At 70.0% G+C, this 202,734-nt stretch carries 171 protein-coding genes, 1 tRNA gene and 3 pseudogenes (1 of these 175 cut by a window edge); 94 read left to right on the plus strand and 81 right to left on the minus strand.

Annotation, left to right across the window (positions count from 1 at the left end):
- On the plus strand, positions 1 to 696 hold the final stretch of the coding sequence (locus ACFZDE_RS19745) for an RICIN domain-containing protein (RefSeq protein ID WP_391201392.1). The gene continues 1,443 nt to the left of window position 1, outside the view; only the last 696 of its 2,139 coding nucleotides appear in the window; the start codon falls outside the window, past its left edge; the stop codon is at positions 694 to 696.
- Between the two features lie 94 nt (positions 697 to 790).
- Positions 791 to 1,822: a substrate-binding domain-containing protein gene (locus ACFZDE_RS19750; RefSeq protein ID WP_390998967.1), complete on the plus strand. Its 1,032-nt coding sequence runs from the start codon at positions 791 to 793 to the stop codon at positions 1,820 to 1,822.
- 68 nt (positions 1,823 to 1,890) lie between these two features.
- On the opposite strand, the gene ACFZDE_RS19755 is transcribed toward ACFZDE_RS19750, so the two are convergent.
- From ACFZDE_RS19755 to ACFZDE_RS19770, 4 genes are all read right to left on the minus strand, one after another.
- A complete protein-coding gene (locus tag ACFZDE_RS19755) occupies positions 1,891 to 4,245 on the minus strand; it encodes a glycoside hydrolase family 3 N-terminal domain-containing protein (protein WP_391201081.1) in 2,355 nt (784 codons plus the stop codon).
- Between the two features lie 85 nt (positions 4,246 to 4,330).
- Positions 4,331 to 5,161 (minus strand): ABC transporter permease subunit, encoded by an 831-nt coding sequence (locus tag ACFZDE_RS19760; protein ID WP_391201083.1) that lies wholly within the window; start codon positions 5,159 to 5,161, stop codon positions 4,331 to 4,333.
- Complete coding sequence (locus tag ACFZDE_RS19765; RefSeq protein WP_391201395.1) at positions 5,158 to 6,009, minus strand: ABC transporter permease subunit; 852 nt, start codon at positions 6,007 to 6,009, stop codon at positions 5,158 to 5,160. The genes ACFZDE_RS19760 and ACFZDE_RS19765 overlap by 4 nt, the downstream gene beginning before the upstream one ends.
- Before the next feature lie 98 nt (positions 6,010 to 6,107).
- A complete protein-coding gene (locus ACFZDE_RS19770; RefSeq protein ID WP_391201085.1) occupies positions 6,108 to 7,280 on the minus strand; it encodes an extracellular solute-binding protein in 1,173 nt (390 codons plus the stop codon).
- On the opposite strand from ACFZDE_RS19770, the gene ACFZDE_RS19775 reads away from it, so the two are divergent.
- Entirely contained in the window at positions 7,267 to 7,560 is a 294-nt protein-coding gene (locus ACFZDE_RS19775; protein WP_391201087.1) for a hypothetical protein, read from the plus strand. The genes ACFZDE_RS19770 and ACFZDE_RS19775 overlap by 14 nt on opposite strands.
- 606 nt (positions 7,561 to 8,166) lie before the next feature.
- On the opposite strand, the gene ACFZDE_RS19780 is transcribed toward ACFZDE_RS19775, so the two are convergent.
- Positions 8,167 to 8,742, minus strand: a complete 576-nt coding sequence (locus tag ACFZDE_RS19780; protein ID WP_391201089.1) for a WHG domain-containing protein — start codon at positions 8,740 to 8,742, stop codon at positions 8,167 to 8,169.
- 116 nt (positions 8,743 to 8,858) lie between these two features.
- On the opposite strand from ACFZDE_RS19780, the gene ACFZDE_RS19785 reads away from it, so the two are divergent.
- Complete coding sequence (locus tag ACFZDE_RS19785; RefSeq protein WP_391201398.1) at positions 8,859 to 9,782, plus strand: alcohol dehydrogenase catalytic domain-containing protein; 924 nt, start codon at positions 8,859 to 8,861, stop codon at positions 9,780 to 9,782.
- 251 nt (positions 9,783 to 10,033) lie between these two features.
- Here ACFZDE_RS19785 and ACFZDE_RS19790 read toward each other — a convergent pair whose 3' ends face one another.
- Positions 10,034 to 11,587: a TIM-barrel domain-containing protein gene (locus ACFZDE_RS19790; protein WP_391201091.1), complete on the minus strand. Its 1,554-nt coding sequence runs from the start codon at positions 11,585 to 11,587 to the stop codon at positions 10,034 to 10,036.
- Between the two features lie 257 nt (positions 11,588 to 11,844).
- On the opposite strand from ACFZDE_RS19790, the gene ACFZDE_RS19795 reads away from it, so the two are divergent.
- The 8 genes from ACFZDE_RS19795 to ACFZDE_RS19830 all read left to right on the plus strand — a co-directional run bounded on the left by ACFZDE_RS19795 (position 11,845) and on the right by ACFZDE_RS19830 (position 21,232).
- Positions 11,845 to 13,845, plus strand: coding sequence for an RICIN domain-containing protein (locus ACFZDE_RS19795; protein WP_391201092.1), 2,001 nt, complete (start codon positions 11,845 to 11,847; stop codon positions 13,843 to 13,845).
- A 194-nt stretch (positions 13,846 to 14,039) separates the two neighbouring features.
- Positions 14,040 to 14,822, plus strand: coding sequence for an NPP1 family protein (locus tag ACFZDE_RS19800; protein WP_391201094.1), 783 nt, complete (start codon positions 14,040 to 14,042; stop codon positions 14,820 to 14,822).
- Positions 14,823 to 15,145: 323 nt separating this feature from the next.
- Entirely contained in the window at positions 15,146 to 16,081 is a 936-nt protein-coding gene (locus ACFZDE_RS19805; protein WP_391201096.1) for an ATP-binding cassette domain-containing protein, read from the plus strand.
- 29 nt (positions 16,082 to 16,110) lie between these two features.
- Positions 16,111 to 16,800: an ABC transporter permease gene (locus ACFZDE_RS19810; RefSeq protein WP_391201098.1), complete on the plus strand. Its 690-nt coding sequence runs from the start codon at positions 16,111 to 16,113 to the stop codon at positions 16,798 to 16,800.
- Entirely contained in the window at positions 16,800 to 17,987 is a 1,188-nt protein-coding gene (locus ACFZDE_RS19815; RefSeq protein WP_391201100.1) for a histidine kinase, read from the plus strand. Before ACFZDE_RS19810 ends, ACFZDE_RS19815 begins: the two co-directional genes overlap by 1 nt.
- Positions 17,984 to 18,631, plus strand: coding sequence for a response regulator (locus ACFZDE_RS19820; RefSeq protein ID WP_391201102.1), 648 nt, complete (start codon positions 17,984 to 17,986; stop codon positions 18,629 to 18,631). Before ACFZDE_RS19815 ends, ACFZDE_RS19820 begins: the two co-directional genes overlap by 4 nt.
- A 145-nt stretch (positions 18,632 to 18,776) precedes the next feature.
- Positions 18,777 to 19,787, plus strand: a complete 1,011-nt coding sequence (locus ACFZDE_RS19825) for an ElyC/SanA/YdcF family protein (protein ID WP_391201104.1) — start codon at positions 18,777 to 18,779, stop codon at positions 19,785 to 19,787.
- 209 nt (positions 19,788 to 19,996) lie between these two features.
- Positions 19,997 to 21,232 (plus strand): histidine kinase, encoded by a 1,236-nt coding sequence (locus ACFZDE_RS19830; RefSeq protein WP_391201106.1) that lies wholly within the window; start codon positions 19,997 to 19,999, stop codon positions 21,230 to 21,232.
- A gap of 14 nt (positions 21,233 to 21,246) precedes the next feature.
- Here the strand turns inward: ACFZDE_RS19830 and ACFZDE_RS19835 are convergent, their stop codons facing one another.
- Both ACFZDE_RS19835 and ACFZDE_RS19840 read right to left on the minus strand, forming a co-directional pair.
- Positions 21,247 to 21,516 carry a PLDc N-terminal domain-containing protein gene (locus ACFZDE_RS19835; protein WP_391201108.1) on the minus strand — a complete coding sequence of 90 codons (270 nt, stop codon included), beginning with the start codon at positions 21,514 to 21,516 and terminating at the stop codon, positions 21,247 to 21,249.
- Positions 21,517 to 21,919: 403 nt separating this feature from the next.
- Positions 21,920 to 22,486, minus strand: coding sequence for a TetR family transcriptional regulator (locus ACFZDE_RS19840; RefSeq protein WP_391201111.1), 567 nt, complete (start codon positions 22,484 to 22,486; stop codon positions 21,920 to 21,922).
- An 87-nt stretch (positions 22,487 to 22,573) separates the two neighbouring features.
- Here ACFZDE_RS19840 and ACFZDE_RS19845 point away from each other — a divergent pair.
- Positions 22,574 to 22,952 (plus strand): annotated as a pseudogene (locus tag ACFZDE_RS19845) (NAD-dependent epimerase/dehydratase family protein); the annotation flags it as partial.
- A gap of 282 nt (positions 22,953 to 23,234) precedes the next feature.
- The gene (locus tag ACFZDE_RS19850) at positions 23,235 to 24,176 is read left to right on the plus strand and encodes a TIGR03564 family F420-dependent LLM class oxidoreductase (protein ID WP_391201113.1); all 942 of its coding nucleotides are present in this window, start codon (positions 23,235 to 23,237) and stop codon (positions 24,174 to 24,176) included.
- A gap of 644 nt (positions 24,177 to 24,820) precedes the next feature.
- On the opposite strand, the gene ACFZDE_RS19855 is transcribed toward ACFZDE_RS19850, so the two are convergent.
- From ACFZDE_RS19855 to ACFZDE_RS19865, 3 genes are all read right to left on the minus strand, one after another.
- Complete coding sequence (locus ACFZDE_RS19855) at positions 24,821 to 25,210, minus strand: hypothetical protein (protein WP_391201115.1); 390 nt, start codon at positions 25,208 to 25,210, stop codon at positions 24,821 to 24,823.
- 753 nt (positions 25,211 to 25,963) lie between these two features.
- Complete coding sequence (locus ACFZDE_RS19860; RefSeq protein ID WP_391201117.1) at positions 25,964 to 26,914, minus strand: NUDIX domain-containing protein; 951 nt, start codon at positions 26,912 to 26,914, stop codon at positions 25,964 to 25,966.
- 94 nt (positions 26,915 to 27,008) lie between these two features.
- Positions 27,009 to 27,938, minus strand: coding sequence for a hypothetical protein (locus ACFZDE_RS19865; protein ID WP_391201119.1), 930 nt, complete (start codon positions 27,936 to 27,938; stop codon positions 27,009 to 27,011).
- Positions 27,939 to 28,510: 572 nt separating this feature from the next.
- Between ACFZDE_RS19865 and ACFZDE_RS19870 the strand changes: the two are divergent.
- A pseudogene (locus ACFZDE_RS19870) lies at positions 28,511 to 28,687 on the plus strand (site-specific integrase); the annotation flags it as partial.
- 49 nt (positions 28,688 to 28,736) lie between these two features.
- Here ACFZDE_RS19870 and ACFZDE_RS19875 read toward each other — a convergent pair.
- A tRNA-Gly gene (locus tag ACFZDE_RS19875) sits at positions 28,737 to 28,810 on the minus strand.
- 630 nt (positions 28,811 to 29,440) lie between these two features.
- On the opposite strand from ACFZDE_RS19875, the gene dcd reads away from it, so the two are divergent.
- Entirely contained in the window at positions 29,441 to 30,016 is a 576-nt protein-coding gene (gene dcd, locus ACFZDE_RS19880) for a dCTP deaminase (protein ID WP_030846430.1), read from the plus strand.
- A gap of 11 nt (positions 30,017 to 30,027) precedes the next feature.
- Positions 30,028 to 30,525, plus strand: a complete 498-nt coding sequence (locus tag ACFZDE_RS19885) for a phosphoribosyltransferase family protein (protein WP_390999048.1) — start codon at positions 30,028 to 30,030, stop codon at positions 30,523 to 30,525.
- Between the two features lie 98 nt (positions 30,526 to 30,623).
- Here the strand turns inward: ACFZDE_RS19885 and ACFZDE_RS19890 are convergent, their stop codons facing one another.
- The 6 genes from ACFZDE_RS19890 to ACFZDE_RS19915 all read right to left on the minus strand — a co-directional run bounded on the left by ACFZDE_RS19890 (position 30,624) and on the right by ACFZDE_RS19915 (position 37,882).
- Positions 30,624 to 31,634 carry a YIP1 family protein gene (locus ACFZDE_RS19890; RefSeq protein WP_390999050.1) on the minus strand — a complete coding sequence of 337 codons (1,011 nt, stop codon included), beginning with the start codon at positions 31,632 to 31,634 and terminating at the stop codon, positions 30,624 to 30,626.
- A 174-nt stretch (positions 31,635 to 31,808) separates the two neighbouring features.
- Positions 31,809 to 33,161: an FG-GAP-like repeat-containing protein gene (locus ACFZDE_RS19895; protein WP_391201121.1), complete on the minus strand. Its 1,353-nt coding sequence runs from the start codon at positions 33,159 to 33,161 to the stop codon at positions 31,809 to 31,811.
- A gap of 171 nt (positions 33,162 to 33,332) precedes the next feature.
- Positions 33,333 to 34,787 (minus strand): FG-GAP-like repeat-containing protein, encoded by a 1,455-nt coding sequence (locus ACFZDE_RS19900; RefSeq protein WP_391201123.1) that lies wholly within the window; start codon positions 34,785 to 34,787, stop codon positions 33,333 to 33,335.
- Between the two features lie 128 nt (positions 34,788 to 34,915).
- Positions 34,916 to 36,325 (minus strand): FG-GAP-like repeat-containing protein, encoded by a 1,410-nt coding sequence (locus ACFZDE_RS19905; RefSeq protein WP_391201125.1) that lies wholly within the window; start codon positions 36,323 to 36,325, stop codon positions 34,916 to 34,918.
- Positions 36,326 to 36,507: 182 nt separating this feature from the next.
- Complete coding sequence (locus ACFZDE_RS19910) at positions 36,508 to 36,822, minus strand: hypothetical protein (protein ID WP_391201127.1); 315 nt, start codon at positions 36,820 to 36,822, stop codon at positions 36,508 to 36,510.
- Between the two features lie 262 nt (positions 36,823 to 37,084).
- On the minus strand, positions 37,085 to 37,882 hold the full coding sequence (locus tag ACFZDE_RS19915) for a hypothetical protein (RefSeq protein WP_391201128.1): 798 nt from the start codon (positions 37,880 to 37,882) through the stop codon (positions 37,085 to 37,087).
- A 712-nt stretch (positions 37,883 to 38,594) separates the two neighbouring features.
- On the opposite strand from ACFZDE_RS19915, the gene ACFZDE_RS19920 reads away from it, so the two are divergent.
- Complete coding sequence (locus ACFZDE_RS19920) at positions 38,595 to 39,926, plus strand: hypothetical protein (RefSeq protein WP_391201130.1); 1,332 nt, start codon at positions 38,595 to 38,597, stop codon at positions 39,924 to 39,926.
- 210 nt (positions 39,927 to 40,136) lie between these two features.
- On the opposite strand, the gene ACFZDE_RS19925 is transcribed toward ACFZDE_RS19920, so the two are convergent.
- Positions 40,137 to 40,916, minus strand: coding sequence for a UTRA domain-containing protein (locus ACFZDE_RS19925; RefSeq protein WP_391201133.1), 780 nt, complete (start codon positions 40,914 to 40,916; stop codon positions 40,137 to 40,139).
- Positions 40,913 to 41,455 (minus strand): UTRA domain-containing protein, encoded by a 543-nt coding sequence (locus ACFZDE_RS19930; RefSeq protein WP_391201134.1) that lies wholly within the window; start codon positions 41,453 to 41,455, stop codon positions 40,913 to 40,915. The genes ACFZDE_RS19925 and ACFZDE_RS19930 overlap by 4 nt, the downstream gene beginning before the upstream one ends.
- Before the next feature lie 434 nt (positions 41,456 to 41,889).
- Here ACFZDE_RS19930 and ACFZDE_RS19935 point away from each other — a divergent pair, with 434 nt between their 5' ends.
- Positions 41,890 to 42,198, plus strand: coding sequence for a hypothetical protein (locus ACFZDE_RS19935; protein ID WP_391201136.1), 309 nt, complete (start codon positions 41,890 to 41,892; stop codon positions 42,196 to 42,198).
- A gap of 247 nt (positions 42,199 to 42,445) precedes the next feature.
- On the opposite strand, the gene ACFZDE_RS19940 is transcribed toward ACFZDE_RS19935, so the two are convergent.
- On the minus strand, positions 42,446 to 44,764 hold the full coding sequence (locus ACFZDE_RS19940; RefSeq protein ID WP_391201138.1) for a heterodisulfide reductase-related iron-sulfur binding cluster: 2,319 nt from the start codon (positions 44,762 to 44,764) through the stop codon (positions 42,446 to 42,448).
- A 405-nt stretch (positions 44,765 to 45,169) separates the two neighbouring features.
- On the opposite strand from ACFZDE_RS19940, the gene ACFZDE_RS19945 reads away from it, so the two are divergent.
- From ACFZDE_RS19945 to ACFZDE_RS19975, 7 genes are all read left to right on the plus strand, one after another.
- Complete coding sequence (locus tag ACFZDE_RS19945) at positions 45,170 to 46,189, plus strand: undecaprenyl/decaprenyl-phosphate alpha-N-acetylglucosaminyl 1-phosphate transferase (RefSeq protein WP_391201140.1); 1,020 nt, start codon at positions 45,170 to 45,172, stop codon at positions 46,187 to 46,189.
- A 94-nt stretch (positions 46,190 to 46,283) separates the two neighbouring features.
- Positions 46,284 to 48,146: a molecular chaperone DnaK gene (gene dnaK, locus ACFZDE_RS19950; protein WP_391003402.1), complete on the plus strand. Its 1,863-nt coding sequence runs from the start codon at positions 46,284 to 46,286 to the stop codon at positions 48,144 to 48,146.
- Positions 48,143 to 48,799: a nucleotide exchange factor GrpE gene (gene grpE / locus ACFZDE_RS19955; protein ID WP_391003405.1), complete on the plus strand. Its 657-nt coding sequence runs from the start codon at positions 48,143 to 48,145 to the stop codon at positions 48,797 to 48,799. Before dnaK ends, grpE begins: the two co-directional genes overlap by 4 nt.
- Before the next feature lie 33 nt (positions 48,800 to 48,832).
- Complete coding sequence (gene dnaJ, locus ACFZDE_RS19960) at positions 48,833 to 50,020, plus strand: molecular chaperone DnaJ (protein WP_391003407.1); 1,188 nt, start codon at positions 48,833 to 48,835, stop codon at positions 50,018 to 50,020.
- Between the two features lie 5 nt (positions 50,021 to 50,025).
- Positions 50,026 to 50,478: a heat shock protein transcriptional repressor HspR gene (locus ACFZDE_RS19965; RefSeq protein ID WP_033310108.1), complete on the plus strand. Its 453-nt coding sequence runs from the start codon at positions 50,026 to 50,028 to the stop codon at positions 50,476 to 50,478.
- A 281-nt stretch (positions 50,479 to 50,759) separates the two neighbouring features.
- Positions 50,760 to 51,869: a substrate-binding domain-containing protein gene (locus tag ACFZDE_RS19970; RefSeq protein ID WP_391201142.1), complete on the plus strand. Its 1,110-nt coding sequence runs from the start codon at positions 50,760 to 50,762 to the stop codon at positions 51,867 to 51,869.
- A gap of 201 nt (positions 51,870 to 52,070) precedes the next feature.
- Positions 52,071 to 53,108: a LuxR C-terminal-related transcriptional regulator gene (locus ACFZDE_RS19975; protein WP_391003412.1), complete on the plus strand. Its 1,038-nt coding sequence runs from the start codon at positions 52,071 to 52,073 to the stop codon at positions 53,106 to 53,108.
- Here ACFZDE_RS19975 and ACFZDE_RS19980 read toward each other — a convergent pair.
- Positions 53,071 to 54,081 (minus strand): helix-turn-helix transcriptional regulator, encoded by a 1,011-nt coding sequence (locus tag ACFZDE_RS19980; RefSeq protein WP_391201144.1) that lies wholly within the window; start codon positions 54,079 to 54,081, stop codon positions 53,071 to 53,073. The genes ACFZDE_RS19975 and ACFZDE_RS19980 overlap by 38 nt on opposite strands.
- Positions 54,082 to 54,384: 303 nt before the next feature.
- On the opposite strand from ACFZDE_RS19980, the gene ACFZDE_RS19985 reads away from it, so the two are divergent.
- The gene (locus tag ACFZDE_RS19985) at positions 54,385 to 54,720 is read left to right on the plus strand and encodes a hypothetical protein (protein ID WP_391003418.1); all 336 of its coding nucleotides are present in this window, start codon (positions 54,385 to 54,387) and stop codon (positions 54,718 to 54,720) included.
- A 167-nt stretch (positions 54,721 to 54,887) separates the two neighbouring features.
- Here the strand turns inward: ACFZDE_RS19985 and ACFZDE_RS19990 are convergent, their stop codons facing one another.
- Entirely contained in the window at positions 54,888 to 55,304 is a 417-nt protein-coding gene (locus tag ACFZDE_RS19990; RefSeq protein WP_391201145.1) for a TIGR03618 family F420-dependent PPOX class oxidoreductase, read from the minus strand.
- Positions 55,305 to 55,405: 101 nt separating this feature from the next.
- On the opposite strand from ACFZDE_RS19990, the gene clpB reads away from it, so the two are divergent.
- Positions 55,406 to 58,003 carry an ATP-dependent chaperone ClpB gene (gene clpB / locus ACFZDE_RS19995; protein ID WP_391201147.1) on the plus strand — a complete coding sequence of 866 codons (2,598 nt, stop codon included), beginning with the start codon at positions 55,406 to 55,408 and terminating at the stop codon, positions 58,001 to 58,003.
- Positions 58,004 to 58,015: 12 nt separating this feature from the next.
- On the opposite strand, the gene ACFZDE_RS20000 is transcribed toward clpB, so the two are convergent.
- A complete protein-coding gene (locus ACFZDE_RS20000; protein WP_391201401.1) occupies positions 58,016 to 58,510 on the minus strand; it encodes a hypothetical protein in 495 nt (164 codons plus the stop codon).
- 166 nt (positions 58,511 to 58,676) lie between these two features.
- Here ACFZDE_RS20000 and ACFZDE_RS20005 point away from each other — a divergent pair, with 166 nt between their 5' ends.
- Positions 58,677 to 59,207 carry a YbjN domain-containing protein gene (locus ACFZDE_RS20005; RefSeq protein WP_391003427.1) on the plus strand — a complete coding sequence of 177 codons (531 nt, stop codon included), beginning with the start codon at positions 58,677 to 58,679 and terminating at the stop codon, positions 59,205 to 59,207.
- A 104-nt stretch (positions 59,208 to 59,311) separates the two neighbouring features.
- On the opposite strand, the gene ACFZDE_RS20010 is transcribed toward ACFZDE_RS20005, so the two are convergent.
- A complete protein-coding gene (locus tag ACFZDE_RS20010) occupies positions 59,312 to 59,740 on the minus strand; it encodes an ATP-binding protein (RefSeq protein WP_391201149.1) in 429 nt (142 codons plus the stop codon).
- Between the two features lie 180 nt (positions 59,741 to 59,920).
- Here ACFZDE_RS20010 and ACFZDE_RS20015 point away from each other — a divergent pair, with 180 nt between their 5' ends.
- Together ACFZDE_RS20015 and ACFZDE_RS20020 are read left to right on the plus strand one after the other, a co-directional pair.
- A complete protein-coding gene (locus tag ACFZDE_RS20015; RefSeq protein WP_391201151.1) occupies positions 59,921 to 60,835 on the plus strand; it encodes a Scr1 family TA system antitoxin-like transcriptional regulator in 915 nt (304 codons plus the stop codon).
- On the plus strand, positions 60,798 to 60,929 hold the full coding sequence (locus tag ACFZDE_RS20020; RefSeq protein WP_391201404.1) for a DUF397 domain-containing protein: 132 nt from the start codon (positions 60,798 to 60,800) through the stop codon (positions 60,927 to 60,929). The genes ACFZDE_RS20015 and ACFZDE_RS20020 overlap by 38 nt, the downstream gene beginning before the upstream one ends.
- Positions 60,930 to 60,994: 65 nt before the next feature.
- On the opposite strand, the pseudogene ACFZDE_RS20025 reads toward ACFZDE_RS20020, so the two are convergent.
- The 4 genes and pseudogenes from ACFZDE_RS20025 to ACFZDE_RS20040 all read right to left on the minus strand — a co-directional run.
- Positions 60,995 to 61,141: pseudogene (locus tag ACFZDE_RS20025) on the minus strand (aminotransferase); the annotation flags it as partial.
- Between the two features lie 394 nt (positions 61,142 to 61,535).
- The gene (locus ACFZDE_RS20030) at positions 61,536 to 61,943 is read right to left on the minus strand and encodes a PIN domain-containing protein (RefSeq protein ID WP_391201153.1); all 408 of its coding nucleotides are present in this window, start codon (positions 61,941 to 61,943) and stop codon (positions 61,536 to 61,538) included.
- Positions 61,940 to 62,167, minus strand: a complete 228-nt coding sequence (locus ACFZDE_RS20035; protein WP_298572630.1) for a type II toxin-antitoxin system VapB family antitoxin — start codon at positions 62,165 to 62,167, stop codon at positions 61,940 to 61,942. Before ACFZDE_RS20035 ends, ACFZDE_RS20030 begins: the two co-directional genes overlap by 4 nt.
- Positions 62,168 to 62,924: 757 nt before the next feature.
- Positions 62,925 to 64,124: a pyridoxal phosphate-dependent aminotransferase gene (locus ACFZDE_RS20040; RefSeq protein ID WP_391201154.1), complete on the minus strand. Its 1,200-nt coding sequence runs from the start codon at positions 64,122 to 64,124 to the stop codon at positions 62,925 to 62,927.
- Between the two features lie 1,108 nt (positions 64,125 to 65,232).
- Between ACFZDE_RS20040 and ACFZDE_RS20045 the strand changes: the two genes are divergently transcribed.
- From ACFZDE_RS20045 to ACFZDE_RS20125, 17 genes are all read left to right on the plus strand, one after another.
- Positions 65,233 to 65,763, plus strand: coding sequence for a DUF2617 family protein (locus ACFZDE_RS20045; protein ID WP_391003451.1), 531 nt, complete (start codon positions 65,233 to 65,235; stop codon positions 65,761 to 65,763).
- A 94-nt stretch (positions 65,764 to 65,857) separates the two neighbouring features.
- Positions 65,858 to 67,507 carry a polyamine aminopropyltransferase gene (locus tag ACFZDE_RS20050; RefSeq protein WP_391201156.1) on the plus strand — a complete coding sequence of 550 codons (1,650 nt, stop codon included), beginning with the start codon at positions 65,858 to 65,860 and terminating at the stop codon, positions 67,505 to 67,507.
- A gap of 123 nt (positions 67,508 to 67,630) precedes the next feature.
- Positions 67,631 to 68,503, plus strand: a complete 873-nt coding sequence (locus ACFZDE_RS20055; protein WP_391201158.1) for an SRPBCC domain-containing protein — start codon at positions 67,631 to 67,633, stop codon at positions 68,501 to 68,503.
- A gap of 480 nt (positions 68,504 to 68,983) precedes the next feature.
- Positions 68,984 to 69,772, plus strand: a complete 789-nt coding sequence (locus ACFZDE_RS20060) for an aldose 1-epimerase (protein ID WP_391201160.1) — start codon at positions 68,984 to 68,986, stop codon at positions 69,770 to 69,772.
- 10 nt (positions 69,773 to 69,782) lie between these two features.
- Positions 69,783 to 70,331 carry an orotate phosphoribosyltransferase gene (pyrE, locus tag ACFZDE_RS20065; protein WP_104783174.1) on the plus strand — a complete coding sequence of 183 codons (549 nt, stop codon included), beginning with the start codon at positions 69,783 to 69,785 and terminating at the stop codon, positions 70,329 to 70,331.
- Positions 70,332 to 70,479: 148 nt separating this feature from the next.
- Complete coding sequence (fbaA, locus tag ACFZDE_RS20070; protein WP_097218402.1) at positions 70,480 to 71,502, plus strand: class II fructose-bisphosphate aldolase; 1,023 nt, start codon at positions 70,480 to 70,482, stop codon at positions 71,500 to 71,502.
- Positions 71,503 to 71,595: 93 nt separating this feature from the next.
- Positions 71,596 to 73,062 carry a DHA2 family efflux MFS transporter permease subunit gene (locus ACFZDE_RS20075; protein ID WP_391201162.1) on the plus strand — a complete coding sequence of 489 codons (1,467 nt, stop codon included), beginning with the start codon at positions 71,596 to 71,598 and terminating at the stop codon, positions 73,060 to 73,062.
- 199 nt (positions 73,063 to 73,261) lie between these two features.
- Entirely contained in the window at positions 73,262 to 73,675 is a 414-nt protein-coding gene (locus tag ACFZDE_RS20080; RefSeq protein WP_391003462.1) for a DUF3151 family protein, read from the plus strand.
- A gap of 150 nt (positions 73,676 to 73,825) precedes the next feature.
- Positions 73,826 to 74,656, plus strand: coding sequence for a tryptophan 2,3-dioxygenase family protein (locus ACFZDE_RS20085; protein WP_391003464.1), 831 nt, complete (start codon positions 73,826 to 73,828; stop codon positions 74,654 to 74,656).
- Entirely contained in the window at positions 74,649 to 75,848 is a 1,200-nt protein-coding gene (kynU, locus tag ACFZDE_RS20090; protein ID WP_391201164.1) for a kynureninase, read from the plus strand. Before ACFZDE_RS20085 ends, kynU begins: the two co-directional genes overlap by 8 nt.
- Positions 75,849 to 76,165: 317 nt before the next feature.
- Positions 76,166 to 77,029, plus strand: coding sequence for an alpha/beta hydrolase fold domain-containing protein (locus tag ACFZDE_RS20095; RefSeq protein WP_391201166.1), 864 nt, complete (start codon positions 76,166 to 76,168; stop codon positions 77,027 to 77,029).
- Positions 77,030 to 77,175: 146 nt separating this feature from the next.
- Positions 77,176 to 78,414: an alpha/beta hydrolase gene (locus tag ACFZDE_RS20100; protein WP_391201168.1), complete on the plus strand. Its 1,239-nt coding sequence runs from the start codon at positions 77,176 to 77,178 to the stop codon at positions 78,412 to 78,414.
- A complete protein-coding gene (locus ACFZDE_RS20105; protein ID WP_391201170.1) occupies positions 78,407 to 79,615 on the plus strand; it encodes an acyltransferase family protein in 1,209 nt (402 codons plus the stop codon). The genes ACFZDE_RS20100 and ACFZDE_RS20105 overlap by 8 nt, the downstream gene beginning before the upstream one ends.
- The gene (locus ACFZDE_RS20110) at positions 79,608 to 81,071 is read left to right on the plus strand and encodes a histidine kinase (protein ID WP_391201172.1); all 1,464 of its coding nucleotides are present in this window, start codon (positions 79,608 to 79,610) and stop codon (positions 81,069 to 81,071) included. The genes ACFZDE_RS20105 and ACFZDE_RS20110 overlap by 8 nt, the downstream gene beginning before the upstream one ends.
- Positions 81,068 to 81,751 (plus strand): response regulator, encoded by a 684-nt coding sequence (locus ACFZDE_RS20115; protein WP_391003476.1) that lies wholly within the window; start codon positions 81,068 to 81,070, stop codon positions 81,749 to 81,751. Before ACFZDE_RS20110 ends, ACFZDE_RS20115 begins: the two co-directional genes overlap by 4 nt.
- A 97-nt stretch (positions 81,752 to 81,848) precedes the next feature.
- Positions 81,849 to 83,192, plus strand: coding sequence for a histidine kinase (locus ACFZDE_RS20120; protein ID WP_391003478.1), 1,344 nt, complete (start codon positions 81,849 to 81,851; stop codon positions 83,190 to 83,192).
- Positions 83,189 to 83,854 carry a response regulator transcription factor gene (locus tag ACFZDE_RS20125; RefSeq protein ID WP_356652701.1) on the plus strand — a complete coding sequence of 222 codons (666 nt, stop codon included), beginning with the start codon at positions 83,189 to 83,191 and terminating at the stop codon, positions 83,852 to 83,854. The genes ACFZDE_RS20120 and ACFZDE_RS20125 overlap by 4 nt, the downstream gene beginning before the upstream one ends.
- Before the next feature lie 75 nt (positions 83,855 to 83,929).
- Here ACFZDE_RS20125 and ACFZDE_RS20130 read toward each other — a convergent pair whose 3' ends face one another.
- On the minus strand, positions 83,930 to 84,307 hold the full coding sequence (locus tag ACFZDE_RS20130) for an SH3 domain-containing protein (RefSeq protein ID WP_391003481.1): 378 nt from the start codon (positions 84,305 to 84,307) through the stop codon (positions 83,930 to 83,932).
- 147 nt (positions 84,308 to 84,454) lie between these two features.
- Here ACFZDE_RS20130 and ACFZDE_RS20135 point away from each other — a divergent pair, with 147 nt between their 5' ends.
- The gene (locus ACFZDE_RS20135) at positions 84,455 to 85,660 is read left to right on the plus strand and encodes a cytochrome P450 (protein ID WP_391201174.1); all 1,206 of its coding nucleotides are present in this window, start codon (positions 84,455 to 84,457) and stop codon (positions 85,658 to 85,660) included.
- Positions 85,661 to 85,702: 42 nt separating this feature from the next.
- On the opposite strand, the gene ACFZDE_RS20140 is transcribed toward ACFZDE_RS20135, so the two are convergent.
- Positions 85,703 to 86,584, minus strand: coding sequence for a diacylglycerol kinase family protein (locus ACFZDE_RS20140; RefSeq protein ID WP_391201176.1), 882 nt, complete (start codon positions 86,582 to 86,584; stop codon positions 85,703 to 85,705).
- A gap of 185 nt (positions 86,585 to 86,769) precedes the next feature.
- On the opposite strand from ACFZDE_RS20140, the gene ACFZDE_RS20145 reads away from it, so the two are divergent.
- Positions 86,770 to 88,053: an adenylosuccinate synthase gene (locus ACFZDE_RS20145; protein WP_391201178.1), complete on the plus strand. Its 1,284-nt coding sequence runs from the start codon at positions 86,770 to 86,772 to the stop codon at positions 88,051 to 88,053.
- 135 nt (positions 88,054 to 88,188) lie between these two features.
- Positions 88,189 to 88,482 carry a hypothetical protein gene (locus tag ACFZDE_RS20150; RefSeq protein ID WP_391003489.1) on the plus strand — a complete coding sequence of 98 codons (294 nt, stop codon included), beginning with the start codon at positions 88,189 to 88,191 and terminating at the stop codon, positions 88,480 to 88,482.
- A gap of 8 nt (positions 88,483 to 88,490) precedes the next feature.
- Here the strand turns inward: ACFZDE_RS20150 and ACFZDE_RS20155 are convergent, their stop codons facing one another.
- From ACFZDE_RS20155 to ACFZDE_RS20165, 3 genes are all read right to left on the minus strand, one after another.
- Positions 88,491 to 89,141, minus strand: a complete 651-nt coding sequence (locus ACFZDE_RS20155; protein ID WP_030846270.1) for a hypothetical protein — start codon at positions 89,139 to 89,141, stop codon at positions 88,491 to 88,493.
- Between the two features lie 121 nt (positions 89,142 to 89,262).
- Positions 89,263 to 89,964, minus strand: a complete 702-nt coding sequence (locus tag ACFZDE_RS20160) for a GntR family transcriptional regulator (protein ID WP_391003492.1) — start codon at positions 89,962 to 89,964, stop codon at positions 89,263 to 89,265.
- 143 nt (positions 89,965 to 90,107) lie between these two features.
- The gene (locus ACFZDE_RS20165; protein WP_391201180.1) at positions 90,108 to 91,463 is read right to left on the minus strand and encodes an aminotransferase class III-fold pyridoxal phosphate-dependent enzyme; all 1,356 of its coding nucleotides are present in this window, start codon (positions 91,461 to 91,463) and stop codon (positions 90,108 to 90,110) included.
- A gap of 172 nt (positions 91,464 to 91,635) precedes the next feature.
- On the opposite strand from ACFZDE_RS20165, the gene ACFZDE_RS20170 reads away from it, so the two are divergent.
- From ACFZDE_RS20170 to ACFZDE_RS20180, 3 genes are all read left to right on the plus strand, one after another.
- Entirely contained in the window at positions 91,636 to 92,250 is a 615-nt protein-coding gene (locus ACFZDE_RS20170; protein WP_391201182.1) for a DJ-1/PfpI family protein, read from the plus strand.
- Positions 92,247 to 92,723 (plus strand): MarR family transcriptional regulator, encoded by a 477-nt coding sequence (locus tag ACFZDE_RS20175; protein WP_391201184.1) that lies wholly within the window; start codon positions 92,247 to 92,249, stop codon positions 92,721 to 92,723. The genes ACFZDE_RS20170 and ACFZDE_RS20175 overlap by 4 nt, the downstream gene beginning before the upstream one ends.
- Before the next feature lie 79 nt (positions 92,724 to 92,802).
- Positions 92,803 to 94,917: a protein kinase gene (locus ACFZDE_RS20180; RefSeq protein WP_391201186.1), complete on the plus strand. Its 2,115-nt coding sequence runs from the start codon at positions 92,803 to 92,805 to the stop codon at positions 94,915 to 94,917.
- A 9-nt stretch (positions 94,918 to 94,926) separates the two neighbouring features.
- On the opposite strand, the gene ACFZDE_RS20185 is transcribed toward ACFZDE_RS20180, so the two are convergent.
- Entirely contained in the window at positions 94,927 to 95,688 is a 762-nt protein-coding gene (locus tag ACFZDE_RS20185; RefSeq protein WP_391003502.1) for an SLATT domain-containing protein, read from the minus strand.
- A 276-nt stretch (positions 95,689 to 95,964) separates the two neighbouring features.
- On the opposite strand from ACFZDE_RS20185, the gene ACFZDE_RS20190 reads away from it, so the two are divergent.
- The 3 genes from ACFZDE_RS20190 (at position 95,965) to ACFZDE_RS20200 (ending at position 97,670) form a co-directional block, all read left to right on the plus strand.
- On the plus strand, positions 95,965 to 96,324 hold the full coding sequence (locus ACFZDE_RS20190; protein ID WP_391201188.1) for a YbaB/EbfC family nucleoid-associated protein: 360 nt from the start codon (positions 95,965 to 95,967) through the stop codon (positions 96,322 to 96,324).
- A gap of 94 nt (positions 96,325 to 96,418) precedes the next feature.
- On the plus strand, positions 96,419 to 97,018 hold the full coding sequence (gene recR / locus ACFZDE_RS20195; RefSeq protein WP_381581955.1) for a recombination mediator RecR: 600 nt from the start codon (positions 96,419 to 96,421) through the stop codon (positions 97,016 to 97,018).
- Positions 97,011 to 97,670 (plus strand): DUF5063 domain-containing protein, encoded by a 660-nt coding sequence (locus ACFZDE_RS20200; protein ID WP_391003507.1) that lies wholly within the window; start codon positions 97,011 to 97,013, stop codon positions 97,668 to 97,670. Before recR ends, ACFZDE_RS20200 begins: the two co-directional genes overlap by 8 nt.
- Before the next feature lie 24 nt (positions 97,671 to 97,694).
- Here the strand turns inward: ACFZDE_RS20200 and ACFZDE_RS20205 are convergent, their stop codons facing one another.
- The 5 genes from ACFZDE_RS20205 to ACFZDE_RS20225 all read right to left on the minus strand — a co-directional run bounded on the left by ACFZDE_RS20205 (position 97,695) and on the right by ACFZDE_RS20225 (position 102,286).
- On the minus strand, positions 97,695 to 98,579 hold the full coding sequence (locus tag ACFZDE_RS20205) for a hypothetical protein (RefSeq protein ID WP_391201190.1): 885 nt from the start codon (positions 98,577 to 98,579) through the stop codon (positions 97,695 to 97,697).
- Positions 98,580 to 98,603: 24 nt separating this feature from the next.
- Positions 98,604 to 99,206 carry a hypothetical protein gene (locus tag ACFZDE_RS20210; protein WP_391201192.1) on the minus strand — a complete coding sequence of 201 codons (603 nt, stop codon included), beginning with the start codon at positions 99,204 to 99,206 and terminating at the stop codon, positions 98,604 to 98,606.
- 16 nt (positions 99,207 to 99,222) lie between these two features.
- Positions 99,223 to 100,059, minus strand: coding sequence for a PhzF family phenazine biosynthesis isomerase (locus ACFZDE_RS20215; RefSeq protein WP_391201194.1), 837 nt, complete (start codon positions 100,057 to 100,059; stop codon positions 99,223 to 99,225).
- A 140-nt stretch (positions 100,060 to 100,199) separates the two neighbouring features.
- A complete protein-coding gene (locus ACFZDE_RS20220) occupies positions 100,200 to 101,579 on the minus strand; it encodes an ATP-binding protein (protein ID WP_391201196.1) in 1,380 nt (459 codons plus the stop codon).
- On the minus strand, positions 101,576 to 102,286 hold the full coding sequence (locus tag ACFZDE_RS20225) for a response regulator (RefSeq protein WP_391201198.1): 711 nt from the start codon (positions 102,284 to 102,286) through the stop codon (positions 101,576 to 101,578). Before ACFZDE_RS20225 ends, ACFZDE_RS20220 begins: the two co-directional genes overlap by 4 nt.
- 235 nt (positions 102,287 to 102,521) lie before the next feature.
- Between ACFZDE_RS20225 and ACFZDE_RS20230 the strand changes: the two genes are divergently transcribed.
- The 4 genes from ACFZDE_RS20230 (at position 102,522) to ACFZDE_RS20245 (ending at position 107,144) form a co-directional block, all read left to right on the plus strand.
- Positions 102,522 to 103,796: an aspartate kinase gene (locus ACFZDE_RS20230; protein ID WP_161369440.1), complete on the plus strand. Its 1,275-nt coding sequence runs from the start codon at positions 102,522 to 102,524 to the stop codon at positions 103,794 to 103,796.
- Complete coding sequence (locus ACFZDE_RS20235) at positions 103,796 to 104,881, plus strand: aspartate-semialdehyde dehydrogenase (protein ID WP_391003521.1); 1,086 nt, start codon at positions 103,796 to 103,798, stop codon at positions 104,879 to 104,881. Before ACFZDE_RS20230 ends, ACFZDE_RS20235 begins: the two co-directional genes overlap by 1 nt.
- A 521-nt stretch (positions 104,882 to 105,402) precedes the next feature.
- Positions 105,403 to 105,978 (plus strand): SigE family RNA polymerase sigma factor, encoded by a 576-nt coding sequence (locus ACFZDE_RS20240; RefSeq protein WP_142161321.1) that lies wholly within the window; start codon positions 105,403 to 105,405, stop codon positions 105,976 to 105,978.
- A gap of 128 nt (positions 105,979 to 106,106) precedes the next feature.
- Positions 106,107 to 107,144 carry a hypothetical protein gene (locus ACFZDE_RS20245; RefSeq protein ID WP_391201407.1) on the plus strand — a complete coding sequence of 346 codons (1,038 nt, stop codon included), beginning with the start codon at positions 106,107 to 106,109 and terminating at the stop codon, positions 107,142 to 107,144.
- Positions 107,145 to 107,321: 177 nt separating this feature from the next.
- Here ACFZDE_RS20245 and ACFZDE_RS20250 read toward each other — a convergent pair whose 3' ends face one another.
- Positions 107,322 to 108,116 carry an SURF1 family cytochrome oxidase biogenesis protein gene (locus ACFZDE_RS20250; protein ID WP_391201200.1) on the minus strand — a complete coding sequence of 265 codons (795 nt, stop codon included), beginning with the start codon at positions 108,114 to 108,116 and terminating at the stop codon, positions 107,322 to 107,324.
- Positions 108,117 to 108,358: 242 nt separating this feature from the next.
- Here ACFZDE_RS20250 and ACFZDE_RS20255 point away from each other — a divergent pair, with 242 nt between their 5' ends.
- Positions 108,359 to 110,224 carry a prolyl oligopeptidase family serine peptidase gene (locus ACFZDE_RS20255; RefSeq protein ID WP_391201202.1) on the plus strand — a complete coding sequence of 622 codons (1,866 nt, stop codon included), beginning with the start codon at positions 108,359 to 108,361 and terminating at the stop codon, positions 110,222 to 110,224.
- A gap of 352 nt (positions 110,225 to 110,576) precedes the next feature.
- Here the strand turns inward: ACFZDE_RS20255 and ACFZDE_RS20260 are convergent, their stop codons facing one another.
- A complete protein-coding gene (locus tag ACFZDE_RS20260; protein WP_391003835.1) occupies positions 110,577 to 112,475 on the minus strand; it encodes an NAD-binding protein in 1,899 nt (632 codons plus the stop codon).
- 183 nt (positions 112,476 to 112,658) lie between these two features.
- Here ACFZDE_RS20260 and ACFZDE_RS20265 point away from each other — a divergent pair, with 183 nt between their 5' ends.
- The 3 genes from ACFZDE_RS20265 (at position 112,659) to ACFZDE_RS20275 (ending at position 115,058) form a co-directional block, all read left to right on the plus strand.
- Positions 112,659 to 113,720, plus strand: coding sequence for a permease (locus ACFZDE_RS20265; RefSeq protein ID WP_391201205.1), 1,062 nt, complete (start codon positions 112,659 to 112,661; stop codon positions 113,718 to 113,720).
- On the plus strand, positions 113,717 to 114,583 hold the full coding sequence (locus ACFZDE_RS20270) for a TIGR03943 family putative permease subunit (protein WP_391201207.1): 867 nt from the start codon (positions 113,717 to 113,719) through the stop codon (positions 114,581 to 114,583). The genes ACFZDE_RS20265 and ACFZDE_RS20270 overlap by 4 nt, the downstream gene beginning before the upstream one ends.
- 64 nt (positions 114,584 to 114,647) lie before the next feature.
- Positions 114,648 to 115,058, plus strand: coding sequence for a hypothetical protein (locus tag ACFZDE_RS20275; protein ID WP_391201209.1), 411 nt, complete (start codon positions 114,648 to 114,650; stop codon positions 115,056 to 115,058).
- Between the two features lie 72 nt (positions 115,059 to 115,130).
- Here the strand turns inward: ACFZDE_RS20275 and ACFZDE_RS20280 are convergent, their stop codons facing one another.
- From ACFZDE_RS20280 to ACFZDE_RS20315, 8 genes are all read right to left on the minus strand, one after another.
- Positions 115,131 to 115,799, minus strand: coding sequence for a DUF1326 domain-containing protein (locus ACFZDE_RS20280; protein ID WP_391201211.1), 669 nt, complete (start codon positions 115,797 to 115,799; stop codon positions 115,131 to 115,133).
- Positions 115,800 to 115,859: 60 nt separating this feature from the next.
- A complete protein-coding gene (locus tag ACFZDE_RS20285; protein WP_391201213.1) occupies positions 115,860 to 116,696 on the minus strand; it encodes a DUF2182 domain-containing protein in 837 nt (278 codons plus the stop codon).
- A gap of 81 nt (positions 116,697 to 116,777) precedes the next feature.
- Positions 116,778 to 117,671 (minus strand): phosphorothioated DNA-binding restriction endonuclease, encoded by an 894-nt coding sequence (locus ACFZDE_RS20290; protein ID WP_391201215.1) that lies wholly within the window; start codon positions 117,669 to 117,671, stop codon positions 116,778 to 116,780.
- 66 nt (positions 117,672 to 117,737) lie between these two features.
- Complete coding sequence (locus ACFZDE_RS20295) at positions 117,738 to 118,571, minus strand: PIG-L family deacetylase (RefSeq protein ID WP_391201217.1); 834 nt, start codon at positions 118,569 to 118,571, stop codon at positions 117,738 to 117,740.
- 578 nt (positions 118,572 to 119,149) lie between these two features.
- Positions 119,150 to 119,494, minus strand: a complete 345-nt coding sequence (locus tag ACFZDE_RS20300) for a winged helix-turn-helix transcriptional regulator (protein ID WP_391201219.1) — start codon at positions 119,492 to 119,494, stop codon at positions 119,150 to 119,152.
- A gap of 30 nt (positions 119,495 to 119,524) precedes the next feature.
- Positions 119,525 to 121,735, minus strand: coding sequence for a helicase HerA domain-containing protein (locus ACFZDE_RS20305; protein ID WP_391201221.1), 2,211 nt, complete (start codon positions 121,733 to 121,735; stop codon positions 119,525 to 119,527).
- Positions 121,736 to 121,782: 47 nt separating this feature from the next.
- Positions 121,783 to 122,907 carry a hypothetical protein gene (locus ACFZDE_RS20310; RefSeq protein ID WP_391201223.1) on the minus strand — a complete coding sequence of 375 codons (1,125 nt, stop codon included), beginning with the start codon at positions 122,905 to 122,907 and terminating at the stop codon, positions 121,783 to 121,785.
- Between the two features lie 122 nt (positions 122,908 to 123,029).
- Positions 123,030 to 124,160 (minus strand): site-specific DNA-methyltransferase, encoded by a 1,131-nt coding sequence (locus ACFZDE_RS20315; RefSeq protein ID WP_391201225.1) that lies wholly within the window; start codon positions 124,158 to 124,160, stop codon positions 123,030 to 123,032.
- A 30-nt stretch (positions 124,161 to 124,190) separates the two neighbouring features.
- Here ACFZDE_RS20315 and ACFZDE_RS20320 point away from each other — a divergent pair, with 30 nt between their 5' ends.
- The gene (locus ACFZDE_RS20320; protein WP_391201227.1) at positions 124,191 to 124,493 is read left to right on the plus strand and encodes a helix-turn-helix domain-containing protein; all 303 of its coding nucleotides are present in this window, start codon (positions 124,191 to 124,193) and stop codon (positions 124,491 to 124,493) included.
- A gap of 146 nt (positions 124,494 to 124,639) precedes the next feature.
- On the opposite strand, the gene ACFZDE_RS20325 is transcribed toward ACFZDE_RS20320, so the two are convergent.
- Together ACFZDE_RS20325 and ACFZDE_RS20330 are read right to left on the minus strand one after the other, a co-directional pair.
- Entirely contained in the window at positions 124,640 to 125,191 is a 552-nt protein-coding gene (locus tag ACFZDE_RS20325) for a hypothetical protein (RefSeq protein WP_391201229.1), read from the minus strand.
- A 358-nt stretch (positions 125,192 to 125,549) separates the two neighbouring features.
- A complete protein-coding gene (locus ACFZDE_RS20330; RefSeq protein WP_391201231.1) occupies positions 125,550 to 126,380 on the minus strand; it encodes a hypothetical protein in 831 nt (276 codons plus the stop codon).
- Positions 126,381 to 126,798: 418 nt separating this feature from the next.
- Between ACFZDE_RS20330 and gltX the strand changes: the two genes are divergently transcribed.
- Positions 126,799 to 128,172 (plus strand): glutamate--tRNA ligase, encoded by a 1,374-nt coding sequence (gene gltX / locus ACFZDE_RS20335; RefSeq protein ID WP_391201410.1) that lies wholly within the window; start codon positions 126,799 to 126,801, stop codon positions 128,170 to 128,172.
- A 7-nt stretch (positions 128,173 to 128,179) separates the two neighbouring features.
- On the opposite strand, the gene ACFZDE_RS20340 is transcribed toward gltX, so the two are convergent.
- The 9 genes from ACFZDE_RS20340 to ACFZDE_RS20380 are packed head-to-tail and all read right to left on the minus strand — an operon-like array spanning position 128,180 to position 137,429.
- Positions 128,180 to 129,166: a glycosyltransferase gene (locus ACFZDE_RS20340; RefSeq protein WP_391201233.1), complete on the minus strand. Its 987-nt coding sequence runs from the start codon at positions 129,164 to 129,166 to the stop codon at positions 128,180 to 128,182.
- Positions 129,163 to 129,777 (minus strand): HD domain-containing protein, encoded by a 615-nt coding sequence (locus ACFZDE_RS20345; RefSeq protein ID WP_391201235.1) that lies wholly within the window; start codon positions 129,775 to 129,777, stop codon positions 129,163 to 129,165. Before ACFZDE_RS20345 ends, ACFZDE_RS20340 begins: the two co-directional genes overlap by 4 nt.
- A 5-nt stretch (positions 129,778 to 129,782) precedes the next feature.
- Positions 129,783 to 131,498 (minus strand): carbamoyltransferase C-terminal domain-containing protein, encoded by a 1,716-nt coding sequence (locus ACFZDE_RS20350; protein ID WP_391201237.1) that lies wholly within the window; start codon positions 131,496 to 131,498, stop codon positions 129,783 to 129,785.
- A 17-nt stretch (positions 131,499 to 131,515) separates the two neighbouring features.
- Positions 131,516 to 132,307 (minus strand): radical SAM protein, encoded by a 792-nt coding sequence (locus ACFZDE_RS20355; RefSeq protein WP_391201239.1) that lies wholly within the window; start codon positions 132,305 to 132,307, stop codon positions 131,516 to 131,518.
- A complete protein-coding gene (locus tag ACFZDE_RS20360; RefSeq protein WP_391201241.1) occupies positions 132,304 to 133,443 on the minus strand; it encodes a hypothetical protein in 1,140 nt (379 codons plus the stop codon). The genes ACFZDE_RS20355 and ACFZDE_RS20360 overlap by 4 nt, the downstream gene beginning before the upstream one ends.
- Complete coding sequence (locus ACFZDE_RS20365; protein ID WP_391201243.1) at positions 133,443 to 134,552, minus strand: radical SAM protein; 1,110 nt, start codon at positions 134,550 to 134,552, stop codon at positions 133,443 to 133,445. The genes ACFZDE_RS20360 and ACFZDE_RS20365 overlap by 1 nt, the downstream gene beginning before the upstream one ends.
- A gap of 3 nt (positions 134,553 to 134,555) precedes the next feature.
- On the minus strand, positions 134,556 to 135,554 hold the full coding sequence (locus ACFZDE_RS20370) for an NAD(P)-dependent oxidoreductase (protein WP_391201245.1): 999 nt from the start codon (positions 135,552 to 135,554) through the stop codon (positions 134,556 to 134,558).
- Positions 135,551 to 136,861, minus strand: a complete 1,311-nt coding sequence (locus tag ACFZDE_RS20375; RefSeq protein WP_391201247.1) for a glycosyltransferase — start codon at positions 136,859 to 136,861, stop codon at positions 135,551 to 135,553. Before ACFZDE_RS20375 ends, ACFZDE_RS20370 begins: the two co-directional genes overlap by 4 nt.
- Positions 136,862 to 136,904: 43 nt before the next feature.
- Complete coding sequence (locus ACFZDE_RS20380; RefSeq protein ID WP_391201249.1) at positions 136,905 to 137,429, minus strand: ATP-binding protein; 525 nt, start codon at positions 137,427 to 137,429, stop codon at positions 136,905 to 136,907.
- Between the two features lie 203 nt (positions 137,430 to 137,632).
- Between ACFZDE_RS20380 and ACFZDE_RS20385 the strand changes: the two genes are divergently transcribed.
- Complete coding sequence (locus ACFZDE_RS20385) at positions 137,633 to 139,078, plus strand: carph-isopro domain-containing protein (protein WP_391201251.1); 1,446 nt, start codon at positions 137,633 to 137,635, stop codon at positions 139,076 to 139,078.
- A gap of 10 nt (positions 139,079 to 139,088) precedes the next feature.
- Entirely contained in the window at positions 139,089 to 140,042 is a 954-nt protein-coding gene (locus ACFZDE_RS20390) for an FAD-dependent oxidoreductase (protein WP_391201252.1), read from the plus strand.
- A gap of 57 nt (positions 140,043 to 140,099) precedes the next feature.
- On the opposite strand, the gene ACFZDE_RS20395 is transcribed toward ACFZDE_RS20390, so the two are convergent.
- The 3 genes from ACFZDE_RS20395 to ACFZDE_RS20405 are packed head-to-tail and all read right to left on the minus strand — an operon-like array spanning position 140,100 to position 147,198.
- Positions 140,100 to 142,730, minus strand: coding sequence for an RNaseH domain-containing protein (locus tag ACFZDE_RS20395; protein ID WP_391201254.1), 2,631 nt, complete (start codon positions 142,728 to 142,730; stop codon positions 140,100 to 140,102).
- The gene (locus tag ACFZDE_RS20400; protein ID WP_391201256.1) at positions 142,730 to 146,035 is read right to left on the minus strand and encodes a hypothetical protein; all 3,306 of its coding nucleotides are present in this window, start codon (positions 146,033 to 146,035) and stop codon (positions 142,730 to 142,732) included. The genes ACFZDE_RS20395 and ACFZDE_RS20400 overlap by 1 nt, the downstream gene beginning before the upstream one ends.
- Positions 146,032 to 147,198 carry a hypothetical protein gene (locus tag ACFZDE_RS20405; RefSeq protein WP_391201258.1) on the minus strand — a complete coding sequence of 389 codons (1,167 nt, stop codon included), beginning with the start codon at positions 147,196 to 147,198 and terminating at the stop codon, positions 146,032 to 146,034. The genes ACFZDE_RS20400 and ACFZDE_RS20405 overlap by 4 nt, the downstream gene beginning before the upstream one ends.
- Positions 147,199 to 147,624: 426 nt before the next feature.
- Between ACFZDE_RS20405 and ACFZDE_RS20410 the strand changes: the two genes are divergently transcribed.
- Together ACFZDE_RS20410 and ACFZDE_RS20415 are read left to right on the plus strand one after the other, a co-directional pair.
- Entirely contained in the window at positions 147,625 to 147,978 is a 354-nt protein-coding gene (locus ACFZDE_RS20410; RefSeq protein WP_391201260.1) for a DUF317 domain-containing protein, read from the plus strand.
- Between the two features lie 161 nt (positions 147,979 to 148,139).
- Positions 148,140 to 148,961 (plus strand): DUF317 domain-containing protein, encoded by an 822-nt coding sequence (locus ACFZDE_RS20415; protein ID WP_391201262.1) that lies wholly within the window; start codon positions 148,140 to 148,142, stop codon positions 148,959 to 148,961.
- A gap of 229 nt (positions 148,962 to 149,190) precedes the next feature.
- Here ACFZDE_RS20415 and ACFZDE_RS20420 read toward each other — a convergent pair whose 3' ends face one another.
- The 6 genes from ACFZDE_RS20420 to ACFZDE_RS20445 form a co-directional block, all read right to left on the minus strand.
- On the minus strand, positions 149,191 to 149,571 hold the full coding sequence (locus tag ACFZDE_RS20420) for a hypothetical protein (protein ID WP_391201263.1): 381 nt from the start codon (positions 149,569 to 149,571) through the stop codon (positions 149,191 to 149,193).
- Positions 149,572 to 149,679: 108 nt separating this feature from the next.
- Positions 149,680 to 151,416: a relaxase/mobilization nuclease domain-containing protein gene (locus ACFZDE_RS20425; protein WP_391201265.1), complete on the minus strand. Its 1,737-nt coding sequence runs from the start codon at positions 151,414 to 151,416 to the stop codon at positions 149,680 to 149,682.
- Positions 151,413 to 151,904 (minus strand): plasmid mobilization protein, encoded by a 492-nt coding sequence (locus ACFZDE_RS20430; protein WP_391201268.1) that lies wholly within the window; start codon positions 151,902 to 151,904, stop codon positions 151,413 to 151,415. The genes ACFZDE_RS20425 and ACFZDE_RS20430 overlap by 4 nt, the downstream gene beginning before the upstream one ends.
- Positions 151,905 to 152,087: 183 nt before the next feature.
- Entirely contained in the window at positions 152,088 to 153,377 is a 1,290-nt protein-coding gene (locus ACFZDE_RS20435) for a hypothetical protein (protein WP_391201413.1), read from the minus strand.
- Between the two features lie 208 nt (positions 153,378 to 153,585).
- The gene (locus ACFZDE_RS20440) at positions 153,586 to 154,287 is read right to left on the minus strand and encodes an ATP-binding protein (RefSeq protein ID WP_079007754.1); all 702 of its coding nucleotides are present in this window, start codon (positions 154,285 to 154,287) and stop codon (positions 153,586 to 153,588) included.
- Positions 154,284 to 155,213 carry a hypothetical protein gene (locus tag ACFZDE_RS20445; protein ID WP_391201270.1) on the minus strand — a complete coding sequence of 310 codons (930 nt, stop codon included), beginning with the start codon at positions 155,211 to 155,213 and terminating at the stop codon, positions 154,284 to 154,286. Before ACFZDE_RS20445 ends, ACFZDE_RS20440 begins: the two co-directional genes overlap by 4 nt.
- Before the next feature lie 511 nt (positions 155,214 to 155,724).
- Between ACFZDE_RS20445 and ACFZDE_RS20450 the strand changes: the two genes are divergently transcribed.
- The 4 genes from ACFZDE_RS20450 to ACFZDE_RS20465 all read left to right on the plus strand — a co-directional run bounded on the left by ACFZDE_RS20450 (position 155,725) and on the right by ACFZDE_RS20465 (position 158,977).
- On the plus strand, positions 155,725 to 155,982 hold the full coding sequence (locus tag ACFZDE_RS20450; RefSeq protein ID WP_087774237.1) for a helix-turn-helix domain-containing protein: 258 nt from the start codon (positions 155,725 to 155,727) through the stop codon (positions 155,980 to 155,982).
- 47 nt (positions 155,983 to 156,029) lie between these two features.
- Positions 156,030 to 156,410, plus strand: coding sequence for a helix-turn-helix domain-containing protein (locus ACFZDE_RS20455; RefSeq protein WP_053212832.1), 381 nt, complete (start codon positions 156,030 to 156,032; stop codon positions 156,408 to 156,410).
- 51 nt (positions 156,411 to 156,461) lie between these two features.
- On the plus strand, positions 156,462 to 157,991 hold the full coding sequence (locus ACFZDE_RS20460; RefSeq protein WP_391201273.1) for a LacI family DNA-binding transcriptional regulator: 1,530 nt from the start codon (positions 156,462 to 156,464) through the stop codon (positions 157,989 to 157,991).
- Positions 157,992 to 158,134: 143 nt separating this feature from the next.
- Positions 158,135 to 158,977: a PE-PGRS family protein gene (locus tag ACFZDE_RS20465; protein WP_391201274.1), complete on the plus strand. Its 843-nt coding sequence runs from the start codon at positions 158,135 to 158,137 to the stop codon at positions 158,975 to 158,977.
- On the opposite strand, the gene ACFZDE_RS20470 is transcribed toward ACFZDE_RS20465, so the two are convergent.
- A complete protein-coding gene (locus ACFZDE_RS20470) occupies positions 158,907 to 160,553 on the minus strand; it encodes a PE-PGRS family protein (protein WP_391201276.1) in 1,647 nt (548 codons plus the stop codon). The genes ACFZDE_RS20465 and ACFZDE_RS20470 overlap by 71 nt on opposite strands.
- A 196-nt stretch (positions 160,554 to 160,749) precedes the next feature.
- Between ACFZDE_RS20470 and ACFZDE_RS20475 the strand changes: the two genes are divergently transcribed.
- The 4 genes from ACFZDE_RS20475 (at position 160,750) to ACFZDE_RS20490 (ending at position 167,455) form a co-directional block, all read left to right on the plus strand.
- On the plus strand, positions 160,750 to 161,619 hold the full coding sequence (locus ACFZDE_RS20475) for a hypothetical protein (RefSeq protein ID WP_391201278.1): 870 nt from the start codon (positions 160,750 to 160,752) through the stop codon (positions 161,617 to 161,619).
- Between the two features lie 568 nt (positions 161,620 to 162,187).
- Positions 162,188 to 162,628 (plus strand): hypothetical protein, encoded by a 441-nt coding sequence (locus ACFZDE_RS20480; RefSeq protein ID WP_391201280.1) that lies wholly within the window; start codon positions 162,188 to 162,190, stop codon positions 162,626 to 162,628.
- A complete protein-coding gene (locus ACFZDE_RS20485; protein ID WP_391201282.1) occupies positions 162,628 to 163,563 on the plus strand; it encodes a hypothetical protein in 936 nt (311 codons plus the stop codon). The genes ACFZDE_RS20480 and ACFZDE_RS20485 overlap by 1 nt, the downstream gene beginning before the upstream one ends.
- A gap of 73 nt (positions 163,564 to 163,636) precedes the next feature.
- Positions 163,637 to 167,455: a CHAT domain-containing protein gene (locus tag ACFZDE_RS20490; RefSeq protein WP_391201284.1), complete on the plus strand. Its 3,819-nt coding sequence runs from the start codon at positions 163,637 to 163,639 to the stop codon at positions 167,453 to 167,455.
- 155 nt (positions 167,456 to 167,610) lie between these two features.
- Here ACFZDE_RS20490 and ACFZDE_RS20495 read toward each other — a convergent pair whose 3' ends face one another.
- Positions 167,611 to 170,277 (minus strand): hypothetical protein, encoded by a 2,667-nt coding sequence (locus tag ACFZDE_RS20495; protein ID WP_391201286.1) that lies wholly within the window; start codon positions 170,275 to 170,277, stop codon positions 167,611 to 167,613.
- Positions 170,270 to 171,793: a hypothetical protein gene (locus ACFZDE_RS20500; RefSeq protein ID WP_391201288.1), complete on the minus strand. Its 1,524-nt coding sequence runs from the start codon at positions 171,791 to 171,793 to the stop codon at positions 170,270 to 170,272. The genes ACFZDE_RS20495 and ACFZDE_RS20500 overlap by 8 nt, the downstream gene beginning before the upstream one ends.
- 667 nt (positions 171,794 to 172,460) lie before the next feature.
- On the opposite strand from ACFZDE_RS20500, the gene ACFZDE_RS20505 reads away from it, so the two are divergent.
- From ACFZDE_RS20505 to ACFZDE_RS20535, 7 genes are all read left to right on the plus strand, one after another.
- Positions 172,461 to 174,518 carry a hypothetical protein gene (locus ACFZDE_RS20505; RefSeq protein WP_391201290.1) on the plus strand — a complete coding sequence of 686 codons (2,058 nt, stop codon included), beginning with the start codon at positions 172,461 to 172,463 and terminating at the stop codon, positions 174,516 to 174,518.
- A 42-nt stretch (positions 174,519 to 174,560) separates the two neighbouring features.
- The gene (locus ACFZDE_RS20510; RefSeq protein WP_391201292.1) at positions 174,561 to 176,201 is read left to right on the plus strand and encodes an N-6 DNA methylase; all 1,641 of its coding nucleotides are present in this window, start codon (positions 174,561 to 174,563) and stop codon (positions 176,199 to 176,201) included.
- Position 176,202: 1 nt separating this feature from the next.
- Positions 176,203 to 177,438 (plus strand): restriction endonuclease subunit S, encoded by a 1,236-nt coding sequence (locus tag ACFZDE_RS20515; RefSeq protein WP_391201416.1) that lies wholly within the window; start codon positions 176,203 to 176,205, stop codon positions 177,436 to 177,438.
- On the plus strand, positions 177,435 to 180,707 hold the full coding sequence (locus ACFZDE_RS20520) for an HsdR family type I site-specific deoxyribonuclease (protein ID WP_391201294.1): 3,273 nt from the start codon (positions 177,435 to 177,437) through the stop codon (positions 180,705 to 180,707). Before ACFZDE_RS20515 ends, ACFZDE_RS20520 begins: the two co-directional genes overlap by 4 nt.
- 735 nt (positions 180,708 to 181,442) lie before the next feature.
- Positions 181,443 to 183,920 (plus strand): AAA family ATPase, encoded by a 2,478-nt coding sequence (locus ACFZDE_RS20525; protein ID WP_391201296.1) that lies wholly within the window; start codon positions 181,443 to 181,445, stop codon positions 183,918 to 183,920.
- Positions 183,917 to 184,366 (plus strand): hypothetical protein, encoded by a 450-nt coding sequence (locus ACFZDE_RS20530; protein WP_391201298.1) that lies wholly within the window; start codon positions 183,917 to 183,919, stop codon positions 184,364 to 184,366. Before ACFZDE_RS20525 ends, ACFZDE_RS20530 begins: the two co-directional genes overlap by 4 nt.
- Positions 184,367 to 184,516: 150 nt before the next feature.
- The gene (locus ACFZDE_RS20535; RefSeq protein ID WP_391201300.1) at positions 184,517 to 186,202 is read left to right on the plus strand and encodes a TIGR04141 family sporadically distributed protein; all 1,686 of its coding nucleotides are present in this window, start codon (positions 184,517 to 184,519) and stop codon (positions 186,200 to 186,202) included.
- 93 nt (positions 186,203 to 186,295) lie between these two features.
- Here ACFZDE_RS20535 and ACFZDE_RS20540 read toward each other — a convergent pair whose 3' ends face one another.
- The 3 genes from ACFZDE_RS20540 to ACFZDE_RS20550 are packed head-to-tail and all read right to left on the minus strand — an operon-like array spanning position 186,296 to position 187,565.
- The gene (locus ACFZDE_RS20540) at positions 186,296 to 186,400 is read right to left on the minus strand and encodes an FAD-binding protein (protein ID WP_391201302.1); all 105 of its coding nucleotides are present in this window, start codon (positions 186,398 to 186,400) and stop codon (positions 186,296 to 186,298) included.
- 29 nt (positions 186,401 to 186,429) lie between these two features.
- Complete coding sequence (locus tag ACFZDE_RS20545; protein ID WP_391201304.1) at positions 186,430 to 186,687, minus strand: DUF397 domain-containing protein; 258 nt, start codon at positions 186,685 to 186,687, stop codon at positions 186,430 to 186,432.
- Positions 186,684 to 187,565 (minus strand): Scr1 family TA system antitoxin-like transcriptional regulator, encoded by an 882-nt coding sequence (locus ACFZDE_RS20550; protein WP_391201306.1) that lies wholly within the window; start codon positions 187,563 to 187,565, stop codon positions 186,684 to 186,686. The genes ACFZDE_RS20545 and ACFZDE_RS20550 overlap by 4 nt, the downstream gene beginning before the upstream one ends.
- 221 nt (positions 187,566 to 187,786) lie before the next feature.
- On the opposite strand from ACFZDE_RS20550, the gene ACFZDE_RS20555 reads away from it, so the two are divergent.
- Together ACFZDE_RS20555 and ACFZDE_RS20560 are read left to right on the plus strand one after the other, a co-directional pair.
- A complete protein-coding gene (locus tag ACFZDE_RS20555; RefSeq protein WP_391201308.1) occupies positions 187,787 to 189,127 on the plus strand; it encodes a hypothetical protein in 1,341 nt (446 codons plus the stop codon).
- 55 nt (positions 189,128 to 189,182) lie between these two features.
- The gene (locus ACFZDE_RS20560; protein WP_391201310.1) at positions 189,183 to 189,887 is read left to right on the plus strand and encodes a 2'-5' RNA ligase family protein; all 705 of its coding nucleotides are present in this window, start codon (positions 189,183 to 189,185) and stop codon (positions 189,885 to 189,887) included.
- Here the strand turns inward: ACFZDE_RS20560 and ACFZDE_RS20565 are convergent.
- Complete coding sequence (locus ACFZDE_RS20565) at positions 189,783 to 190,328, minus strand: ATP-binding protein (protein WP_391201312.1); 546 nt, start codon at positions 190,326 to 190,328, stop codon at positions 189,783 to 189,785. The genes ACFZDE_RS20560 and ACFZDE_RS20565 overlap by 105 nt on opposite strands.
- A gap of 212 nt (positions 190,329 to 190,540) precedes the next feature.
- On the opposite strand from ACFZDE_RS20565, the gene ACFZDE_RS20570 reads away from it, so the two are divergent.
- The 6 genes from ACFZDE_RS20570 to fxlM all read left to right on the plus strand — a co-directional run bounded on the left by ACFZDE_RS20570 (position 190,541) and on the right by fxlM (position 197,118).
- On the plus strand, positions 190,541 to 190,948 hold the full coding sequence (locus tag ACFZDE_RS20570; protein WP_391201314.1) for a hypothetical protein: 408 nt from the start codon (positions 190,541 to 190,543) through the stop codon (positions 190,946 to 190,948).
- An 8-nt stretch (positions 190,949 to 190,956) separates the two neighbouring features.
- A complete protein-coding gene (locus tag ACFZDE_RS20575; RefSeq protein WP_164337316.1) occupies positions 190,957 to 191,124 on the plus strand; it encodes a hypothetical protein in 168 nt (55 codons plus the stop codon).
- 185 nt (positions 191,125 to 191,309) lie between these two features.
- Positions 191,310 to 191,513 (plus strand): FxLD family lanthipeptide, encoded by a 204-nt coding sequence (gene fxlA, locus ACFZDE_RS20580; RefSeq protein WP_391201317.1) that lies wholly within the window; start codon positions 191,310 to 191,312, stop codon positions 191,511 to 191,513.
- Between the two features lie 79 nt (positions 191,514 to 191,592).
- On the plus strand, positions 191,593 to 194,640 hold the full coding sequence (locus ACFZDE_RS20585) for a thiopeptide-type bacteriocin biosynthesis protein (protein ID WP_391201319.1): 3,048 nt from the start codon (positions 191,593 to 191,595) through the stop codon (positions 194,638 to 194,640).
- A complete protein-coding gene (locus ACFZDE_RS20590) occupies positions 194,640 to 195,815 on the plus strand; it encodes a lanthionine synthetase LanC family protein (RefSeq protein ID WP_391201320.1) in 1,176 nt (391 codons plus the stop codon). Before ACFZDE_RS20585 ends, ACFZDE_RS20590 begins: the two co-directional genes overlap by 1 nt.
- Before the next feature lie 31 nt (positions 195,816 to 195,846).
- Complete coding sequence (gene fxlM, locus ACFZDE_RS20595; protein WP_391201321.1) at positions 195,847 to 197,118, plus strand: methyltransferase, FxLD system; 1,272 nt, start codon at positions 195,847 to 195,849, stop codon at positions 197,116 to 197,118.
- A 467-nt stretch (positions 197,119 to 197,585) separates the two neighbouring features.
- Here the strand turns inward: fxlM and haaN are convergent, their stop codons facing one another.
- From haaN to haaT, 4 genes are all read right to left on the minus strand, one after another.
- Positions 197,586 to 198,065 (minus strand): cyclophane-containing RiPP N-acetyltransferase HaaN, encoded by a 480-nt coding sequence (gene haaN, locus ACFZDE_RS20600; RefSeq protein ID WP_338677596.1) that lies wholly within the window; start codon positions 198,063 to 198,065, stop codon positions 197,586 to 197,588.
- 92 nt (positions 198,066 to 198,157) lie between these two features.
- Complete coding sequence (locus tag ACFZDE_RS20605) at positions 198,158 to 199,318, minus strand: FxsB family cyclophane-forming radical SAM/SPASM peptide maturase (protein ID WP_391201323.1); 1,161 nt, start codon at positions 199,316 to 199,318, stop codon at positions 198,158 to 198,160.
- A 13-nt stretch (positions 199,319 to 199,331) separates the two neighbouring features.
- The gene (gene haaA, locus ACFZDE_RS20610; RefSeq protein ID WP_358422640.1) at positions 199,332 to 199,535 is read right to left on the minus strand and encodes a HaaA family cyclophane-containing RiPP peptide; all 204 of its coding nucleotides are present in this window, start codon (positions 199,533 to 199,535) and stop codon (positions 199,332 to 199,334) included.
- 127 nt (positions 199,536 to 199,662) lie between these two features.
- The gene (gene haaT / locus ACFZDE_RS20615) at positions 199,663 to 202,428 is read right to left on the minus strand and encodes a cyclophane-containing RiPP biosynthesis TPR protein HaaT (protein ID WP_391201325.1); all 2,766 of its coding nucleotides are present in this window, start codon (positions 202,426 to 202,428) and stop codon (positions 199,663 to 199,665) included.
- Positions 202,429 to 202,734: the final 306 nt, after the last annotated feature.

Raw genomic sequence — 202,734 nt, forward strand, 5'->3', positions numbered from 1 at the left:
ACCCAGCGCTGGCACACCCAGGCCAAGGGCTCCGACATCACCCTGCTGAACAAGGCCGGCGGCCGCGCGGTCGCCATCTGGACCGGCACCGCGACGGCCGGGCAGAAGCTGGCCCAGTGGGTGGACGACGATGCCACCGACAAGCGGTGGACGCAGGTCGCCTCCGCCACCAGCGGGTACTACAAGCTCCGCTCGGTCCGCAACACGAACCTCTACCTGACCGGCGCGACCGCGGGCGGCTCCGTCACCCTGGCCGCGTCGACCGACGACGGCTCGCAGGACTGGAAGCTGGTCCGGGACCCGCTGCCCACGGACGCGACGTTCACCCTGCAGGGCAGCCACTCCGGCCGCTGCCTCGACGTCCCGAACGGCCAGACCGGTGTCCAGGTCCAGATCTACGACTGCTCGGGCAACGCCAACCAGACCATCACCCGGACCAGCGCGGGCGAACTGCGGATCTCCGGCAAGTGCCTGGCCGCGAACGCCGACGGCACCACCGCGGGCACCAAGCTGATCCTGTGGACCTGCAACGGCACGACCAGCCAGCAGTGGGCGTTCCGGGTGGACGGCACAATCGTCAACCGTTCCAACGGTCTCGTCATCGACGTGACCGGCTGGGGCACCGCCAACGGTTCGAAGGTCCAGCTGTGGACCGGCCTCGGCAACGCCACCCAGCAGTGGAGCAGGGTCTCTTAAGGGACCCCTGAGTCACACCGCGGGCGCCGGAGGCTTGTCCGCCGGCGCCCGCTGCTGTTGCATGGCGCCACGTCGCCACGGGAGAACGAGGACAGTGACCGTTCAGGACAAGGGGCAGCTGGACGCGCAGTACGGCCTGCTGACGAGCATCGCCCAGGAAGCGGGGGTGTCGCTCAGCACCGTGTCCAAAGTGGTGCACCGGCGCCGTGACGTGGGCGCGAAGACCCGGTCCCGGGTCGAGGAACTGCTGGAGCGGTACGGGTACGTGCGCTCCTGGGACCGGGAGTCCGCCGCGTCCCCGCAGATCATCGCCGTCTTCCGCGACCTGTCGGGGCCGTACACCCTGGAGGTCGTCCGCGGGATCGTGGACGCGGCCGGTGAGCTCGGCGTCGACGTGGTGACCGGGACCACGAGCCGGCGGTCCATCTCCCAGTGGCTTCAGGAGTGCGTGGCGCTCGGCGCCGCCGGGCTGGTCATCGTGATCTCGATGCTGTCCGAGGACGACCAGCGGCGGATCGTCGAGCAGCGGCTGCCGGTGGTGCTGGTGGACCCGCTGAGCGCGCCGTCGGCCGACATCCCGAGCATCGGGGTGACGAACTGGAGCGGGGCCAGGGAGGCGGTGCAGCATCTCCTCGGCCTGGGCCACACCCGGATCGCCATGGTCGCGGGGCGCTCGCACTCCCTGGCGGGGGCGGCCCGGCTGCACGGCTACCGGGCGGCGCTGGAGGAGGCGGGCATCGCCTACGACCCGGCGATCGTGGGCTCGACCGACTTCGACTACGACGAGGCGCTCGCGGCCGGCCTCAGGATCCTGCGCGGTGAGCGGCGGCCCACGGCGGTCTTCGCGGCCAGCGACGCCCAGGCGCTCGGGGTGCTGGAAGCGGCCCGGCAACTGAAGCTGCGGGTGCCGGACGACCTGGCGGTGATGTCCTTCGACGACACCCTGGTGGCGGCCATGGCGTCGCCGCCGCTCAGCGCGGTGCGCCAGCCGTTCGAGGAACTGGGGCGCGAGGCCACCCGGGTGCTGCTGTCCGTGGCCGAGGGCCGTCCGCCCGCTTCCCCGCGCATCGAACTGGCCACGGAGCTGGTCCTGAGGGCCTCCACGGCCGCCCCGCCCGGCGGATGACAAGGCGGACGGCCCCGTGGAGAGACCGCCCGCCCCGGCGAGGTGCCCGTTCCTGCCCAAGGACCCCCTCAGTTCCGCTCGACCACCGCCGGCACCCCGTGCCGCCGCACCACGCTCGCGTCCCGCTGCTCACCGACGAGCCGAACGCTCGCCTCGTTCGGGGTGTCACCGCTGGAGGACCCGGCGTGGAGCAGGATCTCGCCGGGCTCGACGATGCGCCGGCCGTCCAGGCCGGTGAAGGCCAGGCGGTCGGTGTGGACGTCGAAGCGCACGGTCGCCTCCTCGCCCGGCTCCAGGTGCACCTTGGCGAAGGCCAGCAGCGCCCGGACCGGCCGGGTGACCTGGGCGACCGGGTCGGTGAAGTACAGCTGGACGGTCTCGGCGCCGGGGACGGGCCCGGTGTTGCGTACCTGCACGGAGACCTCGAAGTCGCCGTCCGTGGGGACGAGTTGCCGGTCCGTCGCCAGGCCGTGGATCTCGAACGCGGTGTAGGACAGGCCGTGCCCGAAGGGGAACGCCGGGGTCGGGTCGAGGTTGGACAGCCAGCTCTGCCGGTCGCCCAGGGGCGGGTGGAGATAGGTGTACGGCTGTCCGGCGGGCGAGTTGGGGATCTGCACCGGCAGCCTGCCGCTGAAGTTCGCCCGGCCGGAGAGGACTTCGGCGACCGCTCGGCCCCCTTCCTCGCCGGGCAGGAAGACCTGCGCCATGGCCGCCGTACCGGCCGCGAACCGCCCCACGGCGTACGGGCGACCGCTGACGACGACGAGGACGACGGGTCGGCCCGTCGCGAGGACCGCCTCGACCAGCTCCTCCTGCACGCCCGGCAGCCGCAGGTCCTCCACGTCGCAGCCCTCGCCCGAGGTGCCGATCCCGAACATGCCGGGCTTGTCGCCGACGGCCAGGACGGTGAGGTCGGCCGCGGAAGCCGTCTCCACCGCAGCCGCAATGCCGCCCCGCTCCACGTCCCGTATCGGGCACCCCTGTGCGAACAGCCACTGCACATCCGGGAGTTCGGCGGCGAGCGCCGCGCGCAGCGACACCGCCTCCACTCCGTTGCCGAGGTCGTCGCGGTCGGAGAGGACGTGGTTGGGGAAGCTGTAGCAGCCGAACATCGTGCGCACGTCGTCGGCGCACGGGCCGATCAGCGCGATCCGGCCGGCGGAGGGCAGCGGAAGGCCCCCGGCGTTGTGCAGCAGCACGGCGCTGGACTGGGCGACGGCGTGCGCGAGTCGCCGGTTGTGCGGCTTGTCCAGGTCGAGTCGGCCCTCGCGCAGGGCGGGCGGCTCCGGGTCCCAGTCGGGGTCGAGGAGCCCGAGTGCGACCTTCTGCCGCAGCACCCGCCGCACGGCCCGGTCGACGTCGGTCTCCTCGGCCGCTCCGTCGCGGACGGCGGCGACGAGTGCGGCGCCGAAACCGCGCTGGTCCGGTAGTTCGACGTCCAGTCCGGCCCCGAGTGCCAGCGCCCCGGCGCCCGGCAGATCGGCGGCCACCCGGTGCGCGTTCACCAGGAACGGCAGCGACCAGTAGTCGGAGACGACGGTGCCCTCGAAACCCCACTGCTCACGCAGCACACCGGTCAGCAGTCTGCGACTCGCGGCGGGGGCCTCGCCGTCGATCTCGGCGTACGAGTTCATGACCGAGCCCACTCCGGCGGCCACGGCCCGCTCGAAGGGCGGCAGGATGACGTCGCTGAGCTCGCGGTGGCCGATGCCGACCGGGGCGTGGTTGCGGCCGCCCATGGAGGAGGAGTAGCCGGCGAAGTGCTTGAGGGTGGCGTACACCCCGGCTTCCTGCAATCCGAGCACGTACGCCTCGCCCATCTCGCCGACGAGGTACGGGTCTTCGCCGTAGGTCTCCTCGCAGCGGCCCCAGCGGTAGTCGCGGATGACGTCGACCACCGGGGCGAGGCCCTGGTGGACGCCCGCGGCGGCCATGTCGGCGCCGATGGCCGCGCCGACCCGGCGGATCAGCGCGGGGTCGAAGGTGGCCGCCATGGCCAGGGAGGTGGGGTAGATGGTGGCGCCGTAGGCGGTGAAGCCGGTGAGGCACTCGTCGTGGGCCATCGCCGGGATGGCGAAGCGGCTCTGCGCCATGATCTGGCGCTGGCGTGCGGCCAGCAGGCGGGCGTGTTCCAGGGCGGGGCGGGGGACGGTGCCGTAGGGGCGGGTGAGCTGGCCGAGGCCGTGCCGGGCGGTCTCGTCGAGGTCGCCGACGCGCCCGAACAGGCTGGTGCCGGGGGCGACTTCCGGGCCGGCCGGTTCGACGTCCTCCCAGGTGCTGCTGAGCTGGGCGACCTTCTCCTCCAGGGTGAGCCTCGCCAGCAGCGCCTCGACGCGTTCGTCGACCGGGCGGGCGGGGTCGGCCCAGGGACGGTCGTCGTCCGCCGGGGAGAGATCGGCGTGGTCCGGCGTGGTGGTCGTCATGCACGACTCCTCAGGGGGTGTTGCACGGGCATGCCGAGGGCGGCCGGCGGCTCCGTCGCCCCGGCCGACTCCCTACAGGCGTGGGTTACTTGGAGAATCCGGCGGTCAGTCCGGCGACCAGCTGCCGCCTGGCGAGGACGAACACGACCAGCATGGGAAGAGTGGAGAGGACGACCGCCGCCATGGTCGCGGGCACGTTGATGCCGAACTGCCCCCGGAAGAGGGTCAGGGCGAGCGGCAGGACGGCCTTGTCGCCGCTCTGGGTGAGGATGAGCGGGAAGAGGAAGCCGTTCCAGACCTGGAGGCCGTCGTAGACCGCGACCGTCACCAGCGCGGGGCGGGCCAGCGGCGCGGCGAGCGAGAACAGCATGCGCCAGTCGCCGGCGCCGTCCACGACCATCGCCTCGAACAGCGAACGCGGCACGTCCCGCAGGAAGCTGACCAGGATCATCACCGTCACCGGCAGCGCGAACGCCGCCGAGGGCAGCACGATCGCGATCAGGCTGTCGTACATGTGCATGCGGATGATCAGCAGGTACACCGGGATGATCACCGCTTGGAGGGGGATCGCCAGGCCCAGGAGATAGAGGCGGAAGGACAGCCGCGACCAGGGATTGCTGTAGCGGACGATGGAGAAGGCCGCCATCAGCGCGACGACCACGGTGATCGCGACCGCCGCCACCGTGACCACCACGCTGTTGAGCAGGTAGGTCGTGAAGCCGCCGTCGAGGACGCTCCGGTAGTTGTCCAGGGTCGGATGCGCGGGAGGTGCCAGCGGACTCGCGGTCGTGAAGTCGGCGCTGCCCCGCAGACTGGTCACCACCACCCAGTACACGGGTACGACGACGAGCGCGGTCCAGGCCAGCGTGGCACCGCCGGTGACGGTGCGGCGCAGGGTGGTGGCGGCGGTACTCACAGGCCCTCCTGCTGGCTGTCCATCCGGGTGAAGCCGGACAGGCGGGTGGTGAGCAGCGACAGCGCGAGACCGAAGACCACCAGGAGGGTGGCGATCGCGCTGGCCCGGCCCATGTCGTGGGCCTGGAAGCCCGTGATGTACATGGCCAGCGGCAGCACACGGGTCGCGGTGCCGGGGCCGCCGGTGCCTCCGGAGAGGACGAAGATCAGGTCGAAGTAGGTCAGCGAGCCGACCAGCATCAGCGTGCTCGATGTGACGAAGGTGTACTTCAGCTGCGGAAGCGTGATGCGCAGGAAGCGGGTCATCGGCCCCGCGCCGTCGATCGCGGCGGCCTCGTACAGGGAGATGGGGATCTGCCGGATCCCGGCCTGGTAGAGCAGCGCGTGGAACGGCGTGAACTGCCAGGCGATCACGAAGATCACCGTGTAGAGGGCGAGGTCGGGCGAGCCCAGCAGGGGCTGGGCCAGCCAGTGCAGACCGGGCGTGGCGCCGATACCGAAGGACGGGTCGAGCAGCGCCTGCCAGGTCAGGCCGATGGCCACGGCGGACAGCAGCAGGGGCAGGAACCACAGCACGGCGAACAGCGCGCGCAGCCGTCCCCGGGGAGCCTGGAAGACACCGAGCGCCAGCGCGAGCGGCGTCTGCACCAGCCAACTCACCACCATCACCTTGAGGGTGAGCCACAGCGCCTGCCAGGTCGCGCCGTCGCCCAGGACGCCGGTCCAGTTGGCGAGGCCGGCCCAGCCGACGGAACCCAGACCGTCCCAGCGGGCGAGGCTGAGCACCAGCACGCCGACCAGCGGGACCAGGCCGAACAGAGCGAACAGAAGCAGCGCGGGCGCGGCCATCAGCAGGCCGCTGAGGCGACGGCGCCGCCCGCCACGGGCCGTGCCCGGCCGCGCCCTGTGGGCCGCGACCGGACGCGACGTACGGACCACGGTGGCCATCACTGCGCCGCCTTGCTCATGTTCGTACCGAACTCCTCCGGCTTGATCTGCCGCAGGAACGACTTGTCCACATTGGTCAGCAGCGGGTCGGCCTGGTCGGAGGGGAGGGCCTGGTCCCAGGAGAGCTGGAAGTTCGGGGAGTCCTGCACCAGCTTGTAGACGAAGGTCAGCCACCGCTTGTCGTCCGACTTCACGGCCGCCAGCTTCGACTCGAGCCCGTTGACCGGCGGCACGCTGCCGGCCGCGAGGTAGGCGTCGACCTGGTCGCCGTTCATGACGTAGTCCTTCAGGTACGTCAGCGCCGCGGATCTGTTCTTGCTCGCCTTGTTCAGCGACAGGAAGTTCGACGGGTTGCCGACGATGTCCTTCGGGTCGCCCTTGCCGCCGGACAGGGACGGGAAGGCGACGTAGCCGAGGTCCTTCTTCACGAAGTCCGGCGCGGCCTTGACCAGGTTGGCGTACTCCCAGGTGCCCATCAGCTCCATGCCGGCCTTGCCGGTGTAGAGCAGCGCGGTGGAGGCTCCCTGGTCGTAGTTCACGGAGGAGGCGTTGTCGCCGAAGGCACCGGCCTCGGCCAGCTCCTGGAGGCGGGTGTTGGCCGCGGTGACCGCCGGGCTCTTCCACGCGGAGGCGTCACCGGAGGCGATGGCGTCGAAGGCCTCGGACCCGCCCTCGCGGTCCAGCAGGTACTCCAGGTACATCAGCGTGGGCCACTTCGAGTTCGCGGCGAGGGATATCGGGGTGACGCCGTCGCCCTTCAGCTTCTTCACCGCCGCGAGCAGGTCGCCGTACGTCTTCGGCGGCTCGACGCCCGCGTCCTTCAGAACCTTCTTGTTGTAGTAGAGGACGACGGGAGCCAGACCGTTCGCCGGGACGCCGTAGACGTCACCGGCGAAGGTGGCGCTCTTCAGCACACTGGGGGTGAAGCGCAGCAGGTTCACCTGGGCGTCGGTGACGGCGGCCACCTTGTCCGCCTTGACGTAGTCGTCCAGCGCGCCGCCGCCCCAGTTGAAGAAGAGGTCCGGGGCCTGGTTCGCGCCGAAGGCCACTCGCAGCTTCTGCTTGTAGTCGTCGTTGGCGAACAGCCGCAGGGTGATCTTCTGGTCGGGGTGGTCCTTGTTGTAGGCGTCGACTGACGCCTTGAGGATCGTCTGGTCGTTGAGCGCCCACATGGTCAGGCCCTTCGACGACGAACCCGAGGACGAGCCCGCCGGCCCCGAAGTCCCGCATGCGGAAAGGGACATGGCCGCCGCTACGACGATCGCGACACCGATCCCCCGTCGCACTCTCGGAATGATCGCCCCGTCTTTTCCGGGTGCCGGAAATCCGCGCATGATCTGCCTCTCTTCTCTCGACATGCCGTATGCATGCGTCAGGCAGATGGGCGGCTGGTGCGAAACGCTTTCGGATGCCATCGCCGTGGTTTTCCTGCCTGCTGGACCGGGACACTGACACGGAATTCGCGGCGGGGACAAGGAGGTGAAATTCCTCGGTTACGAAACATTTTCGGAGGTGGGCGGCGACGGGAGGTCGCCGCCCGGCCCGATGGCCGGGTGCGCGCCGAGCGTGCGAAGTGTCAAGGCGACGACCTCGCGCACCACGACGCGCACCACAGCGAGGAGGCTGCCGAGGGCTGATGAGCAGGACCCGCCCTGGGGACGCCGCTCGACCCGGGCACCTGCGACCGGCAAGCGGCCGTTCTCTTCGACGACGGCCGGGAGCTGACCGAGCGGTCCGTTGCGGCGTACATCGCCGAGTACGCCACCAGCCCGCGCCGCGATCATCGCTGCCGACCGGCTTGGGGTGGATCCCGCCCTCAGAGGTTCGCCGGCCTTCGCTGTTGATCTTTCCCGTCCATTCGGCCGCGTTCAACCAGGTTCGCTCGCCGTTGGGAGTCTTGATTCCCGCCCTCCCGGCCTCGGTCGGATCCGGGGTCCGGCTCGCCCCGCGCCCCGGTTCAGCGGTGCGGTCCGTTTCTCCCAGGGTGGGGGTCTGCCACTCCGAAGAAACACCCCAGGCCGACAACCCGGCGGTGGAATCGCGTCACCAGCCGGGCCGTCACGCGTCGATCAGTGCTCCGACTGATGTGCGGACGCGTGCGTCGACCGCGGCCGGGGGATCCGTCGGCAGCTTGCCCTCCAGATACAGGAAGGCGAGCCCGTGGAGCAGCGCCCAGCACGCCACGCCCAGGGCGTCGGGGTCGGCGTCGGGGCGGGCGCGCGCGGCGGCCCGGCGGACGAAGGCGTCCACGTCCGCCGCGGCCGCGTCCCGCTCGGTGTCCGCGGGGGTGCAGGAGGTCCTGAACATGATCCGGAACAGAGCGGGGTGTGCGAGCGCGAAACGTACGTAGGCGACGGCCAGGGCGGCGAAGTCGTCCGAGGTCACGGCGGGGGCGGCCGCGGCGAGACAGTCGTGCAGTTCCCGGCAGCCCTGTGCCGCCAGGGCCGACACCAGCGCGTCCTTGTCCGCGTAGTGCCGGTAGGGAGCGGCCGTGGACACGGACGCGCGGCGGGCGACCGCGCGCAGTGACAGTTCGCCTCCCTCCTCCAGCAGCTCACGGGCCGCCTTGAGGCAGGCGGCTCGCAGGTCGCCGTGGTGGTACCGACCGCGGGGGGAGGTGGTGGACATCGCCATGAGTTCTCCTTTCCCTTCCATCATCGCAGCAACGGCCAGCAAAGTTGACGCTGCTTACATCTGGAAGCTAATGTAAGCGCCGTACACATTCTGGGAGTGAAAGGCACGTGCTGGTCATGAAAGCGATCCTCGCCCGTACGTACGGAGGCCCCGACGTCCTGGAGCTGGCCGAGACCGACACCCCCGAGGTCGGCGCCGGCTCGGTGCTGGTGCGGGTGAAGGCCACCGCGGTCAATCCGGTCGACTGGCACATCGTCGCCGGTCACATGGAGGGCATGCTGAAGGTCACCCTGCCCGTCGTGCCGGGCTTCGACGTGGCGGGCGTGGTCGAGGCCGTCGCCCCCGACGTCACCGAGTTCGCCGTCGGTGACGAGGTCATCGGCTACGTCCGCACGCAGCAGGTGCAGCACGGCACCTACGCGGAGTACGTCGCCGCACCCGTGCACACCCTCGCGCGCAAGCCCGCCTCGCTGGACTGGGAGCAGTCGGCCGGCCTTCCGCTGGTCGGGCTCACCGCGCTGCAGGCGCTGGTAGCGGTGGGCGCCGGGGCGGGGGAGACGGTGCTGGTGCACGCCGCGGCCGGTGGCGTCGGTTCACTGGCCGCCCAGATCGCGGTGGCGCGGGGCGCCCGGGTCATCGGTACGGCCAGCGAGCGCAACCACGACTTCCTGCGGTCGCTGGGCGCCGAGCCCGTCACCTACGGCGAGGGCCTGGCCGAGCGGGTGCGGCAGTTGGCCCCCGAGGGGATCGACGCCGCGGTGGACTGCGTGGGCGGTGACGCCGTCGCCGTCTCGCAGGAACTGCTCAAGGACTCCTCGCGGGTCGCCTCGATCGTCGACCAGCAGGTGGCCGCGAAGGGCGGGCGCCATGTGTTCACCCAGCCCGTCAGCGCGGACCTCGAGGAGCTCGCCACGCTCGCCGACACCGGCAAGCTCACGGTCCACGTCGACCGCGTCCTGCCCCTCGCTGCGGCGGCCGAGGCGTTCCGCCTCAGCCAGACCAAGCGCGTCCGGGGCAAGATCGTGCTCGACGTCGGCTGACCCCGGCATGGCACCCCCCGGTGCCCGGGAACAGGACTCCGCGGCACCGGCCGTACGACCGCCGTACGACCGCCACGAAGTGGCCGCCACCATGCCGCCCCGCAAAGGCTGGGCACCTGCCGTTCCTCTTCCGGTACGACACCGGGCCCCCGGATCCCACGACCCGCCCTTCGACACCGCACAGCAGGCTGGGCGGCAGCGGGAGGTCGCCGCCGGGCTCGGTGACCGGGTGCGCGCCCAGCGGCGGTCCGTCATGCGTCGGTGAGACGCTCGAAACGCGGGATGCGTGTGAGGTCGCAGCGCACCGTCACGGCTGTGGGGCCCTCGACGTCGGTGCCGTCGTCGCCGCGCCAGCGACCTGCCGGGAGGGCGACTTTCCGCTCGGTCGCGCCCTGCGTGGTCACCGGTGCCACGATGAGGTCCGGGCCGAGGAAAAACTGATCGGTGACGTGCTCCAGTCCGCTCGCGTGGTAGGCCATCGGGCGCACGATCGGCTCACCGGTCCGGGCGGCCTCCTCCACGAGATCGAGGATGAGCGGCAGGAGGGACGCGCGGATCGCCAGCGCCGCGTGCACCGCGGCGAGATGGACGTCGTCCAGAACGCGGGAGGGCCTGACGGAGAACTGCATCATCGGACTCAGTGCCGCGATCTGGGCGTACCGGACGAAGAACTCCTGGTCCGTCGCCCCCTGCTCGCCCATCGCCACGATCTCACCGCCGCCGATCATGTCGGGGCAGGTGAAGGGGTAGCCGATCATGCCCTGGGCGAGCATCTCGGGGATGAGCGACTCGATCCCGGCCGTGCCCCACCGGGGCGGCTTGTCCTGCAGCCGCTGCCCGAGCGGCTGACCGCCCATCCGCCAGCACGCCCGGTACTCGTTGAACGGGTAGCGCACTCCCACCCGAGCCCACGCCTCGCACAGGTCGACGGGTTCGGCCGGCGTGGCCGTGAGGTCGTCGGCGCGGTAGTCCCGTATGTCACCGGCGTCGAACTTGAAGCCGTCGACGCCGGTCTCGGCCATGAGGGTGTCGAGGTGGCCCGTCAGCCAGGCGATGGCGGCGGGGTCGGTGAGGTCGAGGAGGGCGCTGAACCCGTTCCACCACCGGCGGATCGCGGTGTCGCCGTTCCGGTCGCGGATCAGCAGCCCCTTGCCTTCGAGTTCCCGGAAGGCGGCGGAGTCCGGGCTGACGAACGGGACGACCCACAGCATGACCGAGAAGCCCCAGTCGTGCAGTTGCTGGATCATCGCCGCCGGGTCGGGGAAGCGGGCACCGTCGAACCGCCAGGTGCCGTAGCCGGGCGACCAGCAGTCGTCGATCATCAGGACACCTGGCGGCATCCCGGCGGCGAGGAGATCGGCGGCGAACCCCAGGACCGCCTCCTGCGTGGGCGTGTGGGGGAACTCGATCCAGGTGTTGTACTGCGGCCCGGTGAACAGCTCCCGCGCGGGTGCCCGTCCCGACGGGGGGAAGAAGCGGCGCGCGGCCCACTGGAACGCCTCCCGCAGGGTGGCGCCGGCCTGCCCGACGCGGACCTGTCGTCCCGTCACCCGCAGCAAACCGCCCTCGCCGCCTTCGAAAGCGAAGGTGAAGGGCCGGTCCGACCAGATCACGCGCCCGCGCGTCGATACCAGCAGGGGGCTGCTCTGATTCGACGGCGCCCCGTCACCGGACTCATGCCGTAGGGCTGCGCCGAGATCACGTACGAACGGCTGCTCGCCGAAAGGCATCAGCAGGCCGTCCTCCGCGGCGCCGCCCCACCAGCGCTCGCCCGCCTCCAGGATCAGCCCCACTTCGTCGTCCACGGTCAGTTCCTCGAGACCGCCCACGGGCGGAGCAGGCACAGGGTGGGAGGACATCATCACGACCTTTCAGCGGGAGGAGGGAAGCCAGCTGTCGACGATCACACAAAATCCAACGCGTTTCGACAGAATCATTGACGATCCCTCGTCCCAGTTCTACTTTCTGCTCGACCCACCGAGCCACGGTCGGTATATCGGACGACGGTGGATGCCGGGGAGGCATGCCCTTCCCGGATCCTGACTCCCCTCTGGAGAGCCGCATGTCGCACACCCCTGCCCGAACGTGGGTCAGACGGGTCACCGCCCAGGTGATCGCCGCCGGACTCGCGGTCGCCGGTCTGGCGAGCCTCGACCGGCAAGAGGCGTCCGTTCCCCTGGCCGCCGAACCGGCCGCCGTGAGCACCAGTCAGATCGGCGTCACGCCGCCGCCGATGGGCTGGGCGTCCTGGAACACCTTCTTCAGCAGCATCGACTCCAACGTCATCAAGCAGCAGGCCGACGCCCTGGTCTCCTCCGGCATGGCGGCGGCCGGCTACAAGTACGTCAACCTCGACGACGGCTGGTGGCAGGGCCGGCGCGACGCCGACGGCAACATCGTCGTGGACGAGAGCCTGTGGCCCGGCGGCATGAAGGCCATCGCCGACTACATCCACAGCAAGGGCCTGAAGGCCGGCATCTACACCGACGCGGGCAAGCAGGGCTGCGGCTACTACTACCCCACCACCCGGCCCGCGGCTCCCAACACCGGTATGGAGGGCCACTACCAGCAGGACCTGGAGACCTTCCAGCGCTGGGGCTTCGACTACGTCAAACTCGACTTCTGCGGCGGCCGGGTGGAGGGCCTGAACCAGGAGACCACGTACAAGGCGATCTCCGCCGCGAACGAGGCCGCCTCCGCGGTCACCGGCCGCAAGCTGGTGCTCTCCTTCTGCGAGTGGGGTTCCGGCCTGCCCTGGAACTGGGCGACCGGCCACGGCGACCTGTGGCGCACCAGCGACGACGTCCTCTTCTACAAGGAGACGCCGGGGCTGACCAAGATGTACCGCAACTTCGACCAGGCCCTGCAGCCCTCGGCCCAGCACACCGGGTACTACAACGACCCGGACATGCTGATGGTCGGCCTGAACGGCATGACCGCCGCCCGCAACCGGCTGCACATGAGCCTGTGGTCGATGGCCGGCGCCCCGCTGCTGGCCGGCAACAACGTGGCCACGATGACCACCGAGACCCGCGACATCCTCACCAACCCCGAGGTCCTCGCCATCGACCAGGACCCGCGCGGACTGCAGGGCGTCAAGGTCGCCGAGGACACCCGGAACCTCCAGGTGTACGGCAAGGTGCTCTCCGGCACCGGCAAGCGCGCGGTGATGCTGCTGAACCGCACCGGCTCCGCCGCGAACATCACCGTCCGCTGGTCCGACCTCGGCCTGACCAGCGCCTCCGCCACCGTGCGCACCGCCTGGACCCGTACCGACGCCGGATCGTCCGCCACCGGCTACACCACCTCCGTCCCGGCGAACGAGGCGGTGCTCCTGACGGTCTCCGGCACGGAGGCCACCGGCACCACGTACGAGGACGCCACCACCGCCACCACCCCGACGTTCAGCGGCGTCACCGCCGGCGCGGCGGGCACCAAGCTGGTCGACATCACGTACGCCAACGGCGGCACCACCACCCGCAAGGCCACCCTTCAGGTGGGCGGCCAGTACAAGTACATCGTGGCGTTCCCGCCGACCGGCTCTGCCACCACCTACCGCACCGTGTCCGTGCTGGCGAGCCTGGCCAAGGGCAGCAACACCGTGAGCTTCGCCGCGGTGTCCGGCAGCACCGCACCCGACATCGACGCCCTCCGCGTCCAGAGCATCCCCGGCACGGACGGTGCAGCCCTGGTCGGTACCGCGTCCGGCCGCTGTGTGGACATCGACAAGAACACCTACGTCAACGGCACCCAGGCGCAGCTCTGGGACTGCTCCGGCGGTCGCAACGAGACCTTCACCGAGACCTCGCGCGGGGAACTCGTCGTCTACGGCAACAAGTGCCTCGACGCCGAAGGCGGCGGCACCACCAACGGCACCAAGGTCATCATCTGGGACTGCACGAACGGCACCAACCAGAAGTGGACCGTCAACTCGGGCGGCACCATCACCAACAACGCCTCGGGCCTCTGCCTGGACGCCTCGAACGCGGCGACCGCCAACGGCACCAAGCTGATCCTGTGGGCCTGCACCGGAGGGGCCAACCAGAAGTGGACCCGCACCTGAGACCCCCGGCAGGGCCCTGACCACCCGCCCTCCCTCGCCGCCTGACATCCTGCGTCGGCCCGACAGGCACAGACGTACATCCTTTGGTGTACACGGCTTTGGCCGGATGGCGGACGGTTGGCCAGCCCGCTGTGACGAGTCTGGTGCCCCGCCGGTGCCGAGGGGTGCCGGCAACCGAGCAACTGGAGGCCCGCATGGCCCAGCCGTCCAAGCTCCCCAGAAGATCCCGTCTCGCTCAGGCGGCCGTCGTCCTCGGCAGCGTCACCGCGCTGACCGCCGGACTGGCGGGCAGTGCCCACGCCGCTGTCCTGAACCCGCTGGGGTGGAACGCCAGCACCTTCCAGAACAAGTACATGCCGCAGTTCGACTACGACTCCGACAGCTGCTTCCCGGCGGCGGCCGTCGACGCGAGCGGAAGGCTCAACGGCGGCCTCGCCGTGTCCGGCTCGCTCACCGGCATGTGCCGCAGCAACCACCTCGGCAAGGCCAACACCTACGCGCAGTCCAAGTGCCAGCACGGCTGGTGCGCGTACGTCTACGGGCTGTACTTCGAGAAGGACCAGTGCGACCCCACGGGCATCACCGAGTGCGGGCACCGCCACGACTGGGAGTCCGTCGTGGTCTTCCAGAAGCAGGGCGAGGAGCGGCCCCGCTATCTCGCCGCCTCACGGCACGGCGGCTACAGCACCCACCCGATCAACGAGGTGCCGATGGACGGCAACCACGTCAAGATCGTCTACCACAAGGACGGACCCAGTACGCACGCCTTCCGCTTCGCCAAGTGGGGCGAGAGGCCGGTGGCCTGGGGCACCGGCAAGTGGGACACGCCCGCCCTGGTCACCATGGAGAACATGGCCAAGACGCCGCGCGACGCCCTCTGGAACTCCAAGTGGGGCCTGGCCAACTTCCCGCTGACCAGCAACCTCGTCAGCAACATCAACAAGGCCCGGCCCGCCGCCGTCCCCGCGTTCTCCTGACGCACCGCCCCACCCAGAACCGCCCCCGGCGAGGACACCCCCCCTGTCCCGCCGGGGGTTCTCCGTGGGCCCGTCGACCGTCTGTCCGCTGACCTGAAGCTGCCGCAGCCGCTGCGTGGCTGACGGTGGTTGTCGGTATCGCCGGGTGCCCCTCTGAAGCCACGTCGGTGAGCCACGGATCGACTTCGTGGCTGCCGTGCGGCGGCTGGCTGCTGAGGACGTACATCGTTTGGTGTACACGGCTTTGGCCGGATGGCGGACGGTTGACCATCCCGCTGTGACGAGTCTGGTGCCCTGCCGGTGCCGAGGGGGTGCCGGGATTCGTGAGGGGACAGATCAGGATGATCGTCGCGCAGGGGTTGACCAGGCGGTACGGGCAGGTGACAGCCGTCGACGACGTGTCGTTCACGGTGGAACCGGGTGTGGTGACCGGGTTCCTGGGGCCGAACGGGGCGGGCAAGTCGACCACGATGCGGCTGATGCTGGGCCTCGACCAGGGAGAGGGCCGCACCACGTTCGACGGCCGTACGTATGCGGAGCTGGACCACCCGACACAGACGGTCGGTGTGCTGCTGGACGCGGGCGCCGTGCACCCCGGGCGGACGGCGCGGGCGCATCTGCGGATGATCGCCGCGGGAGCGGGTCTGCCGCGGCGGCGGGTGGACGAGGTGCTGGAGATGGTCGGCCTGGGATCCGCCGCGGACCGGCGGGCCGGAGGGTTCTCGCTCGGCATGCGGCAGCGGCTCGGGCTGGCCGCCGCCCTGCTCGGCGACCCCGCGGCGATCATGCTGGACGAGCCCGCGAACGGGCTGGACCCCGAGGGCATCCGTTGGCTGCGTGACCTGCTGAAGGTCTTCGCCGCGGAGGGCCGGGCGGTACTGGTGTCCTCGCACCTGCTCAACGAGATGGCGGTGCTCGCCGACTCCCTGATCGTCCTGGGCGGGGGCAGGCTGATCGCCGCCGAGTCGGCCGACGACTTCATCGCCCGTCACTCCCGCAAGGAGGTGATCACCCGCGCCGACCGGCCCGAGGAGTTGCTGCGGGCGCTGTGGGCGGCCGGGTTCGAGGCGTCGCAGGGGCAGGACGGCCGGATCACCGTCGTGAACGCCGCCACCGACGACGTGGCCGCCGCCGCCAGGAGCGCCGGCGTGACCCTGCTCGAACTCTCCGCGGTACGCGCCGACTTGGAAGAGGCGTTCTTCCAGGCCACCTCCGACGTGGCCGCGTACAAGGCGCACGCGCCGCAGGGCAGCAACTGACCGTCACGGACCTGGAAGAGAGAATCCTCATGCTCAACGCGCTTCGTTACGAACTGATCCGGATGCGGACCATCCGCTCCACCTGGATACTCCTGGCCGCCGCTGCGGCCGTGCAGTTCCTCGTGGCCTACGTGGCGGCCGGCCACAGCGACCAGACTCGGCTCTGGCGTTTCCTCGCCTCGTTCAACACGACGCTGCCCCTGGTCCTGCTGTTCCCGATGGCGATCGTGGTGGGTGCGTTCGGTCACGAGTACCGCTACCGGACCATCACGACCACGGTCCTGACGCTGAGGTCCCGCCCGGTGGTGATGGCGTCGAAGGCCGTGGTCTCCGCTCTCCTCGCCGCCGTCACCGGCGTCCTGCTGGTGCTGGTGACGCTGCTGGCCCAGGTGCTGCGGGGTGGCGCGCCGGACGACTGGGCGCGCATCGGGCAGGTGCTGGCCGCGGTGGTCGTCTACGGGGTGCTGAGCTTCCTCGTCGGGCTCGGCCTCGCGGCGCTGACCCGCAACGCGACCGTGGCCATGATCGTGATGCTCGCCGTGCCGATCGTGGTGGAGGGCCTCCTGTCGAGGTGGCTGAAGGAGTGGTGGATGGCGCCGTTCTTCTCCGCCGCGTCGCTGGTGGACGCCTTCAAGTGGCAGTCGCCGCTGCCCCTGACGGCGCTGGCCGCGCTGGTCGTCGTCGGTGCGGGTACGGCGCTGGTGCGGCGGGACGTGTGATGCCGTCCGCCGGACAGCCCGGGGGCGCCGCGGTGGCGCCGAGCCGCGGCGACCGGAGTCTCCGCCCCTGGTGGGGCGGGGACCCCCTCCTGGGGTGTCTCGGGGACGGGGCACTGGGGGTGCTCGTGGGGGCCCTCGGCGTGGCGATGGCCCGCGGCTCGGGGTTCGGGCTGCTGTCCGGCGGACGGACCGTGGTGCCGCTCGCCGTGGCGTGTGCGATCGTCCTGCGCCGCCGCCTGCCCCTCACCGCGGTGTCGGCCGGGCTCCTGGGCTGGGTGCTCGTGGGCACCCTGTGCGCGGTGCCCGTGGCCTGCTGGACGGTGGCGAGGCGGTACGGGCCCTCCGCCGTGACCTGGGTGACCGCCGCCGTCAGCGGCGTGGTGGTGGCCGCGCCGTGGAGCACCTGGCCCTTGGGGCTCGGCCTGCCGGTCATGGCGGGCGTCGCGGTCACCGCGGTCGGTGCCCCGGTGGTGCTCGGACTGTGGCTGCGGCAACGCTCGCAGCTCCTCGCCTCGCTGCGCGAGCGAGCCGAGCAGGCCGAGCGCGAGCGCAGGCTGCTGGCCGCGCGGGCGGTCTGCGAGGAACGTGCCCGTATCGCACGGGAGTTGAACGACGTGGTGGCCCACCGGATCAGTCAGATGACCCTGTTGGCCGGCGCGCTGGAGACGACCTCCCGAGACGCCGCCGCAGGAGAGGCCGCGGCCGCGATACGGACCGCCGGAGCGACGGCGCTGAAGGAGCTGCGCAAGCTCGTCGGCGTGCTCGGCAAGGGGGACGAGGGCGTGCCGCTGCACCCGTTGCCGACCGTTCAGGGGGTGCACCGACTGGTCGAGGACGCGTCCCGCTCCGGCCGCCGGATACGCGTCGGCCTGCCCGGCGAACTCCCCGAGCTTCCCGGCACGACCGAGCGCGCCCTGTACCGGCTGGTGGAGGAGTCCCTGGCCAACGCAGAGAGGCACGCGCCCGGCGCCGAGGTGGACGTGACCCTCGGGGTGTCGGACGAGCAGGTGACCCTCTCGGTACGCAGCTCACCCGCGGCGTGTCCGTCGGCGGCTGCGGCGGAAACCGGTTTCGGACTGTTGGGGCTGCGTGAGCGGGTGGCGCTGGCGGGTGGCAGGATGACGGCCGGCCCCCGGCCCGGGGGAGGCTTTCTGGTCACCGCGAGCCTGCCGAGGTATCCGTCATGATCCGAGTCGTACTGCTGGACGACGAGCCGCTGGTGCGTGCCGGACTGCGGATGATCCTGCAGAGCACCGGGACCGCGGAGGTCGTCGCGGAGGACGCGGACGGCACCCGCGCGGTGGAGCTGGTGCAGGCGCACCGGCCGGACGTGCTGCTGACCGACATCCGCATGCCCGTCGTGGACGGCCTGGAAGTCACCCGCCGGGTGCGCGCGTTGACCTCTCCCCCCGAGGTGCTGGTGCTGACCACCTTCGACCTCGAGGAGTACGTGTACCTGGCCCTGCAGGCCGGCGCCGCCGGGTTCCTCCTCAAGGACGCCCCGCCGCACGAGATCGCCCGGGCCGTCGAGATCGTGGCCAAGGGCGAGGCGATCCTCGCCCCGGCCGTCACCAAACGGCTGCTGACCCGGTTCGCCACCGGAGCGGGCAGCAAAGCCTCTGAAGCCCGGAGGAAACTGTCCCGGCTCACCGGCCGGGAACGCGAGGTCGCCGCCGCCGTGGCCACCGGCGCCGCCAACGCGGAGATCGCCCGCACGCTCCACATGAGCGAGGCCACCGTGAAGGTCCACATCAGCCGGATCATCACCAAGCTGGACCTGGAGAACCGCACCCAGATCGCCATCCTCGTCCACCAGGCGGGCGAAGCCTGACCCGCAACGGCCAGGCGCGGCCGGTGTCTCCTGGCTGCCACGGCACATCTCTCCTCCTCACCTCTTCCTTCCCCTCTCCCTTTCCTCCCTCCTTCGGCCGGAGACCTCCGGCACGATCAATGACGTACAAGGGGCCGGCACAGTGGTGCACCTGGTTCTGTTCACTCCCGCAGGCGTCTTCTTTCTGATCTTCGCCTGCAGCTTCGCGTACGACCGAAGACTCATACGCAACGGCGTCTACCTGTTCTTCGCGCTCCTCTTCCTGTTCGTGGGGCTGGTGGGGGAAGTGCTGCAGGTGTCGGTGAGGGCGGCCGGGGTCCTGTCCGCCGTCCCCTTCCTCCTCCTGCCCCCGATGATGCTCGTGCTCGCCGTCTTCCTGATCGTCAACGGGGTGACGATGCTGCGCCGTGAGGGCAGGAGCCTGGCGAACCTGCTGTCGCTGGCGGCAGGCGTCGGCATCATCCTGTTCCTCGGGCTACAAGTGCTGGCCGCCGACACCGGCTGGAAGCCGCTGGAGTTGGCGATGGCCCCGGTGACGGGCGTCCTCGGCTATGTCTCGTTGCTCTTCACGATCTTCCTGCTCTACTCCTTCGTCTACGGCAGGATCGGGCACCGGGGTCGCCACGCCGTCGACTTCGTCGTCGTCCTCGGTTCCGGGCTGGTCGGAGGTTCGCGGGTCCCGCCGCTGCTGGCCGGACGGCTGGAGCGGGGACGTACCGCCTTCGACGCCGAACGGGCCAAGGGCCGGGATCCGATGCTGCTGACGTCCGGCGGCCAGGGGCCGGACGAGGACCTCCCCGAGGCTCGGGCCATGGCCGACTACCTCATCGCGGCCGGCGTACCGGCCGACCGGATCCTGGTCGAGGACCAGTCCCGGACCACGCAGGAGAACCTGCGGTTCAGCAAGGCGCTCATGCAGGACCGCAAAGCGGACTACCGGGCCCTGGTGGTGACCAACAACTTCCATGTCATGCGCGCCGCGCAGATCGCGCGCAAGGAGAAGGTCATGGCACAGGTCATCGGCTCTCCGACGGCCCGCTACTTCTGGCCCAGCGCGACGATCCGCGAATTCGTGGCCGTCTTCCTGTCCCACCGGGTGCTGAATCTCGGCATCTGCGCGCTGCTGGCCGTCATCGGCGTGGTGCTCGCCCTGTGAACCCGTCCCACGTGCGGCGGAGCCGTGGGCGAAAACCCCGGATGCTGCCTGACCTGCATGGATATCCGCACGATCGCCACATGGTGATCCAGGCCGTCACCCCTCGGACACGGTCGGGCATAATGCGCGCCGTCCGGCCGACGGCCGGGTCCGGGGCCGGCCGCCACCGCTCCGGCGGACCTGCCCACCGTGCACCGAGGTGACGTGTGATGACGCAGCCCCCTGCCGATGATCTCGCCGCCCGCCCCATCCGCGGGCGCGGCGTCCTGAGAGCCACCGTGGTCGCCATGCTGGTGTTCGCGGCCTACTGGGAGCAGGAACAGGTCTGGCACTACCACGTCAGCCTGTGGTGGGACCTGCTCGTGCTGCCGTTCTGCCTGGTCGGCCTCGCGTGGCCGGTCGCCAAGCGGCCGGCCTGGTTCACCGCCGAACTGCGCACCGCCGTGCCCGCCGGCCTCGCCTTGATCATCTCGGTCCTGCGGATGACCGATGTCGTGCAGGGAGACGATCTGTCCTTCGCGGTGCCCGGTGCCCTGGCGGGTCTGCAGCTGATCGCGGTCCGCGACTGCCGTCCCCGGTGGGTGGTCGGGTGCTCCCTCCTCGTCGGCGTCGCGCTCGTCCTCGGAGGCGGTCCCACCGGCATCTTCGCAGGCGTCGGCATGGCGGCACTCGGTGGCTATCTGCGTGCCCTGGCCAAACGCCGCCGTGCCGCCGTCGCCGCGACCCAGCGCGCCGAGCGTCTGGCGATGGCGGCGGACCTGCACGACTTCGTGGCCCACCACGTCACCGGCATCCTGATGCAGGCCCGCATGGCACAGATGATCCGGACCAGCGATCCGGAGCAACTGGAGACGCTCCTGGAGGGCGTCGTGCACGGCGCCACGGAAGCGCTCGCCTCCATGCGCCGCACCGTCGGGTTCCTGCGGGACAGCCTGGAGGAGACGGCCGAGGGAAAGGCGGCCAACGATCGCCGCGTCGGCACTCTCGCGTCCCTGCCGGAACTCGTCGAGGGCTTCGGCGGCCCGATAGGCCCGCACGCGGTGTTCCACCGCGACGAGTCGGTTCCCGACGACCTTCCCTACGACGTCCAGGTCGCCGCCTACCGCGTCGTACAGGAGGCCCTCACCAACATCCGCCGCCACGCCGCCGACGCCACGGAAGTCGCCGTCCACCTCGCCCACGACGGCCAGCGCCTGGAGGTGACCGTGCTCGACAACGGCAAGGGCGGCACGGCGCTGCCGGCCGCGGCCCGCGGCGGCGGCTTCGGCCTGGTCGGCCTCACCGAACGCGTCACCGCGCTCGGCGGCGAACTGCGCACCGGTCCACGCCCCGACCGAGGCTGGCAGGTCACCGCCGTACTCCCTGCCCCAGCGGGCGACCCAGCGCGTGAGGCCGACGCCGACATCGGCGCCGGCCCGGCCGGTGTCCGCATTGCTTACAGCTGATCGAAGGTTCTGTGTCAGACGACGCCTGGCCGACGCCGGGCGTCCTTGCGGCCGATGACGAACCAGCACAGGGAGCCGAGGAAGGGGGCCGCGAAGGCGAAAGCGATCCAGACCAGCTTCATCCCCCCGGTAAGGCGGGACCTGAGGATGCTGACCAGTGCGCTGATGAACAGCACGATGGCGGCAAAGCCACAGAGAATCAACGCAAGCGTTACCGCCGCGCCGGCCACTTCTTCGCTGGTGGCGGCGAGGGTTATGTGGTGTACGAGTTGCGTCTGCATCATGCGTTCCTCTCAAGGCGGGGATGATCGGGTCTCACCGATCAGATGCAGCGATATTGGCCGCTGTGGGAGGCCGACGGCGTCCTACTTTCGATCTTGCTGAGGTAATCCAGAAGTGGTACGCAGATGGCCTGCTGCCCCATGAGAAGCGCTCACACGTCACCGAGGTGCGCCTTGGAGGAGATCACAAGCGGAACCCGCTGTTTTGCAGAGCAGCGGATCGGTCTGTCCCTGGGCCCTCGGAAGCCGGGTATCACTGCTGTTGGCGATCCCCCATCAGTGAACCCGCCCGGCTTTCACAAAGTCCGGGCGTGTTCACCGTTGGTGCAGGCGTCGGCGGGTTCTGTGGTCTGGTCGGCGAGACAGGGGGCGGCTCTCTCTTCTATGCACGCCGCGCGGTCACGGTCTATGCACGCCGCGCGGTCACGGCCTTGAGCTCGTCGAGCGATTCCCGCATCACCTGGAGCATCTCGCGTTCCTCGGAGGCCGAGAGCCAGAGCTGGAAGCCGACCTTGAAGACCGCGATCCCCGCCTCGGCGGCCAGGGTCGCGGACGGCTCGGCGACGCCGCGTCGGCGCAGGGCATCGGCGATCGCGGCCGACATCGAGGCGTACTTGGTCAGTTCACGCTCTTGGAGTTCCGCGTTCGCCGCGATGACCGCCTGGCGCTGCCGGTACTCGCGGGGGTCGGCGAACGACTGGGCGACCGCCTCAAGTCCCGCCGCTACGGCGTCGATCGGCGCCATGGACTGCGGTGCCTCGGCCACCGCGGTCACGAACTGCTCTTGCAGCGCCCCGGATTTGCCGAACATCACCTCGCACTTGTCGGCGTAGTGCCGGAAGTAGGTCCGCTCGGTGAGGCCTGCCCGCTTGGCGATCTCCGCCACCGTGGTCTGTTCGTAGCCGCGCTCACTGAACAGCTCCAACGCCGCTTGCGCCAGGCGACCGCATGCGTTCGGCTCCCATCTGCCCATGCCCGGATCCTACGTGATGACAGTGACTGACATCAGGTGTTAGGGTCCGATGACAGTGACTGACATCAATGGGTCGGGGGCCTCCCCATGCGCATCTTCGTGACCGGTGTGTCCGGCTGGATCGGCTCCGCCGTCGTGCCCGACCGCAACGGCGCAGGGCACCAGGTCCTCGGGCTCGTCCGCTCCGACGCCACCGCCGACGCCGGGGCGGAAGCGGTCCGCGGCACGTCGACGATCTCGACGTCCTGGGCGGCACCGCCGCCCCTCCGGACGGGGTGATCCATCTCGCCTTCAAGGACGACATGGCCTTCGCCGGCAAACTCCAAGGCACTGTCGAGGCCGACCGCCGCGCCGTCGACACCTTCGGCGACGCGCTCGCCGGTACCGGCCGCCCCTCGTCATCGCCTCCCACCTCCTCGGCCTCGCGCCCGGGCGGGTGGCGACCGAGCCGAGGTCGAAAACCCTGACCCGCGAACTGCCGGACTGGCACCCGACCCACCCCGGCCTCCTCGAAGACCTCGACCAGGGCCTTAACTTCCGCACCTCCGCCACCACGGCCTGACCGCCGCGAAGACGCCACCTGCGCGACCGTGCCTCCACCCCGACGAACTCCCGGCACCGCGCACGGTCGTCAGCCGGACCGCCGAGTCCGCACGGTTGCGGGCCCGCCGCTTCATCACCTCACCAGCACCTGCACCTGCACACCGATGATGACGAGCGCATCGCTCACCAAGACGAGGGAGAACACATGCGCGTCGGAGTAGCCATGCCCCAGTTCGCGCCGACAGAGAACCTCAAGAACGTCGCTGACCGCGCCGCCGAACTGGGCCGGGAAGCCGAACAACTGGGGATCGACGCCGTCTGGTTCAACCAGCCGGCCACGCATGATGCCATCGTGCTGGCGGCCGTCGTGGGCCGCGAGGTCCCCCGCATCTCCGTGGGCACCGCCGTCGTACCCATGCATCCACGGCACCCGCAGATCCTCGCATCCGCGGCCAAGACAGCCCAGGCGGCCACTCACGGCCGCTTCCAACTCGGCATCGGCCTCGGCGCGCAGGACCTGCTCACACACGCCTACGGCCTGCCCTACCCGCCGCCGATCGCTCACCTGCGCGAGTACCTCAGCGCCCTGCGGCCACTGCTCGCCGGTGAAGTCACCCCCTACGAGGGCAGCACCCTGACATCGCGCCCGGTCGGACCCACCAAGGTGCTCGGCGCCGAACCGGAGGTCCCGCTCATCGTGGGCGCCATGGGGGCCCAGGCCCTGCGCGTGGCAGGCGAGTTGGCAGACGGAACGATGCCCTTCCTGGCCGGACCCCGGACCCTGGAGGAACACATCGTTCCCCGGATAACCGAAGCAGCCACGCGTGCCGGCCGCCCCGCTCCACGAGTGATCGCCTCGGTCCCCGTCATCGTGACCGACGACATCGATCAGGCCAGGGCCGCGGCCACCGCCCATCTGGCGTTCTACGACTCGATCCCGTCCTACCGCCGCGTCCGCGACATGGAGGGTGCACACGGCGCCGCCGACCTGGCACTGATCGGCGACGAGGCGACCGTCGCAGCCGGACTGCGCCGCTACATGGAAGCCGGCGCCACCGAGATCACCGTCGCCTACACCGACATCGCCCGTGAAGAAGACCGCCGCCGCACCTGGCGACTCGCCGGCGAGCTGACGCGCTCAGCCTGACCTCGGCAGCGGCAGGCGACCCGTTGCACCCTTCGTGGCCCGGGTCGCATACGGACGGCAGGTGTACCAAGCGATCGCCGCCCGACAGCCTGGCCAGCCGCGGGAGACCGAGCGCCTGTACGCCTACGACCCACGGTTCGGCGGCCCCGGCGACCCGGCGACCCGGCACCCGCACAACCTTGGACTCGCCCCACTCGCTGTCTCAACTCACTTACCCGCTCGTTCTGGTGCGGCAGTGGTGCGGAGCTGCGGCGACCAGGAGGTGATCATCTGGGTACCTGCCATTCATTGAGGCGGATTTGCCCTGGCGGTTGTGGTCCGCCAGATCACCTCACCGACGACAGTGGCGCCCAGGGCGGGCGGCTGCATGTGGTGAGGCATGGCGGTGATCTCGGCAAGCCCGGCTGCATTCGGCACGCCATCGAGCTTCCTGGACGCCGGGCGGGTGGTCGAACAGGGCAGCCATGAGGAGTTGCTGCGGCGCGCCGGCCGGTACCCCGCGTACTGGGACCTGTCCTGGGCCGGGCGGCGCGGGACTGAGACGGTTCCTTCCTGCGCGGACGCGCGGTGCGCTTTCAGGAGGGCTACCCTGCGGCGGTCTACGCGGCCTGTGAGCCATCCATCCCCAGGAGGGGGGTGCAGGTTCAGCCGGCGGCGGACAACATCGCGCCCAGCAGCGCGGGTGCGACGATCAGCCCCGATGCGCGGGCCACGGTCGTGTTTCCGAGCTTCTCGGGCATCCGGCGCACCGCGAAGGCCGCGACGAGGGCGAGCGGAAAGACCACCAGGGCGGCCTCGTCGAGGCCGACACCGTGACCGGACAAGCGTCCGACACCGGTCATCGCCGCCACTCCGACGAGCAGCGCGAGCAGCACCGACCCCGCTCCGAACCACCGGCCCTCGAGGTTCTCGACGACTTTGCCGAAGCCTGCTCCGGAGAGCTTCATCCGCACCGAACTCATCAAGGCCGCGCCCAGGACGCCGAACCCGGCGACGAGGAAGGTCCACTGGAGGGTCGAAGCAACGGTCTGCATGGCGCGTCTCCTTTCCTCAGGGCTGGTGCTGTTTGATCAACAGTTGGTCAGATGCTTGTCGCGCCGCATGAGTGAACCGTGGGTCAGACGGTCGCAGTGATCGGCCCGACATCTGGATCTTGTGGTGAACATGCCTCTCCGGCAATGGCTTTGAGGAAGACCTGAGCAAGGGGAGGCAGGGGGCAGGAGAGCTCGCTCGGCTCCCTCGGCACGGTCAGGCTGCGGTTGGTGACCTACCGTTCTGCCGGGATCTGCGATCCGTCGATGAGCCCTTCCGTCAGGAACGGTGAGAACGTCCCGTAGGGGCCCCTGGCCAACCTCGCATGAGCCGTTGGGTTCTCCGGGAACCTTGATGCAGAGGAGGTAGTCGGCGCCGCCGACTGACCTGCACGGGAGCGCTGCTGGCGTCTGACCATTCGCCGAGCCTCTACCCCGTGTTCCCCATGGCTCCCCACACGATCTGGCACGCGTCTGGCACGGGCGTGGCTGTTTGGTCTGCGCCTATCGCGCGCCACCGACTAGTCCGCAACCAACTCGACTCCTGACCAGCAGCTTGGATCGTCGCCCCATGGCATCCTGCGGCCCCGGAGCCGTCAGACGCCCTGAGTCTCCGCACCGAGCCTCTGTCATCCTCACCCCAGGTGCGAAGGGATCGGCAGGAACACCCCGGATCGCTGATGGTGCGGTAGTGGTGGCTGTCGCCGGATCCGTGGGGCGTTCAGGTGGGGGCGACGCCCGTTTTCGAGGCCGGGGTCAAATCTCCAGGCCGAACTCGCGCCGCCGGTCGGAGATGGTGGTGAGGAAGCCCTGCGACGCGGCCAGGGAGTCCGCGCGAAGGGCTTCCTCCAGCGTCGTCCACCGGACCTCGTGGATCTCCTCCTCCTGTACTTCGGGACGCGCGGGAAAGGCTCCGACGCAGACCCATGCGTGGATCTTCCCGGGCCCTTCGTCCCTGGGGAGGCACCCGATCGAGATCATCTCCCCCGCGTCCAAATCAATGCCCAGCTCTTCACGCACCTCGCGGCGAGCGGTGTCCAAGGGCGTGTCGTCCCAGGACTCCATCTGGCCCCCGACGGGATGCCAGTACCTGGGATAGCGGCGAGTCCGCGCGAGCAGGATCCTTCCCGAGTCGATCAGGAAGACAAAAGACGTCCACTGGTTGGATCCATTGATCCGTTGCTCGTACGCGTGGTCAACCACAGAGAGCGGAACACCGGGATCTGTGATCGCGGCTCGTTCGTTGACCACGGCACTGCCTTTGGAGGGGCCGAGCACCCTTGAGTCGTTGCTGGCCACGTGCTCGGTGGCGACCAGGGTCACGGACCAGGAATCCCATACGGCTTCATGCGGGCCTGTCGTGGTGTGGAACCTCCCGGCAGGAATGTGGAGCGGGCTCTCCTGCGGTGTGGCGTCCCATTCCGACACCATGCGGACACTCGTGGACCTTCCTTCCGGCGAGAGAACGCTTACTCCGGTTCCGGGCGAGCTTTCGACGGTGAACGAGTCGTACCAGACAGCCGTCGCGCCGTCATCCACGTCGTACATCGCGTGCCGGACACAGCCCACGACGGAACGTGTCAGCAGATCCCAGCCGTGGCTGTGCACGATGAAGGGGTCGGAGTCTGTTCTCCGTTTTCCGGCGGGCGGCCACAGATGCACGCGGATGCCCCACTCCGGGAACGTGTCCAAAGGCAGGCGGAACACGAGGAATCCGTACGGGTGCAGGTAGGAGGGTGCGTCGTCTAAGTACGTCCGTAGGTTCGGCCACCCTTGACGGGTCATCCACGAGCTGATCGCCTCACGCGCTGGCATAGGGGTTCACCGGCCTTCGGTACGCGTCCAGCGTCAGGTTCAAGAGTTCGTCGTCCGCCCCTTGGAGTATGTCTAGCAGGGAGAGGACTTCTCTAACGTCCGCGACGGAACCAGGATCCAGCTCGGTGGCGGACCGGGGGAGGGGCAGCTCCGTGCTCTGCCGGTTGCTCAACCGCATGTCCTCTTTGGTCGAGTCGTAGAAGGATGAACCGACCGGATATTTCAACGCGGCAGTGCCGGCCTTCTCGCGGGTCACGATCACGCAGGTATCGGACAGGTCGATCGTGAACGGTGAAACGGTGGACGCCAGGTACACCCGGCAGTTGAGCCGGGAGAACTGGTAACTCAAGAGCTGGAGCCTGATGATGGTCGCGGCGATCTCCGCCTGCGCGCGCCGCCGGGTCCAGTAGTCCCGGCGGTCAGGGTTCGCGTTCCTCCGGTACTCGGTGAAGAAGTCCATGAGTTCCACGTTGTCCGGATCGAGCACCTGCACGTTCACCGAGAGATAGTGCCCCTGTCTCTCTGCGCGCTGGAGAAGGGTCGGTAGGACCGTCGATCTGAAATACCGAGCCGTATGACCTCGGTAGTCCCAGGAGTTGGTGGCGTCTGCTGCCTTGGTCAGCTCCGCGGCGATCGATCCGGGGGCGGTGACCTGAACCTCCATCGGTTCCTGCCGCTTCAGGCCGTAGAAGAACACCACGAGCAGGGAGACGCACAAGGCGGCCACCGCGGCTCCGGTGAGCGAGTCGACGATCGAGATGATCGTGTCGCTGAGACCCACCTTGGTCGCCCCGCCGAGGTGCGGCAACGCGAACAGCCTGATGACGATCAGCAGGGCAGCGGCCAGACCGAGGGAGGAGAGGTACAGCTTCGTGTTCACGCCCGCCGGGCTGTCACTTCTCCCGGTGTCATCCATGGGCCATCCCCCGATCGTTCGACCGCCAAGCCGACCCTCGCACCTCGTGGATTCAGCGAATTCAAGAGTAGCCGCGGGTGGTCCATCAAGAGGCCGTGAACGCCGCTGACACCGCCGAGATGCTGATGGCTTGGGCTGGTGTGCCACTCACCTGTGCTGATAGTCCGTAGGCGTCCGTGCTCGTCTGCCGCCGCACGCCGGCGTCGTCGAGCCTCGGAAGGGAGCCACCAGCAATGAGTGGTCCGCTGAGGGTGATCGGGAGGGGGCCAAGTCGAGATCGCTGGAGTCGGGGCCATGATCCGGGGCGGTGGGGAGTGGCCCCAGGCCCCTCAGGTGAGGACGCTGAATGGACGTAGTGGCACGCGTGTGGCACGGAGCCTGAAACGGCGAAGGGCCAGCCTGGGAGGAAACCCCTGAGCTGGGCCCTTCTACGTGTGCCCCCGGCAGGGTTCGAACCTGCGACACCCGCTTTAGGAGTTCGATCCCAAGTGGTGGGTTGGTCGACTCAGAAGGAGAAATCTCTGTGCGTGTGATCCGCATTGACGCCTCGACCGCCACGATCCTACTCACCGATGGTGCGCGCCGGACAGTCGTCCGAGAAGGCCGCGCTGATCTATCAGCACTCCGACGAGGAGCGACAGGAAGAGGCCGCCGCCGGTCTCGACGCCACGGTCCAGAAGGCTCGGGAGCAGGCTGCCCGGAAGGCCGCCGAGAAGCGTTCTGGCACGGATCTGGCACGCGGTGAGTGATCACAGCGGACAGCAAAAGGGCCCAGGTCTCTGACCTGGGCCTTCTTCGTGGAGCGGGTGACGAGAATCGAACTCGCGCTCTCAGCTTGGGAAGCTGATGTTCTACCATTAAACTACACCCGCGTAAGACGCCGACCGGAGTCGGTGTCGAATGCTCGCTCACTCTACCTCATGCCAGGCCTCCGGCGTTCGCGTCGCGGGGCCTGAGGGCGTTTCAGGGGTGGGATGCGGCTGCGGGGGAACGGAGTTGGGGCGTACCGTGTCGGGCGTGAGAGGGTCCGGGCGGGATCGGAGTGCCGCCTGGAGGGGCGTCCCTTTGATCCCGTACTGTGGCTTTTGTCGTCAGGCGAGCAGTAGCCAGACGCGGCTCTGGGGAAGGGACTCTGGGACTTGATGGAGCGCACCGTCGTCCGTTGTGCCGATGGGCACGTGTTCAGCACCGCTTCGTTCCCGATGCAGCAGGCCGAGCGGCTCGGCCCCGGGCGGCTGCTTCGGTGCCCGCGATGTGCGCGGCTCCGGAGCGTGGTGCCCGTCAGCTATCAGAAGCGGTAGCGGTAGCGGTATCGGCAGCGGGCCGTAGCTTGCAGTAGCCGGACGGTGTGGTCACGCAGGGGCCGGCGGAGGCAGCCGCGGTGGGTGTCGGCGCAGGGCTGTGCGGCCGTGCCGTAGCGGATGAGCAGTAGGGCAACAGGGGCAAGGCGCGCGGAGACGTCCGGTTGTGGTCGCTCCGTGCGCCTTGCGTATCCTCGGGGCGTGCTTCTCTCAGACAAAGACATCCGGGCCGAGATCGATGCAGGGCGGGTGCGGATCGACCCGTACGACGAATCGATGGTGCAGCCGTCGAGCATCGATGTGCGCCTCGACCGCTACTTCCGGGTGTTCGAGAATCACCGGTACCCCCACATCGACCCCGCCATCGAGCAGGCCGACCTGACCCGGCTCGTCGAGCCGGAGGGCGACGAGCCGTTCATCCTGCACCCGGGCGAGTTCGTCCTCGCCAGCACGTACGAGGTCATCACCCTGCCCGACGATCTCGCCTCCCGGCTGGAGGGCAAGAGCTCACTGGGGCGCCTGGGGCTGGTGACGCACTCCACCGCCGGGTTCATCGACCCCGGCTTCAGCGGCCACGTGACCCTGGAGCTGTCCAACCTCGCCACCCTGCCCATCAAGCTCTGGCCGGGCATGAAGATCGGGCAGCTGTGCATGTTCAAGCTCAGCTCGCCCGCCGACTTCCCCTACGGCAGCGAGCGGTACGGGTCCCGGTACCAGGGGCAGCGCGGGCCGACCGCCTCCCGGTCCTTCCTCAACTTCCATCGGACCCAGGTGTGAGCGACAGCGGCATGACTGACGTACGGGAGAACCTGACCTACGAGAAGTTCGGCGTCGCCGTGCGCGAGCTCGCGCAGACCATCGCCGACGACGGCTACGAGCCCGACATAGTCCTCAGCATCGCCCGCGGCGGTGTCTTCGTGGCCGGCGGGCTCGCCTACGCCCTCGACTGCAAGAACATCCACCTGGTGAACGTCGAGTTCTACACCGGCGTGGGGACGACCCTCGAGATGCCCGTCATGCTCGCGCCCGTGCCCAACGTGATCGACTTCTCGCGGAAGAAGGTGCTGATCACCGACGACGTCGCCGACACCGGCAAGACGCTCAAGCTGGTGCGCGACTTCTGTCTCGACACCGTCGCCGAGGTGCGCAGTGCCGTCGTCTACGAAAAGTCCCAGTCGCTCGTGAAGTGCGAGTACGTGTGGAAGCGCACCGACGACTGGATCAACTTCCCGTGGAGTGTTGAACCGCCCGTCGTACGGCGGGCCGGGCAGGTGCTCGACGCCTGACCGGCGGACTCTTGGACAGAGACACAGACACAGAGACACAGACACGTAGACACAGAGAGGGGCTTCCCTTGGGGAGCCCCTCTCTCGTGCGTGACGGATCAGACCGTGCCCAGCTTCACGATCGACAGCAGCGCGATCAGCTGGATCGCCGACGCGCCCAGCGCCTTCGGCCAGGGCAGGTCGTGGGAGCGGCTGACCATGAGGGTCAGCAGCGCGCCGCCCGCGATCCAGGTGGCCCAGCCCAGGAGCTGCACGAACGTGGCGTCGCCGCCTGCGAACATCGCGAAGACCAGCCGGGGTGCGTCCGTGAGGGACATGATCAGCATGGACAGGCCCACCGTGGGCTGCCAGGCGCCGTCGCCGCCGAGCTGACGGGCGAGCGTGTGGGTGACCACGCCCAGGACGAACGCGCTCAGCACCATGGCGACCGCCGTCGTCAGGACGATCGGCACCGCGTTGGACAGTGTGGCGTTTATCGCATCCTCGCGGGCGCCGTCGAAACCGAAGACGGCGAGCAGGCCGTAGAGGAACGTGACGACGAGGGCCGGGCCCCACATCGAGTAGTCCCGCATCTGGAGGAACGTCTGGTTGGGGGCGAGCACAATGCCCCGGAGCAGCTGCTTCCAGTGCAGACGCGGGCCGACCGGGCCGGGCGCCGGGGCCGCCGAGCCGGCGCGGTAGGTGTCACCCTGCGTGTAGGGGTCCTCGCCGACCGAGAAGGCCTGGGTGTGGCCCGGGTTGTTCGCCGCGTACGGGTCGTGCGGACCCTGCGGGCCGGGTGGGTACGCGCCGTCGCCGAAGTACTCCGGCTCGCCCTGCCCGCCGTAGCCGCCGCCGTGCCCGGCGTTCGGCTGCGGCCAGGTGGGGCCGCCGCCGTTGCCGTACGGCTGCTGCTGCGGGTACGGCTGAGGCGCCGGCGGGGAGCCGTACGGCGGTCCCTGCGGCGTCTGCTGCCCGTACGGAGGGTTGTGCGGTCGCGTCTGAGGAGCGCCGTTGTTCCGGCCGCGTCCGATCCTGAATCCAGCCACGTCTTCGAACGTACCTGGTCCCCGGCGGTGGCGTGCCGGGCCCGGGCTTGTGGGCCGGGCTTTGCGGCCGAGCTGTGACATCCCTTAAGGGGAAGGGGCTTTGGGTGTCCGTGGGGTGTCAGGGTTCGGCCGTACGGGCCATGTGCGGGGCGGGTGCGGAGGGGCCGGCCCTTGGCGCACCCGCCCGGGCCGGTCTCTCGAACCCGCCTCGGGCCGGTCTCTCGAAGCCGGCGCGGGCCGGTCTCTCGAAGCCGGTCAGTCCGCGAAGCCGCCGCCCAGCTCCGGCAGGGCGATCGCGCCGGTCTTCGTCGGGACCGTGCTCGTGCCGCGCATGAGCAGCGCGCCGCCCGCCGCGCCCACGGCCAGGTCCGCCTTGCCGTCGGCGGTCAGGTCGCGCAGGCGGAGGGTGTAGCCGAAGGCGGCGTGGGAGTCGGCCGCGCCGAGCACCGTCTGGGCGATCCACGACGAGCGTGCGCCGCTGAGGCCGCCGGAGCCGCCGCGGAAGACGTGGACGCCGCCCTGGTCCTCCTTGCCGTCGACGTCCTCGTGCGGGACGCCCACCGCGAGGTCCGCGTAGCCGTCGCCGTTGGTGTCCGCGGCCGAGATCGCGTAACCGAAGTTGTCGTCGGTCTCGGGGCTGCCGGAGACGCCCGAGGTGGCCTGGGTGAAGGTGACCGATGTGCCCGGGCCCGACGACGTGCCGCGCCAGACCGTGACGGCGCCCTTGCCGTTGTCCTTGTCCGGCACGCCGAGGGCGATGTCGCCGTAGCCGTTCTTGTCGAAGTCGCCGATCACCGGGCTCGGGTAGAGGCCCTGCTGACGGTCGCTGAGGGTCTTGGAGGCGCCAGAGGAGAGGCCGGAGGAGGTGCCCTTCAGGTACCAGGCGCGCTCGCGGATCTGACTGCCGTTGATCTCCGTGCCGATCACGACCAGGTCGGTCTTGCCGTCGCCGTCGACCTTGCCGGCGGCGAGGGCGGAGGAGTACCAGCCCGCCGACCCCTTGTCGATCTTGCTGACCTTGCCGGTGGTGCCCGACCTGGTGAAGGGGCCGCGGAACAGCCATGCCTCCTCGCCGCCGATCACAGCCAGGTCGGGGGAGCCGTCGCCGGTGAAGTCGCCGGTCGCCAGGTCACGGCCGAAGTGGCCGCCCGCGCCGCCCACGGGGGAGATGTTGGTGCCGCCGGACAGGCCGGACTTCGAGCCCCACAGGACGGTGACGGTGCCGCGGTAGTCGTCGCTGCCCACGTGCTCGGTGGGGTTGCCGACGACGAGGTCCGCGTAACCGTCCTTGTCGAGGTCCGCGCTCGCGAGGGATGCGCCGAACTGGTCGTCCTCCTCGCCCGCCCCGGGGACGCCCGCGCTGTCCTGGTGGAGGTACTTGGGGTGGGCGGTGTCGAGGCCGGTGGCGGTGCCGTACACGACCGTGATCGTGCCGCCCTCGCGGTCCACGTCGTTGTAGCCGCCGTAGGCGAGGTCGCGGCGGCCGTCGCCGTTGAAGTCGTCGTAGTGCTTGGCCGGCGCCGCGGTGGCGGGGCCGGCGAGGAGGACGGGGGTGACGCCGGTCGCCAGCAGGGCGGCGACCAGGGCGGTCGAGGTGGATCTGCGCATGGGGATCTCCTGGTGCGTCGTTTCTGGGTCGGCGGCTGGTGCGTGGGCTGGGTCGGCGGCTGGTGCGGCGGCTGGGTCGTCGACTGCTTCGTCGGTCGATGAGGCCGGTGCCGAAGGTGCGGATGCCGGCTCGGAAGGGGCGGGTGCCCGGTCGGAAGGGGCTTGCGTGGGTCAGGAGTTGAGCGCGGTGCCATAGCCAGGGGTGCCGGACGTCGAGATGCCCGTGGTGCCCGGGCCGAAGCTCGTCGAGCCGGACGTGGTCGGGCCGGTCGCGGTCGCGCGCAGGGACCAGACGGCGCCGTCGCCGGAGTTCTCGCCCGGTGCGGAGACGGACAGGTCGGCGCGGCGGTCGCCGGTGTGGTCGGTGAGCGTGACGCGCTCCCCGAACCGGTCGCCCGTCTCGGAGGCACCCGGCACACCGGCGGTGTTCTGGGTGTACGAGAGGGCGCCCTTGGTGGTCAGCCCGGACGCCGAGCCGTACAGCACGGTGACGGCACCGGCGGAGCCGTTCTCGCCCGGGGTGCCGATGGCCAGGTCGGCGTACCGGTCGCCGTTGATGTCGCCGAGCGAGACGCCGCTGCCGAAGCGGTCGCCCTTCTCGGCGGCGCCGGGCACACCGGCGGTGTCCTGGGTGAGGACGAGCGGGGCGCGGCCGCTGTCCGGGCCGTCGGGTCCGCCGTAGACGACGGTGACCTTGCCGCCGAGGGCGCCCCCGGGGTCGGCGGAGGCCTCCCGGTCGTTCCCCACGGCGATGTCGGCGTGGCCGTCGCCGTCGATGTCGCCTACGGCGGAGACGAACCCGGCGGGCAGCTTCTGCAACCAGTCGGTGTAGTTGCCGATCTTCATGTCGGCGAGGGCGGTGGCGGCGGCGCCGTCGTGCGCGGTACGGCCGTGCAGGACCACGCGGGGGCGGCCGTCGCCGGTGACGTCACCGGAGGAGAGGTGGGTGACGCCGTTCGAGGACGACCACCAGTCGTTGCGCGAGCCCGAGCCGCCGTTGGACCCGCCGGTCCTGGTGAGCGGGCCGTTCACGAGGGAGAGGGTGATCGGGCCGGTGGAGCCGACCGCGACGTCGATGTCGCCGTCGCCGTCGAAGTCGCCCGCGGCCAGGGTCCTGCCGTAGCGGTCGTAGTCGGTGCTGAAGAAGCTGAACAGCGAGCGGGCCCCTGACAGTCCGGACGCCGAGCCCCAGACGATGGTGACCGTGCCGTCGTTGCTGTCGCTGCCGTCCTCGCCCGGGGTGCCGACCAGCAGGTCGGCGTAGCCGTCGGTGTTCAGGTCGGCTGAGGCGAGCGCGGAGCCGAAGGCGTCGTCGGCCTCGGCGGCGCCGGGCATGCCGGCGGTGTTCTGCGTCAGCAGGGTGCGTGTGGAGGTCTTCGGGCCGCTGGTGCTGCCGTAGACCACCGACACGGCGCCGGCCCGCGCCTGCCCGGCGACCGTGGCGCCCGGCGCGCCGATCGCGAGGTCGGTGCGGCCGTCGCCGTTGAAGTCGTAGGGGGCGGCGGCGGTCGGCGCGGCGTGCGCGGCCGGGGCGGGGAGGGCGAGGGAGGCCGCTCCCAGGGAGAGGGAGAGGGAGAGGGCCAGCGGGGTCAGGGCGGCGGTGGTGATGTGGGGGCGGGGGCGCATGGGTGTGGGTGCCTCTGAGGGGAGTCGGAGGGGGCGGAGGGTTCGGAGGGTTCGGAGGGGCCTTGGTACGTCGTGTTGGGTCGCTGGGCCGGGGGCGTGTCGTGTCACCGGGCCACCCTCGATCCGTCTCACTGGGCCACCGTCGAGCCGAGGTGGACGCCGCCCTTGAGGGAGACGGCGGCGGCCGTGATGCCCTGCGCGCCGGTCGTGGTCAGGCCGCTGGCGGAACCGCGCAGGGTCCACAGTCCGCCGGTGTTGTTCTCGCCCTGGACGCCGATGACCAGGTCGGCCTTGCCGTCCTTGGTGACGTCGGTCAGGCCGACCGTGGAACCGAAACGGTCCCCGGACTCGGCGGAGCCGGGCACCCCGGCGGTGTTCTGGGTGTACGACTTCACGCCGCTGCCGGTCTTCAGGCCCGAGGCGGAGCCGAGCAGCACGGTCACTGAGCCCGCGTCCCGCGCCGCGTCGATGTCCTCGCCCTGGGCGGAGACGACGACGTCGGCGTATCCGTCGCCGTTGATGTCGCCGGTGCTCACCGCGCCGCCGAAGCCGTCGTCGGACTCGGCCGCGCCGGGCACGCCCGGGGTGTCCTGGTGGACGACGGTCGGCTGCTGCGCCGGGTCGGGGCCGTTGGGGCCGCCGTACCAGACGGTGATCTGGCCGCCCTTGTGACCGCCGGGCTTGAGGTCGTACGGGTCGGTGGGGTCGCCGAGGACGAGGTCGCCGTAGCCGTCGCGGTTGATGTCGCCGATGGAACCGGGGTAGCCGTCGGCGTTCGGCAGCTCGATCATCTTGTACGTCATTCCGGTCCAGCGGAAGTAGTCGATCTCGCCGCCGGTGTCGCCGTCCACGTTGAAGGGGTACACGCGCTCGGCGGCGCCGTCGCCGGTGAGGTCGCCCGCGAACACCTCGAACGTGGTGCCGACCTCGCCGACGCGGAGGTTGCTCACCGGGCCCGCGGTGCGCGTGAAGGGGCCGTTGTAGATGCGGGTGTGGGTCTGGCCGGTGAGCGTGACGTCGGTGTCGCCGTCGCCGTCGAAGTCGCCGGTGGCGATGCCCCGGGAGAAGTTGCCGTACTCGGAGAGTGTGGAGGGCTGCGGCAGGCCCTTGCCGCTGGTCAGGCCGGACTTGCTGCCCCACAGGACGGTGCCGGAGCCGACGCCGTCCCGGTCGCCGATGCTCTCGTTGCTCGCGCCGACGACGAGGTCGGAGTAGCCGTCGCGGTCCAGGTCGCCGGAGGCCAGCGCGGAGCCGAACAGGTCGCCCGCCTCGGCGGTGCCGGGCACGCCCGCGGAGTTCTGCGTGATGACGGCCCTGCGGGCGGCGGTGACACCGGACGCCGAGCCGTACAGCACGACGACGGCACCGGCGCAGGAGGCCGAGCCGACATCGGCGCATGCGGCGCCGGCCGCGATGTCCCGGTACCCGTCGCCGTTGAAGTCCCCGGCGAGACCGGAGGGGGCGGCGGTGGCGGGGGTGGTGATGGTCAGCAGGCCGGTGGTGAGCGTGGCGGCCAGCAGGAGGGTGCGGGTACGCAAGGCGGAACTCCGGGATGGGGAGGGGTGGGGGTGGGGCGGGGTGGGGCGGTGCCGGGCCGGGCTTGGCGGGAGCCGGGCCTGGGGGTTCGCGTGACGGGTGGTGGGCGGGTGGTGCCGCGAGGGGCTTTGCTCGGGGGGCGCCGGTGTGAGACGAACCGGTCGGCCAGGGAGCCCCGTACGGCTCAGCCGCCGAGGTTCGGGTAGCCCGTCGTGGAGACGCCCGAGGTGCTGGGGGAGACGGACGGCAGGTAGGGGACCGCGCCGTTGCCGTCGTTCTCGAACGAGCCGACCACCATGTCGCCGATGCCGTCGCCGTTGAAGTCGGCCCGCGGGGCGTGCGTGCCGTCCGCGGCCGTGGCCGTACCGGCCGTCGCCGAGAGCAGCGTGCCGGTCAGCGTGGCCGCGGCGGCGGTCGTCAGGGCGAGCCGCACGCGGGGGCGCCGGGACGGGAGTGCGGGTACGGGCCGACGCCCGGCGTGGTGCTCGTGCTGCTGCATGCGGGGTCTCCTGCTGCATGCGGGGATGTCTGGCGGACATCCACAGTCGGTGAAGGGCCGGACTGTCCGTGTTCGCGGGGAGTTGTCTTGGCGTTCACGGCTGTTCGGCGATCAAGAGACCTGTGGCGGGGCGTAAGGGTTGTACGTGAGTTCGGTTGATTTCCGTGGTCCGGGGACGACGGTGTGTCGTGGCGCGGGGATCGCGCCTAACGGCGCGTGTCCGGCGGGGCGTGGCCCCGCCGGACACAGTTGTTCCCGGTCGTCAGAACAGGTGGGGTGCCAGGCCCGCCGTCGCGCCCCCGATGACGGGCACGAGCAGCACCGGCCAGCCGCGTGCGCTGCGCAGCGGCGACTCCTCCTGGCGGATGATCAGCGCCAGGGCCATGCCGGCCATGGCCGGCAGAGCGATCCCGAGGATGGCCAACACGAGCAGGTTAGGCACCTCGGCTGGATGAGGCCGAGGCGGGGGCGATCGGCCCCGGCGACCCGGGCCCGGGTGCGGACGACCGCGAGCATCCAGATGATGCCCGCGACGACCAGCAGGGTTTCGCAGGCGAAGACGATGTTCGCTGCCGGCATGTCGATGCCTCCGATCGTGACTAGCGGCAGGCTGCCTTGACGCCCTCGAGTCCCAGGAGCTGGGCGCCGACCCACTGGAGGTCGTCGGCGAGCGTGCGTCCCTTACCTTGCGGATGGCCTTGATCGCGCTCACGATCCGCTTGACCCCCACGGTGCCGATGGCGACCGCGACGGCGCCCATGCACCCGAAGCTGGGCCAGCCGAAACGCTGACCGCGCGGCGGCTTGTGGCGCGTCTCCTGCTGCTTCAGGTGGGCGGCGGTGGCCGCGTCGCCCTGCTCCAGCACGTCCTCGGGTATGGACAGCATGGAGGTGAGCAGGGCTTCCCACTGGGCGTCGGCCGCCGCGTCGTCGTCCGCCGCATCGTCGGCCGCCTCGGCGGCGACGGAGACCGGAGCGGTGGTGCGAGGGGTGGCCTCGGCCGCGTGGGCGCCGGTGCTCGCGGTGAGGATCGCGCCCGCGGTGAGGGCGGAGACGAGCATGGCGGTGCCGCGCGTGAAGAGGGTTCGGTCGGTCGTGCTGTGACCATCTTCCCCGTGTGTCTCTGTGAAGATGCGCGCACGCGTGACCCCCCACCCTTGTGAGGCGGGGGGTCGTGGGCATGCGACTTGGTGCGGTCGAGAGCAACAGAAGCAGACCAAGATCGACCAGGCTGTGACGGAGGCCATGATTCCGCCCGCAACTTCCGCCAGTTGTACGGAAGTTACGCAGCGATAACCATTCGATCCCAGGCAGAGCGCCGATGGAACCTTCAATACTTAACCAGCGCTGGTGAAGGTGAGCCCTACCTCTTCGTGCGGCCCACCCCGAAACGGGCCAGTCGTTGTCGCGCAGGTCCGGGCGCATCGCAAGTCAGGTCCGGGACAGGGTCGGTGAGGGCGTGGGCACGGTGATGACCGCGAAGTCGAAACCCCTTGAGGTCCTGTGGGTCGCCCGCCGCGTAGTAGTCGTGCGGACCGGCTCGGCGTCGTACCCGCCTGTCGTCGTCCCGTACTGAAGGGTCGTACCCGCCTGTCGTCCCGTACTGAAGGGGGTGACGGAGTGGCGCTTTCCGGTTCTCTTTGTGCGGCTGGCGTCAGCCGGGGGGGGCGGGGGTCTCTCTGCCGGGAAACTCGCGCGCCGCCGTCAACGCCGTGCGGTAGAAAGGGCGTTCGGCCGTGAGGTACGGCCTTGATGGAGCCCTGTGGGGGGACCTTGTTCAGAACTCGGGCGGTTTCGGCCGCCATCGGTGTCGTGGCGCTGCTGGTGACCGGCGCTCCGGCGGCGAACGCCGCGGAGGCTCAGGTTCCGGATGTGCGGTACGCGCACAGCGCCACTGGCGATCTCGGCACCCTGGAGGTCGGCATCAGCTCCGACAGTGCCATCACGGGGATCACGGCCCATCTCGTCTCCGCGGCGACGCAGCAGGAAGTCGCCGTCGTCGAGTTCGACGCGTTCGACCTCGTCTCCGGCACCGCGGACAACGGCGTGTGGCGTACGAAGAAGCCGCTCGACCTTCCCGACCTCGGCAGCTACGACGTCCGCATCGAGGCCACCGACGCCGACGGCGACCGGGGCGTCGACAACTCCGCGGGCAGCCTGGCCTATTTCGTGGTCGCGGTGTTCGAGGACGTACGCCCCGACCGTACGGAGATCGACACCGACCACCGGCAGGTGCGTATCGACGGCACCCTCAAGGGACGCTGGCCGGCGACCCGCGAGCTGAAGCCGCTCGCGGACCACCGGGTGGACCTCGACGTCGACTACTGGACGGAGAACACCGTCCACACCGACGCGCAGGGCCACTTCTCCGGCACGGTCACGGTGAACGACGCGGTGCCCGTCCAGGCCGTCTACCGGCACGACAGCGCCAACCCGTACGTCGTCTACGGCGAGTCCGAGTCGACGCGGATCGACATCCGGCAGGTGGCCACGCGCTGGACCATCCAGACCCCGTCGGAGGCCCGGACGATCGACTACGGGGACGAGGTCAGCGTCACGGCGACCCTGGAGCGCGAGACCCCGCAGGGCTGGGTGCCCTTCGAGGGCCAGAGCGGCGGCGTCCTGTACGAGGCCTCGTCCGGCGGCCAGTGGGCCAGTGTCGGCTACTTCACCACCGGCGCCGACGGCAGGGCCACGACCTTCACCCACGTCCCGGGGGAGACCGGCACCTTCCGCGTGACCTCGCACAGCGACGACCCGTTCATCGCCGAGGCCTCCGCGAACAGCGCCGAGATCACCGTGCTGCGCGCCTCCGCCTTCACATCGTTCTCCGCCGCCCGCACCGAGGACGGCGGCGTGCGCGTCGAGGGCGCCATGGACTTCCCCGACGGCTGGACGCCCGCCGACATCCCGGTGCACATCCAGTACTCGCGCGACGGCAAGCGCTGGAGGGACCTGGTGACGGCGCAGGCCACCTGGTCCGGTGAGGGCCACGCCTTCTCGGCGGACATCGCGGACGGGCGCCGGGGTTACTACCGCGCGCAGTTCGACAAGACGGAGTCGTTCCGCGGGGCGACGTCGGAGGCGGTACGGGTAGGCCGCTGACGTCCATGGCCCCTGACGTCCATAGCCCCTGACGTCCATTGACGGCCCGCCCTTCCGGGCCGTCAATGGCAGTCGAAGCGCCAGTCCCACGGTCGGCCCGGGCACCGGCGGCAGTGGAAGAAGTACACGCCCCCGCAGTCGCCCAGCTGGATGTCGCCGGTGATGGTCGGCAGATGCTCCATGCGGTGGCCGCTCTCGCATTCGGGCCAGTTACTCCGCCGCGAACTCGTACTGCAACTCGTAGAGATGCCCGGCCTTCACCATCGAGGTCGCTTCGATCGGGCGCCCGTCGGCGGCGTAGACGACCCGGAGCGTGCACAGGACCGGCAGGCTGCCGGGAAGACGCAGGGCCTCGAACTGTTCCTGCGAGGGGACCCGGGCCGAGACCCGGTCCACGCAGCGATGGGGTGTGTGCCCCAGTTCCCTGAGCAGGGTCGCGGTGCCGCCCTTGATCCGGCGCCGCTCCATCAACGGCGTACTCCGGGCGATGTCCAACGGGTAGTAGGACCGCACGAGTTCCGCCGGCTCATCGTCGATCAACAGCAACTGGCTGCGCAGTACGGCCGTGTCGTCGTCGCTGAGGCCGAGAGCGGCTCTGATGTCCGCGGGCGCGCTCGTCTCCGCCACGTCGAGGAGCGTAATGCGGGCGTCCCTGCCGTGCTCGGCGGCCTCGGCCAGCCAGGGGTAGGGCTCGTCGGCTGCCGCCGGTGTGAGGGACGTGTCAGGGCGTATCGTCCGCTGCCTGTGCTCGCGTACGGTCACCGCCGCACCTGCCCGTCCCACCACCAAGCGCTCGTCCTTGAGGAGTTGCAGGGCCTTCTGAATCGTCGCGTTGGAGGCTTCGAAGCGGGTCCTGAGCTGTGCGGTGGAGGGCAGGTTCGCGCCTGGCGGCAGTTCGCCGGTCATGATGTCGTCGCGAAGGCCGGCCGCGATCCGTTCGTGCAGTGAGCGGCGGTCGTGGGCTTCCGGTTCTGCCTTGGGCACGGTCATCCGATTCTGATCTCGTAGCGCAACTGCTGGCGCTGGGCGGGCATCACCATACGGTCCACCTGAATCGGCCGGTCGTCGTGACTCAGGGTGAGCCTGGTCAGGCGCAGGACGGGATCCGTCGCGGTGAGCCGCAGGGCCTCTTGTTCGTCTTCGTCCGGCAGGCCGGCGGTCACGTCCTCCCTGACCAGGGCGCCGACATGTCCCAGATCGGCGAGCAGGGTGACAGCTCCGCCCCGGATCCTGGCCGTTGCGGCAAGAGGGGTGTCTCGTGCGATCGCGGTGGGGTAGTAGGTGTCGGTCAGTTCGTTCGGTTCGTCGTCGAGGAGGATCAGGCGGCGTCGTACGACGACCGGTTCTCCGTCCTGAAGCCCGAGCAACTGCGCGACTTCGGCCGGAGCGGGCACCTCTCCGGCATGGACGATGCGCTGGGAGCCGCGCCTGCCCCGGGTGGCCGCGTCCGCGCTCCAGGCGTCGCCCTGTCCCTGCTCGCGGGGCGTCAGATACGGCATCGACGTACTGATCCACCTGCTCGCGCTCACGATGTCCTCCCACAACTGACGCTCGCCTCGACCTTGCCGCTTTACACGGTAAGCGACTTGGTGGCCAGGGGCTCAGGGTGAACGCGGTTCCTCGACCTTGCTACCTTTCGCGAATAGCGATACGGTCACGCCATGACCGAGCTCCTGCGTCGCCTCGTCGCCCGGGTGGGCCTTTCATGCCGGCTCCGCCCGGCGCCCCGTCACGCCTTATGCGATCCCCTCCCTGCAACCGGGGTTTCCTCTCCGCGGTTCCACCGCCTCCCCGACCACCGCAGCCCCTACTGCGCGGACACCGTCATCGACGGCACCTCCACCGTCGCCGTGCGCCCCTACCTCGTGGCCCACGAACAGCAACAGTGGCGCCCACAGGGCGACACCACATCGGCACGGCCGGGCACAGGCCTGTATCCGGCCGCCGGTAGCGAGGCCGCCTGATGCACACCGACCCGCGTCGTACGCTCCGGCTCCTGCCCTGGACCGGTCCCGAGGCCAAGCCCTGCTTCCTGATCACGGACAACGACGGCGGACGTGTGTCCCGCCTGGCCGACATCGCCGAAGCGACCAGGCTCGACATGGGTGCGCAACTCCTCGCCCACGCCGGCGACCTGCTCCCCGATGCCACCGAGGCCCAACTCCGCTTCCTCGCCGAGCGTCTCACCGAGGCCCTGCGGGACATCCTCCGTATCGCCGAGAGCCGGGACCAGGCACATGGCGACGGGCCCTCGGACTGTTTTTCTCCATGAGGCCCGCCGACCGGTCGAGCTCGTCCCCCGAGTGCACACTCGCCGCCCGCCCCGGTTACCAGGACCTTCACACCCACTGCCGTCAAACCCGCGACCTGCCCTCCCCTTCGCCCTCGGCATCCTGCTCCAGCCGCGCTGCGGCTGCCCGTGCCACCCGTACGGCAGCAGTCGTAGAACGCCGACGCCCCCCGCCCGATGACTCGGGACAGGGGGCGTCGAAACCGTCGGAACAACCGGCTGGAACCGCCTACTTCACCGGCTCCGGCTCCGGCGCGCTCGTGGAGTCCGCCGTGCCGGCGGGCGGCTCGTCGTCGCCGTCGTCGTCGGTGGCCTCCGCCTGGACCGGCGTCTTCACCGAGTCCAGCAGCAGCTGGGCGACGTCCACGACCTGGATGGACTCCTTCGCCTTGCCGTCGTTCTTCTTGCCGTTGACCGAGTCGGTGAGCATGACCAGGCAGAACGGGCAGGCGGTGGAGACGATGTCGGGGTTCAGCGACAGCGCTTCGTCGACGCGTTCGTTGTTGATGCGCTTGCCGATGCGCTCTTCCATCCACATGCGCGCGCCGCCGGCGCCGCAGCAGAAGCCGCGTTCCTTGTGGCGGTGCATCTCCTCGTTGCGGATGCCGGGGACGGCGGCGATGATCTCGCGCGGGGGCGTGTAGATCTTGTTGTGGCGGCCCAGGTAGCAGGGGTCGTGGTAGGTGATGATGCCCTCGACCGGGGTGACCGGGATCAGCTTGCCCTCGTCGACGAGGTGCTGGAGCAGCTGGGTGTGGTGGATGACCTCGTAGTCGCCGCCGAGCTGCGGATACTCGTTGCCGAGCGTGTTGAGGCAGTGCGGGCACGTCGCGACGATCTTCTTCGCAGACTTCGGCTTCGCCGACTCCGGCGTGACCTTGCCCTCGTCGTCCATCTCCTCGCCGAACGCCGTGTTCAGCGCCATGACGTTCTCCATGCCGAGCTCCTGGAAGAGGGGCTCGTTGCCGAGACGGCGGGCGGAGTCACCGGTGCACTTCTCGTCGCCGCCCATGATCGCGAACTTCACGCCCGCGATGTGGAGCAGTTCCGCGAAGGCCTTGGTCGTCTTCTTCGCGCGGTCTTCCAGCGCGCCCGCGCAGCCGACCCAGTACAGGTACTCGACCTCGGACAGGTCCTCGATGTCCTTGCCGACGACCGGGACCTCGAAGTCGACCTCCTTGAGCCACTCCAGGCGCTGCTTCTTCGCCAGGCCCCAGGGGTTGCCCTTCTTCTCCAGGTTCTTGAGCATGGTGCCCGCCTCGGACGGGAACGCGGACTCGATCATGACCTGGTAGCGGCGCATGTCGACGATGTGGTCGACGTGCTCGATGTCGACGGGGCACTGCTCGACGCAGGCGCCGCAGGTGGTGCAGGACCACAGGACGTCCGGGTCGATGACGCCGTTCTCCTCCAGCGTGCCGACCAGGGGGCGTTCGGCCTCGGCCAGCGCGGAGGCCGGGACGTCCTTGAGAGCCTCGGACGACGCCTTCTCCTCGCCCTCCATGGTCTTGCCGCCACCCGCGAGCAGGTACGGCGCCTTGGCGTGCGCGTGGTCGCGGAGCGACATGATCAGCAGCTTGGGGGACAGCGGCTTGCCGGTGTTCCAGGCGGGGCACTGCGACTGGCAGCGGCCGCACTCGGTGCAGGTGGAGAAGTCCAGCAGGCCCTTCCACGAGTACTGCTCGACCTGGGAGACGCCGAAGACGTCGTCGTCACCGGGGTCGGTGAAGTCGATCGGCTTGCCGCCCGAGGTCATCGGCTGGAGCGCGCCGAGGGCCGTGCCACCGCTGGCCTCGCGCTTGAACCAGATGTTCGGGAAGGCCAGGAAACGGTGCCAGGCCACACCCATGTTGGTGTTGAGCGACACCACGATCATCCACACGAACGACGTGCCGATCTTGATCATCGCGGTGAAGTAGACGAGGTTCTGCAGCGCCGCCACGCTCAGGCCCTTGAAGGCCAGGACCAGCGGATACGACGCGAAGTAGGCCGCCTCGTAGTGGTCGACGTGGTGGAGCGCGCCCTCCAGGCCCCGCAGCACGTAGATCGCCAGGCCGATGGTGAGGATGACGTACTCGACGAAGTACGCCTGGCCGGCCTTGGACCCGGCGAAGCGGGACTTGCGGCCCGGGCGGCTCGGCAGGTTCAGCAGGCGGATCGCGATGAGCACCGCGATGCCCAGGATCGTCATCACGCCGATGAACTCGATGTACAGCTCGAACGGCAGGAACCCGCCGATGACCGGCAGCACCCAGTCGGCCTGGAACAGCTGGCCGAAGGCCTGGGCGAGGGTCGGCGGGAGCGTCAGGAAGCCGACGGCGACGAACCAGTGGGCGACACCGACGATGCCCCACCGGTTCATGCGCGTGTGGCCGAGGAACTCCTTCACCAGGGTCACGCTGCGCTGGTAGGGGTTGTCGGTCCGGGTACCGGCGGGGACCGGCTGGCCCAGCTTGAAGTACCGGACGAACTGGCCGATCGCGCGTGCGAGCAGCGCGACGCCGATCACGGTCAGTACCAGCGACACGATGATCGCGGCGAGTTGCATGGGGGCTCCTCGGGCCTGCGAGGGGTTTCGTCGGGTTGACCTGTCGTGGTGCAGGGTTCCCCGAAATTACTAAGCGGTAACTTATGCAGTCCGTCTGAGACTACCCTCATCTTCCGCCGCAGCGTAGCCGGGTGGGCAGTGATCTGAATCGCTGAGGGTTGCCTCAGAAACCGACCGGATCACCGACCGGATCACCGACCGAATCAATGGCGGATTGCCGACCGGATCACCGACCGGATCACCGACGGATCGCCGACCGGATCACCGACCGGATCAATGACGGATTGCCGACCGGATCACCGACGGATCGCCGACCGGATCAAGGACACTCCACCGACCGGATCCGGACGTGATCCCGCCGTGTTATTCATACCGAATTGTCATAATCCCGCCTACCTTATATCCGTGCTCTACGGGATCACCGCCGCCGCCACCGCCCTCCTCCTCACCGCCCTGCTCGCCGCCGCCCTGCGGGCCCCGGCGCTCCGGCTGCGGCTGGTCGAGCGGCGGCGGCAGCGCGACGTACCGCTGTCCGGGGGTGTGGCCGTCGTGCTCGTCACCGGCCTGGTCGTCGGGGCCGGGCAGTGGCTGGGGGCCGGGCCGCCCGCCGACGGGACGCGCGGGGTGCTCTTCGCCGCGGGCGCCGTCGCTCTGCTCGGGCTCGCCGGTGACGTGTGGCGGCTGCGGCGCCGGGTCCTGGCCGCCGGTACGGCTGTGGCGGCCGCGTGTGTCGTGCCGTACGGGGAGACCGGGGTGGGGACCGGGCTGCTGGCCGTCGGGTGGGTCGTGGTGGTGGTGCTGGCGTTCCGGGGGCTCGATCACGCCGACGGGCTGGCGGGTACGGTCGGGGTCGTCATGGCCTTCGGTGCGGCGGCCTGTGCGGCCGTCGAGGTGATGGACGGCATCGCGGGGTTGATGAGCGTCCTGGCCGCCGCCCTGACCGGGTTCCTGCTGCACAACTGGCATCCCGCGCGCGTGGCGCTGGGCGGCTGCGGGTCCATGTCCGCGGGGTTCGTGATCGCGGTCGGGGCCGTGTACGCCCGGGCCGGTTCCGGTGTCGTGGAGAGCGCGGGGGTGCTGTTGGCGCTGACCGCCCTGCCGGCCGCCGATGCCGTACTGGTGCTGGTGGTGCGGCGCCTCGGCGGGCGGGGTCTGCTCCGCGGTGGCCCCGATCATCTGGCGCACCGGCTGCGGCGGCTCGGGCTGACCGCGCCGGGCGTGAGTCTGCTGCTGGGGATCGGGGCGTTGTCCGGGATGCTCGTCGGGGTACTCGCGCACGCGGGCCACCTCGGGGCCGGGACCCTGTGGTGGGTGGTGGGAGGGGTCCTCGTCGTGGTGTTCGCTCTTTCGCGTGTCCCTGTGTACGGCGCTCCACGCAGCGTATCGTCGCAGGTCGAAGGGCCATTGCGTGTAAGGAGCGGATAAGAGTTGAGCCTGCCCGACTCAGCTCTGTTGACCGGTCGGTGGCCGTCGTGCACACTTGAGTCCGTTCCACTCAAGTCAGCTGGAGGAATCAACCATGGCACGTGCGGTCGGCATCGACCTGGGCACGACTAACTCCGTCGTCAGCGTTCTGGAGGGCGGCGAGCCCACCGTCATCACCAACGCCGAGGGCGCCAGGACCACGCCGTCCGTCGTCGCCTTCGCCAAGAACGGTGAGGTGCTCGTCGGAGAGGTGGCCAAGCGCCAGGCGGTCACGAACGTGGACCGGACTATCCGCTCCGTGAAGCGTCACATGGGCACGGACTGGAAGATCGAGCTGGACGGGAAGCCCTTCAACCCGCAGCAGATCAGCGCCTTCGTGCTCCAGAAGCTCAAGCGTGACGCCGAGTCCTACCTGGGCGAGAAGGTGACCGACGCGGTCATCACCGTCCCGGCGTACTTCAACGACTCCGAGCGTCAGGCCACGAAGGAGGCCGGCGAGATCGCCGGTCTGAACGTGCTGCGCATCGTCAACGAGCCCACCGCGGCCGCCCTGGCGTACGGCCTCGACAAGGACGACCAGACCATCCTGGTCTTCGACCTCGGTGGCGGTACGTTCGACGTCTCGCTGCTGGAGATCGGCGACGGCGTCGTCGAGGTGAAGGCCACCAACGGTGACAACCACCTCGGTGGTGACGACTGGGACCAGCGCGTCGTCGACTACCTCGTCCAGCAGTTCCAGTCCGGCCACGGCGTGGACCTGGGCAAGGACAAGATGGCCCTGCAGCGGCTGCGCGAGGCCGCCGAGAAGGCGAAGATCGAGCTGTCCTCGTCCACCGAGACCTCGATCAACCTGCCCTACATCACCGCCTCCGCCGAGGGCCCCCTGCACCTCGACGAGAAGCTCACCCGCGCCCAGTTCCAGCAGCTGACCGCGGACCTCCTGGAGCGCTGCAAGACGCCGTTCCACAACGTCATCAAGGACGCCGGCATCTCCATCAGCGAGATCGACCACGTCGTCCTGGTCGGTGGCTCCACCCGTATGCCCGCCGTCGCCGAGCTCGTCAAGGAGCTGACCGGCGGCAAGGACGCCAACAAGGGCGTCAACCCGGACGAGGTCGTCGCCATCGGCGCCGCCCTCCAGGCCGGTGTCCTCAAGGGCGAGGTCAAGGACGTCCTGCTCCTCGACGTCACCCCGCTGTCCCTCGGCATCGAGACCAAGGGCGGCATCATGACCAAGCTCATCGAGCGGAACACGACGATCCCGACCAAGCGGTCCGAGATCTTCACCACCGCCGAGGACAACCAGCCCTCCGTGCAGATCCAGGTCTACCAGGGCGAGCGCGAGATCGCGGCGTACAACAAGAAGCTCGGGATGTTCGAGCTGACCGGTCTGCCGCCGGCGCCCCGCGGCGTCCCGCAGATCGAGGTGTCCTTCGACATCGACGCCAACGGCATCATGCACGTCACGGCGAAGGACCTCGGCACCGGCAAGGAGCAGAAGATGACCGTCACCGGCGGCTCCTCGCTGCCGAAGGACGAGGTCGACCGCATGCGCCAGGAGGCCGAGCAGTACGCGGAGGAGGACCACAAGCGCCGCGAGGCCGCCGAGTCCCGCAACCAGGGCGAGCAGCTCGTCTACCAGACCGAGAAGTTCCTCAAGGACAACGAGGACAAGGTCCCGGGCGAGATCAAGACCGAGGTCGAGGAGGCCGTCGCCGAGCTGAAGGAGAAGCTCAAGGGCGAGGACTCCGCCGAGATCCGCACCGCCACCGAGAAGGTCGCGGCCGTCTCGCAGAAGCTCGGCCAGGCCATGTACGCGGACGCGGGTGCCGCCCAGGCGGCCGGTGACGCCGGTGCCGCCGGTGGTGCCGGTGCGGCCGGTGGCGCCAAGGCCGCTGACGACGACGTCGTCGACGCCGAGATCGTCGACGAGGACCGGAAGGACGGTGCCGCGTGACGGAGGAGACCCCGGGCTTCGACGAGCAGCAGCCCGACGTCCCTTCCGGCGCCACCTCCGAAGACGCCGAGCCGAAGGCCGCCTCACCCTCCGCTGAGGAGGGGGCGGCCCCGGCCGGGGACACGGGCCAGGACGTGGCTCTGGTGGCCCAGCTGGACCAGGCCCGCACGGCGCTCGCCGAGCGCACCGCGGACCTCCAGCGCCTCCAGGCCGAGTTCCAGAACTACCGCCGCCGGGTCGAGCGTGACCGGATCGCGGTCAAGGAGATCGCCATCGCGAACCTCCTGACCGAGCTCCTGCCCGTGCTCGACGACATCGGCCGCGCGCGCGAACACGGCGAACTGGTCGGCGGCTTCAAGTCCGTCGCCGAGTCGCTGGAGAGCACCGCGGCGAAGATGGGCCTGCAGCAGTTCGGCAAGGAGGGCGAGCCCTTCGACCCGACGATCCACGAAGCCCTGATGCACAGCTACGCACCGGACGTCACCGAGACGACGTGCGTCGCGATCCTGCAGCCCGGGTACCGGATCGGCGAGCGCACCATCCGCCCCGCGCGGGTGGCGGTGGCCGAACCCCAGCCGGGGGCGCAGACGGTCAAGGCGGACGAGTCCGCCGAAGCCGACGACAAGGAGAGCGGTGGCCCGGACGAGGGCTGACGTCACGGACGAAGGGAAGGAGGGGCGTCGAGGATGAGCACCAAGGACTTCATCGAGAAGGACTACTACAAGGTCCTCGGCGTCCCCAAGGACGCCACCGAGGCCGAGATCAAGAAGGCGTACCGGAAGCTCGCCCGCGAGAACCACCCGGACGCCAACAAGGGAAACGTCAAGGCGGAGGAGCGCTTCAAGGAGATCTCCGAGGCCAATGACATCCTCGGCGACCCCAAGAAGCGCAAGGAGTACGACGACGCGCGCGCCCTGTTCGGCAACGGCGGCTTCCGCCCGGGGCCGGGCGGCGCGGGCGGCTCGTTCAACTTCGACCTGGGCGACCTCTTCGGAGGCGGCGCCCAGGGCGGCGGCCAGGGGGCCGGCGGCTTCGGCGGCGGACTCGGTGACGTTTTCGGGGGCCTGTTCAACCGCGGCGGCGCGGGCGGACCGGGGACGCGTACGCACCCCCGGCGCGGCCAGGACATCGAGTCCGAGGTCACGCTCAGCTTCACCGAGGCGATCGAAGGGGCGACGGTCCCGCTGCGGATGTCGTCGCAGTCGCCCTGCAAGGCCTGTTCGGGCACCGGCGACAAGAACGGCACGCCGCGCGTGTGCCCGACCTGCGTCGGCACTGGGCAGGTCGCCCGGGGCAGCGGCGGCGGCTTCTCCCTGACCGACCCCTGCCCGGACTGCAAGGGCCGCGGCCTGATCGCGGAGAACGCCTGCGAGGTGTGCAAGGGCAGTGGCCGTGCCAAGTCCTCGCGGACCATGCAGGTGCGCATCCCCGCGGGCGTCAGCGACGGCCAGCGGATCCGGCTGCGCGGCAAGGGCGCGCCGGGCGAGCGCGGTGGGCCGGCGGGCGACCTCTATGTCGTCGTGCACGTCGACACCCACCCGGTGTTCGGCCGCAAGGACGACAACCTCACGGTCACCGTCCCGGTAACCTTCACCGAGGCGGCCCTCGGCGGCGAGGTGCGGGTGCCCACCCTGGGCGGCCCGCCCGTCACGCTGAAGCTGCCTCCGGGCACGCCCAACGGGCGCACCATGCGGGCCCGGGGCAAGGGCGCGGTCCGCAAGGACGGCACCCGCGGCGACCTTCTGGTCACCGTCGAGGTAAGTGTTCCGAAGGACCTGACGGGGAAGGCTCGTGACGCACTCGAGGCGTACCGCGAGGCGACCGCGGGTGAGGATCCGCGGGCGGATCTGTTCCAGGCCGCGAAGGGAGCATGAGTCAGATGGACGGTCGTCGGCGCAATCCGTATGAACTGACCGAGGAGACCCCGGTCTACGTCATCTCGGTGGCGGCCCAGCTGTCCGGCCTGCACCCCCAGACCCTGCGCCAGTACGACCGGCTGGGCCTGGTCTCCCCGGACCGCACCGCGGGCCGGGGCCGGCGCTACTCGGCCCGCGACATCGAACTGCTGCGCACCGTCCAGCAGCTGTCGCAGGACGAGGGCATCAACCTGGCCGGTATCAAGCGCATCATCGAACTGGAGAACCAGGTCGCCGCGCTCCAGGCCCGGGTGGCGGAGATGCAGGACGCGCTCGACGGAGCGGCGGCGGCGATGCGCCAGCGCGAGGCCGCGGTGCACGCGTCGTACCGCCGCGACCTGGTGCCGTACCAGGAGGTGCAGCAGACCAGCGCGCTGGTGGTGTGGCGGCCGAAGCGGCAGCAGCAGTCCGACTGACGCGCACGCGCACGCGAGGGGACCGGGAGTTCGACTCCCGGTCCCTTTCGTCTGTTTGGGGCGCCTTGCCCCGGTTTCTCTGGGCCTCCCGTGAATGGCTGGGTGGTGTCCGTCACTTGAAGGTGATTCCGCAGAGTCTTCACAACTGCTGCGGAGCGTGGTGTTGTCATCTCGTTAAGTGGTTCCGCTTGACGCTGGGGGCGCATCCGCGTTGGCTTTTCAGTCACATGGGTCCCAAAAGCTGTACCCACGTCCGAATCACACGTGAAGTGAGCCCCCGCATGCGTCGTCGCCTCTCCATATCCGTGGCAGCCGCCACGATGTCCGTCACGCTCGCCGGCTGCGGCATGCTCAACGCGACGGAGAGCAGTGACGAGGCGAGCCCGGCCAAGGGCAACGACATCACCGTGGGCCTGCTGCTGCCGGAGAAGGCGAACACGCGGTACGAGAACTTCGACTACCCGATCATCAAGCGGAAGGTCGAGTCGCTCACCAACGACAAGGGCCGCGTCGAGTACGCCAACGCCGAGGCGAGCGCGGACAAGCAGGCGAGCCAGCTCCAGCGGATGATCGACGACCGGGTCGACGTGATCCTGCTGGACGCCGTCGACGCGAAGGCCATCGCGAGCGGCGTGAAGAAGGCCAAGGCGGCCGGTATCCCGGTCATCGCCTACGACCGGCTGGCCGAGGGCCCGATCGACGCGTACATCTCCTTCGACAACGAGCTGGTCGGCGAGGTGCAGGGCCGCACGCTGCTGGAGGCCATCGGCGAGAAGGCGAGCCTCTCCGACAAGATCGTCATGATGAACGGCTCGTCGACGGACCCGAACGCCAAGCAGTTCAAGGCCGGCGCGATGTCCGAGCTGAACGGCAAGGTGACGATCGCCGAGTCCTTCGACACCAAGGACTGGAAGCCGGAGAACGCCGAGGCCAACATGGCCGACGCGATCCGGAAGATCGGCAAGGACAACATCGCGGCGGTGTACTCCGCCAACGACGGCATGGCCGGCGGCATCGTCAAGGCGCTTCAGGCCGTGGGCGTGACCGACTTGCCCCCGATCACCGGGCAGGACGCGGAACTGCCCGCCGTGCAGCGGATCCTCAGCGGCGACCAGTACATGAGCGTGTACAAGTCCTACCCGCAGGAGGCGGAGAACGCCGCGGAGATGGCCGTCGCCAAGGTCCAGGGCCGCGACATCCAGTTCGCCGCGCTCACCCGCGACAAGGTCGACAGCCCCACCCACAAGGCCATCCCGGCCCAGCTCGTGCCCGTGGTCGCGCTCACCAAGGAGAACATCAAGGACACGGTGGTCGCGGACGACATCTACAAGGTGTCGGACATCTGCACGACCGAGTACAAGGCGGCGTGCCAGAGCGCGGGTCTGAAGTAGCCGGGCCCCGGCGCATCCCGGGCCGGGTTCACCCATTCCCCGGCAGGCTGTCGCGCCGCGACGACGGGCCGAGGCCCGCGGACACCGGCGCGTAACGGTGGTTTCCGGTGCTCGTCGCGTGGGGAGCCGTGTTGCGGAGCACGGCCCGTCCGCGCATAGTTGCGCTGCGGCAGGACGGCGGAACCGGGGGTGGGATGGGCGATGGCCGGGCACGGGGCGGAGCAGCATCCACACGGTGCCGACCGACTGTGCGAGGCCGGGGATCGCGTGTACTCCCGGGCCGTACGGCGCGGCCGGGTGCCGCGCCGGGACGCCGATCCGGTGCCCTGCCTGCTGGAACTCGCCCTGCTGCACCCGGACCCCGACGACATGGACTGGCTGGTGCCGACCTCCCCGCAGGAGGTCATGACCCGGCTGCTGCGCGGGATGCACGACGAGGTCAGTGCGAGCCAGCGGCGGGTGGGGTCGGCCGTCGCGGCCGTCGAGTGGTACGCCGGGCTGGGCCGCCAGGTGCGGCCGGCCGCGTCTGCGGCCGAGGGCCCGGCGATCCGGGTCCTGGACGGACTCGCCCGGATCCAGGCCGCGATGGACGAGGCGACCCAGGCGTGCACGGCCGAGGTGCTCACGGTCCAGCCCGGCGGCATCCGCCGCGAGGCGGAGCTCTCCGAGGGCCTGCACCGGGCGCTGGCGCTGCGGGGGCGCGGGGTGCGGATGCGGGACCTGTACACCCATGTCGCCCGGCACGGGCAGGGGTTGCTGACGTATCTGGAGCTGATGGGCGACGCGGTGGAGGCGCGCACGCTGGACGAGGTGATCGACCGGCTGATCCTCTTCGACCGCACGGTCGCCTTCATCCCCGCCAACTCCGACCGCACGATGGCCCTTGAGCTACGGCATCCCGCGATCGTCGAGTACCTCGTCACGGTCTTCGAACGCCTGTGGCGTCTCGCCATCCCTCTCACGGCCTCGCTCCCCGACACGGGTATCGAGGGCATCTCCCACCGGGAGCAGTCGATCGCCGCGCTGCTGGCGGAGGGACATCAGGACGCGGTGATCGCGGAGCGGCTGGGCATAAGCGTCCGCACCTGCCGGGCGCACATCGCGCGCCTGTCGGAAACCCTGGGCGCGGCGAGCCGCACACAACTGGGCGTACGCATCGCCCAGGCCGGCCTGGACGGCCCTCACCAGGCCACGACACCCCTCACCGTTCCTGGTCGAGAATCCCGGACTGCGCGATGAGATAGCCCAGTTGGGCACGGCTCCCGCTGCCCAGAGCCGACGCCAGCTTGGCGATGTGGGCGCGGCAGGTGCGCACGTTCATGCCGAGGCGGCGGGCGATGGCCTCGTCGACGTGGCCCTCGATCAGGAGCTTGGCGATGGAGTGCTGGATCTCCGTGATGCCGTCGCGGGCGGTCCCGTACGGTGTACCGGTGCTGAGCGGGACGGACCGGTCCCACAAGTACTCGAACAGTTTGATGAGGTAGCGGACCAGGCCGGGGTGACGCAGCTCCAGGGCGACCTGCTGGTCGTCCCGGGCGGGGATGAAGGCGACGGACTCGTCACAGATGATCAGGCGCTCGACCAGCTCGTCGATCGTGCGGTACTCCGCCTTGCCGTCGGAGAGCTGGGCGGCGTACGCCAGCTGCTCGGGGTTGTAGTGGGCGGTGTGCTGGTACAGGGTGCGGATCCGCACGCCGCGTTCGATCAGGGGCCGGTCGCGCTCCAGCCCGCGCAGCAGGCTGCGCTCGGACATCCGGTCGCTCGGCTGGACGGTGAGCATCTCCGTCTGACACTGGACGGTGGCCATGTTGAGCGCGGCGTTGATTCGTTCGCCGCCTTCCAGCACAGTGATGGCGTCACTGGTCGCCGCCAGCTGGGTACCCAGTGCGAGGAACGGCTGAAAGGTCTCCGCGAGTCCCGTCGCCTGGCGCCGGCGGTCGGCTATCTCCTGCTCCAGCGGGTTGAGCTGCCGGGACAGGGCGACGGCCGGGGGCACCGGGCGGAGCCAGGTGGGGTCGTCCGGATCGGGGTGGAGCAGGGCGAACTCCATCAGGCACGGGGCGGGTTCCGCGTCCACGCGGGCGATCCGTCCGGCCCGCAGAGCGGTGGCATAAAGACGGCTACCCTCATCGCACCACTCGGTCATCGCGTGGGGATGTGCCGCCTTAGTCCGATTCGATGCCAAATTTCCACCCCCCAGGGTCCTGAACATGCAGGAACATGATGCATCGATTGTGTGGCCATGACGTGCCCGAATGAGCCATCGTCGTACCTGACGGGGGAAAAGGGGACCTTCAAGTGAGGACGAAGCCGACTATGCGTAACAGAATGCTTCGCTCGGTGCTTGTCGCCGCCTTCTCCGCCGTTGTAGCCCTCGGTGCACTGAGCGGCTTCTCCGATGTGAAGGACGATGTTCGGGCGAACAGCAGCTGGCCGTCCGTTGCCGTGAGCAGTGCCGGCGGCGAGGACAACAGCAGTTGGCCGAGCCCTGGGGCAGACGGAGCCGGGAGCTGACGTGACCACTCCACCCGACGACCGCTCCTTCCGTCGTGAAATGGCCACCGCCTACCGCTCCGGCTGGCACTTCATCGACCTGGTCACCGCCATCCCCCACAGTGGTGACTCGTTGATGGTGACTGTTTTCGGCGAGCCGGTGGTCGTCACGCGGGACGACGACGAGGACGTACGGGCGTACCGGTGTCTGCGGCGGCCTCGGGGGGCGCCGCAGCCTGTGCGATGTGCCGTACGGTACGGAATGATCTTTGTGAACCTGGACCAAAGGGACCACCAGCAGGTGGAGGTCGACTCCCCTGCCCCGAGGACCATCTCTGCCACCCCCCGCAGTGCCTGACGCGATTCCCCCGTCGTAACAGATCGCTCAGGTGCTTCCCCCCGCAGCGGCGTCACCGTGACCTGAACACGGTGACGCCGCTGCAGTTTTGGGGGACATTTCCGGGTATCGGCCCTCTGTGGCGGTGGCCGGATCCAGTCGATCACCGGTGTGGATGTTCACTTCACTCAACCTCGGCCCATCGCTCGCGTCAGCTGGATCTCGATCACCACGCGCGCCGGATTCGGGGACGGAGTCCTGCCGTAGCGCTCCGCGTAACGCCGCTCCGCCTCCGCGACCCGCTCCCGCTCCTCGTGGACGAAGGCCCGGCCCTCCAGCGTCGCCCAGCGGCGCCCCTGGAGCTGGCAGACGGCGACGGCCGCCCCCTCCTCGCCGGCCGCCCGCACATAGCGGACCTTCGCGCTTGCCCGGTTCGTGATCACCCGAGCCAACCGGGCCTCGGGATCGTATGTGACCCCGACGGGTACCAGATGCGGAGTGCCGTCCGGGCGGGGAGTCGTCAGGGTGCACAGGTGCCGCTCCCGCCAGAAGCCGAGATACGACGGGTCCGGAGCGCCGGGGTCCACGGAGTGCTTGGTCGCCATGCCCGGAACTTAGACCCCTGAGCCTCCCGGAACGTACTTGAGTGCACTAGACTCAACTTTGTGCAAGCTGTTCGGGTCAGTGCAAGGAGGAGAACGCGAACGTGGACGCCGAGCTGACCAACCGGAGCCGGGACGCGATCAACGCTGCCAGCAACCGGGCCGTGACCGAGGGACACGCCGACCTCACCCCTGCCCATCTGCTGCTCGCGCTGCTCCAGGGACAGGACAACGAGAACATCACCGACCTGCTCGCCGCGGTCGAGGCCGACCAGGCCGCCGTACGCTCCGGGGCCGAGCGCGTGCTCGCCGGGCTGCCGAGCGTGACCGGGTCGACTGTCGCGCCGCCCCAGCCCAACCGGGAGATGCTGGCCGTCGTCGCCGACGCGCAGGCCCGTGCCAAGGACCTCGGCGACGAGTACCTCTCCACCGAGCACCTCCTCATCGCCCTCGCCGCGAAGGGCGGGGCCGCAGGTGAGGTGCTGTCCCGGCAGGGGGCCGACGCCAAGAAGCTCCAGGCCGCATTCCAGAGGACACGAGGGCAGCGACGCGTGACCACCGCCGACCCCGAGGGGCAGTACAAGGCCCTCGAGAAGTTCGGGACCGACCTCACCGCCGCCGCGCGGGAGGGCAGGCTCGACCCCGTCATCGGGCGGGACCAGGAGATCCGGCGGGTCGTGCAGGTGCTGTCCCGGCGGACCAAGAACAACCCCGTGCTGATCGGCGAGCCCGGCGTCGGCAAGACCGCCGTCGTCGAAGGGCTCGCCCAGCGGATCGTCAAGGGCGACGTGCCCGAGTCGCTGAAGGACAAGCGGCTCGTCGCGCTCGACCTGGGAGCCATGGTCGCGGGCGCCAAGTACCGGGGCGAGTTCGAGGAGCGGCTGAAGACCGTCCTGGCCGAGATCAAGGACTCCGACGGGCAGGTCATCACCTTCATCGACGAGCTGCACACCGTCGTCGGGGCCGGCGCGGGCGGCGACTCCGCCATGGACGCCGGGAACATGCTGAAGCCGATGCTCGCCCGCGGTGAGCTGCGCATGGTCGGCGCCACCACCCTCGACGAGTACCGCGAGCGGATCGAGAAGGACCCCGCCCTGGAGCGCCGCTTCCAGCAGGTGCTGGTCGCCGAGCCCACCGTCGAGGACTCCATCGCGATCCTGCGCGGACTCAAGGGCCGCTACGAGGCCCACCACAAGGTGCAGATCGCCGACAGCGCGCTCGTCGCCGCCGCGTCGCTCTCCGACCGGTACATCACCTCCCGCTTCCTGCCCGACAAGGCCATCGACCTCGTCGACGAGGCGGCCTCCCGGCTGCGCATGGAGATCGACTCCTCGCCCGTCGAGATCGACGAACTCCAGCGCGTCGTCGACCGGCTCAAGATGGAGGAGCTGGCGATCGGCAAGGAGACCGACGCCGCCTCCCGCGAGCGCCTGGAGAAGCTGCGCCGTGACCTCGCCGACAAGGAGGAGGAGCTGCGCGGCCTCACCGCCCGCTGGGAGAAGGAGAAGCAGTCCCTCAACCGCGTCGGTGAGCTGAAGGAACGCCTCGACGAGGTCCGCGGCCAGGCCGAACGCGCCCAGCGCGACGGCGACTTCGACACCGCCTCCAAACTCCTCTACGGCGAGATCCCCGCCCTGGAGAAGGAGCTTGAAGCCGCCTCCGAGGCCGAGGAAGAGGTCGCGAAGGACACCATGGTCAAGGAGGAGGTCGGCTCCGACGACATCGCCGACGTCGTCGCCTCCTGGACCGGCATCCCGGCCGGGCGGCTGATGGAGGGCGAGACGCAGAAGCTGCTGCGCATGGAGGACGAGCTGGGCAAGCGGCTCATCGGCCAGACCGAGGCCGTGCGGGCCGTCTCCGACGCCGTACGGCGCTCCCGGGCCGGGATCGCCGACCCGGACCGGCCCACCGGCTCCTTCCTCTTCCTCGGCCCCACCGGCGTCGGCAAGACCGAGCTGGCCAAGGCCCTCGCCGACTTCCTCTTCGACGACGAGCGGGCGATGGTCCGCATCGACATGTCGGAGTACAGCGAGAAGCACAGCGTGGCCCGGCTGGTCGGCGCCCCGCCCGGATACGTCGGCTACGAGGAGGGCGGCCAGCTCACCGAGGCCGTGCGCAGGCGGCCGTACTCCGTCGTGCTGCTCGACGAGGTGGAGAAGGCCCACCCCGAGGTCTTCGACATCCTGCTCCAGGTGCTGGACGACGGGCGGCTCACCGACGGGCAGGGCCGCACGGTCGACTTCCGCAACACCATCCTGGTGCTGACGTCGAACCTGGGCAGCCAGTACCTGGTCGACCCGGTCACCAGCGAGCAGGAGAAGAAGGAGCAGGTCCTGGAGGTGGTGCGGACCTCATTCAAGCCGGAGTTCCTCAACCGCCTGGACGACCTGGTCGTCTTCGCCGCGCTGACCAGGCCCGAGCTGGAGCGCATCGCGAAGCTCCAGCTGGACCGCCTGGCCAAGCGGCTCGCCGAGCGGCGACTCACCCTGGACATCACGCCCGCGGCGCTGGCCTGGCTCGCGGAGGAGGGCATGGACCCGGCGTACGGCGCCCGGCCGCTGCGCCGCCTCGTGCAGTCCGCCATCGGCGACCGGCTCGCCAAGGAGATCCTGTCCGGCGAGATCAAGGACGGCGACACGGTCCGGGTGGACCGCTTCGAGGAGGGGCTGCTGGTCGGCCCGGCGACGGGCAAGACGCTGTAGGGCCGTCCCCGGTCACATCGTGAACGCCGAGAACCGCACCAGCGCGGTCTCGGCGTTCTCGTACTCCACCCGCACCTGCACCACATGCGCCTCCGCCGTGCCGGGCAGGCCGTTCTCGTGGGTCACGTCGAGGCAGAGCGCCCCGCAGGCGCCACCGCCCGTGCGCGGCTCGGGGCCGTTCGGGTACGTCTCGCGCAGCCAGTCGCGTACGTCCGCGCGCGGCATCCGCAGCACCGCCGCGTACGAGGTGTCGATGCCCCGCTGCACGGTGCAGTCCCGGGCGCGGCCGTGCGCGGGGCGCTCGGCCGCGCCGAAGGCCAGGGCCTCGGCGCAGGGGACGGTCGCCGGTGCGCCCGCGCGGGCGTCGCCGCGGGCCTCGTCGCCGTCCGGCCAGGCCCACAGGAACAGGCCGGTGATCAGGACGCCGAGCACCGCCACCGGCAGCGCCAGGATCGCCAGGACGATCCCCCACCGGGTGTGGCCCCGCTCCGCCGCGCGCATCCGCATCACCCATCGCCCCCTCCGCCGGCTGCTCAGGAGGACGGCTGTGGGTACCCGGAGGTTGCAGTTGACCGGATCGTGTCAGCCCAGGGCTGACAGGGTCCGTCGGGGCTTGCCACCCCCCTCCCCGCATGGGGGAGGATGGCGGAATCCGTACGAAGGGAAATTCACGGTGACCATCGACCCGTCCTCGATTCCGAACTTCGGGGGCCAGCCCGAGCCGCAGCCCGGCAGCGGCCCGGCCGGCCCCGTCGTCCCGGATCAGGACCTCGTGAAGCAGCTCCTCGACCAGATGGAGCTCAAGTACGTCGTCGACGACGAGGGAGACCTCGCGGCGCCGTGGGAGCAGTTCCGCACCTACTTCATGTTCCGAGGTGAGGGAGACCAGCAGGTCTTCTCCGTGCGGACGTTCTACGACCGGCCCCACCAGATCGAGGCCAAGCCGCAGATCCTGGAGTCGATCGACGACTGGAACCGCCGCACCCTGTGGCCCAAGGTCTACAGCCACACCCACGACGACGGCACGGTCCGCCTGATCGGCGAGGCCCAGATGCTGATCGGCATGGGCGTCAGCCTGGAGCACTTCGTCTCCTCGACGGTCAGCTGGGTGCGCGCCGCGATCGAGTTCGACAAGTGGCTCATCGAGCAGCTCGGTCTCGAAGAGGAGATCAACGAGGCGGAGAAGCCCGAGGACGACGAGTAGGCCCCTCACCCGGGCCCCTCACACGGCGCGTCGGCGTGTACGAACGGGTACGCGCTGTACGCGCCGTACGCCTTTTCGGGCGCCGCCTCTCCTCCCTCGCCGGGTCAGATCTCGAGAGTCAGCTCCGCCCACACCGTCTTGCCCACCGGGCTGCGGGGCGCCGACCCCCAGCGCACGGCCAGCACGTCCACCAGGAGCAGGCCCCGGCCGGACTCACCGTCGGGAGACGACGAGGGCGCGGCCGTGGGCAGCCGCTTCGCACAGGCGGCGTCCGCGACCTCGACGCGCAGCACGCCCGCGGCCCGGTCCAGGAGCAGCCTGAGACCGAAATCCCGGCCGGGAACCCGACCGTGCTGTACGGCGTTCGCCGCGAGTTCGCCCACGACGAGGGCGACCGCGCAGGAGACGTCCGACGCCGGGGGGTGGCCCCGCTCCTCCATCCATCGGACGGCGTGACGCCGGGCGGCCCGGGCACCTCGCGGGGAGGAGGGGAACTGCTCGGCGAATGACTGGATGGCGGTTTCTGTCAGCACGGTCTTCTTCGTCTCTCTCTCCGTCGACTCGGTTCCACTTCACGACGCACACGAGTCATCACGTTCCGTGCTCAAGAGTCGACCGATCGCCCTACGCTCGACAGGGGGCGCAGCCTTAATTGTGGGGCCGTAAGAAACGGAAGTGATGCCTTGGCCAAGGGAATTGACCCCAGTGCGTCGATGGCCGCGCTGTTCGGTGCGCGGGTGCGCAGGCTCCGGACGGCGGCGGGGCTGACCCAGGCCGAGCTGGGCGACCGGACGCATGTGGTGAGCACGCGGATCACGCAGATCGAGCGGGCGTCCGGAGCGAAACCGACGCTGGAACTGGCGCGGGCGCTGGACGCGGTGCTGGGTGCGGAGGATCTGCTGGTGGAGCTGTGGCCGTACGTGTACCGGGAGGCGTTCCCGGACTGGTCGCGGAAGTACATGGAGTACGCGGAGCGGGCGGTGGCGGTCCGGCAGTATGCGGCTCATGTGGTGCCGGGTTTGTTGCAGACGGAGGATTACGCGCGGGCGGTGTTGAGAGTCGGTCGGACGCTCGGCAGCGAAGAGCAGTTGGAAGAACGGGTGGCCTTTCGGCTGGGACGACAGGAGCGGCTGGGCATGCCCGATCGGCCCGAGCTGTGGGTCGTTCTCGACGAAGCGGTGCTACGGCGTCCCGTTGGCGGCCAGGGGGTGATGCACGAGCAGTTGGCACGACTGCTCATGACCAGGGCGGAACCGCACATCACCGTGCAGGTACTGCCGTTCGACCAGGGCGAGCACGAGGTCATGGGCGGTTCGCTCACTGTGCTCACCATGCCGGACGGCTCGGAGGTCGCGTACACGGAAGGCGCGCATTACGGCCAACTCATCGAGGATCCGGACGAGGTCAGGAGTTTCGCGCTCACTTACGATCGGCTGCGGGCGGCAGCTCTGCCCCCGCTCATGTCCCTGGACATGATCCGATCCGTGAGGGAGGACAACCATCGTGGAGCGAAACTCCCGTCCCGATCTGAACGGCGTCGCCTGGCGCAAGAGCAGCTACAGCAATCAGGAGGGGGGCGACTGCGTGGAGGTGGCCGACGGATTCCGGGCCGTCGTCCCGGTCCGTGACAGCAAGGCCCAGGCCGGTCCGACGCTGTGCTTCGAAGCCGCCTCCTGGGCGGCCTTCATAGCCGAGTTGAAGTCCGGGCACCACCGCCCCTGAGGCGGCCTTCGGACTCACCGGGCCCTTGTCCGCGAGGGCCCGGTACGCCACCTGTAGGGCAGCGGTCAGTGCGTGAACGCCTTGCGGAGCCGTTCCGCCGCGTCGGCCAGCACCCCCGTCCGCTTGCAGAACGCGAACCGTACGAACGGCGCGCCCTCCTCGTGGTGGTCGTAGAAGACCGCGTTGGGGATGGCGACGACCCCGGCGCGCTCCAGTGGACGGGTTCCTGGCTCACTGGGTACCCACGGCGCCCGCGTCGGCCGCGCTGGGAAGGCTCGGCGGTCCTCCTCAGGCAAGAGCGGCCGCAAGCGGCGCTGCTGACCGGGCGACACCGCCTGCCCCCAGGCGCCGGCACTGGCACGGAGTCGGGCGGAGGGAAACCGATGAGTCCCGGCGTCGTACGTCCTCGGTGGCGCGCTACCGTCGGGGTCGTGGTTGAGGGATGGGGCGAGGACGGGCTGCAAGCCGAGGACACCGAATAGCCTCCGGCGTTCCGCCCGTGCGGAAGGCAAGGCCGGTCGCCGAGTGGGAGGCGCTGGAGGGTGCGGCCATCGGGACGGTGCAAGTCGGGAGGCTTGGGTGGTGGACCTCGGGGGGGCTGACCGGTTACTTGAGGTCGATCGTTCGAACCGGCTGCCCGGTGGTGCGGGCGATGGTCTCGAAGTCGAGATCGTAGTGCAGCAGTGTGAGTCCTGCTTCTTCCGCGGCTGCGGCCACGAGGAGGTCGACAGCTCCGGCGCTTCGGTGTTCACCCTTGGTGGTGAGCTCGCGCTGGACGACGCGGGCTCGCCGGTAGATGCCGTCGGGCATGGGGCACCAGGCGAACTGGTTCAGCCGTTCCTGGATGGCCTCGCGGTCCTTCGCGGAACGTGCGGAGTAGAGGATTTCCAGTTCAGTGAGGTCGCACAAGGCGATCAGCCCGGCGCCCATCCGCTGTTCCCACTCTTCGGTTGCCTGACGCAGCAGAACGCGAGCCAGGGCCGACGTATCGATGAGGTAGTCGGCAACGCTCACCGGGCGGGACCGCCCCGATAGTTGCGCTTGTCCAGAAGGAGTTCGACATCGAGGGCGCCTTCCTCCGCGAGATCCTGCAGCTCGTGCAGGGCGCGCAGGCGCCGGTTGCGGGCGACGATCTCCCGTAGGGCGGTGTTGATGGTGTCCCGTTTCGTGGAGGTGCCCAGCTCCTTCGCCGCTGCCTCCAGTGCGTCGTCGTCGAGATCGATGACGGTTCTGCTCATGAGCCCCACCTCCATATGCACCAGACAGTGTATCAATGTACATGATCCAATGTATATTGGCGGGCGCGGGCGCGCGGTTGCCGCCGCGCTGGACTCCGCGCACCCGGACCGGGCAGGACTCGACGAGCTCAGGCAGCTGGCGGCCCGGGCACTGGGTACCCACGGTGCCCGCGTCGGCCGCGCCCGGAAGACCCCGGCGTTCCTCAGGCAGGACCGGCCGCAAGCGGCGCCGCTGACCGGGCAACACCGCCTGGCCCCCAGGCGCCGGGTGCGCCAGTACCGGCATGGAGCCGGGCGGAGGGAGACCGATGGTCCTGGCGTCATGCGTCCTTGGTGGCGCTACCGTCGGGTCGTGATTGAGGGATGGGGCGAGGACGGACTGCGGGCCCTGCGTGGCGCGCTCCACGCGCAGGACAGGGTGGCGCTGCGAACGGCGTTGCGTCGTGGACCCGAGCGTGAGGTGCTTCAGCTGGCCGGCGACGGTGTGGCCGGGGCTGCGGCGCAGGGCCCTGCCGGGGGCCGCGGAGACGGCGGCCTTGTTTCTCGGCGCGCTCCAGAAGCGTGGCTTCCGGGGCGACGGTGAGCTGGCGGACCGGTTGCGCGCGGCCACGGGAGATGCGGCGATCCCCTCCTGCGTCCGCTCGCGGTCGATCTGGAGATGCTCGCCATGCTGCTGGAGGGCGACCCGGCCGAGTCCGGTGGCCGGATCGGCGCCAAGGACGACTGACCCCATACAACTGACCCCGTACAGCGGCGTTCAGTGCGCGAATGCCTTGCGGAGCCGTTCTGCCGCGTCCGCCAGTACCTCGGTGCGTTTGCAGAACGCGAACCGTACGTAGGGTGCCCCGGCCTCTTCGTGGTCGTAGAAGACCGCGTTGGGGATGGCGACGACCCCGGCGCGCTCCGGGAGGCCGCGGCAGAAGTCGAAGCCGTCGGTCTCGCCGAGGGGGCGGATGTCGGTGGTGATGAAGTAGGTGCCCGAGGGGCGGAAGACCCGGAAGCCCGCTTCCGCGAGGCCCGCCGCCAGCAGGTCGCGCTTGGCCAGCATGTCGGCGCGGAAGTCCGCGAAGTACGACTCGGGCAGCGACAGGGCTTCGGCGACGGCGTACTGGAACGGGCCCGCCGACACGTACGTCAGGTACTGCTTCGCTGAGCGCACCGCCGTCACCAGCTCCGGGGACCCGGTCACCCAGCCGACCTTCCACCCCGTGAACGAAAACGTCTTTCCGCTGCTCGAAATGGTGACCGTGCGCTCGCGCATCCCCGGGAACGACGCCAGCGGCACATGCTCGGCGTCGTCGAAAACCAGGTGCTCGTAGACCTCGTCCGTCACCACCAGCAGGTCGCGCTCCACCGCCAGCTCGGCGATCGCGGCGAGCTCCTCACGGGTGAGGACCGTGCCGGACGGGTTGTGCGGGGTGTTGATCAGCAGCAGCCGGGTGCGGTCGGTGACGGCGTCGCGCAGCTCGTCCAGGTCGAGACGGAAACGGCCCTCGTCCTCGTGCGCCCGCAGGGTGACCGGCACCCGGCGCCCGCCGGCCATCGCGATGCACGCCGCGTAGGAGTCGTAGTACGGCTCGAAGGCGATCACCTCGTCGCCGGGCTCCACCAGGGCCAGCAGGGCGGCGGCGATGGCCTCCGTGGCACCGGCGGTGACCAGGACCTCCGCGTCGGGGTCGTAGGACAGCCCGTAGTGGCGCTGCTGGTGGGCGGTGATCGCGGTGCGCAGCTCGGGCACGCCGGGCCCGGGTGGGTACTGATTGCCGCGGCCGTCCCGCAGGGCCCGTACGGCGGCCTCCCTGATCTCCTCGGGGCCGTCGGTGTCGGGGAAGCCCTGCCCGAGGTTGATGGCGCCGGTGCTCAGAGCCAGGGCGGACATCTCGGCGAAGATCGTCGTCCGGAACTCGGCGAGCCGGCGGTTCAGGAGGGGGCGCGCGCTGGAGGTCATGTCGGTCATCCTGCGCCGAAGCTCTGGAGTTCCTCAACTCTGTGTTGGGGCGTTCCGGGGGCGGGCATCACCGCCTCACGCAAGAGCGAGGCGCCCACGGGGGGCCGCTTCGGGGGAAACGAAAGGAGGGTGACGCCATGATCGTCGGCATCATCCTGGCGGTGTTCGGAGTCGTCCTGGTCGGGGCGCTGGTCTCCAGGGCTCGCAGGGTCGGGTCGGGCGGGTCCCCTTCCCGGCGGACGGCGCGGCGCGGGGCGTGGGCGTCGTCCGGGTCCTCGTCCTCCGGTTCGGACAGCAGCCACAACAGCTGGTGGGCGGGCGGGGGAGACTCCGGCTCGTCCGACAGCGGCGGACACCACGGGGGGCACTCCTGCGGGGGCGGGTCGTCGTCCTGCGGGGGCGGGTCGTCGTCCTGCGGTGGCGGTGGCGGTGGCTGCGGTGGGGGAGGCAGCTGACCGACGTCGGCCGACCTTTCCGCGGGGGAGGTGACCGACGTCGGCCGACCTTCCCGCGGGGGAGGTGACCGACGTCGGCCGACCTTCCCGCGGGGGAGGTGACCGACGTCGGCCGACCTCCCCGCGGGGGAGCCGTATCCGCTGAAGCGGGGTCCGCATCCGGGGCGGGCCCCGCGTTGTCGTGTCCGGGACTTCCCGGACGGGTCAGCGGGCGAACGCGTGTCGGACGGCTTCGGGGGAAATCCGGCAACGCTTCCTGCCTGTAGGACAATTCCCCGCCCGGCCCGGTGCCGCGGTGGCAACCGCGTGCGGGGGAGCGTCTCTTCGGGGACCGGGCGGAACTGCGCGCTCCCGTTCGTTCCGGCTCCGGTCGCGATCCACGGCGCACCGGCGCACGCCTCCCCGGCACCGGCGCACGCCGTAGTTGAACAGTTGAGCTGTGGAGCCCTCTGAGGGATGGAAACCCTACGAACTTGGGTAAAAACGCTGTGGCGGCGCCCCTGTTCATGATTCCCTCTAAGTCACCGACGCAGCCCCACGGACGTCCTGCGGGACCCTCCTCGAACCGGTCGACCGGGCTGCCCGGGCCGACATCCCCCGGTGCGACCGGGGTGCAGCGGACCCATCTCCCTCTCCTTTTTGTGTGCTTGCGGAGCCGATCCATGCTCACGACCCTGAACACCTCCTACACCGACACCCGCGCGGCCGATCTCGCATGGGCCCTGGGACGCGAGCCGCTTCCCGCACTGGCCGCACTCGACCTCGAACTGGCGGACGTCAAACTGCAGTTGCGACTCCTCGGCGCCTCCCACCAGGTCCTGCTGGAGGAGGAGCGGGGCATCTGCTCGGAGACGGTCGCGTGCATCGCGGGGAGCAGCACCCCGCTGCCGCTCGGCGTCGCCAAGCGGGTGGACGACTGGGAGTACGAGTTCGCGGCCCGGGTCGAGGTCCTCTCGCCCGGCTCCTTCGCGGGCCGGGCCCAGGAGTTGCTGGCCCTCGTCTCCGACCATCCGCACGGCCTCGCCGGTGTCTTCCCCGGCAGCCCGTACGCCTTCACGGCCCTGCTCGCGCAGTACCACCAGGGGCAGGTGCACTGGCGGACCTGGCACGCCTACCCGCAGGACGGGCAGTTGGTGGCGACCCGCACGAAGGTGGGTGTGCGGGTACCGGCGGCCGTCTGCGCCGCCAACTGACCAACCGCATCTCGTACCGGCATCCGGCCCCGGTAAACCAGCACCACACGTGTGGGTGACGGACCGCGGTCGGGACGTGACGTAACGTCGCAGCGTGATCGAGCCGCACGCGCCCGCCCCGCCCCGTTCGACGGTGCCCTGGAGCGCCCCGGGCGGCCCCGACGGCCCGGCCCTACTGCCCGTCCGGCCCGGCACCGGGCGGTTCCTCGTCCTCGCCGGGGTGTTCGTCTGCGCGGCCTGCGGACTCGTGTACGAACTGGAACTCGTCGCGCTCGCCTCGTACTTGATGGGCGACTCGGTCACACAGGCGTCCGTCGTGCTGTCCGTGATGGTCTTCGCGATGGGCGTCGGCTCGCTCGCCGCGAAGCGGTTGCGCCGGCTGGCCGCGGCCGGGTTCGGCGCCGTCGAGGCCACCCTCGCGCTCGTCGGCGGATGCAGCGCGATGGCCCTGTACGCCGTGTTCGCCTGGACGGGCGACTGGGGCGGGATGTGGGCCAACGGGCCGCGCTGCCTGCTGGTCGCCTTCTCCCTGGCCATCGGGCTGCTCATCGGCGCCGAGGTGCCGCTGCTGATGGAGCTGATCCAGCGCATCCGCCGCCAGGACGCGGGTGGCGCGGTGGCCGACCTGTTCGCCGCCGACTACGTGGGAGCCCTCGTCGGGGGACTCGCCTTTCCCTTCCTGCTGCTGCCGTTCCTGGGCCAGTTGACCGGCACGCTGCTCACCGGCGCGGTCAACGCGGTCGTCGGCGGGGCGCTGGTGCTCGTCCTGTTCCGGCGGGACCTCACCCGCCGGGCCCGCTGGCTGCTGCTGATCGGCAACGGCCTCGTTCTCGCCGTCCTCGCCTGCGCCACCGTCCTCGTCGACGACTTCGAACGGGCCGCACGGCAGGCGATGTACGGCGACGACGTCCGCGTGGCGGTGCAGACCGGTGTGAAGGAGGTGGTCCTCGCCGGCGGTACGGGCGGCCGGCCCCTCGACCTCTACTTCGACGGCCGGCTGCGGGTCGGCGGGCGCGACGAAGCGCGCTTCCACGAGGCCCTCGTCCACCCGGCCATGCCCGGGCCGCACGCACGCGTGCTGATCCTCGGCGGCGGTGACGGTCTGGCGGTCCGCGAGGTGCTGCGGCACTCCGGAGTGGACCGGGTCGACGTCGTCGAACTCGACGCTGAGGTGGTCCGGCTGGCCCGCACCGACCCGGGCCTGTCCGCGCTCAATGAACACGCCTTCGGCGATCCGCGCGTGCGGGTCACGATCGCGGACGCCTTCGGCTGGCTGCGCGGGGCGCCTCCGGCGGCGTACGACGTGGTCGTCTCGGATCTTCCGGACCCGGGGATCACGGCGAGCACGAAGCTGTACTCGCAGGAGTTCTACGGCCTCGCGCGGCGCGTACTGGCTCCCGGCGGGCGGCTCGTGGTGCACGCCGGGCCGGTCGCGACCGGTACCCGGGCGTACTGGACGGTCGAGGCGAGCCTGCGCGCGGCGGGGTTGCGCACCGTCCCGTACGGCGTGCGGAGCAGGGGCGTCGCTGCCGGGTCCGACCGCACGCCCGGCGAACGCGCCCGGGCGCCCCGGGACTGGGGTTTCGTGCTGGCCGGCCGCGCGGAACCGCGTCCGCGGCTCGACCCGGAGGGGCCGCGGCCCCGTGTCCTGACGGAGGCGTCCCTGGAGGCCGGGGAGCGGGCGGTGCGCGGGACGCGGATCGCGGGGCTGCCGGCGTCGACGCTGGTGCATCCGCGGTACTGACGCGGTGCCGAGGTGCCGGGTGCTGTCGAGTGGGGCCGGAGGATACGCCTGGTGGGGGTGGATCGGGGGTGAATCCCCCGGGCGGGGGTGCGTTTCGGTCTGTGCTGGGTAGAGTCCGTCGACATGGAGCACGAGGTGTTCGTTCCGGTTCCGGCCGAGCGGCTCAGGGAGGTGCTGGACGACCCCGCGCGGGTCGCCCGGGCTGTCCCCGGGCTCCAGCAGGACGCCGGCGCCGAACCGGTCGCCGGGCGGCTGAAGATCCGGGTCGGCAGCCACTCCGTCACCTACCGGGGCGCCGTACGGGTCTCCCGGCGGGGCGACGGGGCGTACGCCGTCGAGGGCGAGGCGGAGGAGTCACGCGGCAGCGGCTCGGTCAAGCTCGGCCTGCGGATCGACCTGCGCGCGGCGGACGACGGCTGCACCGTCGTGTACGGCGGTACGGCCTCCGCGGACGGCCGGATCAAGGACCTCCCGCCGGACGCGGTGCACAGCGCGGTCACCCGCCTGCTGAACCGTTTCGCGGAACACCTCGCCGCGGCGGCCACGGGCGCGGACGACGAGGCGCCACCGCCCCCGGCCCCTTCCGGCCAGGACCCGGGCGCGGGGGCCGAGGAGGGCGCGGGGGCCGAGGAGAGGGCCCCCGCCGACCCCGGTCTCACCGAGGAACCCCCGTCCCCCGCCGCCCCCGAGCGGCCCTCCGGCTTCGGGGCCGATGTCCCGCCGTCCCCCTCGTCCTCCCTCGGGCCGAAGGACGAGGAGGACGGAGAGGACGGAGAGGACGAGGAGGACATCGCCGAGGCGGCGCACGCGCGGCGGACCATGATCGGACGCAGCGCCGAGGAGGTCGACCACGCACCGCCGCGCGGCCGGTACGCCCCCGTGCCCGCGCCGCAGACCGTGACACCCCCGGCCCCGCTGCGCTGGGCGGCCCCCGCAGCCGCGCTCGCGGTGGCCTCGGCCATCGTCGCGGTCCGGGCCCTACGCCGCCGCCGCTGAGCCACCCTCCGCTCCGCGAGCCCGACACCGCCGGTGCTGGGCTCTGCGGGGCGGGCGTCGTGTTGCCGCCGTTGTGGCCCCCGCTGCCTGCGGCCCTACGCCACCGCGGGGCCGCCTCGCGTGCGGGTGTTGCGCCGCTGCCACGCGGGCATCGGCCGTGCGGTCCTGCGTCGGTGTCGCTGAGTCGCCCTCCGCTCTGTGAGCTCGATGCCGCCGGTGCTGGGCTCTGCGGGGCGGGCGTCGTGCTGCCGCCGTTGTGGCCCCCGTTGGGCCCCCGCCTGCCCGCCTGTCCGCCTGCCCGCCTGTCCGCCTGCGGTGGTGCGCCGCCGCTTTGGCACGGGCCTGCGGCCGGACGTCTGCCAGTGCGGGCGCTGGCCGACGCCCGTGGGCCGGGCCGGGGCACCACGTGGTCGGTTCGGTATGGCCGAACCACCCCGTAACCGGGGCAGGTGGTCTTGATCACCGCAGTAGGGTCGACGCGTGAGTGACGAAGACATCACGCTGACCGCGGGTGACGCGGAGGTGACCGTGCAGCCGGGGAACGGCGGACGGGTCGGTGGGCTGCGGATCGGTGGGGTCGAACTGCTCCGCCAGGGTGAGCGGTTCGGGTGCTTCCCGATGGTGCCGTGGTGCGGCAGGACCAGGGACGGCCGCTTCCTGGACGGCGCCGAAGTGCGGCAGCTGCCGCTGAACGCCCCGCCCCACGCCATCCACGGTACCGTCCGCGACAGCGTCTGGCGCACCGCCCGGACCGGCACCGACGAGGCCGTCCTCACCTGCGAGCTCGTCGACCCCTGGCCCCACAAGGGCCTCGTCACCCAGATCGTCGCGCTCACCGAGGACGCGCTGACGCTGACCATGTCCGTCGAGACGTACGAGTCGTCCTTCCCGGCACAGATCGGCTGGCACCCCTGGTTCAACCGGAACCTCGGCGGCGAGGACGTGACCCTCGACTTCGCCCCCGCCTGGCAGGAGGAGCGCGGCGACGACCACCTGCCCACCGGCAACCGCCTCGACCCGAGGCCCGGCCCCTGGGACGACTGCTTCGGCATGCCCGGCGGCGTCGAGGCCACCCTGACCTGGCCCGGTCAGCTGGAGCTGAGGGTGACCAGCCGGGAGGAGTGGGTCGTCGTCTACGACGAGCAGCGGGAGGCCGTGTGCGTGGAACCGCAGACCGGCCCGCCCAACGGGCTCAACACCCTGCCGCACCTGGTCACGCCCCTGGAGCCGCTGGAGGCCACCACGACCTGGAGCTGGCGCCGCCTCTAAGCTGGGCGCCATGACGGACACACGCGGCGCGCTGCTGCAGCAGATCAAGGACAAGGCCGTGGTGCACGGCAAGGTGACCCTGTCGTCGGGTCTGGAAGCCGACTACTACGTCGACCTCCGGCGCGTCACCCTCGACGGCGAGGCCGCCCCGCTGGTCGGCCAGGTGCTGCTCGACCTGACCGCTGACCTGGAGTTCGACGCGGTCGGCGGGCTCACCATGGGCGCCGACCCGGTCGCCGCCGCGATGCTGCACGCGGCCGCCGCGCGCGGCAAGCGCCTGGACGCCTTCGTCGTACGCAAGGCGGCCAAGGCGCACGGGCTCCAGCGCCGGGTGGAGGGGCCGGACATCGCGGGGCGGCGCGTGCTCGTCGTCGAGGACACCTCCACCACCGGCGGCTCCCCGCTCACCGCCGTCGAGGCGGTGCGTGAGGCCGGGGCCGAGGTCGTCGCCGTCGCGACCATCGTGGACCGGGCGACCGGCGCCGCGGAGAAGATCCAGGAGGGCGCCGGAGTGCCGTATCTCTTCGCGTTCTCCAAGGACGAGCTGGGCCTCGACTGACCGGGGAGAGACCAGGGCGTGGACAGTGGCCTGGACCTTCCGGCCAAGTCTGGAAAGATGGGGCCGACGATGACGTCGCACCCCAAGGTCTAGGTCAGGGCCGTTAGACACAGCAGTACGTCAACCCGCAGATACAAGGAGCGGACGCATGCCCATCGCAACTCCCGAGGTCTACAACGAGATGCTGGACCGGGCGAAGGCAGGAAAGTTCGCCTACCCGGCCATCAACGTGACCTCCACCCAGACCCTGCACGCGGCCCTGCGCGGTTTCGCTGAGGCGGAGAGCGACGGCATCGTCCAGATCTCCACGGGTGGCGCCGAGTTCCTGGGCGGTCAGTACAGCAAGGACATGGTCACCGGCGCCGTCGCCCTGGCCGAGTTCGCGCACATCGTCGCCGAGAAGTACCCGGTGAACATCGCGCTGCACACCGACCACTGCCCCAAGGACAAGCTCGACGGGTACGTACGTCCGCTGCTCGCGCTCTCCCAGAAGCGCGTCGAGGCCGGTCTGAACCCGCTGTTCCAGTCGCACATGTGGGACGGCTCCGCCGAGACCCTCGCCGACAACCTCTCCATCGCGCAGGAGCTGCTGGAGCAGGCCCGCGCCGCGAAGATCATCCTTGAGGTGGAGATCACCCCGACCGGTGGCGAGGAGGACGGCGTCACCCACGAGATCAACGACTCCCTCTACACGACGGTCGACGACGCCATCCGCACGGCGGAGGCCCTGGGCCTCGGTGAGAAGGGCCGCTACCTGCTCGCCGCGTCGTTCGGCAATGTGCACGGCGTGTACAAGCCGGGCAACGTCGTGCTGCGTCCCGAGCTGCTCAAGGAGCTGAACGAGGGCGTCGCCGCCAAGTTCGGCAAGGGCTCGCCGTTCGACTTCGTCTTCCACGGCGGCTCCGGCTCCACGGAGGCGGAGATCCGCACCGCGCTGGAGAACGGCGTCGTGAAGATGAACATCGACACCGACACCCAGTACGCGTTCACGCGCCCGGTCGCGGACCACATGTTCCGCAACTACGACGGCGTGCTGAAGGTCGACGGCGAGGTCGGCAACAAGAAGACCTACGACCCGCGCACCTGGGGCAAGCTGGCCGAGGCCTCCATGTCCGCGCGTGTCGTCGAGGCCTGCGGCAACCTGCGCTCGACCGGTACGAAGATCAAGTAGTCCCGGTTCCACTCGCGTCGAGCCCGGCACCTCCTTGAGCTCCTTGAGCTCCTTGAGGTGCCGGGCTCTTCCGTGTGCTCCTATGCTCCCTGCATGCCCGACGTCCGGTTGGCCTCACCGCAGGGCAAGTGGGTCCTGCTCACCACCGTCCTCGGCTCCAGCATGGCGATGCTGGACTCGACCGTCGTCAACGTCGCCCTGCCGCGCATCGGCCGTGACCTCGACGCGAGCCTGTCCGCCCTGCAGTGGACGGTCAACGCCTACATGGTCACGCTGGCCGGGCTGATCCTGCTGGGCGGGGCACTGGGGGACCGGTTCGGGCGGCGCCGGGTGTTCGTCGTCGGCGTGGTGTGGTTCGCGGCGGCGTCGCTGCTGTGCGGGATCGCGCCGAACGCGGGCGTGCTGATCGCCGCACGGGCGTTGCAGGGGGTCGGCGGCGCGCTCCTGACCCCCGGGTCACTGGCGCTGATCCAGGCGTCCTTCCACCCTGACGACCGGGGGCGGGCCGTGGGCCTGTGGTCCGGGTTCGGCGGGATCGGGGCGGCGGTCGGTCCGTTCGTCGGTGGCTGGCTGGTGGACGGGCCGGGCTGGCGGTGGGTGTTCCTGCTGAACGTGCCGGTGGCCCTGGTGTGCGTGCCGGTCGCGCTGCGGCACGTACCAGAGTCGGGGGACGGTTCGGCCCACGGGCGGTTCGACGTGCTCGGGGCCCTGCTGGGGGCGCTGGCCCTCGCGCTGGTGACGTACGCGCTGATCGAGGCCGGTGAGGGCGGCGTGGTGGTGGCCGTCTCGGCGGTGGCGGGGCTGGCCGCGGCCGTGGCGTTCGTGGCCGTCGAGCGGCGCCGGCCCGATCCGATGATGCCGCTGGACATCTTCGCGTCCCGGCAGTTCACGGCCGTCAACCTCGTCACGCTGTGCGTGTACGCGGCCCTGGGAGGGTTCTTCTTCCTCGCCGCGCTCCAGCTCCAGGTGGTCGTGGGCTACTCCGCCCTCGCCGCCGGTACGGCACTGCTGCCGACGACCGTGCTGATGCTGCTGCTGTCGGCGCGCTCGGGGGAGCTGGCCGACCGGATCGGGCCGCGGATCCCGCTGACGGTGGGGCCGCTGCTGTGTGCGGCCGGAATGCTGCTGATGCTGCGGGTCGGACCGGGCGCGTCCTACCTCGCGGATGTACTGCCCGCGCTGGTGGTGCTCGGGCTGGGCCTGGTCACGCTGGTGGCGCCGCTGACGTCGACGGTGCTGGGCTCGGTGAGCGTGGTGCGGGCGGGGCTGGCCAGCGGCATCAACAACGCGGCGGCCCGGGCGGCGGGCCTGCTGGCGGTGGCGGCGCTGCCGCTGCTGGTGGGGATGGGGGAGGAGGCGTACCGGGAGCCGGCCGCCTTCGACACGGCGTTCGACAAGGCGATGGTCTGGTGCGCGGGCGCGATGGCGGCGGGGGCGCTTCTCGCGGCGGCGGTGGTACGCCGGCCCCCGCCGGACTGCAAGCGCCCGGAGTGCCTGCACCACGGCGGCGTGACGGCCCCGCCGCTGGAGGGGGAGCCGGTGCGGAAGCGGTTGGGGTAGCGGGGCCGGTCTCGGCGGTCTGGTACCTGCGTGTGCGTGTGCCTGTGCCTGTGCTGGTCCTGGTGCTGTACTGGTGCCGGTGTTCTGGCTGAGGCTGGGGTTGCCGCTGTTCTGGTTGAGGCTGGGGTTGCCGGTGTTCTGGCTGAGGCTGAGCGGGACCGGTGCCCGCGGCCGGCCGGGATGGCGCAGACTTGGGGGCATGTCCATTCACGAGAACCTTCTCGGGGGCCCGCCCCCGACCCACCTCCCCGACGACCCCGGGCCGCGGGAGATGCTCGCCTCCGGTGCCTCGCCCGTCGAAGTCGCCGCCGCACACCCCACCTCCTCGCTCGCCTGGGCGCAGCTCGCCGACGAGGCGTTCGAGCGCGGCGCCGCCGTGGAGTCGTACGCGTACGCCCGCACCGGCTACCACCGCGGTCTGGACGCGCTGCGCCGCAGCGGCTGGAAGGGCCACGGCCCGGTGCCGTGGGAGCACGAGCCGAACCGCGGCTTCCTGCGGGCCCTGCACGCCCTCGCCCGTGCCGCGCAGGCGATCGGCGAGCAGGAGGAGTACGAGCGCTGCTCCCAGTTCCTGAAGGACTCCTCGCCGACGGCGGCGCAGGTCCTGGGCTGAGACACGGTCCGTGCACGCGAGGCCCGTCCCCGAAAGGCGGGCCTTGCGGTTTCGGGGGACGATTGCGCAAGATGCCCTCGGGGACCGGGGCCCCCGTGTCGGATTCGGCAGGGGCGGACCGCTACCCGGAGTTATACGCAGGAGACAGCGATGTCCCACGAGGCTCACGAGCCCGAGACCCCGCATCTCGACTTCCACGGCACGACGCCGTACGAGGACTACGTCAAGGCAGACGTACTCACCCACCTCCAGCACACCCTCTCCGACGATCCCGGAGAGATGGTCTTCCTGGTGACGACCCAGGTCATGGAGCTGTGGTTCACCGTCATCGTCCACGAGTGGGAGACGGCGGCAGGCGCGCTCCGGGGTGACGACATCCCGACCGCCATCCACGCGCTCAAGAGGTCCGTCCGCGAGCTGGAGGCGCTCAACCACTCCTGGAAGCCGCTGGCCCAGCTCACGCCGGCCCAGTTCAACTCGTACCGCAGCGCCCTCGGCGAGGGCTCCGGTTTCCAGTCGGCGATGTACCGGCGCATGGAGTTCCTGCTCGGCGACAAGTCCGCGTCCATGCTCGTCCCGCACCGGGGCGCACCGCGCGTGCACGCCGAGCTGGAGAAGGCACTGCACGAGCCGAGCCTGTACGACGAGGTCGTACGGCTGTTGGCGCGGCGCGGGCACGCCGTTCCGGAGGCCGTGCTGCGGCGCGACGTCTCCCAGCGCTACGAGCCGTCGCCGGAGGTGGAGGCGGCCTGGACGGCCGTCTACTCGGGCGACGAGAACGACGAGGTCGCCCGGCTGGGCGAGGCGCTGAGCGATGTCGCCGAGCTGGTGTGGCGCTGGCGCAACGACCACCTGGTCGCCACCCGCCGCGCGATGGGCGCCAAGACCGGCACGGGCGGCTCGGCCGGGGTGGCCTGGCTGGAGAAGCGCGCGCGGAAGAACGTGTTCCCCGAGCTGTGGACGGCGCGGTCCTATGTCTGACGACCTGGCCATCGTCGCGGAGAAGCTGGACGCACTCGATGAACTGGCGCCCCGGCGCGCCGAGTTCGTACTCGACGACGTCGTGTACCTCGACGGCAACTCGCTGGGCGCGCTGCCCGCCGCGGTGCCCGGCCGGGTGGCGGACGTCGTACGCCGCCAGTGGGGCGAGCTGCGCATCCGGTCCTGGGAGGAGAGCGGCTGGTGGACGGCGCCCGAGCGGATCGGCGACCGGATCGCCCCGCTGGTCGGGGCCGCGCCCGGGCAGATCGTCGTGGGCGACTCCACCAGTGTCAACGTCTTCAAGGCGCTCGTGGGCGCGGTGCGGATGGCCGGGGAGGGCCGTGACGAGGTCCGTGACGAAGTCCTCGTCGACGCGACGACCTTCCCCACCGACGGGTACATCGCCGAGTCCGCCGCCCGCATGACCGGCCGCACGCTGCGGCCCGTGGCACCGGCCGACGTGCCGGACGCGCTGGGCGAGCGCACCGCCGCGGTCCTGCTCAACCACGTCGACTACCGCACCGGCCGGCTGCACGACCTGCCCGGGCTGACGGCCGCCGTGCGCGAGGCGGGCGCGATCGCCGTCTGGGACCTGTGCCACAGCGCGGGCGCTCTGCCGGTCGGGCTGGACGAGCACGGCGTGGATCTCGCGGTCGGCTGCACGTACAAGTACCTGAACGGCGGGCCCGGTTCACCCGCCTACCTGTATGTGCGGCGGGAGTTGCAGGACCGTTTCGACTCACCGCTGCCCGGATGGAACTCGCACGCCGAGCCGTTCGGGATGCGCGGTGAGTACGAGGCGGCCCCCGGTGCCCTGCGCGGCCGGGTCGGCACGCCCGACATCCTCTCCATGCTCGCCCTGGAGGCGGCCCTGGAGGTCTGGGACGGGGTGTCGGTCGAGGCGGTGCGGACCAAGTCGCTCGCGCTGACGGACTTCTTCCTTCAGTGCGTGGCGGCGTATGTGCCCCAGGGCCGGGTGGAGTGCGTGACGCCGCTGCCGCACGAGGAGCGGGGCAGCCAGATCGCGCTGCGCTGCGCCGACGCGGGCGACGTCATGAAGCGCCTGATCGAGCGGGGCGTGGTCGGCGACTTCCGGGCCCCGGACGTACTGCGCTTCGGCTTCACGCCGCTGTATGTCGGCTTCGCCGACGTGGAGCGGGCGGCACGGGTACTGGGGGAGACGCTGGCTTGAGCGGGGGCGGGGCCGGACCGCCTGTGGTGTTCCGGTCCCGTGGTGCCGGGACGACTGTGGTGTCCCGGTCCTGTGGTGCCCGTGTGCTGCCCCGGTGCTGTTGTGCCGGTGTGCTGCCCCGGTCCCGTTGTGCCGGTGTGCTGCCCCGGTCCCGTTGTGCCGGTGCGGTGTTCCGGCCCGGCCGTGTGGAGTCCGTGTGGGCTTCACCGAGCGTGACATCCGCATGTCCGGGCATGTCACCCGCCTGGTACCGTCCCGGCCAACGGCCGACCCCCAACTGGGCGGCCGCGTACGGCCACTCGCTGGAAGGTTGGAGCATGACGGACGACGTCGCAGCAGCACGGGCCGCTGCCGAGGAGAAGTCGGCCTTCTCCCACGCGCCCGTCGACCCCGACGCCACCGCGGCCTACGGCGACCACCCCGACCAGGTGATCGACTTCTTCGCCCCGCGCCGCGCCGGGGGCCCCGGGCCCGCCCCGGTCGTCCTCGTCCTGCACGGCGGTGCCTGGCGGGCCCCCTACGACCGGCGCCACATCAGCCCCTTCGCGGACTTCCTCGCCCGCCGCGGGTTCGCCGTGGCCAGTGCCGAGTACCGGCGCGGCGACGCCGACGACTCCGTCGCGGGCCGCTGGCCCGACACCTTCGACGACGTCGCCGCCGCCCTGGACGCCCTCCCGGCGCTGGTCCGGGAGTTGCTGCCGCAGGCCGACCCGCGCCGTACGGTCCTCACCGGACACTCGGCGGGCGGGCATCTCGCGTTGTGGGGCGCCGCCCGGCACGTCCTGCCGGCCGGCTCGCCCTGGTGGGGCGGCAGCCCGGCGACGCTGCGCGGTGTCGTCGCCCTCGCCCCGATCGCCGACTTCGCGATCGCCGACAAGCTGGACGTGTGCGGCGGCGCCGCGCGTCAACTCCTGGGCGGCGACGAGCACTTCGCGGAACGCCGGCCGCACGCCGACCCGGCGCTGCTGCTGCCCACCGGCATCGCCACCACCCTCGTCCAGGGCCGCACCGACCTCGATGTGCCGCAGGCCGTCGCCGAGTCGTACGCGGAGGCGGCGGCGAAGGCCGGGGAGATGGTCGGGGTGACCCTGCTGGAGGACGTGGGGCACTTCCCGCTGATCGACCCGGCGGCGGACGCGTGCGCGGTGGTCGTGGAGGAGATCGCACAACTGGCCTGGTGAGCAACGCTCTTCGAGGCCGGCGCCCGTCGTACCGGCGTAGCCGTAGGAGGGGCACCCGGTCATACCCGTAGTACCTGAGAGCTACGCGGCAGATGAGTTCCCGGGCGTGACGCGGACGAGGTCCCCCGCTCCGTAACTTCCCATCCATGCAGACCCGATGGTCGGGCGCGCTGGAGGGGGCGACCATGGGGCCCGGGTTCGTATCGAAGCACCGCCGTACCGAGGGCACACGCCGCGTCGACGACGCTCGCCGTACCGAGGACACACGCCGTCTCGACGACGCACGCCGTACCGAGGACACACGCCGCGTCGGCGGCACACGCCGTCTCGACGACGCACGCCGTACCGAGGGCACACGCCGCGTCGGCGGCACACGCCGTACCGACGCACGCCGTACCGACGGCACACATCGCGTCGGTGGCACACGCCGTGCCGGGCGATGGCGTCGCGCCCTGCTCGCCGCCCTCGTCACCGGCGCCGTCGTCCTGCCCCTCTCCGCCGCCGTGCGGCCGGACATCCCCGCCCCGGCCCCCGCCTCCCTCGCACCCCTCGACGCGGCGACGCTCGACGCGGCCTACGCCGCCAACCGGGCCAACGCCGCCGAGGCGTCCCGCATGGCCGCCGATCACCACGACCGGAGCCGCGCCGCGACGGACCACCGTCTGGCCGCCCCCACCCGGCAGCTGCTGCACTTCGACGGCCGCGGCTCCGGCCGGGTGACCGAGGTCCTCGGCGACCTCGCCCGGGCCGACCGCGTCGCCGTCCTGGTCCCCGGCTCCGACACCGGCCTCGACACCTACGACCGGTTCCACGCGGCCGCCTCCGCCCTGCACCGGCAGCTCACCCGGCAGGCCCCGGCGGGCACCCGCACCGCGGTCGTGGCCTGGCTGGGCTACGAGACGCCGGGCACGGTCAGCACGACCGTCACGACGACCGGCAGGGCTGACCAGGCGGCCCCGCACCTGCGCGCCCTGGTCGCCGAACTGCGGGCGATATCAGGCGGCGAAGCGCGCATCGCGCTGCTCTGCCACTCCTACGGCTCGGTCGTCTGCGGCCGTGCCGCCGCCGGGCTCGACGTCGACGATATCGCGCTCGTCGGCAGCCCCGGCACCGGCGCGGACACCGCTGCCGCCCTGCGCACCCGTGCCCGCGTCTGGGCGGCCCGGGGCGGTGACGACTGGGTGGAGAACGTCCCGCACCTCGACCTGGACCTGTTCGGCACCACGCTCGGCTTCGGCACCGACCCCGTCTCCCCGGCCTTCGGCGCCCGGGTCTTCACGGCGGGCGACGGCGGCCACAGCGACTACTTCAAGCCCGGCTCGACCTCCCTGACCAACCTGGCCCGGATCGTCCTGGGCGAGACCAAGGCGGTGACCCATGACTGACATCGGCGTACGCGTCGTCCGGCAGGGCGTGCTCCGCCGCGCCGACCGTATCGGCGCGGCCACCCCGCCCGGCCGCGACCGGGCCGTGGACGCACTGCGGGCCGTCGCCGTCCTCGGCGTCGTCCTCGGGCACTGGCTCGTCACCGCCCTGGTCTCCGACGGCCGCACCCTGCGCACGGCAAGCCCCCTGCAGCACATGCCCTGGCTGGCGCCCATCTCCTGGCTGCTCCAGACACTCGCCGTGTTCTTCCTGGTCGGGGGCCATCTCGCCACCCGGGGATACGCCTCGGCCCGGGCCCGGGGGGTGCCGTACCACCAGTGGCTGAGGGGCCGTCTGGCCCGGTTGTTCAAGCCGGTCGCGGCCGTCCTCACCCTGTGGACGGTGGCCGCGCTCGCGCTGCTGCTGTCGGGCGCCGAGTTCGGCACGGTCCGCACGCTGGTGAAACTGGCCCTGTCCCCGCTGTGGTTCCTCCTGGTGTTCGCGGGCCTCACCGCCGCGACCCCGCTGCTCACCCGGCTCAGCCCGCTCTGGCCGCTGGCCGTCGTGCTCCATGTCGACCTGCTGCGCTTCGGCCTGGGCGGCCCGTCCTGGGGCTGGGTGAACGTGGCGGCGGGCTGGATGGTGCCCTTCACCCTCGGCGCCGCGTGGACCCGCGGTGAGCTGGAGCGCCGCCGCGCGGGATGGGTCCTGCTCGGGGCCGGGGCGGCGGCGACCGCGGCGCTCGTCGCGGCGGCGGGCTATCCGGCGTCGATGGTCGGCGTCCCGGGCGGGGGCATCTCCAACCTGGACCCGCCGTCGCTGGCGGTCGTCACATTCGGCCTGGCCCAGTGCGGTCTCGCCCTGCTGCTGCGCGAGCGTCTGCGGCAGGTGGCGCGCCGGCCCGTGGTGTGGGCGGCGGTGGCGCTCGTCAACCTCTCCGCGATGACCGTCTTCCTCTGGCACCAGACGGCCCTGATGGCCACGACCGCCAGCGGCCTCCTCGCCGGTCGGCTGCCCGGCCTGCACACCCCGCCCGACGGTCTCGGCTGGGTCGGCGTCCGGCTGCTGTGGCTGCCCGTGTTCGCCCTGGCCCTCGCGGTCTGCTGGGCCGCCTTTCGCTCCTTCGAGCGAGGCGGTGGCGGCCGGGGCCGCGGGTCGCGGGTGGTGCGCTCGCACAGCCCGTCCGACCGGGGCACAGCGGTGGAGGCGCGACATGTCTAGGCTGAGCGGCGTGACGGACACGGGGGTGGGCCGCGTGCTGCGAGCGCGCGTCAGGAGCTGGCTGCGGGCCCTGCGCGAAGACCTGTGGACCGTCAGGGCGGATCCGCTGCCCCCCTCCACCTGGCTGCGCTGGCTGCCGCACGGGCTGCTGTGCCTGGCCGCCTTCGGCATTACGGTCGGCGGCGCGGGGGACATGACGGACAACGGACATCTGCGATCCGGCCTGGCCCTGCTGGTCGCGGGCGGGCAGGGCAGCGCCGTGGTCCTGGGGATGTGGCGGCCGGTCCCGGCGTGGTGGCTCTCCCTGGGGGCCTTCGTCCTCGGCGCCACCATGGTGCACGGCCAACTCGGGTGGGACCCGGACACGTACACCTGGCCCTGGACCGCGGCCGGGATCATCGCCGAGATGTTCGTGCTGCTGCTGCTCGCGCTGCGCGTGCCCACGCGCGCGGCGATGACGGCCCTGCTCGTGACCGCCCTGCTCACCTACGGCATGGAGAGCATGTGGGGAGCGCGGCGCTACGACACGACCGGTCTGCTCGCGGTCTGCCTGGTCACGATCGTCGTGATACTCGGCAGCGCCCTGCGCGGCCGCCGCGAGGCCCGCGCCCAGCTCGTCGAGCAGACCACGCTCACCGCCGAGGAGCGCACCCGGCGCACCCTGCTGGAGGAGCGCAGCCGCATCGCCCGGGAGCTGCACGACGTGGTGGCCCACCACATGTCGGTCATCTCCATCCAGGCGCAGGTCGCCCCGCTCCTCGTCGAGAACCCGACCGACGAGCTCAGGGAGAATCTCGCGGGCATCCGGCAGAACGCGCTGGAGGCACTGATCGAGCTGCGTCGTGTGCTGGGCGTGCTGCGCTCGGAGCACCCCGGGCCCGGGGAGTTCCTCGACGGCTCGGGTGACGGGACCGCACCACGCAACCCCCAGCCCACCCTCGACCGGCTCGACACGCTGGTGGAGAACACCCGGGCCGTCGGCCGCGAGGTCGTCACCGACATCAAGGGCGAGCGGCGCCCGCTGCCGCCCGGCGTGGAGCTGTCGGCGTACCGGATCGTGCAGGAGGCGCTGAGCAACGCCCTGCGGCACGCACCCGGCGCGAACATCACCGTCTGCCTCACGTACGAGGAGGACGGTCTGGAGGTGGAGATAGTCAACGGCCGCCCGACCGGGGCGCCTCCGCCGTCGACGGGGGCGGGGCACGGGCTGCTCGGCATGCGGGAGCGGGTCGCGATGCTCGGTGGCACGATGACCGCGCACCCGTGGCACTGGGACGGCTTCAAGGTCACCGCCTTCCTCCCGGACACCCCGCCCACCGACACCCCGCCCACCGACACCCCGCCCACTGACGCCCCGCCCACTGACGCCCCGGGCACCGACGCCCTGCGCAGCGGCCACCTCGACCACCTCGGCCACCCCGACCACCCCACGGCTCCCAGGAAAGGGACCTCATGACGAGCGGCACCGGTGATCCCATCCGGGTTCTCATCGTGGACGACCAGGCGATGGTCCGGCAGGGCTTCACCGTGCTGCTCGGCGTCCAGCCCGACATAGAGGTCGTCGGTGAGGCGAAGACCGGCGAGGCCGGTATCGAGATGGTCGCCGAGACCCTCCCCGACGTCGTCCTCATGGACATCCGCATGCCCGGCATCGGCGGCATCGAGGCGACCGAGCGGATCACGGCCGAGCACCCGGACATCAGGGTGCTGGTGCTCACCACCTTCGACGTCGACGAGTACGTGTACGACGCGCTGCGTTGCGGGGCCTCCGGGTTCCTGCTGAAGGACGCGTCGGCGGAGCAGCTCGCCGAGGCGGTCCGGGTGGTCGCGGCGGGGGAGGCACTGCTCGCCCCGGTCATCACCCGCAAGCTGATCGCCGAGTTCTCGCGGCTCGAGGGCAAGCCCCGCGCCCCGCTCAAGGAGCGCGTCGGCGACCTGACCGAGCGGGAGACGGAGGTGCTCTCGCTGATCGCGCAGGGCCTGTCGAACGCGGAGATCGCCCGGCACCTGCATGTGGCCGAGCAGACGGTGAAGACCCATGTGGGCAGGATCCTGGTCAAGCTGGGCCTCAGGGACCGGACCCAGGCGGCGGTGTTCGCGTACGAGTCGGGCTTGGTGCGGCCATCGGGGTACTGAGAGCTCCCCTCGGCCCCCGTAGTACCTGAGAGGGAGGGCCGCGAACCCCTCTCACTGGGGACGACCGGGACCCGGGGGTGCGCATACCGTTCTGTACGTGACCGAGACGACTCACACGCAGACCACGCCGCCGGAGGGCGGGACCAAGCCGCGCAGCCCCGAGTACCGGGTGGCGGTGGACTCCCTGCGCGGCCTGAGGCAGGACCTCCTCCACGACGCGTTCGCCTACCGGCCGCTGCCGGGCCGGCGCACCGACGGGCCGATCGTCCGGCGGCTCCCGGGCCGGCTTCGGGAGTACGCGGCATGGCTCCCGCACGCGGTGATCATCGCGGCGGCCCTGATCACCCTGGCCTTCTCCACGGTCGACTCCGGCGGCCCGGCCCTGCTGCTCGGTCTGCTCTGCGTGATCCCGGTGCTGCTGACCATGGTGCGCCCGGTCGGAGCGTTCTGGGCGTCCATGGTCTCCACGCCGATCGCCTCCGCGCTCGGCAGCCGGTGGGGGGAATGGCCCTGGGCCGCAGGCAGCTTCGTCTGCCATCTGACCGTGCTGACGGTCGTGGCGATACGCACCCGGCCGCGCACCGCAGGGTGGATGTGGGTGCTGACGGCGCTGTACGCCCTCGTCGCGGACACCGGCATCGGCCCGACCTACTACCAGTACGGCAGCAACTCCGCCGCCATGCTGGTCATATCGGCCCTGATCCTGCTCTGCGTCACCGTCTGGCACATCCGGCGCCACGCCGAGCAGGAGGTCACCGCCCAGCAGACGGTCACGGCGCACGAGCGCTCCCGCCGCACCCTGCTGGAGGAGCGCACCACCATCGCCCGTGAGCTGCACGACGTGGTCGCCCACCACATGTCGGTCGTCGCCATCCAGGCGGAGGCCGCGCCGTACCGGGTGGAGAACCCGCCGCCGGAGCTGGAGAAGGCGTTCGCCACGATCCGGGAGAACGCGGTGGCGGCCCTGACCGAACTGCGCCGGGTGCTCGGTGTCGTCCGCGCCGAGGACTACGAGGTCCCGGACGCCCCGCAGCCCACGCTCGCCGACCTGGACGCACTGCTGGCCAATGTCCGGGAGGCCGGGCTGGGCGTGGAGAAGACGGTGACGGGCGCGGTGCGGGAGCTGCCGCAGGGGGTGGAGCTGTCGGCGTACCGCATCGTGCAGGAGGCCCTGAGCAACACCCTGCGGCACGCGCCGGGGGCCACCGCGCGGGTGGAGATCGGGTACGTTCTCGGCGGCCTGGGGGTGCGCGTGGTCAACGGACCTCCGCCCAACCCGAGCCTCATCAAGCCCTCGCCCGGCGCCGGGCACGGCATCACGGGCATGCGGGAGCGGGTGACGATGCTGACCGGAGAGATGACGACGGGCGGCACGGCGGACGGAGGATACGAGGTGACGGTGTTCCTGCCGGTCGCCCTGCCGGGCGGGGACGACGCATGACCATCCGGGTCCTGATCGCGGACGACCAGATGATGGTGCGCGAAGGCTTCTCGGTCCTGCTGAACGCGATGCCGGACATCGAGGTCGTCGGCGAGGCGGTGAACGGCCGTGAGGCCGTCGCCAAGGTGCGCGAGTTCGCCCCGGACGTGGTGCTGATGGACATCCGCATGCCGGAGCTGAACGGCATCGAGGCGACCCGTGAGATCGTCGCCGCCGACGGCGCGGCGAAGGTGCTGGTGCTCACCACGTTCGACCTCGACGAGTACGTGTACCAGGCGCTGCGCGCGGGCGCCTCGGGCTTCCTCCTCAAGGACGCCTCGGCCCGCCAGCTCGCCGACGGGGTGCGGGTGGTGGCGTCGGGGGAGGCGCTGCTGGCGCCCTCGGTGACCAGGCGCCTGATCACCGAGTTCTCCAAGCTGTCCGAGAAGCCGCGGCTGATGCCCTCCGCGCAGGCGGCCTACGGCGATCTCACCGAGCGGGAGACGGAGGTGCTCGTGCTGATCGCGCAGGGCCTGTCGAACTCGGAGATCGCGGAGCGGCTGGTGGTCGCCGAGTCGACGATCAAGACGCATGTCAGCCGGATCCTGGTCAAGCTGGGCCTCAGGGACCGGACCCAGGCGGCGGTGTTCGCCTACGAGGCCCGGCTGGTGACGCCCGGATAGCCCCGGCCCCGGTCGACTCGGGCAGCCGGGGGACGTCGCCCCGCAGGCCCTCGGCCCCGGGGCGACGAGGACGGATCAGTCCAGCTGCATCGGCGTGCAGTCGCTCACGTACGACTTGGAGACCCAGCCCGTGGTGCCCTTGGCCAGGCCGCTCTTGGACTTCGTGCCGAGCCGCAGCTTGATCCAGGAGCCCTTGGTGGCGAGCTTCTTGCCCCAGTCGTTCTTGTGCAGGATGCCCTTGGACGCGTAGCCGGTGCCGGCGCCCGTGCGGAAGTTCACGCCGCTGCCCTTGTAGACGTAGTAGTAGACCTTGGGCTTGCACGGCATCTCGGCGGCGGTGGCGGCCGGGGCGCTGGCCGCGACCGCACCGGCGGTCAGCGACAGGGCCAGCATGGCCGAGGCGGCCAGACGGGCGGGGACGCGGGTGCGGAGCTTGGCTCGCTGCTGTGTCATGTACTTCTTCCCTCGTTAAGACGCGTGCCGTTCACACGGCCGGACCAGCTTAACGATCTTGTTGTAGCGGGTTCATCGCGGTCGTGTCCCCACCGTGTGAAGGAACACCCCTGGTCAGAGAGGGGGTTCGGGGGCTAGCGTCCCGGCATGGCTGCATTTGACCCGTGGGACCAGGCGTTCCTCGCCGACCCGTACCCCGCCTACGCCGAACTGCGTGCCCAGGGCCGCGTGCGGTACTTCGAGCCCACGGACCAGTGGCTCGTGCCGCACCACGCGGACGTCTCGGCCCTGCTGCGCGACCGGCGCCTGGGCCGGACGTACCAGCACCGGTTCACGCACGAGGAGTTCGGCCGTACGGCGCCCGCGCCGGAGCACGAGCCGTTCCACACGCTCAACGACCACGGGATGCTCGACCTGGAGCCGCCGGACCACACCCGGATCCGCCGCCTGGTGTCGAAGGCGTTCACCCCGCGCACGGTGGAGCGGCTGAAGCCGTATGTGCGGGGCCTGGCCGACGATCTGGCGTCCGCGCTGGTCGAGGCGGGCGGCGGCGACCTGCTGAAGGACGTCGCCGAGCCCCTGCCGGTGGCGGTGATCGCCGAGATGCTCGGCATCCCGGAGTCCGACCGGGCCCCGCTGCGCCCCTGGTCGGCGGACATCTGCGGGATGTACGAGCTGAGCCCGTCCGAGGACACGGCGGCGAAGGCGGTCCGGGCGTCGGTCGAGTTCTCCGACTACCTGCGCGAGCTGATCGCGGCCCGCCGCAAGGAGCCGGGCGAGGACCTCATCTCCGGGCTCATCGAGGCCCACGACGAGGGCGACCGGCTCACCGAGCAGGAGATGATCTCCACCTGCGTGCTGCTGCTCAACGCCGGCCACGAGGCCACCGTGAACGCCACCGTCAACGGCTGGTACGCCCTGTTCCGCAACCCCTCCCAGCTGGAGCTGCTGCGCGCGGACCACTCGCTCGTCCCCTCCGCGATCGAGGAGCTGATGCGCTACGACACCCCGCTCCAGCTGTTCGAACGCTGGGTCCTGGACGAGATCGAGATCGCCGGCACGACGATCCCGCGCGGCGCGGAGATCGCCATGCTCTTCGGCTCCGCCAACCACGACCCGGCCGTGTTCCAGGACCCCTCCGCCCTCGACCTCACCCGCGCGGACAACCCCCACATCTCCTTCAGCGCCGGCATCCACTACTGCATCGGCGCCCCGCTGGCCCGTATCGAACTGGCCGCCTCGATGGGGGCGCTGCTGGAGCGGGCCCCGACGCTGCGACTGGCGGCGGAGCCCGAGCGGAAGCCGAACTTCGTGATCAGGGGGCTGGAGGGGCTGGCCGTGGAGATCGGGTGACCTGGCACCGGAAGACCGTCAGGAGAAGTCGTCCGGTCCCGCTCACCGCCCCGACGGCACCGTCAGCCCCCAGGCGGCCTCCCGCACCACCCACGTCCTGGTCCGTACCGGCCCCGACACCACCGTGTCCGCGCGGTAGCGGAAGTGCGCCCCGGACACCGTCACCGTTCGGCCCTGCGCGAGCAGCGGCGCGGCCTCCGCGCCCACCGACACCGGCCTGACCTCCACCGACGCGACCCCCGCGGTGACCGGTGCCACCGACACGGCCTCCACCGGCTGGTCCAGGTCGACGAGCGTCTCCCCGTCCACCTCGACCCGCAGCCGGGACGGCCCCGGCTCGGGCGCGGCGGCGACCCGGGAAGGGCGGCCCGCCGGGACCAGCGTCCGCACCAGGGACTGGCAGGTCCGCAGCCACGGGTGGCCCGGCGTCCCGTCCGCGTCCGGAAGGTCCTCCGGGACCGTCCCGGCCGCAGCGGGCCGCAGGGGCGGTATCCGCAGCGCGCCGAGCACCACCCCGTCGCTGTCGTCGACCATCAGGTCCATGCGCCGCTCGACCCCGTCGAGCACCGCCCGGGCCGCCGCCACCGTGCCCGTGGGCACCCCCAGCGACCGGGCCAGGGACAGCGCGCCCCCGACCGGCACCACCGACAGGGCACATCCGGCCAGCTCCCGGTGCCGGTGCAGCAGCGCCACCGCGCGGATCAGGGCCCGGTCGTCGCCCACCACCACCGGTCGCCGCGAGCCCCGCCGGGCCAGCGCCCGGGCGAATTCCTCCGGCCCGTCCGGCAGGCACAGCTTGATGCCGGCACCCGCTCCGAGCACGTCTTTCGCGATCCGGACGGACTCTCCGTCCGACCTGCGGGCGACCGGGTCGACCACCACCAGCAACTGCTCGGACGTCGCGGAAGTCGCCACCTCGGCCATGCCTCGCTTCCTCGGGTAGCATCTTTGTGCAAGAGCCCCTTGCGCTATTGCGCCAGGGGCTTCGTCTATTCCGGGGCATCCGGTCCGACGGTTGGCGGCCAACGGCGGTCGCGGTGTACGCGCCTGCGATCCCGCGCGTTCGCCCTCGACCATGGACATGCCCCGCCCGGAAGGGGTGTACGCGCGTGCCCGCACTTGTGCTGCTCGGTGCTCAGTGGGGTGACGAAGGCAAGGGAAAGGCCACCGACCTTCTCGGTGGCTCCGTGGACTATGTAGTGCGCTACCAGGGCGGCAACAACGCCGGCCACACGGTGGTCGTAGGTGACCAGAAGTACGCACTGCACCTCCTCCCTTCCGGAATCCTGTCTCCCGGCTGTACGCCGGTCATCGGAAACGGCGTCGTCGTCGACCCGTCGGTCCTGCTCTCCGAGCTGAGCGGTCTGAACGAGCGTGGCGTCGACACGTCCAAGCTCCTCCTCAGCGGTAACGCGCACATCATCACCCCGTACAACGTGACGGTGGACAAGGTGACCGAGCGCTTCCTCGGCAAGCGGAAGATCGGCACGACCGGGCGCGGCATCGGCCCGACCTACGCCGACAAGATCAACCGCGTCGGTATCCGCGTGCAGGACCTGTACGACGAGTCGATCCTCACGCAGAAGGTCGAGGCGGCCCTCGACGTCAAGAACCAGGTCCTCACCAAGCTCTACAACCGGCGCGCGATCGCCGTGGAGCAGGTGGTCGAGGAGCTGCTGGGCTACGCCGACAAGCTCGCGCCGTACGTCTCCGACACCGTCCTGGTCCTCAACCAGGCGCTGGAGGACGACAAGGTCGTCCTGTTCGAGGGCGGCCAGGGCACGCTCCTGGACATCGACCACGGCACGTACCCCTTCGTCACCTCGTCGAACCCGACCGCGGGCGGTGCCTGCACCGGCGCCGGTGTCGGCCCGACGAAGATCAGCCGGGTCATCGGCATCCTCAAGGCGTACACCACCCGCGTCGGCGCCGGTCCGTTCCCGACCGAGCTGTTCGACGAGGACGGCGAGGCGCTGCGCCGCATCGGCGGGGAGCGTGGTGTCACCACCGGCCGTGACCGCCGCTGCGGCTGGTTCGACGCGGTCATCGCCCGCTACGCGACCCGCGTGAACGGCCTGACCGACTTCTTCCTCACCAAGCTCGACGTCCTCACCGGCTGGGAGCAGATCCCGGTCTGCGTGGCGTACGAGATCGACGGCAAGCGCGTCGAGGAGCTGCCCTACTCGCAGACGGACTTCCACCACGCGAAGCCCGTCTACGAGATGCTGCCGGGCTGGACCGAGGACATCAGCAAGGCGAAGTCGTTCTCCGACCTGCCGAAGAACGCCCAGGCGTACGTGAAGGCGCTGGAGGAGATGTCCGGCGCCCCGATCTCCGCGATCGGCGTCGGGCCGGGCCGGGACGAGACGATCGAGATCAACTCCTTCCTCTGACCCGCCCCCGCGTCCACCGGCCGGCCCCCGTGCCCACGGGGGCCGGCCTGCGTTCCTTCGCAGGGAGAGTCGCCCGGATCGGGCATACGCTGAAGTCGTAACCCGGCGTGCGTCGACCCGAAGAAGGTGACCACGATGCGCGTACTGCTCAAGGCGTCCATGGACACGGAGAAGGCCAACGAGGCCATCCGGAACGGAACCCTGCCGAAGCTGATCCAGGAGTCGCTGGAACAGATCAAGCCCGAAGCGGCCTACTTCACCTCCGACCACGGCAAGCGCACCGCCTACCTGGTCTTCGACATGAAGGAGAGCTGGCAGATGCCGGTCATCAGCGAGCCCTTCTTCCTCCAGCTCGGCGCGGAGATCACCTACACCCCGGTGATGAACGCCGAGGACGTGCAGAAGGGCCTGTCCCAGCTGGGACGCTGAGCCGCGGCTCAGCTGAAGACGATCATCGACCCCTGGGCGAGACTGCGGGTCACGGCCGCGTGCAGCCCGAGCCAGACGTGCCGTTCCCGGGCGAACGGGCTCGGGTCGTACGGGGCGGGCACGGCGGGCTCCTCCAGCTCCGTCGGGGCGAGCGGCGGCTGCGGGGCCGCCGGCGGGTTCGCCGGGTCGATGCCGAGGGCCGGGGCGACCACCTCCAGCTCCCGCAGCAGCGCGTGCGAGGAGCCCAGCGGGCCGCCACCGGCCAGGAGCGCGTCGTCGGCGAGCGGGCCGGGGAAGTCGACGGGGACGTAGGCGCCCGCGTGGTCGTAGTGCCAGACCAGGTGCGACTGCTGGGCCGTCGACTCGAACATCTCCAGCAACTGCTCGTAGTCACCGCCGAGTTCGTCCACGGGCGTCACCGGCAGGCCGCACACCTGGAGCAGATAGGCCCGGCGCAGGAAGTGCAGCGCGTCGTAGTCGAAGCCCGCGACCGGGGCGACCTCGCCGGACAGGCCCGGCATGTACTGGTACACCGGCACCGGCGGCAGACCGGCCTCGGCGAGCACCTTGTTGTATTGCGCGAGTTCCTCGGCGAAGGGGTTGTCCGGCGTGTGGCACAACACGTCGACGAGCGGTACCAGCCACAGGTCACAGGCCAAAGAAGGCTCCTCGCTCAGCGCGGTGGTCGGGTAGCACGATGGTCAAGAAGGGTAGCGGTGCGGCACGGTCACGGCTCCCGCCGTGCATGTCCCATACCCAGACCGGCGGCGGCGACTCGGCTCAACGGGAGGCGAGCCGCTCGATCAGGCTGAGCGAGTGCGTGTTGTACGCGGCGATGATCGCCCGGGCGGCGTCGTTGTCGCGGTCGATGAGCGCGTCGACCAGCTGGGTGTGACCGGCCCACAGCTCGCCCCGCAGATCGGTGAGCCGCCGCAGGTGCTGCACCGCGCACACCCAGGTCTGCACGCGCAGCCGGTGCAGGAAGTCGGCGAGGTAGGGGTTGCCGAAGCAGGCGCCGAGCTCGCGCCAGAAGCGCAGGTCGTAGCCGATGAGGACGGTGAGATCACCGGCGGCGGCGGCGCGCTGCGCCTCCTCGCCGCGCCTGCGGACCCCGGCGACCACGGCGGCGGACCGCGGATCGTCCGGCCGTACGGCGTTGGGCCGCCCCTCGGTCAGCGCCAGGAACATGCCCTCGATGACAAGACCGCGGGCCTCGATCATGCCGCGGAAGTCGTCCACCGAGTACTCGTGGACCCGGAAGCCGCGGTGCTGCACGGCCTCCAGGAGCCCCTGCGCGGAGAGGTCGACGAGCGCCTCGCGCACCGGCGTCGCGGACACCCCGTACTGCTCGGCGATCTCCTTGACCGTGAACTCCTGCCCCGGCTGGAGCCGCCCGGCCAGCACCTCGTCACGAAGCGCGTCGGCGATCTGCTGCCGCAGGGTGCTGCGCGTCACGGCGCCGTTGCCGGAGCTGGCGGGCATGGTCAGGGCGTCTCCCTCGTCGCGTTCGGGTGGCGTGCGCGTCCATGGATCTCCATGCGCGTTCCATGGATGTCTACGAGCACGCCACCTTACGCGTTCGAACGGGACGCGAGGATGCCGGTTACTGACGGGTTTACAGGTGTTTACCCGGTGTACTCGTCCGCCACCCACAGCGCGGCGTCCAGCACGGCGAGGCCCTCCTTGAGCTCCGCCTCGCCGATGTTGCAGGGCGGCACGACATGCGTGCGGTTCATGTTCACGAAGGGCCACAGTCCGCCCTTCTTGGCGGCGGCGGCGAAGGCGGCCATCGGGGCGTTCGCCTCACCGGCCGCGTTGTACGGCACCAGCGGCTCCCGCGTCTCGCGGTCGCGCACCAGCTCCAGCGCCCAGAACATGCCCACGCCGCGCACCTCGCCGACGCTTGGGTGCCGCTCGGCGAGTGCGCGCAGCTCCGGCCCGACGACGTCGGCGCCCAGCCGGGCCGCGTTCTCGACGACGCCCTCCCGGGCCATGACGTCGATCGTCGCGACGGCGGCGGCGCACGCCAGCGGGTGCCCCGAGTACGTCAGACCACCGGGGTAGGGCCGCTTGCCGAACGTCTCCGCGATCGCGCCGGAGATCGCGACCCCGCCCAGCGGCACGTATCCGCTGTTCACGCCCTTGGCGAAGGTCAGCAGGTCCGGTGTGACGTCGAACAGGTCGGCCGCGAACCACTCACCGGTCCGCCCGAACCCGGCCATGACCTCGTCCAGGACGAAGACGATCCCGTACTTGTCGCACAGCTCGCGCACCCCGGCGAGGTAACCGGGCGGCGGGACCATGATCCCGGCCGTGCCCGGGATGGTCTCCAGGATGATCGCCGCGACCGTCGAGGGCCCCTCGAACGCGATCGTCGTCTCCAGGTGCTCCAGCGCCCGGGCGCACTCCTGCTCCTCGGTCTCGGCGTAGAAGCGGGAGCGGTAGAGGTAGGGCGCCCAGAAGTGCACGACCCCGGCCGTGCCGCTGTCGGAGGCCCAGCGGCGCGGGTCACCGGTGATGTTCACGGCCTGCTGGGTGCCGCCGTGGTACGAGCGGTACGCCGAGAGCACCTTCGGGCGGCCGGTGTGCAGACGGGCCATCCGGATGGCGTGCTCGACGGCGTCGGCGCCGCCGTTGGTGAAGAAGATCTTGTCCAGGTCGCCCGGGGTGCGCTCGGCGATCAGCCGGGCCGCCTCCGAACGGGCCTCGACGGCGAACGCGGGCGCGAAGGTCGTCATCTTCGCGGCCTGCTCCTGGATCGCGGCGACGATCTTCGGGTGCTGGTAGCCGACGTTGGTGTAGACGAGCCCGCTGGAGAAGTCGAGGTAGCGCCGGCTGTCGTAGTCCCAGAAGTGCGACCCCTCGGCACCGGCGACGGCGAGCGGGTCGATGAGCTCCTGAGCGGACCAGGAGTGGAACACATGGTCACGGTCGGCGGCCTTGACGGCGGCACCGGCTTCGGGGTTCGGCTGAGGGGTCATGCGGGCGAGCGTAGGCGCGGGGGAGAGGGCGGTGAAATCGGCGGCCTGTCTGGAGTCGGCGGCGGCCCCCCGACAGGTTGTCCAGACGGGACGGGCGGGAGGAAGAGTATTGACAGCATGCTGCCTTCTCGACAGAATGCTGTCATAAGCGCACGGGGATCGAGGAGAAGTCATGAACGCCACCACCGGCAAGCCCGTCCATCTCGCCGTCTACGACACCCTGGCCGACTGGGAGACCGGTCACGCCACGGCCCAGCTGGCCCGCACCGGCCACGAGATCCGCACCGTCGGCCCGGCCACCGCCCCGGTGCGGAGCATCGGCGGCCTGCGCATCCAGCCCGACCTGGCCCTGGCGGACCTGCGTCCCGAGGACAGCGCGCTGCTGATCCTGCCGGGCGCCGACCTCTGGGACACCGGCGACGACCTCGCCCCCTTCGCCCGCACGGCCAGGGCCTTCCTCGACGCGGGCGTCCCGGTCGCCGCCATCTGCGGCGCCACCGCCGGACTCGCCCGCGAGGGCCTGCTCGACGACCGCGACCACACCAGCGCGGTCTCCTTCTACCTGGCCGCCACCGGCTACGCGGGCGGCGCCCGCTACATCGCGACCGACGCCGTCACCGACGGCCCCCTGATCACCGCCGGTCCCACCGAGCCGGTCGCCTTCGCCCGGGAGATCCTCCGGCTCCTCGGCGTCTACGAGGGCGAGGTGCTGGACGCCTGGTACCGGCTGTTCCACGACTCCGACCCGGCGGCCTACGGGGTGCTGGAGAAGGCCGGGGCGCTGTGAGCCGGGAGCGCCAGGACCTGTTCAGCCGCAGCGCCCTCGGGGTGTTCAGGCTCAACGGCCAGTTCCTCGCGGTCGCGGAGGAACTGGCCCGGCCCGCCGGGCTCACCGCCGCCTGGTGGCAGGTGCTCGGCGCGGTCCTCGGGGAGCCGCTGCCGGTCTCCGGCATCGCCCGCGCCATGGGCATCACCCGGCAGAGCGTCCAGCGCATCGCCGACCTGCTGGTGGAGCGGGGGCTCGCGGAGTACCGGCCGAATCCGGCGCACCGCCGGGCCAAGCTCCTCGCACCCACCGCCGAGGGACGTGCCGCGGTCACCCGCATCGACCCCGGCCACGCGGCGTTCGCCGACCGGCTGGCCGAGGCCTTCGGCGAAGCGGAGCTGGCGGAGGCGGTACGGCTGCTCGAACGTCTTTCGACGGTGCTGGACCAGGTGGGCCCGCCCGGGAAGCCGCCTTGGCCTGTTACGGAACCGTAGACATCGCCCAGGCCACCCCGCCCCGGCCCGGCACTATTCTCGATCTGTTGCTCACGTGTGGGGGGAAGGCGGCTGAGCGATGGAGAAGCTGGGGCCCGGGGATCCGCAGCAGATCGGCTCGTACCGATTGCTGGCGCGGCTCGGTGCGGGGGGCATGGGGCACGTCTATCTGGCCCGCTCGGAGCGGAGCCGTACGGTCGCCGTGAAACTCGTGCGCGAGGAACTGGCCGCGCAGGAGGAGTTCCGGGAGCGCTTCCGGCAGGAGGTGCGGGCCGCGCGGCGGGTCGGCGGGTACTGGACGGCGCCGGTGCTGGACGCGGACACCGAGGCGGCGGTGCCGTGGGTTGCCACGGGCTATGTCGCCGGGCCGAGCCTCCAGCAGGTCGTCGGCCACGACCACGGTGCCCTGCCCGAGCGGACGGTGCGCATCCTCGCGGCCGGGCTCGCACACGCGCTCAAGGACATCCACGCCGCCGGGATCGTCCACCGTGACCTCAAGCCGTCCAACGTGCTGGTCACCATCGACGGCCCGCGCGTCATCGACTTCGGTATCGCCCGCGCCCTGGAGACCGTGACGGACGGCGGGCTCACCCGTACCGGCGCGCTCGTCGGATCGCCCGGCTTCATGGCGCCCGAGCAGGTGCGGGGCGACCGCATCACCCCGGCGTGCGACGTGTTCTGCCTCGGCTCGGTCCTCGCCTACGCCGCGACCGGCGCCCTGCCCTTCGGCACCGCCAACAGCGGCGTGCACGCCCTGATGTTCCGCATCGCCCAGGAGGAACCGGACCTGGACGGCGTCCCCGAGGGCATCGCCGACCTGGTCCGCGACTGCCTGCGCAAGGACCCCGCCGCCCGCCCCTCCCTCGACCGCGTCCTGCAACGCACCGGCGCGGACGACACCGTCTCCGACGGCCGCGCCCTCGACCCCTGGCTACCGAGCGCGCTGGTGGCCCAACTGGGGCGACACGCGGTGCGGTTGCTGGACGCGGAGGATCCTGAGGGGGCGGTCGGCGCCGCCACACCACCCACGGGACGACCGGCCCCCGACCCCGGCACGAACCCGCCCCCCGCCCCCGGCACAAGCCCCAGCGGCACCCAGGGCCCCGGCTCCGACGGGAATCCCGGCCCTGGACCCGGAGGGGGCATGGGCTCCGGCGGGGGTCCTGACCACAGCGTGAAGCCGGGCTCTGGTCCTGGAGCGAATCCGGGCTCTGGCCCCGGCATGATTCCGGGCTCCGGTCCCGGGCCCACTCCCGAACACGCCCCCGCCGCCGACGAGTCGTCGTCGCCGCGCCCGGCCTCCGCGGCGGCGCCCGGCGTCACGCCCGTCCCGCCCCCGCCGGGCCGGCCGGGCGAGGGGCCGCCGGTCAACCACCTGCCCACCATGGTCGCGGGGCAGGGCGCACCCCCGGCGCCCGCGCAACTCCCGCCCGCGGGCGCCCCGCCCCACCCCCACCCGCCGTCACAGCCGCAGACACCCCCGCCCCCGTACCCGGCGTACGGCTATCCCCAGCAGCATCCCCAGCCCCACCCCGGCTACGGCGGCCTCGGCTCCACCCCGCCCTACGGCCCGCCGCCGTACGGCACGACCCCGCCGTACGGCCCCCCGCAGCCGCAGCAGCCGCGGGGGAACGGCCGTTCCACCGCGCTGCTCGTCGTGATCGCCCTGGTCGTGGCGCTCGCCGCCGGAGGGTCGGTGTACGCGCTGATGCAGGGCGGCGCCGACGACCGGGCCGACGACCGCCCCGGTCCCACGCAGGGCACGAGCGCCCAGCCGACCACCCCGGGCCCGTCCCCGACGACCTCGCAGCCGGGCCCCTCCCCGTCCCCGGCGGACGGCACGATCCCGGCCGGGTACCTGGGCACCTGGGCCACGACCATCGACAACGCCGACGGGGAGCACAGCCGTTCGCTCACCATCCGGCAGGGCGAACCGGGCGACACGGTCCTCTCCCTCGTGGCCGACGGCCCGACGAAGGGGGGCGGCAATTACCACTGCGTGTTCGAGGGGCGGTTGACCGCGGCCCCCGGCACCGGCGGCGCACTGGCGATCGGCCCGTCCACCGTGAAGGTCGGGCAACCCCGCACCGCCTGCACCCCCGGCGCGGCCACCGAGGTGACCCTCCTGCCCGACGGCACGCTGGAACGAGTCAACACCAGCAGCGGCGAACGCCTGACCTACACGAAGCAGTAACCGACACGCTCACCGCGGCTCCGGCGGCCGCTGCCGCGGCATGTTCGGCCGGGCCGCCCCATGCGGCGGCGGCACCGCGAACCGCCCGTTCACCCCCACCTCGGCCCCCCGCCCCGGCCCCGGGAACACCACCGCCTGCAACCCCGCCGGCGTCGACCCCCCGGTCCGGAACTCCCCCATCCAGTCCGCCGTCTCCACCCGCACCAGCTCCGTCAGATCCTCGGAGAACCTCCGCAGCACCCCGAGACACCGCTCCGCCGCCTCCCCGGCCGTCCCCTCCGCGGGCCCCAGCACCTCCCGCACACTCTCCGCCGCCCAGTCGAACTGCAGAGCCTGCAACCGCCGCTGCACGGCCTGCGCGGTCGCCACGTCCCGCATCCAGCCGGACGTCACCGCGAAGTACCGGTCGACGGCCACGCACGCCGCCCCCACGAGCAGTGCCAGACACCCCCAGGGCGCGATCCCGCCCACGACCCCGGTCAGGTCCAGCAGAGGCAGGGTGACCCCGGTGGCCGCCCCCACCGCGGCCCCGCAGCGCAGCGCCCGCGCACACCGCCGCTTCCACACCCGGTCCGCGAGGTACCAGGCCGCCGTCCGCAGCGCCCCGTGCTCCACCCACCGGTACAGCTCGTCCAGCCGGAGCGCCGGCTCACCCCAGTCCCCGAGCGGGAAGACCCGCCCGGTCAGATCGCCCGGCCGCAGCCCGGCCGCCGCCTGCTCGCCCCGTCCGTCCTGAGGCGGCCCCTCGGGCTGCATCTCCGGCTGACCCACCCGGCACTCCTCACTGACCACGAATGACCACGTACGGTTCACTCACCGATCACGCTGCGTGATGGACGAAAGCCCGCGCCTTCCCCGCGCCCGACCCTTCCTACCTCCCAATGGGTGGCGAAGACGTAGCTTTCGCCTCTTTTCCGCCCGGAAGTATTCCTTGATCAGGTATAGGGCGCGAGGGGGACTCACTCGAAAGAGTGCTGGGGCGGCGGCAGCCCCGACCACGTAGGCTCGTGCCGAACGGGAAAACCCGTACCGAGCAAGGAGCTGATCGTGATCCCCGGTGGTGGCCAGCCCAATATGCAGCAGCTGCTCCAGCAGGCCCAGAAGATGCAACAGGACCTGGCACAGGCGCAGGAGGAACTGGCGCAGACGGAGGTCGACGGGCAGGCGGGCGGAGGTCTGGTGACGGCCACCGTCACCGGCGCCGGAGAACTGCGCGCCCTGAAGATCGACCCGAAGGCGGTGGATCCCGAGGCCGCAACCCTCGAAGAGACGGCCGAGACCCTCGCCGACCTGGTCGTGGCGGCCGTGCAGGCGGCCAACGAGAACGCGCAGGCGCTCCAGCAGCAGAAGCTGGGCCCCCTCGCGCAGGGTCTGGGCGGCGGAGGCATTCCCGGCCTGCCGTTCTGACCCGGCGCACCGCCTTCCTCGAAGAGGCGGCAGACAACTACGGTACGTACGGGACGGTGCGTACCGACCCCGAAGACCCAGGAAGGGCAGTCCGTTGTACGAAGGCGTGGTCCAGGACCTGATCGACGAGCTGGGGCGGTTGCCCGGCGTCGGTCCGAAGGGCGCCCAGCGGATCGCCTTCCACATCCTCCAGGCCGAGCCGACCGACGTACGGCGCCTCGCGCAGGCGCTGATGGAGGTCAAGGCGAAGGTCCGCTTCTGCGCGACCTGCGGCAACGTCGCGCAGGAGGAGCTGTGCAACATCTGCCGCGACACCCGCCGCGACCCGGCCGTCATCTGCGTGGTGGAGGAGCCGAAGGACGTCGTGGCGATCGAGCGCACGCGTGAGTTCCGGGGCCGCTACCACGTCCTGGGCGGCGCGATCAGCCCCATCGACGGGGTGGGCCCGGACGACCTGCGCATCAGGGAACTGCTGGCCCGCCTGGCCGACGGCACGGTCACGGAGCTCATCCTGGCCACGGACCCGAATCTGGAAGGCGAGGCGACGGCGACGTACCTCGCCCGCATGATCAAGCCCATGGGCCTGAAGGTCACCCGCCTGGCCAGCGGCCTCCCGGTGGGTGGGGACCTGGAATACGCGGACGAGGTCACCCTCGGACGCGCCTTCGAGGGGAGACGACTCCTAGATGTCTGACGCCACGCTGCACGCGACCGACCAGAACCCGGACGATTTCGCGGTCCAGATCGCGGATCAGATCGAGAGCTTCCTGGTCGCCGTCACAGAGGTCGCGAAGGGCGACGAGCCGGAATCGGCCGTGCCCTTCCTCCTCCTGGAGGTCTCCCAACTCCTCCTGGCCGGCGGCCGCCTCGGCGCGCACGAGGACATCGTGCCCGACGAGCGCTACGAACCGGACTCGGGCCCCGAGCCGGACGTCGACGCGCTCCGCGAGAACCTGATCCGCCTGCTGGACCCGATCGACGTCTACTCCGAGGTCTTCGACCCCTACGAGCCCCGCAAGGCGCCCGTGCCGGCCCGGATCTCCGACGACCTCGCCGACGTCATGGCCGACCTGCGGCACGGCATGTCCCACTACCGTGCGGGCCGCACCACCGAGGCGCTGTGGTGGTGGCAGTTCTCCTACTTCTCCAACTGGGGCTCCACGGCGTCGGCCACCCTCCGGGCCCTCCAGTCGGTCCTCGCCCACGTCCGCCTCAACCAGCCCCTCGCCGAACTCGACGGCCTGGACACGGACCAGGGCATGGGCGACGACACCCTGGAGATCGAGGCGGGCCGGGTCATGGCCGAGGAGATCGCGGGACCGCTGGGACTGCGCCCGGCGAAGTAGCCGCGGTCCGTTCGAGGGGCGCCCTCACAGGGCCGGGGGCGCGATGTCCGGCCCCGGCGGCCGGGCCACCGTCATGCCGATGGCCCAGGGCACCCGTGCGACGGCGGGCAGTTCACCGACGGTTTCCGCGAGCAGCCGGCGCATCGTCCTCCCGCCGAAGCGCCGTACGCCCATCGCCACCACCCCGATCACGTCGAGATCCGCGACGTCGACGGGGGCGGCGGCCTTGGACCAGGTCAGTTCGTTCGCCATGGCGAGATCGACCGACTTGGCGTAGGCCCGGGACAGTTCGGCCAGTGTGGCGGCGTAGGACTCCGCCGCGCGGTCGCCGTCCTCCAGGAGGTTCAGGGCGAGCCCCCAGAACGTCCGTACGGGCATGGCCAGGGAGCCCACCGGGACCACGCCGACGCGGTGGGGCGACTCGGTGGCGAATGCGGTGAGCCGGTCCCGGGCCGCCGGATCGTCCCCGGCCAGCATGGCGCAGGCCAGCAGGAGATAGGTCTGTTGCTGCGGATGGTCCAGCAGGCCGTCCGGTTCGCTTGTGCCAGGGCCCTCGGTGAGGAGCCGCCGGGTCCAGCCGTCGCTGGTGGGCCGCTCGACCCCGCGGGGTGCCAGGGAGGCCCGGAGATAGGCGCCGAACGTGAGGCCCGATCTGGTGAACAGGCCGGCGGCCTGCGCGAGCGCCCCGCGAACGGCCCGGCGGGGCTCGACCAGCAGCCGCCACTGCCCGGCCAGCCGGTAGGCCGACGCGGCCTCGATCAGGGCGGGTGCGCCCGGCCGCTCGTCCGATTCCGCTTCCCCGAGGACCAGTCGGGCGTAGGCCTCGTGGAAGTCGGCGGCGGTCGAGACCTGCTCGGCGGAGAGCCGCAGCGGCTCCAGCGGCGAGAAGTCCGAGGGCGGAGAGACCACTTCAGATCAGCTCCCTGACGTTGCTCAGCGCCTCGGGCTCCGTGAAGTGCGGGTTGAGGTGCTCCCACTCCTTGCGCAGCAGTCCGCGTCGCGGTCCCAGACCCACTTCGTGCAGTCGCGCACCTGCGTCGCCGGCACGTACACCTTGGCCGTCACCTCGCCCTCGGTCTGGAACGGCGAGTATCTGCGGTAGGTGTTCAGGTCCCGGATCTCCTCGGCGACCCCGTGCACCGGCACCGCGGAACGGGGTGCCAGGACGACCCAGCAGGTGTAGAGGTAGGCCTCCCGCCGGGCGCCGAACCGGGTGCCGAACCACAACGCCGTGTGGCGGGCGGTGTGGACGAAGTTGGTCTTCGCCACCGCGTCCCGCTCCACCGTCCCGCACGACAGGGAGATGAACGGGCTCTGTTCGCAGAACGGCTCTCCCGTGGCCGGGTCCGTCCGCTCGAAGTGATTGACGTGCCGGTCGAGGTTCTGCTCGGTGAGCTTGGTGGCGAACTCGGCCAGCGGGACCCGGCCGTGCCTCAGCAACCAACGGCTGGAGATCCCGGACCGGCGGTCGATCAGCGCGCGGGCCTCGTCGTCACCCGATAACGCCAGCCCCTTGATGCACCACTGCACGATCATGATCGTCCCCCCGGCCTCAGATCCGAACGGCCGTGCCGGTGACGCCGATTCCGCTGTGCGGGTCGGCGGGCACCGTCACCGTGATCGTGCTCGGTCGTCCCATGTCCACACCTTGATGGATCGTCAGGGTCGCTGGGGCCGGGACGAGTTCGAGCTCCCGCAGGTAGCCGCCGAGTGCCGCTGCCGCCGCTCCCGTCGCCGGGTCCTCGGTCACGCCGCCGGGCGGGAACGGGTTGCGGGCGTGGAAGACGGTGGGGGACTCGCGCAGCACCAGGTCGACCGTGGTCCAGTCCCGGCGCGCCATCAGGTCGCCGAGCGCGGCCATGTTGTAGTCCAGGTCCGCCAGCCGGTCCCGGCTCGCGGTGGCGAGGACCGGGTGCCAGGCCCCGGCGTAGGCGACCCGGGGCGGCAGCGCCGGGTCCAGGTCCCCGGTGGACCAGCCGAGGATCGCGAGCAGTTCGGCGAGGTCGGTCTCCTCCAGCGGAGCCGTGCGCGGCGCGACGCTCACCAGGGTCGCCGTGAGGGTGCCGTCGGCCGCCCGGTCGGTGGTGACGACGACCGGTCCGGCCTGGGTGCGCAGGTGCAGCCGCCCGGTGCCGTGCCGCTGTGCGTGGGCGACGGCCGTGGCGATCGTCGCGTGACCGCAGAACGGCACCTCGGCGAGCGGGCTGAAGTACCGGACGTCCAGGGCGCCGTCGCCGGGGTCCGTCACGAACGCCGTCTCCGAGTAGCCCACTTCGGCCGCCGTCGCCAGCATCACCGCGTCGTCGGCACCGCTCGCGTCGAGCACCACCCCGGCCGGATTGCCCCCCGCGGGATCCGTGCTGAACGCCACGTAGCGCAGTATCTCCATGCCCAGACGGTAGCGCGCGAGTCACTTCCACCGCGGAGAACGCGGAGGCCGACCGGTACGCCGCGGACGCGGTCGCGCTCACCGGCGGCACGTGGCTGATCGTGAACCACCACCCCTCGAAGGCGCCGCAGGGACGCGCCTCAGCCGCGGTGGGCGGCCCGGAGCGTGATCGTCACGCACAGGCCGCCACCCGGCGAGTCCGTCAGGGAGACCGTTCCGCCGTCGTCCGTCACCAGTTGCTTGACGACGGCGAGGCCGAGGCCGGAGCCGGACCTGCCGGTCAGGCCCTGGCCGCGCCAGAAGCGGTCGAAGGCGCGGGACTTCTCCGCGTCCGACATCCCGGGCCCCCGGTCGCACACCGACAGGCTCACCTCGTCGCCCCGCTGCTCCACCCGGACGGTGATCGTGCCGCCGTCCGGTGACACCTCCAGGGCGTTGGACAGCACGTTGTCCAGCACCTGTTCCAGCTGACCGGGACTGGTCAGCACGAGCAGCCGGCCGTCGGCACTCCCCCCGAGCGTGATGGTGACTCCACGCTCGTCGGCGGCCGGCCTCCACACGTCCAGCCGCTCCCGCACGATGTCCCGCAGGGGCAGCGGCTCCGCCACCGTCACCTTCGCCTCCGCCCGCGCCAGCACCAGCAGGCCGTTGACCAGGCGGCTCATCCGGACCACCTCGGCCGTCGCCTGCTCCACGTCCTCCTTGACGAACTCGTCGTCCACCCCGTCGGCGATGTTGTCCAGCGACAGCCGCAGCGCGGTGAGAGGGGTACGGAGCTGATGCGAGGCGTCGGCCACGAAGATGCGCTGCGCGGCGATCAGGGTGTCCAGCCGTTCGCCCGCCTGGTTGAGCGTGCGGGCGAGGGTCTGGGTCTCGCGCGGGCCCGTCACCGGAGAGCGGGCCGCGAGGTCGCCGTCGCTGAACCTGCTCGCCGTGTCGTTGAGCTGGCGCAGCGGCCGGGTGAGCCGCCGGGCCACCACCGCGCCGATCACGGCGGCCACGATGAGGACGGCCACCGCGAGGCCCGCGCGAAAGCCCCAGATCGTCCACAGCCGGTCGGTCAGGTCGGTGGTCTTGTAGACGATGCGCACGGCCCCGACGACCGGGCCCCGGTTGCGGCCGTCGAGGTCCTCCCTGCTCTCACGGGCGGCGACCGTGATCTTCAGCTCCGGGCCCCAGATGAAGGACGAACCCCAGTCGATCGAGGGATCGCCGGTCTCCAGGGTCCTGGTCAGGTCCTCGTCCCGCCGCGGGCTGCGCAGGTCGGTGTCGCAGCGCTCGGTCACCTCGACCTCGCCGGGCGTCTCGCCCTCGAACGCGTCGGCCATCTCCAGCAGCGCCGCGCACGACGGGGGGTTGCCGTTGCCCAGCAGCAGCGCCATGGTCTCGGCCTCACGCCGTACGGAGGCCGCGGTGTCGTCCCGCAGCTGGTCGGTGAGGGAGAAGGCCACGGGCACCGTGAAGATGGCGACGGCCCCGGCGACGAGCACCACATAGCTGCGGATCAGCTGGCGGATCATGACGTGCTGCCCGGGGCGTCGTCCCGGTCGCCCTTGACGATCTCCAGCCGGAACCCGACCCCCCGGACGGCCTCGATGGCTATCGCCCCGGCGAGCTTGCGGCGCAGCGCCGCCACGTGCACGTCCAGCGTCTTCGTCGGCCCGAACCAGTTCGCGTCCCAGACCGCTTCCATGATCTGCTCGCGCGACATCAGCGCCCCGGGCTCCTCGGTGAGGAAGGCCAGCAGGTCGTACTCCTTGGGCGCGAGGGCGACCTCCTCGCCGTCCAGGCGCACCCGGGCCGCCTTGCGGTCGATCGTCAGGCGGGTGCCGTAGCGGTCGGGTCCGGTGTCGGTCGCCTCGGCGGGGGTGCGGGGCCGGGTGCGGCGCATGACCGCCCGTATGCGTGCGATGACCTCACGGACGCCGAACGGCTTGGAGACGTAGTCGTCCGCGCCGAGTTCGAGCCCGACCACCCGGTCCGTCTCGTCGCTGCGGGCGCTGATCACGATGATCGGAACGTCACCGCGCTCGCGCAGCGCCTTGCAGACGTCCAGGCCGTCGGTGTCGGGCAGGCCGAGGTCCAGCAGGACCACGTCGTAGGGGCCCTCGTGCTTCAGGGCCGCGCCGCCCGTGGTGACCCAGGCGACCTCGAAGCCGTAGCGCCTCAGGCCCCGGCGCAGGGATTCGGCGACCGGTTCATCGTCTTCCACCAGGAGTACGTGCACAGCCGAACCCTAGTGCTTGAAAGTTGAGTTACCAGGCCCGAGGCCGTGTGCGATTGTGACGCCGGGCACTTTCTCGAGTGGCCCGTGCCCAGATGGGCATGAGCGACTCTGGACGGGCGGACCCGGATCTCACCATGCGATATCGCGGAGGGGTTTTTCGGACGCTCGTTAGACTGAGCCGACCGCGGTACGAATGCGTATGAGCGGATAGAGACGGATTGAGCGAGGAGCGCACGTGGGCCTTGTCGTGCAGAAGTACGGAGGCTCCTCCGTAGCCGATGCCGAGGGCATCAAGCGCGTCGCCAAGCGGATCGTGGAAGCGAAGCAGAACGGCAACCAGGTGGTTGCCGTGGTTTCCGCGATGGGCGACACGACGGACGAGCTGATCGATCTCGCCGAGCAGGTTTCCCCGATGCCTGCCGGGCGCGAGCTCGACATGCTGCTGACCGCCGGAGAGCGGATCTCCATGGCCCTGCTGGCCATGGCGATCAAAAAGCTGGGCCACGAGGCCCAGTCGTTCACCGGCAGCCAGGCGGGTGTCATCACCGACTCGGTCCACAACAAGGCCCGGATCATCGACGTCACGCCGGGCCGGATCAAGACCTCGGTGGACGAGGGCAACATCGCGATCGTGGCCGGTTTCCAGGGTGTCTCCCAGGACACCAAGGACATCACCACGCTCGGCCGCGGCGGCTCCGACACCACCGCGGTGGCTCTCGCCGCCGCCCTCGACGCCGACGTCTGCGAGATCTACACCGACGTCGACGGCGTGTTCACCGCCGACCCGCGCGTGGTGAAGAAGGCCCGGAAGATCGACTGGATCTCCTTCGAGGACATGCTCGAACTGGCCGCCTCCGGGTCGAAGGTGCTGCTCCACCGCTGTGTGGAGTACGCCCGCCGGTACAACATCCCGATCCACGTCCGGTCCAGCTTCAGCGGACTTCAGGGCACATGGGTCAGCAGCGAGCCGAAGCAAGGAGCAAAGCAGGTGGAGCAGGCTCTCATCTCCGGTGTCGCGCACGACACCTCCGAGGCCAAGGTCACGGTCGTCGGCGTGCCGGACAAGCCGGGCGAGGCGGCCTCGATCTTCCGCACGATCGCCGACGCCGAGATCAACATCGACATGGTCGTGCAGAACGTGTCCGCGGCCTCCACGGGCCTGACGGACATCTCCTTCACGCTGCCGAAGACCGAGGGCCGCAAGGCCATCGACGCGCTCGAGAAGAACAAGGCCGGCATCGGCTTCGACTCGCTGCGCTACGACGACCAGATCGGCAAGATCTCCCTGGTCGGCGCCGGTATGAAGACCAACCCGGGCGTCACGGCCGACTTCTTCACGGCCCTGTCCGACGCGGGCGTGAACATCGAGCTGATCTCGACCTCCGAGATCCGCATCTCGGTCGTCACCCGCGCCGACGACGTCCCCGAGGCCGTCCGCGCCGTGCACTCCGCGTTCGGGCTCGACTCCGACAGTGACGAGGCAGTCGTCTACGGAGGCACCGGCCGCTGATGGCCGATCTCCGACAGGACGCCCGGACCGGTCGGTCCGGGCGTCCGACGCTTGCCGTGGTGGGGGCGACCGGTGCCGTCGGCACCGTCATGCTCCGGATCCTGTCCCAGCGGGCGGACATCTGGGGCGAGATCCGGCTGATCGCCTCCCCGCGCTCGGCCGGCCGCAAGCTGACCGTGCGCGGCGAGGAGACCGAGGTCGTGGCCATCGGTGAGGAGGCCTTCGACGGGGTCGACGTCGCCATGTTCGACGTCCCCGACGAGGTCGCCGAGCGGTGGGCGCCGCTGGCCGCCGCCAAGGGCGCGGTGGTGGTCGACAACTCCGGCACCTTCCGGATGGACCCGGACGTGCCGCTCGTCGTGCCCGAGGTCAATCCGCACGCCGTGCGGATGCGGCCCCGGGGGATCATCGCCAACCCCAGCTGCACGACCCTCTCCATGATCGTCGCCCTGGGCGCGCTGCACGCCGAGTTCGGGCTGCGCGAGCTGGTCGCCTCCTCGTACCAGGCCGTCAGCGGCGCCGGACGGGCCGGCGTGGAGACCCTGCGGCAGCAGTTGTCCCTGGTCGCCGGCACGGAACTGGGCATCCACCCCGGCGACGTGCGCCGGGCCGTCGGGGACCGCACCGGGCCGTTCCCGGAGCCGGTCGCGCTGAACGTGGTGCCGTGGGCCGGCACCGCGCAGGAGGACGGCTGGTCCTCGGAGGAGCTGAAGGTGCGGGACGAGTCCCGCAAGATCCTCGGCCTGCCGAACCTGCCCGTGGCCGTCACCTGTGTCCGGGTGCCGGTGATCACCACCCACTCCCTGACCGTGCACGCCCGCTTCGAGGGCGAGGTCACCGTCGACAAGGCCCGCGAGATCCTCGCCACCGCGCCCGGGGTCGTCCTGTTCGACAACCCGGCAGCGGGGGAGTTCCCGACCCCCGCCGACGTGGTCGGCACCGACCCGACCTGGGTCGGGCGGGTCCGCCGGGCGCTGGACGACCCGACGGCGCTCGAACTGTTCGTGTGCGGGGACAACCTGCGCAAGGGGTCCGCGCTGAACACGGCGCAGATCGCCGAGGTGGTGGCGGCGGAGCTGTCCTGACAGGGTGACCGCCCGGGTTTCGTGAAGTTTCGGCGGCGCGTAAACCCCCGGCCGATGTCAGAGGCGGTTTGTAGGATCTGTGGACGACATGTGAGCCGGTCCATGGTCCGGACCACTTGTTCGTGGCGCTTCGGCATCAGAGGATTTATCTCCCCGTCCTCCGCAACCGCGCGGAGGGCGGGGAGCGTCTTTGCGGTCGCCCTTCGGCCGTGGGAGCGCTTCATCAGGCGTGGGGACGCCTGGAACCGGGCGTGGGGACGTCCGTTCACATCTGGACATAGGGGAAGAGCGGGACGCATGAGGGCATTTGATGCACCATCGGTTGCGCTGCCTGACGCGGGTAGACCGACGACGGCGGCGGTCGGCGTGAAAGTGATGCCCGGCACGTACAACCCTCACCGGGGTCAGCGTGTCCAACAGGCGTGGCAGAGGTACTCGACTTCAGCGCGGCACGCGGCACGGTCCTTCGACCGCCCCGTCCGGCGGCTCTACGACCCCGCATGGCCGGTACGCCCGGTGGCATGCCGGTGATCGCGCCCGTGCCCGCAGCGCGGCCGGCCCGCATCCCCAGTCAGCGCGACGGCGCGGAGGACGGCCTCGCGGCCGGCACCACCGTCGACCACCTCACCGAGACCTACCGGGCGCACTACCGCTCACTGCTGGGTCTCGCCGCGCTCCTCCTCGACGACACCGCCTCCTGCGAGGACGTCGTCCAGGAGGCGTTCATCCGTGTCCACTCCGCCCGCAAGCGGGTGCGCGACCCCGAGAAGACGCTCGCGTACCTGCGCCAGACCGTCGTCAACCTCTCGCGCTCCGCGCTGCGCCGCCGCATACTCGGCCTGAAGCTGCTGTCGAAGCCCATGCCCGACATGGCCAGCGCCGAGGAAGGTGCCTACGACCAGCTGGAGCGCGACTCCCTCATCAAGGCGATGAAGGGGCTGCAACGCCGCCAGCGCGAGGTGCTGGTGCTGCGCTACTTCGCCGACATGACCGAGGCGCAGGTCGCCGAGACGCTCGGCATATCGCTGGGCTCGGTCAAGGCCTACGGCTCGCGCGGTATCGCGGCGCTGCGGATCGCCATGGAGGCGCCGGCATGAGTGACGGCAACGGCACGGGTGGCAACGGGCGCGACCGCCCCGAGCCCGCCGAGCGCCCCGACGACCGGCAGGCGCCGGCCAGGCTCCACGCGCAAGATCCGAAGCAATCGCACGCTGGGAACGGAACTGTGAACCACGGCCCCGACGACCAGAGCCCCGAAGGGTTCGACTCGGACGAGCTGGACCTGCGCAGGATGCTGCACCAGGTGGTGCAGGAGGTGGAGCCGCGCGACGGCACCCTGGACTACCTGCGCAAGGCGGTACCGCAGCGGCGGACCCGCAAGCGGCAGGCCCTCGTCGGCATGGCCGCCGCCGCGCTCTTCATCGGCACCGCCGTCCCGGCCCTGGTGCACGTCTCCAACGCCACCGGCTCCGACGCCAACCCGTCCGTCGCCGGCCACGCCTCCGAGACCCAGGGCGGTGCGGGCCAGGGCAAGGGACCGGACGGCGGCGAGAGCGCCGCGGGCGGCTCCTCCGACCGGATCGAGGGCGAGGACAAGGGCGGCAAGAAGGAGAAGGACAAGGACAAGGGGTCCGGCGTCTCCACGGGCGCGTCCCAGGGCGCCGACCCCTCCTCCACGACCGCCGCCGGCATCCCGGTGTGCACCGCGGCCCAGCTCGGCCCGGCCTCCGGGAGCAGCAACGCCCCCGACTCCACGGGCGCGGTCTCCGGCTCCTTCCGGGTCACCAACGTCTCCGGCACGGCCTGCACGGTCACCGGCCCCGGCTCGGTGAGCGCGCTGCCGCAGGGTGCCGCCGACATCAGCAAGGTCGGCTCGGCCCGGCACGCGGCGGGCGACGCGGCGGCCGGTCTGCTGCCCGACCCGTCCCTGGAGGCCGCCCAGCTGGTCCTCCAGCCGGGCGTCGGCTACGACGTGAAGTTCGCCTGGGTCCCCTCCGAGACCTGCCCCACCCCCGGCGGCAGCGTCGGCGGCCCCGACCCCAGCCCCGACCCGACCCCCTCGGACGACCCGGCGGCCACGGCCGGCACCTCCACCGGAGGCGACACGGGCACGGCACCCCAGCTCGTCCGGGAGGACGGCACGGTCGACGGCAGTGTGGCCGTCACCTACACCCCGGCCACGGGCTCGGGCGCGGCATCGGTGACGGTGTCCAACGCGTGCGCGGGGACGGTGTACTGGACGGGCGTGCTGGCGGGGGCGTGACGGAGGGGGCTACCCGTGAGGGGGGCTACCCAGGACGGGCGCTACCCGTGAAGGGGGTTACCCGTGAGGGGCGCTACCCGTGAGGGAGGCTACCCGTGAAGGGGCGCTACCCATGACGGGCGCCACCCGTGAGGGGGGCGCTGGCCCCGGCCCCTCCCCTTCCGGCCGGGAGGCCGCTCACTTCACCGCGGCGTCCACGACGACGGGCTCCTCGTCCGTCACCAGTCCCAGCTCCGCGTCGCGTACGGACTCCACCTCGCGCCGCAGCAGCCGGAACCACATGAAGATCACGAACCCCACGAAGGCGAACCACTCGGCGGTGTAGCCCAGGTTCTGGAAGGCCTTCAGATCCAGCCCCGAGTCCGGCGGCGCGGCGGCCGGCACGGCCTTCATGCCCGAGTCGCCCTTCGCCAGCGTGACCCACGCGTCGTACACGTCGTACGGCACCAGGTTCACCAGCGACGCCGCGCTGATCGCCGCGGTCTGCCCGGCCGGCAGCCCGCCCCGCGCGCTGACGCCGTTGTCCCCGGGCGTCTCCGAGGCCTGCAACGCACCGGTGACGGTGACCTCACCGGCCGGGGGCGCGGGCACCTTCGCCGCGTCGGCGGCACCCGGCAGCCAGCCCCGCACCACCGGCAGCGCCTCGCCCGAGGGGGTCCGCAGCAGTGTCAGCACGTAGAAGCCCTGCCTGCCGTCGAGCTCGCGCCCGGGCACCAGCAGCTGCCTGCCGTACGTGCCGCTCGCGGTGACGAGCTTCCCGGACGTCGCCTTGTCCACCGGCAGCATGTCCTTCAGCGGCCGGGGCGCCTCGCGCCGGGCCTCGGAGACCTGCTCGGTCGCGGACCGGTGATCCTGCACCCGGTCCTCGAACCGGCCCAGCTGCCAGGACCCCATGAAGATGCAGAAGGGGATGGACAACAGCACGAAGACGTTGATCCCCCACCATCGGGGCGTCAGCAGAAACCGGTACACACCCCCACGGTACGGGGGCACCGGGCGGGGCCCGGCCGCGGGGTGAGCAACGCGTGCGCAGAGAGCGGTTGCCGACGACGCCCCTCTCGGCCGGCGGGCGCGGCCGGCGTCGTTCCGGCCGGGCGGGTGGGGGAGTACGACGGTGCGAATCCTGCCCTGCTCGGAGGGGGGATCGGTGGAGGTTGTCCACAGGCTGGGGGCCTCGCCAGCGGATTGTCGGTCGGGGCGGGCAGTATGGGGCCATGACTGAGAGCAACGGGTCCGACGCGCGGGATCAGCGGGACCAGCACGAGCAAGCGGTACAGGCGGGTCGGCAGGAGCGGATGCCGGACTGGGAGAAGCGCTTTCGGGCGCCCCGCGTGTCCCTGCCCGACTGGGCGGAGGACGCGCCGGACCACTCCCTGTTCGTCTCGAACGCGACCGGGACGTACGAGCTGTACGCCTGGGACCGCTCGACGGGTGAGCAGCGCCAGGTGACGGACCGGCCCAACGGCACGACGGAAGGCGTGCTGTCCCCGGACGGCGCGTGGATCTGGTGGTTCGACGACAAGGACGGCGACGAGTTCGGCGTATGGCGCCGCCAGCCCTTCACGGGCGGCGCGGACGAACCGGCCGCCGCGGGCCTGGAGGCCTCCTACCCGGCCGGCCTCGCCCTCGGCCGTGACGGGCGTACGGCGGTCGTGGGCCGTTCCACGGACGAGGACGGCACGACGATCCACCTCGTGCGCACCGGACAGGCCCCGGTGGAGATCTACCGCCACCGCGAGTCGGCCGGGGTCGGCGACCTCTCCCACGACGGCTCCCTCATCGCCATCGAGCACACCGAGCACGGCGACGCGATGCACTCGGCGCTGCGCGTCCTGCGCCCCGACGGCACGGCGGTCGCCGACCTCGACGACACCGAGGGCGGCACCCGCGAGCTGGGCCTGGAGGTCCTCGGCTTCGCCCCCGTCGACGGTGACACACGCCTGCTCATCGGCCACCAGCGCCGCGGCCGCTGGGAACCCCTGGTGTGGGACGTGGCCACCGGCGAGGAGACGGACCTGGCGCTGGAGCTGCCGGGCGACGTCAGCGCCGAGTGGTACCCGGACGGCAGCGGCCTGCTCATCGCCCACAGCTTCGAGGCCCGCAGCGAGCTGTTCCGCTACGACCTGGCCGGCCGCGCGCTGTCGGAGATCCCGACCCCGAAGGGCACGGTGTCCGGCGCGACGGCCCGGCCCGACGGCAGCGTGGAGTTCCTGTGGTCCTCGTCGGCCGAGCCGTCGGCCGTGCGCTCCACGACGGGCCGTGTCGTGCTCGACCCGCCCGGCATGAAGTCGCCCGGCTCGGTGCCGGTGGAGGACGTGTGGGTGGAGGGCCCGGGAGGCCGTATCCACGCCCTCGTCCAGAAGCCGCGGGGCGCGAGCGGCCCGCTCCCCACGGTCTTCGACATCCACGGCGGCCCCACCTGGCACGACAGCGACTCCTTCGCGGCCGGCCCGGCGGCCTGGGTCGACCACGGCTACGCGGTGATCCGTGTCAACTACCGCGGTTCCACCGGCTACGGCCGTGCCTGGACGGACGCCCTGAAGCACCGCGTCGGCCTCATCGAGCTGGAGGACATCGCCGCGGTCCGCGAGTGGGCCGTCAGCTCGGGCCTCGCCGACCCCGACCGGCTGATCCTCACCGGCGGTTCCTGGGGCGGCTACCTCACCCTGCTCGGCCTCGGCGTCCAGCCGGACGCGTGGACGCTCGGCATCGCGGCCGTGCCCGTCGCCGACTACGTCACGGCGTACCACGACGAGATGGAGGCGCTGAAGGCGATGGACCGCACGCTCCTCGGCGGCACGCCCGAGGAGGTCCCCGACCGCTTCGAGGCGTCCTCCCCCCTCACCTACGTCGACCGGGTCAAGGCCCCGGTTTACATCTCGGCCGGAGTCAACGACCCCCGCTGCCCGATCCGCCAGATCGAGAACTACGTCAAGCGCCTGGAGAGGAGAGGCGCGGTCCACGAGGTGTACCGGTACGACGCCGGTCACGGCTCGCTGGTGGTCGACGAACGCATCAAGCAGGTCCGGCTGGAACTGGAATTCGCGGAACGGCACTTGGAGGGACGGAGCGCCCAGTAGCCCGGGGGCGGGGTGGCGGGGCCCGCGGGCACTCGCGCCGCTGGCGCGGGCGGCACCCCCCCAGCCGCGGGCAGTCGTGCCGCTGGCGCGGGCGGCACCCCCCCCAGCCGCGGGCACTCGTGCCGCTGGGGCGGGCAGGGGTGGGCGCGGGCGGCCCCCCCCAGCCCGCGGGCAGTCGTGCCGCTGGGGCGGCACGGGTGGGCGCGGGCGGCACCCCGCTGCGCCGGGTTGCGCCACGCCCCGGCCCGAGCACACCGCCGAGCACCTCGTGACGCCGGGCGCAGAGGCCCGTTGGTCCGGAAACCTACCGCCGAGCACCTCATGACGCCGGGCAGGGAAACCCGCTCGGCGTCTACGCCCCCGCCCGATCCCGCCTCCTGCGCCCCAGCAACTCCGCCAGCCCCCGCCGGGTAGCCGCCAGCACCACCCGATCCCCGGCCCCCAGCACATACGTAGGAGGCAGATCCCACACCAGCCCGGACGCCGCCTCCGGCACCCGTTCCTCGCCGGACGCCTCCCCCTCACCCCGCCGCCCCCCAGGAGGTGACGTATTGAGCGCCAGCACCCGCCACGACCCGGCCCGGAACGCCTCGCCGACCGTCCGCCCCTCCAACTGCGGATGCCCGGCCACCTCCACCTCCGCGAACAGCAGCACCCGCCGCTCCACCGGAATAGCCCCCAGGATCTGCCGCCCCATCATCGCCCCGGCGAACGCGGGCGCGGCCAGATGCGACACACTCCGGCTGCGCGTGAGGGCGAACGGGTGCGCGGCCCGCAGCGTGCGGTACACCGCCGTCGCGAAGTCGTCGTCGTACAGCCGCAGCACGACCCGCAGATCGGGCCGTACGGACCGGGCGTACAGCGAGGCCTCCAGATTCGTCGTGTCCACGCTGGTCAGCGCCAGCAGCGCATGGGCGCGATGGATCTTCGCGGCCTCCAGCACCCCTTCCTGCGTGACGTCCCCGAGCACCACCGGCACCCGCAACCGTCGCGCCGTGGCCATCCCGCGCGCGTCCGGATCGGACTCCACGCACACCACGGGAATGTGCAGCTCCCGCAGCCGCGTCAGCACCCGCGTCCCGATCTTGCCGAGCCCGAGCAGCACCACATGACCGCCGAGCCCGCGGGGCGGCTTCCGCAGCGCGGACGCGCTGCGGAACGTGCCGAGCGCCTCCAGCACCGCCGCCAGCAGCACCGGCAGCAGCAGCAACCCCACCAGCCCGGACAGCAGTTGCAGCACCTGACGTGCCGTCGACTCGTGGAAGGCGGGATCGTTGATGCCGAAGAGATCGAGCAGCGTCACATATGTGGCGTACAGCGGATCCTCGCCCGTCACGATCATCAGCCCCACGGCGAGCGCCAGCACACAGGCGACCAGCCCGGCCAGCGACCACCGCAGCCGCCGCGAGAACAACGAGGCGAGCGGCGGCACCCCACCCCGCCCGGCCGGCAGGGACGGCCCGGAGTACGACACCTGCTCCAGGACGACGGTGCCGCGCCCGGTCGCCGACGCCACCGCCGCCTCGTCCGGCAGCAGGTGCGGCCCGTGCTCCCCGCTGCCCTCGGAACCGTCGGCCCCGGCAGGGTCGTTGCTCGTCGCGGACAGCAGCGCCAGGGTGCACAGACCGGGGTCGGCCACCTCGCCCGGCCGCGGCGGCTGCCGTTCCACCGCACGCAGCACGAGCCCCTCCGTCTGCACGACCTTGCTGGTGCCGACGAGGGCGGTGGCGGCCAGCGCGGGCGCGGCCGTGTCGGCGTCGGACAGCACCGTCGTCGACGCGTCGAGGCCCGCTCCCCGCCCGTCCCCGGAGGCCACGGCCGCGGTCTGGTCCAGCAGTTCCTCGATGTGCTGTCCCAACCGCCGGTTGTAGAGCCGCAGTACGAGGCGGAGGCGGGGGTTGAACCGGCGGGCCGTGAGGGCGGCGCGGATGTTGGTCTCGTCGTCGTCGTAGACGAGCGCCAGGGCCGCCGCGCGCTCGGCACCCACCTCGGTGAGGACGGCCTCGGTGATCTCCGGAGCCTCCACGACCTGTTCGTTCGAGGCCGGTTCGGCGCTCGCGCCGGTCCGGTTGACGGTCGCGTTCACGACCAGGTCGAGCAGCGCCGCCGAGGCGGCCCGGGCCCGCCCGACCACGGGCCGGCGCACCCGTCTCCCGGAGGGCGGCACGACGAGCGTGACCTGCTCGGCGTAGACACCGCGGAGTTCGGCGGCCAGCCGGTGCGCGAGCCCGTCGTCACCGCACACGATCATGTGCGTGGCCGGAATACTCGGCTGACCTTGGTTCGGAACGCTCCCCACGAGGAGAAGACTGCCGCACCGGGGCGGCCGGTTCCAGAAGGGGCCGGTGGCGCGTGAACGCCCGGCCGCAGCCGTCCGTACGCAAGGGGAGGGAATGGGGCAATGCCCTCGCGCACCACCGGAGGTACCGGGCCCGTGGCCATCACCAAGACCGCGCCGCACGACGACAGCGCCGAGCGCGGTGACGCCGGCAGCGGAGGTACCGAGCGCGGCGCCACCGCGCCGGACGGCAGCGGCAAAGAGGATGCCCGGCACCTCAACTCCCCCCTCCTGCTGACCCTTCTGCTGCTGACGGCGGTGATGTTCCAGGACCCGATCCGCGGTGCCCTGGCCGCACCGGTGATGCAGAGCTGGATGACGGTGTTCGTCGCGGTCATGGTCCAGGCACTGCCGTTCCTGGTGCTCGGTGTGCTGCTGTCGGCGGCCATCGCGGTGTTCGTGCCGGCGTCGTTCTTCGCCCGGGCCCTGCCCAAGCACCCGGTGCTGGCCGTCCCGGTCGCGGGCGCGGCGGGCGCGGTCCTGCCCGGTTGCGAGTGCGCGTCGGTGCCGGTGGCCGGCGCCCTGGTCCGCCGAGGCGTCACCCCGGCGGCGGCCCTGGCCTTCCTCCTCTCGGCGCCGGCCATCAACCCCATCGTGCTGACGGCGACGGCCGTGGCGTTCCCCGGCGACCCCGAGATGGTCGTGGCCCGTTTCGTCGCCAGTCTGCTCGTGGCCTGCTCGATGGGCTGGCTCTGGCACCGCCTCGGGCGCACGGACTGGCTGCGCCCCCCGGCTCGCGCGTCGTACGAGGGCCGGAGCAAGGGCGCGGCCTTCTGGGGCTCGGTCCGCCACGACGTGACACACGCGGGCGGTTTCCTGGTCATCGGCGCGATGGCCGCGGCGACCCTGAAGGCGGTGGTCCCGGCGGACTGGCTCGGCGTCGCGGCCGGCCATCCCGTGCTGTCGGTCCTGTTCCTCGCGGCCCTGGCCGTCCTGCTCTCCATCTGCTCGGAGGCGGACGCGTTCGTCGCGGCGTCCCTGACCCAGTTCTCCCTGACGGCCCGTCTGACGTTCCTGGTCGTCGGCCCGATGATCGACCTGAAGCTCTTCGCGATGCAGGCCGGCACCTTCGGCCGCACCTTCGCCCTGCGCTTCGCCCCCGCGACCCTCGCCCTGGCCATCGTCGTATCGGCCCTGACCGGAACGGTCCTGCTGTGAACCGCCTGGCCCAGACGGCCCTCCTCTTCCTGCTCGGCGCGACCCTGTTGCACGCCGCCACGACCGACCTCTACCTGCGCTACGTCAAGGAGGGCCTGCGCCCCCTGGTCCTGCTGGCGGGCGCGGTCCTGATCATCACGGCGGCGGCGACCCTCTGGTACGACCGCCGAGGCACCCCCGGCACCCCCGGCACCCCCGGCGCGCCCGGCGCGCCCGGCACGTCCGGCACGTCCGGCACCCCCGACGCGCCCGGCACGTCCGGCACGTCCGGCACCCCCGACGGAGCCACCCCCGACGGAGTCACCCCCGACCGAGCCACCCCCGAACAACAGATGCCCACCCATGATCACCACCGAGAACCCCGCGTCTCCTGGCTCCTCACGCTCCCGGTCCTCGCCCTGATCCTGGTCGCCCCGCCGGCCCTCGGCTCCTACAGCGCGGCACACACCGGCACGGCCCTGACCAAGCCCTTCGGCTTCCCGGCCCTCCCCACCGGCGACGCCCCCCTCCGCCTGGCCGTGGCCGACTACGCGGGCCGCGCGATCTACGACGACGGCCGTGCTCTGCGCGACCGCGAACTGAAGATCACCGGTTTCGTCACGCTGGACCGTAAGGGCGCCCCCTACCTGGTGCGGATGGGCCTCAACTGCTGCGCGGCGGACGCCCAGCCGGTCAAGATCGCCCTGATGGGCAACGTCCCTCCGGTCCTGAGCCCGGACACCTGGCTGGAGGTCACCGGCACCTACACACCCCGCCGCACCAAGGACCCCGTCAACGACGGCCCGATCCCGTACCTGAAGGTGACGACCGCGAGGCCGGTCCCCACTCCGCACGACCCGTACGACGAGACGTGGAACTCCTGAACCGCGTTACGCCACGGCCCCGTTGGGGTACTCGCAGGGAACCGCTGATCAGCGAGGGGCACTCATGACCACACTCCGAGGCGGCCACACCGCGGAAATCGACCGGCCGCTCCTGCCCGAGACGGTGCGCGAGGAACTGGCGAAGGCCGACCACCGGGCCAACCTGATCCTGGCCACCCTGGGCGCGGCCCTGACCGCCCTCCTCACCGCGATCATCGCGGGCGTCATCACCCCCACCCAGTACGCGACCGTCCCCCAGCTCCTCCTCTGGACGGGCTGCGCGGCCTGCGCCCCCTCCCTGGTCCTCCTGAGCCTGGCGGCCAGGCCCCAGCAGCCCCCGGCGACCGGCACCCCATCCCACCTCCTGACCCGCACCACCCACGTCAAGCACCGCCGCATACGCCAGGCGATGACATGGGGCGCGGCTTTCCTGACCCTCACCCTGGCGGGGACGCTGACGGGCCTGCTCTCATAACCCACAGCCCACAGCCCACAGCCCACAGCCCACAGCCCAGCCTGCAGCCCGCAGCCCGGACTGTCCGCGTGCTCAGTCGGGCCCGCTCCAGTCGAAGGGGAAGTGCTTGCTCGACTTGCCGGAGCGTTCCCAGGAGAAGCCGAAGGCATCGGCACGGTCGACGGTGGCCCGGCCCCATGTGGCGACCTGGCCCGGCCCCACTTCGGCGCCGGGGGCGTTGTGCACCTGGACGCGAGCGCCGTCCGGCGTGGTCGGGCCGGTGAGAGCCTCGGCGCTCGCCGTGACCCGGCCCGGGATCTCGGCACGCCAGGTGGCGAGGTCGTCGTCGATCTCCACGACGATGGGGGCGAAGTCCATGCCCCGCATCTCGGGGTGGAACATCTCCCCGAACTGCGCCGGCCAGCCGCCCGCCTCCCCGCCGAAGACGGCGCCGAGCGCGGCCCGCTGCCGGTCGTCGGCGCGTTCGTCGAGGAAGACCACGGCGTACGGCTCCGTATGGGTCCCGGCCCACGGGTTGCCCTCGAAGGAGCCGAGCATCAGGACGTTGAGACCGTCGAGTCGTATGTCGCCAAAGGTGCCTTCCCGGATGTGCCAGACCAGTACGCCTTCGCAGTCGCCGTAGGTCGGGGGCTGCGCGAAGGTGCAGGGGCAGGGGATGGCGCACTTGCACACGTCGAACCAGTCGCCGGTCAGATGCCAGCGGGTACCGGTGGTGACATCGGTGGTGACCTGCTCTGACATCTCGCTTCCCTCCTGCCGAGCCCGAAGGAGCTCACTCGGAGTAATCAATTGAAGGTGGCATCACATGCCGCCCATGGACGGCATCGAGCCCTGTAGCCCCGGCAGCAGCCAGTCGTGGAACGGTGCGAGCACGGCCAGGACGAGGAAGGCGACACCCACGACGCCGGAGAGAATGTAGCCGCGGGACCACAGCTTCTCCGCGAAGATCACCAGGGCCAGCCCGGCCATCGCCGCCACGTTCATCACGCCGAGGGGCACGAGGACGACCATCAGCCCGGCGCAGCACCCGACGCAGTAGGCACCGTGGTGGACGCCCACCCGCAGGTCACGGGCCGGTCGCCGGAAGCCGGCGTAGCGCACCAGATGCCCCAGCGGGTCGCGGCAGTGCCGCAGGCAGACGTGCTTGAGGGGGCCGAGCTGATACAGCCCCGCGAGCAGGAAGGCGATCGAGCCGATCCAGCGTCCGGCGGTCGGATGGTCGTCCACCAGGCCACCGGTCAGGGCCAGGGCTCCGTAGGCGAGCAGTCCGAAGGCGGTCCACCCCAGCAGATATCCGCCCACGAACTCGGCGGTGCGGGCGGCGCGGGTCCAGCCGGCGGTCTGCCGTCCGATACCTCGCACCCAGGTGATGGCCACCGGTGCCATGGAGGGCAGCATCATGGCCGCCATCATCAGCACCCAGAGCAGCAGGAACAGCGGCAGCGCCAGCCCCATGGTGCCGGGCTCGACCCCCATGTCCCGGGCCTGCCCGATGGTCAGCACCCAGGCCGGAACCGCGATCAGTACGAGGAGAACCCAGCCGACGACGAGGTCCCGCGCCGGCAGCAAGGTCCCACCCACTCCGGTCGGGGCGGCCGGCCGAGAGGGCACGAACACGGTAGCCCAGTTGCGATCCATGGGTGTCGCCTCCTGCGGCTGCTTCCAGCACAACACACCCGCACCACCGCCGCGACCCGGCCGGAACGCCGGCCCACCGGGTCAGGCGGCGGCGGGGCGTGGGCTGCCGCGGAAGACCTGACTGGTGTGCCAGGAACGATGATCCACCGCAACGGGCCGGGCACCGGGCTGCGGGCCGATGAGCGGACGCCCGGCGAGTGCGGTGACATGCTCACGAGCAACCTGACCGCGGCCGACGAATTGCTGCGAGACGAGGATGCGGTGGCCGTCGCCTATGCCGAGGACGCCCTTGTCGAAGAGCTTGTGGTGCAGCGAGCACAGGCACAGTCCGTTGTCGACGTCGTCCGGACCGTGGAACGCCCACCAGCGCACGTGCGCGGCCTCCAGCCCGACGGGTGTCGTGTCGATCATGCCGTCGTAGCCGCAGAAGGCGCACTGGTACTCGTACGCGGTCAGCACCCTCTCCCTCATACGCCGATCCCGCTGCCGCCGCTCGGGCGCCAGCAGAGCGCCGGTCTCGGCCGGCTCCAGCTCCAGCCCCACCGCGTCGCACAGATCCTGGTGCAGTGACGCCGGGAAGTGCAGATCCAGCAACACCCTCGCCATACGACCCAGCAACGACGGTTCCCGCCGGAGCGCCCCCTGAAGGTCCGGTGCCAGCCGCCCGGTCGCCAGACTGTCCCGCAGCTGCCGCACCCCGGTACCCGGACTGCCGACCCCGTGCGCCGTCCGTACCTCCCACACCCCGTCGCTGACCAGATGGTGAAAGGGGTAGGCAGGCGACGTCCCACGCGGCGGACCGTACTCCACCAGCAGCCGCTTGAGATCCGCCTCCACCGAGCTGTACGGCAACTCGTCACCGTCATCCGCCTGAAAACGCCCCAGCGCATACAGCAACAGCAACGGCTTGTGCGGAGCCCGCACCCCACCCCGACTCCACTGCCTCAACTTGGCAGCACGCTCAAGCCAATCCATGACAGCGATCGTAGTAACGCCTCACGGCACACGGGGCGGCAACACCGGACGGCCCGGATGAGCGGATCAGCGCAGTCCGGCGAAGAGATCGGTCTCGGGTACGGCCGTGCCGGTGGAGTCCTTGACTCGTACGAAGGTCTCCATGCCCATCAGCTCGCCGAACCTCTCCTTGCCCATCTTGAGGAAGAAGATGTTCTCGCCCTGACTGGCGTGCGCGGCCAGCGCGTCGAACTTCTGGCCGCTGAACGCGGTGGTGTCCACCCACGTGGTGATCTCGTCATCGGGGAGGCCGATCTCGGCCATCGCGGCTGCCTCGGCAGGATCCGGCTCCGGCATGCCCTCACCGAACTCGCGCAGGACCTCGCCGAACCGCTGCATCATCGAGCGGGGCATCGTCGTCCAGTACACCTTCGGTGTCAGCGCGGTCATCTCCAGCGCCGCCATCGTGATGCGGTGGGCCTGGATGTGGTCGGGGTGGCCGTAGAAACCGTTCTCGTCATAGGTGACGACCACATCAGGTCGGTAGTGCCGCATGAGTTCCGCGAGTCGGGCCGCGCCTTCCTCCACGGGGGTCCGCCAGAAGGATCCGGGGGCATCATTGCTCGGCCAGCCCATCATCCCGGAGTCGGCGTACTCCAGCACCTCCAGGTCACTGACCTTCAGAACGTCACAACTCGCCCTGAGTTCGCGACGGCGCATCAACGCAACCGCCGCAGGATCGTGCCCGGGATCCCCCGGCTTGACACCCCCCGGCCCGTCGCCGCAACGGCCGTCGGTACACGTCACGAGAACCGTACGGATACCTTCCGCCGCATACCGCGCGAGGACCCCTCCGGTCCCGGTGGCCTCGTCGTCGGGGTGGGCGTGCACCGCCATGAGCGTCAAGGGCCGGTCAGTCATCAAGCAGTCCTCCTGCGGAGATACGTCTGGTCCGAGGGCGGGGCGGGCGTACCGCGACGCCTTGGGACGCCCCGGATTCTGTCGGGCCGGATGACCTCGTGGTCTCCAAGTTCCCCGCCCGCGCGACGCCGGCCCCTCGATCGATGCAACAGCGCCGACGGGCCTCGCTGTTCCCGCTGCGGCCCCACGTCTCAGCACCAGATCGAATCCGGCGGGATCTCTCCCCAACGATCTCCAGAACCACTCAGGCACCCGCCCCGCTAAGCGGATCAGGCCCCTGACCTGGTATTCAGCTGTCGGGGTGGTGGGATTTGAACCAACGACCTCTTCGTCCCGAATGAGGTTCGGTCAAGATTGGCACCCGGCAGGTTGCTGTTTTGCCTGGTCAGGGCGTTGGGTTCAGTTGGCTTCGCGTGGCGTGGGGAGGGTTTCGAAAGCAGGTCGGCTCCCAGCTGGCTCCCAGCGGTGCTGCGACTCGGCTGGTGCTTCATGGTGGAGGAATCAGTCCGACCGCAAGGTGTGACAGAGGAAGCCCGCTCGCCGGAGGTGCTTGTGCGAGACGTCTGCAGGTAGGTAACTCACGACGTGTCTCCCATATCGAGTGGGCTCTCTGCTACCTCGCACAGATGGGTCAAGGCGCCAGCAACTCGCCGACCGCGGGAGGTCAGCTTGTAAATGATGGTGACCGGCCGAGTGGCATTGACGTTCCGGGACACCAATCCGCTGCTCTCCAGGTCGGCAAGGCGGCTGGAGAGCACACGGTTGGAGATCCCGGAGACAGCCTCCTGGATTTCACCGAATCGCCCCGAATCCTTGGAGGCGTAAAGAGTCAACAGGATGTGCATGGTCCACCGGGCCGAGAGGGTCTGAAGGAGGTCACTCTCAGCCAGGGTCAGGGGGGCGCTGCGGTTGCTGGCGGTCACGGCCCCTCCTTCCTCGGTGGCGGCGCGAGCTTAGAAGGGCGGCTCGTCCTCACTCTGTACGGACTCGAACAGAGCGTCGCTCAGCGCCTCCTCCAATTTCGACCCCTCCTTCGGAGCGTGCTCCTTGAGCATTACCCACTTCCGGGTCTCGGTGGTGCTGCCAGGTTCCAGGCGCGGCACGGAAATCCATTGGTCCGGGTACAGGCGGTCCAGGGCCTCCTTGACCAGTCCGAAGCCCCAATCTCGGTCAGACCCCGTGCGCTTAGCGTGTCCAGGCGCCTTCTCTGCAAGAAGGAAGCCGATTCTTCCCCACTTAATCCCTTCAGGCGTGTTGATTTTCCGCTGGAATTCGGACTTGTCCCGGAGATGTGCGATGGCGATGGCGGCGTCGTCGGCGGGTGCCCCGTCGTCGGGGCCGCTGTCATCGTCCTCGGGATGGCTAGCAGCGAGGCTTGCAGTGGCTTTACGTGCTTCAGCGCGTCGCTCCTCGACAGCAGCGCGGGCCTGGGCCGCGAAGCTGACGGGGGCGGCCGCGGAGTAGTCCGGGTCGGCCATCTCATAGGAGTCCTCGAAGCTCAGGACGCGTACCGAGACCGGGTATGGGCGCGAGTGACGGTCAGTGCCGGGGGCACTGGACCAGTAGATGCCGTTGCCGACGAGGGGCTCGTTCAGCAGCGTGGCGAGCAAGTCATCGGAGAAGTGGGCGTTGGCCTTCTTCAGGGAGACCAGGTCGCCCTGAGACAGCAGGTGGAAGACGAAGAAGTTGTCGCCCTGGCTGAGGAGTTCCTGCGGCAGGCTGCCGGGCTGCTGAGTGATCAGCAGGGCACCCAGGTCGTACTTACGGCCTTCCTTGACCCAGGAGACGAAGGGGCCGTCTTCACTGTGGTTGGAACCGCCGAGGACGGACTGGGCCTCCTCCATGACGGCGATGGTGGGGATGGACTTCGGGTCGGCCTCAGTGAACTGGGCCTGGTTGTGCTCGAAGATGTCGCTGAGGATTACGCCGGCGAGCTGGAGACCCTGGGCGCCGCGCATCTGCGAGATGTCCACAACGCAGAGCTTGCCCTGCGACAGGCAGTCCTTCAGCGCACTCAGCAGCTGACTGTCGGGATCGTGCAGTGCATTGACGACGCGGGTCATGTTGCCAATCGCCGCGTTGGTCTGGGCTTCCTCCCCCGCGTCAAGGTTCAGGAGCTGCTGGACCTGGGCGCGGTCAGCGCCGTACTTCTCGCGGTAGATCAGGTCGACGAGCCGACTCCACCTCGGACCGTCGAGGGACTTGAGCTTGACGACGTTTTGCTGGTCCTGCTTCTCCGGGGGCAGCGCGATGCCCAGAACGCGAGAGGCGTTGAGCTCCTTGATGTTCAGCTTCACGCCGTTGACCACGAAGGAGTCGTAGAACTCGCTGGGGCCCTTTCGGTTGGTAAAGACGACCAGCTTGTCGCGCAGGTGCGGCACGTCGCACAGGGCGGGGCGGCCTTTGAAGTCGGGCCAGAAGTATTCGCCGTCCGGGTCGAAGATGATCGTGCCGACGGGGGCCTTGCCGATGCGGCGATCGACGGTGGGCTGTTCCTCGTACAGGGCGGAGAAGAGCAACTTGACAAGGTTCGACTTGCCGAAGCCAGCGCGGGCGAAAACGAAGCTGCGGCGAGCCACGAGCTTGCCGATTTGGAAGGTCGGCATGATCGCGGGCTGCTGGATCTGCATCCAGGAGGTGTCGCCAACGCGTTTGTCGTTGCCGGCGTAGATGAACTCGCCGAAGGCGAGGTAGCCGATGGGGACCGCGCCGTCGGCAGTGTCGTTGGCGTTAACAACCTCGGCGAGCAGGTCGTCGCTCAGGAGCGCGACCTGAGCACCGACGTGTGGAAGGCGCCGGTGGCTGGGGACGAAGATGTGCTTGTCGCCCTCCATGCGGAGCACGCCGAGGATGCGGATGTCGACCTTGTACTTCAGGTAGCGCTCGCGCAGCTCGTCGGGTATAGGCCGCTGGTCGCGCACCGCGCGGGTGGCGTAGTCCTCGCCGATGGAGGACACCAGGCGCCCGTGGGAAGCGATGGTGGTGATCCGCCCGAGGATGGCTTCACGCTCGTGTTCGAGCTGGACAAGGACGAACTGGCCGTGCATGGCCATGGTCTGGAAGTCGTCGTGGTGCGGCAGAACGAGATCCGCATGGAACTCCATGCCACTTTCGGAGAAGCCGCGGAACGTGCCGACGACCTTGTCGCGCTCGAACATGCTCATGACGGTTGTTGCTCCACGGGATGTGGGGACGGACACAGTAGGAGGTGCTACTCGTAGCGGCGAGCGGCAACATCGGAGGCCAGCCGCAGTGCGTCGATGATCGGGGCCTTGTCCTCGCCGACCTGGCTCCGGACGGCATCGACGAGTTGGTCTTCGACGATGTCCATGTCCAGATCGGCGACGCGGGAGAAGCTGTCGGCCTGCTGGATGCAGTTAGGGTAGAGCGGGATAGGGAAGCCGGCCACCGCATCGGCCTGCAGATAGCCGAAGACCGCCTGGGCTTCCTTGTCCTGGCGGGACATGATGTCCACGGTCCAGATAGGGTCACCGGAGTACGGGCCGAAGCGGACGAAATACATCGAGCCGAAGTTGAACTTCGGCTTCTCACCCGGGGAGTCATCCCTGACGTCGCGGGTGTACTCCTCCCACTGGTATGCCCTCTCCAGCATGTCGGCGGGGACCTTGGCGAAGCAGGCAGCGCCGTTGTCGAAGACGCCAGACAGCGAGATCGCCAGTCGGTAGTACTCCAGGACCTGAGTCTTCTTCGCCAGCCCCACCAGCCAGACCTTGCGCCGGTCGCGTCGCGCGACCCGGTCGATGGCGTCGTACATCTGCTCGCCCATCTTCACGAACAGTTCGCCTTGGAAGATCTTGCTGCGCAGCAGGCCATCGCGGACGATCAGAGTGTCAACAGCGTAGTCACGGTGGCAAATCAGGTCGTACAGCGTGGCCCACTCGCACAGGTCCCGGAAGACCTGCACCCAGCTGGGCGATTTGCCGGACATCATCGGCGACAGGTCCTGAAGCCTTTCGACGCCGAGCCCGTGCATCATCTTGCCCAGGGCGGTGCGCGGGCTGCCGTCCTCGTGGAACTGGCGGCGGCTAAGGGCGTCGATGTCGGCGATCGGGGAGACCACCTCCAAGCACAGCTCCTTGCCGTTGGAGTCCACGACCCGCACGACTTGAAGATAGAAGGGGTTGAAGGCGACCTTGTTGTTGCCACCGTCGGATGCCATCAGCGCCACCGACGTCGCTGCCCGTGGCTTGATCACCCGGACCGCAGGCTTGATGGCACGGGCATGCCCGACCAACTCGTCCAGCTCCGCGCGGCCGGCTTCGACCTGATCGCCAATCAGCTGCTTGAGCTGTTTGATCTGGTCCGCGTCGAACATGGCTCTCCCCACCCCATGACCAGGCTGCCGTAGACAGGTGATTCACCCGTCTGGCTCACACAGCATGACATGAACCACTGACAGACTGTCACGGAGTGGAGAAAAGTAACCGAGTTACTCCTCTAGCGCGGCAATCCGATCAGTTCGGCGACTATGTCGATCTCGTCGACAGCGGATCCGGCCTTGCCGAACTGCTCGGCTTGCCGGGCGCGCTTGGGTGGCGTCCCAGCTTGTCGAACGTCCTTGACGACCCATCCCGCCTTCGCCTCCTTCACGGAGGCCAACAGCATCTGCTCCGGGTCGGTGCGGGCCGATGGCAGGGCACCGAACCGGATCGCCAGGCGCGCGCCCTGGCGGCAGCGGCGGGCGGTGGCGGCCCAAACATCGCCCAGAGCCTGGATGAACGCTTCCTGGTTTGGCTGGCGGGCGATCTGGCCGTGAGTGCCGTAGGGGACCTCCGCAGGGCCTCCAAGGAACCACAGTCGCAGCCACTGGTCGGCCACGTAGGTGCGCATGCCGTAGTACGGAGGCGAGGTGACTACTAGATCGAAACTCTGGCGCAGGCCGTTGAGGGTCTCGATGGAATCGCCCAGGTAGACCCGACCGCCGCGAGCGAGTGGTGCTGCGTCCAGTAGGCGCCTTGCCCGCCGTTCGATGACTTCCAGGGTCGGGATGCGCACCGGCTCCATATCGCGCGACTTCCAGAATTTCACCGCGTAGGCGGGCTTGGAGGCGTAAGTGCGCGGCATCTGGTTCGACAGATAGGACGGTAGGTTCTTGTTGCGTGGACCGTGCAGGATGCCCAGCAGGACTGCCCGAAGCATGGCTGCCGTCGGCGTGGTCATTTCCAGCAAGGTCTCGCGCAACGTCACTAGTTCGCGAAGCGTATCGCGTTCGTAGCACCACTGCCAGAACTCGCCTTCGGGTACGTCGCCCCGCATGCCACCGTCAAGGATCTGCCGGGCGAGACGGACCACGGCGCCGGGGGTGACCTGGATGAGCTTTGCCTGCGCTATGGCAGCGGCCACCGGGTTGATGTCGATGCCGACAGCCGGCAGTCCGATCAGGCGAGCGGCATACAGCGTTGTGCCTCGCCCGCAAAATGGATCCAGTACGCGGGTGGCTTCGGGGTGGGCGGCAAGCTGCTGGAGGGGGAAGTCCAGCGGAAACATCGTGTAGTACGGGCAGACGGCATTCAGCCGCAGCACATCTTCGGGCCAATTGGGGGAAGGAGCCGCCGCGGTCACCGTCATGGGTATCATGCTACAGGTATAGTTACACCCATGCCACGTAGGAGGCTCGATCCCGCAGCCCAGCGCCGTGGGCAGCAGCTCGCCTCCCGCCTGAAGCAAGCTCGGCACGCCTCCGGGCGCTCGGCCGAGGCTGTCGCCCACAGTGCGGGGATCTCCGTAGAGACCGTGCGCAGCATCGAGAAAGGCCGCACGGTCACACCGGAGTTCTTTACTGTCGCCGCCTTGGCGACCGAGCTGGGACTGTCACTGGACGAGCTGTACACCTCCGCACGCAGGAGCGACTGCGGTGACCTCCCTGTGCCACTTGACCGCGATGCTGCCAGCCCTGACTGACCATCAAACGCTCGTGCAATCCCCGAGAGGGATTTTTTTCTGACACAGAGCGTTCGACCTGCCTGCCTGCCGGAGCCGCTCGTCTCAGATGAAGACGAGTGCGTAGAAGACATGGAGCCTGGTCAGGGCATTGGGACGCGGTGGTCTCAGCGGTTTCGTCGGCGAGATGCCTTGGCTTGCTTCTGGCGCTTACGCCGTGCGGCCTCAGCTCGGCGTTGGGCCTTGGCTCTCGCCGCATCTTCGGGGCTCCGAATAGCGCGAACGAATGCCACTTCCACCGCAGCCTCGTCATCCAGTAGCCACGGTGGACACGTGCCTGTCAATGCCTTGGCGTCGGCGCCGATGGCGTCCGTCAACTCGACCAGCAAGTCCTCTCCGTACTCGTACTCCAGCAGTTCGAGGGGGTGGCCGTACACGCACCCGGGACCTACCTGCGTCTCTCGGAACTCGCAGGAGTCGTAGGCAACTACACCGCCCTTCTTGCCCCGGGCCTCGCCTCGCGGTATCTGCTCGCCGTACGTATTGGCACCCTGGCCGCGACGGGCCTCAGGTCCGCCGAGGAAGGGGCAGATCATCGCGCTGTAGATCATGCATGACCGGTGGCCCGGGCCCTCTTGAGTCGGAGCCATGTTGAGGAACTTGCCACCTACGCCGCGTGACAGCACCTCAGCGAGCATCTCCGTCTCTTCGGTGTCCACCACCCGCCACACCGGGCCAGGCGGTACCTCCAAACCACAGACCGTGCATCTTCGCTGCGTTACGCAAAGGAACACGCGTCTCATGCTGAGGGAAGCGAATTGGGGTACGCCGTCTTCCCACGGTGTAATTGCGGGTACGGGGTAGCCGCGAGAGTCACGGGGGCGGATGGCAATTGCGGGTGGCATCGGTACGTCGGCAGGTCGCATCTGGCCCACGGTAGTTGAGCACCACGCGGCAGGGTTTGGGTTCTGGGCGAGGGGTGCCTTGAGTTGCGGGAGATCGTGGGCCTGCTGATCTCGCTCACACCGATGCTGCCGCGGCGGCCCTTCCAGATCCTCCGCTGCCTACTGGCGGCTTCTAATCCGACGTGGACGCCGTTTCGGGCCTCAGGTATCCGATCCCGGCATCCACGATCCACTCGGCGGCCGTGGGATCGAGTTTCCACGGGTTGACCAGCAGCGTGGCACGCAGAATGTCGCGGTCCTGCACGGCAGGCGGCTCGACGCCGAGTTTCTCCCTCCGCTCCCCGTCAGAACCCCAATGAGAGTCGCTAGCATCGTCAAGGACGCGAATGAAGCGTTCGACGCGGTCGGGCCATGTGGGGTGCCCCCACCACTGGGAGCAGGCCAGGGCACCGTGGCAGGCGGTGCGGAGCAGGCCGAACCGGACGCCCCTGTCCTCTATCTGTCCGGCAAAGCCGCCGAGGACCTGATCCGCGTGATCCTCGTACTCTTCGAGCTCTTCAGTGGAGCGAGCCAACTCGCCAAGGGTCATGCCGGTAGGAAGCCTGCGCTCAGCATTCGTCAGCCATCGGAAGAGTCGGCCGGCAAGGACATCCACATCTTCCACGTCGGTCCTTGCCAGCGCGGTGCTGCTCGCCGAAGTGATCCCGGACTCGACGCACCACCCCTTCAGGCGTCGACGTATGGCATCCGTGGTGTAGCTGTTGATGCGCATCATGTCGCCGTCCGACAACCGGCCTTCGGCGTGCCAGTTTTCGATGCAGCTGTTCCTCCAGGCGCCGTTGGTGATACCGATCGCCACCAGGTCAAGCAACGAGGCCAGGTGGTTGGGGTCCACAGCGGCCTTGCTACGAAGGGTCTCCTCCATGAGCTCGTCGGTCATCATGGCCTGCGCCTCTTGGATCATGCGCTGCACCTCAGGGGACATGCCATCGTCCTTGGTCATGTCGGGCGGCCTCTCGCTTGTGTCGGATGTGTGCAGATGAGGGTAAGGGCGAGCAGTGACAGTGGCTGACCCACGACGGGGCTGCCGCTTTGCGCGCACGGTAGCCCAGCGGTCAGGCCCTTCAGGCGGGAGCTGAGACGTTCGCCATGGAGTCCCGCATCCCTGCGTCCACCGTGATCGCCTTGGATCGTGGAACCGCGGTGCGTCGTGGTCGCTCGGTGTGGTTAACGTTCGAGGTAGCGGCCGTCGGGATCGGGAGCGGCGGTGGAAGGTGACGTGCGAGCAGAAGGCGAGGACGGCCGAAAAACGTCGGTGTGGGGGTAGGCCGAGTGGTGCAGGGCAGAGGTCCCGCGTCGGTACCCTGGAGCGCATGTCTACTGCCCCGGTTCGCGTTCGTTTCGCCCCGTCTCCGACCGGCATGTTCCATGTCGGTGGTGCACGGTCTGCTCTCTACAACTGGGCGGTGGCGCGACAGTCCGGCGGCAGGTTCGTCCTGCGGATCGAGGACACCGACGCGGCCCGGAACCAGCCGGAGTGGACTGAGGGCATCATCAGTGCGCTTGCGGCGATCGGCATCCATGGCGAGGACCCGGCCTTCGAGGGGCCGTACTTCCAGTCGCACAACGCCGACCGGCACCGGGAAGCGGCTCAGCAGCTCTTCGCGGCCGGCCGGGCGTACTACTGCGACTGCACCCGGGAGCAGCTGAAGGAGCGCACGGGGTCGGAGCACCTCGGGTACGACGGGTTCTGCAGGGACCGGGGGCTGGCCTTCGAGGAGGGGCGGGCGCTGCGGTTCCGGACGCCGGACGAGGGTGAGACCGTCGTGGTCGACCTGGTCCGCGGGGAGCCGGCGTTCCCGAACAGCGCGATCGAGGACTTCGTGATCGCCCGTGGCGACGGGTCCCCGGTCTTTCTGATTGCCAACGTCGTAGATGACCTGGATGAGGGAATCACGCAGGTCATTCGTGGCGAGGAGCACCTGTCGAACACGCCGAAGCAGCAGCTGCTGTGGGAGGCGCTCGGTGCCAAGCCGCCCGTGTGGGCGCATCTGCCGGTGATCGTGAACGAGAAGCGGCAGAAGCTGTCGAAGCGCCGGGACAAGGTGGCGCTGGAGGACTACCTCGCCGAGGGCTTCCTGCCCGAGGCGATGGTGAACTACCTCATGCTTCTCGGCTGGGGCCCGGGTGACGACCGGGAGATCAGGCCGTACGAGGAGCTGGAGCAGCTCTTCCGGATCGAGGACGTGAACACCGCGCCGGCTTTCTTCGACGTGAAGAAGCTGACGGCGTTCAACGGCGAGTACATCCGCGCCCTGCCGCCGGAGCAGTTCGCCGCCGCCTGCACGCCGTGGCTCGTCGCCCCGTACGCGCCGTGGCGGCCGGAGGCGTTCGACAAGGACGTCTTCGAGGCGGCGGCTTCCCTTGCCCAGACCCGGCTGGCGCTGCTTTCCGAGATCACTAGCTATGTGGACTTCCTGTTCCTCGACGAGCCGGTCGAGGACGAGGCGTCGTGGAACAAGGCGATGAAGGCGGGCGCCGGCGACATCCTGTCGGACGCCCGCGCCGAGCTGGCCGACGTCGCGGACTGGAAGGCGGACGACCTGAAGGCCGTCCTGCTCGCCGTCGGGGAGAAGCACGGGCTGAAGCTGGGCAAGGCTCAGGCGCCCATCCGGGTCGCGGTCACCGGCCGGACGATCGGACTCCCGCTGTTCGAGTCCATGGAGTTGCTCGGCCGGGACCGCGTGCTGGCCCGTCTGGACGCCGCCAGCAAGAAGCTGGCCGCGCAGGCTTAGCCGCTGGTCAGGCGACCTGCGCCAGGAGGTTGCCCCAGGCGTTGCCGAAGTAGTTCAGGTCGAACCGGGCCAGGGCCTCGTACGCGGCCTTGGCCTCGGTGTGGCGTGTCGCCGCGCGCTGCCGGACCTGTGCCGGGAGGCGGCGGAGGTCCGGGGCCGGCTGGCCTGCCAGCGCGGCGAGGTCGCCCAAGCCGGCCACCGGGCGGATGAGGCAGGGCAGGCCGAGGAGTAAAGCCTCGGCGGCGCAGCGGCTCCAGCCCTCCCGCATCCGTGGGAGGAAGACGCCGACGTCACAGGCGCGCAGCAGTCGCAGGTACCGCTCGCGCTCGACGTCGTAGTGCGCGCTGTCGAGGCCGATGGTGTTGCTGCCGCTGGTGATCACCCGCAGGCCGGGGACGCCGGCCAGGGCTGCCGAGACCTCCTCGGCTCCCTTCCAGTGCACGGCCTTGCCCGCGTAGACGCCGATCACGTCGGGCGGCAGGCCGAACTCGGCGCGGCACTCGGCCCGGTCGTAGCCGCGTGCCTGCTCGATCTCGGTCATGTCGAAGGCGTTGTAGATCACCCGTACGTTGCGGACGCCGCGGGCGCGGAGGTGGTCGGCCCAGTACGGGGCGACGCACACGACGGCGGCGCACTGCGGCAGAACGCGGAACAGCCGTTCCCAGAGCATGGCCTCGATGGGGGCGGAGTCATGTTGCAACGGCTCGTAGTGGTGCAGGAGGAACACCGTGCGGGCGCGCATCTCGGGCGTGAACAGCAGCAGGCTCAGGTCGTCCCATACGAAGGTGCCGGTGGTGCCGTGGAGCGCCCGTATGGAAGGGGCCAGGCGGGCGAGGTGGCGGAGCTTGCGCCAGCGGCGGACCCGGTAGGTCCGCTTGTGGTCCGGGACGGTGCGCCATTCCACGTCGCCGGCCGTCACCTCGTGGAGCATCCGCAGGTAGACCCGGCCGCCGGTCCGGCCGACCGGCTCCATCGAGTAGACGACCCGTTTCACGGACGTACCTCCTGTATGTGGTGGACGTACTCGGCGTGCAGGCGCGCGTGCATGGTCTCCAGATGCGGGCCGAGGTCGCGGGCGGCGTCGGCGAGGGGGAGGTGGAAATCGCCCAGGGTCTGGAGGAACCGTCGGCGCCGGTCGAGGTTCGGGGACGCGGCGAGGTCGCGCAGGTTGTGCAGGCGGTCGGCGAGCCGGACGAGGAGGTCCTCGGGCGGGAGCGCGGCCTGCTTGGCGCGCCAGCGGGTCTCGTCGCCGACGGACTTGGGGCGCCGTTCGAGGCGGTGGTCGGCCGTCATGGCACGCAGGCGGTCGGTGAACGGCCCGCCGAGGTGGCGGACGAGCAGTGCTTCCGACTCAGGGGCCACCTCCAAGGCGTCATGGAGGAGGGCGAGGAGGAGGGTCTCGGGGTGACGGACGCCGATCTCCGTTCGCAGGAGCCTGACGACGGCCAGCGGGTGCTCCAGGTAAGGGGTGCCCTGGTCGCGGGTGTGGCCGTCGTAGACCGTGAGGGCGAGGTCGGCGGCCACACGGGCGCGGGACTGCTCGTCCGGGCTCCACGCGGCGGCACCGAGCACGGTCAGGACGTGGTCGAGATCGATGGGGTCCATTCGCCTCACCTCGTACGAAGGGACGCGGCACGGGGATCGGGGACGTGGTCGGCGAGCAGCAGGGTGTCCCCGACGGCGAGGGCGTCGAGGCGCAGCTCCACCGCCGCTGCCACGGCTTGCTCAGCGGTCCGCAGGATCGGGGTGCCTTTGCGGTTGAAGGATGTGTTCAGCAGCAGCGGCAGTCCGGTGAGGTCGTGGAACTGCTCAAGGAGATCGCGCAGGCCCTGGTGGTCGGCGGCGACGGACTGGACGCGGGCGGTACCGTCGTGGTGGGTGACCCCCGCGACGCGGTCGGCTCGGCACCGGCGGACGGTGGCGACACGGTTCATGAAAGGGTCGCCCGCCGACATGAACCATTCCGTGGCGTGCTCCGCGAGGACGGCGGGCGCGAACGGGCGGTACGCGGCTCGCTTCTTGATCGCGTTGAGCCGGTCCCTCGTTGCGGCGCGACCGGGGTGGGCGAGGATCGAGCGATGGCCGAGGGCACGCGGCCCGAATTCGAGCTGTCCCTGCACCCAGCCGACGATGCGGTGCTCGGCGAGCAGTGCCGCCACTGTGGGCGCCAGTCCGAGCCCGAGGTGGGGCAAGGCGTGGTAGCCGGACGGCTTCGGCGTCGTCGGCAGCGCGCCCGGATCGGGGCCCCAGGCCGCGTCGGTCGGCACCGGAACGCGCTCCTGCCCGAGCTGGTAGTGCCAGCCGTAGAGCGCGGCGCCCACGGCCGTGCCGGCGTCGTGCGGGGCCGGTGCGACGAAGAGGGTGTCGAAGCCGCTGTCGGCGGCCAGCCGGCCGTTGAGGTGGGAGTTCAGGGCGCATCCGCCCGAGAACACCAACGCTGAGGCTCGAGTGAGTCGTTGCAGGTGGCGGGCGATGTGGACGACCGATTCGGCGAAGACCTCCTGGACGGCGGCGGCCAGGTCGGCACGCTTGTGCTCCGGCTGTTCCGCGACGTTGTCGGCGGTCCAGGCCCGGCCATCGAGCAGCAGCGGTGTGCTGCCGTCCGCGGAACCCCACGGGTGGTCGATGCGGACCTCGCCCTCGTCGCCGAGCCGGACCAGTTCGCGGATGTGTGTTCCGTAGCGCTGGGGATCGCCGAAGGCCGCGAGCGCCATCATGCTGCCCTCGGGCTCGTCGCCGGGTGGGATCACCCGCCGGGCGAGGTTCCGGTAGAAGTGCCCGAGGGAGGAGTGGACGCGCCGGGGCCCGACCGGGCCCGGCACGAGGGCGGGCATGCCCTGGTAAAGGCGGTCGATGCGATCGGGCCACAGGTCGTACCCCGTGATGCGCTCCCGGCCCGGGCCGAAGTCGGAACCCAGTGAGGAGCCGCCGGCGTCGATGACGAGGCCCGCGGCGTGCTCGTGCCCGGAGAGCAGGTAGCCGGAGAGAACATGGGCCGTGTGGTGGGAGAGGAGGCGGAGGTGTTCGCCGAGCGGGGCGGGCAGGAGGGCGGCGAGTTCCTCCCGCTCCTCGGCCAGCCACCAGCCGGCCGCGGGGTTGGGACGCATGGAGGCCGCCCAGACGGCGTCCACGTCCTCCGGTTCGATGCCGGCGGCCTCCATGCACCACTGGAGTGCGCGGGTCGGGGCGGTGAGCGTGCCCTTGCGGGTGGGGTGGTTGTGCTTGACGCCGCTCCAGCGCTCCTCCTCGGCGGCGTAGATGCGGCCGTCGACGATTAACGTGGCGGCCGTGTCGTGGTGGAAGTTCAGTCCGAGGACTGCGGGCATGGTGGTGTACCTCCCGGTCAGACGGTGAGGGCGGGGACGAGTGCGGCGCCGGAGTCGGTGTACTCGTGGCAGCGCAGGCAGAACCGGAAGTGGTGGGCGCGCGGCGCGAACACCTTGGCCGCGAAGTCCTCGTCCCAGATGCTGAACTCGCTGTCGTCCTTCGCCATGGCGTTGAAGCAGCGGTAGCAGGACCCGTCCATCTCGATCATCAGGTGCTGGTCGAGGTAGCGGTCGCAGAGGCCGCGCAGCTCGTTCGCCGGCTGGCCCACGTCGACGTGGTGCACGTGGTTGGTGACGTGGATGGCGCCGTACTTCTCACACAGCGTCCCGAGCTGCGTGAGCCGGGTGGAACTGATGCCTTCTAGGACGCTGTTGACGACCACGGTCTTGCCGGCTTCGCGGAGGCGGGGCACGACGGCGTGCACCTCGTCGTAGTTCCCGTGTTCGTCGTCGCAGCCGATGAGGATCTGGTCGTAGGAGCGGAGGGTCGCGTCCATGATCGACTTGTTGCGGGCCAGGGTGATGGCGTTCGTGCCCAGGACCATGACTTTGTCCGGCAGCCGCTTGCGCGCGGCGTCGCTGAGCGCCGGGAAGTCCCGGTGCACGGTGGGTTCGCCGCCGTTGATGTGCAGCTGCTGGAAGGGGATGGTCTCCAACCGGGTCAGGATGGTGGAGAACAGGTCCAGGGACATGTTCTCGCCCTGGGCGCCGTCGGCGAAGATGCAGAAGTCGCAGTGCCGGTTGCACTTCGTGGTGATCTTGACCTTGGCCGTTTTGAGGGTGCGGGGCACCGGCGCACGCGGGGTCATTGGCGAGACTCCTTGGGGCAGAGGTGGACGTCGTCGGGGGTGAAGCTGAGGAAGTCCTGGACGGTGGTCTTCTGCTGGTGCCAGCGCGCGAGGGTCGCGCGCAGGGTGTCGGCGGTGGTGGGCCCAGTGGGAATCAGCGCCGCCATCCGGGTGGCCAGCCGCTGGGCGGCAGTCGCCTCGTCTGCCGCGAGCACGGTCAGCGTTTGCGCGGCGGAGCGGAGTTCCTTCGCCTCCCGCCGGATCAGGTACTCGGTCGCCATGCCGGGCGGCGGATCGAGGTAGTACAGCCAGCGGGCGACGCGTACACGGAGCATGCCGGCCGTCATCACCCAGCCAGTACGAGCGTGCTCATGCCCCTGGCCGCCTGGGCGGGCCCCGTCAGGAACGCGGCGCATGGCCGCCTCCAGAGCTACATGGGCCGCGCGGAGCAGGTGGCGCGGACCCCGTGGTCGGATATCGGAGCGGTTCTCTGAGTGCTGGAGGAACAGCTCGGCATATCCGTCCAGTCCCTCCGGCCGCCACTGGGTGAGGGCCGCCGTCTTTCCGGGGCAGCGGGTCCGGGTCGCGAGTGCGGCAGCGGCGAACCAGCAAGGGGCGAGGTAGTGCCATGCCACGCAGTGGCGCCGGTAAGCGGCGATGTCCTCGACCACGTTGTCCGTGCTGTCCGCGGCCAGCTGGTATCGGCCGCCCATCCTGGCCTGGAGGATCCCCCGGTAGAACCGCTCATCGACCTCGCACCAGGGCGCCATCTGAGCCCGGGACTTCCAGCGTTGGAAGTCCCGCGCGCTGCCGCTGATCAGTGACCAGGTCGCGAGTTCGGGCGCGGACACGAGCCGCCCGTCCGCCTCGGTCACGGTGAACGCGAAGCCGGGCGGGTGCTCCAGAAGACGTCGATGGAAGACTTCCCGGCCGACCGCGGCGGTGTGTGCGGCGGCCAGGCGGTGGTTCCACTCTTCCCAGTCGGTGGGGGCCTGGGGAAGGAGGACGCGTACGTCGATGTCGGAGTGCGGAGCCAGCAGGTCGGCCGGCTGCCACTTGTGGGTGAGCATCACGGCCCCGACGTCGTGAGCATCCAGCTCGCGTTCGTACAGAGCGCCGAGCTCCTGGTAGAGAGGCGGCGCGTCGACCACGACCATCACCGCTCCCCGGTGGAGGCGCGGGCGCAGGAGGAGCCGGCCGCTCCCGTGGACAGGACGGGGAGCAGGGGCAGGACCGGGGTGCCTTCGGGGCGCTCCATCCGGTCCCAGCGCAGGTCGTAGTCGACGTAGTGGAAGCCTTGCCAGGCGTCGTTGGTGTTGCGGTCGAGCATGGCCTGGAAGAGGTGGGCGAAGGCGTCGCCGAGTGTGCCGTCGGCGAGGTGGGGCTTCAGGGGGATGTCGCGGTTGTGCAGGATGCAGGGTCGCGCCACTCCGGTGGGCGTGATCTTGATTCGGTTGGCATCGGAGCAGGTGGCGCAGCTGGAGTTGGAGATGAAGCCGATCGATCCTGCCCACCCGTCGGGACGGAGGTACTGACCGGGGCTGCGGACGCCCAGCTGGTTCCGGGGGACTTCGCCGGCATTCACGAACCACTCGTGGAGACGGTCGCGGACCTCTGCCTCGGTGATGAACTCGGTGTCGAAGAGCGCCTGGGCGGGGCCGATGTTCTGGAGTTCGATCAGGCGGACGGCGACGGGCAGGTCTCGGGCGAGTTCGGCCACGGCGAAGGCGTCGTCCAGGTAGGTGCGCTGAAGAACGCAGTTGATCTTCACTCGCAGGCCGAGGGAGAGGGCGGCGTCGAGGGTGCTCCGGGTGATGCGCGGGTTGCCACCGCCCATGATCGCGGCGGACCGCGCCGGGTCGAGGCTGTGGAGGCTGAGATTGAGGTAGGTCAGGCCGGCCTCGTGGAGCTGTTCGACGCTCAGCCCACGGCGCAGGTTGCCGTGGCTGGTCATGCCGATCGCGGCGTCGGGCCCGAGGCCGTCGGCGAGGCCCGCAATGACGTCGAGGATGTCGGCTCGGAGGGTCGGTTCACCACCGGAGCAGTGTGCCTTCCTGATCTTCCAGGCCCCGGCCTCGGTGGCGATGGCCGCGTAGTCGGAGGCGGTCAGGGGCCGGTCCTTGTGCCCGTAGTCCGGCATGCACCGGGGCTTGCAGAACACGCAGTCCAGATTGCACAGCGAGTTCAGGGTGAAGGCCAGGTAGGGGTGGTTGCGGCCTGCGGCGGCGAAGGCGGCGGCCAGGTCGTCGTGGTCTGCGGTGGGCATTGGTCAGCCTCCTGCGAGCGGAGAGCGGGTGGCGGGCGCCTCGGCCAGGCCGTTGAGGGGCTGGCCCGAGAGGTAGCGGTGCAGGTTGTCGGCGAAGAACGCCACCGCCTCGTCCATGTACGCGCGGCAGAACACCGAGCTTTTGGGGGTGAGTACGACCCGGGGGTGGAGCCGCAGCGGATGGCGGGCAGGCAGCGGTTTCGGATCGAACACGTCCAGGGCGGCGCCGCGCAGGTGGCCGGTATCGAGGGAGGCCAGGAGGGCCGGCTGGTCGACGGTTGCCGCGCGGCCGAGGTTGAGGAAGAGAGAGCGGGGCTTGCACGCCGAGAAGAGGTTGTGGTCGAAGTAGCCGTCCGTCGCCGGGGTCGCGGGCAGCAGATTGACCACTACCTCGGCGACGGACACCGCCTGGTGCACCGCCGTCGTGTGCACCCACGTGATCCCGTCCTCGGAAGCCGCAGATGGTGTCCGGCGCACTCCGATGACGGTCATGCCGAAGGCCCGAGCGGCCTGGGCGAGGTGGCGTCCGACGCTGCCGCAGCCGACGATGGTCATCGTCGCCCCCGCCAGGTCGAAGAACTCCTCGGCCAGGTCGTCCTTCCACCAGGCACGGTTCCGCTGGACGCGCTGGCTGGTGAACAGCCCGCGGGAGAAGCCCAGGACCAGGCCAATGGCGTGCTCGGCCATGGGCCTGCCGTGGAAGCCGTACGAGCGGGTCAGGGCCACCCCGACAGAGTGCGCCTCGGCGACGGGCAGATGGTCGGTGCCGGCGGCCGGGGAAGCGATCCACTTCAGGTGTGGCGCGGCGAACAGCCACGAGGGCGCGAATCGCCACCCGAAGTAGACGTGTGCGTCGGCCAGCTGGTGCGGCACGGCCTCCTCGGTCGCCCTGCGGAACTCGACGCCGGGGAAGACGGCGGACAGCGCACGCTCGTGCTCGGAGGACAGCCGCCAGAAGGAGTGCGGGGACTCCAGGCTGATCAGCACCACCGGCTGGTTCATCGCGCGCGGCCCTCCACGGTGGCTGACCGTGCCAGCGCCCAAGGGGCGATGCGGTCCATGACGGAACCGACGCTGGCCTCGTAGTCGTGGCGGGAGCGCACCAGGGCCGCCCCGGCGCTCCGGAGCCGATCGCGTTCTCGGGGCAGGACGGTCAGGGCCCGGTGCAGGGCGGATGCCAGGGACCTGGGGTCCTGCGGTGCGGCCGTGAAACCGGTCTCGCCGTCGATGACGGTCTGAGCCAGGCCGCCGGCCGTGGTCGCGACCACTGGGCCCGCACCGGCTGCGAACGCCTCCAGGGGTATCCGGCCAAAGGGCTCCTCGCGAGAGGGAACGATGACCACGCGCAGGGCCGGGCTGTGCAACCAAGCGCGGATCGCGGGGGTGAAGCGAGTGATCAGAGTCGCGTCCAGATCGTGCGCGCGGATATCTGCCGCCAGGTCCTGCTGATACGAGGAGGGGTGCTTGTGTTCCTCCGAGGTCACGGCAGCCAAGAGCATGTGAGGAACGGGGACACCGCGTTCCTTCAGCAGACGCAACGCCTCCAAGAGGTCTTCGAAGCCTTTCGTCGGGACTGCGCGGCCCATGGCGAGAAGGAATCCGGCGCGGGCCTTGAAAGGCAGTGGAAGAGCCGTGGCCGGCCTGATCATCTCCTCACGGATCAGCCCGTTCGGAATGCTCACGATGCTCGATCGAGGGACGGCGTAGTTGACGACGAGGTGGCCTCGCATGTGGGAGGAGATAGCCCCGACGCGCGCACCTCGGAGTGTCGCCGCTCGCAGGGCGTCCCGCTCCCAGCGGACGCGGGAGACGTCCTTGGGCCGCGTCAGCGCGGTGGTGGAGCGGGGCACGAGCAGCAGGTCAGTGGTCGGCGACGTGTAGGGCGCGAGCCCGAGGAACGGGATGTCGAGGCCGACGAGGAGGCACCGGCTTGCCCGCGCGGCGATGCGTATGGCCGCCTCGCCCGCCAGGTCGCACAGCTGAACCGAGCCGCGGACCGAGTCCGGCGGCGCGTTGACCTTCGGGATCGTGATGACCTCGGCCGCGGCCTGTCGCAGCATCTGCCGCACCTCGCCGGCCCACCGCTGATCGTGCGCTCCCGCGCTCTCGGACACGTGCGGCGTGATCACTGAGAGGCGGCCTACCGGCAGGAGCCGGGCCAGTGCCGTGAGGAAGGCGCGGTTGCTGAAGCCGGTGCCTGACTCCGCGCCGTAGAAGCCCTCGTGGAGAGCGACGACGACCCTGGGCTGGCGAGCGGTCTCCGGCACAGCCGTGCGTGAGGGTGGGGCAGTCGCATGGTCGATGCGCACTGTGTGATGCCTCCTTGAAGGACGGTTTGGGCAGGCGTGGACATCAGGCGCCGGCAGACGAAGGGCACGGCCTGTGGGTGAGTCGGCACCAGGCGCGAGAGCCGTGGGTGCCAGTGGTCAGCGACCAGGCATCGGCCAAGGCATCGACGATGACCAGTCCCCGTCCTGATTCGGCCTGCTCGTCGGGAGCGGCGGGAGAAGCGGGTGCCGGGCGGGAACAGCCGCTGTCGGTGACGGTGATCTCGATCTCCAGGCCACCACTGGCCAGACTCCTGCGGTCGACGCACAGAACCAACGGCGGACTGCCCGAGACGAAGGCGTTCGTCGCGAGCTCTGATCCGATCAGGCGGGCGTCAGCAAGTACGTCCGTCTCAGTGCCACGCAGCGCCAGCGTCACGGCACCCCGGGCGACCTCGGCCGCTTCTGGTCCGTACGGCAGATCCGTGATCAGGGTGGTTGTGCCATCGCCAGCGACGAGCCCGCGTCCGGGGGCGGAGGCCGGTCGTTCGGCGTCACGGTCCAGCACATCGCCCGGTCGGCCTGGGGAGGTGCTCGTGTGCTGTCTCAAGACCCACCTCTTTCTCCGTCGGCTCGGAAGACAGGCGCCTCCGCCGAGATCCAAGAACACAGGAGGGGGACGGTCAGGCAGGACCCGATCAGTGGGTCAACTCGGTCAACTTCCATGTGACGGTGGTGAATCGTCCGCCCAGGGGCATCACCATGGGGGCTGCGAAGTGATGGACGAACCACTGGAGCGAAGGGTGGTCGCACGTGGCACCGCAGACAGGCGAGCCCAACGTCGTACTGGCGGGGTGCCTCGACGAACTCGGGTGGAGCCCGAAGGCGCTCGCTCGCAAGCTCAACCGAGTTTTCGGCGCGGGGACGGTGGCCGAGTCGGCGCCGTACCACTGGCGGGACGCCGGCGCCCTGCCGCGCTCGCCATTGCCGATGATGGCCGCCTACGTGCTCTCCCAGGAGCTGGGTAGGAATGTCTCGGTGGCCGAACTGTGGCAGGGCCGTGTGGGCGACTCGTCAGCGCTGGTCCCCGCGAACACGGATCTCGCGCGACCTTGGACCGCGCAGGGCATGGAGGCGATCGTGGAGGACTGGGTGGTGGGAGGGCTCGTCGACCGTCGCCGGTTCCTCGCGATCTCGGGTGCGGGACTCCTCGCGATCGTCGCCCAGTACCTCGACGGCACCGCGGGACGCGGTCAGTACACGCCCCGAATGACGTCGTCGCTTGGCACCGATCCGCTCGTGGACCAGGTCGAGCAGCACCTTCCCATGCTCCAGTTACTCGATGACGAGCACGGAGGGGCACGCCATCTGCCCTACGTCGGAGCGCAGTTCCGGGCTGTCGGGCTGCTGATTCGCGAAGGCGGCCACTCTCCGGCTGTCGCGAGCCGTCTGATCCGCGCGCTCGCGGAGATCGGCCAGCTGGCTGGCTGGATGGCCTTCGACGCGGCCGATCACGGACTGGCGCAGCGCTACTTCGTCACGGCGCTCCGGGCCGCGCATCAGGTCAATGATCTTCCCCTGTGTGCCCACATTCTGGGCGACCTCTCCTTCCAGGCGGCGAGTCGAGGACACCCCGCGGACGCCATTGCGCTCGGTGAGGCCGCCCGCCGGGCAAGCGACGCCGCCCCGCTGGCCGTCCGGGCATCCGTCCTGTCCCGACTCGCGTACGCCTACGCCGCCGCTGGCCGTGACAACGACTTCGCCCACACTCGTGGCGCTGCCCGCGAACTGATCGCAAGCCGGGACGGCAGCCAAGAAGAGCCCCGGTGGATGTACTTCCTCACCGACAACCACCTGGACTGCCAGGCCGGTTACGGCCTCATTCAAATGGGTCGTGCCCAGCAGAAGGCGGAGAGCGGAAAGAAGAGTCGCCGCTTCCTCGCCCAAGGGACCGAGATGCTCAGATCTGGGGCGTACGACGTCCCGCGCGGCGACCCAAGCCAGCGCCGAGCCATGTTCGAGGGAGCCTGGCTGGCCCTGGGCCACAGCGCGCACGGAGACCTGGAGGCAGCTTGCGAGATCGGCCAGATCGCCGCCGACCGTCTTGATGCCGTCCGCTCGCCTCGCAGCGCGGCGCTGCTCCACCAGCTTGCCGCCGACCTCCGTCGCCGACAGCGCAACCCTCACGTGCGCGGCTTCCTGCCAGCCCTGGAGGACGCCCTCGCCCAACATGCCCCATCGACGCAACCCGGCCGTTAAGGTCAGGTCCATGACCGCAGGGGAGCGTGTTGTCGTTGTCGGGGCTGGGGTGGCTGGGCTCACCACAGCCGTGGTTCTCGCCGAGGCCGGGGCTTCCGTGCACGTGATCGCTGAGCAGGTGCCGGGGGTCACGTCGCTGGCGGCCGGGGCGATGTGGGGGCCTTACCTGGTCGAGCCGAAGGACAAGGTCGACCAGTGGGGGCAACGGTCCTTGGAGATCTTCCGGGAGCTGGCCCAGGACCCGGCCACGGGCGTCCGACTCACCAGTGGCATCGAGGCATCCCGCACGGCCGAAGCCGCCCCGGACTGGGCCACCACTTTGCCAGGTTTCCGACCGTGCGAGCGGGCCGAACTACCGGCCGGCTTCACGGCGGGCTACCGGTTCACCGTGCCACTGATCGACATGCCCACCTACCTCGACTACCTCCTGCGCCGGCTCCGCGATGCCGGGGGTGTGGTCGAGCAGCGACGGCTGACTTCGCTCTCGGACGCCGGTCCGGCTTCGGCGATCGTCAACTGCGCGGGCCTCGGGGCGCGCGACCTGGTTCCGAACCCTGACCTCCGGCCCATCCGCGGTCAGCACGTCGTCGTCACCAACCCCGGGCTGACCGAGTTCTTCTCGGAGGATACCGGCCTCTCTCCGGACCTCCTGTGCTTCTATCCCCACGGCGACACCGTGGTCCTGGGCGGCACGGCGATCGACGGCGAAGGCGATCTGGCCCCCGACGACAAGGCGGCTGCCGGCATCCTCGCCCGCTGTGCCGAGGTCGAGCCCCGCCTCGCCGAGGCCCGTGTCCTGGAGCACCGGATCGGCGCTCGACCGACCCGCGCCACGGTCCGTGTTGAGGAAGAAATGGGGGAGGACGGCACTGTGGTCGTGCACAACTACGGGCACGGAGGCGCCGGCGTCACGCTGTCGTGGGGGTGCGCCGAGGAGGCTCGGACGTTGCTGGCCACCAAGTGATCCGACCCCGGCGAGCAACATGGCACCGGTCTTGAGCACGGCGCACGACGTGCATAGCTACAGCAGCTCCTCTTCCAGCTCGCCGTCCCCTGCGTCGCCGTCACCCGGATCGTGGCTGCCGAAGTCGGGGTGGTCCCTGTCGGAGTGGTGGGCGAGGTGGAGCGGGGCGGAGCGCAGGGTGCGGTGGTCCCACGCGACGGCCTGGTCGCACTGGCGGGCGATGAAAGCCACGAGGTCGCCGGACTCCCAGCCACCTGGGCTGGGGATAGCGATTTCGATGCGGCTGGTGGCGTGGAGGTCCTTGTTCATGGGATTGAAGGGGAGAGTGTGGAAGTCCTCCCGAGTTCGCCGGTTGCCCTCACGCAGCATGGGTGAGTTGCCGGCCTGCTGACGCGACTGCTGCGTGAGCATCCACACCGTCTCGTGGGGGTGCCTCTTTTCGAAGATCAGAGTCCGCCGGTAGCTGGGGTTCATAGTGGCGAGGTCGTCGGCGCCGTCGCGGTAGACCGTGGCAGGCCGGGCCGCGTGGTGGCCGAAGGCGATCCGGACAACGGCCACGTCCACGCCGTCCTGGGCGAGGCCGCGACCCGGGAGCAGACCGCCGGCGAACGGGTTGTCGCCCATGCCGGGGTAGATGCTCCGGCTGCCCTCCTTGTCGAGCACGAGGACAACACGGTTGCAACCCTCCGGGAGGACGAGGCTGTCCAAGGCGGTCTCGATGTGGTCGCGGACCGCGCGGGCCCCGTTGCCGTCCCGGCCCCAGTTCTCGTTGCCGATCTCGCTGGCATGGTAGACAGCCCGTCCCTCGGCGAAGCGCAGCCACCGGCCATTGTGGTACATCTCGGTGTACGGCGGGGTCTCGGCGTCGGGTGTGAAGTGCATCGCGACCAGGCAAGCTACGAGCTTGGGCCGCCGGGGTGCCTGGCCGCGTACACGCCGGTAGTTGTGCCGGCGCAGGTGGATACCGACCACGGTGACGGGTTCCGTCAGCGGCGCTTCCATACGGACATCGGGCGCTGCGCACGTCGCGCGCGCGAGCCGGTCATCGATGATGCCGGCGTTCTGGAAGATGTGGCGCAAGGCCGCGCTGGTGCGGAAGTCCGTCTCCTCGTCTTTGGTCGGGACGTCGGCCACGGTGAGGAACTGGCTGACGACCCCGGCTGCGGCGAGTGCCTTGCGGGTGGAGGGCTTGCCGTCGTTGGGGATGGGCTTACCGTCCCAGGTGGTTTCGCAGATGGCGGCGACGAGCCGGTCGGGGTCGTCGGAGTGGAAGAAGCCACTGGATCGGACGATGCTCGTGCGGTCGTGGGATCCGTGCATGGTCAGTTCGGGGATCTTGCGGAACTCCACTGTGATGCCTGGCGCGACGTCCACGATCTTCGCGTCGAACCCGGCGTCCGATCCGACGAAGGCTTCGGGGATCGGCACCCCGTAGTCGAGGCGGAGTTGGCGCATTACGCGGCGGGGGGTGGTGGCCGCGGCGTGGACGACGACCAGGCGCATGGACTTCCAGCCGGCGGCCTCCAGCGCCGGGGGCAGCTTCTTGGCTGGGATGGGGCCGCGGGTGATGGTGGCACCCGGGATCGTGTAGCGGGATTTGTCGTATGTGATCGGCTGGACGCCGAGGACATCGGCGATGTGGGTGGCCATGCGCAGGGTGAAGTACGCACCCACGCCCTTGCCGACGAGGTGACTGCCTTTGTTGCGAAAGACGGCGCGGACGCGTTCGAGGTCCCCGTCAGCCTTGTCGGGCAACGTCACGGGAGTCAGGCCGCATGCCTGGACGATGGCGGCGGTGTGGCCGCGGAACTCCGTCTTCCAGATGAGGCGGCCGTTCTTATCTCGGAGCTTCTCGCCGTCAGGGTCGCGCTGGGAGACGTGGCGTACCGGGACGCGCAGGAGGGTGTCGAACTGCGGGTGGTTGAGGGTGACCGTCTTGACGTTGCTCCAGTGGTCGGCAACGCGCGTGACGTGGCAGTCGAAGCGGAGAACCGGGTCGGGCAGGCCGCGCTGAGTTCCTCCGGTAACGGAGACATAGGCCATCGCCCATCCCGTCCGTTCGTTCGACCTTCCCTGGTAGATGGTGCGGTAGTAGGGATAGTCCCAGGCCACCAGCCTCTTGGCGTCGTGTCCCAGCCCGACGCGGAAGGTCGTGGCGCGCTGAGCGGGATCGGCTTTGTCGACCATGGGATGTGCGGCGAGGCGTTGGATGACGGCCCAGCCGGCGGCGTCTTTCCACCACCAGGGCCCGATGACGTACCCGGCTTCGTCCCGCTTGAGAACATCGGACAGGGGGCGGCACACGGCGCGCTCGAAGTCGATGTGGCGGCTGAGGAGCTGCCCGTCCCGGACGCTGCGGAAGTGCAGCTTCTGCCAGACGTCGAAGCACCTCGTGGTGAGCCTGGGGTCCAGAGGACCATCGGCGACGATCAGGCTCCGTTCCTCACCGGGCCGAACCTCGCGCCTGCGGGCGACGGTGAAAACAATCATTCGGCCGGTGACCGTGCCAAGTGCGACGCGCAGGGCGCCGTGTGGAGTCCGGAACCCTTCCTCGGGATCCCACTGCCGTTCGCAGATCTCCCAGAGGTCTTCGAACTCCGGGGTGAGAGGGTAGAGCCACACCTGCCCCATCAGATCCGGGCTGAGCGGGAAGTCGGTGGTGTAGAGGCGCGTGGGGGCGGCGGCCATCAGTTGCTGGTCCTTTCGTCGGCGAAGTCGAAGATCGCCCGGAGGGTGCTGCCGTAGATGTTCTGGAGAAGCTCCAGCTCGCCGCTCCGGCTCCATCCCTCCCGCAGTTCGCGGATCAGGCGTGGCAGGTCGCTGCCGCTGGAGGGGTTGTGGAAGGCGTAGTCAGCCAGGTAGAGGACGCCTCGGTCGCCGCCCCGGCGTACTCGGCCACCGAGCTGGATGATGCCGATGAGCATCTCGGCGACGATCGACAACCGAACCTTGTTCGGCAGGGACTGGAAGAAGTGGTGGCTGCGGAAAAGCTCCTCGTGAACGGAGCTGGAGGTGATGGCCAGGTGCCGGAGCGTCTCCGCGGGGTCGGCCGAGCGGGTGACGCTGCTGTAGGCGCGGCTTGAGATCAGGGCGAGGAGCTGGGCGGGTTCGTCCATAAGCGGGATCGGGCGGACGGCGAGAATGACCTCGCCCACCAAGGACCGGCCGCTGTGATCGACCATGTTCAATCCACGCTCGGCGATGGCGAGCGGCGCGATGAGGATCTTGGCGGTCGGGTGGTGGGGAAAGCGCTCGAGCGCGTCCGAGGGGATCTCGTACCAGGCGGGGCGGCGCCGGTAGTGGGCCGGCACCGTGTTCTCGTCGCTCGCACGGGTGGCGACCGCGATCATTTCCGGGTCCGCGCCGGCGGAGATCATTCCTTCGGCGAGTTGAGCGGCGCCGACATAGGAGGTGCAGGCGACGAGGATGCGGGCGCGGTGTGCGGTTGCAGGGCGGCTGGCGAGCTTCTTCAAGTGCTGGACGATGTGCTGGGACCACAGGGCGCGGCCCATCTGTTGATGGGCCTGGTCCCGGTAGATGTCGGAGGTTCCCGAAATCCGGATGGGGTTGTTCCGCTCGTCCCGCAAGGTGAGCGACCGCAGTACGAGGGAGCCGGTGATGTCGTCGGGGACGTACCAGGTAGGGGGTGTGATCAGGTGGTGCATGGTCCCGCCTGGCATGTGGGCGGTTGCGGACAGCCCGAGCACGATGCGGCGCTGACCGCACAGCGCCAGCGCGGTGGTGTCACCGAGTTGTGCGGTATACGCGTGCGGGTCGCCCGCGAAGGAGGTCAGGGCCAGTTCGGTGCGGTGCTTGTCCTCGATGTCGTGGATGGCCGTGAAGCCGAATACCGGCGCCCCCAGGGGACCGTAGGGGGCGGCATGCCATTGGTTGTTGTCCTCCAGCATCTCGGTCAGCTCGTTGGCCGCCGTAATACCGGAGGCTTTCAGTGAGGTGCCGGACCTGGTCACGTACTCGATCTGGGCGCGGATCTGTTCCAGGTACGCCCTGCGTACGAGAAGATCGACGAGAAGTTCGCGGTCGTCATCGGCAAGGTGTTCGTCCAGGAGGGGACGCGCGGCGGCGGCGATCCGCGCGTGCACGTTGTCGAAGACGGGATCGGTGCCTTCGCGCAGCGCGGTCGCGTCGAGCAATTCGGTGCGCAACTGGGTCAGGTGTTCGCGAGTGCTCTCGCCGACCCCCGGTACGACCGGGACCCTCGCGCCCGTGAGCTGTGCTTCCTCCTTCGGGTTGAACAGCTTGCGGAAGGTATCGATCTGCTCGCGCGTGGGTGACTCGCCGTCAGGTGCCCGCCACAGGCGTGCGGTGCACCAGGCGTCCCAGCGGCGCGGGATGATCAGGCGACGGCGGGCCAGCTGCTGGCGGTTGCGTTCGTTGGGCCCTCTCTGGGCGATACGCCCATGCGCGGCGTTGCTGACATAGCTCTCGGCGAGGAAGCGCGCTTGGGTGATCTTGGGGTGGATGTAGCGCTCCAGCTCGTACATCAGGGCACCGGCGCGGATGCTGAACTGGTCGTGGAGCTCTTGCAGGGCGCTGGGTTGCCGGCTGCCGTAGCGGGCCAGCGTGACGTGGTGGGCGCTCTTGGCGAACCCAGTGGCCTGGAAGGCGTCCGCCTCATCAATGAGCAGAACGTGGGTGAGCCGAAGGAGCGCTTCCTCGACGGTCATGTGGTTGCGCACGTCGCCTTCGGCCAGGACAGGGATATGCAGGCGGCCGGACATCAGGTTGATGTGGTTGGTGATGATGACGTCGGCCTTGTCGAGGTTCAGCTGATGACGATGCTTCCCGCAGCGCGCGAACCACGGACAGCGGTGGCGCCGGGTCTCACCGCTCTCGGGATCGGTCCCCTCGAAGTCGGAGCACCGCTCGTGGCCGGGCTGCCACAGGTCGACGTCCTGCGTGTTGGTGGACTTAGCCTGCATGGCGCATCCATAGGCGAACTCGCCGTACGCCTCATCCGCCTCCTGGGCTCGCCCTTCCTCAATGAGGCTGCGAGCTACCTTCTCGGCCTCCTCCTGCATGCTGTTCGGGGAGATCAGCGGCACCACGACCGCGTCCTGGAGACCGAGTGCGTGCAGCTCTTCGCGGATCGCGCGGGTGAAGGAGAGCACGCTGTCGTTGCGCGGCACGACGATCCCGGTCACCAGGTTGTTCTTCACGCCCCACGCGGCGAGCAGCTTGGCCAGGACGCTCTTGCCCGAACCCGTGCAGGCGCTCAGCACGCGGATCAAGCCGGCGTCCAGGATGAGGAAGCCGTCGGCGAGCAGGGAGCCGTCGGCTCGACGGATGTGCTTGAAGAGCCGTTCCAGGCTCTTGCGCCGGTGGCTCTGCCCGAAGGCGCGGTCCTGCGCGTCCGCGATCGCGCGCAGTGCGTCGATCGGCACCTGCAGCCTGAGGCATTCCTTGGGCTTACCGAAGTCCGGCAGCGGCGCCTGGATCTGGGGCAGGTCGAGGACGTAGTGGGCCTGGATCACGCCGTTGCCGGGGCGGCTCGGGTCAGGGATCTGGGTGCCGATGCGGAAGTGACCTTGGAGGGCCAGATCCCGGCTCCGTCCCTCGTCGGCCGCTGCCCGGCGACCATCTAGCTCCTCCAACACCTGGTCCACCAGCGATGCAAGACGCTGATGGACGGTCACCAAGTAATGCTCGTCGTCAAGAGCCGCGAATCCCTCGGGCAGATCGGGCGAGTCGAAGAGGTCTTCGACCGCCCGGCGGAAGGCCGCGAGGATCGCCAAGCGAGCGGGTCGGTGCCACAGAAGTCTGGTGACTCGCCGCGTGTCCTCGCACGACAGCTCCCCGTAGCGGTTCCACAGGTGGGTATGCCCGGACAGGAGGAAATGCGCGTCACGGATCGCCGAAGCGTGACGGAAGGGCTCCTCCGAGCGATTCGGGAACAGTCGTGCTGCCAGAGCCAGCGCGGCCAGCGTGCTCAGACGCTGCACATTCATAGTGGCCAGGGAGCGACCGCTCACCGCGCCTCCTTCAGGGCGTTCCGGATCGCGGTCTTGAACGCGCGCACCGTACGCACCTCGTAGCCCGCGGGAAGTGAGCGTCGCAGCTGGGCGACCTGCCAGGCCCGGTAGTCGGGCACCACGACGTGCCGGGCCCGGGGTGGCCTGGCGGTGATCTTCGACGGGGATCTGGTGTCCTTGAGGTCGACCTCGAAGATGGTGGCGCCAGCCCGCACGGTAATGTCCCACCTGTCTTTGTGCGGCCACTTCGTCACCGCGTCCCCGCCGATTCCAGCCTGATCCGCCAGCCACCTCATCAAGGCAACCTCGGTGACGCCGGGGACCGTGATGTAGCGCCAGACCGCCTCATGCACGCACACCACATCGGCAGCGCTGAGCGCGGACGCCACCACGGGACCGCGAACTCGCGGCACGCCGCTGCCGTCACGCTCGTCCGTCACCTGAAACCGGCCGAAGTGCGGAGGATAACGACACGCCAGCGACGCGCCTTGGACGTGCATGGGCCACTTGCACGTCGGACACGGCACGTACCAGGACTCGGACCCCATCACGAACTGCCGGTCCGGTGGCAGCGACTCATATGCCTCGGTGTGCAGCGCGCCGCGCGCGTGCAGCTCGTCGCTGACGCGGTCCGCCGTGCCCGCCGGTACCTCGATCAGCATCTGCCTTGTGGCGACGTACTCCTCCTGCCCAGCTGACGACAGCACCCCGTAGATGGCGCGCTCGACTCTTTCGAACGTCTGCCTGGCCCACCGAGGTACCCAATCGATGCCGGCCTCGTGGTCCTCGAAGAGAGCCTCGCTGTAGTCGGACCCATACTCAACGGCATCACCGGTCAGCAAGTCGTCCGCCCCAAGGATCTTGAAAGAGCCGACCTCGTCGGGTAGCGAGTCCCAGTCGAGCGGCACCCACTCCCTCATGGGGCGGTGGAGAAACTTGATCAGGTCGCGCGGCGTCGCCGGCCCGCAGCCGGGAGACAGCAGGCTGAGGAAGACCCCGTGCATGCGCGAGACCTCTCGCCATGCCTCTGGCTGCTCCCGGCGAACCGTCCATGCCTGCGCGGCACGCAGCCCGGCCGTCGTCAGGTCACCAACCAGCTTCACTGTGGCCGTTCGGGCGCCGACCGCGTCGGTCAGCGCCAAATCCTTCTGTTCGCGCGCCATGGCTGATCAGGGTGACCCACGGCGCCGCAAGTGACCGCCAGGGTGCGCGCTTTTCAGCCGATTAGGTACGGAACGAGCACGCTCTTGGTTCGGCTAGCACCTCGTCAAATGGGGCGCGCCGTAGAACGCGCAATCGTCAAGGCACGTGATGAAGAGCCCGAAGGTGGCTTGAACTGATCGCAGTCACGGGAGCGATGTCAGTGCCCCTCGGTATAAGCGCCCCCGCCCGAAGATCGGCATGGTGTGGAACTGCCCCCACTGCGCGCACGCCGCTTTCCGCGGTTGAACCGCGAGGTCTGGCGCTCTGTGTCTCAGTTCGCCGGGGGCAGACAGCAAAGATCCATGAATGACTGGCCAACGCCGCAAGAGCATGTGAACCTGGACGACCTTCTCGCAAAAAGCTCCAGGTCAAAGAGGTGATTGCCCGTGACTGCGGCACCCCAGGGCCCCGGATTCTCCACCACGGTCGAGGCCCTGCGGCTGCGTGAGTGGCTGCTCGGCCCGGGTCAGGCCACGCTCGTGATGGATCAGTTCTCCGCCGACGACTTCCACCTGGTCGTGGACGACCGCGCGGACGTGCACGTCAATTCGAAGGATGGTCGCTTCTACCTTGGATGGTTTCCGCTCGGGCGTCCTGGTACCGACGGCGAGGGGTGGAAGATCGCCGTCACCGGTACGGCCAAGGTGCGCGGCTACCAGATGTCCTTCGACACCGAGACGCCGGCGGATGTCGTCGCTGCCGCAGTCGCGTGCGTGCTGGAGACCTCCCAGCGGGTGTGACAGCCAGACGAATCGGCGCCCCTGGGGAACCTGTCGTCTGCCTGGTGCGGGCGAGACGGGGTGGACCGGTATCTGCCACCCGAGGTCGCCGGAAGGCCAGTCCGGCACGTCCATCCAGTTGCACGCAGCACTGGCGGCATCAAGCCCCAGCCCCCAACCCCTTGGAGGTATACCTGCATCCCGATTTCCCGATCGATCCACCCGCTCCGGCCTGCGTCCCGTCCGCGTACTGGGTCGGGCCCCGGCACCTGGCCGGTGACGACGGACGCCTCTACGACGCCGTCGCTGACACGCTCGCCGGTCTGGGCTGGACGAACCTGACGATCGTCCGCGGGCGCCAGGAGCCGGATGAGGCGCCGGAGGACCGTCAGGTCCTGCGCAGCACTGTCCTGCACTTCAGCCCCGACTCCCTGCGGTGGGCGCAGTGGGTTCTGTCGGACGAGCCGTTCCACCTGGGGAACCTGCCGATCGCCTGGCAAGTGTCTGCGCGTACGGACCCGAGCAGTCCGCTCGCCCAGTGGTCGGCCTACTTCACCCCCGATGTCCCGGGGGAGGTCCTCGCCGGCTTCCTTGCCGGGCTCGACGCCCGCGATCAGCCCGCTCTGCAGTGCGGTGGCCCCGAGCTGGTCCTCGACGCGGTAACGGCACACGGTTGGCTGCGCGACGTCGACCAGCCCGGCACCGGAGCGGTGGACCCGACGTTCGCCTCCCACATCCACCTGGGTGAGGTGCCGCCCCTCATTCAGGATGGCGACCCGCTCGCGCTGGTGGCCGACGTTGGCGAGGCGACCCTGGCGGGGTGGCAGGCGTGGGCCGAGCCGGTGTTCGGCGCGGGTTACCTGTGGGCCGCGTCGTTCAGCGTCAGCGTGCCGCACGACCTCGTCGCCGCGTTCGCCGGCTCCCTCAGCTCCAGCGCCCCGGTCCTGCGCCGGGTGTTGCCGGAGAGCACACGCGAGCGACTCCTGCGCGCTCCAGCCAGCTGAGGGCCCGTTCAACGTATGGAAGCCGGGCCTCCCCGAGGGGAGGCCCGGCTTCGTGCTGCTGTGTCTCGGCCGGCGTCTGCGTGGCGTCACGGTCCGCGGTTACAGGGAGCGGTCCGTGCTTCATTCGCGGCGGTGCGTTGTACCGGCTACCGCCTGAACGCCCTTGGCTCTGTGTGTCAGAGGCTGGCTCTGGCTTGGGAGCGGGGCACCGCCACGCTGGTCTTCCCGGTTAGAAGGTGTACGGGGCGAAGGGACGGACTGGTCCGACGATGAGGCCGAGGAGGTGATCGAGCTCGGCTCGCTCGTCCTCGTTCATGAGCTCGACGGCGTTGCCGAGCTTCTTCTCGGCGAGCCGCTCCATGAATGGGGCCAGGAACTGCTCAAGGACATCCGGAGCTTCGTCTACCGTGCGCCGGTACTCCCGGTATCGGTTGAACTGTTCCTGGATCTCTTCGAACTCGACGCGGGTGGCGCTGAGGACGAGGGCCCGTTCCTCCTTGCTGAACGGGCGCCCGTCGAGGTGGTTCCACGTGTTGGTTTCACGCTTGTGCTTGATGTCCGCGTTGCAGAGCAGGACGACGATCTCGGGCCGGGCTTGGGTTGTGGGCATACGGGTGCTCCTCACAGGAATGGGGTGGGTGGAGGCATCAATGATCCGGAGATTCGGCGGTTTGCCCAACCGCCGATCGTCGGCTATGTTCCACTGGCTTTTCGCTGGTCAGCGCCGTCGGATGGGGTCGTGCAGGCCGCCCTGCTTCGGCAGCGCGCGGGGTGCCAAGGCCCCTTGGCGCCGACTGCCTCGCGCGGGTGTGTCGTGGGGGTGCTCGGGTAGGGCGGGCAGGTGGGCGCTGCGCCGCAGGCGCCATACCAGGACGTCGCTGATGGAGGTGGCGGTGTCGAGCTCGCGCCGTCCGGCGGCTTCGGTCAGCAGGGCGGTCGGGTCATGGCCGGCCTTCCGGGCGTCGTCGAGGGTGGCGGCCAGGGCGGGCCAGCCGGGTTCGGCCTGGACCTGTGCGGCCAGATCCGGCAGCACCTCGTGCAGGAGGTCGGCTTGCCGCTGCCGAGCACGCGGGGCCAGGCGTTGGCCTCGCTGGCGGAGGACGGCCATGGACTCGGCCGCGGCGGCTTGGTAGGCGGCGCGCAGGTGTTCGGCGGCTTGCCGGGCTGCTGCGGCCTGCTGGCTGTGGTGCTTCTTGGCGTGCCAGTTCGCCGCAGCTGTGGCGAGGAAGAAGGCCATGTCGATGAGCATGGCGGTGGTGGCGCCGTCTTCTCCTCGGCCCAGGGCGGGGCCGCTGTGGACGAGGTCGCGGGCGGCCTGGCGCAGGGCCCGGTCGTGCCCGCGTACGGCCTTCACGTGGGAGCGGCTGGCCCGCTCGAACACGAACGCCGCCTCGCGCAGCTCGGCGCGGGTATGGGCGGCGGAGGTCTTGGCCAGCGCGTCCAGCACCTCACCCGCAGCAGCGATCTGCGCCGCTGCCGCGCCGTCATCACCGTGATCGATGACCAGGAGGGCCTGCCAGGTGGCTGCGGTGGCCCGGCGCCGCGCGAACGCGGGACCTGTCACGTCCGGCCGGACCGGCTGTTCCCGCCCGGAGCCGTTCGCCGAGGTCACAGCCTTCACGGGCAGGGCCCAGCGTTCGCGGATGCGGGGCAGGGACAGATCGGGTGCGAGCGTCGAGCCCGCGTAGAACACCGGCTCCTTCTCACCGTTGCGGTCGTCGGGCAGGGCTACCTTGTAGCCGAGCAGGTCACCTGAGGGCGCGACGCGCTTACGGATCAGAAGACCGGCGGCGGCCAGCCGGTTGAAGAACTCCTCCTCGCTGCCGGCGCCGGCGACAGCGCGCCGTACGGTCTCCCGCAGCTCCTCCCGCGCCGGACGCTGCCTGCCCGTGCGTTCGGCCTTGTGCCGCTCCGCGCTGGTGGCCCGCTTGGCGGCGGTGCCGTCCCCGGGCGCGACCTGGTGCAGGCCGAGTTCCTTTTCGATCAGTCGGCACTCGGCCTGGGCGCGTTTTCCGGAGCGGTGGTGGTCGGGGCGGCGGCCGTCTTCGCGGATGAGTATGGCGATGATGTGGATGTGGTCGTCGGCGTGCCGGACGGCTGCCCAGCGGCAGCCGGCGCCGTCGCCAGGGTCGATGCCGGTGGCGGCGACCATGCGGCGGGCGATGTCGCCCCACTGCTCGTCGGACAGGATCGGGTCGTCGGGAGCGGCGCGCACCGAGCAGTGCCAGACGTGCTTGTCGGGACGCCGGTCCGCGTCGAGCAGGGACAGGGGCTGGTCGAGGAGGTGCTGGAGGTCCTTCTTCGTCGCCGAGGGGTCGCGGCCGGGGTCGGCGGCCATGCCGTCGAAGGAAGCGACCAGGTGTGGGTCGATGTGCTCCTCGTGGGTGCCCTTGCCGTACAGGTAGTGCAGGAGCCCGAGGGTGTTGCTGCCCTGCTGGTGGATCCGGGGGATCAAGCCGCCTGTTCCTCCTGTCCGTTGGCGACCCTGTCGGCTGCCCGTTGGACGGCCTGTGCGGCGCGTTGCAGGTCGGCGAGGGCGGCGGCGAAGTGCGGCGCGTCGGCATCAGAGTTGAGTGCCTTGGCGATCTGGTTGACGTTGCTGCCCGCCCAGCCGAGCTGACGGCGCACACCGAACAGGGCCGTCAGGATGTCCCGCTCGGTGGCGATGGCTGCTGCGGTGCGGGACTGGTCGCGGGCAGCGGCCAGGGCGGAGTGGGCGAGGAACCCGGCCACGCTCATGCCGACGTGGTCGGCGCCGGACTGGATCAGAGCGAATTCCTGGTCGTTGAGGCGGACACTGTGAGCGGGACGCTGCTTCTTGTCACGCGGACGCGACTTCCCCTTCCTGGCCTTGCCCTTCGGGCTGGCCTTGCCTGGCTGCGGTCCGCCCTCGGTCGCAGCCTTCCCGTCCGGCGCCCCCTGGTGCCGGACGGGACCCGCCACCCCCGGGGCGGGGTCGGGTTCGGGCGCTCCCCCTGCGGGGGAGTGTCCGGACCTCCAACTTGCTCCGCCTGGGGCAGGGGTGATCAGCAGAGATTGCTTGTGAGGCACGGGGTCTTCGTGGTGCGGGGCGTGCATGGGGCCCTTCGGGTCGGGGTCTGGTCGGAAGTGCTGGTACTGCGGGGATCAGCGGAGCGGATCGCCGGTTGCTGCCTTGAGCTGAGCCTTGAACTCGCGGACGACTCGTCCGACGCCGTCGCTGGAGACGGTGTAGCCGACGGCGCGCAGGGCGTCCTCAACCCGGTCGCGTCCGACGCTGCCGGTCTCCTCATAGATGCGGCGAGCGTGCTTGAGGATGACCTCGTCGGAGGCACGGGCTTTGCCCGCGTCGCGTTTCTTCCGGGCAGCCGCCTTCCGCTCGCGCCTGCCCGACACGTTGCCCGCGCTGTTGCCCGTCGGCGCCGGGCTGTCTTCGGCTTCTGCCCGTGCGGGCAGCCCGGGACCCGGGCGGGCAGGCTGCGGGCGGGCAGCCGTAGGCACCTCGTCGTCACCCGGCTCTGATGGGTGAGGACGGGCAGCGTCCTCTGCCCGCGGCATTGCTTCCAGGCGGTCGGAGCGCGGGTGGCCATACCCGGACTCTCGGGTGGAGGACGAGGCCGGAATCTGCCAGCGCGGCGGCAATGTGATGGCCGCGAGGTCAAGGGCCTGCTTGCGGGTGGCGAGCTTGCGCAGCAGCAGCTCGTCCTGGAGCGGGTCGCCGTCGACGCCGGCCCGCTCCAGCGCCTCGTGCAGGCGTTCCGTCAGGCGTCGTTGCCGTCGCTTGCCGCGCTGGCGGTCGGTCATCGACTCGGCGCGCAGGATCAGGGCGACGGCTTCGCTCAGCGCGCGGTCGCGGATGAGGCGGGCGGCATCGGCGTCCTGGTCGGCGATGCCGAGCCGGGCGAGCAGGCGTTCGCGTGCCTGGCGGACGAGGACGGCGGCCAGGCCGCGTGAGGCGGCGTCGGGGGTGCGGTGGCGCAGCTCGATGCCCATGGCCAGGTGCCACAGCATCGCGGCCATGACCGGGCCGACGAAGGCTCGCACTGTGCCGCCGACCAGCCCGGACTCGGCGTAGGCAGGCAGGATCTGCACGGTGGTGATGACCCAGGTGAGGGTGCCGGGCAGGCCGGGTGCTTGCTTCGGGCCGTTGAGATTCTGCCGGGCCATCAGGGCGGTGGCGAACAGGGCCAGCTCTGCGACGGCGAACATCGCCACGCGCTCGGCGGTGCCGCCCATGTCGAGATAGTCGGCGGCGAACCGCCAGCTGGTGTCCGCGCTGTAGGCGGTGCAGCCGAGAGCGGCCATGGCCGCGACGGGCACCGCAACTGTCCCGCGCCAGCGTTTGCTGCCGGGCGGCCGGCGGCGCTGCTGGCGAATCAGCCATCCGGCGAGCAGGCCCAGCAGCACGAGAGATATGAGGAGCGCCAGGGTTGTCACCGGGGAGGTGACCCAGTCCGGGCGGAATGGCGTGCCGCTGTTCCGGGTGGCCAGGGAAACGAGGGCCAGAGAAGGCAGGAGGGTCTCCAAGGTGTAGAGGAACCGGGGAGGGCCGGACGATCCGGCGGAGCGTTGAGCGGTCCTGCCGCGCGGGCCGGCGCAGGCCAGGCGTGAGCGCGCGGCGCGGCGAGGCAGGTGGGGAGGCCGGTCAGGCTGAGGGCGCGGTGCGGCGTCGTCGGTCGGGGCCTTTGAGGATGACGCGCTCGGTCATCTCGGCGAGGCGGGAGGCGACGCGGTCACCGAGGGCGACGCGTAGCTGCTCCGTCGGGAGGTTGGTGGTGATGAGGGTGGGGAGCATGTGCTCGTACCGGTGATTGATGAGCCGGTAGGTGAGCTCCTCGGTCCACTCGCTGGTCTTGGCCGCACCGAGGTCGTCCAGGAACAGCAGCGGGCAGCGCGCCAGAGTCTGCAGTTCACGTTCGGCGTCATGGCCGGCGCGGGGACGCAGGCGAGCGTGGAAGTCGGCGGTGGTGGTCGCCTCCCAGCGCAGGCGGACGCCACGGGCGAGCAGGGTGCGGATGGCGCCGTACGCCTGGTACGTCTTGCCCGTGCCCGTGGGGCCGGCGATCAGCAGCGACGGGCCTTCGGCGATGCCCGGCCCCCCGGGGCCGGGCCGTCCGGCGCGGGCGATCTCGTCGGCCCAGGCGGTGACCTTCGGGTGGTCGGCCAGGGCTCGGCGGTATCGGGCGGGGATCCTGGCGTCGGCGAGTTCCAGCGCGGTGACGGGCTCGGCGTGCCCTTCCTCGACGGCCGCGCTGGCGAGGTCGATGCCGCGACTGGCAAGGATGCCATTGAGCCGGTCGGCGAGCGGGCCGACCCGGTGGGGCTCGCGGGTGAGGGTGGCGGTCAGAGGTCACCTCCGTAGGCGGCTTCGACATCGGCGGGGTTTGTCCACGCCCTGTGGACAACCGGCGCGGCGGGGGCCGCGTTCATGGCTTCGTGCACGAGGCTCGGCAACGTGCTGGGGTGCAGGCGCTTGGCGCGGTGCAGTCCGAGTCCGGCCCGGATGTGATCGGGGGCTATGCCCTCGTCGAGCAGCTTGCGCACCTGCTGGCCGAGATGGCCCAGGACGTCCTTGGGTGGCCGGTGTGTGCAAGCGGCGGCGTACTCGGCGATGAGCTGGTTGGCCGAGACGGTGCGAGGTGCGGGGGCGCTCGCGCCCCCCGAAGGGGTATCTCCTAGATCCATGATCCTAGGTCCTAGATCCGGACCGTGAGGCGTCACCGCTCCGGCACCGAGTCCTCCCTGCTTCCTCACGGAGGACTCCGTGAAATCGTCCTGACCTGCACGTTCGTCATTCGGAGCGGGATTCACCGAAGGGTTGCGTACTTGCCCGGAGCCCTCACGAAGGGCTCCGGGAGACAGCGGTGCGGGCTCCGTTACGCCAGCCCCCGCAGCCGGCGTGCCGACGCCGGACGCGGGGGCTGGCGTGTCGTGGCGCGGGCAGGCTGGCAGGCGGCTCGCGCTGGGGCGGTTGATCTTCTGATGCTGCCGCCAGGTGACGATGTGCAGGTAGCGCTTGTCATCCGTGCCCTTGTAGCGGCATATCAGCCCGGCGTCGGCGAGCTGGGCGAGGTCCTGCTCGACGGCGGAGGGCGTGTGTTCCGGGCGCAGGACCCACAGTTGCCCGGCGATGATCGCGGCGTGGTCACGGTGGCGGCCCTGGTCGTCAGCCTGGGTGAGCAGGCCGAAGAAGGTGCGCTCGGCGGTCAGGGAGACGGCGGCCAGGGACTCGGAGACGAAGGCTTCGGGCTTGATGGTGCGGATTCGTGCCAAGAGGGGTGGTCCTCACTCGGTGGCCGGTGGGTTGGGTGCCCACGGTTCACCGTCGGTCGGGGGCGGAGACGGGTGTGAAGGGCGGGAATGTACGGCCGTTGACGCGGGAGCGTTGATGACCGCTTGTGCTTTCCGGGGTGTCGTCAACATAGCCACACCCACGGCGCGCAAGTCCAGCCCTATCCGGCGCAATCTCTCACGGCAGAAATGCCGCTGGAAATCGAATCGGCGAGGGCGGTGCGAAAAACGGTAGGGCACGATCGGCGGTTGACCAAATAGTTGCCCCGAGTCCCGAGCCGGAAGGATCACATCCGGAAGCCGTTGACACCCCGCGCGCGGCGAAGCTACAACACAACACCCCACTTCAGAGAGGGTCTCTGGTGTTGGGACCCGTTCGGGGATCCGGTCTTGCGCAGCACCCCGACCGCCTCGCTCACCGATTGAGCGCGGCGCAACATAGCCGACGATCGCCGGTTAACCAAACCGGCGAATGCACGCTACAACTGGAGCCATGGCAGCACGATCTCTGGAAATAGGACCCGCAGGAATGCTGGCGGCTCGCACCATTGAAATCCTCCGCACGGAACGCGGCCTTGGGCAGCGCCAACTCGCCGCGCGATGTACCGCTTTGGGCCGTCCTATGTCCAACACGATGCTGTCCCGCATCGAACTCGCCAAGCGGCGATGCGATATCGACGACCTCGTCGCCATCGCTGAAGCCCTGCAGGTATCGCCCCTCGCCCTCCTCCAGGGCCCGGGCGCCACCTGAGCCGCGCCCACGCATCCCTCCCGCCCTCGCGACCAGGAGCCGCCCCCTTGCACCGACCCACGCCCGCGCCCGTCCCCCACAGGCCGTCCGACGCCCCTCCGCCCCGCCTCTACCGCCCCGAGGAGATCGCCGACACCCTCGGCTGCTCGGCCTGGTGGGTCAAGGACCGCGCGCGACGGCGCCTGATCCCGCACACCCGGGTCGGCCGCGCCTACCGCTTCACCGCCGAGCACCTCGCCGAGATCATCCGCCTCTACGAGGAGCGGCCGGCACAGCCTGCGCAGACAGCCGCCCGGGCGACCGAGCCGCTCTCCGAGCCCGGTACGCAGACCGACTCCGCACAACGTCGCCGCCCCGCCGTGGCGCCGGCGACTCGCCTGCGGGCCCGCCCGCCGCGTCGACAGCAGCAGTACAGCACTGTCGCGTGACCCGATCGCATCTGCCGTGGCCGAGGACAAGAAAGAGGGGAACAGCGGGACTTGGGTTTCGCGGAGAAGCGTGGAAACTACTGGCGCGGCCGGTACAAGGTCGCGCCCGGCAAGCACAACACGGTCGTTGACGAGAACGGCAAGGCGATCAGGTTCGCCACCAAGGGCGAGGCCCAACGGGCAGCGGCCGAGGCCGAGAACAAGTACCGTCGCGGCGACTGGCGCGACCCGGCCCTCGGCCAGGAGACCTTCGGCGAGTACGCGAACCGCTGGTACGAGGCCCAGGACCTGGCCGCCTCCACCATGCAGAACTACAAGCGCCACATCGAGGAGCACCTGCTCCCCGAGTTCGAGGACAAGGCGCTCGCCGGCATCCTGCGCACGGACGTCGACCTGTGGGAGAAGAAGGAGAAGGCCCTCTACGCGGCGTCCAGCGTCAAGACCTGGCGCTCGACGCTCCACCTGATCTTCGAGGACGCGATCGACGAGGGCCTGATCACGTCCAACCCGGCCGCTCGGCGTCGCGGACGGGGTAAGCGCGCCGGCCGCTCCCGAGACCGTGGTCCGGAGAAGGTGGTCACCGACGCGCTCGGCATCCTGCTGACCGCCGAGCGCGCCGCCCTGCTCTCGGGCCGTGACGACGAGTTCGTCGCCGTGGTCCTCAAGGGGTACACCGGCATGCGCTGGGGCGAGATCGTCGGCCTGGAGACCGCGTTCGTCCGCCCTGGAGCCGTCCGTGTCGAGTGGCAGCTGTACGAGCTCGACACGGGGGAGCTGGTGCGCTGCCCGCCCAAGGACGACAGCTACCGCACCATCGACTCGAAGGACTGGCTGTCCGCGCTGGTCGCCAACCACATCGCCCGCACGAAGTCCAAGCCGTGCCCCTGCCACGGCAAGACCTACGTCTTCCGAGGGCAAGGTGCGGCGCGCACGGGCGGCCACCAGGGCGCGAAGCTCGTCGACGTTGCCCGCCGTGCCGGCGTCTCGACCGGCACGGTGTCCAACGTCCTCAACCACCCCGAGCGCGTCACCGAGGCCACGCGAGAGAAGGTCGAGCAGGCCATCGCGGACCTCCGGTTCGTACGGGGCGGCGTCGTGCCGGAGCATGCCGCCCACTGGCGCAGGAACGGTTTCGCAACCTGGCTGTTCACGCCGGCGGTCTCCGGCTGGTACCCGAAAAAGGCGCCGCAGGAGCCACGGCCGGTGCCCTTGCTCGGCGAGCCTTGGCCTGGCGTCCCGGCTCGGGGGCGAGGTGCCAGCGACCGGGCCGACGCCTGCTGGCTCCCGATAGCCAAGGGACTTACGCCCCACGGCCTTCGCCACACCCACCGGACGATGATGGAGGACCTGGGAACCGAGAAGGTGCTCATGGACGAACGCATGGGCCACATCGACGGCTCGGTCTCGGCACGCTACGCCCACGTCACCCCAGGCATGCGCAAGCGTCTCATGCTGGGGCTGACCGAGCAGTGGGAGGCAGCGCTCGACGCACGTTTGGCCATGAGTGCCACGTCACCAGTGCGCGTGCTGAGTGATCTCCTGCGGGCACGCGGAGTGTCACGCGTGCCCGCCAAGTCTTAGCAACAGAGTGCTGTGCCCTCCGGCGACCACTGCCGTATTCCCGATGCCTGCGCGAGGCCGCGTCAACTCCACACGGTCGTCTCACTCCAGCAGTTGCGACGATTGCCAAGTAACGGGGCCAACGGACCTGGCTCAATAGGTACATGGAGATTGGCGAGCACTGGGCATACCGCGCGAGGCCGAAGGAGCTGGGCAGCCCTGTCAGGCGGGTGGAGATCGTTCGGGTGGGCGACCGTGGCAGGTCTGGCTGGGTCCATATCCGGTTCCTGGAAGGGGATGACGCCGGCCTGCAGGAATGGGTCAGCCCCGGCTGCCTCGTAGCACCGTGGTCAGACGTCGACGCGTTCCGCGCGGATGACGAGGCAGAGCTCAGACTGGCTGAGGCGTCACGCCACGTACGGGGCGGTACGGAGTTCGAGGCCGCGCGCTTGATCCTCGGGTTCGTTCGGCCGAAGAACAGGCTGCGCCTCCGCCGAGGGGTGGCGGACGCGGGAGTTCTGGAACTGAGCCGACTCGACGAGACGGCGCCGCTCATCGGCATGGACGCCACCGCGCTCCGCAGTGACCCGATGGTGCACGAGAACCGCGCCGGCATGTGTCTGGCCGGCTGGCTGGTCACCGAGCGCGTCGCCCGTCAGGTAGCGGGCCGCCTCGCCGACGAGATCCTCCCGGAAGTAGACCGCAAGCAGCAGGACATTGCGCAGGAACGCACACGGCCCACCTGGGGACCCTACAGCCGACGGGACGACCGCAAGTTGGACGCGGAGGCGGCCGCCCTGCGAACCGTCCGGGCCTGGTGCGGAGCGGACAAGGCTGACCGCTACGACGAGTTGGTCGCTCTGCGCGCCGAGGTCATCAGGCTCGGCGAGCTGGTGGAGAAGGCGGTCAAGGCCCTACGCGACCGTGGGCACGGCGTCATCGCCTCCACCATTGAGCGCGACCTTGGCGTCCATATCGCCAGCCTTGATCCTGACGTGCGTCGATAGAACCATGCCACGGCTCCGGGTCCGGTTTCGGCGGCTCGGGCCGTGCCGCAGGCTGCTCCCTCTCCGGCCGGTGCGGGTTCCAGCCGCCGAGAAAGGGCCGCAGCTGATCTCCGGTCGGCTCCATGTGGAAGTCGAGAGCGGCCAGGCCCTTGCTGTTCATGGTGGGATCCAGACGGTCGGCCTCCGCCTTCCCCCAAGCCGACCACTCTCGCAGCCTCTCGGCTTCGACGGCGTTGTCCGATGTTGCGGCGGCTTCGTCCAGAGCGACGCAGAACACCCGGATCTCTCCGGCCACCTTCCACTGCTCCAGGGCTGTGCCGAAGTGCTTCGCCCGTGCAGCGTGAACCGCCTTGATCGAGGCGGCACTGACGGCCGACTCCCACTCCCGCCTCTCGCGCTCCTCCCGCTCCGCTTCCAGACGCCGACGCTCCGCCTCCTGCCGCTCCCGCTCCTCGCGCAGGCGCCGCTGCTCCGCCTCCCGTTCCAGCCGAGCCCGCTCCTGCTCCTCCGCGCGCGCCTTCAGCGCCCGGAACACCGAACCGACCTGCTCCTCCAACGGCTTCTTGGCGGTGTCGGCCCATTCCTTCTTCCAGCCGTAGCTGTGGCCGTAGCCGTAGCCCGAGTGCTGGCTGATCAGCAGTTCCAGCTCGCCGGACGGCTCGAACCTGTGCGCCGGCGTCACCCGCTGCCAATCGTACGTACGACGGCCCGGCTGCTTGGGCACGTACCGGACCTGCTTCTGCCGTTCGCGGAAGCCGACCTCGTACGTCCTGCCGTGGACGGTGAGCAGGGGCCTGGGCTGCTTGCGCTTCTTGGACACCGTGATCTCGCCGTGGCGGGCGAGTGCCTGCTCGGCGAGGAGCCGGAGGAGCGAGAGGACTCGGGGCAGGACCTCCTCCGAGATCTCGAAGGCGCTGTGGTCCGCAGTGACAGTGGCGACCACGTCCTCGACATCGCTGATCACCCGGCTGCGCGCCAGCCGGATCCGGTTCCACTCGGTGTCGTCCTCACCCGACACCCTGAGCAGTCCGAGGAAGAAGTCCCCCTTCGCCCGGCCGCTGTACTTCAGGTGGTACCCCTCGGGCGCACACTGCCGGGCTGCGTCGAAAGCCCTGCGGTAGCGGGCTCGCTCCTGGTCGCTGGGGCTGGGGATCCGGAGGAACCGCCCAGCCTGTTGTACCTCCGCGATCAAGGCGGCTCCGATTTCCGCCGGCGACGCCTGTGGGGGCTTGGCGGTGCGTTGCGGCGCCGGCTTCGTCGTGGACGGAGCTGTGTCTTGCTTCTGCGGAACAGGGGTGGGCCGTGTCCGTTGCTCGGAACCCGCCGACCGCTGCTTGCGCGACGCCGGTTCCGGCCGGTCCGGGTGATGGCCGTGTTCCAGGTAGAAGCGCCCCGCGTCAGTGATCTCCGCCTGCCACTTCCCATCCTGCTTGGGCATGGTGATCAGACGCCGCTCCTTCAGCGCGCGGGCGGTGAGGGCGAACTCTGGGCTGTCCGACGTGACGGGGTCGGCTCCGTCCCCGATGCGGGTGAGGAGTGCGAGCTGCCGGTCATTTAACGGAGACCATCGGTGCATGGCGATCGTCGTACCGTCTGTGCTCACCTCACCACAACCCGTATGAGAAGAGTTCATCCCCGGTTTGTGACGAGCTGACGCTGACCAGCCTGGCAGATGGGACGCACACGTAATGGCATTTCATGATTTTACGTGCGCACAGTCTGGAAACGGGCGAAAACTGGGTGCTCCAAGTCGAGGAGAGGAAAGGAGCACCATGCAGAACCGAGCGCTGGGGCTCGTGCCCGAGGAGGGTCGGGACCAGGACTGGGCGCCCGGGAGGATGCGCGCACATGACGCCTGGGCGCTAGAGCTGTCCGTTCTGATGGACACGATGAACGCACGGGCCGTCGCGATCGACCTGGGACAACAAGGCATGCAGGCTGCACTGACCGTCGTCTCGGGGCGGCTCTGCGTGCTGTTGCGGCCCGGTCTGAGCGAGCAGGAGGCGGCGGTCGCCATCAGGTCGCTGCTCGGCCGTTACATCCACCGACCTGCCTCTCTCCTGACTCTTTGGCCGGAGACAGGTGGGCAAGGTGTGGTGGTTAAGGAACCAGACGACGCCTCGGACTGGGGGCAGGGGGACCCGCCAGAGGTGCCGGCTGACGTTCTGCCTCTGTACGAGGCCGGGAACTGGGCACCGAAGGACGGATGGCGGAGCGACGACGAGGTGTGGGAGAACCTGAAGCAGTTCACCGCGGACCACCTCAAGGGCGTCGTGGAGTACATTCCCGAGGACATGTATCCCCTGCCCGACGGGCTGGGCGCAGTTGTCGCCGCCGGGTACGACGGTGAGGGGCTGGCTCATCCGCTGGTGTTCCTCCGCGGCGATCTGCCCGCGGGTCTGCGCGTCGACCTTCTCGGCTTCTCCCTCGCGCTGGCCGTCGGTGCCGATCGCGGCGGTCGGGAACCCGATGAGAACGGCATCTTCTACGTCGGTACGGACGCGGGGCCGGTTGACGGCCCTGGGGCCGCACTTCTCGGAGCTCTGATGGTTCAGCGCTTGGGGCGTCGTCCGGGCGACTGCGACTTCAGGCTTCTCGATCCACCGGAGGAAGCCGGCCGGGGGCAGGAGTCGGCCGCTTGAACCTGAGTCGACTGCGCTCGGAGGTGTCGGGCCTCTGAGGAGCGTCACCAGCGCTCCCTTGGGAGCCGGATTCCGAGGTTGGCTCCCAAACGGCTCCCAAAAGATGCCCAGAAACCACTCAGGGGCCCGACCCGCACTGCGGATCAGGCCCCTGACCTGGTACTACGGCGTCGGGGTGGCGGGATTTGAACCCACGACCTCTTCGTCCCGAATGAGGTTCGATCATGTTAGCCACCTGCTGTGGGTGGTATTTGTGCAGGTCAGCACGTTGGTGGTGGGTGCTCTCGGGTGGTCTCGCGGGGGCTCTGGGAGGAGATCTTCTCCCAGATTTCTCCCAAGCGGCGAGGTGACAGTGTGACGGGCGCTTCAGCACGCCGCGTTACGCAAGTGAATTTGCACGACGCCGTGCGGTGTCAGCGGCCGCGTTGCGCGTGGTGCACCGCCGCCTACGCATCGCTCGCACAGTCCGAGATCGGCTGAACCGTCCTTTCAAGGACCTCGACGCCTCCCTGCTCTGCCAGAGCGAGTTGGCCGAACCCGGGCGTGCACCTTCACATGTGGAGCAAGAATGGCTGCCTGGTGGATCAACAAGGAACAGGGGGCTGAGTTCTGCATGACGAGCCAGGTGGAAGTAGTCGGCCTGAGGATCGCCAAGGCACTGTCGTACGTGTGTGGGCATCGGGGCGAACTCGCCGCGCTGCTCGACGAGGACGCCGCCGCCTTGCGTGCTGTCGAAGCCGCAGTCGGCAGGCCGCCCGCGGACGACGTCTCGCTCACTGCGCTTCTGGACGCCTTGCACGCAGCGGTTCGACGCGCAGGCGACCCGTCGGGGGTGTATGGGGGAACGGGCCGCAGCGCGATGCCGGCCGGTGTTGCTGATTTGGACGTCGTGTACCGGTGCCCCTTGCAACTGTGCATCGGTCGATCCGGTCATGAAGTGGACGACGACGTGCCACGCTGCCAGTTCGCCCCCGCCGAGACGGCGCTGATCCGGGAGAGGCTCCCGTAGTGGGAGTACTCCTCGGCGAACTCGGCAAGAAGCTGGCCGAGCGGTGGCTGACCCTGCTCGTACTGCCAGGCGCGCTGTACTTGGCGGTCGCCGCAGCCGGACACACCCTCGGGCACAGTGCCGCGCTGGACGTTGGCCGACTCATCCACGCGATCTCGGATGCCGCCCGCTCTCCCCAAGTGACCACGGTGGGCGGCCAGGTCGTGCTGCTGGCTGGCGTCCTGGCCGGTGCGGCCGCCGCCGGACTTGCCGCCCAGTCTCTCGGCTCCGTCGTCGAACGTGTCGCCCTGGCCGCCGACTGGGGTGTCTGGCCGTGGCCGTTCGGCGAGCTGGCCGAGTACCGCGTGGCCCGCAGGCAGCATCGCTGGGACGAGGCGCGGGCGGAGTACGAAGCCCTGATGCTTCGGGAACGCGCTCCGCGTCCGGCTGACCGGCCCAAGACCCGGGAGCGTCATCGTGCGGCGCGCAAGTGCGAGCGCATCTCCGTAGAACGGCCTGAACGGCCGACCTGGAGCGGTGACCGAATCCATGCTGCGACGGTCCGGCTGGACCGAGACGCGCACGTCAATCTCCTCATCGTTTGGCCACATCTCTGGATCCTGCTGTCGGAAGAGATACGCGGTGAGATCGGAAGGGGCCGCGCCGCACTGACACGGGCTGCCGTTCTCGGTGGGTGGGCCCTGCTCTATCTGCCTCTGGCCTGGTGGTGGTGGCCCGCGGCGCCGCTCAGCGCCACGCTCCTGACCATTTTGTCACGTCGCCTCCGTACGGCCGCGGACACCTATGCCGCGCTGCTCGAGGCATCCGTGCGCCTTCACCTGACGGACCTGGCGGACAAGCTACGCATCGAGGAACAACCGATGGGACCTTTGCTGGGTGGCGAGGTCATGCGACGGCTGAACAGTCCGGCGCCCGTGTCGGAACCAGTTTTGTGAGCTCCATCGAATGCAAAGGTTCGCCTCGTCGGGCCTGAACGGCGCAGCAACCAGATCTACCGAGGAACGGGAAGTGACAGGGCGATTCATGCAGGGTCGTGAGCAGGACTTCGCAAGGGAAGACGAACTGGAGAAGCGGATTGCTGTAGTGGGCTTACGGCTGGAACGGATGGCCCGCGAACAAGACCTTGCTGTGGTGCTGGAGCCGGAAGCATTGGTCGAGGCACGCCAACTTGCCGCGATACTCCGAAACGACGAGTCCGACCTGGAAGGTCATTACGTCCTCGGCTGGTTGCACGCTTTCAGGTACCGGGCACTTCCCGAAGAGGCTGGGCAACGGGACAGAGAGCAGGCCGTCGCCAAGTTCACGCCTTGCTTCCTGTTCGGTGCCGGTGAGGAGGAATTGCCGGACGAACTGCTTCCAGACGTGGCCCAGCGCGCGCTCGCCTTCGTCTGGAGGATCCAGCAAGGGATGAACCCTTCGCCGGACCCGGCGCTGCGCGCAAGAGTGACGGATCTCCTGCGGCGCATCGCAGGAGCTATTCCACGTGGAGCAAGTGAGCACGCGGAAACGCTGTCCAATCTTTCTGTCATCCTGAAATCCCACTTCGACGCCGGTGGCGAACCAGCGAATCTGGACGCGGCGATCGACGCTGCCCAGGGCGCAGTGGAAAGCACGGCAACAGGGCATCCGAACCAGCCGGTCATGCTGTCCAACTTGTCAGGTGTGCTGATGGAGCGCTTCACCCATACAGGTGCGGCGGCGGACCTGGACGATGCGATCGCGACCGGCCGATTGGCAGTCCAAGCTTCCGTGGGCTCCCCTGCCGGCAGGGCTGGCGGGCTAAACAACCTGGGTACAGCGCTGAAGACCAGGTTTACCAAGGAAGGCATCCTGTCGGACCTGGACGCGGCGATCGAAGCCTTCCAGGAAGCGTCAGACCTCTGTACCGAGGACCACGAAAAGGCAGGAGTTCTTCACAATCTGGGGACCGCCTGGCACGGCCGATATGAAAGCACCGGCGTGCTGGCGGATCTGGACAACGCGATCGAGTGCTGCCAGGCCGCAGTCGAGGCGGCTCCCGAGGAACATCCTGCGCGCTCCATGTTCCTGTCTGGGCTCGGCACCGTCACGCTGACTCGATTCCAGCGCACCGGTGAAACAGCGTATTTGGACCGATCTGTCATTGCGTTCCGGGAAGCTCTGGAGATGCTCCCGCCGGGGCACCGGGCTCGTGGGCTTCGTCTCTCCGGCCTGGGGCAAGCTCTCCTGGCGCGATACCGCCTTGGTGGCGACAGATCCGACCTCGATACGGCAATAGAAATGAACCGCGCTGCCTCCCGGGAAGTCACCCCGCACCAGACCGAGTTCAACGCGGTTCTCAACAACCTGGCCATCTCCCTCGGGCAGCGTTTCGAATGCACTGGTGATATGGCCGACCTGGGCGAGGCGATCAGTGCCAGTCGCGCTTCCGCTCAGGCCACCGCGGACGGTCACGTCGACCGGCCGACCCGTCTGTCCAACGTCGGTCTGATGCTGTGGACTCGGTTCAAGCACACCGGGGCATTATCGGACCTGGATGCCGCGATCGAGTTCGCGCACAAAGCTGTGAATACGGCGCCCCGTGAGCACTCCGCCTTGTCGGCGATGCTGTCCAATCTCGGCACAGTGTTGTTGCAACGTTACGAACGGAACGGGGACCTTCGAGACCTCGACGAGGTGATCCGAAGAAACCGCGAGGTCCTCGGCATTGTGGATGCAAGCAGTCCTGACCGCCCTCGCTTCCTTGCGAATCTGTGCACCGCCCTGTACGCCCGTTTCCAGCGCACTGGAGGCTTTGAGGACCTGGACGGCGCGGTCGCGGCGGGACATGATGCGACCGCCACCGTTCCGTCCCACCATCCTGAGCGCCCGAGGTACTTGTCCTTGCTGGGAGGTGCGCTGACCGCCAGGTCCGAGAAGACCGGGTCTGTAGTGGATCTGGATGACGCGGTGGTTGCGTGCCAGACCGCGCTCGACATCTCGCCTGCGGAGCATCCGGAGCGCGCCGACTACCTGTTCCAGCTCGGTACGGCCCTGCATCGTCGGTATCAGCGGACTCACTCGCGACACGACTTCGATCGCGCCGTGGCCGTCCACATGGAAGGCGCCCGAGCCGACGGGGCCAGGCCCTCGATTCGGATTCGGGCCGCTCACGCAGCGGCCTCAATGACCGGACAGCAGGATCCTGATCTCGCAGCCGATCTCCTGGCAGGTGCCATACACCTGCTGCCCGAAGTGGCAGACCGCCGGCTGAGCCGCGGTGACCAGCAGCACGCCATGGGCAAGTGGTCCGGGCTGGCTGGAGACGCTGCGGCACTGGCTCTTGCTTCTCACGAAGGCACACCCGCTGATCGGGCAGTGTGGGCACTGCAGTTGATCGAGGTGGGCCGCGGCGTCCTCCACAGCCAGGCGCTGGACATGCGGAGTGATCTCGCAGAGCTTCGCGAGTGCCATCCCGACCTGGCCCATCGCTTCGAGGTACTTCGGGACGAGCTCGACCGGCCGATGGAAATGGCCTCCCCCACGGAGCCCGAGGGGCAAGCCAGCGCCGCCGTACGTGCGGTCGATGCCGAGGAGCAACGACGCAGCCGCGCCGACCAACTTCAGGCCACGCTGGACAGCATCCGAACGCAGGACGGATTCGCCAGCTTCGCTCGTCCCCCCGCCGTCAGTGAGCTCCTGGCACAAGCCACCTCCGGCCCAGTGGTGAGCTTCAACGTCAGCCACTACCGCAGCGACGCACTGCTGTTGACGTCCGATGGAATCGAGTCCCTGAACCTGCCCGACCTCACGTACGACCTCGTCATCGACCAGATACAGACCTTCCACAGGGCCCTGGAAACCGTTGCGGATCCGCGCACATCACCCCTCACTCGAAAAGAGGCGCAATCGACGCTTCACGCTGTCTTGGAGTGGCTGTGGGACGCGGCGGCCGAACCGGTCTTGCGTAGCCTCGGTTTCACCGGTGAGCCCTCTCCCGGAGAGCCGTGGCCCCGCGTCTGGTGGGCACCTGGTGGGCTCCTCTCACTGCTACCCCTGCACGCTGCCGGCCGTCACTCCGAGCCGCCCCGGGCGGGCTTGAGAGACAGGGAACCGCCGACAGTCATGGACCGTGTCGTCTCCTCGTACACCACCACTATCCGCGCACTGCACCACGCGCGCCGTCACCTCACCTCCGCGCCGGCTGTGAGCCGATCACTGATCGTGGCCATGCCCACAACCCCGGGCGTCCAAGGCCGCCTGGACCACGTCTCGGAAGAAGCCGCACTGCTGTGCGGCCTGCTGCCTGAGCCGACGCTCCTTATGGAGCCGGATGCAGGGGCTGAAGACGGCATGACCGTCCCCGGGCCGGAGACACGACCGACCAAGGCTCGGGTCCTGAAGACCCTCTCCGATTGTGGGATCGTTCATTTCGCGTGCCACGGTGCCCACGACCCCGACGACCCCTCCCAGAGCCTGTTGCTTCTGCACGACCACGAACGTGATCCGCTCACGGTGGCGAGCCTTGCAGAAATGAGGATGGACTCGGCCCAACTGGCCTACCTGTCAGCGTGCCGAACAGCGTTCATGGAATCCGTGGAGCTGATCGACGAGGCCATCCATCTCACATCGGCCTTTCAGCTCGCGGGTTTTCCCCACGTCATCGGCACCCTCTGGGAGATAAACGACGAGGTGGCCTCGCATATGGCAGCTGATTTCTATGCTGAGCTCGGCGGGGACACCGACCAGCATGGTGGCCTCGACACGGATGCAGCAGCCCATGCTCTGCACCACACCGCGCGCAAGGTCCGTGATCGTTATCCCAAGTCCCCCTACCTCTGGGCGGCCCACCTGCACGCCGGGATCTGAAAGCGGGCGGTGCCGCGGTTGCTGAGCCGTGGCACCGACGTGCACATCGCTGCCGATGCCGCGAGCACCTTGGCCCACGACTGGACGTGCGTGCGCGGTGATCGGGGGTTCGTGACACGGATCTTCCGAGACAGACACGTAAAGACTTTCCCAGGCTATGGCCCACACTGCGGTGGTCGGGGCCCGGCCAGGCGGAGGTCCGAAAGGACTTGGTGAGCCAGTTCGAAGGGCTGGTTGCGGGGTCCGTGGGGTACGGAGGCGGCGGATTCGAAGCTGCGTTGTGCTGCGAGAGCTCTGGGCCCGACGAGGCCAGCGAGCCGGTGGTGCCGCCACAGGGGAGTGGGCCGGCGGGCGTCGACCACGATGAGGTCGGGCCGACGCCAGATGACCAGAGCCCAGGCTCCCCCGCCGGAGTCCGGGCCCGAGCCGGCCCAGGCTCCGACCAGGGGTGCGTCTTCGGCGGCGCCGACTGCTTCGAGTGCCACCAGTGCGGGGTTGCTGAAGCGGCCGGTGACGTGGAGGAGCAGCTTCCCGTGGCGGTGTACGTCGCGTCCCTTCTCGGTGAGGGACCATACGGCATCGGCGAGGGGATCGTCCTGGACGACATCCGACGCGACATCGAGCACGGCGGCCTGGTCGACGGCAGGGCCGAAGGCTGTGTCGAGCAGCGCCGTGTATTCCGTGACGTACGCGGAATCCACTGCGGGAAGCAGGTGGCCGACTGCCTGGGAAGCCTCGTTGAAGGCGAGCGTCTCAGGGGTGATCTCGTAGCGTGGGGCGTGGCTTCGGAGCACGGCGAGGGCGACTGCGGCGAGGCTGCCGACCTGGGGCTCGATCCGCTCAGGGAGATCGTTCCGGTCCAGTGCGCGGACGGCGCGGGAGAGCAGTGGTAGCCAGTCTGTGTTTGCCGGAGGCCAGGCGCCTGCCGCGAGGGTCCACAGGGTCAGCCGGACGACGAGCATGCGTTCCGGAGGACCCAGGTGGGGAGCGAGGGCGACGAGGCGTTCCACCCAGCGGCGGTATCTGCGGCGGACTTCCTGGCCGGCCTGCCGAAGATCGGGCAGGGCGGCAGCGCCCGCTTCGGCACCGGCTGTCTCGAGATCGTGCTCCGCTGCCACGGCCTCGGCGTCGTCCTCGTCGAGGGCGGCTTCTATGTCGTCGGTGAACCGCTCGTCCCAGGAGACGGGCAGCAGGTCCTGAAAGGGCGTGCCGGTGTCGGTGGGCAGGGGGAGCCCCAGTGCGAAGCGCGTGAGCGGGTGTCCAACGCGCCCGGCGCACTCGTCCAGATAACGCTCCCAGCCGTCCTCGTCGCCGTCCAGCGGGGTCTTCGCGGCCGTACCGCCAGTGCTGCCGCTCGCCGATACGCCTGCTGGGGTGGAGGTCAGTCCCGTACGGAGGGTTTCCAGGTCGCCCAGGAACCGTTCGGCGAGCCGGGGGTCCGCGAACAGGTCGGGTGGCCGTGTCGTGGGGGCCTGGGACTGGGCCGGGGTCATTCGGCGCAGCGCGCGGTCAGGGTCGACGACGAACACGATGTTGCCGAAGCTCGGTACACCGTCGCTGCCGACGACTACAAGGCGCACACGGCTGCCAGCATCCGCCGGAGCCGTCACAGTCTGAGTGGCCTGGCCGGCAGGGACGTCGGCGATGCGCTCCCATGCCTCCGGCGGTGCTGCCGCCTGAGATAACTCCAGATGAGCGGTGTCGGAGAGGGGCCGGGCCATGCTGATCTCCAGGCCGTCCGATGCGCGTATGGCGCCGAGCAACAGCGGTCCAGTGCCGGCGGTGGGGCGGGGGAGGGGCGCGGCCGTGCGCAGCCGGGCGGCGGGCTCCTCGGTGCCGACAGGAAGGAGGGTGGAGGTGATGGGGGTGATGACGCCGAGTTCGCAGTTGCCGCCCTCACCCTGGGAAAGCAACAGGGCTGCGGCGGAAAGGTTCGGGCTGCCGGTCAGGGCCCACCGCTGCCCGCCGGAGGCCCACTCGACGAGCTTCCCGTGGCGGTACCGCTGGTCGTTGTCGCTGATGACGCGTCCGTCGTATTCCTTCACCAGGGCGGCGACCGACGGGCCGTCGAGATCGCTGAGTCCGGGCTGGTAGGCGAGGGTGAACCGGCTCGGACGGAAGCGCTCGAGCAGCTGCCGCAGTGCCATGGAGCGCTGGTCGTAGAAGGGCGCGAACACGGCCAGTTCGTCGACGGGCCCGTGCGGCAGCTGATCGATGATGGGTGAACGCAGGCTGCTGACGACGCGGACCTGTGGCTCCGTGGGTGTCCTGTCGCGGTGGAGCCGGTCCAGTAGCGCTGCGACCCGACCCAGTGCCTGTGGCACACCGGCGGAGAACCTCACCCTTTCCGGCAGGTCGCGCAACCATGCCGCGAGGTCCGGTATCGCGGTGGGACTCTGGTCGCCATCCACCCGAAGTACCGTCCACAGCTCGGCGTTGGCCTGCCAGCCTGCCAGGGTGGTGTTGCCGGAGCCGAGGGCGATGGTGGCGCGCTCCTGTCCGGCCAGAACCATCAGCTTGGGGTGGAACGCGGCACCGTGGGCGTACGCCAGACCGGCGAGGTAGCTGCGACCGGCCCGCCGGACGGACCGGGGATCATTCCGGGCCATGCAGACATCTCCCGCCACGGTGACGCGTGCGCCGGTGGCCTGGGTGACGCCGAGGGCGATCTCCTCGAAGAAGCCGAGATCGGCGGTGAAGCTGAGGAAGAGCGCTTCTTCCAGGCCGTGTCCGCTGGTGCGCTCCTCGTCGAGGATGAGGGTCAGCGGTGAGGCGAACGCGGTCGGTGGCTCCACTCCAGGCGCCGGTGCGGTCTCATTCAACGAGAGCCCTCCCGATACTGGTCAACGACCAGTGCTGGTCGTGGTAGTGCAGTACGCCGCAGGTGGCCAGCACGGTCCCGAGCTGGTCCAGCCGCAGACCGACGTCACCGCGCCCTTCCTGGCTGGTCCGGTACAGCAGCCCGCCGCGCTCGTGCAGCCGGGTCGGCAGCCACAGCGTGCCGTCGGTGCGTCGGCGGGCCTTGGCCAGCGCGATCCGCTGCGACCGCGCCACCAGGTCGTAGGTGAGTCGGCGGGCGACGTCGCGCAATTTCATGGGCCGGGCTTCGTCAAGCCGCCTTTGGACCCATTCCGGGCCGAGCTCGACACCGCGCTGGCCGAGGAACGCGTCCCGGACCCGACCGGTGAGTTCGTCCACTCGACGGGCGCCAGCGGCGAGCACCCGCAGCTCGGCGAGGGGCAAGGGATCACCCGCCCACCGCAGGTCGTGCTCGGCGGGCAACGGCGCTCCGGTCGTGCTCTGCGTCGCAGGAAGGGAGGACAGGAAGGCGTCCACCGTCATGTCGGGCAACTCCGCGGCGAAGCGGTCGGCCACTTCCTCGATCGGTAGCAGCCCATCGACCTGCTCCACTAGCCAGGACCACAGACGGCGCCACGCTCCGACGGAGTAGTTCCGCAGCACCACTCCGCGCCAGGCACCAGCCGCGTCGATGCCGCTGGTCACGGCATCGGTGGTCAGGAAGTCACCGAACGCGAGCACATGGCCGACGTCGCGGGTGAAGCGGCGGACGGGATGTGTAGCGACCACACGAGCCAGAAGCTGAATCGTCTGTCGACGTGTCGCCGAGCGGGAGCCTGCCTCGGCCGGCGCACCGGGCTCGCACATCAGGTTCGCCAGCCAAGCCCCGTCAGCTTGCCCGCCGCCCACGCACACGCACAGCCGGTCGCCGAAAGAGGCGAGATCGTCCACGTTCAGTGTGTCCTCGGCGGCCAGCTCGAGCAGCCCGCCCAGTCCGGCTCGTAGTGCCGTCGTCTCGAGCCGCGGTCCAGGAACCGGCATGGGGCCTGTGCCGAGGACGCCGAGCGTGACCTCGGATCCGGCGTACGGTCCCCAGAACCCCCACGAGTTGCGTACATACCCGTCCTTGCCCGGGATCTCGGCCTCGGACATGGTGACCGTCCCAGCGTGCAGCCGCCGGGCCAGGGCATCGACCCCGTGAGCACGCGGCAGCCACTCCAGGGTCTGCGGATGATGCGCGAACGACACGGCGGCTAACGCCACTTCCGCGCGGCGCAGCAGAGTTTGGGCGGCCGGGACCGTCAGGTCTTCCGCATCGGCTTGCGCAGCGATCAGCCCGTGCAGTGCGTAGTAACGCGCGTGCGGAGTCACCGCGGTCACCCCGGGCACCAGGTGATCGACCATGCGCATCACATGCCGCTCCACCGAGAGCGGATAACGGCCCGCGGCGACGTCCAACCCAGGACGGCTCCAGCCCGGTCCGTCCACGAGCTCCGGTGCCTGTCCCTTCCCACCGACGGCGACCATGCGCTCAACCATCGGACCGAGAGGATCCGAACGCCGTCGGCCGGGGGGTGTGCCGCGCAGCGAGCACTCTGCGGCAAGACGGTCCTCCCGCCCATGTGGGCGAGATAGCTGCTGAGGAATGGAGCTGCCTCGCTCCGGCTGCACCGCGGCTGCGCTCGACCATTTCCCGCTGCCACCCCCTCAATGCTGTTCAGTCGGGAAACTGATCCGTCATTCTGGCGCATCTCCGCCGGGGCCAGCGGCACTTCGGATACGAATCACGCAGCCGGACGAAACAGGTCCATGGGCTGTGACGCTGCAACCGCGGACGGCCGTTCTGCGTGAATAGTCCTGATCGTCATCGGCTCTCGGCCGCGGGAGCGCCTGGTGGAGTGAGGGAGTGGAATGCGGTCATGAGTCTGATAACCGCCATTATCAAAAGAAGGCGCACTCACGTCTCCTGGATCGGCGTATCGTCTTGTGGCGGTCAGGCGTGAATCCGCTGCAAGCGGAGCCGTGACGTGAGACAGAGCCCGGCCCAACGGCCGAAGCGGCTGATGAGACGATAGATGAGCGGGGGAGGGGGATGCGCACCGTGGTCACTGGTCCGCCGGACCCGGCGCTCCGCCCCCCAGCGCCGCTGCCCCTCCTGGTGTCGATGTCCGATATTGCGACTTTCGCCCGGGTGAAGCGCCCTGTCGTGTCCACCTGGCGCCGGCGCTACCCGGACTTCCCCGCTGCCGTGTCCGAGAACTCGGGACGGCCGCTGTTCGACGGCGCACAGGTGACCGACTGGCTGATCGCCTCCGGCCTGGGCAACGCCGCCCCGACGGAGCTCCGATCCGAGCTGGCCCTCTTCGGCATCATCGCGCTGCGTGACCGCTTCACGCCGTGGCAGCTGGTTGAGACGCTCGGCAGCCTGTTGTGCCTGCGTCGGCTCGACGGCCGGCCACTGGCCGACGACGGCGCGAACGCTTCCCCGCCCGAAGCGGACGAGGCCCTCTGGTCTGCGTTGCTGCGCCGAGCCGAACGAATCGACGTCGAGGACGATTTCGTACTCCGCGAGCTGCGCTCCATCGATGCCACGGCGGCCCCGCTCGCCCGCCTCGCCGAGGACCTGGTCGAGTCCGCCTACGACGAGCGCGGCGCGTACGAGTGGCTGCTCGCTGCCCGCTCCCGGCTCGGACTGGACTCCCTCGCCGCAGACACGGTCACCCCGGAGCTGCGGAGCCTGCTCACTCAGCTCACCGACCTCCGCGTCCGCCTTGAGCAAGGCGAGTCCCTCACCCTCGCCGACCCACACGCCCGCGCCGGCGACCTGCTCGCCGCGCTCCTCGACGCCACGGAGGACCGCGACCGCGTCACCGTCCTCGCCGCCGACCCCGACGAGCGGCTCACCCGCATCACCCGCCGCCGCCTCCTGCTGGCGGGCGTCAGCGAACTCGACCTGGACGTGCAGACCGGCACCGATCTAGAGGAACGCTTCGCGGACCCGGACCTCGTCGTCACCCAGCTCCCGTACCGCCCCGGCGAGGACCGCTCGGTACTCGCCGCCCTGACGGAGCTGGAACGCGTCGCCTACCTCCTCCGCCCCGGCTGCACGGCCCTCGTCCTCGGACCCGCCGACGCGCTCGTCGACGAACTGAAGAGCACCGAGGCCGCCCAGCTCCGCTCGGCCCTCCTGCGCGAGAACATCGTCGAGTCGGTCATCGCGCTTCCCGGCGGGGTCCTGCCCTTCCGCCCCGGCTACCGTCCCGCACTGTGGACGCTCACGCGCGGTCCCGTCCCGGCGGCGGAGGGCAAGGTCTTACTGGCCGACATCAGCTCGGAACAGCTCACGCCGGGCGTGAGCATGCGGCTCGCCGAGGACGTCCTCCTCTGGCGCGCGGAAGGCTTCCGAACGCTCGACGGCCATGACCCGCGCTACGGCCGTGTCGTCGCCGTCGCCGACCTGGACCGGGCCTTCGGCGGTCCGCTGACCCCGCCTTCGCCGCCGGCCTCTGCGATCTGGTCTGACAAGGTCACCGAACGCCCCGCCCTGATCGCCGAGGCCGAGGCACGCCTGGCGCGCGCGGCGGCGGACATCCGCGCGTACGAGGACGAGCGGGGCCCCTACCGAGGGGCCGTACAGCGCAGGGTCGGCCGCCTGCCCAGGCGCACCACCCTCGGCAAACTGATCACCGTACGCAGGGTGACCCGGCTCCCCGGCCACCGCATCGAGGACAAGCACCTCACTCAGGACGGCCACCACGCCGTCCTGGGCCCCGAGGAGATCACTGGCGAACGAACCGTGGGCGGGCGCCGCATCGACCGCATGCTGCTGGCGATGGAGTACGAACGGGCGGCGCTCACCGAGCCCGGTGACGTCGTCTACACCCTCGCGCCCCGCCTCGGCATGTACGTCGACCACGACGGCTTCTCGGTCGTCGCGTTCCCGGCCCGTGTCCTCCGGGTCAACGCCGACGCCACCCGCCCGCTCACCCCCCGGGTCCTGGCGGCTCTGCTCGGCGCGGCCCGTGGCACGGCCCGCAGCCCGAGCGCCGTACGCCCCGCCCGCCGTATCGAGGACTACCAGCTCCCTGACCTCGACCCAGACGAGGTCCTGCGCTTCGACGCCCTCCTGGCCGAGACTGAACGGCGGGAACGCCTGCTGCGCGCCCAGTCCGACGCCCTCGCCGAGGCCCGCCGTCTGACGATCGCGGGCCTGGCCGACGGCACCCTCACCCTCGGCGAACCCCGAACCATCAACCGCACGTGACCCATCCATAACCCATCCACCGACGAGTCGGAAGAAGGAACGATGCCTCCCCGCAAGCGAGCCGCGGCAGCCGCCGGACAGGGCGAACTGCTCAGTGTCTCCAGCTCCAAGGAGATCCAGGACATCCTGTGGAGGGCCGCGGACAAGCTCCGCGGCTCCATGGATGCCGCCCAGTACAAGGAGTTCGTGCTCGGCCTAGTCTTCCTGAAGTACGTCTCCGACGCCTTCGCCGAACGCCGCGAGGAACTGGCTGCCGACCCTGAGCTGGCTCAAATCCCGGAGCACCGCCGCGCGGCCTTCCTTGAGGACAAGGACGAGTACACAGAGAAGAACGTGTTCTGGGTGCCACCGACGGCCCGCTGGGACTACATCTCGGAGAACGCGGCCAGCGCGGAGGGCGGGGTCGGCAAACTCCTCGACGCGGCCATGGACGAGGTGATGAAGGCCAACAAGACCCTCACCGGTGTCCTCCCGAAGATCTTCAACCGCGACAACGTCGACCAGAAGCGCCTGAAGGAACTCGTCGATCTCATCAGCGACGCGCGCTTCACGGGCCACGGCGACCGCCCCGCGCAGGACGTACTGGGCGAGACGTACGAGTACTTTTTGGAGAAGTTCGCCCGTGCCGAGGGCAAGCGGGCCGGCGAGTTCTACACGCCGGCTAGCGTGGTCCGTCTCATCGTCGAGGTGCTGGAGCCGTACGAGGGGCGGGTGTACGACCCGGCGTGCGGCTCGGGCGGCATGTTCGTGCAGAGCGGCAAGTTCGTCGCGCGGCGGCGCGGCAAGGACCACACGCACGACATCGCGGTGTACGGCCAGGAGGCCAACGAGCGCACGTGGCGCCTGGCCAAGATGAACCTCGCTATCCACGGCATGGACCCGAAGGGAGTCGGCGACCGCTGGGCGGACACGTTCGCGGACGACAAGTTGCCTGATCTGAAGGCCGACTTCGTGATGGCAAACCCGCCCTTCAACATGTCCGACTGGGCGAGGAAGTCGGACGACAGGCGATGGCGGTACGGCACCCCGCCCCAGTCCAACGCTAACTACGCCTGGCTCCAGCACATCGTGTCCAAGCTGGGGGACCGGGGCAGCGCGGGCGTGGTCCTGTCCAACGGCTCGATGTCGTCGAAGCAGTCGGGTGAGGGCGAGATCCGTGCGGCGATGGTCGAGGCGGACCTGGTCTCCTGCATGATCGCCCTGCCTGGCAACCTGTTCCGTACGACGACGATCCCGGCGTGCCTGTGGTTCCTGACGAGGGACAAGTCCCCGCAGGGCGCGAAGGCGCTAGCGGACCGGCGGAGCCGGGTTCTGTTCATCGACGCCCGCGAGATGGGCACGATGATCGACCGCACGGAACGGATCCTCACGGAGGAGGACCTGGAGAAGATCTCCGACACGTATCACGCGTGGCGGGGCACGAAGTCGGCTAAGGACAAGGGACTTTCGTACGAGGACGTGCCGGGGTACTGCTACAGCGCGACTCTGGAGGAGATCGAGAAGCACGACTACGTGCTGACACCGGGGCGGTACGTGGGGGCAGCGGAGGTTGTGGAGGACCCGGACGCGGAGCCGGTGGAGGAGCGGATCGTTCGGCTGGCGAAGGAGTTGTTCGAGCAGTTGGATGAGTCGGCTCGGTTGGATGTAGTGGTGCGGGAGCAGTTGGGGAGGATCGGTGGCTGAAGTGATTGTCGCTGGTGTACCGACCGCTTGGGAGCGATCCACGCTTGCGGAGATTTGTGAGCGCGGCCGCGGAAATATCCAAACCGGTCCCTTCGGTAGTCAACTCCACGCTTCGGACTACGTTCCAATTGGAGTTCCCAGTGTGATGCCTCAAGATATCGGGGATAATGTAATTCGAGAGGATTCTATTGCGCGCATCACAGTCGAGGACTCTCTGCGGCTTTCTCGGTATCTTCTCGCGGCTGGTGACATCGTTTACTCGCGTCGAGGTGACGTGGAGCGTCGAGCCCTGGTTCGCCCAGAACAGGAAGGCTGGCTTTGCGGGACGGGGTGTTTGCGGATCAGGCCAGGTGATGGTGTCAACTCCGCCTATCTCTCCTATTACCTGGGACACCCGAGCGTACGGCAGTGGATTAAGCAACATGCGGTCGGCGCCACGATGCCGAACCTGAACACCAAGATTCTCGGCGCTGTCCCAGTTGTCGTACCGACTCGGAGGGAGCAAGAGTCCATTGCGGCCGTACTTGGGGCGCTAGACGACAAGATCGCGACCAACGAGCGCGTAGCGGCCACGGCTCGCGAACTCGGTCTCACCTTTTACTCTCAGAGTCTCCATGATGACGACTCCGTGGAAGTAGTTGTGGAATCAGTCACGGCTGTGCTGACTCGCGGTGTCGCTCCGAAGTACACGGATTCCTCGGGTGAACTCACGGTGCTCAATCAGAAGTGTATCCGCGACGGGCGGGTGAAGCTCGAACCCTCCCGCCTGACTCTCCGGGGAAAGGTTAAGCCCCCCAAGCTGCTGCGGCTTAACGATGTGCTTGTAAATTCAACGGGTGTTGGTACTCTCGGGCGGGTTGCCCGCTGGACCTTGGACCTGGATGCGACTGTCGACTCGCACATTACGATCGTGCGCTTCAATGAGGACAAGGTCGACCCCGTTTGTGCCGGATTTGCCATGTTGCGTGCCCAGCCAGAGATCGAGTCGATGGGCGAAGGAAGTACTGGTCAGACGGAACTCCGGCGATCCCAAGTCGGTTCACTGGAACTCCTTCTGCCCAGCCCTGCTCGCCAGAAGGAACTGCGCCCCAAGCTGGATGCGCTAGAGGAGCGAGCGGACCAGGCGCTGAGGGAGTCTTTGGCTTTGGTCGACCTCCGCAACACCCTCCTCCCCCAACTAGTGTCCGGCAAGCTCCGCGTCCGAGACGCCGAGAAGATCGTGGAGGACGCCGTATGACCAGCGATAGCAACCACGACGACACCACGCCTCATGCCCCCGCCCACTTCGACGCCAAAATGACCGAGTCCACCTGGGAGCACCTCGCCCTCGACGAACTCAGCCAGCTCGCCTGGGAGGCCAAAACCGGCAAAGACCTCGCCCCCGGCACCGGCCACCGCCGAGACTGGGACGACCTGATCCTCCACGACGAACTCCAGGCAGCCATCGAGAAGCTGAACCCGGAGCTGACCGCCACCGCCGTCCACGAAGCCCTCCGTATCGCCACCGACCCCACCTCCCGCGAGGCGTACCCGGAGAACAAGCAGGCTCACGAGTACCTGACCACCGGCATTCGCCTCACCTACACCGACGAGTTCGGCGCCGAGCAGACCCCCACCGTCCGCGTCGTCGACTTCACGGACCCCGACGCGAACAGCTACCTCGCCGTCAACCAGGTCACGGTCAGGGACACCGACGGCAGCCACCGCCGCTTCGACATCGTCCTGTATGTCAACGGCCTGCCCCTGGCCGTCGTTGAGCTGAAGAGCGCCTCCGACGAGAACGCGACCCTCAAGTCGGCACATGCCCAACTCCAGACGTACGTCTCGGAGTTCCCGATCGCGTTCCGCTACAACGTCCTCTGCCTGGTCTCGGACGGCATAACCGCCAAGTACGGCACAGCATTCACGCCGTACGAGCACTTCGCGCCCTGGAACGTCGACCACGAGGGCGAACGTGTCGACACCAACGAGCCTGGCTACGACGGCCTCGACGCGCTGAACCTCGCCCTTCACGGCCTGTTCACACAGGATCGGTTCCTCGTCCTTACCCGCAACTTCGTCAACTTCCCTGCGCCCAAGCCGGGCGAGCCCCTCTCCGGCAAGCGCATCGCGAAGCCGCACCAGTTCTTCGCGGTGAACAAGGCGGTGGACGCCGTCGTCGAGGCGTCGCGTACGAACGGCCAGGCTGGCGTGGTCTGGCACACGCAGGGCGCGGGCAAGTCGGAGGAGATGGTGGAGACGGCGGCCCTCGTCGCCCGTCACCCGGCGCTCAACAACCCCACCATCGTCGTCATCACTGACCGCAACGACCTCGACGACCAGCTCTACGACACCTTCCTCGACAGCGAGACCCTGCTCGGCCAGAAGGCCCACCAGATCGACACGCGCGAGGAGCTGCGCACTGAGCTGAAGCGGCGCAACGTCGGCGGGATCGTCTTCACCACCCTCCAGAAGTTCGGCCTGAGCAAGGAGGAGAAGGACGCCGGCAAGTCGCACCCCCTCCTCTCCGAGCGCCGCAACATCCTGGTGATCGTCGACGAGGCGCACCGCTCGCACTACGACAGTCTCGACGGCTACGCCCGTCACCTGCGCGACGCCCTGCCGTACGCCACCTTGCTCGCGTTTACCGGTACGCCGATCTCGAAGGCCGAGGCCGACACCCGTGCCGTCTTCGGCGAGTACATCGACATCTACGACCTGAAGCGCGCCGTCGACGACGGGGCCACGGTCCGCGTGTTCCACGAGCCGCGCGTCATCAAGGTCGACCTGCCCAAGGGCGTCGACCCGAACAAGCTCGACGAGCAGGCCAACACCCTCACCGAGGGCATGGACGACGCCGAGCGCCGCCGGGCCATCCAGTACGCCACGACGATGAACACGGTCTACGGCGCCGAGGACCGCATAGCGAAACTCGCCGACGACCTGATCGCCCACTGGGAGCAGCGCCGCGAGCTGGTCAAGCCCGACATCGGCGCTCCCGGCAAGGCGATGGTCGTGTGCGCGACCCGCGAGATCTGCGTACGGGTCTTCGACGCGCTGGCCGAGCGGCGGCCCGGCTGGGTCGGTGACGAGGTCGACAAGGGCGTCATGAAGATCGTCTTCCACGGCGACCGCTCCGATCCCGAGCACATGCGCAAGCACTCGCTGCGCAAGTCCCAGCAGAAGGTCGTCCAGAAGCGCGCCAAGGACCCCGACGACGAGCTGGAACTGCTCATCGTGCACTCGATGCTGCTCACCGGCTACGACGCCCCGCCCATCCACACCCTGTACATGGACCGCCCGATGCAGGGCGCCAACCTGATGCAGGCGCTCGCCCGCGTCAACCGCCGCTTTCGCGGCAAGCAGGACGGCCTGCTCGTCGGTTACGCGCCCCTCACCGACAACCTCGCCAAGGCCCTGCGCGAGTACTCGGACCAGGACCGCAAGGACCAGACGCTCGGCGCGGACATCGAACGGGCCGTCACCGAGGTCAAGAACGAGCTGGCCACTATCAAGGGGCTGCTTGCCGGGAGCGGTTGGAAGGAGTGGCTGGCCGACACCGGTCGCCCCGACTCCCGCAGGCGCGCGCTGCGCTTGACCGCCGACTTCCTGCGCGACCCGAAGAACCCGGGCAACAAGGTCGAGCCCCCCGCCAAACCGCTCTCCGTCCGCTTCAAGGACAGCGCTGCCCGGCTGGACCGTTTCTACCGTGTCTGCGCGATGAGCAAGGAGATCGCCGAGCGCTGCGAGGACTTGGACGACTGGCGTCGTGACATCTCCTTCTTCAGTGAGGTCCGGGCCTGGATGATCAAGCTCGACGCCGCCCAGCGTGAGGCGAGCGGGGAGCCGCTCAGCGCCGAGGTCCAGCGCTACCTCCAGGCCCTGGCGGCCTCGGTCGTCGACGCCGAAGAGATCACCGACCTGTACGCGGAGGCCGGGATCGGCCGGTTGGACATCACCCGCCTCAACGAGGCGCAGTTGCGCCAGCTGGAGAACTCCGAGACCCCGCACCTGGTCACTGAGGCGCTGCGCCGCATGATCCAGCAGAAGATGCGCGAGGTGACCAAGCACAACGTCGTGCGCAACGAGAGCTTTGCCCAGCGCCTCGACGACCTGATGAAGCGGTACATGCTCCAGCAGCTGACCAGCGCTCAGGTCATCGCCGAACTCGCTGCCCTGGCCAGGGAGGTGTCGGCGGAGGCCCGCCGTGGCGAGCAGTTCGACCCGCCGCTCAGCCACGCGGAGCTGGCCTTCTACGACGCGGTCGCCCACCGCGACATGGCCGAGCTGATGGAGGGCGGCCAGGACACCCTCGCCAAGATCGCCCGAGCGCTGGTGAAGGACATCCAGAAGAACCTCTCCGTCGACTGGCTCTCCCGCGAGCCCGTCCGAGCCAAACTGCGTACCCGCATCCGTCGCGTGCTGGCAATGTTCGACTATCCGCCGGAAGAGGAGCGCGAGGCGGTCGACCTCGTCCTTAAGCAGATGGAGATCGTGGCGGCCCTGTGGGCGCCTGCCGCGAAGTAGACGTGAACGCGCCGGGCGGACCAAGTGCGACGGTCCGCCCTTTACGGCCGGGCGCGCTCGACGCGAACGCGCGAGGCACCCCTTACGGCGTAAGCCGCCGCGCTCGCCGACAACACGCTGAAGTCGCCTTATTCGCACGACAATTTGTGTGCCCATCGGGAGGTGCGCAGCTCGGCCCGACGTCTCGCCGTCCGGCGGCTGGAGGAGCGGGGCTACTCGCCGACGTCGGCCACAGACACATCGTGCACGCTCGCCCTCGTCGTCGGCGAACTCACAGCGAACGCCGTGCAGCACGGCCGAGTCCCCAGACGTGACTTCGGCCTCCGGCTCGCGCTCGACGGCAGCTGCGGGCCTGGTTCGCATGGATGTCGCGGACGTTGCCTCCACGAAGCGGCAACCCGTGGTCCCATCCTCGTCGCACCCGAATGTCAGTCCGGTCGGGGATTGGTTCCCTTGGGCGGCCTGGCCGCGCGCTGGGGGTCGGAGCCGCGTCGACCCATGGGCGAGCCGGTATGGGCAGAGGTATCTCTGTGTGGCGCCAACGCGCCCTGATTTCCAAGGGATTTCGATAACCCTGGTTATCACTGAAATCGTGGAGTGCAACGCCTCCGTGTCTCTAACGTCTGTTCCGTCACACCGGGCTCTACGCAAAGCCGGAGGCTCACCCCTCCCTCTCACTGCGCCCCGCCCGGCCGACTCCTCAGCGGAGCGGACCACGGAAGGACGGAGAGCGCCATGGCAGAACACCCCGAGCACAACGAGTCCCCCGAGCACGACGAGCAGGCCGGGCAGACCCCCGGCAGTGGCGGCTCCTCGACGCTCTCCCGGCTGGCCGCCCGCCTCGAAGTGTCCACCCTCGCCAAGGCGACCAAGGAGATGCTTCGTGAGGCGCTGGGCGCGTCGGGAACCGACTCGAACGCGCCTGTCGGCCCGCACCCGGACCACCGGGTGTTCCTGGAATCCATCAGCGTCAGCGGCTTTCGCGGCATCGGTCGGAAGGCACGTCTGCCGCTGAGCGCGAAGCCCGGTGTCACCCTCGTGGTGGGGCGCAACGGTTCGGGGAAGTCCAGCTTCGCCGAGGGCGCCGAGATGACGTTCATCGGTCGGACCGCCCGCCTCGACAAGCAGCGCGGCGAGGTGTGGCGTCGGCACTGGCGCAACTTGCACGACGGGGCTGAGCCGAAGGTCGAGGTCCGCCTCGCCATCGCCGGTGACGCCCGGCCATCCACGCTGACGTGCACCTGGCCCGGCGACGACGTCATGGCTCCCGAGGTCGAGTTCAAGCGGCCGGGGCACGGCCGGCGGCCCTTCCACGACGTCGGCTGGGAGCAGGCGCTGAACGACTATCGGCCCTTCCTCTCGTACTCCGACCTCGACAAGGTCATCAGCGGCAAGCCCAGCGAGCTGTATGACTCGGTCGCCACCATCCTCGGGCTCGGCGAGCTGACGGCCGCGGACGAGCGGCTCCAGGGCATCGAGAAGGCGATCAACTCGGCGGTGAAGACGGCCGAGGCGGAACTGCCGGCACTCGTCGAGGCGCTGTCCACGCTGGACGATCCCCGCGCGGCACGCGCACTCGCAGCCGTCAGCGGGGCGGAGACTCCCGACTTCGACGGGCTGGACGCCCTCGTGACCGGACTGCCCGACGCCGACGACGACCGTCTCCGGGAGCTGCGCGCGACCCTCGAGCTGGCTGGCCCCGACCTCGACGCGGTCGGCGCGGCCGTGGACCGTCTGCGCGAGGCCGTCGCCGTACTCGACGACGTACGCGCCTCGGGTGCCGAGGACGCCCACCAGCGCGCCGAACTGCTGTCCAAGGCCCTGGATCACAGCCGTCGACACGCGGACGAGGACACCTGCCCGGTATGCGGATCCGACCGGCCGCTCGACGAGGCATGGGCCGAGCGGGCCGCCGCACAGGTGGCGGTCTTGCGGCAGGAGGCCGCCACTGCGCAGGAGGCCCGCACCGAGGTGCGGGACGCGACGGACGCCGTCCGCTACCTCATCACGCAGGTCCCTGCGTGGCTGCCCGCACCGCTTGTGGACCCGTGGGAGGAATGGGCGGCCTGCCGGGCAATCGACGACGCCGAGCGGCTCGCCGCCCGCGCCGAGACCGCCGCGCTCGTCCTCGCCGACGCCTGCATGGCCATGCGGCAGGAGGCCACCCGCGAACTGGAGAAGCTCGACGAGGAGTGGCGTCGCTGCGTCACCCGCCTCGCCGCCTGGCTCGACCGGGCCCGGACCGCGCACGCCGACAAGCCCCGGCTGCGCCAGGTCAAGGCGGCCCGCAAGTGGCTCAAGGAGGCGTGCGCCGAACTCCGCGAGGAACGGCTGCGGCCCTTCGAGGACCACTCGCAGCGGATCTGGGAGGAACTGCGCCAGCACAGCAACGTCAACCTGCGTTCCGTACGCCTGACTGGCAGTGAGAAGGCTGCCGTACGCAAGCTCGTGATGGACGTGTCCGTGGACGGTACGGAGGCTGCGGCCCTCGGCGTCATGAGCCAGGGTGAACTGCACTCCCTCGCGCTCTCACTCTTCCTGCCGCGTGCCGCCGCACCGGACAGCCCCTTCGGGTTCATCGTCATCGACGACCCCGTGCAGTCTATGGACCCTGCGAAGGTTCACGGGCTCGCGAAGGTCCTGCACGGTCTCGGCGAGACCCGCCAGGTCGTGGTCTTCACCCACGACACGTGGCTCCAGCGGGCCTTCACCAACCAGGAGCTCCCGGTGACGGTCCTGGAGGTGGAGCGGGAGGCGCGTTCGGCGGTGACCGTGCGCCGGGTGACCGATCCAGTCGGCCAGGCGCTGGACGACGCACGCGCCCTCGCCCGTACGCCGAACTTCCCGCTGGTGGCCATGACCCACGTACTGCCCAGCCTCTGCCGCACCGTTCTGGAACGGGCCTTCTCCGAGGCCGCGTGGCTGCGGCTGCACCGCGCCGGACTGACCGAGTACGAGGCTGAGAAGACCGTCACGGCCGCCGTCAAGCTGATGGATGTTGCCGCCCTGGGGCTCTTCGGGGACCCGTCCAGGACGGGTGACGTCTACCGCGAGCTGCGCAGACGCTGTGGCCCCGGGGCGGTGGACCTCATCCGGCAGTGCCAGGAGGGCGCGCACCCGTCCGGCACCTCGATGCCGGACCCCCTTCGGTTCGTGGGGGACATCGCGGCCATCGCCCAGACCGTGCGCACGCCGGAGGAGGCCACCCAGTGAACGGCACGATCCGTCAGTTGCTGGACATCGCGGACCTGCTCATCGGGGACAACGGCGGCCTCGCCACCGCTGGTCCCGTCACGGGCGGACCCGCCACCGCAGGGGCTGGCATGGCCGCACCCGCCGCCTCCACCGCGTTCACCGCCACCACGGCGAGCCGGTGCCGTGGTGCGGCCTTCGCCCTCCGTGCCGCGCTGGAGGGCGCGGTCGCCGCCCGCCTTGCCGCTCATGGCGCGCCCCGCACGATCCGTGAGGGCTCCATGCGAGCCGCACTGCTCTGGCTTCGCGGCTGCACCGAAGCGGGGACGGCCCGCCGGGCGAAGGCCACCTGGAGCCAGCTCTGCCTCGGCTGTCACTACCACCAGTACGAGATCGGCCCCACGGAAGACCAGGTGCGCGCGTGGCGCACCGAAGTCGCCGCAATTGTCACGCTGTTGGCCTGCTGATCAGGGCTCGGCCGAGTCAGCTGCTGGGTGGGCCCCAGCGAAGGCGGGTCCTGATCCGGCCCGGAGCGAGGACCGCAGCCCGAAGGAGAAGCACGTGAGAACGACATCACGAGGGCGCTTATCGCTGCCCTGCATGAAAGGAGCGACACCATGGCAACCCGTACCTCCAAGCGAACTCTGTACCGGCTCAGGGGCGTCGCTCCGACCGCCGACGCGATGTTCGACGCTCTGGACCCGAATCAGCTGGAGCGGGTCCACGCGGATTTCGACGTCCCCGAGGACCTCGGTGTACCGGCGGTCCTGGTCACTGGCAGCTTCGAGCAGCCCGTGGCGAGCTGGTGCGACGAGATCTTCCGCACGACGGGTATCGAGGTGTCGCGACCGGTCAACCGCTCGGCCGGACTGCTGATGCTCGTTGTCGACGGCGAGATGTACGCCATTGGTTACGATCAGGGATTCCGCCTGGTGCCTGACCGCCTGAAGGACCACCGCTTCGGGCTGAGCTTCGCGTCCCGCCGGGTGGATCCCGGACGCATCCGGGACCTGGTGTCGCACACCCCGGGTGGAGGGCGCACCGACATCACCCTGATCCCGGGCGGCGCCTCGGTGTGGAGCCTGGGCATCGTCGAGCACGCCCAGATCGTGCGCCGCCTCGGCGGACACTTGGACGACATCCCGCTCACCATCGCCCGGGACAACCCGGCGAAGATCTCCAGTGCCGAGGGCGGTGCCGGCCTGCGTCTGCGGCTCGGTGTGCAGGGCGCCGACCTGATCGCCGACATCCGTGCGATCGCCCGTGTGCTGCGCGAGGAGAAGCCGAGCCCGGAGCTGGAATTCGTCGAGCACGTCGTGCCCGTCGACGATCCCAGCGTTCTTACCCGCCTAGAGGCCGCCCTCGACGACCTCCTGGGGCAGGAGCCTGACGGGACGATCAGCGTCGCCGTCCCCGCCGACCGATGGGACGACTACGCTGCAGCCCGGGCGTTCAGAGCCAGGATCAACAGCGACGCGGCCGGCCGGTCGACCGACGACTTCGACCTCGACTACGTCCTCTGTCGGGCCCGCATCCAGCGTGCCGGTAGCCGGGTGACCGCACTTCGGGAAGGAACCGTCACCCTCTACCGGCACAGCCGCGCCGACCGGGCCGACGAGATCTGGACGTCCAGCGCGCTCCGGTGGATCGAGGCGGAAGTGTTCCTCGACTCCCGCCAGTTCTTCCTGATGGACGAACAGTGGTATGAGATCGACCAGGAGTATCTGAAGACGATCCGCTCGCATGCCGAGCGGCTGATCGCCGCCTCTCCGTCCGTCGACCTGCCCCCGTGGACCCTCGGAGAGAAGGAGCGCGCCTACAACGAGTCAGTGCCGGACCAGCGGCCCGGGTACGTCTGCTTCGACCGCCACAACGTCCAGACCGCGCTGCACCGCGGGAACGGCGTGGAGATCTGTGATCTGCTGAGCCCGGACAACGTCCTCGTCATGGTGAAGCGTGCCAAGGGCTCCGACGCACTGAGTCATCTCTTCAGCCAGGCGCTCGTTGCCGTACAGACTCTGCGAAACTCTCCGGAGGCCAGGGAACGGTTCGCCGAGAAGGTGGCCACGGCCCGGAAGGGGCGCGGGCTGCCGGAAGGCTTCCGGCCTTCGAAGGTCGTCTTCGCGATCCTGCTGAAGGACGGAACCGATCTCACCGCAGACACCCTGTTCCCGTTCTCGCAGGTCACCTTGGTGCAGACAGCCAGGACGCTCGAAGCGTGGGGTGTTCAGGTCGAGGTCGTGGGCATCGCCTCGACTCCGTCTACCACCGCCCCGGCAGGGATCCGGCAGGCAGCGGCGTAGCCACTGTGTACCACTCTGCTGTACATCTTTCGCCATGTCCGCCCAGAGGCGGCCCTCGCCATCAGCAACGGCCCGCCTGCACGCTGTCGACGGTCAAGTCTTCTCCTTGGCCACCAGCCGTACGGAGAACCCGGCTTCCAACAGCGCCAAGCCCGTCGTGAGACCGGAGACACCTACGCCCACTACGAGGACTGTCACGGCTCCGTCCGCACGCGCCAGCTCGCTTCTCAGCACCAACGCTCACTGATTGACTCGCTGGCGATCCCGCTGACCAGCGCGCGCATCGCCGCCGTTGAGAAGAGCAACGGCCCACGGTGGGTGTCCTTGGAGTCGCGCACTGCGGCGTGGTCGCCCAGTGCAGCGACTTCCACGCAGTCGTTCGCACCCCCGCTGTACGAGCTCTTCTGCCACCGCGCGTGCGCGAGATCGACGTCGTACGGGGCTGCCGTGACATCGTGCGGGGCGGCCATGCGGGGCGTGCTCACTCTTCGAGCTCCTTGCTGATGCGTGCGATGCGGGTGCGGGTCTCCGACGGGTCGAGGGCGGTGCTTCTCAACTGGTCGAAGATGTCTGTGTAGTTCTCCACGTCCTCTGGAGACTCGAGATACACGGAGTTCTTGGGATTCTCCAGCCACACCAGGTCCGGCGTTGGGGGCGGGAACGTCAGGATGACGAACGGGCCGTACAGCCCGGGATGCGCTCCGAGTGAGAACGGCAGCAGCTGCACCGTGATGTTGGGCTGCTCGCTTGCCTCCACGAGCTTCCGCATCTGGTCGCGCATCACTTCGACGGAGCCGATTGTCCGTCGCAGCACGGCTTCGTCGAGGATCGCCCAGAGTCTGGCGGGGGCCTCGCCGCCGAGGCGGCTGTTCTGCCGCTCCATGCGGACCCTGACCAGGGACTCGACCTGCGGCGGGGACAGGTCCTTCCTCATCTGGGCGATCACGGCACGCGCGTAGTCCTCGGTTTGGAGCAGCCCCGGCACGAGCATCGGCTGGTAGCTGGCGAGGTGCGTCGCGCCGGCCTCCAGCGCGAGGTACCCGTCGTAGCGCGTCGGGGTGAGCACCGTCGAGTACTTCCGCCACCAGGGCTTCTGCTGCTCCTTGTCCGCCCGTACGAGGTCGAGCACGTCGGCGCGCCGATGCTCGTCGTCGACGCCGTACAGGTCCAGCAGTGCCCGGACGAGGACCGGCGTCGTACCGCGTTCGCCGTTCTCGATCCGGCTCAGCGACCCCTGGTTGACCTCCAGTTGGTCGGCGACCTCGGTGAGGGTGAGCCCGGTCGCGTCACGCAGTTCCTTCAGCCGTGCCGCGAGTTGTCGCCGGTACACCGACTGTGGGACCAGGCTTCTCTTCAAGGCCATGCCGGAAGTCTCTCTGTACCGGCGACACCTCTACAACCCATACGGGTCAACTTCACCAGACATATTGCCTAGTTGGTGGTTGCGTCGGCATGCTGTCAGGAGTCACGGCGCGCGTTCGTACGGGCATGCGCCGCAGCCGACCGATGGGCGAGCAGGCCACGACCGCGCTACCGGCACGCGCCTTCGCGTCGGTCCTGCACGCCGCACCAGGAGGGTGGGCCATGCCTCGGACAACGCTGCTTCGGCAGCTGCTCCAGCAACGGCACCTGACGACGCACGAGGCTTTCGCCGCCCAGTACGAGCGGGCCGCCGCCCGGCTGGCAGAGCTCGACCGCGACCCCCGCCTGGCGTCCCTCCAGGTCTCTCCACGTCAGTTCGACCGCTGGTACGGCGGGGAGTTGCTGACTCTGCCCCGTCCTGACGCCTGCCGAGTCCTGGAGCACATGCTGGGCAGACCCGTGTCCCAGCTGTTCTCCACGGCGTACGACGACGACTCCGCGCACGACCACGACGAGGAGTCAAGCACGGCCCAGCAGGCGACGAGTGCGCCTCCGCCACGAGAGGACGACGAGAACCCACTGGACATCGTCACCCGGACCCGGCAGCTCACGGCCAGCAACGCCGACGACGCGACGCTCGCCTTCCTCGACTCCTCTCTGGAGGGCATCGCCAGCCGGTACGAACAGGACGGGCCGTACGTACTCCGTCCCCAGGCCCGCCACGTACGGCAGCTCGCCCACACCCTCCTCGACGGCCGCCAGCCCCCACGCACGCGCCGGGAGCTCTTCCGCCTCGCCGCCCGTGTCTCCGGCCTGCTCGGCTACATGGCGGTGAACACGGGCGACTTCGCGCTCTCGGAGGCGTACTGCACCGAAGCCCGGGAACTCAGCCGTGAGATCGGCGACCTGGACACCGACCTCTGGGCGTGCGGAACGCTCTCCTTCAGCCTCTACTACGCCGGCCGGTACGACGAGGCGGACGCCTGCGCGGCCGCGGCTGTCGAGCGCGCTCCACGCCACGCCCAGTGCGTCCGCCTGCTCGCCAACGGCCGGGCACGGGCCCTCGGCAAGACTGGCGACCGGCGTGCCGTCGAGCAGTCCATCGGACAGGCACTCCGCCTCTCCGACCTCCACGAGCTACCCGTCGGGCTGACCTCCTGCATCTCCTTCGAGCCGTACGGACGGGCGAGGACGCTGGCCAACGCCGTCACGTCACACGTGGCGCTGCGCAACACGGCCCAGGTACTGCGCGACGCCGAGCACATCGACGATCTGGTGGAGCACTCGACCTCCTCCTGGAGCCGTTCGCTCGTACGCCTCGACGTCGCCACCGCGCTGCTGCAGCAGCGCACGCCCGACATCGACCACGCGATGGCGCTGGGCCGTGAGGCCCTGCGGCTGTGCGGAGACACACCGATCAGCTCCGTCTACCAACGCTCCCGTGACCTGCATGAGCAGGCCGGGCCGTGGCGTGATCATTCGGCTGTACGCGATTATGGCGACGAGTTCCGGACCTGGAGCTCGCAGCCAGCGGCCCTGGCCATGGCGTCATCCGCGTCGTAGGCGCCGTGGGTGTCGTCGTACTTCGGGGCAGTGTGAAGCCGAAGGAGTACGTCGGGTGTCCCTGCTCAGCGCCGATCCCGCCGCGTTCCCCGCCGAGCCCCCCGCCGACACGCACGACCCGGCGGTCACCGCGGCCCACGACTGGGCGGCGTTCAGCGCACTCGACGAGATGACCGACCACTGGGCACGCCCCGGCTGGTCGGACGGCAGCCGGGCGTACTACTGGATGCTGACCTTCCCGGACGATCAGCGGCTCGCGACTCTCGCCAGGCACTGCCAGAAGGAGCTGGCGCCCCTCGGCCTCGACCCGGTGCCGACGGACGGCTTGCACATCACCCTCGCCCGAGTCGGAAGGCCCGACGCCGTCACCCCCGGCCAGCTGGACAGCCTGGCGCGGGACGCCGAGGCACTGCTGCCCTCCGGGTTCTCGGTACATGCCATGCCGCTGGCCGGCTCCCGAGGCGCCGTCCGCCTGTCCCTCGGCCCCTGGGAACCCCTGCTCCGGCTGCACCATGCGCTGGCCAAGGCAGGGAGCAGCGTCGGTCTGGCCCCGAAGAAGCCGACGTCCGCATTCCGGCCGCACCTGAGCCTCGCGTACAACAACCGCCGGCGCCCCGCCGCGCCCGTTGTGGAGACGGTCTCAGGACTTCGCGCTCTACCGGCTGTCGAACTCTTCGTGCCCGCCGTCCAGTTGGTGGAGCTCCGCCGTGAGGGGCGGACGTACCGCTGGGATGTGCGGAGGAACGTCACGCTCGGGTAGCCCGCTGGCGCCCAAGGCGAGAACCACGACCACTTCCTTGCCGATCGCGGTCGGCCGGACGGACCACGTGGAGGCCAACTCCCCGACGAGCAGCAGTCCGAGACCACTGCCCGTCAACTCCTCCACCGACTCCTCCACGGAGCGTGCCCGGACCCTGGAGACATCCCGTCCCGCGTCATGGACCCGCAGTACCGCCACGTTCCGGTAGACCTCCACGCACATGCAGTCCGGTCCGCCGGCTGTGTGCCTGAGCGCGTTGCCCACGAGCTCCGAGGCGATCAGAACGGCATCGTCGACCCGCTCCGGCTCGGCATGGCCCTCGAGGAGCTCTCGTACGTGTCTGCGCGCGAGGCCCGAAGGCTCGGTGCAATCGGCCAGCTTCACCCAATGACGCCGTACTGGCGTTCGCCTGCAGAGGCGCTCTTCGTCCACCGCGTCCATCGCCACTTCTCGTTTCCGCTTGGCACTGGACCGATCAGCCTCGCTACGCCTGAGCCGCGGCGGTACGCCACGGCTCCGCCTCTTCGCGCGCCGCCGGACGGCGGACGAACGGCGTGCTGACGGCGTACCGCCGCCGACTGGCCCCGGCGAGGCTCTTCGTCGAGGCGCCGGACCCTTGGCGTCTCGGCTCACCTGGCTGGAGGTAACGCGGAATGAGCGGCAGTGCGAGGCAGACCGCACCACACGAGGTGCCCCCGAGCACGCGCCTGGTGGTGTACGCCTGTCTGCCCGCGTCACTCAGTGAGGCCGCCGACCACAGCGTGGCCAGCGCACGGCGGTACGTGGCCGATGCCGGCTGGGAGGCGGTCGAGACGTTCGTCGACCGGGCGGCACCGTTCGAGAGCCGCGCCCTGTGCGAGGGCTGGCACAACGCTTTGGCCGCGGTCGAGCAGGGGAAGGCGGCCGGGATCGTCACCCCTCTGCTCGTGATGCTGGGGCATCTGGAGGAGGACAGGGCGAACCTCGCTGCCTGGCAGGCTCGCACCGGAGCGCTGATCACGACCCCGTGGGCGGTCGTCGATGCCGCAGGCGCCACGGTCGCACGGCGGTCGGCGGCGTGATGGCCCGGATGCGGCAACGGTTGCTCCTGCAGCTGCTCGGCCAGGTCGGATGGGTGCTGCGGCATCCGGCTACGTACATCGGTCGGTTCGGCTTCGGCACCTTCCAGGTGCTGTTCCTGCCCGTCCTGGTGACCGGCACAACCTTGACCACGCTCTACGCGGGCCAGTCCCGGTAGCCCCGGCCCGTGTCCTCGACCCCCCTCTCCGGATGCTCCGAATCCATGTCCCCCACGGAATCCGATCAACCGGAGAGGGGCCGCACCCAAGGTGCGAACGCAGAAACCCGGCCCTGCGGCAATCCATACGCAGGCCGGGCGGCACGACGAACCGTTCGGAACCTTCCGACAGAAGAGGAAGTGCGATGACCGCAACCATGCTCAGCCAGATCATGACGGCCACCAGCGGGGCGTCCGCTGTGACGGCCGCCCCAGAGGCGCCCGCCGACCCGTTCGACGTCGACCTGACCATCGTCACGGAGATCGGCGCCGACCTGCTTCCCAAGGCGTGCGGCACCGGTGACGGGTGCGCGGCCTCCTGCGCCTCGTCCTGCGCCAGCGCCGTCTGACGACGGCCCGTGCACGGGGTCGGGGGCGCTGCCGCCCCCGACCCCGCTCGTTCACAGCACTGACGGCGGAGGCATGGGGATGGGAAGCGACGGAAAGCTCTACCAGCACACAGGCGCGGCGCTGCTCCGGGCCGCCGCGATGCCGCTGACGGGTCTGCCGACATGGTGGCCTGACCCGTCCGACACGGATGCGTGCGGCAGGTGGCTGAGGCAGGTGTGGGCCGATGCGCGGTTCGCCGACGCCGTCCGGCAGGCGAGCGGCGATCTCGCCACGCGGGTCGACGCGATCTGCGCCGGGCAGCCGACACGCTCCAAGCAGGTCCGGCGCGCCGCCATGGCCACCGTCCGCTACTTGTTGCGCGCTACCGGGCGACCGACCCCGTTCGGCCTCTTCGCGGGAGTCACCGCAGCCAGCGTGGGCTCGACGCCACACGTGAGGTGGGGCGACGCACACCAGGCCGTGGCCCGGGTGGACACCGAGTGCCTGGACGACGTCATCGTCCGCTTGGAGGCGTGCCCGGCCCTGCTGGAGCGCCTGGATGTCGTCCTGAACAACCTGGCGGCGCGCCGCGGCGGACGCCTGCACGTCCCACACGGCGGACCGATGGGCGCCACCATCCGGCGCACCAGCGCAGTACGCGTGATCGAGGACCTGGCACGCTGGCAGGTCCACTTCGCTGCCCTCGCCGAGCAGTTGGCCGCATCCTTCCCCCGAACCGAGCCGCAGAACATCCGCACACTGCTCGGCGCGCTGGTGCGCGAGAAATTTCTGATCACCAGTTTGCGCGCGCCGATGACCAACACCGATCCGCTGTCCCACCTGATTGACCGGCTGCACGGCGCGGACGCGGGCACGGTGCCGCAGGTCGCGCAGGTCCTGCACGAGCTGGAAGCGGTGCAACGCGCCGTACACGAGCACAACCGGCGCCCGGCGAGCGCGCAAGGGCCGGCTCGGGAGGAACTCACGGGTCGACTGCGTGGGCTCTCCGACGCGGGCCGAAGCCCCTTGGCCGTCGACCTGAGGCTGGACGCCGAGGTACGGATCCCCGAGAGCGTCGCGCAGGAGATGGAAAGGGCTGCCGATGCTCTACTGCGGCTCACGCGCCGACCGGCGGGCCAGGGTGTGTGGAAGGAGTACCAGGTCGCGTTCTGGGAGCGGTATGGCACCGGCACGCTCGTGCCGGTGAAGGAGGTCGTCGACCCGGCGTCCGGGCTCGGCTATCCAGCCGAGTACCCCGGCAGCCGCATGACCCCACCGCCACCGGCAGTCTCCGAGCGTGACGAGCGGCTGCTGGCCCTGGCCTGGCAGGCACTGGCTGACGGCAGCAGAGAGATCGTCCTCACCGACGACCTGATCGACCGCCTGGCCGGCGATGCGCCGACCGAGCAGGAGGCACCACCCCACGTGGAGATGTGCGCGCGCCTGCACGCCGACAGCTTGTCCGCCCTGGAGCGCGGGGACTTCACGCTCACGGTGACACCGGCCCGCGCCGCGGGCACGCTCACCTCCCGGTTCACTCCGGTCGCCATTGGCACGGGACTCGACGAGGTCTACCGCCAAGTTCCCACGGGAGTCGAGAACGCGCTGACCGCGCAGCTCTCCTTCCCGCCGCTGTACCCGCACACAGAGAACGTCGCCCGCATCCCCGCTTATCTTCCACACGTGATCCCGTTGGGCGAGCATCGCAGCCCGGATGACACCGCGCCGACGGTCATCGACGTCGACGACCTCGCGGTCACGGCCACGCACATCCGGCTGTACCTGGTCAGCATCTCCCGCCGTCGCTTGGTGGACCCGCAGGTCTTCCACGCCATGGCCCTGGACAAGCAACCCCCGCCCCTGGCCAGGTTCCTGGCGCACCTGACCCGCTCCTTCGGCCCTGCCTGGACCAGCTTCGACTGGGGGCCGCACGGCGCACGGCTGCCGTTCCTGCCGCGCGTCCGCTACGGGCGCGTCATCCTCTCTCCCAGTCGCTGGAACCTGACCGCCGACGACCTTCCAAGCCGCGGCGCGGACACGCGGGAGTGGACTGACGCCCTCGGCCGGTGGCGGAAGCGGTGGCACTGCCACGGTGCCGTCGAGCTGCGGGAGGACGACCGGACACGTCGGCTCCAACTCGACGTGCCCACCCACGCCACCGTCCTGCGTGCCCACCTGGACCGGGAAGGCCATGCCGTGCTGACGGAGGCGCCGGCCGAGGAGACCTACGGCTGGATCGGCGGCCACGTCCACGAGATCGCCCTGCCGATGACCAGCACCCGTCGGCCGATACCCGACCCGCTCTCCGGCTTCCTCCCCATGCTCACCAACAGCACCCTCGGGCCTGTACCGGGGGCGGTACAGGCACCCTGGCTGAACGCCAAGATCTACAGCCACCCCGAACAGCTCGATGAGCTGATCGGCACCCACCTCGCGAGGCTCGTGGCTCAACTCCCAGGTACACCCGAGTGGTGGTTCGTCCGCTACCGGACCCCGCACGACCTCGACCACCTGCGCCTGCGCATCCGCACCCGCAGCCCCGGACAGTACGCCGCCTGCACTGAGCTCGTCGCTGGATGGGCCACCGGGCTGCGCCGCGAGGGGCTCAGTAGCAAGCTCGTGTTCGACACGTACACCCCCGAGATCGGCCGTTACGGCCCAGGCGCCGCCCTGCGCTGTGCCGAGGCGGTGTTCACGGCCGACTCGGCCTACGCCCTCGCCGCCTTGAAGGGCCCCGGAGTCGACGGCGTCGACGGACGCGCGCTGACCGCGGTCGGCATGGTGGACATCGCCTGCGGCTTGCTCGGCCCCGACGAGGGCATGCGGTGGCTGGCGAACCGGCCCGCGCCTCCGGCTCGCGTCGAGCGAGGCGTCTGCGACCAGGCCATCGAACTCGTTCGCCGCACTACGCCTCATGCCCGGGGCTGGGGCGAAGCGCTCGTCCAAGCGTGGCACCGTCGCGCCGTGGCCCTGGCGCTGTATCGCGAGGGCCTCGCCGAGAGCATGGACCTCGACTCCGTCCTGGAATCCTTGCTGCACATGCACCACAACCGCCTGCGTGGCCTGGACCGGGAGGACGAGAGAATCTGCCGCCGCCTTGCCCGTCAGTCCGCCGTCGCATGGGCCGCCTGGCCGGGGGACAGCTGATGAGCTACGACGCGCCGCCCACACCCACCGGGCCCGGCTGGGGCCAGTCGCTGTACTCCGGCGCGGCGGGAGTCGCCCTGCTGCACGCCGTCAGGGCACACACCGGCGAAGACGACAGGGACGCGCTCCGGCCATGGGCCGCCGCCATGCTCAAGGGCCCGATCCAGGCCGCCCCCGAGGCATGCGGTCTGTACGAGGGCGCCCCGGCCGTCGCGTACGTCCTCAGCTTCACGTACACGAACACCTCCACTCGCGCCCTGGCGACCCTGGACACACACCTCGCCGACGTCACACGCCAACGACTCCAGCGGGCACACGCCCGCATCGATCGCGGCGCGTTGCCCACCCTGGGCGAGTACGACCTCATCAGCGGACTGACTGGGCTGGGCGTGTACCACCTGCACCGCGGTCACAAGACGGAGCTTCAGGACGTCCTCGCATACCTGGTGCGGCTGACGGAACCGATCACCATCGAAGCGCAACGTCTGCCCGGCTGGTGGACGGGAGACAGTCCCGATCTGCGACCGACGCCGCGATGGCCCGGCGGTCACGGTAACTTCGGCCTCGCCCACGGCATCACCGGACCGCTGGCGCTGCTGGCCACAGCCCTGCGACACGGCCACACGGTGCCCGGACAGACGCAAGCCATCACCCGAATCTGCGAATGGCTCGACCGGTGGCGCAACGGCACCGGCTCGCGCGCCTGGTGGCCGGACCTGATCAACCGAGCCGAACACCGACGCGGCGAGCTCCAGCGCCCAGGACCGAGACGCCCGTCCTGGTGCTACGGCACCCCCGGCATCGCCCGCGCTCAGCAACTCGCCGGCCTCGCTCTCGGCGACTGTGACCGGCAACGCCAGGCCGAGCAGGCCCTGGCCGGATGCCTGGCCGACGACCAGCAGCTCGCCCAGCTCACCGACGCCTCCCTCTGCCACGGTTGGGCGGGGCTCATACAGACCGTCTCCCGTGCCGCCGCCGATGCCCTCGACGACGAACTCGCGTCGCATCTACGCCGCCTGAACGTTCGGCTCAACAAGCACCTGGACCACCACGGACTGCCGGACGGGGCCGGCCTGATGGACGGCACGGCAGGTATCCACCTGGTCCGTCTCACCGACCCCGTCAACACGGCGATCACCGCCCCCTGGGACTGCTGCCTGCTCCTGACAGGGTGACGCCGCGAACCGAATCCGCACACCAGAACAAATGAGAACGATCTGCCCCTGCCGTACGCACAGCCGGGCACCTTCCGAAAGGAACACCACCACTGGCGCCTCCCCCGAGGACCTGCGCAACCGCCTGGTCGACGCCATCCTGAAAGAGGACCTCTCCGGCCTCCGCGACGCACGCGTCGAGACCGCCATGCGGACCGTACCCCGCCACGCCTTCCTCCCCGACGCACTCATCGAGGAGGCGTACGCCAACAAGAGCGTGACGATCAAGGAGAACCCCGACGAGGACGCACTCCCGCTGAGCTGCGCTTCCCAGCCCGACGTCGTGCACTTCATGCTGGTCCAGCTCGCCGTCCGCGAAGGCGACAACGTCTTCGAGATCGGGGCTGGCACCGGCTACAACGCCGCCCTGCTCAAGCACCTCACCGGGAAGTCCGGACAGGTCACCACATGCGACATCGCCCCCGACGTGACCGCCTACGCCCGCCGGATGCTGGACGCCAACGGATACGAAGACGTTCGCGTCGTCACGAGGGACGGCGCCCTCGGCGCCCCGGAGTTCAGCCCGTACGACCGGATGATCGCCACGGTCGGCATGTGGGACCTCCCCGGCACCTGGTGGGACCAGCTCGCCGTCGGCGGACGCCTCGTGGTCCCGCTGCGGTGGCGCGGGCTCTCCAGGGCCGTGGCCTTCCAACGCGAGGAGGAGCGGATGCGGTCCGACTCCGTCAAGATGTGCGGCTTCCTCCCGGTGATCGGCCAGGACGGAGAGCGGAACGACTACATCGACGACGACCGGCACGTCAGGCTCTACTGGGACGAGGACCAGTCCATCGCCCCGGAACTCCTTCGCGACGCGCTCACCCGACCGAAGTCGGTCGTCTGGACCGATGTGACGGTCGGCCCCGTCGAGTCGTTCGACGGCGTCTGGCTGCGGCTGAGCGCCACCGAGCGAGCGACCTGCCGCATCACCGCGAAGCCCGCAGCGGTGGCGGCCGGCCTCCACAGGCCCGCCTCACCTGCCCTGAGCCCCGCCCTCGTCGAGGGGGACTCCATCGCGTACCTCACCCTGGAGCGGACCGCCGAAGCCCCCGAGACAGAACCCCGGTTCCGGCTGGGAGCCGTCGGCTACGGTCCCGCCGACGCCGATCTCGCCGAGCGGATCTGCGCGCAGATCCGCGCCTGGAGCCCGGCCCGGACCGCCGAACCCGTGGTCACGGCCTACCCCGTGGACACACCGGACAGCGACCTCGCCGACGGAGCCGTGATCGACCGGCCCTCCGTGCGGCTCGTCATCAGCTACTGATCCCGACGCAGGCGAGCGCGGCCGTTGCCAGGGGCGGCCGCGCCCACCGAAACGAGAACAGGGCGGCGTGGGAGCACAGTGGTCAGCCCTGCGCGAGGGCCGCCTCACAGTCGGTGCACCGCCGCACGGCCCGTCGCCTCGGATTGCCCGCGGTGGCGGTCGCCGGAGAAGCACTGCTCAACCGCTCCCAGAGCCCAGGTGGAGGATTCGGGATCCACCCCCAGCGCGGGGGCCGTACGTCGTCCTCGGTCATGTGGTCGCACCATCCGGGCCTGTGCGCGACCTGCTTCGGGGAGATCAGGATCGTGTCATCCGGGTGAGTACGCCACTCCCTCTTCACGAACGTGCCTGCGGAACGCGTGGGCGCCGACGCCGACGAGCCCGGCGGACACTCGCATCCGAGCCCGATGACGATCTTGCCGCCGCACTCGTCGCAGCGCTCTACTTCCACTGGCCTCGTACCACCCTCACGCCGTGCTGGAGTCGACCCGGTAGACGATCTTCCCGTCGGACTCGCTGAACCCGCGCGACTCGTAGAAGGCCCGTGCGCCTGGGTTGTCGCGGTCGGCCATCCATTCCACCCGGCTGCAGCCGGGGCGCGCGGCGGCCAAGGCGCGGAGTTCGTCCATGAGGCGAGCACCGATGCCCTGCCGACGCAGGGTGTCGCGGACGTAGAGCTCCTTCAGGAACAGGGAGTGCGAGGAACCGGCGGCCGGCCAGAGGAAGGAATAGGCGGCGAGGCCCACAATGTCCCCGGTCTCGTCCTCGACGAGCAGGGCGGAAGCCAGCGGTGGCACGCCGAAGAGGGCTTCTTCCACCTGGAGGCGGCGCTCCTCGATCGGCTGGATATCTGTGTCGGTCGCCCCGTAGAACCGCTCGATCTCCTCGATCAGCTCGGCCACGGCCGGGACGTCCCGCTTCTCCGCGGGACGGATCGTCACGGTCATCGGCGCCTCCTGTCCTTCCTCGATTGCTTCGGTCGCTGCTGCACTCGTCCGTTCCAACGCGTGATCCCCTTCGGGCGGTACGGCACACGCGTCTACGGCGACGAGGCGGCCTGCGCGTAGGGGTTCCAGCCGTGCTGCCGCAGGGAGCCCTGGACGTGTCGGATGAGGTGCTCCAGGTCCGCGCAGTAGACAGACGGGTTCCGGTAGCCCTGGGCTTCGCTGAAGCGGTGTGGGAGGTAACCACCGCCGCACACGTCCACGAATGGGCAGGCGCGGCACTGCTCGGCGAGCGCATCCTTGCCGTGTTGCCGGTGCAGCAGCTTTGGATGCCACAGAGCTTCGTCGAAGGAGTGGCGGAGGACGTCGAGCCCGAGCCAGGTGGCACCCTCCTCGACCGACCGCAGGGTGTCCACGGCCTCGATGGAGCCGTCGGACTCGATCACGATGCTCGTCGGCGGGGCCAGGCCGAGCGTCTCCACCGAACCGCGCACGCCAGAGCTGAGGGCCACGATGTCCTCCAGCATTCGGACGCTGTGCCGGCACTCGGGCCGGGCGAGCCAGGCGTCGTACACCCTGCTCATCCACAGCCCGTACTCGGGCACGCGCGAGTCGGCGCGGTGCGGCGGGTCGTCGTGGGTGGCGTGCGGCAGGCCGAAGTCGATCACGGGCGGTTCGAACGCCGCCAGGTAGTCGTGGACCTCCACGGGGTCGTTGGCCAGGTCCACGACGGCGAGCAGCCCCGCGAACAGGTTTGGCCGCGACCGCAGGAGTTCGATGCCGCGGACGGCGGAGGCGGCGCTCGACCGCCCGGCGTGGGTCAGCCGGTGCCGGTCATTCGCAGGTGGCGGCCCATCGAGGCTGACGCCGACCGCGACCTCGTACCGCTCGAAGAGGTCCAGCCAGGCACCGGACAGAAGAGTCCCGTTGGTCTGGAGCTCGAAGAGGACCCGGGCCCCGGCCGGCGCGGCGTCCCGGACGGCCTCCAGCAGACCGGCCATGTGCCCGACGCCGACGAGAAGCGGCTCCCCGCCGTGCAGTACGACGTGGATGGTCCGAAGGCCGTGCGCGGTGGCGTGTTCACCGATCCGCCGGGCCGCAGCCTGGGCCACAGCGAGGTCCATTCGGGCGGGCAGGCGCCGCGCCGCTTGGTCCCTGGAGTTGAAGACGAAGCAGTAGTCGCAGTCGATGTTGCAGCGGTTGGCGACCTTGAGGATGAACGTCCGGAAAGGAACGGGGCCTTCGGGTTCTGTCATCGAGCGGATGTGCTTACAGCGGCCAGGGCCAGATGAGCGAGGCCGCGTGGGCACCGTCGCCGACCCGGCTCGTCGCGCCCTCCTCGGCCTCCAGTCGCTGCCGGACACGTGCGGCCACGCGGTCCAGGACGGCGGTGCCGGCCGCCGTCGGCTCCGCGGACGCCGGGCCGACGGGCGTGATGGTGCGTGGCTCGGTGACGGACGCGGGTGACGGCATTCAACGCTCCTCGTGAGGTACGTGCCGGAGGTGGCACGGTGCGATGGGGCTGAAGCGACAGATCAGCCGGAAATGTAGCATCTCCAACCACCCACCTGGCACAGGAAATTCGGCCACATGGTCGGCGTCAACCGGACCGCGGCACCAGCAACCGTTCGATGTCGTCCGCGGCCGCGCTCACGCCCAATCGCCGGTACACGGTCGCGGCGGCTCGCAGCGAGGTCACTCCGTGACCAGGCCCGTCAATCGTCCAGTCGCAGCGGCCGATGCCCTCCAGTGCCCGCGCCTCCTCCAGCGGGCAGCGGATGTCCCGCGCGAGCGTGAACGCCTGATCGAAGTGTCGACGGGCGGCCGGCGGTTCATCGGAGGTGAACAGCAGCATCCCCCAGTGGTTCAGTACCTCTGCCTCGCCGCACCGGTCGCCCAAGTCCCGCAGGATCTCCAAGCCGCGTTGGAACGCCTCGATCGCGCCGTCGCGCTCACCGACGATGCCGCGCGCCACGCCCAGCTCGCTTAGCGAGGCGGCCTCACCCCCGCGGCTGCCGAGCTCGCGATAGGCGCCCAGGGCCTCCTCCAGAAGCCGGATCGCCTCTGTCGCATCCCCGGTCACACGCTCCACGACGCCAAGGTGGCGGACGCTGGTCGCGCGGCCGAACCGTTCACCGAGCTCGGTGAAGTGCGTCAGGGCCTGGCTGTGTGCCGTCCGCGCTCCCTCGATGTCTCCGGTCAGCCGTCGGACGACACCCAATTCGTTCAGCGCGTAAGCCTGATGGACACGGTCGTCCAGCTCCAGGTAGATGTCGAACGCTTCCTGGTGATGCCGCGCGGCCAGGTCGTACGCGCCCGTGAGGCAGTGCGCGACCCCCAGGTCCCGCAGGGAGTTCGCCTCCCCGTACCGATCACCGAGTTCCCGGTAGAGCGCCAGGGCCTCGCTCTGCGCCTCCACCGCGGCGTCGAACCGACTCATCTGCCGGTGTGTCATGCCGAGAACGGCAAGCGCGTTCGCCTGTCCGAGCCGGTTGCCCAGCTCACGGTAGAGGGCGAGGGCCTCGGTCTGGGCGCGGGCAGCGTCCTCGTTGTCCGCGGTCAGGTACCAGACGATGCCGAGCTGGTTGAGTGCGTCCGCCTTCCCGCGCCGGTCGGCGACTGCTTCGTACGCCGTCACGGCGTCGTTCAGGGCCTCGATCCCCTGTGGGTAGGCGGCCATGAAGCGTCGTACGACACCCAGCTCGGCGAGAGCATCGCCCCGCGCCCGCTGGTCGCCGGTGTGGCGGGCGGCCTCGGCAGCGGTCCGGTGGAGCCCGACGGCCTGGTCCCAGGGGCCGGCCTGGCGCAGGAAGGGCGCCATGGCCGCGGCGAGCCGGACCACGAGGTCGTACAGGGCGAGGCCGTTAGCCCGCCGGACGCAGGCCAGGATGTTGGCCCGCTCGGTCTCCAGCCAGCTCAGGGCTTCCGCCCGCGACTCCAGGACCGGGGTTTCCACCTGCGAGGTGTCGTCCGGCGCCGGTGGCACCGCAGCTCCGCTGCGCACGGTGTGCCCGTTCGCGACGGCGAGAGCGGCCAGGTAGTAGGTGCACACGCGCTGGACGGCCTGTACTTGGTCCATGCTGTCTCCCTCGGCGGCGAGACCGCGAGCGTAGTCGCGCAGGAGATCGTGCAGCCGGTAGCGACTCCCCGGTTGCTCGTCGATCAGGTGGTCGTCGTACAGCGCCTCAAGGTGCCGACGGGCCACCACGACGGAGACCTCAGCAAGAGCCGCACCGACGTGCGAGTCGAGATCGGTGCCGGGGAAGACCCCGAGCTGTCGGAAGAAGTGCTGCCGCTCCGGTGCGAGATCCCGATAGGAGAGATCGAACGTAGCGGTGACGGCACGTTCCCCGGCACGCAGCTCTCCCAGCCGGTCCCGCGCCGCCACCAACCGTCCGCGCAGGTCCTCGGCGCTCCAGGACGGATGGTGCCGCAGCCGTGCCGCGAGAAGCGACACCCCCAGCGGCAGACACCCGCACAGCCGCACCAACTCGTCCACCACATCCCGGCCGAGAGCGTCGGCCGGTCGCCCACTGAGCCGTACGAAGAGTTCGACCGCGTGATCCGGCGGCAGTGCGTCCACCGACATGACCACCTCCTCGTTCGCCACCAGCCGCTTGCGACTGGTCACCAACACCAGACACCCGCTCCCACCGGGGAGCAGCGGCTCCAACTGTCGGTAGCTGGCCGCGTTGTCGAGAATCAGCAGCGCCTTCTTGCCCGCGAGCCTGCTCCGCCACATGGCGGCCCGAGCCTCCGTGACCGCTCCGATGTCGTCACCGACGGGAATCTGCTGCGTCGGCACGCCGGCGGCCGCGAGAAGCGAGGCGAGCGCCTCGCTGGCCTGCACAGGAGTACGCCCCGGCGTGTGCCCGTTGAGGTTCACGAAGAGCTGTCCGTCGGGGAACCGCTCGGAGAGCAGGTGGCCTGCGTGCACGGCGAAGGTGGTCTTCCCGACGCCGGGCATGCCGTCGATCACGTGAACGGGCAGCCCCTCGCCACGCTCCTGTGAGGCCCGCACCGAGCCCACCAGCCGCTCCAGCTCCGCGGCACGGTCGGTGAACGCGGCGGTGTCGCGTGGCAACGAACGCAGCACCTGGGCGGCCCCTGGCCCTGCTCCATCCTCCGGTCGGCCCGGAGGGGTGGGAGGCCGCGTCTCGGAGAGCCCGGCGAGCAGGGCCGTCAGTCCCGCCATCGCCACGCCCAACACGACGAACGAGAACCAGGCGTGCTCCTGTAACCACCCCAGCCAGCCGGGCCACCGTGACTCATCGGACACGGCGTTCGTGACGAGCCCGACCAGCATGGTGGTCAAGGCGCAGCCTCCGGCGACGACGGCGATCGCGATCCCGCGCCGGAGTCTCATACGGAGGCCCCGGCAGCAACCAGGGGAACAGCCGATTCCCCCCTGGCGTCGCTGAAGAGACACCACGCACTGCCAACCGACCTGGTCACGACGGCAACCCCCGAGTAGAACGCCCCAACTTCCCTAACGGAACAATCCTCGTAGACCTTGGTCAAGGGCGCGTCTGAGCCACGGGGCGCACCGGCTTCCGCAAGGCGCGGTGGCCGCTCCCGGGACTGCTGCAAGGTTGGGTGACACCTGACCTGGCTCGCTGAGAAGCGGCCTGGAAGGATGTTGCAGTGCCCAAGCCGTATCCGAAGGAGTTCC

Origin of the sequence: Streptomyces sp. NPDC007929, from assembly GCF_042959065.1 — a bacterium.
Taxonomy (GTDB): Bacteria; Actinomycetota; Actinomycetes; order Streptomycetales; family Streptomycetaceae; genus Streptomyces.

Excerpts from the sequence above, each read along its gene's own strand:
- ACFZDE_RS20345 (WP_391201235.1), bottom strand. The coding sequence starts at position 129,777 with ATGGACCCCATCGATCTCGACCACGTCCTGACCGTGCTCGGTGCCGCC.
- ACFZDE_RS19820 (WP_391201102.1), top strand. The coding sequence starts at position 17,984 with ATGATCCGAGTCGTACTGCTGGACGACGAGCCGCTGGTGCGTGCCGGA.
- ACFZDE_RS20045 (WP_391003451.1), top strand. The coding sequence starts at position 65,233 with ATGCTCACGACCCTGAACACCTCCTACACCGACACCCGCGCGGCCGAT.
- ACFZDE_RS20370 (WP_391201245.1), bottom strand. The coding sequence starts at position 135,554 with ATGAACCAGCCGGTGGTGCTGATCAGCCTGGAGTCCCCGCACTCCTTC.
- ACFZDE_RS20555 (WP_391201308.1), top strand. The coding sequence starts at position 187,787 with ATGCCTCGGACAACGCTGCTTCGGCAGCTGCTCCAGCAACGGCACCTG.
- ACFZDE_RS20355 (WP_391201239.1), bottom strand. The coding sequence starts at position 132,307 with ATGACCCCGCGTGCGCCGGTGCCCCGCACCCTCAAAACGGCCAAGGTC.
- ACFZDE_RS20165 (WP_391201180.1), bottom strand. The coding sequence starts at position 91,463 with ATGACCCCTCAGCCGAACCCCGAAGCCGGTGCCGCCGTCAAGGCCGCC.
- ACFZDE_RS20110 (WP_391201172.1), top strand. The coding sequence starts at position 79,608 with ATGTCTAGGCTGAGCGGCGTGACGGACACGGGGGTGGGCCGCGTGCTG.
- ACFZDE_RS19855 (WP_391201115.1), bottom strand. The coding sequence starts at position 25,210 with ATGCAGACCGTTGCTTCGACCCTCCAGTGGACCTTCCTCGTCGCCGGG.
- ACFZDE_RS20535 (WP_391201300.1), top strand. The coding sequence starts at position 184,517 with ATGGCAACCCGTACCTCCAAGCGAACTCTGTACCGGCTCAGGGGCGTC.
- haaT (WP_391201325.1), bottom strand. The coding sequence starts at position 202,428 with ATGAGACTCCGGCGCGGGATCGCGATCGCCGTCGTCGCCGGAGGCTGC.
- ACFZDE_RS19800 (WP_391201094.1), top strand. The coding sequence starts at position 14,040 with ATGGCCCAGCCGTCCAAGCTCCCCAGAAGATCCCGTCTCGCTCAGGCG.
- fxlA (WP_391201317.1), top strand. The coding sequence starts at position 191,310 with ATGACCGCAACCATGCTCAGCCAGATCATGACGGCCACCAGCGGGGCG.
- ACFZDE_RS19925 (WP_391201133.1), bottom strand. The coding sequence starts at position 40,916 with ATGACCGTGCCCAAGGCAGAACCGGAAGCCCACGACCGCCGCTCACTG.
- haaA (WP_358422640.1), bottom strand. The coding sequence starts at position 199,535 with ATGCCGTCACCCGCGTCCGTCACCGAGCCACGCACCATCACGCCCGTC.
- ACFZDE_RS20180 (WP_391201186.1), top strand. The coding sequence starts at position 92,803 with ATGGAGAAGCTGGGGCCCGGGGATCCGCAGCAGATCGGCTCGTACCGA.
- ACFZDE_RS20405 (WP_391201258.1), bottom strand. The coding sequence starts at position 147,198 with ATGGCGCGCGAACAGAAGGATTTGGCGCTGACCGACGCGGTCGGCGCC.
- ACFZDE_RS19810 (WP_391201098.1), top strand. The coding sequence starts at position 16,111 with ATGCTCAACGCGCTTCGTTACGAACTGATCCGGATGCGGACCATCCGC.
- kynU (WP_391201164.1), top strand. The coding sequence starts at position 74,649 with ATGTCTGACGACCTGGCCATCGTCGCGGAGAAGCTGGACGCACTCGAT.
- ACFZDE_RS20170 (WP_391201182.1), top strand. The coding sequence starts at position 91,636 with ATGAACGCCACCACCGGCAAGCCCGTCCATCTCGCCGTCTACGACACC.
- ACFZDE_RS20255 (WP_391201202.1), top strand. The coding sequence starts at position 108,359 with ATGACTGAGAGCAACGGGTCCGACGCGCGGGATCAGCGGGACCAGCAC.
- ACFZDE_RS20510 (WP_391201292.1), top strand. The coding sequence starts at position 174,561 with ATGCCTCCCCGCAAGCGAGCCGCGGCAGCCGCCGGACAGGGCGAACTG.
- ACFZDE_RS20260 (WP_391003835.1), bottom strand. The coding sequence starts at position 112,475 with ATGATCGTGTGCGGTGACGACGGGCTCGCGCACCGGCTGGCCGCCGAA.
- ACFZDE_RS19970 (WP_391201142.1), top strand. The coding sequence starts at position 50,760 with ATGCGTCGTCGCCTCTCCATATCCGTGGCAGCCGCCACGATGTCCGTC.
- ACFZDE_RS20220 (WP_391201196.1), bottom strand. The coding sequence starts at position 101,579 with ATGATCCGCCAGCTGATCCGCAGCTATGTGGTGCTCGTCGCCGGGGCC.
- ACFZDE_RS20105 (WP_391201170.1), top strand. The coding sequence starts at position 78,407 with ATGACTGACATCGGCGTACGCGTCGTCCGGCAGGGCGTGCTCCGCCGC.
- ACFZDE_RS19990 (WP_391201145.1), bottom strand. The coding sequence starts at position 55,304 with ATGGCGACCAAGCACTCCGTGGACCCCGGCGCTCCGGACCCGTCGTAT.
- ACFZDE_RS19840 (WP_391201111.1), bottom strand. The coding sequence starts at position 22,486 with ATGGGCAGATGGGAGCCGAACGCATGCGGTCGCCTGGCGCAAGCGGCG.
- ACFZDE_RS20285 (WP_391201213.1), bottom strand. The coding sequence starts at position 116,696 with ATGGATCGCAACTGGGCTACCGTGTTCGTGCCCTCTCGGCCGGCCGCC.
- ACFZDE_RS20075 (WP_391201162.1), top strand. The coding sequence starts at position 71,596 with ATGCCCGACGTCCGGTTGGCCTCACCGCAGGGCAAGTGGGTCCTGCTC.
- ACFZDE_RS20125 (WP_356652701.1), top strand. The coding sequence starts at position 83,189 with ATGACCATCCGGGTCCTGATCGCGGACGACCAGATGATGGTGCGCGAA.
- ACFZDE_RS20290 (WP_391201215.1), bottom strand. The coding sequence starts at position 117,671 with ATGGATTGGCTTGAGCGTGCTGCCAAGTTGAGGCAGTGGAGTCGGGGT.
- ACFZDE_RS20575 (WP_164337316.1), top strand. The coding sequence starts at position 190,957 with ATGCGGCAACGGTTGCTCCTGCAGCTGCTCGGCCAGGTCGGATGGGTG.
- ACFZDE_RS20305 (WP_391201221.1), bottom strand. The coding sequence starts at position 121,735 with ATGAGCATGTTCGAGCGCGACAAGGTCGTCGGCACGTTCCGCGGCTTC.
- ACFZDE_RS19935 (WP_391201136.1), top strand. The coding sequence starts at position 41,890 with ATGCACACCGACCCGCGTCGTACGCTCCGGCTCCTGCCCTGGACCGGT.
- ACFZDE_RS20330 (WP_391201231.1), bottom strand. The coding sequence starts at position 126,380 with ATGACCAAGGACGATGGCATGTCCCCTGAGGTGCAGCGCATGATCCAA.
- ACFZDE_RS20480 (WP_391201280.1), top strand. The coding sequence starts at position 162,188 with ATGGCTGCCTGGTGGATCAACAAGGAACAGGGGGCTGAGTTCTGCATG.
- ACFZDE_RS20350 (WP_391201237.1), bottom strand. The coding sequence starts at position 131,498 with ATGCCCGCAGTCCTCGGACTGAACTTCCACCACGACACGGCCGCCACG.
- ACFZDE_RS20360 (WP_391201241.1), bottom strand. The coding sequence starts at position 133,443 with ATGGTCGTGGTCGACGCGCCGCCTCTCTACCAGGAGCTCGGCGCTCTG.
- ACFZDE_RS20570 (WP_391201314.1), top strand. The coding sequence starts at position 190,541 with ATGAGCGGCAGTGCGAGGCAGACCGCACCACACGAGGTGCCCCCGAGC.
- ACFZDE_RS20275 (WP_391201209.1), top strand. The coding sequence starts at position 114,648 with ATGACCACACTCCGAGGCGGCCACACCGCGGAAATCGACCGGCCGCTC.
- dnaK (WP_391003402.1), top strand. The coding sequence starts at position 46,284 with ATGGCACGTGCGGTCGGCATCGACCTGGGCACGACTAACTCCGTCGTC.
- ACFZDE_RS19755 (WP_391201081.1), bottom strand. The coding sequence starts at position 4,245 with ATGACGACCACCACGCCGGACCACGCCGATCTCTCCCCGGCGGACGAC.
- ACFZDE_RS20035 (WP_298572630.1), bottom strand. The coding sequence starts at position 62,167 with ATGAGCAGAACCGTCATCGATCTCGACGACGACGCACTGGAGGCAGCG.
- ACFZDE_RS20015 (WP_391201151.1), top strand. The coding sequence starts at position 59,921 with ATGGCCGCGCTGTTCGGTGCGCGGGTGCGCAGGCTCCGGACGGCGGCG.
- haaN (WP_338677596.1), bottom strand. The coding sequence starts at position 198,065 with ATGACCGTGACGATCCGTCCCGCGGAGAAGCGGGACGTCCCGGCCGTG.
- ACFZDE_RS19830 (WP_391201106.1), top strand. The coding sequence starts at position 19,997 with ATGACGCAGCCCCCTGCCGATGATCTCGCCGCCCGCCCCATCCGCGGG.
- ACFZDE_RS20470 (WP_391201276.1), bottom strand. The coding sequence starts at position 160,553 with ATGCACCGATGGTCTCCGTTAAATGACCGGCAGCTCGCACTCCTCACC.
- ACFZDE_RS19885 (WP_390999048.1), top strand. The coding sequence starts at position 30,028 with ATGACTGACGTACGGGAGAACCTGACCTACGAGAAGTTCGGCGTCGCC.
- ACFZDE_RS19895 (WP_391201121.1), bottom strand. The coding sequence starts at position 33,161 with ATGCGCAGATCCACCTCGACCGCCCTGGTCGCCGCCCTGCTGGCGACC.
- ACFZDE_RS20140 (WP_391201176.1), bottom strand. The coding sequence starts at position 86,584 with ATGGCCGAGGTGGCGACTTCCGCGACGTCCGAGCAGTTGCTGGTGGTG.
- ACFZDE_RS19900 (WP_391201123.1), bottom strand. The coding sequence starts at position 34,787 with ATGCGCCCCCGCCCCCACATCACCACCGCCGCCCTGACCCCGCTGGCC.
- ACFZDE_RS20135 (WP_391201174.1), top strand. The coding sequence starts at position 84,455 with ATGGCTGCATTTGACCCGTGGGACCAGGCGTTCCTCGCCGACCCGTAC.
- ACFZDE_RS19785 (WP_391201398.1), top strand. The coding sequence starts at position 8,859 with ATGAAAGCGATCCTCGCCCGTACGTACGGAGGCCCCGACGTCCTGGAG.
- ACFZDE_RS19940 (WP_391201138.1), bottom strand. The coding sequence starts at position 44,764 with ATGCAACTCGCCGCGATCATCGTGTCGCTGGTACTGACCGTGATCGGC.
- ACFZDE_RS20585 (WP_391201319.1), top strand. The coding sequence starts at position 191,593 with ATGGGAAGCGACGGAAAGCTCTACCAGCACACAGGCGCGGCGCTGCTC.
- ACFZDE_RS19890 (WP_390999050.1), bottom strand. The coding sequence starts at position 31,634 with ATGTCACAGCTCGGCCGCAAAGCCCGGCCCACAAGCCCGGGCCCGGCA.
- ACFZDE_RS19780 (WP_391201089.1), bottom strand. The coding sequence starts at position 8,742 with ATGGCGATGTCCACCACCTCCCCCCGCGGTCGGTACCACCACGGCGAC.
- ACFZDE_RS20475 (WP_391201278.1), top strand. The coding sequence starts at position 160,750 with ATGCAGAACCGAGCGCTGGGGCTCGTGCCCGAGGAGGGTCGGGACCAG.
- ACFZDE_RS20550 (WP_391201306.1), bottom strand. The coding sequence starts at position 187,565 with ATGGCCTTGAAGAGAAGCCTGGTCCCACAGTCGGTGTACCGGCGACAA.
- ACFZDE_RS20395 (WP_391201254.1), bottom strand. The coding sequence starts at position 142,730 with ATGGCCGCCGCCCCCACGCGCCTCTACACCACCGACTTCCCGCTCAGC.
- ACFZDE_RS20130 (WP_391003481.1), bottom strand. The coding sequence starts at position 84,307 with ATGACACAGCAGCGAGCCAAGCTCCGCACCCGCGTCCCCGCCCGTCTG.
- ACFZDE_RS20450 (WP_087774237.1), top strand. The coding sequence starts at position 155,725 with ATGGCAGCACGATCTCTGGAAATAGGACCCGCAGGAATGCTGGCGGCT.
- fxlM (WP_391201321.1), top strand. The coding sequence starts at position 195,847 with ATGAGAACGATCTGCCCCTGCCGTACGCACAGCCGGGCACCTTCCGAA.
- ACFZDE_RS20000 (WP_391201401.1), bottom strand. The coding sequence starts at position 58,510 with ATGCGGATGCGCGCGGCGGAGCGGGGCCACACCCGGTGGGGGATCGTC.
- ACFZDE_RS19975 (WP_391003412.1), top strand. The coding sequence starts at position 52,071 with ATGGCCGGGCACGGGGCGGAGCAGCATCCACACGGTGCCGACCGACTG.
- ACFZDE_RS20150 (WP_391003489.1), top strand. The coding sequence starts at position 88,189 with ATGCGCGTACTGCTCAAGGCGTCCATGGACACGGAGAAGGCCAACGAG.
- ACFZDE_RS20040 (WP_391201154.1), bottom strand. The coding sequence starts at position 64,124 with ATGACCGACATGACCTCCAGCGCGCGCCCCCTCCTGAACCGCCGGCTC.
- ACFZDE_RS20115 (WP_391003476.1), top strand. The coding sequence starts at position 81,068 with ATGACGAGCGGCACCGGTGATCCCATCCGGGTTCTCATCGTGGACGAC.
- ACFZDE_RS20320 (WP_391201227.1), top strand. The coding sequence starts at position 124,191 with ATGCCACGTAGGAGGCTCGATCCCGCAGCCCAGCGCCGTGGGCAGCAG.
- ACFZDE_RS20525 (WP_391201296.1), top strand. The coding sequence starts at position 181,443 with ATGGCAGAACACCCCGAGCACAACGAGTCCCCCGAGCACGACGAGCAG.
- ACFZDE_RS20310 (WP_391201223.1), bottom strand. The coding sequence starts at position 122,907 with ATGTTCGACGCGGACCAGATCAAACAGCTCAAGCAGCTGATTGGCGAT.
- ACFZDE_RS20565 (WP_391201312.1), bottom strand. The coding sequence starts at position 190,328 with ATGGACGCGGTGGACGAAGAGCGCCTCTGCAGGCGAACGCCAGTACGG.
- ACFZDE_RS19910 (WP_391201127.1), bottom strand. The coding sequence starts at position 36,822 with ATGCAGCAGCACGAGCACCACGCCGGGCGTCGGCCCGTACCCGCACTC.
- ACFZDE_RS19850 (WP_391201113.1), top strand. The coding sequence starts at position 23,235 with ATGCGCGTCGGAGTAGCCATGCCCCAGTTCGCGCCGACAGAGAACCTC.
- ACFZDE_RS19915 (WP_391201128.1), bottom strand. The coding sequence starts at position 37,882 with ATGCTCGTCTCCGCCCTCACCGCGGGCGCGATCCTCACCGCGAGCACC.
- ACFZDE_RS20080 (WP_391003462.1), top strand. The coding sequence starts at position 73,262 with ATGTCCATTCACGAGAACCTTCTCGGGGGCCCGCCCCCGACCCACCTC.
- ACFZDE_RS20420 (WP_391201263.1), bottom strand. The coding sequence starts at position 149,571 with ATGCCCACAACCCAAGCCCGGCCCGAGATCGTCGTCCTGCTCTGCAAC.
- ACFZDE_RS20160 (WP_391003492.1), bottom strand. The coding sequence starts at position 89,964 with ATGCCCGCCAGCTCCGGCAACGGCGCCGTGACGCGCAGCACCCTGCGG.
- ACFZDE_RS20210 (WP_391201192.1), bottom strand. The coding sequence starts at position 99,206 with ATGATCGTGCAGTGGTGCATCAAGGGGCTGGCGTTATCGGGTGACGAC.
- pyrE (WP_104783174.1), top strand. The coding sequence starts at position 69,783 with ATGACGGACACACGCGGCGCGCTGCTGCAGCAGATCAAGGACAAGGCC.
- ACFZDE_RS20315 (WP_391201225.1), bottom strand. The coding sequence starts at position 124,160 with ATGACGGTGACCGCGGCGGCTCCTTCCCCCAATTGGCCCGAAGATGTG.
- ACFZDE_RS20500 (WP_391201288.1), bottom strand. The coding sequence starts at position 171,793 with ATGGTTGAGCGCATGGTCGCCGTCGGTGGGAAGGGACAGGCACCGGAG.
- ACFZDE_RS19965 (WP_033310108.1), top strand. The coding sequence starts at position 50,026 with ATGGACGGTCGTCGGCGCAATCCGTATGAACTGACCGAGGAGACCCCG.
- ACFZDE_RS20390 (WP_391201252.1), top strand. The coding sequence starts at position 139,089 with ATGACCGCAGGGGAGCGTGTTGTCGTTGTCGGGGCTGGGGTGGCTGGG.
- ACFZDE_RS20085 (WP_391003464.1), top strand. The coding sequence starts at position 73,826 with ATGTCCCACGAGGCTCACGAGCCCGAGACCCCGCATCTCGACTTCCAC.
- ACFZDE_RS19835 (WP_391201108.1), bottom strand. The coding sequence starts at position 21,516 with ATGATGCAGACGCAACTCGTACACCACATAACCCTCGCCGCCACCAGC.
- ACFZDE_RS20240 (WP_142161321.1), top strand. The coding sequence starts at position 105,403 with ATGCCGGTGATCGCGCCCGTGCCCGCAGCGCGGCCGGCCCGCATCCCC.
- dnaJ (WP_391003407.1), top strand. The coding sequence starts at position 48,833 with ATGAGCACCAAGGACTTCATCGAGAAGGACTACTACAAGGTCCTCGGC.
- gltX (WP_391201410.1), top strand. The coding sequence starts at position 126,799 with ATGTTCCATGTCGGTGGTGCACGGTCTGCTCTCTACAACTGGGCGGTG.
- ACFZDE_RS20100 (WP_391201168.1), top strand. The coding sequence starts at position 77,176 with ATGCAGACCCGATGGTCGGGCGCGCTGGAGGGGGCGACCATGGGGCCC.
- ACFZDE_RS20235 (WP_391003521.1), top strand. The coding sequence starts at position 103,796 with ATGGCCGATCTCCGACAGGACGCCCGGACCGGTCGGTCCGGGCGTCCG.
- ACFZDE_RS19765 (WP_391201395.1), bottom strand. The coding sequence starts at position 6,009 with ATGGCCGCGCCCGCGCTGCTTCTGTTCGCTCTGTTCGGCCTGGTCCCG.
- ACFZDE_RS19980 (WP_391201144.1), bottom strand. The coding sequence starts at position 54,081 with ATGTTCAGGACCCTGGGGGGTGGAAATTTGGCATCGAATCGGACTAAG.
- ACFZDE_RS20095 (WP_391201166.1), top strand. The coding sequence starts at position 76,166 with ATGACGGACGACGTCGCAGCAGCACGGGCCGCTGCCGAGGAGAAGTCG.
- ACFZDE_RS19865 (WP_391201119.1), bottom strand. The coding sequence starts at position 27,938 with ATGGATGACACCGGGAGAAGTGACAGCCCGGCGGGCGTGAACACGAAG.
- ACFZDE_RS20055 (WP_391201158.1), top strand. The coding sequence starts at position 67,631 with ATGGAGCACGAGGTGTTCGTTCCGGTTCCGGCCGAGCGGCTCAGGGAG.
- ACFZDE_RS20280 (WP_391201211.1), bottom strand. The coding sequence starts at position 115,799 with ATGTCAGAGCAGGTCACCACCGATGTCACCACCGGTACCCGCTGGCAT.
- ACFZDE_RS19770 (WP_391201085.1), bottom strand. The coding sequence starts at position 7,280 with ATGTGGGCGCTCAACGACCAGACGATCCTCAAGGCGTCAGTCGACGCC.
- ACFZDE_RS20215 (WP_391201194.1), bottom strand. The coding sequence starts at position 100,059 with ATGGAGATACTGCGCTACGTGGCGTTCAGCACGGATCCCGCGGGGGGC.
- ACFZDE_RS20365 (WP_391201243.1), bottom strand. The coding sequence starts at position 134,552 with ATGCCCACCGCAGACCACGACGACCTGGCCGCCGCCTTCGCCGCCGCA.
- ACFZDE_RS20590 (WP_391201320.1), top strand. The coding sequence starts at position 194,640 with ATGAGCTACGACGCGCCGCCCACACCCACCGGGCCCGGCTGGGGCCAG.
- ACFZDE_RS19815 (WP_391201100.1), top strand. The coding sequence starts at position 16,800 with ATGCCGTCCGCCGGACAGCCCGGGGGCGCCGCGGTGGCGCCGAGCCGC.
- ACFZDE_RS20520 (WP_391201294.1), top strand. The coding sequence starts at position 177,435 with ATGACCAGCGATAGCAACCACGACGACACCACGCCTCATGCCCCCGCC.
- ACFZDE_RS19795 (WP_391201092.1), top strand. The coding sequence starts at position 11,845 with ATGTCGCACACCCCTGCCCGAACGTGGGTCAGACGGGTCACCGCCCAG.
- fbaA (WP_097218402.1), top strand. The coding sequence starts at position 70,480 with ATGCCCATCGCAACTCCCGAGGTCTACAACGAGATGCTGGACCGGGCG.
- ACFZDE_RS20295 (WP_391201217.1), bottom strand. The coding sequence starts at position 118,571 with ATGACTGACCGGCCCTTGACGCTCATGGCGGTGCACGCCCACCCCGAC.
- ACFZDE_RS20200 (WP_391003507.1), top strand. The coding sequence starts at position 97,011 with ATGTCTGACGCCACGCTGCACGCGACCGACCAGAACCCGGACGATTTC.
- ACFZDE_RS20605 (WP_391201323.1), bottom strand. The coding sequence starts at position 199,318 with ATGACAGAACCCGAAGGCCCCGTTCCTTTCCGGACGTTCATCCTCAAG.
- ACFZDE_RS20465 (WP_391201274.1), top strand. The coding sequence starts at position 158,135 with ATGGAGATTGGCGAGCACTGGGCATACCGCGCGAGGCCGAAGGAGCTG.